The organism is Lentzea sp. NPDC055074 (genome assembly GCF_053608005.1).
In genome coordinates this window covers 1-227,232 of record NZ_JBSGUQ010000012.1, presented here as the reverse complement: position 1 = coordinate 227,232, position 227,232 = coordinate 1, and the positions used below count along the sequence as shown (strand labels likewise).

The following is a 227,232-nucleotide window of genomic DNA, read 5'->3' as shown; positions in this document are numbered from 1 at the left end:
ACCGCCAGACCGTCCTCGAATGGTGTGACGTCGAGGGCATCGTGCTCGCGCGCAAACGGAACCTGATCTTCTTCCACACCATCGCGCCCACGGTCGAGCTCCGCCGGGGCAAGACGCGGCTGACCGAGCTGAGCCTGCTCTCGATCAAAAAGGACTCGGTGCCCGGACGGACCGCGAAGCACGTGACGGAACTCCAGCAGGCACTCGCCGCACATCGGGCGATGTGTCCGGAGTGCGGAGCGCAGCCCAAAGCGCTCGCGACCCGTCAGGGGATCGTCGGTCGGCTGCGAACGAGATTGCGTGAGCTAATGGGCGGAAATAGCGATCGGTCCATCGTCCGCTGACCGGAACCCGTTACACGCCAACATCGTTCACCGTTGACGCAGCCTTGACATTCCCCTCTATCAGCTCTTGACTGGAGGGAGGTTGCTCGTTCCGTTGCAGAAAAGAAACGTGCAGCACTAAAGGCGCGCCTTTTCAAGAGACTGAACAGTCCAATGTGGATCCGGAGAATACTCCGGGAAGACGATTGCCCCTCGCGAGGCGAAGAGATGTGCTTCGGAGCACTCTTTACCCCACGAAGGGCACATGCGCCGTGAAGAACTGGAGACGCCGCACCGGAACGGTCTTGCTGACCGCGGTGCTGGGCACTACCGGGTTCGGCTTCGCCGCCACCCCTGCCATCGCGCAGAACGCACCGCAGCAGCAGCCGGCCGCTGACAAGCAGCTGGACAAGACCGACAAGGCGCTCGTCGACCAGGCCGCCCGCGAGGGCAAGCCGACCGTCGACCTGCTGGTCGCAGCCGAGGACGGCAAGACCGACGCCGCGGTCAACGAACTCAAGGCGCTCGGCGCCACGGTCCAGAAGACCGAGAAGGACGTCGACTACATCAAGGTGACCATCCCGCGTGACAACGCGGCGAAGGCTGCCAAGCTGGCCTCGGTCAGCACGGTGGACGTCGACGGTCTCGTCGCCCTCGACAACCCGCGTCCCGAAGGCATGGAGCAGCCCGCTCCGCAGAAGGCGCCGGACTCGAAGACGCCGCGCGTCAACCCGTACATGCCGACGCAGGACACGCAGGCGGCGCAGTTCGCCACCGCGAACCCGAAGTGGGACGGCCGCGGCACCACGATCGCCGTGATCGACTCCGGCATCGACCTGGACACGCCCGCCCTGCAGACGACCAGCACCGGTGAGCGCAAGATCATCGACTGGTACAACGCGAACGCCACGAACTCCGGCGACGGCACCTGGGTCACCATGACCAAGACCGGCCGCACCGGCACGTTCATCGAGGGCGGCAAGACGTACAAGGCGCCGGCCACCGGTGGCCCGTACTCCTTCGGCCTCTTCAGCGAGACCGCGGGCGACCTGAACCTCTCCAACAGCGAGACCGGCGGTGACATCAACCGCGACGGCGACCGCACGGACTCGTTCGGCGTCATCCAGGACATCACGACGAAGGAAGTCTTCGTCGACGTCGATGGTGACGGTGACTTCACCAACAACAAGCGCATGATCGACTACAAGGTCAAGAAGGACGTCGGTTACTTCGGTACCGACAACCCCGCGACCCCCGTCGTCGAGCGCATCTCGTTCGTCGTGCAGACCGACCGGTCGATCTACGACAACGCGGGCACGCCGTACGTCAACCTGGGCATCTCAGGTGCCGCGCACGGCACGCACGTCGCCGGCATCACGGCCGCCAACAAGATGTTCGACGGCAAGATGGCCGGTGCCGCGCCCGGCGCGAAGCTGATCGCCATCAAGGCCTGCCTCTCCACGCCGTCCTGCACGAGCTCCGGTCTCATCGACGGTGTCCTCTACGCCGCGCGCAACGGCGCCGACGTCGTGAACATCTCCATCGGTGGCCTCCCGGCCCTCAACGACGGCAACAACGCCCGTGCGGAGCTCTACAACCGCACGATCAACGAGTACAACGTCCAGATCTTCATCTCGGCGGGCAACTCGGGCGCGGGCGCCAACACCGTCGGTGACCCGTCGGTCGCCACGGACGCGGTGAGCGTCGGCTCGTACATCACCAAGGAGACCTGGCTCTCCAACTACGGCTCGAAGACCGCGCAGAAGCAGAACCTGCACGGCTTCTCGTCGCGCGGCCCGCGTGAGGACGGCGGCTTCAAGCCGAACATCGTCGCGCCCGGCTCGGCGATCTCCACCACGCCGCGCTGGCAGCCCGGTGGCCCCGTGACGGGCACCTACGCCCTCCCGCCCGGCTACTCGCAGTTCAACGGCACGTCGATGGCCGCCCCGCAGGCGACCGGTGCCGCCGCGCTGCTCGTGAGCGCGTACAAGGCCACGCACGACGGCCAGAAGCCCACCAGCGCCGAGCTGCGCTACGCGATCCAGCGCAGCGCGAGCTACGTGGACACCCTCGGTGCCTACGAGCAGGGTGCGGGTCTCTTCAACACCAACGCCGCGTGGAAGCTGCTGGACAAGCACTCCGTGCCGGACCAGGTCACCACGTCCGTCGCGGTCAACACCGTCCTCAGTGGACTGCTGGCCACCCCGAACGTCGGTGTCGGCATCCACGACCGTGAAGGCGTGACCGCGGGCCAGGAGTACACCCGCACCTACACGCTGACGCGCACCACGGGCCACGACGACGAGACGTACAAGGTCTCGTGGAAGGGCAACGACGGCACGTTCACGGCGCCGAAGAAGGTCGACCTGCCGCTGAACACGCCCGTCCAGTTCGCCGTCAAGGTCAAGGCCAAGACCGCGGGCGTGCACAGCGCCGTCCTGCAGCTCGACAACCCGGAGACCCCCGGCGTCGACGTGCAGACCCTGAACACCGTGTTCGCGGCGGAGAACTTCAACGCCGCCAACAAGTTCTCGGTCACCAAGTCGGGCACGATCGCCCGCAACCAGTCGACCAGCCTCTTCGTGAACGTGCCCAAGGGCACGACCGCGCTGAAGGTCGACCTGGCCGGTGGCGGTGCCGAGGCCGGCAAGGGCCAGGTCCGCTTCCTGCGCTACACCCCGCAGGGCGTCGGCTTCGACAGCAACACGTCGACCAACTGCTACAACCCCGACGCGGGTGCCGGTTGTGCCGGTGGCACGCCGACCAGCCGCACGGTCGCCAGCCCGATGGCCGGTGTCTGGGAGATCGTGATCGAGGCGCGCCGCACCTCCGACGCCGACGTGGCGCCGTACTCGGTGACCGCGTCCGTGCTCGGCGCGACGATCAGCCCGAACCCGGACACCATCGCGTCCGGCACGCTGGGCACCCCGATCGAGCGCTCCTACACCGTCACGAACGCGCTGGCCAGCTTCAACGGCCGGCTCGCGGCGGGCGCTGTCGGCAGTGCCAAGCAGCTCCGTCCGACGATCGCGAACCTGGAGTCCCAGCAGTACCCGATCGCCGTCTCGGCCGGCGCGTCGAAGCTCACCGTCAAGATCGGCAGCACTGCCGACCAGGGCGCTGACCTCGACCTGTCCGTCTACAACTGCACGACGGGCAGCTGCGTGCTCGCCGGTCAGTCGGCGGACGCGGACTCCGAGGAGTCGGTGACGATCACCAACCCGGCCGCCGGCAACTGGGTCGCGCTGGTGGACGGCTACGCGGTGCCCGCGGGCACCACGGCGTTCGACTACTTCGACGTCTTCACCTCGGCCGGTCTCGGCACGCTGACCGTCACGGACAGCAACGCCGACCGCGCCGCCGGTGCGTCGTGGAACGCCACGGGCGTCATCACGCCGCAGGGCCAGCCCGGTGCCGGCCGCGTGCTGCGCGGTGAGCTCGAGGTGCGCACGGCGGACAACACCGTCGTCGGTGGCGGTGCCGTGATCATCCAGGCAGTCAGCTAGTCAGCTCGTAGCAACGCAGAAAGCCCCAGGGTCCACGAGATCCTGGGGCTTTCTACGGTTCAGGGAGCTTGTTGCCGAGCGGCTCGTCCACATCCACCTTGGACACACCGCTGATCAGATACGCGTCTTCCACCTTGTCGACCGGCATCTCGGCCCGCAGGTAGCCGATTCTGGGATCCCGCGACTCGACGGTCGCGCCCAGCTTCTCCAGTGCCTGCTCGACCTCCTCGTCGCGTCCCTGCTGCACGGAGATCATCAGTGGCACTGTGAGGTGGCCGTCGCGCTTCGCCTGCTCGATCCGGAGCTTGTCCGGCTTTGCTGAGGACACGATCGGCACCTCCGCCAAGGGCACGGCTGGAGACCCGTTCGTACCACAGCTGCCGAGAGCCAGCGCGCAAAACGCGACGGCGAGCGGTCTTCTCATGTCTCCAGGACGGAACGGCCCCCGCGGGCGGTTGCACGCTGATTCCGGCCGATCACTGCTTCGGTCCCGCAAACGCTTGCTCCCGCAGCGTCCCGTCCGCGCTCTCACCGAACACCCGAGCGTCCGTGTGCTGGTCACCGGCGGGTTGCGCCTTCTTCACGCCGGTCACCGCCTTGGTGCGGATCTGCGGCAACGCGCCACCGTGCTGCCGCTGCACCCAGTCCACCAGGTGCTCCCTCGTCAGGCACCGCAGGTCCCAGAGCTTGCCGGCGTCCGCGGCACTCACCAGCGCACGCAGCCGCACGAACCCCTGCGTGGCCTGCGTGACCTGCAGAACGGACACCCGCCCGTCCCAGAGGTCGCTGCCCTCCAGCATGGACCGCATCTCCTGCCGCATCGCCTCGACCGGCACCGTCCAGTCCAGATCGAGCTCCACGGTCCCCAGCAATGCCGACTGCGTGCGCGTCCAGTTCTCGAAGGGCGTCTTCAGGAAGTACGACGTAGGTAGCACCATCCGCCGGTCGTCCCACAGGTGCAGCACCACGTACGTCAGCGTGATGTCCTCGACGCGCCCCCACTCACCTTCGACGACGACAACGTCGTCGAGCCGCACCGCGTCGCTGAACGCGATCTGCAGCCCCGAGATCAGGTTGCCCAGCAACGACTGCGCGGAGAACGCCGCCACGGCACCGATGACGGCGGCGGAAGCGAGCACAGTGGACCCGACCGCCCGTGCACCGGGGAACGTCATGAGGATCGCGCCCACGGCCAGCACGCCGATGACCACCAGCACCAGCCGCCGCACCAGCACGACCTGCGTGTGCACCCGCCGCGCGTGCCGGTTGTCCGTGACGTCCGTGCGAATCCGCGACAACGAGATGTCCACGAGCGTGCTGATCAGCGCCGACAGCAGCCATGCGCCGGCGAGGATCAGCGCGATGCCCAGCACGTGCAGCACGACCGGCGCGTCCACCGGATAGACGCTCAGGCTTATCTGCGCGGCCAGCAACGCTCCGAACACCTGGCCTGGGCGGTACATCTTGCCGCTGTGGGTGAAGCGGCGGACGAGCCGGTGGACCACCTCCACCACGAGCAGTGCGAAGGCCACCGAGCAGCCCATGACGACGAACAGCACGTTTCCCTCCTCCTGGTATCGAGGCGGGGTACCCGGCGTCCGGGGTGCGGGACACCATGAGACGGCTCACGGGCGGTGCGAGACTGTCCGCCATGGCGAACGTCCGGGTCACGTACGACGCGCAAGCGAACGCGGCCTACATCCATCTGACGGCTCCGCAGGCCGACGTGAAGGCGGCCAGGTCGAAGCTGTCCCCGTACCTCCTGGACGCGGCCGAGCGGATCGACTGACCGGTCGGCGGCGGACAGGTGCGGGACGGCGACGTCTTCCTGGTGCCCGTCGTGGACGACGCGGCCGCCGTCGGCAGGGTGGTAGGTCAGCTGAGGGGGCATGACTCGACGAGGGATGCGTGGGTGCTGACCGACATGGCAGAAGAAGAGCCGTACTACTGGAGCGTCGACCTTCCGGGAATGACGTCCGCACAAGTTCCTCTGGTGGTCTCCGCTGTCGAGAAGGCAGGCGTTGATCTTCAGGTGGTCCCGGTGGACCCAGAGGGCTTCCTGACGCTTTCTCTGGATCGGGACACCGTCGAAGCACTGATGGCCGGGCTGGCCGAAGCTGGGGGAGGTCCGGTTCTCGAAGGGGTCAGGGAAGTGATGGCGGACTGGCTGGCTTGGCGGGGAAGTTCCGCGGTCCAGCCGGAGAAGTAGGCGACGCGGAGCAGTCCACCGAGGTTTGAGTCACAGCTACCATTACTTCTTGCGTTCCTAGTTTGAGTCTGCAAGACTCAAACTATGTTCACCACATCGGAGGCGCTGGACCTGGTCGAGCGCGCCGCGTCGGCCGAGGCCCTGTTCGGGCCTCGCAGCACCGACCCCGGCAAGCGCAAGGAGGTCCGGCGCCGCTACCACGCGCTGGCCTCGGTGCTGCACCCCGACGTGGTCGGACCGGCCGACACGCGGGCCCACGCGGCGTCGGCGAACCTGACCCGCCTGCACCACGAGTGGACCAACGGCACGACCGTCGAGCTGAGGACCAGGACCGGCGCCTACCGCATCGGGGAGCCGTTCGCGGTCGGCAGCGTCGCCAACCTCTACGAGGCGGACGGGCCGTACGTGGTCAAGGTCGTGCGCAACCCGGCGCTCACCCCGTTGCTGCACGGCGAGTGGCAGGCGCTGCGGGCACTGGAACGCTTCACCGACCGGAACCAGTGGTTGCGGGCCTTCTACCCGCGGCTGCTCGACACGTCCGGTGAGGTCGCCAAGGGCTCCAGGGCGTTCACGGTCCTCGACCCGCTGCTCGACGGCTTCGTGACGCTGAAGGACGTTCAGCGGGCGTTTCCCCGGGGCTTGGACGGACGCGACTACGCGTGGATGCACCGAAGGCTGCTCAAGGCGCTGGCCGGCGCGCACCAGATCGGTCTGGTGCACGGGGCCGTCACCGCCGAGAACGTCCTGGTGCACCCGGAAAAGCACGGCATCGTGCTCGTCGGCTGGTCGTTCGCCGTCGAGTCGGGGCAGCGGCTCCTGGCGACCAGCAAGACCATCGCCTACCCGCCGGAAGTCGTGGCAGGCGAACCGGTCACGGCGGCGACGGACGTCCACATGGCACACACGCTGATGGCCGAGTTGCTGCAGGACGAAGAACATCGGCAGATCGCCTTCGCCAGAGGGTGTCTGCAGGAGCGACCACATCGCAGGCCCGACGTCGCCGACCTCATCGGTGAGTACGACGACCTGCTCGAAGAGCTTTACGGCCCACGGGTCTTCCGCCCGTTCGCCCTCCCTGAGACAGGAGAATGACCATGGGACACGGCAAGTGGGATGACAACGCGTACGCCGCGGCCAAGACCTTCCGCGCGGCCAAGGGAATCGCGGACTTCGGCTACACCGCCTCGATCAAGGGCAACCCCGCGTCGAGCTGGAAGGCCGCGCCGAGCCTCGACCCGCACAACGTCGCGTACCGCGAGTGCCGCGACTCACCCGACCACGCCGACTCGACGCCGATCGCGGTGCTGTTCGACGTCACCGGGTCGATGGGCGCGGTGCCGCGGATCATGCAGGGCAAGCTCGGCAAGCTGCACGGGTTGTTGCAGCGCAAGGGATATCTCGCCGACCCGCAGCTGATGTTCGGCGGCATCGGCGACGCCGACAGCGACCGGGTGCCGTTGCAGGTCGGGCAGTTCGAGTCGGACAACCGCATGGACGAGCAGCTGCGGGACATCTTCCTCGAGGGCAACGGCGGCGGGCAGAAGAGCGAGTCCTACGAGCTGGCCGCGTACTTCGTCGCCCGGCACGTGGTCACCGACGCGTGGCAGAAGCGCGGCCGCAAGGGCTACCTGTTCATCATCGGCGACGAGCTGAACAAGCCGCGCCTGGAGGCCAAGCACATCCGCCGGATCATCGGCGACGACGTGAAGCAGGACATCGACCCCGTGTCGGTGTACCGCGAGCTCGCCCGCAAGTGGCACGTCTACTTCATCCTGCCCAACCAGTCGTCGTACTACAACGACGACAGCATCGGTGAGCACTGGCGGACGATCCTCGGCCAGAACTTCCTCAAGCTGGACGACCCCGGCGCGGTGTGCGAGCTCATCGCGGCGACGATCGGCATGGAGGAGCAGGTGGTCGACCTCGACCAGGCGCTCGTCGACCTCGCCGAGATCGGGTCGGTCGCCGAGAGCAAGGCCGTCGGCAAGGCGCTGGTCGCGGTCGGCAGCGGCAAGCGTGCGGTCGTCGCCGCTCCGCTGGGCATCGACGGTCCCGACGACGTGGCGCTGAGCTGATGAACGACCACGTGATCGTCGTCGGGCTGGGGTTCGGTGACGAGGGCAAGGGAGCCGTCGTCGACGCGTTGTGCGCGGAGGGGAGCGTGTCCACCGTCGTGCGGTTCAACGGCGGCGCGCAGGCCGCGCACAACGTGATCGCCGACGGCCGGCACCACACCTTCAGCCAGTTCGGGTCGGGCACGCTCGCGGGTGTGCCGACCTGGCTGTCGCGGTACGTGCTCGTCGAGCCGATCGCGCTGGCGACCGAGTCACGTGAACTGGAGGCGCTCGGCGTCGCGAACCCGCTCTCGCTGGTCTCGGTCGACGCCGGCGCACTGCTCACCACGCCGTTCCACGTCGCCGCGAACCGGGCCAGGGAGAGGGCCAGGGGAGGCGACCGGCACGGCTCGTGCGGGAAGGGGATCGGCGAGACGGCCTGGTACGGGCTGCTCGCCGGGGCGCACGAGGGGGACGTGGTGGAGGGGCAGCGGGTGCTCGGCGAGCCGGGCCCCGCTCCCACCGTCGGCGACTGCCGGAACCCGGCGACGCTGCGGCGCAGGCTGGACGCGCTCGCCCGGTTCTACGAGCCGCTGATCGGCGAGGGCCCGGACGTCGACGGCCTGGTCGGGCTCTACTCCGCGTTCGCGGACGCCGTGAGGGTCACCCAGGGCGACGAGGGGCTGCTCGACGCCGGACGGGTCGTCTTCGAGGGCGCCCAGGGCGTCCTGCTCGACGAGACCTACGGGTTCCACCCGCACACGACCTGGTCCACTGTCGTGCCGCGCAACGCCCGTGAGCTGCTGCAAGGCCGTCCAGCCAGAGTGATCGGCGTGACCAGGACCTACCAGACGAGGCACGGTGCGGGCCCGCTGCCGACCGAGGACCCGGCCGTTCTGGAGCGCTTCCCGGAGCCGCACAACGGCACGGGGGAGTTCCAGGGCGCCTGGCGGGCCGGGCACCTGGACGCCGCGTTGCTGCGCTATTCCGTCGATTGCTGTGGGGGTATCGACGGGCTGGCCGTGACGCACCTCGGCGCGGACGGCCTGAAGGTCGCCACCGGGTCGAGCTTGGAGGACATGCCCGACCCGATCGCGTATCTGGAGGACCTGCTCGATGTCGACGTGCTCGTCACCGGCGCGGGGCCGGCCAGGGCGGACTACGCCGTACGGGACAATCCACGACATGATCGAGTCGACGTTGGTCTCGGTAGACGTGATCGTGCTCCGGTTTGACCCGGACGCACGCACGGTGCTCGTGGGGGTCGCACCGCGCGCACAGGAGCCGTTCGCGGGGGAGCTCGCACTGCCCGGCGTGCTGCTGGGCAGGGGCGAGCGGCTGCGCGACGCGACCGCGAGGGCCGTCACCGGCAAGCTGGGCCTCACCGAGAAGTCGGTGACGGCCACGGGGCAGCTCGCCACGTTCGACGAGCCCTCACGTGACCCGCGCGGCCCGACGTTGTCGATCGCGCTGTGGGCCACGGTGACCCGTGCCAGTGGCGACCTGGCGGTGTGGGCCCCGTTGAACGCCGTGCCCGCGCTGGCCTTCGACCACGACCGGATCGTCGCCGACTCCCGGCCGTTGCTCGCGGACAAGCTCTGGCGCGACGTGCCGTTCACCGCGGGCCTGCTCGGGCCCGAGTTCACGACGGCGCAGGCGCTCGACGTGACCGAGTCGCTGACCGGGGACAGGCCCTACCCGGCCAACCTGGGCCGCACGATGGACCGCGTCCCCGGTCTCGGCCGCACCACCGAACACGCCGCGGCGTTGCCCAAGGGAGGCCGCCCGCCGCTGGTGTGGAAGTGGGCTAGCGAGGCAGCTCGGGCTTGAACAGCCAGCGGTTGAGCAGATCGCGGTGCCCGGCCAGCAGGAGGAAGTCCTCGGTCGTCACCGCGCCGTGCCGGTGGCGAGTGCACCACTCCCGCAGCAGCGCGAAGAACGAGTCGTTGCCCATCTCGCGGCGCAACGCGTGCAACGTCAACGCCCCGCGCTTGTAGACGCGGTCGTCGAACCAGTCCGCCCGCTCGGGCCGGCCGATCACGATGTTCTGCGGCAGCCTGCGCAGCAGATCCCTCGCCCCGGCGGCACACGCATCGGCGGACCGGCCGCCGGAAGCCTCGGACCACAGCCATTCCGAGTAGCAGGCGAAGCCCTCGTTCAGCCAGATGTGCTCCCACTCGGCGATGCCGACCGAGTTGCCGAACCACTGGTGCGCCAGCTCGTGCGCCACCAGCCGTTCCGAGCCGCGCCGCCCGTCCACGTGGTTCGCGCCGAACGTCGACAGGCCTTGTGCCTCAACGGGAACGTCGAGCGCGTCGTCGGTCACCACGACGGAGTACCGGGTGAACGGGTACGGCCCGAACAGCGACGAGAACAGCTCGATCATCTGGTTCTGCCGGCCGAAGTCGTGCGCCACCAGCCGACGCAGCCGGGCGGGAGCCCACACGTCCGGCAGCGCCTCGACGTACTGTCCGATTTGGACGGTTGCGAGGTAGGTCGCCATCGGCGCGGCCATCGAGTACGTCCACCGCGTCGTGCTGCCGGAGACCTTGCCGTCGACCAGCACCCCGTTGCACACCACGGTGTACGGCGACGGTGCCGTCACCTCCAGGTGGTACGAGGCCTTCGACCACGGCTCGTCGAGGCACGGGAACCACGACGGCGCCCCGATGGGCTGCGAGGCCACGATGGAGCCGTCCGTCAGCTCGTCCCAGCCGAGGTCGCCCCACTCCGGCGTCGAGATCGGCTTGGGCGTCCCGGAGTACCGGATGTCGACCGTGAAGGCCCCGCGCACGGCCGCGCGCACGTTAAGGACGCCACCGGCGTGCCCGTAGCGCGCGGGCCTGCCGTTCACGAGCACCTTCGAGATCCGCAGCGGACCGAAGGACAGCGAGAACGACGACAGCGAGGTGCAGGAAGCCTGCAGCACCGCACGCCCGGAAAGGCGCGCGGAGTGCGGCTTGTAGTCAAGCTCTAGTGCGTAATGGTGTACGGAGAAGCTCATGTCCACGCGGAGATCGGGTTGCCCAGCCAACGGGTTCCCGACGGTACATCCTCTCCGCGCATGACGAGCGAGGCGGGTCCGATCGTGGTGTGAGCACCGATGGACGCGCCCGGTAGCACGATGCCGTGCGGGCCCAAAGTAGAACCGGCGCCCAGCTCCACCCGGTCCATCCGCAGGATCCGGTCGTGGAACAGGTGCGTCTGCACGACGCAGCCCCGGTTGACCGTCGCTCCGGCACCCAGCTTCACCAGGTCGGCCTCGGGCAGCCAGTACGACTCGCACCACACGCCGCGGCCCACGGACGCGCCCAGCGAGCGCAGCCACAGGTTCATGATCGGCGTGCCACCGGAGAACCCGATCAGCCACGGCACCGCGAGCACCTCGACGAACGTGTCCGCCAGCTCGTTGCGCCACACGAACGCCGACCACAGCGGGTACTCACGCGTCTTGAACCGGCCCACGAGCGTCCACTTGGCGACGACGGCGACCAGGCACGCGGCCACCCCGGCGCCCAGCAGCACGAGGCCGGACGCCCAGATCCCGAACTCCTTCAGCGCGAACAGCACGAGCACGACCAGAGCCACGTTCAGCATCACCGGGACGAACCGGCACAGCTCGACCAGTGCCCGCGCCCACATCAGGTGCTTGGGCGGGTCGAACGTGCGCGACTGGTCCGACACCTCGGCGGCGCGCGGCAGCTTCATCGGAGGCATGCCCAGGTACGACGAGCCGGCCTTGGCCCGCTTCGGCGCCGCCGACAGCACGCCGACGAGCCCGCCCTTCGGCACGGTGCGGCCCGGTGCGGTCATGCCCGAGTTGCCCAGGAACGCCCGCTTGCCCACGCGTGCGGTGGCGATGCGCAGCCAGCCGCCGCCCAGTTCGTACGTCGCGACCATCGTGTCGTCGGCCAGGAACGCGCCGTCGCCCACCCTGGTCATCTTCGGCAGCGCGACCACGGTCGACGCCTCGACGTGGCGGCCGACCTTCATGCCGAGCAGCCGCAACCACACCGGCGTGAACAGGGACGCGTACAGCGGGAACAGGGCCGTGCGCGCGTTGTTCATCAAGCGCTCGGTCGTCCACGCCGCCCACGCCACGCGGCTGTGCACGGGGTAGTGGCCCCCGCGCATGCCGATGCCCAGCAGCCGCACCGCGACCAGCACGATCAGCGCGTACGAGCCGAACCAGATCGCGGAGGCGACCGGGACGTCCCACAACGCGGAGGTGAGGGAGACGGGCCTGCGCAGCACGTAGAGCAGCGCCGGGGCCGCCGCCAGCAGAGGCAGGACGGCCAGCAGGCCGGACGAGACGCCGTACATCAGGTTCCAGAAGCGCGAGCGCTCCGGACGGCGGGACGGGAACGAGCGCGCGGCCTTGCCCTCCCGCGTGGCGGGCACGCCTGACCAGCGCTGACCGGTCGGGATGGACCCGCGAACACCCGAACCGGGCGCCACCTCGGCCTTCTTGCCGATCCGGGTGCCGGGGAACAGCGTGCTGCGCGCACCCACGGTCGCGCCCGCGCCGATCCGGACGCGGCCGACGCGCAGCCTGTCGCCGTCGAGCCACCAGCCGGACAGGTCGACCTCGGGCTCGACGGCGGCGCCGCGCCCGACCTTGAGCATGCCCGTGACGGGAGGCAGCGAGTGCAGGTCGACACCCGGGCCGATCTTCGCGCCCAACGCCCGTGCGTAGTGCGTGACCCAGGAGCCGGCAAGCTCGGTGGCGCGCGACATCTGCGCCAGCATCTCGGCGGTCCACAGTCGCAAGTGGACGGAACCACCACGCGGGTACTGGCCGGGCTTCAGGCCGCGCAGCAGCAACCGCGCGCCACCGGCGGAGATCGCGAGCCGACCGGCCGGGCTCAGGAACACCACGAACCCCGCGGCGACCCACCACCACGACACGGACGTCCAGCCCAGCACGTTCGAGAGCGCCGTCAGCGCCACGACCCAGCGCGCACCGGCGATGGTGAGCAGCGGGACCATCAGCAGCGTCTGCACGACGCCGGTCCAGCGCGGCGTCGGCGCGACCTCGTGCACCTCCGCCGTCTCGCCGTACGACTCCAGGCGGCGGGCCAGCTTGTAGAGCGTCGGGTTCTGGTAGATGTCCGACACCGACGTGCTCGGATACCGCGTGCGGACCATCGAGACGAGCTGCGCGGCACCGAGCGAGCTGCCGCCGGACGCGAAGAAGTTCGCGCCCTCGGAGGCGGGCCCGGCGCCCAGGACGGCCGCCCACTGCTCCGCGAGCCAGCCCTCGACACCCGAGAACACCACCCCCGCGGTGTCCATCGACTCGAGCGGCCACGGCAGCGCGGCGCGGTCGACCTTGCCGGACGTGCGCGTCGGCAGCGTCTCGACCACGGCGATCATCGGCACCAGCGCGGCCGGCAGTTCGGCGCGCAGCTGCTCGATGGCCGCTTCCTGGTCGAACTCGCCGTCGACCACCACGTAACCGACGAGGATCTGGTTGCCGCCCCGCGTCGTGCGCACGGCGGCGGCGGCACCGGCGATGCCGGGCAGCGCCGCGAGGGCCGCGTCGACCTCGCCCAGCTCGATGCGGCGGCCGCCGAGCTTGATCTGCTCGTCCGCGCGGCCGAGGAAGACGAGGCCTTCCGGCTCGGCGCGGACCATGTCACCGCTGCGGTACGCGCGGTCCCAGCCCATCGAGGGCAGCGACGCGTACTTCTCGGCGTCCTTGGCCTCGTCCAGGTAGCGGGCCAGGCCGACGCCCCCGATCACCAGTTCGCCGGACTCGCCCATGGGCACGACCTCGCCCTGCGCGTCCACGACGACGAGCTCCCAGCCGTCGAGCGGCAGGCCGATGCGCACGGGCCCCGTGCCGGTCATCTGGGCCGCGCAGGCGACGACGGTCGCCTCCGTCGGGCCGTAGGTGTTCCAGACCTCGCGGCCGGGGACGGCGAGGCGCTCGGCCAGTTCGGGCGGGCAGGCCTCGCCACCGAAGATCAGCAACCGGACGTCGTCCAGGGCCTCGACGGGCCACAGCGCGGCCAGCGTCGGGACCGTGGAGACGACGGTGATCTCCTGCTCGACCAGCCACGGACCCAGGTCCATGCCCGTGCGCACCAGCGACCGGGGCGCGGGCACCAGGCAGGCGCCGTGACGCCACGCGAGCCACATCTCCTCGCAGGAGGCGTCGAACGCGACGGACAGGCCCGCCAGCACCCGGTCCTCCGGGCCGATGGGCTCCTCGGTCAGGAACAGGTTCGCCTCGGCGTCCACGAACGCGGCGGCGCTGCGGTGCGTCACGGCGACGCCCTTGGGCTTGCCGGTCGAACCGGACGTGAAGATGATCCACGCGTCGTTGTCCAGGCCGGGTTCTCCGGGGACGCCGAGCGTGGTGCCGTGCAGCACAAGGGATCGGCCCTCGCCGAGCACGGCACTCACTTGCGCCTCAACGAAAACGAGCTCGGCGCGCTCGTCCGGGTCCTCGAAGTCGACCGGCACGTAGGCCGCGCCGGCCGCGAGGGTCGCCAGGATCGAGACGTAGAGGTCGGCGGTGCCCGAGGGCACGCGGATGCCGACCCGGTCGCCGACCCCGACGCCTTCGGCGGAGAGCTTTTCCTTGAGCTCCAGTACTTCCGTGATCAGTGCGCGGTACGTCAGCGCGGTGGTGCCGTCGTCGACGGCCAGCGCGTCCGGGTGCTTCTCGGCACTCGTGCGCAGGATGTCCAGCAGGGTGCGCGGTGAAGGCGCCTCGCCTGCAGTGAACATCGATCGAAGGACAACGGGTTCAGCCGCGATCGTCACGTCAGCGTCACTTCTCACCCTCTCGGCAACCGGTAGCCTTGCAACTTTACAGTCAGGTAACGACTACCTCTCAGATGAGTATGCACCTTCACAGGTGACTTCAGTCACCGCAACACTTTCGAGTGACTTCCTCGCGTTGTGGCGCGCGAGGTTCCACTCCCGCCAGTCCTGCTCGGGAGTGCGATTTTTGATCCACCGCAAGGCACACGAGCGTTCGTGCTGCGGCAACCTGACCAACGCGGGCACCGCGTCCTCGGACAGCTGCGACAGGTAGTACGTGTCGATCTTCTTCGTCGCCTCGAACCGCGACACGTTGTAGTCGGCGACCACCCGTTCGGGGTTCAGCGCCACCACGGCGAGGAAGAACGCGGCGCCGGTGGCCACGATCGCCTTCGGCAACCAGTTGGCGCGCAACGAGATCCCGCTTGCGATCACCATCAGGTACACGACGGCCAGCCACACCTCGCACGACGCGACGAGCAACCGCAGCACCGTCCAGCCATACGCCTGCTGGTAGAACCACATGCGACTCAGGGCACTCGCCACGATGACGAGTGTGAGAACAGCCAGCGAACCCAGCAGAACCCGCAGCCACAACTGATCCCGCTGCGTCTTCTTCACGGCGAACCGCGCGACACCGGCGATCACGCCGAGCGTGAGGATGGTGACCCAGAGCAGCTGCCAGAACCCGGACCGCGCGTACTCGGCGAACGTCACGCCCGCCGTCTTCATCACGTAGGCCTCGCCACCGAACAGAACCGCGAGCTGCGTCCCCACGAACCCGGTGAACAGCACCACGAGCGCACCGACCGGCAACCCGTAGTCCTTGAGCCGCAACGACCCCGGCTTCACCTCGGCGTCCTCGGCGATCTCCGGCGGCGCCGCCACGAGATAGCAGGCCCCCAGCGCCCCCATCGCCGCGACGACCCCGAAGAACGTCTGCTGCACGTAGTCGTCGACGTTCAGGTCGGGGATCAGGCCTTCGAGGAAGTCGTTGAACCCCTTGTCCGCTCCGGCCAGCAACGACCCGAAGACCAGCAACAGCACCAAAGCCACACCGACGGAGATGAACGGCCGGATCCCGATCGGCCCGCGGCGCCGGAACCCCTTGGCCACCCACGGGATGGACCGCAGCGCACCCAGCCCGACCCCCAACGCCCCGAACACGAGCCCGCGCACGGTCCTGCCGCCGGCCATGGCGATCGAGCCGCACAGCATCGACGCCATCAGCGAGAGCGGGAACACCCACTCCGCGGCGCGCAGGAAGCCCATCGCGAGGAAGGCCAGCGCCCCGGCCAGCCACAGCGCCCGTTCGACGGTCGGTTTGCCCGCGTAGAACAGCACCCCGCCGACGCCGGCGAGCCCCGCGAGGAACCAGCCGATGCCGTTGTTCGGGACGGCCAGGAACGCGCCCCCGAGGCCCGCGACCAGGCCCGCGATCATGGCCTTGCCGGGCGCGCCCGTCGTGGGAGGGCGCCACCAGGGCATGAACGGGACGCCGGGGGCGGCCATGGCGGCCGTCGGCCCGGGGTAGCGGGGCGGGGCCTGCCACGGGTAGGCCTGGGGGAGGGTGGCGGTGACGACCTCCGCGGGCTGGGCGGGGGTGGGCTGGGGAGTCGCGGCGGGTTCGGGCTCCTTCACCGGCTGGGAGGCGTCCGCAGGCTTGGCCGCCGCCTTCGCGGGCTGGGAGGTGTCCGCGGACCTGGGCGCAGCCTCCGCAGCCTTGGGCGCCGCCTTCGCGGGCTGGGAGGTGTCCGTGGACTTGGGTGCAGCCTTCGCGGGCCTGGGCGCCGCCTTCGCGGGCTGGGAGGTGTCCGTGGACTTGGGTGCAGCCTTCGCGGGCCTGGGCGCCGCCTTCGCGGGCTGGGAGGTGTCCGCGGGCCTGGGCGCAGCCTCCACCGGCTGGGAGGTGTCTGCGGGCTTGGGGGCAGCCTCCACAGGCTGGGAGGTGTCCGCGGACTTGGGTGCAGCCCCCGCGGGCTTGGGCCCAGCCTCCACCGGCGGGGAGGCGTCCGCGGGTTCGGGCGCAGCCTCCGCAGGCCTGGGGGTGTCGGTGGCCTTCGCAGCCTTCTCGCTCGCCGGCTGATCTTGTCGGACCTCCTGAGTAGGTTGAGTCGCAGGGGTTCCCGGTTCGGGGGTACCCCTGCGAGAGCCTGCCTCGGTGTCCTCTTCGGGCTCCGGCGCGCCTTCCGGCTTCCCGGCCACCGGCCGGTACCCGGTCTTGCGCAGGTTCCGGTACCTCGGCCGCCGCGCGGCCTTGTCGTCAGTCATGTCTCTCCCAAGCCCGAAAAGGGCGTGCGTCACCGCCACACCGGCGAAGCGGTGCGGACAAGAGTCAGTCAGATGCGGGCAGAAGCCCAGTTCAGCGAGGCAGAGTCACCCGGATGCAAGACCCGGGGTCCACCACTCCGATCGTGCCGCCGTGCAGGTCCACCACCCAGCGGGCGATGGCGAGCCCGAGCCCGGTCCCGCCACCACCCGCCCTCTCCCCTCGGGTGAACCTCTCGAAGATCCGCGACCGGTCCGCGACAGCGATCCCCGGCCCTTCGTCCCGGACCTCCAGCACCACAGCGGTTGCCGACGCGAACCCGGACACGGACACCAACCCCCCGGTGGGTCCGTGCCGGGCAGCGTTGTCCACCAGGTTCACCAACACCTGGTGCAACCGCTCCCCATCAGCGAAAACAGTCAGATCCCCGGCGACGTCGATCGAGAACGAGGCGGTGGGTGCCGCCACCGCGGCCTCCGCCACCACGTCGGCCACCAGGGAGGACACCGACAACGTCTCCCGGTTGAGCGACAGCACCCCGGCGTCGATCTTCGACAGGTCCAGCAGCTCGGTGACCAGGCGTCCGAGTCGTTCGGTCTGCGCCAGCGCGGTCTTCATGGTCGCCGAGTCGGCCACGGCCACTCCGTCGACCACGTTCTCCAGCACGGCCTGCAACGCCGAGATCGGTGTTCGCAGCTCGTGCGACACGTTCGCGATCAGTTCCCGTCGTTGCTGGTCGGCGGCGGCCAGGTCGGCGGCCATCACCGTGAACGCCTCGGCCAGCTGCCCGACCTCGTCCGACGACGTCGCACGCACCGATCGCGAGTAGTCACCGGACGCCATCGACCGGGCGGCCGAGGTCATCTCCCGCAACGGCGAGGTCATGCCGTGCGCGAGCAGCTGCGAGGTGAGCAGCCCCAGCACCAGCGCGATCAACGTCGTCCGCGGCGGCAGCCACCCGGTCACGTAGCGGAAGTAGGCGAAGGACACACATCCCGACACCACGATCACGATGCCGAGCTTGAGCTTGATCGACCGCACCGAGTCGAGCGGTCGCGGCAGCAGGTCGAGCAGGTCCAGCAGGCGTTTCACGGAGACACCTTCCGCGCGGGTACCTCCAGCGCGTACCCCACCCCGTGCACGGTCCGGATCAGGTCGGCCCCGAGCTTGCGCCGCAGCGCCTTCACGTGGCTGTCGACCGTCCGCGACGACGCCCCCTCGTGCCAGCCGCACGCCTCCGCCAGCAACCGCTCGCGCGCCTGCACGGCGGACGGGCGTTCGGCCAGGAACACCAGCAGGTCGTACTCGGTCGGCGTCAGGTGCGCCTCGACGCCCGACCGCGACACCCGGCGCGAGGCCAGGTCGATCAGCAGGTCGCCCAGTTCCATCGAATGCGACGACACCGCCCGCGACACCCGCCGCAGCAGCACGTGCACCCGTGCCGCCAGCTCGCGCATCGAGAACGGCTTCGTCAGGTAGTCGTCCGCCCCCACGGCGAGCCCGACCAGCAGGTCGGTCTCGTCCCCCCGCGCGGTCAGCATCAGCACCGGCACCGACCGCGACGCCTGGATCCGCCGGCACACCTCGAGCCCGTCGAACCCCGGCAGCATCACGTCGAGGACGACCAGGTCGGGGAGGAACGCGGCGGCGGACGCCACCCCGGACGGCCCGTCGTGGGCCACCACGACCTCGAAGCCCTCCGCCCGCAACCGCGCGGCCACGGACTCGGCGATCGTGATGTCGTCCTCCACGACGAGCACCCTGCGCTGACCTGTCATGCCGGCGACTTTATGGGTATGTCGTGGAGGACGCCGGGACAAGTTGTGAAGATCGTGTGCAGACCCGCGAGGTAGGTTCGCAGCATGAACGTCCTCGAAGCGGTCCTGGAGAGGATCACGTACGCCAACGAGGACAACGGCTACACCGTCGCCAAGGTCGACACCGGCAGAGGTGACCTGGTCACGGTCGTCGGGGCCCTGCTCGGCGCGCAGCCCGGCGAGTCGATCCGCATGCGCGGCACGTGGGGATCGCACCCGCAGTACGGCAAGCAGTTCCACGTCGACGACTACACGACGATCCTGCCCGCGACGATCCAGGGCATCCGCCGCTACCTCGGCTCCGGCCTGATCAAGGGCATCGGCCCGGTGCTCGCGGACAAGATCGTCACCCACTTCGGCGTGAACGCCCTCGACGTCATCGAGAACGAGCCGGAGAGGCTCATCGAGGTCCCCAAGCTCGGTCCGAAGCGCACCAAGCTCATCGCCGACGCGTGGGAGGAGCAGAAGGCCATCAAGGAGGTCATGGTCTTCCTGCAGGGCGTCGGCGTCTCCACGAGCCTCGCCGTCCGCGTCTACAAGCAGTACGGCGACAAGTCCATCGACGTCGTCAGGGACGAGCCGTACCGCCTCGCGGGCGACGTCTGGGGGATCGGCTTCAAGACCGCCGACGTCATCGCGAAGGCCGTCGGCATCCCGCACGACAGCCCGCAGCGCGTGAAGGCCGGCCTGCAGTTCACGCTCTCCGAAGCCACCACCGCCGGCAACTGCTACCTGCCCGAACTGGCCCTCATCGCGGACGCCGTCAAGATCCTCCAGGTCGACACCGGACTCGTCATCGACTGCCTCGCGGAGCTGGTCGAGGAGGAGGGCGTGGTCCGCGAGGAGCTCCCGGACGACGAGATCGCGATCTACCTGGTCCCGTTCCACCGCGCGGAGATCTCGATGGCCGCGCAGCTCAAACGCCTGCTGCACAGCGAGCACGACCGCATGCCGAGCTTCGCGGGCGTCAACTGGGACAAGGCCCTCGCCTGGCTCGGCACGGAGCTCGAGGAACACCAGGCCGCGGCGGTGAAACTCGCGCTGACGCAGAAGGTCGCCGTCCTGACCGGCGGTCCCGGCTGCGGCAAGAGCTTCACGGTCCGCTCGATCGTCCGGCTGGCCCAGGCGAAACGCGCCAAGATCGTGCTGGCCGCCCCCACCGGACGCGCCGCGAAGCGCCTCACCGAGCTGACCGGGCACGAGGCCCGCACCGTCCACCGCCTGCTGGAGCTCAAGCCCGGCGGCGACGCGGCGTACGACCGCGACCACCCGCTCGACGCCGACCTCGTGGTCGTCGACGAGGCCTCGATGCTGGACCTGTTGCTGGCCAACAAACTCGTGAAGGCCGTCCCGCCCGGCGCCCACCTGCTGCTCGTCGGCGACGTCGACCAGCTGCCGTCCGTCGGCGCGGGGGAGGTGCTCCGGGACGTGCTGGCGCAGGGCAGCCCCGTCCCGAACGTCCGCCTCACGCACATCTTCCGCCAGGCCCAGGAGTCCGGCGTCGTCACGAACGCCCACCGCATCAACAGCGGCGACTACCCGATCGTCCAGGGGATGCCCGACTTCTTCCTCTTCAGCGCCGAGGAGGCGGAGGACGCGGCCGCGCTGACCGTCGACGTCGTCGCGAACCGCATCCCGCGCAAGTTCCGCCTCGACCCGCGCAAGGACATCCAGGTCCTCGCCCCGATGCATCGGGGCCCGGCCGGCGCGGGCGCGCTCAACACCGTGCTCCAGGAGGCGCTGACGCCGTCCAGGGACAACCTGCCCGAGAAGCGCTTCGGCGGCAGGGTGTTCAAGCTCGGCGACAAGGTCACCCAGATCCGCAACAACTACGACAAGGGCCGCAACGGCGTCTTCAACGGCACCCTGGGCGTGGTGATCGGCCTCGACACCGTCGAGCAGAAGCTGACCATCCGCACCGACGAGGACGAGGAGGTCGACTACGAGTTCTCCGAGCTCGACGAGCTCAGCCACGCCTACGCCATGACCATCCACCGCTCACAGGGCAGCGAGTACCCGTGCGTGGTCATCCCGATCACGACCAGCGCGTGGATGATGCTGCAGCGGAACCTGCTCTACACCGCCGTGACGCGCGCGAAGAAGCTCGTCGTGCTGGTGGGCAGCAAGCGAGCCATCGGCCAGGCCGTGCGCACGGTCGGGGCGGGCCGCCGCCACACGGCGTTGGCCCACCGCCTCAGGACCGCGCAGACGCTCTGAGTTTCGTCAGTCCATGCTGCGCACGATGGTCGGCTCCAGGCCCTCGTCGTCGTCCGTGAGAGAGCCTCGCCAGGGGAAAGAGCTCTCAGCGACACCGTCGTTGTAGAGATGATCCATGGCATGCTCTCCCGCTTCTTCTCGCGACTGGTGGCGTGCGAACCTCGCTGTCCGTCGAGTCGGTTTCGGCTTCACTGCGCAATAACCGCTGCGGTGCTGACCCAAATGTTATTGATTTTCGTCACAGCGCGCCAAGTGAGCCCTTTCGGCGTCTCAAGAACCGGACGGTAATCATCCGGTCGGTCGAACGGAGTGGCGGCGACCGGCCGAACGGACCATCATCGTCGATCATGCGGACCGCCGTCGCCCTGCTCGCCTGCCTGGCCCTCCTCCTCAGTCCCGCACCCGCGCCGGCGGAGGGTCCACAAGCGACATACGTCCTGCGCGTGCCGGCGCCGAAGGGCGAGTCCGCGCAACGGTTGCTGGGCCTCGGCTACGACGTGCTGGAACAGCGCGACGGCGACGACCTGTTCGTCGTCGGCGACCCGAAGACCTCCCAGAAGCTCCGCACCGACGGCTTCCCGTCCACGGTCGAGAAGACGATGCCCCCGTCGCAGTGGGAGCCGCGTTCACTCGGCGACGCGACGTACTACGGCGGCTACCGGACCATCACCGCGCACCTCGCCCACCTCGACGAGGTCGCCCGCGCCCACCCCGATCTCGCGACCGTCGTCGACTACGGCGACTCGTGGCGCAAGACGCAGGGCAGCGGCGGCTACGACCTGAAGGCCATCTGCATCACGCGGAAAAGCCCAGGTGACTGCGCTCTGACGCCGACCGCGCCGAAGCCGCGCCTGTTCGTGATGGGCCAGCTGCACGCGCGCGAGATCACCACCGGCGACATGGCGTGGCGCTTCGTCGACGACCTGGTCGGCTCCGACCTCACCGCGATGCTCGCCGACCTGGAGGTCTGGGTCGTCCCGATCGCCAATCCGGACGGCGTCGAGATCGTCGAGTCCGGCGGCGACTCGCCCGTGCTGCAGCGCAAGAACGCCAACGGCACCTGCACCTCCGGCTCGCGCGGCGTCGACCTCAACCGCAACGCGGGCTCGCACTGGGGAGAGGTCGGCTCGTCCACGAACAAGTGCAGCGAGACCTACCGCGGCCCGCGCGCCGACTCCGAGGTGGAGGTGCAGGCGCTGGAGTCGTTGTGGCGCAAGCTCTACCGCGACACCCGCGCGCCCGGTGACACCGCGGCCGCCTCCGCGGACACGACCGGCGCCGTGATCTCCATGCACAGCTACGGCAACTACGTGCTCTTCCCGTGGGGCTGGAGCACGCAGAAGTCGGGCAACGACGCGGCCCTGCGCAAGATGGCCGGTGACATGGCCGCGCTGTCCGGGTTCACCGCGGGCCAGCCCGGTGAGGTGCTCTACAACGCGTCCGGTGCCACCGACGACTGGGTGTACGACGACCTGGGCGTGCCGAGCTTCGTCTGGGAGATCGGCACGAGCTCGGGCCGGTGCGGTGGCTTCGTGCCGCCGTTCTCGTGCCAGAAGGACGCGCATTGGCCGAAAGTGCGTCCCATGCTCGTTTCGGCCATGAAGGCAGCGAAACGGCCTTACTGAGGCGAGATCTCCTGCTGAGAGGAGCAGGGGACATCCCCTAGGGCCTCCGTACGACTGAAGGTGGATGCGGACCAAGGTCCCGCCTCGATTAGCTGTGAGGCATGGGGATTCGATTGGTAGCCACAGTCACCGTGACGAGCCTGCTGGCGTTGACCACGGTGGGGGTCGCGTCGGCGGACACGTCGTTCGTCGACCGCAAGGTCATCCAGCAGGCTCTGGACCAGGTCACGCAGAGCGGGGCGGCTCTGGGCGTGCAGGCCAGGATCACGGACGGACGGCAGCGCTTCACCGCCACCTCCGGCACCGCCGCGCTGAACACCACCAGGCCCGTGCCGGAGAACGGCCGGTTCCGCGTCGGCAGCATCACCAAGACGTTCGTGTCGACGGTGCTGCTGCAGCTCGCGGGCGAGGGGAAGGTCGACCTGGACGCACCGGTCGTCCGGTACCTGCCGGGCCTGGTCGACGGCCGCATCACCGTCCGCCAGGTCCTGCAGCACACGAGCGGGCTCTTCAACTACACCGACACGTTGCCGCTCAGCCCCGACGAGTTCGAGAAGATCCGCTACAAGAACTGGTCGCCGCAGGAGCTGCTCGCGCTCTCCACGTCCAAGCCGCTCGACTTCGAGCCGGGCACGAAGTGGAACTACTCCAACACCAACTACGTCGTCGCCGGCCTGCTGATCGAGAAGCTCACCGGCAGGCCCTACGAGAAGGCCGTCGAGCAGCGGATCCTGAAGCCGTTGCGCCTCGACGACACCGAGGTGCCCGGCAACAAGGCCGCCATCAGCGGCCCGCACGCCCGCGCCTACTGGACCGTGGCGGGCAAGCCGTCCGACATCACCCGCCTGAACCCGTCGGTCGCCTGGGCCGCCGGAGAGATGATCTCCACGACGCGCGACCTCGACACGTTCGTCACCGCGCTGTCGAGCGGCAAGCTGCTCAGGCCCGCGCAGCAGCAGGAGATCAGCAAGACCACGGCCGTCAGCCCCGGCTACGGACTCGGTCTGCAGGTCGAGACCCTGCCGTGCGGCACGAAGGTGTGGGGGCACGGCGGGGGCATCCCGGGCTACTCCTCGCAACTGCTGACCACGCCGGACAGCAAGAAGCGCTTCGAGATGAACGCCACCAGCGGCCCCACCGAGGGCGACCCCGGTGACGCCTTCAACAAGATCCTGACCGAGGTCTTCTGCTGATCCGGGCACAACAAAAGGGGAGCTGGGTTGACCCAGCTCCCCTCCCGGCGTTGTGAAGGACTACCCGAGGGCGTTCTTCATCGCTGTGATCAACTCACCGTTCGCGGTGTCACCCGTGAGCTCCCAGAAGAACGCGCCGCCGAGGCCCTGGCTGCGTGCCCACTGGATCTTGCTGGTGATCGTCTGCGGAGTGTCGTAGCTCCACCACTGGCCGTTGCAGAACGCGTAGGCCGTACCGGCGATGGTGCCGGTGGCGGGACACTTCGTCTTCAGGACCTTGTAGTCCTCGATGCCCGCCTCGAACGTGCCCGGAGCCGGACCGGTCGCCGTGCCACCGGGGGCAGCCTGCGTCACGCCCGTCCAGCCGCGGCCGTAGAAGCCGATGCCGAGCAGGAGCTTGCTGGCGGGAACGCCCTTGGAGCGCAGCTTCGAGATCGCGGCCTCGGAGTTGAAGCCGGCGGTCGGGATGCCGCTGTACGACGTGAGCGGGGAGTGCGGAGCCGTCGGGCCCTGAGCCGCCCACGCACCGAAGTAGTCGTACGTCATGACGTTGTACCAGTCGAGGTACTGCGACGCGGGACCGTAGTCAGCGGCGTCGATCTTGCCACCGGCCGAACCGTCAGCCGTGATGGCCGCGGTGACGAGGAAGTTCTGGCCGAACTTGTTGCGCAGCGCCTGCGCCATGTTCGCGAACGCGGCCGGGCCGCTCGTGTCGCACGACAGGCCACACGCGTTCGGGTACTCCCAGTCGATGTCGATGCCGTCGAACAGACCGGCCCAACGCGGGTCCTTCAGCAGGTTGTAGCAGGAGTCGACGAACGCAGGCAGGTTGCGCGACGCCTCACCGAAGCCGCCGGACCAGGTCCAGCCACCGAAGGAGTAGAGCACCTTGAGGTTCGGGTACTTCTTCTTCAGCTTGAGCAGCTGGTTGAAGTTGCCGCGCACCGGCGCGTCCCAGGTGTCAGCGACGCCGTCGACGCTCTCCGCCGCCGTCATCGACTTCTCGATGGCGGGGAAGGTCTCGCCGATGGTGCACTTGCCGCCGACCACGTTGCCGAACGAGTAGTTGATGTGCGTGAGCTTCGACGCCGAACCCGAGGTGTCGATGTTCTTCACCTGGTAGTTGCGCGCCGGGTAGACACCCCACTCCGCGAAGTAGCCCAGGTTGATCTTCCCCGGAGGCGGGGGCGGGCCGGTCGTCGTCGTGGTGGTCGTGGTCGTGGTCGACGTCGTCGTGGTGGTCGTCGGGTTGGTCCCGCCGGCCTCGCACGAGCCACCGTTGAGCTTGCAGTTGGTCGGCGCACCGAACGTGCCGGAGTAGGAGCCGTTGAAGCCGAAGCTCACCGACCCGCCGACACCGATGCTGCCGTTCCAGGTGTTCTTGACCGTGACGGTCTGACCGCTCGTGGTGTACGAGCCGTCCCACAGCGACGTGACCTTGTGGTTGGCCGGCATCGTGAACTCGACGGTCCACGACGTCAGGGCCGACGTGCTGTTGTTCTTGATCGTGTACTTGCCCTCGAAGCCCGTTCCCCAGTCCGAACCCTTGGAGAACGTGGCGGATACGCCACCGGCGCCGCTAGCAGCGGGCACGACGACGACTCCGAGGACCATCGCGGCGACTGCCGCGAAGAGAGCAGCTAGATGCCATCGGAACTTGGACATCGGTCTCCTCAGTCGCAGGGGGTACCGGAACGATGTGGTTTAGACCACTCGAAGGTCAAGGTCTAGACCTCTGCCGTCACTCGAATGGAGCAGTTCGAAAACGGTTTAGTGAGGTCGGGACGTCCTGTTTCGGGCTAGTTGGTTAACCATTGGCGGGGTTGCGAGACGACCGCCCGCCGGCCCGGTCCCGCCGGAGCGACTGCACAAAGAGGACAGTCGACCGGACTTCGTTCCATGCCAAAGCGTTTCCCTGTCGCGTGGGTGCGCGCGCGGTGACGCGGTGCTTGATCCCAAGTTCGCACGTTCGGGTCAAACCGTCTGGTCCGCCGCGCACCCCCACCCCTCCCGCGCCGACGATGGCGGAGTGACCTTCAGCGTTCCTGAACAGGCAAAACGAACACCAGGCCTCGACTCGGTCTCCGCCGCGCTGGCCGACCTGCGCGCCGGCCGCCCCGTGATCGTGGTCGACGACGAGGACCGCGAGAACGAGGGCGACCTGGTCATGGCGGCGGAGCACGCGACCCCGCAGGCACTGGCGTTCTACGTGCGGCACACGAGCGGCCTGGTCTGCGCGCCGATGGCGCCCGAGGTCGCCGACCGGATGCGGTTGCCGTTGATGGTCCAGGACAACGAAGACCCCGAGGGCACCGCGTACACGGTGTCGGCCGACAGCACGCACGGCATTGAGTCCGGCATCTCCGCCGCTGACCGCGCACGCACGCTCTGCGTCCTCGCCGACCCCGCGAGCACGCCTGGGGACGTGCGCCGGCCGGGGCACGTGTTCCCGTTGCGCGCCAGGGCAGGCGGTCTCGCCGAACGGCGCGGGCACACCGAGGCGGCGGTCGACCTGATGCGGCTCGCGGGGAAGGCTCCCGTCGCCGTGATCAGCGAGGTGTGCGACGAGGACGGGGGCGTCGCCAGGTTCCCGCGGCTCAGGGCGTTCGCGGACGAGCACGCGCTCAAGCTCGTGTCCATCGAGCAGATCGCGGCCTTCGTGCCGGAGAGCGTGGTGGCGCTGTGACGCTGCTCGCGACCGTCTTCGACCTCGACGACACCCTCGTCGACAGCGCCGGGACGTGGAACCAGGTGATCGGGGCCGTCGCCGCCCGCCACGACTACCGCTGGACGCCTGCCGACTGGGCCGCGATGCAGGGCACGTCGACCTGGAGCGGCTACCTCGCTGAACGGTGCCAGGGGCTCACGCCCGAGCGCGCGTCGTCGGAGTGCGTGGACGGCATGGTGGACGCGATCGCGCGCGGCGCCTTCGGGATGATGCCCGGTGCGGCGGAGCTCGTCGCCCTGGCCGCGGAACTGGGGCCGGTCGGGCTGGTGTCGGCGTCGCCGCGACGCTACGTGCGCGCCGCGGCGTCCGCGTCCGGGTTGCGGCGGCACGTTGAGGCCATCGTGACCGGTGACGACGTCGTGAACGGCAAACCCGCGCCCGACCCGTACCTGCTCGCCGCGCGCAAACTCGGGCTCGATCCCGCGAACTGCCTAGCCGTCGAGGACTCGGGTTCCGGCATCCGCTCGGCGCACGCGGCCGGCATGACCGTGCTCGCGATCCCCAACGCCACGACGGCCCGCGACGCCGAGGTGCTCGGGCTGGCGGCGTGCACGGCGTCCGACGCGGTCGTGGCCGCCAAGGAGATCTGCCGGTTGTGGGTCGACGTCTACGCGCTCAGCCGATAGCGCGTTCCGCACCCCACGCGGCTATGTCCTCGCGGCTCTGCAGGCCGAGCTTGTCGCGCAGCCGCAGCAGCCGCGAGGCCACCGTGCGCACGGAGACGTTAAGGCGGTTCGCGATCTGCTGGTTCGTCAGCCCACTCGTGAGCAGCGCGATCACGCGCCGTTCGTGGTCGTCGAGCGAGTCGAACGCGGCCTCCGTGCGGTCCAGCCACACCTCGTCCTGGATGAACGCCTCGGTCTCCGCAGCGGTCAACGGCGTGGAGGCGGCCTCTGCGCGCGCGACGGAGAGCATCAGCCGTGCGGTGCGCATGGCCCCGGCCACCTTCTCCGCCCAGAACGGGTTCGGCACCACGCCGACAGAGCGACGCATGGCTCGTCCGGTCGCTTCCAGCCGTAGCGCGCGCTCGGCCTGTCCGCGGGTCGACGCGACCACGGCCAGACCCTCGAGCGCGTCCGGGGCCGTCAGCGGGTTGAGGCCGTCCATGCGCAACGCCTCCTGGAAGGCGTGCGTGGCCTCGTCCAGGTCGCCCTGCACCAACGCGACGGCACCGCGCGTACTCAACGCCGAAGCAATGCGCGCGGGAACGCCCGACGCGCGCGAGATGGGCAACGCGGACATGACGTTCTTCTCGGCGCGTTCGTGCTTGCCCAGCGACAACGCCGTGCGTGCCACATCGACCAATGCCGTCGCACGGGCAAGGGGCTCGCCCAGCAACTCGGCGACACGGAGGCACTCGGTGCTGCTGGCGTCGGACGCCTCCCACTCGCCGGAGGACTGCTGGACCGCCGCGAGCGTGTTGCGGCAGCTCATGACCAGCGCCGTCGAGCTGTCCGGCACCAGCCGCGACGCCTCGCTCGACAGCTCCACGGCCTCGTCGTGGTCGCCCTGCTCGGCGGCGAACCGGGCGGCGTGGTTCAGGGCCACGCAGCGGTAGTCGTCGCGCGCGGAAGGCCTGCGCAGCGCGTCCCGCAGCATCACCCGCGCCTGCCCGAACCGGCCGCGGCGAGCGGCGCAGTCCGCCAGTGCCGACGTGAGCAGCAGCAGGCGTTCGTCACCGCGGTCGGCCGCCCACTCGACGGTGCCGAGGAGGCTGTCGACGTGGTTGTCGAGCTTGCGCTGCACGTCCGCGGACATCGACAGCGGTGCGGTGAGCAGCACGTCCGACAGGTCCGTGAACCAGCGGGCCAGTGCCTCGTAGGCGACGTCCAGCTCGCCGGCCGCCAGCAGCTTCTCCCTGGCGTGCAGCCGGATCGTCTCCAGCTGCCGGAACCGCGTCGTGCCGGGGATGGCCGTCAGCAACGACTTCGCCTGCAGCCGCGACAGCACGTCCAGCACCGGTTCCGCGGAGCGTTCCGACGAGCAGACCTCGTTGGCCGCGGCCAGGTCGAAACCGCCGTCGAAGACCGACAGGCGCCGCAACGCGAACTGCTCGTCCGGCTGCAGCAGCTGGTAGCTCCAGTCGATGGCCTCGCGCAACGAGCTCTGGCGTGACGGGGACTTGCGGCAGCCCAGCGTCAGCAGCTCCAGCGGCTCGTCCATGCGGTCGCAGATGTCCGCGACCGGCAGCAACTGCACCCAGCGCGCCGCGAGCTCGATGGCGAGCGGCATGCCCTCCAGCCGTGCGCACAGCAACGCGACGGCGGCCGTGTTGTCGAGGGTCAGGCGGAAGTCGGGCTTGCGCTCGCGGGCCCTGTCCACGAACAGCTTCACGGCCTCGGACCGCGGTGCCGCCGTCGTCACCAGGTCCCGGTCCGTCGACGGGACGGGCAGCCCCTCGACGTGGAAGCTGACCTCACCGGTGATCCACAGGGCCTCGCGTGAGGTCGCGAGCACGCGGATGCCGGGGCAGCGGTTGAGGAGCATGTCGGTGAGCTCGGCGCACGTGTCGAGGAGGTGCTCGCAGTTGTCGAGGACCAGGACCACCTTCATGTTCACGAGCGTCTCGACCACGGTGTCGCGCAACGGCTCGTCGGTCACCGCGGTCACTCCGAGCGCGTCAGCGAGGGCCGGCATGACGTCTCGGGAAGCGGTGATCTCGCCCAGCGCGACCAGGAGCACCCGGTCGGTCCGTCCGCGCCGCAACCGGCCGGCGGCCTCCAGCGCGAGCCTCGTCTTGCCCGCACCCGCACCGCCGACGAGCGTAACGAGACGATGCCTGCGCAACAGCTGGTCGAGCTTCGACAGCTCCTGCTGGCGGCCGACGAACGTGTCGCGGGCAGCGGGCAGGTTCGAGAGCACGCGGACGTTCTGCCTGGTGGCAGGGGCTGTCGCGGACACCGTGACCCGGCGGCGGTAGGCCCGTTGGCGGCATGCGTTGGAGCAGTAGGACCTGCGTTGCTCGGAGGTGGCGGGCGGCATCGTGCCGTCGCACAGCGCACAACGCCCGTTGCTTGTCATGAGTCCTTCTCCTCAAGCCGTAACGGCAGGTCGTTCTTGTCTCGGTGCGGCGTTCTCGCAGGTGGCGGGTGGTGAGCCGGGGTGTGCAACCCGTTACGGCTCCGTGTGCGTGAGACGGTTCGCAACCTGCTCGTTATGCCTACCTTCCGGTAGCCCTCGTTCGGAAACAAACTGGTGACTGGTCCGGTCTGACAGGGAGTGCGCATGACGTTGACGACGAGCACCTCGTGGGCGAGCGCAGGTCTGCAACTGGTGGACAAACCGCGCACGATCACCGTCGGCATCGCCGACGACGAGGTCCTGATCCGCACGGGAGTCCGCGGTCTGCTGGAACGCTCCGGCAACGTCGTGGTCGTCGGCGAGGCCGGCGACGGCGGCGGGGCGCTCGAGCTCGCGCGGCGCCAGCGTCCGCAGGTCCTGCTGATGGACGCCTCCATGCCCGGCATGGAGGGGCTCGCGGCGGTCCGGATGGTGCGCAGGCACGTGCCGGGCACGCAGGTGATCATGCTGTGCACGCCGCAGACCGAGGAGATGCTCTTCCCCGCGTTGCGCGCGGGCGCGGCCGGGTTCCTGTTCAAGAACGGCGAACCGGACGCGCTCGTGAAGGCCGTGCGCGCCGTGGCCGCCGGAGAAGCGATCCTCTCGCCGTCCGCGACGCGTGCGTTGATCGACCACTTCACCGGCGCCGACTCGGAACGTCGCGACGCCGCGCGCAGCCGCATCGGGCTGCTCACTCGGCGAGAGCAAGAAGTGTTGGTGTACCTGGCGCAGGGCATGGCGAATGCACGGATCGCACGGCTCATGTACCTCTCAGAAGGGGCTATCAAGGCCCACGTCAGCCGACTGCTGACGAAACTTCGGTGCGACAACCGCGTCCAAGCCGCTCTCATCGCACGCGACGCCGCCCTTCCATGCTGAACTGACATCTGTTGCAACGGCGCGACGGTCAGCCTAGCCACGGATTTTCGCGCCGCGAAGCAGGTCACCCGGTTGGCCCCGTCCGGAATGATGTCGCTTTCCCGCCAGCGTCTCGGTTGGAATGGCGTCATGCTGGCAGGCATGCAACTGAGCACGTTCTCGGAACGGTTGCCCTTTCAAGCACCTCTGTGTCCCGACAACCTGTTCGGCCACCTCATCGCCACCGCCGTGCCCGGAGTGGAGGAGTGGCGCGACGGTGTCTACCGGCGAACCTTGCGACTTCCTTGCGGTTTCGGCATCGCGTCTTTGCGGCCGTTCACAGATCACATCGCCTGCACGCTGGAACTGTCCGACGCTCGCGATTTGGCCAGTGCTCTAGACCTCTGCCGGTTTCTGCTCGACCTCGACGCCGATCCATTCGTGGTGGATGCTGCGTTGTCCGCGGATCCGCTTTTGGAGCCGTTGGTTTCGGCCGCTCCCGGACGACGTGTGCCGCGCACGGTCGACGGGGCCGAGTTCGCCATTCGGGCCGTGCTGGGGCAGCAGGTGTCCACGAAAGCCGCGCGTACGCACGCCGCACGGCTCGTGGCCGCTCACGGCACGCCGGTCGGAGACCTGTTCCTGTTCCCGCACTCGTTCGACGTGAGCGCGCTGGCGATGCCGGAGTCGCGCCGTCGCACGATGGCCGCGTTGCTGGGTGCGCTGGAGTCCGGTTTGGACCTGTCGCCCGGCGCGGACCGGGCCGTCGCGAGGGAAGCGCTCCTGGCGTTGCCGGGCTTCGGGCCGTGGACCGTCGAGTCGATCCTGATGCGCTCTTTGGGCGACGACGACGCGTTCCTGCCGACCGATCTCGGAATCCGTTTGGCCGCAGAGGCCCTGGGCCTGCCGTCGACGCCCGCGGCGCTCGTCAGGCGTGCGGAGGCGTGGCGGCCGTGGCGTGCGTACGCGGTGCAGCACCTGTGGGCGACCGGTGATCACGAGGTGAACCGAATCCCGGCCTGACCTGCACGCTCGAGTACATCGCCGTCGAGCCGTCCCGCACGAAACCGGGCAGCGCCGGTGGGTCCTGCGCACACCCTTGCAGGGCCTCGAAAACCTCCAGCGCCGTCGCCGGACGTCCGCCCGGGTCCTTGGCCAGCAACCGTTGCACCAACGGGTCCAGCGCGCCGGGGACCGGTCTCGGCGCCTCCTTGACGTGCTTGTCGAACACCGCGTAGGCCGTCGGGCCGGTGAAGAGTTGTGCGCCCGTCAGCATCTCGTGCAGCACGCAGCCCAGCGCGTACAGGTCGCTGCGGGGTTCGGCGGTGCCGCGCTGGATCTGTTCCGGCGCCATGTAGCTCGGCGTGCCGAGGATCTGACCCGCTCGGCTGAACGGCGCGACGTCGCTCTCCTTGAGCAGCGCCAGGCCGAAGTCGAGCACCTTCACCGCGCCGTCCGGGCACAGCATCAGGTTGGTGGGCTTGAGATCCCGGTGGCAGATGCCCTCTTCGTGCGCGGCGGCCAGGACCGCCGCCGTCTGCGCGGCGATGTTCGCGGCCCACGCCTCGGGCAGCGGGCCGAACTCGCCGACGAGCTCGTCGATCGTGACGCCGTCGACGAACTGCATGACCTGGAAGAGGCGCTGCTCGAACGTCCCGTAGTCGTACAGGACGGGAACGCCGGGGTGCTCCAGCCTGGCGACGATCCTGGCCTCGCGCGCGAACCGTTGCGCCACCTCGTCGTCGCTGCCGGGCAGGCGCAGCAGCTTGACCGCGACGCGGCGATCCAGGCGCAGGTCCCTGCCCTTGTGCACGGCACCCATGCCGCCCCGCCCCAGCGGCAGGTCGTCGATCTCGTAGCGGTCGGCGATCAGCACCCGCGAAGCCTAACTGCCGTCACGCCGGCTTGATCTGCCCGTTGAGAAGTCCGTGGTAGCCGAGGCGAACCAGTCCCGCGGCCTCGTCCAAGCCCGCTTCGAGCGCCTTGAGCTGCACGAACGCCTGTCCGTAGCGCCGTTGCCCATCGACGGGCAGCGATGGGACCTGGGTGCGGCGCACGTCGAGCCGGGTCGATCCCGTCGGGGTCCGGGCGAACGCGGCGCGCAGCACGCCCTCGAGGAAGTCCGGGTCGACCTTGCTCGGGTCGATCTCGTACGTCGCGCCGGTGGGGGACGTGACGACGTGGTCGCCGGGTGCCGCGCGGACCAGTTCGCCGATCGTGGTCATCGGGGGAGCGGCCTGTTCGCGCAGCTCAGGCAGCGCGGGCAGGGCGAACGTCGGCTGGGCCGCGAGGTAGGCGGACGCGTCGGCGCCGCTGCGGCTCGACGGGCTGAGGTCGACGTCGTCGTCCAGCAGGTCGATGACGCGCGTGTTCGGGTCGAGCGGTCCGGGGGAGTCGAGCAGCGCGATGTGCTCGGGCGCGCGGCCGACGGGGTTGCGCAGCAGCCACAGGTCGCGTCCTGGCTGCACGGTCATCACGGCCCTGATGGCCCCGGCGCGCAGGAGGTTGCCGCGGATGCGTTTGCCCGGTCTGCGCGACGCCGCCGCCGACGGCAGGAGGATCGCGACGAGACCGCCGGGCTTCGCCAGCGACAGGCAGTGCTGCAGCCACGCCAGCTCCGGTTCGCCGCGCGGGGGCAGCCCGTAGGTCCAGCGGGCGTCGCCGACCAGTTCCTCGTGCCCCCACGTTCGGTCGTGCCACGGCGGATCGCACACCACCGCGTCCGCCTTCTCCTGCACGCCGTTGTGCCGCAACGAGTCGCCGGTGAAGATCTGCGCCTGCGGCATCCGGCGCCGTGCGATGACCGCGGACACGGGATCGAGCTCCTGCCCGATCTTGTTGCGCGCCTTGGAAGCCTTCAGCAGACTCCCCGTGCCGCACGCCGGGTCGATCACCGTGTCGCCGTCCGTCGTGGCCAGGACGACCTCGACGACCTCGGGCGGAGTGGGGTTCAGCAGCCGCGAGTGGGCCTCCAGGTACCGCTCGTGCAGGAACTCGAACGTCTGCGCGTCGGCCTCGACCCCGGCCAGCGCCTCGCCGAGCTTCAGGTCGTCGTGGGTGCGCAGCTGGGTCCACAACCGCTCGGCCGGCGAGACCAGGAACGGCTTCCCGTTGTTCCGCAGCCACGCCTCGACGTCGCGCAACAGGTACAACGGACTGGAGGCCGTCCCGCCGACCGGCGACGGGAAGTCCTCGAACCGGCGCCGCCAGTTCGACACGGCCGCCCGCCCCACATCGGCGAGGCGAGCGATGTCACCGGCGTTGACCGTCTCATCCATGGTTCACAACCGTATTGCTTGTGAACTCACTTCACAACTGGTCTACTGGAGATATGACACACGAGCTGCGCATCGCCGTGGCGACCGATCCTGGGCTCGTCCGCGAGCACAACGAGGACTCGGTCTACGTCCGCGCGGACCTGCAGGCCGTGGCGGACGGCATGGGCGGCCACGAGCACGGCGAAGTGGCCAGCGCACTCGCGGTGAACGTCCTGGCGACCTGGGAGGGCGACCTGGGTCCGGCCGTGGCCGAGATAGCCCGCAGGCTGGACGCCGAGACACCTCAAGGCGCAGGCACGACACTGACCGCCATCCGCTGGGAGGGCCTCGCCTTCCAGCTGGCGCACATCGGCGACTCCCGCGCGTACGTGCTCAGGGAGGGCGAGCTCCGCCAGATCTCCCACGACCACACCATGGTCCAGGCCCTGGTGGACGCCGGTCGCATGACGCCGGAGGAGGCCCGCGACCACCCGCGCCGCGCGTACGTCCTGCGGGCCCTGCAGTCCGGCAACTCGCACGACCCGGACCTCACGTGGCACCAGGCGAAGATCGAGGATCGGTACCTGCTGTGCAGCGACGGTCTCACCGACTACACGGATCTGGACGACGTGCACGAGATCCTGCTGTCCACTGAGGACGGCACGGAGGCCGCGTGGCAGCTGATCGCGCTGGCGAACGGCAACGGCGGGCCGGACAACATCACCTGCGTGATCGTCGACGTGGTGCGCAAGAAGTGGTGGCAGCGCTAGGAAACCCGCGCCGCTGGGAAAGTCGCTTTCCCCAGTCACATACGCGGCAGTGTTGCCCGGTCAGGTCGTTGCCAAGACTGTCCGACCCGTTGGCGCCGCACCGAACCCGCGCATGGAAACGGCCCCCGGCGCAGTGCGCCAGGGGCCGCAGCTCACAGGGTGTTACAGGTTCGCCGGCATGCCCGACTCGTCGGCCGCCGCCGTCGAAGACCCGCTCAGCAGGTCCTTGACGATCTTGTTGGCCTCCTTCACGGCAGGCGTGATCATCTTGATCTTCACCTTGCCGTTGGTCAGCTTGCCGCCGACGTCGAACGTCTTGTCCTCACCGGGCAGCGGGAGCGCCTGGCAACCGGTGAACTGCTTGCGCGGGGTCGCACCGGTCTGGAAGTAGAACGTGATCGGGTCGTCGACGCAGTCCGTGTTGTACGGGAACAGGCCGTGCGAGCCCTCGTTGTCGACGCTGATCATCTTGGCGTTCGGCAGCGCCTTCGCGGTGGCGAGGCCACCCTCGTAGGCGGTGGCGGCGTCGAGCTCGGACTGCGCGACCAGCAGACGCGGGAACGTCTTCTTGTCCGGCTTCGGCATCGCGTTCTTCGTCGGCCAGTAGGCGCACAGCGGGGTGCTCATGAACGGCGCGATGAACGGCGCGTTCACGGTCAGGTCGGCGAGCCAGTAGTTCCAGTAGTGCAGGTTCTGGTTCCACTGACCGTCCTGGCAGCGGATGGCCTCGAACGTCGCGTCCCAGGTCTCGACCTCGGCGGCGGCGGTCGTGGTCTTGACCGCGACGCGCTCCTTCTTGGCGATGGCGGCGAGCGCGTTGTCCTTGGCCTTCGCGATGAACGCCTTGTTCTCGGCGGACAGGCCCGGGATCGTCAGCATCTTCGCGACGATCTGCTCGACCTTCTCCGAGTCGGTGCCGGTGGCCGGCGTGCCGATCACGGCGGACACCGCGGCGGCGGCGGTCGGGTACTGGGTCGTGTCGTACATGGCCGGGATCACGAACCACGCGACGAACAGCTGACCCACGAACTCACGGGTGCCGCCGACCTTCTCCCAGTTGCGGCGGATCTCCATCGGGTCGGTGCCCTGGCCGTACTCGGCGTCGTTGCGCGCCATGTACGGGAGCAGCGCCTCCTGGAACTGGCGGTCGCGCGTGCGCGGCTGCAGGTCCCAGGTGTTCTCGAGGGTCGTCTGCGAGGCGTCGACGGCCGAGTCGAGCAGGAAGCGGTGCGCCTTGCTCGGGAACGTGGAGGCGTACCAGGTGCCGAGCCACGTGCCGTAGGAGTAGCCGATGTACGAGGTCTTCTTCTCGCCGAGGATGACGCGGATGAAGTCCATGTCGTACGCGGTCTGCTCGGTCGTGATGAACGGCGTCAGCGGGTTGGCGCGGCAGCCGTCCACCTTCGCCTTGTTGATCACGTTGATGTCGGTGCTGGTCGGCACGGTGTAGCTGCAGGTGAGCGGCGTGGAGAGGCCGACACCGCGCGGGTCGAAGCCGATGAAGTCGTACTGGCCCGCGAGGACCGGGGCGCGCAGCGCCATCGCCGCGCCCCACGGCAGGCCGGAGCCGCCGGGGCCACCGGGGTTGACCAGCGCGATGCCCTGACGGCTGGTGCCCTTGTAGGCGGTCTCGGTCTTCGAGACGCGGATGCCGATCGTGTTGCCGTCAGCCGGGTTGTGCCAGTCGCGCGGGACCTGGACGGTCGCGCAGGCGAGGCCCTTGACGGTCTTGAACTTCGCGACGGTCTCCGGTGCGACGCCGGGGAAGGTGCACTCCTCCCAGGTGACCTTCTGCGTCGCGAGCGCGCCGGCGAGCGCCTGCGTGTCCGGGTCCTGCTTGGCGGCCGCGCCGGCCGCCGGCGTGAGCACGATGCTCGTCGCGATCAACGCCCCTGTGACCGCGGCGATGCCGCCTCTGAAGTACTTCCTCACTGTGGATCCCTTCCTGCCCCCGCACGGCCTGGGTGAGACCGCGCTTGCAACAGAGGAGAAAGGAAAAAACTCCGTTTAACACTCCTGGGTGATGGCAGAAAGTCGCCATGTCTGGAAACCGTCACCAATCGTGTTCACAGAGTGATGAAGATCCATGTCTCAATTGCTGAGGGTGACTAGAGCCAACCCCGCCGTGACGCCTGCACTCCGAGCTGGAACCGGGTCTGCGCCCCCAGCAACTGCTGCAGCCGGCTCACCCGGCGGTGCACCGTGCGTTCGCTGACGCCGAGCTCGCGCGCGATCGACTCGTCCGTCAGACCGGCGCTGAGCAGCGCCATCAACCGCCGGGTCGCCGTGGTCGGCTCCTCCTGGGTGTCCTCCTGGCCGCCGGGCGTGATCGACACCGCCATCCGCCAGAAAGCCTCGAACAACTCGATCAACGCGCTCAGTAGCACGGACGGGTGAATGAGGAGTGCGACCACGTTCCCGCCGGTCACGGTCGGCACCGCGATCAGCGCCCGGTCCGAGTCGGCGATCACGAGCTTGAGCGGCACGCCGGGGAACGTCCGCGCCTGCTCGCCCACCGCGATGCTCTCCTGCACCGACGCGAACCCTCGTTCGGTCTGCAGCAACGCCGACTCGTACACGACCCGGTAGCCGACACCGCGCAGCAACGCGGGCGGCTGCGCGGGACTCGCCTCCGGCTGCGGGCTCAGGTACGAACCGGGGTCGAGCGCCCGGATCTCCGACTTGGCCTGGCTCTGCATCTCCTCGAACGCGCTGATCACCTCGTCGGCCTCCTTGAGGACCTCGACGAAGTCGACCTCCTTCGCGCCGCGCTCGGCGTAGGCGGCGGCCAGGACCTCGGCTGTCTCCCTGGCCCGCACGGCCGCGGCCTCGTGCCCCGACGCGATCGCGGCCAGCGCCGACCGCGGCGGGCGCACGTCGTTGTTCCTGATCAGCCCGAGTCGTTCGAGCTCCTCGTGCGCCGGGCCGGACTCGGCGACGTCTCCGCGCAGCAGCGCCAGATAGAGCTTCTCGGCCTCCGGCGACAGCCCCTCGTGCACGCGATTCCCCTCCGTGGTTCTGAACCGAAGGTACCTGGTCAGAAGGGAGGAACCCGGCTTAGGCGAACCGGCGCATCGCCCCGAGGAAAACGGCGTCGAACGCCCGGTCGGACAGCACCCGGCGGGCGAACAGGATCGGCCGCGCACCGAACCCCGCCGCGTACCTCGTGCGCGGCCTGCGAGCCTGCGCCGCCTTCACGATGACGTCCGCGATCACCTTGGGCTCGCTCGCGCGCTCCATCTGCGAGAAGAACCCGGACAACTGCTTGACCTGCCCCGCGTAGGCCCCGCCGCCGGACGTCTTCTTCAGGTTCTCGACCGCGATCCCGCCCCACTCGGTCTTGATGCCGCCGGGCTGGATCACCACGACGTCGATCCCGAACGGCTTCAGCTCGAGCCGCAGCGAGTCGCTCAACCCCTCCACCGCGAACTTCGTCGAGTGGTACCAGGCCCCGAGCGGCTCGTAGATCCGCCCGCCGATCGACGAGACGTTGATGATCTTCCCGCGCCCGGCCTCCCGCATGTGCGGTGACACCAGCTGGACCAGCCGCGCGAGCCCGAACACGTTGACCTCGAACTGGTAGCGCGCCTCGTCCAGCGGCACGTCCTCGACGGCGCCGTACGACCCGTAGCCGGCGTTGTTGACGAGCACGTCGATCCGTCCGGCCTCGGCGACGACCTTCTTGACGCCCTCGACCATCGACTCGTCCCGCGTCACGTCCATCTCCAGCACCCGGATGCCCAGTGCGGCGAGCCCCTCCATCCGCTGCACCCGGCGCGCCGCCGCGTAGACCGTGTACCCGGCCCTGTGCAGCTCGACCGCCGTCGACTCGCCGATGCCCGACGACGCTCCCGTGACCAGTGCGACCTTCATGTCCCGCTCCCCACTAGCTGGTTGGCTGGATTAACTAACTGTTTGGTTGCTAACTCCAGACAACCACGCCCGTGGCGACCTGTCAACTAAACGGTTGGTTGCTAGAACCAACCGGTTGGTTAGGATGGGGGTGTGGTGAGGGACAAGGAAGCGACCAAGGCCAAGTTGCTGGACGCCGCGCTCGACGAGTTCGCGGAGTACGGCATCGCCGGCGCGCGGGTCGACCGCATCGCGGCCAAGGCCGGGTGCAACAAGGCGATGATCTACGCCTACTTCGGCAGCAAGGAAGGCCTGTTCGGCGAGCTGCTGAAGATCCAGATCGACCGGGTCGTCCAGTCCGTGCCGATCACGCCCGACGACCTGCCTGGCTACGCGGGCCGGTTGTTCGACGCGTACCTGGAGGAGCCCAAGCTGTTGAGGCTCGCCGCGTACCACCGGCTGGAGAACGGCTTCGACTCCGTTCCGGAGTCAGAGGCCGAGGCGCACCGGCACAAGGTCGAGGCCGTCGCCCAGGCCCAGATGGAAGGCAAGATCACCGCCGCGTTCAACGCCACGGACCTGCTGGACCTGGTCGTGCACATGTCGATCCTGGCCTTCAGCACCCCGCACGCGAACAGGGACCTCGTCGTCCGCTCCGTCGAGCGGCTGATCGCGGAGTGATCAGGGGCGGCGCAGCAGGTAGGTGTCCATGATCCAGCCCTTGCGCTCACGGGCCTCCGAGCGCACGGCGCGGATCTCCGCCGCCACGTCCCCGACCCGCCCCGACACCAGGATCTCGTCCGGCATCCCGAGGTAGGCGCCCCAGTAGATCCACGTGTCCGGGTCCACGCCCTCGAACGAGTACGACGCGTCCAGCATCACGGCCACGTCGTCCACATCGGACGGCCACCCGGCGGCCAGGCGGCGGCCGGTCGTGATCTGCACCGGCTTGCCGACCTGGTTCAGCGCCACGCGGTGCCCGGCGGTCAGCGCGGCCACCGACGTGACGCCCGGGATGACCTCGACGGAGAACGACTCGCCGCGCGCCAGCAGGTCGTCGAGGATCGCGAGCGTCGAGTCGTAGAGCGACGGGTCGCCCCACACCAGGAACGCCCCGACCTCGTCCTCGCCCAGTTCGGAGAACAGGCCCTGGACGACGTCGGCGCGGTCGCGGCGCCACGCGTCGATCGTCGCCTGGTAGTCGGCGGGGGTGCGGTCGCGGTCCGGGTCCCGGCCCTCGACCCAGCGGTACGGGCGCGTCACGTGCTCGGTGAGGATCGACGCGCGCAGGTCGACGAGCTCCTGCTTCACCGAACCCTTGTCCAGCACGAAGTACACGTCGACCGTCTGCAACGCCTTGACGGCCTGCACCGTCAGGTGGTCGGGGTTGCCCGCGCCGATGCCGATGACCAGGATCTTTCGCACCGGCCCACACTAACTACAGCGGGCGCTCGTCGAGGAGCCGCACGGTCTTGCCTGTGCGGGGACTCACCTCCAGCACCGGGACCCACTCGACCTCCAGCGGTGCCACGACGCCGCGGTCCACCTGCAGCGCGAACCGCGGGCTGACCACGTCCACCTCGGCCCGGACGGCGGCGACGTCCTGCGGCGCACCGGCGACGCGCAGCACCAGCTGGTCGCGGGCGTCGACGCGGCGGAGGACGACCTGCACGCCGTGGTGCACGACACCGGCCCGGTCGACGGCGGCCCGCAGGTGGTCGAGGTGCAGCGTGACGGGGCCGACCCGCGCGCCCTCGTCGGCGCGGCCGAGCAGGCGGAAGATGCCGTCCTCGGTGTCGACCCACTCGGCCAGGTCGCCGACCGGGTACCGGATCATCGGCTGCAAACGCCGGGTGAGGTCGGTCTGCAGCAGCCTGCCGGGCCGGCCGGGCGTGGTGATCGGCCTGCCCGTCTCGGTGTCGACGATCTCCAGCACCGAGCTGTCCACGAAGGAGCGGAACACCCGCGGGTCGTCGGAGTCGAGCACCGCCGTGCCGATGATGCCGCCGTCGACGCTGCCGTAGACGAACGAGCGGAACTCGGCCCTGGGGAACGCCTCGAGCAAGAGCGCGCGTTGGTCGTCGTACAGCGCCTCGCCGCTGAACAGGACCAGTCGCACCAAGGGCAACGAACCGGCCTCGGAACGAACGTGGGAGGCGAGACGGCACAACGTCGTCGGGAAGCCCGCCACGACGGTGGCGTCGAAGTCCTGCATGGTGGTCAGCGTGAACTCGACCGGCGCGCTGCCGGTGACCGGCAGCTGCACCAGGTCGATCGGCGAGTGCTGCAACGCGTTGAGGGCGAAGATGAAGCTGGAGTACAGCTCGCCGGCCGCGAACAGGTTCGCGATCCGGTCGCCGTGCCTCAGTCCCGCCGCGGGCAGCGTCTCCGCGTACGTGCGGCACATCGCGTCCCACTCCTCGTTGGTGTAGAAGGAGACGCGAGGGGCCTTGGTGGTGCCACCGGTCTTGAAGATCAGGCCGTCGGTGTGCGTGCGGGTCAGCACCTGGTTGTGGCGGACGGTGTTCGCGGCCCAGAACGCGGCCTGGTCGACGACCGGGAGCTCGGCCAGCGGGGTCGAGGAGTCGTAGCCGTCGTAGAGGTCCCGGTAGAACGGGGAATGCGTGCGGGCGTAGCAGACGAGGTCGAGCACGGACATCGGTCACACGCTCCTGCTGCCGCGGCGGTCGACGACGGCGATCAACTTGCCGCTGCTGCGGGTACGGGTGAAGTCCGCGAGTGGCACGTTCTCGACGCGCAAGGTCAACAGTTCGTCCTTCCGCACGGCCTCGGCGACCTCGGGGTAGTGGGACATCACCGTGTGGTGGGCGGCTGAGGGAGCGCGATCGCGTTCCAGGCGCACGACCAGTTCCTCGCCGCGGGCGTCCTCGTTCAGCTCGATCTGCACCGCCCCCGAGTAGCCGAGCTCGTCCTCCAGGATCGTGAGGAACCGCCGGTAGTTCATCGTCTGCGCGGCGGTCCGGAACACGTCACCGGTGCGTCCCAACAGCTCGAAGCGCGGGGTCTGGCGGCCGCACGGGCAGTCGCCGGGGACCCAGCGGCCCAGGTCGCCGATCTCGTAGCGCTCCAGCCGCTGGCCGCGGCGGGTGTGCGTGGTGAAGACCAGGCGGCCCGCCTCCCCCGGCGAGACGAGACGGTCCGTCTCGTGGTCGAGGATCTCCAGCGTGTGCAGGCTCGTGAACAGGTGGTGCACCCTGCCGGACGACGCCTGGCACTGGTAGCCGACCGGGCCGGCGTCCACCGTCGCGTAGGCCGCCGAGCGGATGACCGAGACGCCGAACTCGTCCTTCATCCGAGCGATGGCCTGAGCGCCGAAGTGCTCACCCGCGTAGAAGATCTTGCGGATCCCGCCGTACTCCTTCAGCAGGGACCCGTGCTCGGCGAAGAGCCGCTGCACGAACGAAGGCGCGGTCAGCAGCGTGTCGACGCGGTTGTCCACAACGGACTGAGCGATCGCGTCGAGCCGGTCCCACTCGCCGCCCATCGGGAACTGCACGGCGTTCATCCGCTCCAGCGCGGAGAAGAAGCTGACGAAGCTCGCGTACATGTGCCCGTTGAAGAACAGGTTCATGATCCGGTCGTGGCGCGGGTCGAGCCCGGTGGCGAGCAACGCCTCGGCGCCGACCCACATCTGCTCGTCCCAGTCCGCCCAGGTGTACGCGGACAGCTTGGGCGCGCCGGAGCTGCCGCCGCTGCGGAAGTACACGTCCGCCGAGCGGTCCTGCAACGTCTCGAAGTCCGCCTTCGGGGTCACCGGGACCGGCGGAACCGGTAGCTGACGCGACTCGGCCAGGTCGTCCAGCGACGCGTCGGTGGCGAACCTGTCGTCGAGCTGCACGGACACCCGGTTGCTGTAGCGCTGCAACGCGTAGACGCCGTCGTGCGGCTCACCGCTGTACCCGCCGAGCATCGACCCCGGCGTCGTGATCCGCTGCACGCCGACCGACACGAACGAACGCGCGAGAGCGGCGGTGTCCGGCCGGTCCGCCGCGAGACCGACCGTCTGCAGGTATCGGCGCATCGGCCGCAGCACCGAGGTGATCTGCTTGCGCGGCAACGGCTTCACCCACACCGTCCGGAACAGCGGCGAGGTGCGCGGCGCGAACCGCACGTCCGCCAGCACGCGCCAGTGCTCGCCGGCGTGCACCCTCGTGAACCCGAGGTGCTCCTCCAGCCGCGTGACCACGACGTTGTTCGTGATCTCCGCCCACTCGGCCTGCGACGGCTCGCGGGTCGGCGGACCCGCCTGCCCCAGCACGGAGGCGAAGCGCTCGGCGAACGCGAAGACCTGCGACGAGTCCTCGGTGTCGAGGTAGATGATCTGCGGGCTGGAACACGCCTGCTGCTCCAGCCGGCAGACGTCCTCGGCCAGCGCCCGCAAAGTGTCCACATCGGACCACGCGTCGCGGGTCAGGTAGGCGAACGACAGCTTCGGCCCCCAGTCGATCACCCTCGCGCCGGGCTTGACCAGCTCGGTGACGCCGGCGATCGCCTCCTCGCCACCCCAGACCGCCACGGCGTCGGCGGCGCCGAGCACGCGCGCCATCCAGTCGGTGCGCGAAGAGGGGAAGTGCAGGACGACGAGCCGCGCGGCGATCTGGCCGGTCTGGTCGTGCAAGGCCAGCTGGGCGAGCACCTCGGCGGTGAAGCCCGAGTCGTCCGACGCGACCTTGACGACGTTGACGTTGCCGGAGAGCAGGCCCTCGACGGCGCTCAGGACGCCGGCGGCCGGTGCGTTGCCCGCCGTCACGTGGACGAGCAGGCCGAGCGGAACCCAGGCCTCGTACACCGGCGTGCGGAAGTCGAACCGGACCATCCGCGCCGGGTCGAGGCCGCCGAGCTCGCGCTGGAGCTTGCGTTCCAGCGCCGGACGACCGAGCGCCTGCCGCAGCGCGTCCAGCGTCTCGTCGATCTCCACCTCGTCGAGGCCCCAGGCGACCAGGGACGCGCGGTGCTGCTCCAGGTCCAGCTTCTCGGCGGCGGAGAGGACGGCGAGCGGGTTCAGCCGAGGTCCGGTGATGACCTGCTGGGTGAGGTCGTCCAGTCCGTCGAGCCGCAGGGAGACAGCCTCGTCGTCGATCCACGAGCCCTGCCAGAGGTGCTTCATGCCCTGCCCTTCAGGAGTTCTGCCGCGGCGATCGCGCAGGAACGGTTGCGGGAGACGCCGGCGCGGCCGAGGATCTCGAACCACGGGGTCTCGGTGCCGCAACCGCACTCCTCAGGTGCGTGCAGTGCGGCCAGGTCGCCCATCAGCACGCTCTGCGCGGGCGACGAGGTGATGTAGGGCGACAGGAACTGGATGTAGCCGGACTCGCCGTACGGCAACGCTTCCAGCGTCCGGACGTCCCGGACGATCGCGCGCGACCACGTCGGCACGTGCAGGTTGTGGTGCGCGCAGTCGACGTACGGCACGGAGTGTTCGACCGAGCCGTAGCTGTCGCGGATCCGCACGTCCGGGATGCCGAGCATGCCGGTGACCTTCGCGCGCAGCGAGGTCTTGGAGATCTGCTTGTCCGCGTTGCCCTTCCAGCCGCCGCCGAACCACACCATCGAGCTCTCGTCGAGCCGCACCGGCTCCAGGCCCATCGCGTTCATGCGGTCGAGGGTGAAGCTGAGGAACGCCGGGAAACCGAAGATCCGCACCGGCAGCCCGCTGTCCGCGAACCGACGCAGCGCGCGGATGCTGCCGAACGCGTCGAACTCGTGCCCGCTGCCGGTGTGCGCGAGCCCGTACTCGACGGATTCGACGGGTGCGAAGTCCGTCATGAACTGCCCGGTGAACGAGCTGCCGAGCTTCCCGCCGGACGTCGGCTGGTTCAGGTTGAGCAGGTAGTGAACCGGTTCGTCCGAGATGAACCCGTTGTGCTCGTAGATCCGCGCGACCATCCGCTGGCCGGCCCGGACCGTCCAGGCGTCCCAGAACATCTGCGACTTCTGCCCGGTCGTGCCGGACGAGGTGGCGTGCACGACGATCTCGTTGCGAGGCACCGACAGCACCTCGTGCAGCTTGAAGAAGTCGGCGTGCACGAACGGCTGCTCGGTGATGTCGCGCAACGGCTTGCCGTCCCACAGACCGCGGAAGAACTCGTTGCGCTGGGCGTGCCAGCGGTTCGACTCGTTCATCGCCTCCAGGAACAGGCCCTGGTCGCTGTGGTCGTAAGGCACCGCGATGTCGCACAACGCCTGGACGGCGCCCAGCGAGCGGTCCGGCACCGTCGCCGGGCCGAGGTGCGGGTTCATGCGCGAAACACCCCGTTGGTGTTGAGGAACTTCTGCGTCCACAGCTCGATGTACTGCTCGGTGAAGGGCCGGAACGCCTCGTCGATCGCGAGGCCCCGGAAGTCCGGCGGCTGCGGTGTGTGCACCATGACCACGTAGTCGTGGTGGACGTCGCCGTCCCTCCGCATCGCCGGGTACAGCGCCACCGGCAGGAAACCGAAGGCCAGCAACGCACTCAGCTCGTCGAACTCGTGCAGCGGCACCAGCGTCTCGACGTGCGGCGCGCCCAGCCCGGCCAGCGCGTCGATCACGCCGCCGAGGTGCGGCAGCAGTGCCTGGGGGCTCGGCGAGGCGCCGAAGATCGTGCAGTAGCCGTCGTGCCGGTTGAGGTGCCCGTAGATCTGGTGGTCGCCGCGCTCGTCGGCCAGCAGCACGTTGGGCTTGTGCAACGGGTAGAACCGCCGCGCCGGGTCGTTGATCGTGTGCTCGAAGTGCCGCTGCACGAACTGCGGTGCCTCGATGACCTCCAGCCGCGACACCTCGCGAGCGGTGAAGGCGTTGTCCTCGACGAACTCCGGCAACGTCGGCAGCCCGACGGCCGTCACGAGCTTCTCCAGGCTCGCGGGCACCTTGTGCACCTGCGCCCGTTGCGCCAGCACGCCGTCGCGGTGCCTGGCCAGCAACGTCATCGTCTCGCGCCGGGCGTGCTTGAAGAGGTTCGGCACGAGCCCGAGCGGGCGGAACCCGTTGCGCAGGCACACTCTCTGCGGTGCGAGGTGGACCGTCCGCGCCGTGCCGTAGACCGAGTCGACCTCGCCACTCGCGAGCAGGTGATCGGTGATCTGCCCGACGGCGTGGTGCGCGACGCCGCCGCCCTGCGCGTCCGGGTCCACGACGAGCCCGGCGATCTTGCCGAGCCGGTCCGCGCTCTCGACGTGCCCGGTGATCGAGGCGACGACCTCGCCGCCGCGCCGCCACACCAGCCACGTCGTGTGCGCTGCCTCGATCTCGGTGGCCATGACGCCGGGGTCCGTGCCCATCGCGATGGGGTAGTTCGCGCCGTGCGCCCGCCGGTAGAGCCTCAGCAGGTCGTCGACGTCGTCGAGTCGTGCCGGCTCGAACTCGGGTGCCACTCCTGATTCCTCCTCAAAAGACCGGAAATCAGGCTACTGATCGGTACAGCCGCCATTCAGGTGAAGGAGGCCCAGGAGCTGCGGAATTGATTACCGAGGGCGATCGGGATCACAAGAAGAATCAAATCAACCTTAATAGGCGATGGTTCTTCTGGGCTAATATCCGCTGGTAGGGCGTGTGATCGAGATCGCGAACCGGAATTTCGCCGACCATTTTGGCGAGTGAACGCAAAGTGGTCGCCATTTCAACGAAACGGCGACCACTTGGAAAATTGCTGACTAGTGGGCGAGCACGTGCAGGATCCTGACCGGCTTCTTCGGCGCGCCGTCGAGCAGGCCGTCCGGCTGCGGCACGATCCCGGCCTTCACGATCCGGTCCAGCGTGTCCATGCCGTACGTGACGTGACCCATCACGGTGTAGAGCGGCTTGATGTTGGCGAACGAGTGCACGATGAAGAACTCGCTGCCGTTCGTGCCCGGCCCCTGGTTCCCGTACGCGATGGTGCCGCGCGGGTAGGTCTCGGCACCGGTCACCTCGTCGGCGAACCGGTACCCGGGCCCGCCCTCCTCGGCGCGGTAGATGTCACCGCACTGCAGCACGCCCAGGCGCGAGGTGTCGGTCAGGCGCCAGCACTGCGACATCGTGTAGAACCAGCTCCGCGCCAGGTGGGCGAAGTTCTCCACGCCGCACGGGGCGTTCGCGCGGTTGAGGTTCGCGACGACCACGCCGTAGTTCGTCACGATGGTGACCTTCACGGTGCCGCGGGCGGGCACGACGGCGCTGGGCGGCTGGACCGGGCGGGCGGCCGGGTTGTCCGGCGTCGGGATGAACTCGCACTTCGCGGTCGGCGTGGTCGCCGGCGCGGCGGATGCGACCGGGGCGAGCACGACCATCATCAGGACAGCGAGCAGTAGCCTCATGCGAACCGACCGTAGTCGCCCCGTAACCCCTTGTCAGCCCGCTTGCTTTCAGTGGCACGGGGGACGACTTCGTCGTCGACTGGACCTGCACACCACTGCCGCGATCGTCGCCGAGCTCTCCGCGAGCTACGTCCTCCCCGACGAGGCGGAAGCCGTCCTGCTCCGGCTGCACCAGGAGTGGCTCACACGCTGACGGCCTCGCGTTGCCGCTCGGCCGGGGCCCGGCGGCGCGGCCTGCGCTCCAGCCACCACTGCGAGGCCAGCAACGGGATCGTCCACCCCGTCCACGTCGCGATCCCCGCGATCGTGTTCGGCAGGTCGGCCTCCGGCACGCTGTCCGACAGCAGCACGAACGCGATCGCGCCCCAGATCCTGTTCGTGATGATCGAGAGGGTCAGCACGAAGCTGCGGATCATCCACTTGCGGTGGTCGCCGAACCTGCGTTGCCGGGCCGCGCGCCATGCCAGCGTGGTGAACGTCAGCCACATCAACGCCAGCAGCACGTTGCTGACCCTCGCCACCGGGCCGTACGGCGTCATGTAGCCGATGACCAGTCCGGCGAGACCGGACGGCAGCACGCCGGCGAACACGTAGACACGGCCGATGCGGCGGTGCCAAGCGGGGAAACGGCCACGGAACCACGGCCAGATCTGCACCACGCACGTGATGATGGCGATCGACGCGCAGACGACGTGCACGACGAGCAGGGGATAGTGCGGTCCCCAGTCCGACGGCACGCGCGACTGCAGACGATCACCGGTCAGGTACGGCGGCAGCGAGAACGCCACGAACGCCAGCACCACGAACGCCAACGGGCCCACCCAGGGCTTGCGCAACCACGTCATGGCGTCACGATCACCAACCCCGCTGACCGATCGCGCACCGCTCGCTGACGTCCAGGTTTTGTCCACTGATTGGCCGTTGAGCGCTACGTCGATCGGCTCCAAACTGGGCTCGTGACGTCCGAGTCGCTGGTGACCCCCGAGTCGGTGACCGATGCCCTCGGCACGATGCCGGAGCAACGGCAGGCCATCGCCGAGGGGTCGGCCACCGCGGAGACCTACGACGTCGTCGCCCTGCGCGTGGCGGTCTTCCAGGCACGGGCCAAGGGCTGCGTCGCGCTCCCTGTGGTCGGTGACGAGTGGGACGCGTTGCAGGACCACGTGATGGCCTGCCGCGTCTGCCGGCCGAAGAACCCGCGCAAGTTCCGGCAACGCGTCGAGTACCTCGCGCCGGGGCTGGTCGGGGTGCCGGACGACGACGATCGGCGCCTCGCCGTGGGCTTCCAGCCGTCGGCGCGGTCCGTGCCCGACCTGGTCGCCGCGCCGCTCAAGAAGGTCGTCGAGCTCGTGTCCAGGGTGAACCCCGCACTGGTCGATCCCACCGTGGTCAAGGCGGCGCTCGGCGTCGTCGGCGTGGTGGTGATGCTCGTCGGGCTGGCCGGGTCGCAGTCGGTGCCGCCACCTGGGGAGCTGGTGGTCGGGGCACCCTCGGCGGATCCTCCGGCGGATCCCGCGGCCGACCCCTCCGCTGATCCGTCCGGAAGTCCCCCGGACAGCACGCCACCGGTCGCCGGCCCGTCCGTCTCCCCGGTGACGGCCGCCTCCGGCGTGGCCCCCGGAACGACCCCGGCCGGTACCGCGGGCACGACCGGCACGACCACGACCGGCAGGCAAGGTCAGTCCATATCGGACCGACAGCAGGGCGTGACCTCCAAACGCGGCTGGGCCTACGTGACGACACCGAGCGGCCAGTACGACCAGCCGGTCGGGCAGCAGGTCGAGTTGAACCGGCAGTGGCAGTGGGGGACCTGGCGCCGTGAGGGCGTCGACCGGTACATCACGCTGGTCCGTCGGGGCGAGGGCGCCTACGAGGTCCGGCTGCCCGCGCTGGCCGGCGCCGACGGCACCGCGCACGCCGGGATCAGCAACGGCTGGGGCTACCCGCAGGCGTTCTCCTGCCAGACCTCGGGCACCCGTCCCGACGGCGACGACCTGCTCGTCGACGTCGCGTGCTTCACCCCGGCCGGCGTCAGGAAGAACCTCCCGTTCGCGCTGGTGTTCACGACCGACGCGCCCGCCGTCCGCTACCGCGGCGGTGCGCCAGGAGCCACCCGGACCGGACCCGGCCAGTACGAGGTGACGTCGTTGCGCGGTAACGGGTTCGCGCTGGTCTCCCCGGTCGGCCAGAGCCAGGCCCGCTGCCGCTCCACGGTCGAACCGCAGCGCGTCCGGGTCGCGTGCGACGCCGACACCGACTGGAACCTCACCTACACCGAGGGTGCCGCGATCCACCAGGACCCGAGCGCGTCCGCCGCCTACCTCACGACCGGCAGGAACTCCTGGAGCAGCAACGGTGAGACGCCGGCCGTGACGCGGACGGGTCTCGGCCAGTACGAGGTGCAGTACCAGTCCATCGGCAACCCGAAGACCTATCCCGCGGACGTCGTGCAGGTCAGCGCGAGCGGCCCGCAGCCGCGGTACTGCCGGGTCTGGGCGTGGAACGGCTACTCGTTCCCGCCGAAGGTGCTGGTGCAGGTCCGGTGCTACGACCAGGCGGGTGCACCGGCCGACTCCGAGTTCGCACTGGCCTACGTCCGCAGCCCCTAGTCCGCGGCGAGGTACAGCGACTCGGCCTGCCGCATCCGGGTCAGGGCCTGGGCGGGGAAGCCCGCGGTGTGCAGCAGCTGGGCGGCCTCGGCGAGCAGTTCCGCGTCCCGCGCCCGGAACGCGTGCTCGGCGGCGGTGTCGTAGCAGTCGAGCGGCGACTGCCCGCCTGCCTCCAGGGCCTCGCCCAGGTTCAGCAGCGAGTAGATGTCCACAAAGGACTCCAGTGCGGTGGTGTAGCAGGAGACGGCCTCGCGGTACCGGCCTGCCCGGTGGTGCAGGGTGCCCATGCCGTTCCAGGCCCGGCCGAGCCGTTCCGCGTCCCCGGTCCGCGCGCAGATGTCCCGCGCGCGTTCGTACCAGCGCATCTCGCCGGTGGCGCGCCCCAGGCTGAGGCATGCCCGTGCCTCGTCGGCCTCCGAGGTCCGCGCCGACAGCACCTCGAGGAACAGGGCCGTCGCCTCCTCGACGCCGCCGCTCTCCAGGTAGACGTTGCCCAGCCCCGACAACGCCCGCGGCTCGCGCCGGATCGACAACGCCTCCGCGTGGCAGTCCTCGGCCTCGTCCAGGAGCCCGCGGTGGAAGTAGGCGTGCCCGAGGTGGGCCAGGGCGAGCGCTTCCGCGGCACGGTCGCCCCGCGCGCGGGCTGCCGAGACCGCGGCTGTCTGCACCTGCACCGACATCGACTCCACCAGCTGCGCGGCCAGGGCGAGCCGTTGCTCGTCGTCGGCCACGGAGACGGCGGCGATGGCGTTCTCGGTCTCGGTGTCCGCCACGGAGACGTAGTGGTCGACCAGCCGGCCCAGCGCCTCGGGTTCACGCGGCTCCAGCGTGCGCGCGTACTCCCGCAGCAGACTGTGCATCGCGATCCGGTCGCCGGGCCGGTTCTCCAGCAGGTTCAGGGTGAGCAGCGCGTTGCGCTCCTGCCGCACGTTCCCGCCGGCCAGCGCGTTCAGGGCGGTGATCGAGAACTCGCGCTCGAAACCGTCGCCGAGCAGCCGGAACACGCGTTGCTCCGCGGGCGACAGCCGGCTGTACGCCCACTCGAAGGCGCTGTGCACCTCGCGGCGCTCGTCCGGGATCTCGTCGACGAGTGCCGTCAGCGTGGCCTCGTCCCGCAGCAGGGCGAGCTTCGCCGCGACGACCAACGCCAGCGGCAGTCCCTTGCAGAGACGGACGAACGACCGCGCGGCAGCGGGTTCGGCGTCGACCCGGGGACCGAGCACGGACCGCAGCAGGCTCAGCGAGTCCTCGGTGCCCAACGGCCCCAGCTTCAGCCCGCCCAGGCGCTCCCGGCTGGTCGCGATCAGCCCGGAGCGCTGGAACAGCCGCAGGTCGTGGTCCTTCCGCACGTTGTCGAGCACGAACAGCACACGCCGGTTGCCCAGCACCTCCGGCAGCCGGTTGTTCCGGTTCTCCGAGAGCGCGAGGGCGAACCCGGACCTGACGTCGTCCAAGCCGAGCACGGCGAGGTCGGCGCACAGCTGGCCGTCCGGGAAGCGGTGCGCCACCTCGTGCGCCAGGTGCTGGGCCAGCGTGGTCTTGCCGATCCCCGGCGGTCCGCAGATCAACGCGAGGCGGTCCCGCTCCAGCGCCGCCAGCAACGCGACCCGCTCCTCGTCCCGGCCGTGCACGACCGGAGGAGGCTCCAGCTGCCGCGGCGCGTCCGGCGGGGAGTGCAGCGCGAGTTTGTTGACCGCCAGCAACGGGTTCTGGTCCACAGCCCTGAAAATAGCGTTGTAGTGCGGTTCCGACACCCCACTGACACCTGACCGGGTGCAGCTGTCAGGTCGCTGCGAGCGCCCGTCAGAGGCCTGCGGTGAGGGCTACAAGGTCATCGACGGCGCGAACGTGACCGGTGCGCGGGTCTCCCTGCTGTACAACGCCTCCAACGGCTACAACTGCGTGGTCACGATCAAGACCACCAAGATCGGCACGGCGTCCGCCGCCGGCGCGTTCCTCGAGGTGCAGGGCGCCGCGCGCACGACCGACCGCGACGAGTACGGCTACTACGCCGGCCCCGTGAAGAAGAAGGCGCCCGGCAAGTGCGTCAAGTGGGGCGGCGTGGTCGGTTCCTCCAGCTACACCAGTGCGTTCGAGCACTGCGGCTGATCAGCCGAGCAGACTGTCCAGCAGGTTGTCCCTGCGCAGACCGGGTGTGCCGAGCAGTTCGGCCGCCCGGTCCGCGTGCGTCTCCAGCTCTGCCCTGACGAGCACGAGGTGGGCGACCCCCTCGCCGTAGCGGTCGCCTCGCGCACTGGTGATCTCGACGCAGCGTTCGGCGTCCTTTGTGGCCGGTCCGGTCCTCCCGGCCGCCAGCAGCACTTCCGCGCGGCACAGCAACGCCTGCCACTCGTCGTTGTGCTCGCCCGTCACGCGGCACAGCTCGATGCACTCGCTCAACGCGGCCTCGGCCTCGTCCAACAGCCCGAGCTTGAACAGCGCCTGTCCCTGTGATGCCAGCGCATACGCCGTACCCGCGGCATCTTCGTGCTCACGCGCGTGTTTGAGGCTCGCGCTCGCCGCGTCGAGCGCGAGCTCGTGCCGTCCGGCGAGCTGGTGCACCTGGGCCAGCGCGGACAACGGAACCCGTTGCGCACCAGAGGGTCCGTGTGCCTCGGTGAGCTCGATCGCCCGCGTCAGGGTCGACGCCGCCTGCTCCAGCTCACCCAGCTCGCGCTGGATCGTGCCGATGCCGGCGAGCGCACGGCCCTGTCCGAACGGGTCGTCGGCGCGCGCCTGCAGCACCTCCTCCAGCTGGGCGCGGGCGATCTCGAACGAGCCGATCCGGCGGTTCGCGGCCGCCTGCACCAGCAGCGCGGTCTGCACCGCGGCCGAGGTGCCGAGCGTGCGGGCGGCCTGGTCCGCGATCTGGCCCAGCTCGACCAGGTCCGCGACCCTGTCCTGTTTGAACAGGTGCGGGTAGAGCATGTGCGCGATGGCCAGCGCCGCGGAACCGACCGTGGACCGCGCCGCCGCCAGCAGGTTCTCGGCCTCGTCCGTCAGCCACCGCAACGGTTCGCCGAGGTCCTGCTCGGCAGCGGCGTACGTGAGCGCGCCGTAAGCGTGTGGCCGCAACTTCTTCAGCGCCGCGGCAAGCGTGGAGCGGTAGTGCAAGAGCGCGCGGGCCAGCGCGTCCTGCTTCTCGTCGGTCACGTGCTCGGCGCCGAACAACCGCAGCAGGTCGTGCACCCGGTACCGCTCCGGTCCACACGGCTCCACGAGCCTGGCGTCCACCAGCGGGTCGAGCGCGCGGTCCACGTCGGCCTGCCCGAGCAGCGCCCGCAGCACCGGCTCGCCGACAGTGGGCACGGTCAGGCTGCACATCAGGCTGAACGCCCTGGTGGAGTCGGCGCCGAGGCCCTCGAAGCCCACCTGGAAGCTCGACCGGGCACCGAGGTCGTCGAAGTCCAGCTCGTCCAGCCGATGACGCTGGTCCGCGAGCCGCCGGGCCAGCGTCGCGGTCGTCCAGTCCGGCCTCGACCGCAGCCGCGCGGCCGCGATCGTCAGCGCCAGCGGCAGGTGGTCGCAGGCCTTCGCGACCTGCCTGGCCGCCGCGCCGTCGTCCCCGAGCAACCGCAGCGCGTCGGCCTCGGGCAACGGGTCGAGACGGACGTGCCGGGCGCTCAGCGTCGCGAGCATCCGGCGGCTGGTGATCAGCACGGAGGACCCCGGTTCGCCCGGCAGCAGCGCGCTGACCTGGGCCGCGTCCACCGCGTTGTCGAGCAGCACCAGCACCTTCCGCCGGGCGAGCGCCGACCGGTACAGCGCGGTGGCCTCGGAGGCGTCCGTCGGAACGGCCAGCGGGGGCGTCCCCAGAGCCCGCAGGAACCGCCTGACCACCTCGGCGGGGGAGAGCGGCGCACGGCCCGGTGTGGCGCCGTGCAGGTCGACGTACAACTGTCTGTCCGGGAAACGTTCTGCCATCGCGTGCGCGGCGGCCGTGGCGAGCGCGCTCTTGCCCTGCCCGCCCGGCCCGTGCACGGCGATCGCCGTCTCGGCCGAGCCCGTGATCAGTGCGATCTCCGCGGCGCGTCCCACGAACGGATCGGGCGTGGCGGGCAGCTCGCGCGGCACGGACGGGATGTCATCCCGCAGGATCGCCGCGTGCAGGTCCTGGAGCTCCTGGCCGGGATCGAGGCCGAGCTCCTCGGCCAGCAGGCGGCGGCCCTCGTCGTACGTCCGCAGCGCGTCCGCCTGCCGTCCGGTGCGGTGCAGGGCGACCATCAGCGCGCCCCGCAGCCGTTCCCTGGTCGGGTGCTCGGTGACGTACCCGGTCAGCTCGCCGATGATCTCGTGGTGGCGACCGGCCCTGATCGCCTTGTCGGCGCGTCTCTCGACGGCCGCGAGACGTTCCTCCTCGAGCCCGCTCGCGAGCCGGGTGTCCGTGGTCAGCTCGGCCAGCGCGGGCCCTCGCCAGTACTCCAGGGCCTCGTCGGGGGTCCTGCGCGTCGCGGAAGAGCCGCAGGTCGAGCGCCCGTTCGGGGATGTCGAGCCGGTAGCCGTGCCGGACCCACTCGAGCGACACGCCCGGGAGGTCCTTCAGCGCTCTCCTGAGCTGCGAGACGTGCACCTGCACGGCCTTGCGCGCGCTGATGGGCGGATCACCGTCCCACAGGACCGACATGAGGTGGTCGACGCTGACGGTCCGGCCGGCGTGCAGGAGCAGCACCACCAGGACCTGCTGGGGCTGGCCTGCGGGAACGCGGACCTCCCGCCCCTCGTGCGTGACGAGCAGCGGCCCCAGCACCCCGAACCGGACGTCGCCCACCGGATCACGACAGTCCGTTGATCGTCTCGCTCACGTCGTCGGCAACTTGCACACGAGCAACGGTCAACGGCGAACTTCGTGCAACCGGTTTGCCGACCAACAGGTCGGAAATATCAGTGGCACAAGGTGCACGAATCACCGTCGAGCAGGGAAAAGTCGTGCGAAAATCCTGAGGGGCACCACCCGTCGCAGTGGGTGGAAAACAGAACAGGGATTTGCGGTAGCGTCCGTAAAGGTGGGTCACCTCATTGGAGTAACGACGGTGCCGCGGTCATCCCAAGTCGGGCATCATCACCTGGCTCGACCAATGTCGTAGAACGAGGGGTCTCGTGTGACCATCTTCCGTGCCGGCCGCACCGGAGCGTGGTGGACGTACCTGGTGGCGGGTCACCTGCTGCTGGGCGTCTACTACCTGATTCCGGTGAGCCCTGCGGGGACAACGGGGCAAACGGTTCGGGTGGTGCTCTACTGCACGATCAGCGCTTCCGCCGCGATCGCGACATTCGCCGGCGTCAAGCGCAACCGTCCCCAATGGAGGCGGCCGTGGGTGTTCCTCGCACTCAGCCAGGTCGTTTACGCGATCGCCGACCTGACGTTCTACGCATCGCACTACATCTTCGAGTACACGGTTTACCCCTCGTACGCGGACATCTTCTACCTCGGGCATTACCCGTTGATGGTCGCGGGCGTGATCCTGCTCATCCGCCGCCGCACTCCGGGCCTCGACCTGCCGAGCCTGCTCGACGCCGCGGTGCTCGCGGTCGTCGCGGGCATGGCCTCCTGGCTCTACGTCATCGGCCCACAGGCCCGCCTCACCTCACCGGTCCTGGTGAAGATCGCGTCGCTCGGCTACCCGATGATGGACCTGGCGCTGTTCGTGGTGGCGCTGCGGCTGATCTTCGGGGCGGGCCCCCGGCCGCGCGCGTTCGTGCTGCTGACGTGCAACCTGCTGGGCATCCTGACCGCGGACACGATCTACGTGCTGCAGCGCCTCGACGGCAGCTACCACGCGGGCAACTTCCTCGACGCGATCTGGCTGTCGGCGAACCTCTGCATCGGCGCGGCGGCGCTGCACCCGACGATGGCGCGGCTCGTCGACCGGGCGCACGTCAAGGACGTCGGCCTGAGCCGCGGCCGGATCATCGCGCTGTGCTCGGCCGCCCTCGCGGCGCCGGTCCTGATGCTCGTGCACGACGTCGGCCAGTCGTCGCAGGACGTCCTGGTGATCGCCGCCGGGAGCGCACTGCTGTCGTTGCTGATCATCGCCCGGCTCGCGGGGCTCGTCGCGGACCAGCGCAAGCTCGCGATCACGGACAGCCTCACCGGCCTGCACACCCGCCGGTTCTTCGAGGCCCAGCTGCCGCTCGAGATCTCCCGGGCCCGGCGCGGTGACGGGAACGTCGCGGTGTTCATCATCGACGTCGACCGCTTCAAGTCCATCAACGACAACTACGGCCATCCCGCGGGCGACGACGTGCTGATGGAGGTCGCGGCCCGGCTGCGCGCGGCGTCACGGGCCGGTGAGGTGCTCGCCCGGTACGGCGGCGAGGAGTTCGCGCTGCTGGTGCCGGACGCCGGGCCCGGCCGGTTGTCCGTGATCGCGAACAGGCTGCGCGAACGCGTCGCGGAGAAGCCGATCCCGGTCAACGCGGGCAACGACGACATCCCGTTGTTCGTCACGGTGTCGGTCGGTTCGGCGAGCTTCCCGACGCACGGCGACGGTCCCGACGACATCGTGGTCATCGCGGACCGGGCGTTGTACGCGGCGAAGGCGGCCGGGCGCAACAGGATCGCGGTCGGCCCGGAGCCGCTGCCCGCGGTCGACCCGGACACCGACGGCGCGATGGCGGAGTTCCTCTGCCAGGTCGCGGACCGGGTGGACGGCTGGCTGCACCGCTACGACCACAGCCGTTCGGTGTCGCGCTGGGCCGGCGTGGCGGCGGGGGAGTTCGGCCTCGACGCGCCCACGATCAGGGTCACGCAGCTCGCCGGGCGCCTGCACGACATCGGCAAGGTGATCATCCCCGAGGTGGTGCTGACCAAGCCCGGCGCGCTGTCGGAGGAGGAGTGGCGGCTGCTGCGCCAGCACCCCGACTTCGGCTACCGGCTGGCGCGGATGGTGCCGGGGTTCGCGGGCGTGGCGCACGTGATCAGGCAGCAGCACGAGCGCTACGACGGCGCCGGGTACCCGGACGGGCTGCGCGGCGCGGACATCCGCGCGGAGGCGAGGATCCTGTCCGTCTGCGTGGCGTGGGCGGCGATGAGGTCGAATCGTCCACATCAGACCGCTTTGGACGAGAACCGTGCGCGACGCGAGCTCTGGGCGGGTCGCGGGCAGCAGTTCGATCCGGACGTGGTGGACCTTTTTCTCGATCTGCACAGCCAGGGAAGCATCGGAACGTTGCGTCCGTCCGGTTTGTCCATTCAGGAGGCCGGCTTCCCGGCGGACTTCAGGCCTTGATCATCTGATGGTGGCATGCTCTGCGCCATGAGCACGGAGTTCGCCATCCCCGCCGAGGTTCCGAGTCCGGAACAGCCGGCCCCGCCCGGTGGCCCGCTCGGCAGGTGGTTGCTCGCTGACCGCGTGGCGCCGTCCGGTCCCGAGAGCCACGAGTCGCACGCCAAGCCGCACCCGTGGTGGAAGGTCATGACGCTCACCGGCGTCGACTACTTCTCCACCCTGTCGTACCTGCCCGGCATCGCCGCACTGGCCGCCGGTGCGCTGTCCCCGCTGGCGACGTTGCTCATCGTGGCGCTGACGCTGCTCGGCATGCTGCCGATGTACCGCCGGGTGGCGAAGGAGAGCCCGAACGGCCAGGGGTCCGTGGCGATGCTGGAGGACCTGCTGCCGTTCTGGCGCGGCAAGATCTTCGTGCTGGTGCTGCTGGGGTTCGTGGCGACGTCGTGGATCATCACGATCACGCTGTCCGCGGCCGACGCGTCGGTGCACGCGCTGGAGAACCCGTACGTGCCGGAGGCGTTGCACGGCACCGAGCTCTGGCTGACGATCATCCTGCTGGTGATCCTCGGCGGTGTGTTCCTGATGGGCTTCAGCGAGGCCGTGGGCGTCGCGATCCCGTTGGTGGCGGTGTTCCTCACCCTCAACGCCGTCGTGGCCGTGGTGGGCCTCGTGGACGTCTTCGCGACGCCGGACGCGCTTGATCGCTGGATCTCCGCACTCGGGGCGCACGGCGACGGGTTCTTCGGTGTCGTGGGCCCGGCGATCCTGGCGTTTCCGTTGCTGGTGCTCGGTTTGTCCGGCTTCGAGACCGGTGTGAGCATGATGCCGCTGGTCGCGGCGTCCGGGGAGACGCCGGAGAAGCGCCTCGAGAGCCGGGTCCGCAACACCCGCAAGCTGCTGACGACCGCGGCGCTGATCATGTCCGTCTACCTGGTCGCGACGTCGTTCATCACGACCGTGCTGGTGCCGCAGGACAAGTTCGCGCCCGGCGGGCCCGCGAACGGTCGTGCGCTGGCCTATCTCGCGCACGAACTGCTCGGAGAGGCCTTCGGCACCGTTTACGACATCAGCAGCATTCTGATCCTGTGGTTCGCCGGTGCCTCGGCGATGGCCGGTCTCATCAACATCGTGCCGCGCTATCTGCCTTCTTACGGCATGGCACCGGAATGGGGCCGCGCGGTTCGTCCCGTGGTGATCGTCTACACGGTCATCTGCATCATCATCACGATCATCTTCAACGCTGACGTGAACGCGCAGGCGGGCGCCTATGCCACCGGAATCCTGGCGATGATGGTGTCCGGTTCGTTCGCGGTCACGGTGTCCGCGTGGCGAAAGGGGCAGCGCGGCGCGGGGATCGGGTTCACCGTGCTGACGCTGGTGCTGCTGTACGCGTTGGTGGAGAACGTGATCGAGAAGCCGGACGGCATCACGATCTCGTTCGGCTTCATCATCGGCATCGTGGTGATCTCGCTGGTGTCGCGGGTCTCCAGGACCACCGAGCTGCGCGTCGAGAAGATCAAGTTCGACGAGACCGCGCGGAGGTTCGTCACCGACACGATCACCCACGACGGCCGGATCACGTTGATCGCGAACCGCCGCCAGGCAGGGGACAAGGAGGAGTACGACGAGAAGGAGACCGAGCAGCGCGGCATGAACCCCGTGCCGGGCTCCGCGGACGTGATCTTCCTGGAGATCGACATCGTCGACCCGTCGGCGTTCAGCAACGTGCTGTGCGTGTCCGGCGTCGAGGTGGACGGCCACCGCGTCCTGCGCGCCTCCGCTCCCGCCGCCCCGAACGCGATCGCGGCGATCCTGCTCGCGTTGCGCGACTCGACCGGCGTCATCCCGCACGCGCACTTCGAGTGGTCGGAGGGGAACCCGCTGGGCCACCTCTTCCGCTACCTGATCCTCGGCCGCGGTGATACGCCTCCGGTCGTACGGGAGATCATCCGCTCGGCTGAGCCGGATCCGACCCGAAGGCCACGCGTGCACGTCGGTTAGCTGGGAGACTCCCCCTGCACGTCCGACTCAGGGGGAAGGACGCTCGATGTTGCGCAAGTTGTTGGTACCACTCGTTGTTCTGGGGACGGTGGCGGCGGGCGTCGCGCCTGCCGCCGCGTCCTCCGGGGTTCGTCCAGTGCGTTCGTGCGCCGACCTGGTGCGCTCGTTCGACGTGCCGGACGCCCGCACTCGTGTCACGTCGGCCGTGGTCGTGTCCGGCCCGGTGGAGTTCTGCGACGTGCGCGGCACGATCGAACCGAACGTCGGCTTCCAGCTGAAGCTGCCCGTTCGCGGTTACCAGGGCCGGTATCTGCAGTACGGCTGTGGCGGATTCTGCGGAGCCATCGGCGATCCGGCCTTCCCGGCCGGCTGCGGCCCCGCCTTCGGTGACGCCGCGGTGGCCGCGACCGACGACGGGCACCGGTCACCGGTCGAGAACCCGTTCGACACGACCTGGGCCGCCTCGGACCAGAAAGCCCGTGACGACTACTTCTTCCGCGCACCGCACGCGTTGTCGAAGGTGTCCAAGCACATCATTTCGGTGTTCTACGGCAAGGCGCCGTCGAAGTCGTACTTCAGCGGCTGCTCGAACGGCGGCCGCGAGGGGTTGCTGCTCGCGCAGCGCTACCCGCGTGACTTCGACGGCATCATCGCCGCCGCACCGGGCGCCTACTACACCGCGCTCATCGGTTACCAGGCGTGGATCGCGCGCAACACCATTCCGAACGACAAGCTCTTCCTGCTGCACGGCGCGGTGATGGCGGCGTGCGACGGACTCGACGGCCTGGTGGACGGCCAGATCGACGATCCGCGTCTGTGCAGGTTCGACCCGGGCACACTCGCGGGCCAGCTGACCGACGACGAGATCGCCCGTGTCCGCCGCCTCTACGCGGGCCCGTCGGATCACGGCGTGCGGCTCTACCCCGGCGGCCAGCCGTACGGGTCGGAGATCTCGTGGACGTTCTGGCTCAACCCGTCACCGGGGCTGGGGCGGGGCATCGCACCCGAGCTCGCCGACAACGGCCTGAAGCACCTCGTCTACCCGATCGGCAAGCCGCACTCGTCGCTGGAGTCGTTCGAGTTCACCGTCCGGGAGTTCCGGCGCGTGGTGCCCGAGACGGTGAAGGCGAACTCGCTCTCGCTGGACCTGCGTGCCTTCCAGCGGGCGGGCGGCAAGCTGATCATCTGGCACGGCGCCGGCGACCAGGGCATCCCGTTCGAGGGCACGCTCGACTACTGGCAGCGCCTCACCGGCGGCAAGACCCCGTCCTGGGCAAGGCTTTTCGTCGTGCCGTCGATGTGGCACTGCGCCGGCGGCGACACCCTGACCGACTTCGACCCGTTCCGCGCGCTCGTGTCGTGGGTCGAAGGCGGCCGGGCGCCTGATCGCATCATCGCCGAAGGCCGTGACCAGGACGGCAACGTCGTGCGCACCCGCCCGGTGTTCCCGTACCCGTTGCGCGCCAAGTACGACGGTTCGGGTTCGGTGGACGACGCCGCGAACTTCACCGCGGCGCCGGGCTTCGGCTTCACCGACCGGATCCGCTGGGCGGGCGAGGACCTCTACCGGTCCGGACCCGTCGTGCCCTAGCGGAACTTGTGGACGGCGGCGGTGATGGCCTTGTCCATGCTGTTGCCCTCCATGATGACGTGCCCGGCGTCGTTCAGGATGACCAGTTCGGCGTCGGGCCACCGCTTCGCCACCTCCCAGGCCGTGTACAACGGCCCGCCGAAGTCGTTGCGGCCATGGATCAAGATGCCGGGGATGCCCTTGAGCTCGTCGAGGTTGTCGAAGATGTAGTCGGGCTCCATGAAGCAGTCATGGCCCCAGTAGTGGGACACGACCCGTGCGAGCCGATAGCGCTCGACGGGATCCTCGTACCGCGTGCCGGTGAAGTCGTTGTCGCCACCGGTGATGGTGGACAGGTCCCACTTGCTCCAGTCCCAGGCCGCCTTCTCGCGCACCTCCGGGTCCGGCGACTCGAGGAGCTTGCTGTACGCCAGCGCGAGGTTGCCGTCGCGGTCCTCCTCGGGGACGCCGTCGCGGAACGCGTCGAAGTAGTCCGGGAAGAACATGCCGAGACCGCGGGTGATCCACTCCAGCTCGGCGGGCCGGCCCGTGGTCACCGCGGGGATGATGATCTCGCTGACCCTGGTGGGGTGCTGGATGGCGTAGGCGAGGATCAGGCTGGAGCCCCAGGAGCCGCCTGTCAGCAGCCACTTGTCGATGTTCAGGTGTTGCCGCAGCTTCTCGGCGTCGTCGATCAGGTGCTGGGTGGTGTTGTGCTCCATGCTCGTCGCCGGGTCCGCGGCTGACGGGGTGCTGCGGCCGCAGCCTCGCTGGTCCCAGAGGATCAGGTTCCAGTGGTCGGGGTCGAAGTCCTCCCGCCATCGAGGGTTGGAACCCGCGCCCGGGCCGCCGTGGAAGACGCTCGCGGGTTTGCCGGACGGGTTGCCGCTGGCTTCCCAGTGGATTTGCTGGCCGTCGCCTACGTCGAGCATGCCTTGGGCGTAGGGCTCCACCTTTGGGTACATGCCGGGAGGGTATTGGGGGGTCGGGGGTGGGGCCGAGTGGATTTCTGGGGGTTCGGGGCAGTGCGCGATGGTCGCTTGGCGGGTGGCTGGGTTGGGCGGGTGGCTGGGTTGCGTGGGTGGCTGGGGCCTGTGCGGTGGTCGGCTTGTGTGGGCTGGTCGCGTTCCAGCGGAGGGGTCGGCCTGTGCGGTCACGTCGCCTTGCGTGGCCGGTTGCGCAGGCCTTGACGTGGCGGTGCGGGTCATCGCCGCTTCGCGACGATCGCGATCGGGGCTTGACCTCGAGCCTCTAGCTGGATGCCATATCGGACCTTTAAAAGCTGGGCATAAGAACCCAGCCGATCCCTGCCACGGTCGCATCCAGCCCCTCAAGGTCAAGCCCCAATCGCGCGGCGCCCACCTTTGTCGCCGCTGACCAGTCAAGGAGAGGTAGACACGCCTCGGCTTCGCCATTGCCGCTGGTGGCTAGGTGGCTCGCCTTCGGCATTGCCCTGTTGGGTTCTGGAGTGACGCCTCGGCTTCGCCATTGCCGCTGGCGGAAGGGTGGCTCGGCTTCGCCGTTGCCTGTCGCGTCTGGAGGGAGTGACGCCTCAGTTCTGCCATTGCCTGACCCGTCCGGAGTGACGTCCAGGCTTCGCCATTGCGTTGAGCGGCGCGGCGGCTCGCCTTCGGGCCATGCCCTTTGCTCGCGCCTTCGGGCTGTGGCCTCGGCCTAGCCCTCGGCCTAACCCTCGGCCTCGCTCTCGCCCTTGCCGCGCGGAACTGTCAGACCTCATGGCTAAGTTGGGTCGCGGGGGACCCGAAATCAAAGGGGACGCCTGCGTCAGCCTGCCGTACAGCTCCGGTCTGCCTGTCTGCCTGCCTCGTCCGGCCCCGAACACGCCAACACGCCCACTGCCGAGACGGCCGGGGCGTGCGTGAGGCGTGCGTGTGGTGTGACTGCTGGAAAGCCCCGCTGCAGCGTCAGGACTTCTGCTTGGCGCTGATCTGGTCCAGCACCTCGGTCTGCGACACGATGATCTTGCCCGCCAACGCCTTCGAGCCGATGTGCTCGCCCTTGGCCTGGGCGTTCTTCGCCATGTCGACGCCGCTGCGGAGGTGGCGGGAGAGGGTGGCGAGGAACAGGTCGTCGTACTGCTTGCCCGTGGCGGACTTCAGCGCCTCGACGTCCTTCACGGTCATCATGCCCGCCATCTTGTGCGTGGCGTTGGCGTCGTCGCCGGGCACCTGGATGTTCCAGCTGCGCAGGTAGGTGGCCATCTGCTCGATCTCGCCCGCCTCGGCCGTGGCGATCTTGTCGGCCACGTTGACGACGAACTCGTCCTTCGACTTCTCCATGGCGACCTTGGCGATCTGGATCGTCTGGCGGTGGTGGGGGATCATCTGCAACGAGAACGTCGCGTCCGCCTCGTTGGCCGCCGGTTCACCCGCGCTGCCGCCGCCGACCGATGAACAAGCCGTCAGCGCAAGCAGCCCTAGCACGATGATGAGCAGACGCGCTCGCATGAAGTCTCTCCCGTGTCTCGGTTCCCTGCCGAGGGATACGGGTGGTCGAAGTGTCCGGTTCAGCGAAAGTTTCGGAACCTAAGTGGTTCGGTGGAGCTCGATGGCCGCGAGCACGCCTCGGACGACGTCCGGGTGGCCCAGTGGGAGGGGTGCCTCCACGTCGTTGGTGTGGTGGATGACCTGGGCGAACGTGGCTTCCACCGGGACCTCGGGGTCTACCAGCAGGACCGAGCGCACGAGGTTCGGATGGCCTGCGACGAGGTCGATGACGTCCGCGGCGATGGGGCCGCTCGCGACCACGTCCAGCACGGTCCTGGTGTCGTCGCGGTGTCTGGTCAGGACGGTGTCCACTGTGGACTTCCACTCCGGTGCGGCGGGGACGCGGAGCCACACGATCCGGACGTGGGCCGTCAGTGGGCGCCAGGTCGCGGGGATCTCGTCGTGGATCGCCTCTCCTGCTGGATCGATCACGAGGACCGTTGCGGCGCCTGCGGGTCCGTCGGCGACGACGCCGGGGCCCGCCGCTCTGCTGGGCTCGTCGAAATCACGCATGGCGCGGGGTTACCCAGAGTGTGCCGAGTCCAAATCAGTGGGCTGATTGGTCTGGTCCAGTGACCCGTATGGCGGAGGGTAGAACCACCGGGCTTGCGTGGACTTGTTGGTGTGATGCATTTTTCGTCCAGGTTCGGTGGTCTCTTGACCACTTTCTGAACCTCGGTTTATGGTCTAGACCACAGACCGAAACTGGATCGGAGAGCGATCTACAACGCTTCCGGTTCCCGCCCCCTGCCTACGGGTCCACCCGTTTGGGAACGATCCAAGGAGTTCGGACCAATGAAGAACATGCGCAAAGCGGCGCTCGTCCTGGCCGCTGTCCCTGCAATCGTGCTCATCACGCCGGTCGGTTCGGCGAACGCACACGGTTACGTGTCCTCGCCCGCCAGCCGATCCGCGCAGTGCGCGAGGGGCGACATCGCCGAGAGCCTGTGCGGCCAAGCGAAGTACGAGCCGCAGAGTGCCGAGGGTGTCAAGGGCAAGAAGAACTGCAGCGGCGACAACGGCGCCTTCGCCCCGCTCGACAACGACTCGCTGCCCTGGAAGGTCACCAACACCGGTCAGACCCTGTCGCTGACCTGGACCTTCACCGCCCGGCACTCCACGCGCGACTACGAGTACTTCATCGGCAACACGCGCGTCGGCTACGTCGCCGGCAACAACCAGCAGCCGAACAACCCGACCACGCACAACATCAACCTCGGCGGGTTCTCCGGTCGCCAGAAGCTGATCGCGATCTGGAACATCGGCGACACGGTGAACGCGTTCTACTCGTGCATCGACCTCAACATCAACGGTGGTGGCGGCACGACCCCGCCGCCCACCACGACGACGACCACCCGCCCGCCGACCACCACGACCACGACCACGACGACCACGCAGCAGCCGCCGGCCGGTGGCACGTGGGCGGCGAACACGTCGTACGCGGTCGGCTCGACCGTCACCTACGGCGGCTCGTCCTACCGCTGCCGTCAGGCGCACACCTCGCTGACCGGCTGGGAACCGCCGAACGTGGCGGCTCTCTGGGAGAAGATCTGATCCTATGAAGCGCCTGGTGATCGCAGTCGCGGTCCTGGCGCTGGCGGGGTGCGGTGGAGAGGCGGTCGTGCCGGAGGGCCAAGGAGCCCACGGGCACGGCGCGTCCTCCACCGCACCACCCGTTCCCGCGGCCAGCGCGAGGTTCAACGACGCGGACGTGATGTTCGTGCAGATGATGGTGGACCACCTGCAACTCGGCATCAGCCTGTCGCAGGTGGGGCTGGCGAAGGCGGCCAGCGCGGAGGCGAAGGACCTCGCGGGCGCGATCGACGTGACCCAGCGCGAGGAGCTCACGATGCTCAAGTCGTGGCTGAAGCTCTGGGGCAAGCCGGAAGGCGACGGCGCCAACCTGCACGCCTCCCACGGAGGTCAGCCCCTGCTCGACGACAAGGTCATCAACGAGACCAAGGAGAAGAGCGGGCCTGAGTTCGACGCGCTCTTCCTCAACCTGATGACCGGGCATCAGGGAGCGGGCGTGGAGATGGCGCTCGCCGAGAAGAAGGACGGCATGAACCCGGAGACCACGGCCTACGCCGAGCGGGTGGTCAACACCCGGCAGGGCCAGATCCAGCAGATGTTGAAGATCATCAGCGGACCGTAGGCGTTCGGTCAGCGGCCCGGCGTTGCATTCCCGAGCATGGACGTACTGATCTCGGGAGCGGGAATCGCCGGGCCCGCACTGGCCTGCTGGCTGACGCGTTTCGGCATCACCGCGGTGGTGGTGGAACGCGCGCCGTCGTTGCGCGAAGGCGGCCAGGCGGTCGACTTCCGCGGCGAGGCGCACCTGTCCGTGCTGAGGCGGATGGGCGTGCTCGACGCGGTCGTGCGGGCGCGGACGTCTCCGCGCGACATGGTGTTCCGAGGCGTCGACGGACGGGAAAGGGCGCGGCTGCCCGGCTCGTTCACCGCGGGGGACGTCGAGATCCTCCGCGGCGACCTCTCGCGCCTTCTGTACGACCACACCGCCGCCGACGTGGAGTACGTGTTCGGCGACTGGATCACGTCGCTGCACGACGACGGTGAAGGCGTCGACGTGACGTTCGCACGCGGGCGGTCGCGGCGGTTCGACTTCGTGGTCGGCGCGGACGGGATGCGGTCCGGCGTGCGGCGGCTGGTCTTCCCCGAGTACCGGCCCAAGTTCCAGGGCTACTACTTCGCGATCTGGGACGCCGAGGGCGACGACCACGACCTGACGTGCTCGCCCGGTGTGCTCACGGCACCGGGATGGCTGATGTACAAGTCCTCCGTGCCGCCCGAGCTGATGCCCGAGGAGATCGTGTCGCCGGACGTCTACTTCGACTCGATCAGCCAGGTCCGGATGCCCGCGGTGAGCGCGGGACGGGTCACGCTGATCGGCGACGCAGGGTACGGGTCCACGTTGGGCGGCATGGGAACCGGGCTCGCGGTCGTCTCCTCCTACGTGCTGGCGGGGGAGCTGGCGGCGGGAGGCGACGCCTTCGCCCGCTACGAGGCCCTCATCGGCCCCTACGCGCGCGGCTGCCAGGGCAACCCCGGGCCGTTCCTCGCGCCGGGCAGCAGGCTCGGGATGTGGGTGCGGGACCGGATGTTCGCCCTGCTGCCGAAGATGCCGATGGTCGCGCGGGCGGACATGCGGGCCGCCACCGCCATCAAGCTTCCCGAGTACGCAACAGTTCCTCGAGCACCTCGTTGACTTGGTCCTTGGCGGCGGCGTGCATCCACCCGAACCCGAGCTCCTGCTGTGCCTCGCGCAGCAGGAGCTCCGCTCGTGCCGGGTCGCCCCGCCGTCGGGCGATCTTGGCGAGACCGGTGTTCGCGAGCGCGCGGGTGGCGGTCAGCCCCGCCTCCGTCGCCTGGTCCAGGGCCTGGAGGTAGTCGCGTTCCGCCGCGGCCTCGTCGATGTCCAGCAGCCGGTCCGCGCGTCGCCCCAGCAGCTCGGCGAGCTCTTCCTTCGCACCTAGTTCCGCGACGACCCGGAGCGCCTCCTCGGTCAGCGCCAGTGCCTCCGCCGGGTCCTCGGTGAGGTTGGCCAGGATGTCCAGGACCTGCGCCGAACCCCAGCGCTCGCCCAGGTCCTGGAACCACCGAAGCGCCTCGCGGGACTGCCGGACCGCCCGCGCGCGGTCCCCGGTCGCGGCCCAGGTGGTGTAGGCGTTGCTGAAACCCATGAGGCCCTGGATCCACGGGTCGTCGCTGCGCTCCACCTCGTCCTGCAACGCGGTGCGCGGGGCGGACGGGTCGGGCGGGCCGCTGAGCATGGCCCACGCGATGAGCACGAACGGTTGCCGGATGGGGCCGCGCAGTTCGAGAAGCTTCTCCTGCACGCGTTCCGGGGCCGCCAGAGCGAGCAGGACGGTGTACTCCTCTGTGGACTGCTCGGGCACGCGGGCCAGCAGTTCCTGTGCCACGCCTCGGACTTCCGCGCGGTTGCCCTTGACGTACCAGTACCAGGAGAGGTCGCTGACGAGCCGCAACGCGCGGTCCGGTTCGAACGCCGTGGTCCAGGAGACGGCCTGCATCAGGTTCGCGTGCTCGGCGGTCAGCCGGGCGAACCACCGCACCTGGTCCCGGCGGCGCAGCTCGGGATCCGCGCGCCGGGCCAGGTCGTGGAAGTACGCGGCGTGGGCGGCGTCGACGCGCTTGTGCCGCGAGCAGAACTCGCGGATGGTCTCCAGCATCCGGTAGCGCCCGTCGCTCGCCTCCACCAACGACTTGTCCACCAACGCGTCGAGCGTCTCGAGGTCGTGCCGGCAGACCTCCTCGACGGCCTCCAGACTCGCCCCGCCGCCGAACGTCGCGAGGCACGCGGCCAGGTCGCGCTCGTCCTCGGTCAGCAGGTCCCAGCTCCACTCCACGACGGCCCGCAACGTCTGGTGGCGGGGCGCGGCGGCCCGGTTTCCCTTGGTGAGCAACCGGAAGCGGTCGTTCAGGCGGTCGGCGATCTCCGCGGTCGTCAACGTGCGCGTGCGCGCCGCGGCCAGCTCGATCGCGAGCGGCAGGCCGTCGAGCTCCCGGCAGATGTCGATCGTGTGCTGGTCCTTCACGAACGCGGGGTTCACGAGCCGGGCGCGGTCGGCGAACAGCGCCACGCTCTGCTCGGGGTCGAGCGGCGGCACCGGGCACAGCGTCTCACCGGTGATGCCGAGCGCCTCGCGGCTCGTGGCGAGCACGCGCAACGACGGGCACGTGCTGAGCAGGTGCTGGGCCAGCCGGGCGGCCTGGACGACCAGGTGCTCGCAGTTGTCGAGGATCAGCAACGTGTCGCGCTCGCGCAGCGCCAGCGTCAACCGCTCCTCCGGCTCCAGCACGGTCTCCTTGAGCCCCAACGCCTGCAGCGTCGCCGCCGCCACGTCCTTGGCCGGCGCGAGGTCCACGAAGATCGCGCCGGGACCGGCGGCCTGCAACGCGAGCCTCGTCTTGCCCGCGCCGCCGGGCCCGGTGAGGGTGATGAGCCGGGAGGACAGCGAGGCGATCCGCGCGAGCTCGGCCTGCCTGCCCACGAACCGCGTCAGCTGCGCCGGGAGCTCGCGGTGGGTCTGGCCGCGCAGGATCTGCAGGTGCACGGCGCGGAGTTCGGGCGACGGGTCGGTGCCCAGCTCGTCGGCCAGCAGCGCGCGGGCGTCCTCGAACGCCTGCAGCGCTTCTGCCTGCCGCCCCTGCTGGTGGAGCGCCTGCATCAGGAAGCCGCGCAGCCGTTCGTCCAACGGGTTCTGCCGCACCAGGTCCTGGATCTCGGCGACGTCGGCCTTGCCGAGCCGGATCCGTGCCGCGACCAGCGACCCTGTGGCCGCGGCACGGTGCTGCTCCAGACGGGTCGCGTGGTCCGGCAGGACGACGTCGGCGAGCGCCGGGCCGCGCCAGAGCTGAAGTGCTTCGGACAAGAGGGATTCCGCCGCCTGCGGGTCGCCCTGCTCCAACGCCTGCCGCCCGTCCGCGCTCAAGACGGCGAACCGGTGCGCGTCGACCTGGGACGCGGGCAGTGCCAGGCGGTACCCGGCCGGGTGGAACTCGATGAGCGCCGCGTCCCCGAGCGCTCGGCGCAGGCGGGAGACCTGGCCCTGCAAGGCGTTCGCGGCGTCCGACGGCGGTTCGGACCCGTAGAGCTCGTCGACCAACCGGCCGAGCGGGACGATCTCGCCCACCCGGATCGCCAGCAGCGCCAGCAGGGTGCGCGGCCGGGGGCCACCCACCGCGATCCTGCCGTCCGGGGAGTGAGCCTCGACGGGCCCGAGAATGCCGACGTGCACGGTGTCAGCGTACGAAGCGCCCGGGACTCGTACCCAGCACACGCCGAAAATGGCGCGTGAGGTGCGACTGGTCGTGGAACCCGGCCAGCGCCGCCACCTCCGCGGCGGGCCGTCCCTCGACCAGGTAGCCGCGCGCGAGATCGACCCGGCGGCCGGTCAGGTACTTGTGCGGCGGCAACCCGAACCGGCGGCTGAACGCCCGCACGAGGTGCGTCGGGCTGGTCTGCAGCTCCGCGGCGGCCTCCGCCAGCGTGATCCCGGACGGCAGCGAGGCGTCCAGCAGCTGCCGCAACCGGTCGGCGAGCGTGGGGTCCGCGTGCACGGCGGGCGCGGTGCCGGCGAAGTGGTGCCGGAGGCGTTCGGTGATCAGCGAGAGCCGGCTGGCCGCCTCGAACGGTTCGTCCAGCACCAGGTGCAGCTGGTGGATCCGGTGGCGCAGCAGCGGATCAGGGAGCATCGGGGTGTCGACGGCCTTGCCGATCAGGTCGTCCGGCAGCGCCGAGTCGTCCAGGTAGAGCACGCGCTTGCGGAAGCCCGTCGGATACGCGGACCGGCCGTCGTGCGGCACGTGCGGTGGCAACAGCGTGACACCGGAAACGAGCGCGCCGTGCTCGTGACGGTCCAGTTCGTACCGGACGGCACCGGTGTCGAGCACCATCAACGTCCACGCGTCGTGCGTGTGCGTGGGGTAGACGTGCGTGGTGAACGACGCGTGGAAGGCCTCCCGCACGCCCTCGACAGCCGGCCGCCAGGCCGAGCATTTTTCGCGCGCCTCTTCTGTGCTGGTTACGCGTGTCATGTACCGCTCCACGCGGTGACGCTCATGTCAGAAACGTACAAGACGCCTGACCGGAGTGCCCGCGATCGTTGTGTCCATGTTCGACACCAAGATCGCTGTGCTGCTGCGGGACGACCTGGCGGGCTGGCAAGCCCTGAACGTCACCGCCTTCCTCGTCAGCGGCCTGCCCGAAACGCTTCGCGGCGAGCCCTACGTCGACGCCGACGACGTGCGCTACCTCTCGATGTTCGGCCAGCCCGTGGTCGTCCTGCAGGGCGACGCGGACCTGCTCAAGAAGGCCCACGGACGCGCGCTCGGCCGCAGCCAGCCGATGACCATCTTCACCGCGGACCTGTTCGCGACGGGCAACGACGACGACAACCGCGCGGCCGTCCGCAAGGTGCACACGCAGGACCTCGACCTCGTCGGCATCGCGGTCCACGGCCAGAAGAACGCCGTCGACAAGATCTTCAAGGGCGCCCGGATGCACCCCTGACGAAAACGGGTTCTAATGCCCGAGTGATCAAGCTGCTCCGGATGGCCGTGTTCCTGCTGGTGCTTTCGGCGGAGGTCTACCTGGTCGTCGTGCTGGGGGAGAAGTTCCGCCCGGCCGACCACTTCAGCTACTTCACCGTGCTCTCGAACGTCTTCGCGGCGGTGGTCGCGCTGCTGGGCGTGTTCGGCACGGTGTCGGCGCAGATCAGGGGCGCGGCCGTGCTCTACATGGGCACCACGGGCATCGTGTACTGGCTGCTGCTGCGGGGCATCGACGTGCAGACGCCCGCCTACGCGAACTGGGTGCTGCACACCATCGTCCCGATCCTCGTGGTCGTGGAGTGGTGTCTCGCGCCGGAACGCACCCGGCGGGCGTGGCTCTGGCTGTCGTTCCCGCTGGCCTACCTGGTGTACACGCTGGTCAGGGGCCCGATCGTGGGCTGGTACCCGTACCCGTTCATGGACCCGCGCGGCAACGGCTACGGCGAGGTGCTCGTGAACTGCCTCTTCGTCACGGTCGTCTTCGTCGTGCTGGCGTTCGCGGTGTCCTGGGCGGGCAACAAATTGGCCCAGAAACGAAGTGCCTCCTTGTCCCACAGGTAGGGCCAATATCCGCCCTACGGTCTAGGACATGACCAGGCGACTCGCGTACGCACAGCTGACGAACTCGATCGGCGACGGCGGCTTCCTCGTCGTCTCGGCCCTCTACTTCACGCAGGTCGTCGGCCTGAGCGCGGCGAAGGTCGGCCTCGCGCTGACCCTCGCGTGGGGAGTCGGGGCCGTCGCGGGCGTCGCGCTGGGACACCTCGCCGACCGCCTGGGCCCGCGCACCACCGCCGTCGTGCTCGCCACCGCGACGGCCACGAGCATCGGCGTCCTGCTCTTCACGCGCAGCTTCGCCGCGTTCGTCGTGGTCATGTGCCTGTACGCGAGCTTCCAGAGCGGCCTGCAGGCGTCCAGGCAGGCCCTGCTCGCCGGCCTCACCACGCCGGAGGAACGCACACGGGCACGCGCACGCATCCAGTCGACGGCCAACGCGGGCATCGCGATCGGTGCGGCGGCGGGCGGGTTCGCGCTGCACCTCGCCACCGAGGCCGCCTACATGGCCGTGTTCGTGCTCGACGTCGTCGCGTTCCTCATCGCCGCGGCCATCCTCAGCACGCTCCCGGAGACCGTGATGACCAAGGCCAAGGGCAGGTTCGACGTTCTCAAGGACCGCCCGTACGCCCTGATCACGCTGATCAACGCCGTGATGCTGCTCTACATGCCGCTGCTGAGCCTGATCATCCCGCTGTGGATCGTGCAGCGCACCGAGGCGCCGACGTGGCTCGCGGCCGGGTTGCTGGTGCTCAACACCGCGGCCGTCGTGCTGTTCCAGGTCAGGATCGCCCGCCGCGCCGACGGCCTGCACAAGGCCTCGAAGCTCGTCGAGCACGCCGGACTGGTCATGCTCGCGTCCTGCGCGGTCTTCGCCACCACGGCGTTCAGCCTCGGCGCCTGGCCCGCGGCGGCCCTGCTGATCGTGGCCGCCGCGTTGCAGGTGCTCGGCGAGATGATGCTCGCCTCGGGTGCGTGGGAGATCAGCTTCTCCCTCGCGCCCGCCGACCGGCAGGGCCAGTACCAGGGCTTCTTCGCGACCGGAACGGCCGTCGCGCGCATGGTCGGCCCCGCCCTGCTCACCACCGTCGTGCTCGGCTGGGGCGCCGTCGGGTGGCTCGCGGTCGGCGGGCTCTTCGTCGTGGCCGGTTACGCGATGGGGCCCGCGGTGCGCTGGGCCCGCGAGAAGAACTCCACCAGCTCCGGCGCCATGACCGACGACTTGTACATGTGCGTCTGACCGGGCAGCGTCCGGTACTCCGCGTCCGCCCCGAGCACTTCCGAGACGTTCTTCATGGCGTTGCGGAGGTACTCGGGGCTCTTGCCGCCGTCCATCGCGAGCGTCGGCACCTTCACGTTCCAGCGGTTCACCGGAAGCTTCGAACCGCGGCCGTCCTCGCCGAGGATCGTGAGGTCCCACGGCAGCGTGTGCGCGACGAGCTTGAGCTTCTTCCACATGGGGGTCAGCTTCATGATCGCGACACCGAAGCCGGGGGTGCCGACCATCTTCATGAACGTCGAGAGCATGCCGGACCGGTCGCCACGCGCCAGCATGTCGTTCATCTGCCGGACGATGTCCGCGGGCCGGGGCTTGTACGTGTCGTCCACGACGAACGGCGCCTCGTAGATCGCGAGCCGGGAGATGGACGGCAGGCGTGAGGCCGCTTCGAGAGCCAGCACCGCGCCCGACGAGACGCCGAAGACGAACGCGCTGCCGCCGGCCTCCTTGATCACGGCGTCGATGTCCTCGACCTCGCGCTCGAGCGACCACGGCGTCGCGCCGTCGCCGGTCTCGCCGCGGCCGCGCCGGTCGTACGTGTAGACCGTGAAGTTCTTGTCCAGCACCGACGCGAGCTCGGTCGTCGGGCCGAACATGCGGTGGCACATCGCGCCGTCCACGATGACCAGCGCGGGCCCGGACCCGGTGATCGAGTAGGCGACCTCGGTGCCGTCGGCGGAAGTCGTGAAGCGCGTCATTTCTGCTCTCCCAGCGTGCTGTCGAGGAAGTCCTGCCAGTCCTGTTCGGACTCGTCGCCCTCGAAGATGGTGTGTGCGGCGATCACCGGCCCGAAGAACCCGCGCATGAAGCGGTACATGCCGCGGTCGGTGCGCAGGGCGATCGTGTGCGCGTTGCGGTGGAACTCGACGGCGTCCGGGAGCTTCTCGGCGAGCGCCGCGTCGAGCTTCTTCCAGGCCTCGTCCCAGTCGCTGATCATCGGTCCGAAGACCGTGAGCGGACGGGCCGTGCGGCCGGGGAAGTGCGTCAGGTACTCGAGCAGCGTGCGGCGGAACAGCGCGCCGCCCAGCGTCATCGCCTCGAACTCGTCCGCCCAGTCGTCGCCGGGCAGGAAGCCGCTCGTGACCATCCGCAGCACCGTGCTGCTGTGCTCACGGCCCTCGACGAGGAACTCGTAGGCGATGAACCGGCCGTCTGGCGCCTTGCCGCTGTCGTAGGCGAAGTGGCGCGGTTCTTCCGACGCGGTGACCTCGCTCGTCGGCTCGTACCCGCCGAAGGTCATCTTGACCTGGCCGTTCGCCACCTCGTTGCGGCCCATGAACCACGAGTCGATGCCCGGTCCTGTCGCGATGGCCGTCCAGACGTCCTCGACGGACGCCGGCACCTCGATCTTCTCGGTGCTCGTGAACTCGTGGCCCATCTGCTCTCCCCTTCTGGTTCGTGGATGGTCTCATCCTGCTCCCGACAATTCCTCTCGTCAAGACAGTGAGACTGGTCTTGACAAAAAAACTTGTCGGTGATTCCGTTCTCGTCATCACCGAACCTCTGGAGGAGTCCATGTCCCGCATCGCGTGTGGCGTCGTCGCCGGCCCGCTCTACCTCGTCGCCGGGTACGCCCAGGCGTTCACCCGACAAGGCTTCGAACTGGCGAAACACCCGTTCAGCATGCTCAGCCTCGGCTCGCTCGGCTGGATCCAGATCGCCAACTTCGTCGTCAGCGGAGCGCTGTTCGTCATCGCCGCGACGGGCATGGCGAGGCACACGCGCTGGGGAGCGAGGCTGATCGGCCTGATGGGCGTGGGGATGATCCTCGGCGGGGTGTTCGTCGCCGATCCGGCCATGGGGTTCCCCGCCGGAGCGCCCGAAGGCCCACCGGCGGCGCTCTCGTGGCACGGCGCCCTGCACGCGGCCGCGTTCGGGCTCGCGATGATCGGCTGGATCGGGGCGTGCTTCGTCTTCGCGCGTAGGCTCGGAGGATGGCTGGCGGTGATGAGCGGCCTGACGGGCGTGCTGCTGGTGGTGCCGATGGCGTTCCTGGGCAATCCCGGCGGGACGGTGCTGCTCTACGTGGTCGCGACGATCGGCTGGCTGTGGACCTCGATCGTGTCCCTGAGGCTGAGCCGGCCTGCCTTCTCGAGCTGATCTGCCCGGAGTGCGGGCGCGTCACCACCGACGAGCACGCGCCCGGTTGCGAGGCCTGTCAGACGAGCTGATGCGCGTGCATCTTGCTGATGTCGTAGGAGACGCCGCAGAAGGTGCACTGCAGCCCGTACCTGCTGCTGATCGTGAACAGCGGGATGAAGAAGATGGTCGGCTTCGTGTAGCGCCGGAAGAGGTTGTGCGCGGACTGGTGGTGGCAGTGCCCGCACACCAGCGTCAGCATCCGCAGCTGCTCGATCGTCGTCCGCCAGCCGAAAATGACCATCTGCTCTCCCTTTGTCCGTTGTTCTTCTGACGTGCGGGGTGCCCCCTGAGTTGCAGGCGGACCCCTGAATTCGGAAGGTGGACGGGTGGACACCCTGCTGCGGCCCTGGACCCCTGACGACGCTCCGGTCATCCTCGCCGCGGCGGGCGAGGAGATGATGGCCCGCCAGTTCACCGCCCCGATCGACTCGCTTGCCGCCGCCGAGGACTGGATCGCGCTGCTCACGGCCCGCCGCGACGACGACAGCGCCTACTCGTTCGCCGTGCTGCACGAGGGAGTGCCGGTGGGCAACGTCGCCGTGTCGAGCGTGGAACGCCGTCACCTCACCGGGTGGATCTCGTACTGGATGCGGGAGGAGGCGCGGGGCCGGGGGCTCGCCACGAAGGCCTGCGTCGCGGTCAGCGAGTTCGCCTTCTCCGAGCTCGGCCTGTTCCGGCTGGAGCTCGCCCATCGCCTGGACAACCCCGCTTCCTGCCGTGTCGCCCAGGGGGCCGGTTTCGCCGTGGAAGGCGTCGAACGGGCCCGGTTGCTCTACGACGGCGTCCGCTACGACACCGAGACCCACGCGCGGCTCGCGACGGACTGAGGTTCACCTCGCGATCAGCCGGGTAACCGGGAGCGCATGAGCGACGTGCAGGCCGAGCTGCTGATGACTTTGACCAAGGTCGCGAAGGTCTTACGTGGAGCGGAGATCCCGTTCGCCCTGACCGGCGGTTGTGCCGGATATGCGCGCGGAGGGCCCGTGAGTGAGCACGACGTCGACCTCCTGGTGAAGGAGGAGGACGTCACCGAGGCCGTGCGGGTGTTGGTGGAGGAAGGACTGCGCGGCGCGGAGCCGCCGGAGGACTGGCTGCTGAAGGTCTACGACGGCGACTCGCTGGTGGACCTGTTGTTCCGGCCCAACGAACGGCCGGTGACCGACGAGGTCCTCGCGATGGCGGAGGACATGCCGGTCGGTTCGGTGATGCTGCCGGTCATGCCGGCGACGTTCGTGCTGAGCAGCAAGCTGCTCGTGCTGGACGGGCACCGCTGCGACTTCAGCGAGCTGTTGCCGTTCGCGCGGGCGTTGCGAGAACAGATCGACTGGGACCAGGTGCGCGAGGAGACCAAGAACTCCCCTTATGCGGAAGCGTTCCTGATGCTCGTCGAACGTCTGGACATCATCGGGAGGGGTCATGAGTTCCGAGCAGTACCTGGCGGCAAATCTGCGTAGGGCGGTGGCCGAGGACCCTCGGACCGCCGAGCTGGGCGTCCGGGTCACCGTGCGCGGTGACCACGTGATGCTCTCCGGCGACGTGGCCTGCGCGGAACGCCGCGCCGCGCTGGAGGAGGTCCTGCACGAGGCCGCCCCCGAGCTGACGATCTTCAACGACGTGCGCGTGACACCTGCGGGCGAACCGGAGGGTGAGGAGGACCTGCGATGATCCGAGTGGCTGCGGTCGGGGACATCCACCTCGGCGAGGACATGCGCGGGCACCTGCGGCCGGCGTTGGAGAAGGTCGGCGAGCACGCCGACATCCTGCTGCTGGCGGGTGACCTCACCCGGCACGGCACGGTCGTCGAGGCCGAGGTCGTCGCGGACGAGTTCGCCGACCTGCCCGTGCCCGTGGTCGCCGTGCTGGGCAACCACGACCACCAGGACGACAAGCCGCTCGAAGTCACGAAGACTTTGCAGGACAAGGGCATTCACGTGCTCGAAGGCACGACGTTCACCCACCGCGTCAACGGCTGCTCGATCGGCATCGCGGGCGTGAAGGGGTTCGGCGGCGGGTTCGCGGGCAAGTGCGGCAGCGCGTTCGGTGAGCGTGAGATGAAGGCGTTCATCCAGCACACCTGCGACATCGCCGAGAACCTGCGGGGCGCACTGTCCGAACTGGACACCGACATCAAGGTCGCGCTGACGCACTACGCGCCCGTGCCGGACACGTTGCGCGGGGAGCCGCCGGAGATCTACCCGTTCCTCGGCTCCTACCTGCTCGGTGAGGCCATCGACGCGACCGGCACGCACCTCGCGGTGCACGGCCACGCGCACTTCGGCACCGAGCAGGGCCTCACGCCGGGCGGGGTGCGGGTGCGCAACGTGGCGCAGCCGATCATCCGGTCCGCGTACACGGTCTACGTGATGGAGGGCAGCTCGTGACGACTGTGGGGGACTTCGTCGTCCAACGCCTGCGCGACTGGGGTGTGCGGCAGGTGTTCGCGTATCCCGGCGATGGCATCAACGGGATCGTGGCGGCGTTCGGCAAGGCGGACAACGACCCGAAGTTCATCCAGACCCGGCACGAGGAGATGGCCGCGTTCGCCGCCGTCGGCTTCGCCAAGTTCAGCGGCGACGTCGGCGTGTGCCTCGCGACCAGCGGCCCTGGCGCTATTCACCTGCTCAACGGCCTGTACGACGCGAAGCTCGACCACGTACCGGTCGTCGCGATCGTCGGCCAGACCGCCCGCACCGCGATGGGCGGCAGCTACCAGCAGGAAGTCGACCTGCACTCGCTGTTCCGCGACGTCGCCTCGTTCCTGGTCGACGTCACGGTGCCCGAGCAGCTGCCGAACGCACTGGACCGGGCGATGCGCACGGCCCAGGCCGACCGCGCGCCCGCCGTGCTGATCATCCCGAACGACGTGCAGGAGCAGGACTACGCCGCGCCCAAGCACGAGTTCAAGTACATCCCGTCGAGCCCGCCGTCGCGGCCCTCGTCGACGGTCGTGCCCGCCCTGGACGACGTCCGGCGTGCGGCCGAGGTGCTCAACAGCGGCGAGAAGGTCGCGATCCTGATCGGGCAGGGCGCCCGTGACGCCGCCGAGGAGGTGCGCGCGGTCGCCGACCTGCTCGGCGCCGGCGTCGCGAAGGCGTTGCTGGGCAAGGACGTGCTGCCCGACGACCTGCCGTACGTGACGGGGTCGATCGGGCTGCTCGGCACCCGGCCGTCGTACGAGATGATGCGCGACTGCGACCGGCTGCTGATCGTCGGCTCGAACTTCCCGTACTCTCAGTTCCTTCCGCAGTACGGCAAGGCGCGCGGCGTGCAGATCGACGTCGACGGCCGGGCGATCGGCATGCGCTACCCGACGGAGGTCAACCTCGTCGGCGACGCGCGGGAGACGTTGCGCGCGCTGATCCCGTTGCTGGAGGAGAAGACCGACCGGGCGTGGCGGACGACGATCGAGGCGAACGTCGAACGCTGGTGGGAGGTGATGGAACGGCAGGCGCAGGTGCCGGCCGAGCCCGTCAACCCGATGCGGATCGTCTCCGAGCTCTCGAAACGCCTGCCGCACAACGCGATCGTCACCGCCGACTCGGGTTCGGCGACGAACTGGTACGCACGGTTGCTCAAGATCCGGGGCAACGTCCGTTCCACGCTGTCCGGCACGCTCGCCACGATGGGCTGCGCGGTCCCGTACGCGCTGGGCGCCGCTTTCGCCCAGCCGGACAGGCCGTTGATCGCGCTGGTCGGCGACGGCGCGATGCAGATGAACGGCATGGCGGAGTTGTTGACGCTCAGGCGTTACGGCATCCGTTGCGTCGTCTGCGTGTTCCACAACAACGACCTCAACCAGGTCACGTGGGAGCTGCGCGCGATGGGCGGGGCGCCGAAGTTCGAGGAGTCGCAGACGCTCCCGGACATCTCGTACGCCTCCTTCGCCCGGTCGATCGGCCTGCAGGGCATCGAGGTCAACGACCCGGCGCAGCTCGGCACCGCGTGGGAGACGGCGCTCGCGTTCGACGGCTCGACCGTCCTCGACGTGCGCTGCGACCCGAACGTGCCGCCGATCCCGCCGCACGCGACGTTCGAGCAGATCAAGGACATGACCGAGGCCGTGTTGAGGGGCGACCCCGACGCGTGGGACGTGCTGCGCCGCGGCCTGCAGACCAAGATCCAGGAGTTGCTGCCGTGAAGCTGGGCTATTTCCTTTCCTCGGAAGAACACGGCCCGCGTGAGCTGGTCCGGAACGCCAGGTTCGCCCAGGAGCACGGCTTCGAGGCGTTGTGGATCTCCGACCACTTCCACCCGTGGAACGACGAGCAGGGCCAGTCGCCCTTCGTCTGGGGCACGATCGGCGCGCTGTCGGAGGCCGTGACGCTGCCGATCACCACGGCCGTGACCTGCCCGATCGCGCGCATCCACCCGGCCGTCATCGCCCAGGCCGCCGCCACCGCGGCCGTGCAGACCGAGGGCCGTTTCGTGCTCGGTGTCGGCAGCGGCGAGGCCCTGAACGAACACGTGCTGGGCGACCGCTGGCCGTCCGCCGGCGTGCGGCTCGAGATGCTGGAGGAGGCGATCGGCCTCATCCGCACGCTGCACCAGGGCGACGAGGTCACGCACCACGGCAAGTACTACACCGTCGAGAACGCCCGCATCTACACCGTGCCCGAACGGCCGGTGCCGATCTACGTCTCGGCGTTCGGCCCGAAGGCGGTCCGGCTCGCGGCCCGCTGCGGCGACGGCTACGTGAGCGTCGGCCCGGCCGGCGACCTGGTGGAGCAGTACCGCGCCGAGGGAGGCCGCGGTCCCGCCCAGAGCGGCCTGAAGGTCTGCTACGCGGAGTCCGAAGAGGACGGTGTCGCCACCGCGCACCGCCTGTGGCCCAACGACGGCCTGCCCGGTGAGCTGGCCCAGGTGCTGCCGACGCCCAAGCACTTCGAGCAGGCCTCGGAGCTCGTGACGCCGGAGATGATCGCGAAGGCGATCCCGTGCGGCCCGGACCCCGAGAAGTACGCGGAGAAGGTCAGGGAGTTCGCGGACGCCGGGTTCGACGAGGTCTACGTGCAGCAGATCGGCCCTCGGCAGGAGGAGTTCTTCCAGTTCTGGGCCAAGGAGGTCGTGCCGCTGATCAACACGTGACGACGGGGTTAGGATCGCGGCATGACGAACCGAAAGGGCCATGCCGCGTAGGCGCCCCGTCCGCGAGCAGCGGACCACCCTTCAGATCTCCGGCGTTTCCGCGCCCGCGATGCGCGCGATCGCTTCGTACGAACACAGTCCCGGCGCGATTGCCCGAGCCCTGACCGTCTGGTCGAGGTTCGTGCACGGCCCGCTCCGGGTGATCGCGAGCCACGAGCAGGGCTCCCTGGAATGGATGTGCTGCGACGAGGACGACCCCGGCTGGAGCCGCACGGTCCTGCGTTCGGCCCTGCACGGCCTGCCCGCCAAGGCCGCTCGCGAGCTGAGAGCGCTCGTCCGGCCACTCGACGAGCTGTACCTCACCCGCTCGATTCCCAGCCCCGACACCGCCTTCCTCCGCGAGCTCCTCGACCCGTGACGACAAAAGCGCGGCGGGACAAAGGGGTTGTCCCGCCGCGCTCTGCAAGGCAGCGCGACCACCTTCTCGGGTCGTCACCGCCGCCTAAGCGAGGATCTCGCCGACCGTGCCGGCACCCACGGTCTTGCCGCCCTCGCGGATCGCGAAGCCCAGCCCGGTGTCCATCGCCACCGCCTTGCCCAGTTCCACCGTGACCTCGACGGTGTCACCTGGCAGCGCCAGCGTCCTGTCGAGCTCCACCACCCCGACGACGTCGCCGGTGCGGAAGTGGAACTGCGGGCGGTAGTTCGACGCGATCCCCGTGTGCCTGCCGCCCTCGGCGTGCGAGAGCAGGTACACGGTCGCGCGGAACCGGGTGTGCGGCGCGACGCTGCCCGGCAGGGCCAGGACCTGGCCGCGCCGGACGTCGCCGCGCTTCACGCCCCGCAGCAGGATCGCGGCGTTGTCTCCCGCCTGGGCCTGCTGCATGGGCTTGCCGAACGTCTCGATGCCGGTGGCGACCGAGGTCACCGCCGCGCCGAGACCGAGCACCTCGACGGTGTCGCCGAGGCCGAGCACGCCCCGCTCCACCGCACCGGTCACGACCGTGCCGCGACCGGTGATGGTCAGGACGTTCTCGATCGGCATCAGGAACGGGCCGGAGACGTCGCGCTCCGGCACCGGCACGTGCGTGTCGACGGCGTCGAGCAGCGCCACGACGGACTCCACCCACTCCGGGTCGCCCTGGAGCGCGCGCAGGCCCGAGACCCGCACGACCGGGGTGGCGTCGCCGTCGAAGCCGTACTGGGAGAGCAGGTCCCGGATCTCCAGCTCGACCAGGTCGAGCAGCTCCGGGTCGCTCACCGCGTCCGCCTTGTTCAGCGCCACCACCACGTGCGGCACGCCCACCCGGTGCGCCAGCACCACGTGTTCGCGCGTCTGCGGCATCGTGCCGTCCTCCGCGGACACCACGAGGATCGCGCCGTCCAGCTGCGCCGCCCCCGTGATCATGTTCTTCACGTAGTCGGCGTGGCCGGGCATGTCGACGTGCGCGTAGTGACGCGTGGGCGTCTCGTACTCGACGTGCGCGATGTTGATCGTGATGCCGCGGGCCAGCTCCTCGGGCGCCCGGTCGATCCGGTCGAACGCCGTGAAGGTCGTGCCCGAAGGGTCCTTTTCGGACAGAACCTTGGTGATGGCCGCGGTCAGCGTGGTCTTGCCGTGGTCGACGTGCCCCATCGTGCCGATGTTGAGGTGCGGCTTGGCACGCACGAACTCTTGCTTCATCGCCCTGTTCCTCAGGTGTCACAGCTGGATTTTCAGAACCGCGAACCGCTGCAACCCTCCTCCAGTGGTCCTGAAGGATGGACTGGAGAAGGGTCAGACTCGGGCGCCGTTCAGCTGTGCCGAGGCGACGGCGAGCGCGCACGCGGGGACACCCACGTACGTCTTGTGCTCAGCCGTCAGGAACATGCGTCGATCGTGACAGCCGTCTAGATCGTTGTCATCTGGTTTTTCGCGAGCCCGATCAACGCCCGCGCGGCCGGGCTGTGCGGACCCTCCGCGCGCCACGCGAACGCGAGCCTGCTGCGCGGCGAAGGATCGGTGATCCGCACGGCGTGCAGGTCGCCGGCCATCGACGCCGCCAGGATCGCCGGGCCGAGCCCGCGCTGCGCCAGCGTGACCACCATCGGCGGTGCCGAGGCCTCGAACGCGATCCGCGGCCGTCGCGCACCGCACGCCTCGTCCAGCGCTCCACGCAGTCCCGTGCCCGGCGGCAGGCTGATCAACCCGCGCTCCAGCAGTTCGTCCAGCGGCACGGACTCCCTGCCGCACCAAGGATCCGAAGCGGCGACGGCGGCCACGAGCGGTTCGTCGGCCAGCACCCGCACGGACAACCCCTCCGGCTCCGCGCCCGCGTAACCGACGAGGGCGAAGTCCAGCCGACCATCCACAAGGGACGAGATCAACGAGTCGGAGTTGGCCTCGGACAAGGTGATCTCGACTGCGGGGAACGACGTGTGGAACTCCGCCAGCAGCTCGGGCAGGTCCATGATCCCGCACGACACGACCATCCCGACGCGCACGGCACCGCGCACCAGCCCGGCCATCTCCTCCACGGTCCGCCGCGCCGACTCCACCGAACCCAGCGCCGCCCGCGCCAGTGGCAGCACGGCCGCACCGACGTCGGTCAGCGTGACCGTGCGCCCCGACCGGTCCAGAAGGTCGTGCCCGAGCTCGCGTTCCAGCCGCCGGATCTGCGCGCTGACCCCGGGCTGTGCGACGTGCACCCGTTCCGCCGCCCGCGTGAACGAGCCGGACTCCGCGACCGCGACGAAGTACTCCAGCTGCCGAAGCTCCATAACCAACGATTATAGGAGCGAGCACAACTAGATCTTGGACATATAGTCGCAGGCCAGCGAGGCTGACTACATGCACATCTTCTACCCAGGAGACACCGGTTACGACGAGGAACGCAGTGGTTTCCAGACCGGACTGCGTCACGAGCCGCAGGTGGTCTTCGCCGTGGAGACCGTCCAGGACGTCGAGGAAGCCGTCGGCCACGCCGAGACCCACGGCCTCGGCTACGCGATCCAGACCACCGGCCACGGCCTGACCACGGCGACCACCGGCGTCCTCATCTCCACGAAACGCATGAACCGGGTCGAGGTCGACCCCGCGACGAACACCGCGAGGGCCGAGGCGGGCGCGGTCTGGCAGCAGGTGATCGAGAAGGCGGCCCCGCACGGCCTCGCCCCGCTCAGCGGCGACGCGAGTGACGTCGGCGTCGTCGGCTACACGCTCGGAGGCGGGTTCAGCGTGCTGGCCAGGGAGTTCGGCTTCGCGAGCGACCGCGTCCGCAAGACCGAGAAGGTCGGCGACGTCGTCACCGCGCTGGAGTTCGAGCTCCTGCCCGTCACCGAGGTGCACGCGGGCGAGATGTTCTTCGAGGCCCGGCACGCCGAAGCGGTCTTCGAGGCGTTCCACGGCTGGGACCTGCCCGGCCACGTGACGCCGGCGCTCACCACCCTCGGAGATGTCGTCCGCGTGACCTTCGCGAGCACGAAACCGTTCGACGTCAGCCCTCTCCGCGTCGTGCCGGCGCTGAAGGAGGAGCTCAGCGCCAAGCCCTTCGCCGAGGCGGCGGGCAAGCCGCTGCCCCCGCACGCCTACCAGGGCGACAACGTCCTGGTGAAGGACCTGCCCCTGGACGCACTGCAGCGGGCCAGGGAGATCGCCGACGAGTCCAGCGCCGAGATCTTCCTGGGCGTGATCCCGCTCGGCGGTGCGCTCGCCGGCGACGCCACCCACCTGATCAAACTCATCTCACCGGCGCTCGGCGTCGAGGAGCAGCACGAAGAGGTGTTCGAGGCGGTGCGACCGTTCGTGGCAGGACGGTCGCGGAACTTCCGGTACGCCGTAGGCTGATTCCCATGACCCGAGTGGTTCTCGTGGAGGACCACGACATGGTCGCCGAGGCGATCGGCATGGCACTGGAACGCGCCGGGATCGAGGTGATCGCCCACGCGTCCACGCTCGCGACCGCGCTCGTGGAAACCCGCGAGGGCAGGCCCGACGTAGTCCTCCTCGACCGCAGACTGCCCGACGGCGACGGCACCGCGCTGATCGGTGACCTCGTCGGCACCGGCGCCAAGGTCCTCGTGCTGACCGGCGAGGCGACGGCGTCCGTGGCCGCCCGCGTCGCCGAGGCCGGGGGCGCGGGCCTGATCCTCAAGTCGGCCCGGCTGGACGAGCTGGTGGAGTCCGTGCGCCGGGTCGCCGCGGGGGCGGTCGTGTTCGACCCGAAGCTGCTCGCGGGCGTGCTGGACCGGCTGACGGGCCGGGTCAAGGTCGCCGGCGCGAGTCTCACCGCGCGCGAGCAGGAGACGTTGCTGCTGCTCGCGGACGGCGCGGCCACCGACCAGATCTCGAGCAGGCTCGGCGTCGCCCGCAACACCGCGCGCAACCACGTGCAGCGCGTCCTCGACAAGCTCGGCGCGCGGTCGAAGCTCGAAGCGGTGTCGATCGCCCGCCGAGAGGGCCTGCTCGACTGATGCAGCTGCACCAGACGAGCTGGTTCGCGTGCGTCTGCACAGATCACCGCCGTGGGGTGCACTGTGCTGGAGTGGCTGCGAGCTCGCTCATCGAAGCCGTGTTCTCCCTCCCGGACTCGGATCGGCGCGGAGGCATCGCCCTCGCCCGCGACTTCGCCCGTCGCGTGACTTCGACCTGCGGTTATCGCGGCAGCCACGCCGATGTCGTGCTCGTGGTCAACGAGCTCATCACCAACGCCGTCTGCCACGGCAGCGGCTGTCCCGTCGTGCGCATCTTCGGCGGCGAGGAGAAGGTGCTGGTCGAGGTCTCCGACTACGCGGCCGCCCGCCCGGAACCCCGTGCCGACGGCTGGGGGATCCAGCTCGTCGCGACGCTCGGCGAGAGCTGGGGAGTCGTCGAACGTGCCGGTCAGAAGGTCGTCTGGTGTGAGCTGACGGTCTAGGGACCATGATGAGCCCGTGCAACCGGACGCCTGGGGCGAGAGCGATCTCTTCCCGCTGTTCGTGCAGGGCGTGCGGGACTACGCGATCTTCATGCTGGACCCCGGCGGGCACATCGTGAGCTGGAACCCCGGCGCCGAGCGCATCAAGGGGTATGCCGCCGAGGAGATCATCGGGCGGCACTTCTCGACGTTCTACCCGCAGGAGGACGTGCGGTCGGGCAAGCCCGAGCGGGAGCTCCGGGTCGCGCGGGCCGACGGCACGATCGAGGACGAGGGCTGGCGGGTCCGCAAGGACGGCACCCGGTTCTGGGCGAACGTGATCATCACCGCCCTCCACGACGACACCGGTGAGCTGCGCGGGTTCGGCAAGGTCACCCGCGACATGACCGAACGGCGGCGCGCCGAGCAGCAGCTCACCGACCGGCGCCGGCTGCTCGCCCACCTCGTGGAGGCGCAGGAGCGGGAACGGCAGCGCATCGCGTGGGACGTCCACGACGACACGATCCAGGCCATGGTCGCCGTCGACATGCGGCTGCAGCTGCTCGCCCGCAAGCTGCCCGGCGAGCACCGCGAGGCCCTCGACCAGCTCGACGGCGCGGTCCGCGCCACCATCAGCAGGCTGCGCAACCTGGTGTTCCGCGTCCGCCCGCCCGGCATCGAACGTCAGGGCCTGCGCGACTCGCTGGCCGTGTACCTCGCGGACACGGCCATGGCGGCGGAGATCCGGTACAGGCTCGAACGCGAGCCCGGCCACGACGCGGCCATCACGATCTTCCGCATCTGCCAGGAGGCGCTGACCAACGTCCGCAAGCACGCGCGGGCGTCGTCCACCGTGCTCGAGCTGTCCACTGTGGATCACGGCTTCCTCGTCCGGGTGGTGGACGACGGCGTCGGGATCCCCGACCTCGACCCGAACGCCGGCCACTTCGGACTGATCGAGATGCGGGAACGGGCGGAGGCCGCGGGCGGCTGGTGCACCGCGAGCGCGTCGCAGGGCGGGGGCACCGTCGTCGAGTTCTGGCTCCCGGACGCACGGCCGTGATCGTCCGCGTGCTGATCGCCGACGACGATCCCCTGATCAGGGACGTCCTGCGCGACGTGCTCGACGACGAGCCCGACCTGGAGGTGGTGGCCGTCGCCGCGGACGCCCGCGAGGCCGTTGAACTGGCTGAACGGCACTCACCGATGGTGGTCGTGCTCGACGTGCGGATGCCGCTCGGCGGTGGCCCGCACGCGGCGAACGCGATCCTCCAGCGCGTGCCCGGCGCCAGGATCCTGGCGTTCTCCGCCTACACCGATCCGGGCGCCGTGGACGAGATGCGCCGCGTGGGTGTCACGGACTACCTGGCCAAGGGGGTGCGCAACACCGAGTTGGTCGCCGCCGTCCGGAGGCTGGGCGGACGGTAGGTTGTGATGGGGAAGCAACGGCCGTAACGTCGGGGCGACAGCCGGGTTCAGCAGCGTGCTCGGAGTCCGAGTCTCGTGCGCCTTCGGCCACCGGGGAGTGCTGGTGAACGAAGAACTGTTCAAGGAATCGCCGCTGCTCACAGTCCGCGCTGTGGACGTCGCCGGAGTCGTGGTCATCGCCGTGGAGGGCGAGATCGACGTCGACACCGCCGACGAAGTGCTGGACGCGGTGCGGCTCGGCTTCACCTCCGAGGGCCCGGCCCTGGTCGCCGACCTGTCGCTGGTGAGCTTCTTCGGCTCGACCGGCATCTCCACGCTGATCTCGGCTCACGAGCTGGCCGAGGAACACGGCAAGAAGCTGCACGTCGTGGCGCCGCAACGGGCCGTCCGGCGTCCGTTGCAGGTCACGGGAGTGGCCGACGTCCTCGCGCTGTACGACTCCGTCGACGACGTGCTGGCCGCTCTGAAACCGGTGCCCACCGAGTAGGCACCGGTCCGCATGCCCTCAGCCGGCGAGGTCGGCCAGCTTCGGCACCACCTCGTCGGGTGACGGCATGGCGGCGATCTCCGCGGCGATGCGGGCGTTCGCGGCCTTCACGTCGTTGTCCTGCAACAGCTTTCGTGCGACCTCCTGCACCGCGTCCGCCGTGAAGTCCTCACCGACGAGGCGGCCGCCGAGCCCGGTGTCCGCGACGATCTCGGCGTTGCGGAACTGGTCCGCGCCCTGCGGCAGCACGAGCTGCGGCAGGCCGTTCGTCATCGCGGCCACGGTGGTGCCCGCGCCGCCGTGGTGCGCGACGAGATCTGCGTGCGCGAGCAGATCCGCCTGGGGCACCCACGGGAGCACGTGCACGTTGCCGGGCAGGTCGGTCAGCGCGGACGGGTCTACCTGCGGCCCGGTCGCGACCAGCACCTCGGCGTCCACGCCGGACAGTCCGGTGATGGCGGTCCGCAGCACGTCCGGGTTCGAGAACGCGGTGCCGAACGTCAGGTAGACGAGAGGCCTCTCGTGCCTCACGACCCATTCGGGCAATTCGCCCGGCTCCGCGAACGGAACGGGACGCATCGGAATTCGATCGACGTCCGAGAGGAAGTCGAGGTCCTGCAAAGACGGCGGGAAGACGTCGAGATAAGGCGATCCGAGTCCGTAATGCTGCCCATCCGGCAAGGTGATGCCGAGCTCGGCGACGTACTCCAAAAGGAGGTCGCTCATCGCCTCCGGGACGAGTGTTTCGTCCATCTTGCCGAATCCGTGGCACACCGCCGGAATACCGGCGCGCATCGCGGCGAGGCCGGCTCCCGCGTTGATGACCTCGAAGACGACCAGGTCGGGCTTGTCCCGCTCGAGCACCGGCTCCAGATCGTTCACGAAGGCCCTGGGCAGCAAGGATCCGAACGCGTCGACGGCGGTCTGGCGCAGCATGTCGCGCCGGAACTCGCCCGTGCCGTGCAGTTCGTTGGCCTGGCGGAACGCGGCCCAGATGCTGATGCCCGCGTCCACGACGGTGAAGCCCAGCTTTTCCACGGTCGCGTGGAATCCTGAGTCGACGGCGTACAGAACGTCATGTCCCTGCGCTCGCGCGGCGATCGCGAGCGGGAGTATGGGGTAAACGTGTCCGTGTGAGCCTAGGCTCGAGAAGAGAATGCGCACCCGGTCACATTAGGTGTTCTTCTATTGTCTCGGGAGACTTTCCCACTGTTCAGCTACTTCGTGAGGCGAGGGCATCGCCGCGATCTCGGCGCGCACCTCGCCGGCGGCCCGCTGCAGCTTCGAGTCCTCGATCAACCGGGTGAGCAGGTCCGCCGTGACCTCCCGCGGCTCGGCCCGCAGCCCGGCCCCGCGCCCGGTGATCGCCGTCGCGTGCACCGTCCGGTCACCCGGCCCGGGCTCGACGAGCTGCGGCACCCCGGCCGCGAGCGCACCGAGCAACGTCCCCGCCCCGCCGTGGTGCACGATCCCGTCGCAGAACGGCAGCACCCGCGGGATCGGCACCCACCCGACCGTCCGGACGTTGCCGGGCAGGCCCTCGGTCCGTTCGGGACGGACCAGCACGAACTCGGCGTCCACCTGCTCGGCGGCCTTGACGACGGCCGCCATCATCCGCCCGGCGCCGGGACCGGGCGCGGTGCTCCGGCTGACCAGGATGCGCGGCGTGCCCGAGGGCTCCGCGAGCCACTGAGGCACCTCGCCGTCCCCGCTGTAGGGCACGAACCGCATGCGTTCCCCGCCGGCGAACTCCGCGAGAGAGGGCGGCGCCGTGCGCAGAACCGTTGCGGGAGAACGCACCTCGGCCTTCATCCGCGCGCCGACCGCGGCCGTCAGCACCAGCCCGTCGAACAACGACACGTCGTGGACGATCGACGGCACCCCCAGCGCCGACCCGGCGGCAGCGAGCGGTTCGTGCACCACCACGTCCGGCCTCCACTCGCGCGCGAACGCCCGCAACGGCGCCGTCATCGCGTCACCGACCGTGCCGAACATCCGGGACACGAAGTCGAGCCGGCCGCTGCCGCGCAGCTCCCTCTTGGCCACCAACGGATGCGTGAGCATGATGCGCAGCGCGATCGGTCCGAAGCGGACGTTCGCGGGGACCACGTCCTCGACCCGAAGCCCGGAGTCGCGGACCCGCAACGCCTCCCCGCCCGTCGCGACCGCGACCTCGTGACCCGCCTCGCGCAACGCCAGGGCCAGCGGCATCAACGGGAAGACGTGACCCAGGAGGGGAGCGGAGACCACGAGAACACGCATAGATCCAGGTTAACCACAGGAGACGGAGTGCCTCACGGCTCGACCAGCCGCCGCACCGCGTCCTCGACGGTCCGCCGCCGCTCCACGTGGTCGGTCCCCGCCCCGTTCGACCACATCGCCGCCACCGCCAGCACCAGCTGCAACACGTGCTCCGCGGAGAACCGCGACGACACCAGCCCGGCCTCCTGGGCGGACCGGATCGCCTCCACGTCGCCCGTCCGGCTGACCGAGCCGCGCCGTTCCAGCCGTTGCCAGGCCGCGAGCCGCGCGAACTCGGGGTGCTGGTGCTGCAGGTCGTACAACCGGCCCGCGTACCCCGGCAGGTCGCGGGCGTCGAACTCCACCTCGGCCGCGCCCACCACCTCGGACTGCACGGCGTCGAACAGCTCGTCCTTGCCGCCGTAGTAGTTGTAGGCGAGGCCCGCGGAACACCGGGCGATGCGGGCGATGCGTTCCATCCGCGCCCCGGCGATCCCGTAGGCGGCGAACTCGACGAACGCGGCGTCCAGCAACCGGCGGCGGGTGCGTTCCCGATCGCGGCTGTGCATGAGACCAGGCTATGGCGAAGGGGCCGCACCCCTGAAGAGTGCGGCCCCGGTCCTGCTCGAGAACTACTTGGCCATGTCGAACCAGTTGAAGCCCTCGACCATCTGACGGGTGGTGTCGCTGACGTAGCGGTCGCCGGTGAGCTCCCAGCGCGTCACGGTCCGGTAGGTGCCCGGCTCCTGCGACTCGTCCTCGCGGGTGTTCTCGTCGTCCTTGACCGGGACGTACTCCTTGATGGACCGCTTGGTCAGGGTGACGTCGAGCGACTCGTACGCGGACTGGGTGTAGAGGTAGTTGCCCTGGCCGCTGTCACCCGCGCGGCCCGGGTCGGCCAGCTTCAGCTTGATCGTGCTGCCGCCGAACGAGCCGGTCGCGGACACGACGGTGATGATGTGACCGCCGCTGCGCTGCAGCGAACCGGTGGTGGGGCCCGCCTTGTAGCGGCCGTACACGAGCTGCAGCGGGCCCTCGTTGAGCTTCTTCGCGAGCTCACCGGCGAAGTCGGCGTTGTTGTGGGTGCTCGTGACGCCCGTGGAGGTGGTCCAGCCGGCGTCGCGGGCGGGCTTGGTGGCGATGTCCCACGCCTTGCGCAGGTTGGTGAGGTTCGTGCCGCCGTCGTACTGGGCGTCGACGCCGATGCGTCCGATCGAGTTCGTGATGACGCCGAAGTCGGCCGGGTCCTTCGGGTTCAGGTTGCCGACCTTGGTGGTCAGCCAGCCGACCGGGGCGTCCTTCTCGTGACCCCAGTAGTGCAGGACGTTGTAGAGCGACGCGGGGCCGCAGTACGCGCCACCGTTGTTCTCCAGGCCCGCCCGGTGCTGATCCACGTCGCTGACGCCGCACTTCTTGACGTTGAAGTCGGCGCCGGCCAGGTCGGAGGCGCCGACGCACGGGGGCGGCGTGCCGATGATCGGGTCCGCCATCGCGGTGGCGGGGGCGACGACGGCGGTGAGAGCGGCGGCGGCGATCAGAGCGTTGCGGATCATGTCGGTTTCCCCTTTGAGTTCCTGTGTTCCCCTGCGGTGACACAAGATTCGCCGAGGTGAACCCCCAAAGGCATGAGGGGAGATCCCTCAACCCTTCCGCGTGAAAGTGGGGTGTATCAGGACCACCCCCACGTCGCTCTGTACTAGGCGAGGATGCGTGCGAGGTCCCTGCGACCTGCGATTCCGAGCTTCGTGTAGATCCGGCCTAGATGGTTCTCGACGGTCTTGGGCGTCACGAACAGCTCCTGTGCGATCTCCCTGTTGGCCCGGCCCGCCGCCGCCAGGTCGGCCACGCGCCGTTCGGACGCCGTCAGCGCCTCCGCACCCAGCACGACCTGCCGCCGCGGCCGGTCGCCGAGCGCTTCCAACGCCTCGACCGCACGCGTCTGCAGCACCGTCGAGCCGCACTTGCCGGCCAGGTCGATGGCCTGGTGCAACGGCTCGCGCGCGTCCGTCCGGCGCCGGGCCACCCGCAGCGCCTCGCCCAGGTCGACCAGGGACCGGGCGAGCTCCAGGCGTGACGGCGACTGCTCCAGCACCGTGACGGACTCGGTCAGCAGCTCCAGCCGCGCGTCCGCATCAGCGTTCGAGAGCAACCGCAGAGCCGCGCCCACCTCGGTCGCCGCGCCCCACTTCCGAGCCACCTCGAGCTGCTCGGCGGCCAGTTCCAGCGCGAGTTCCTGCTGGTTGAGCAGCAACGCGGCGCGCGTCGCCACCGCGCGCCACGGGATCGTCGGGGGATCGACGTGCACCTGGTGCATCGCGTCGCGCTGGCGGTAGGCCTCCGACATCGCACGCCGTGCGTCGCCCTCGGCCAGTGCGATCAACGCGCGCACTTCGTGCAGCCAGATCATCGGCATGGTCAGCCGCGCATCGGCATGTGCGCTGTCGAACGCGCCGATGAACGCCGACGCCGCGGCGACTTCACCTCGTTCGAGCGCCGCGTACACCGCGAAGTGCGTCGAGGTCGCCCGCAGGCTGATCACCTCGGACACCGGGTCCTCGTGCGCCACGGCGGCCAGCGCGCCCTCGGCCTCCGCCTCGACGGCCTGCATGTTGCCGCAGCGCCAGTTCAGGAACAGCGACGCGTTCGCCACCATCGCGAACTCGATCGGCGACCCGTGCTGGCGGACCTTGAGCCTGGCCCGCTCGATCTCGTGCCGTGCGGTGTCCACACCGTCCGCGGCCATCAGCGCGAGCAACGCCACCAGCCACGCGACCATCGCGTCCGTGCTGCCTGTCGCGTCGTCGAGGTACGCACCGTTCGCGAGCGCGCGCGTCGCCGTCGTGGCGACCTCGTCGTGCGGCCACACCTCGTAGCGGCCCATCTGGGCGAGGAGGCCGAGCAACGTGCGTTCGTCCGGGGTGCCGCCCGCGAGCCCCGCGTAGCCGCTGAGGTGCGCGGACGCGATCTGGCGCTGGTCGGGCAGGAACGAGCGGAACACCGCCAGCCGTGCCTCCAGGTGCAGCCGCGACTCGCCGTCCGGACGGGCCCCGATGGCCTCATCGAGCTCCGCGATCGCCGCCGCCGGGCCCTCCAGCGCGGCCGTCGCCGAGGCCGCCGCGGCCACCAGTTCCGCGTCCGGAAGTCCTTGTGCCGCAGCCTTCAGGTGCCGTTGTGCGTTGACCGCGTCGCCGAGCCGCAGCAACGCGCGCCCGAGCTCCGCGCGCAGTCCGGCGTCGTTGGGCTTCTCGTCCACCGCACGCGCGAGGTGCCCCGCGGCCGTGCGCGGGTCTCCGGCCGAGAGCAACGCCGTGGCGGCCTTCCGCAGCACTTCCGCGGCGTTCGGCAGCGTCCCTTTGGGAGCGTGGACGAGATGCGCGGCCACGCGATCGGCCGGTGCGTGCTGTTCCTGCAAAGACTTCGCGGCCTTCGCGTGCAGCGAGGCACGCGCGATCGCGCCGAGGCCGGTCAGAACCGCCTCGCGCACAACAGGGTGCACGAACTCCAGGTGCTCGCCGGTGACGAGCACGTTCGCCGCCGTCAACGCCTCGACCGCGGCGGGGAGGTCGGTGACCTCGGCCAGTTCGGCCGCCTGCCAGGGATCGGCGTGCGTGCCGAGGACGGCGACCGCGCCCGCGAGCGACACGGCTTCGGAGGGCAGTCTTCCCAGCGTGGCGCGGAAGACGGTGCTGGGCCCGAGCGTGCCGACCTTCTCGGCCGTCGCGGCGTCGTCCAGCGGCAGCCCGAGCGCCGCCAGCTCGTCGACGAGGACGCCGGACAGGAACGGGTTGCCGCCGCTGGCCGCGTGCAGGGCCGTGATCACCTCGGGGTGCCCGCCGACCAGCGCGCTGAGCGCGTCCGCGGTGAGCGGGCGCGGCAGCAACCGGTCGGCGGACACGCTGAGCTGCGCGAGCGGGCCGAAGTTGTCCATCGGCGGCCGGGTCGCGACGACCAGCGCGATCGGCAGGTCCGCGATCCGGCGGGAGAGGTAGACGAGGAACTGCAGCGACGAGTGGTCCGCCCAGTGCGCGTCGTCCACCGTGATCAGCAGCGGGCGGGTGGAGGAGAGGTCCACCGCGACCCACCACAGGGAGTGCAGCGTGCGGGCCAGTTCGGCCTGGCTCGGGTCGAGCGCGGCGTCGTCGAGGGCCTTCAGCGCCGCCCCGGACGGCCCGGCCAGGATCTTCTCGCGGATCTCGCCGGAGTACCGAGACACCGACCGTTCGACCATCTGCCGGACGGCGCCCCACGCCATGGCGCTCTCCAAGGCGTCGCCGACGGCCTGCAGCCGCCCGAACCCGCGCTCCTTGGCCAGCTCACGGCACTCCTGCACGAGCCTGGTCTTGCCGATGCCCGCACGGCCCTCGATGACGACGACACGACCCTCACCACGGGTGGCTGCGTCCAGAGCTTCACGGATGTGCGCTATCTCGGAGTCACGTTCAAGTGGTTCGCGCACAAATCGATCGTAGCGGCCCTCTCGCGCGCTACGTGCAGGTCATCGGCTGCGCAGAAGGGCGACTTGATGCTCCATTGGAGTGATCGTCAGTTCACGCAACCGGTCTCGGTCGCGCCCTTGCCGCTCAACTGCTCCTCGACGAACTTCTTCGTCTGGACGGGGTCGGGCGCGAATCCGTGCACGCTGTCCCGCACCACCGGCTCACCGACCGGCAGGGTCGCGGTCCTGACCTGCACCGGTCCCTGGAACCGCGCCGAGAACAACAGCGGGTCCCACCCGTCGTCGTACTCGACCGACCGGCTGACCTGGTTGAAGAGTTCCATCGCGTTGTCCTTGGTGATCTTCGTCGCGAAGGAGGCGAGGAACGCCTGCTGGCGCTTGACCCGGTCCAGGTCACCGTTGGGCAGGTTCCTCCGCTGGCGCAGGAACAGCAGGACCTGGTCGCCGGAGAGCACCTGCTTGCCGGCCGGGAAGGCGGCGCCGGTGATGGGATCGGTCACCGCGTTGGCGAGGCAGACCTCGACACCGCCGACCGCGGTCGCGACCCGACCGAAGTCGGACATCTGGACCGCCGCGTAGTGGTCGACCTTCACGCCGGTCAGGTTCTCCACGGCCGCGGTCAGCTTGCGGGGGTCCTCCCGGAACAGGCCGGTGAACCGCGCGGCGCCCGGCCCCGCGTAGACGTCCCTGGGCAACGAGATCATCGTCACCGATCCGTCCGCCTCGAAGCGCGCGAACAGCAGCGCGTCGGCGAGGCGTTCGTCGTCGGTGCCGATGAGCAGCACGTTCTGCGCCTCCTGCGCGGGCGCGTTCGCCGCCGGCGCGGTCTCGGTCTTCTTGAGCGTGGTCGGGATGATGACAGCCGCCGCTGCCGCCGCCACGGTCAGCGTCGCGACACCGACGATCAACCCGAACGGCTTGCGCTTCTCGGCCTTGTGCAGGTTCGCCAGCACGGTCCGGGAGTCGACGCGCTCCTCGGCCTCAGCGGCGATGGCCTGGCGGATCAGGTCGTTCATGAGTGCACCCCCAGGGTGGCGGTCCGGGCGAGTTCGTGGGCGCGCAACGTCTGCAGTGCGCGAGAGAGTTGGCTGCGCACGGTCGATTCCGTGCAGCCGAGCACCTGTGCGATCTCCGTGTCGCTGCAGTCCTCGTAGAACCGCAGCACCACCGCGGCACGTTGCTTGCGCGGCAGCACGGCGATCCGTGCGCGCATGGCCTCGCGTTCAGCGTGTGCGTCAGCCGGATCGGCCATCGACGGCACGTGCTTCGCGAGCTCGGCGCGTTCCACGGCGATCTCCCGTGCGGCCCTGCGGTGCCGCCACGACAAGTAGTCGTTGGTCACCATGCGCTTCACGTAGAGATAGGGCGCGTCCATCGCCCCGATGCGTTCCCACTTGCCCTGCGCGCGCATGAGTACGTTCTGCACGATGTCCTGCGCCAGGTGTTTGTCGCAGGTGATCGCGGTGGCGTACCCCAACAGCCGATCGAGCCGATCGGCGACGAACTGGTCGAACCCCACGCCGCCCCCTTCCTGTCCGTGGTCGCTTGCGGATCGGGAAACCCCTCTCGCCGCTCGATCCGCTGCATCGGGTTTGTGTGGCCCGGCCCACAGATGTCTCGGTTTGGACGGATTTCGACGTGAAGTCTTTTCATGTTCACGTCCATGGTCGAGCCTTCACCTCATGCGCATCATCCCTGTGCTCGCGCTGTTGTCGCTGCTGCTCGTCCCCGTCGACGCGGCCGCCGCCCCCAACGGCAACTACTACCTGCAAAGTGCCGTGACCGGCCAGAACGCGGCCGTCTCCGGCTCCTCGGTGCAGCAGCACCGCCCCAAGGGCAACGAGGACCGTCAGCAGTTCTCCTGGAACGGTGTCACGCTGTCCGAGGGCGGCCAGTGCCTCGGCCGCGCCGGTGACGCTGCCCAGATGGTCAGCTGCTCCAGTGCGGAGGCCCAGTGGGTCGGCCTGCTGGACGACCAGGACCGCTACCGCTTCAAGGACCCCGGCGCCGACCGCTACCTGATCGCGTCCGGCACCGACCAGGTCCGCGTCGGCACCGGCAACGACACGTGGTTCCTCACCCCGGTCAGCCCGGTCCGCGTCCAGACCCCGGCCGACCCGCGCCTGGACGAGATGACGTTCCTGACCTCGCACAACGCCTACGCGAACGGCGTCGACGGCGGGTTCATGTTCGCCAACATCGCCCCGAACCAGTCGCGCGGCATCGTCCAGCAGCTCAACGACGGCGTCCGCGGCTTCATGCTCGACATCCACCAGACCCCCGACGGCGCGATCCTCTGCCACAACAGCTGCACGGCCGTCATCAGGCCGGTGGCGCTGAACGTCGACCTCCAGCGCATGGTCGACTTCCTGAGGTCACGCCCCACCGAGATCGTCACGGTGTTCCTGGAGGATTACGTCTCCGCCGACGTCCTGCGCAACGAGCTGGCCCGCGTGAACGGCCTGAACGACGTGCTGTTCCGCGCCGAGGGCGTGCGCGAGAACGGCTGGCCGACGTTGTCCCAGATGAGGGCGTCCGGCAAGCGTTTGCTCATCTTCACCGACCACGCTCGCGACGGCCGCGAGAGCTCCGGCGTCCTCTACCAGCGCGACTGGACCGTGGAGAACTACTGGTCGATGGGCTCCGGCGCCGGCGCGTCCGACTGGTCCTGCTACTCCCGCTGGGGCGACAAGCCGCTCACCGCGACGGAGACGAACTTCCGCCCGTTGTTCGTGATGAACCACTTCCGCGACGTCCCGATGCAGGGCACCGTCTCGACGGACAACTCGAAGTTCGTGAACCGGGCCCAGCGCTTCTGCGAACCCGCGGCCCGCAAGACCCCGAACTACCTGGCCGTCGACTTCTACCACCTCAACACGCCGTCGCTCCCGGCCGAACGCCACCCGTCCGGCGCCGGCTCCGTCGAGGTGAAGGGCAACGCGGCGCTCTGCCTGGACAACGACAACGGCGGCACCGCCAACGGCAACCCCGTCCAGATCTGGGGCTGCAACAACACCTACGCGCAGAAGTGGCGCGTCGTCGCCGACGGCACCATCGCCATCGCCGGCAGGTGCCTCGACATCGACAACGGCGGCACCACCAACGGCACGTCCGTCCGGCTCTGGCAGTGCAACGGCACTGGCGCGCAGCAGTGGCGCGTGCGGTCCGACGGCTCCGTGCAGAACCCGCAGTCGGGGCTGTGCCTGGACAACCCCGGTGCGTCGACGACTCCGGGCACGCGCCTGAACATCTGGACCTGCAACGGTTCGGCGGCCCAGGCCTGGAAGTTCCGCTAGGACCCGCTAGCTCTTGCGGCCGATGCCCACGTAGACGTCCGCCGGACCACCTTCTCCGGCCGGGCCGAGTTCCGGATGCCACTGCGGCGCCGAGACGACGCCCGGCTGGAGGACCTCCAGGCCCGCGAACATGGGCTCGAACTCGGTGAGCGCGCGGAAGTACATCGGGTCGCGGCTGTGCTTCATGGCCTCGACGACGGCGCTCATCTCGCCCGGCTTGAAGTCGGCGGTGAGGTGGGAGAGCGCGAGGAGGCTGCCGGGCGGCATGGCGTCGCGGTAGCGGGCGACGACCTCGGCCGGGCCCTTCTCGTCCGAGACGAAGTGCAGCACGGCGACCATGAGCAGGCCCACGGGCTTCGAGAAGTCGATCAGGTCCTTCACGACCGGGTCGGACAGCACGTCGTCGGGGCGGCACATGTCCGCCTGCACGACACCCGCGTTGTCGTTGCCCTCCAGGATGAGCTGGCTGTGCGAGACGGCCACCTCGTCGTAGTCCACGTACACGACCCGTGCGTCCGGGTTCACCTGTTGCACGATCTCGTGGACGTTGCCGACCGTCGGGATGCCCGAGCCGAGGTCGAGGAACTGCGTGATGCCCTGCTCCATCATCAGCAGGACGGCACGGCGCATGAACGAACGGTTCGACGCGGCGATCGCACGGCCGTCCCGCAGGATCTGCAGCACCTTCTCGCCGACCACGCGGTCCGACGCGAAGTTGTGGCCACCTCCCAGCAGGAAGTCGTAGACGCGTGCCGCGCTGGGCACGTCCGTGTTGATCCCTGCGGGCACCCAGGAGAAAGGCTCGGCCATGCCGGAGAACCTACCCGCATGCGCGCACGCGTGTATCGGCCCGGATCGGGTGAAAGCGCCATCCTTACCGCGCGAAACCGGCCGAAACCTGCTCTGCCAGCACGGATGCGCCGGCCGCGCGGGCTTCTCTGGCCAGCCGGCGCAGTTGGTCGTCGGCGCGGCTCGACCGCAGGTTCCTCGCTGACGCCACGGCATCCCCGGCGAACTCGGTGGCCGAGGCGACGTCGCCCAGCGCGAGATGGTTGCGGGCCAACGCGGTCAGCGCGAGTGTGCGCGCCCGGCCCTCGCCGTATGTGCCGACCTTTGTCGTCAACGCGGCGATGGCCTGCGGTGGGTCGTCCAGCGCGCATCGGTCGGCCCACGCGTTGTGCGCCGCCACGAGACCGAGCTGGAAAGCCTTCAACGCGTCGTCAGGTGCGTTGTGGTGCAGGAACATCCGCCCGGCGCGCGTCAGGACGGACGCGATCAGCGCCTCGTTCTCGGCCTGCCGCGCCAGCGTCAGCGCGTGGGCGAAGTGCGGGAGCGCCGCACCGGGCCGGCCGCTGTCGAACGCCGTCCAGCCCGCCAGTTCGCAGACCTCGGCGACGGCGGTCCACGTGGAGTCGTCGACGACGATCATCGGTTCGACGTCGGCCAGGTGCTCCAGAACCGCGGTGTGGCAGGCGATTCCGCCGTACTGCCGGTCCAGCGCGCGCAACGCCCGAGTGCGCGTCGCGATCACCTCGGCGGAGATGCGGCGGGCCGGCATCCCGGACGGCACCCAGTCGAACGTCGGCGCGCCGACCATGATCCGGGCCGCGTGCTCCAGAAACCGTTGATGTGCATCGGAGTCCGCCCGGACCAGCTCCTCGGCCTCGGGGAACCCGTCCGCCACGGCGGCCCGGCACCACCGCGTGGCCTCGGCCTTCTCCCCGAGCACGAACAGGACGCGCGCCAGTCGCACGGCGGCGTCACCGAGGCGTTGGTCGGCGGCGACCCGGAAGTGCACGGCGGCCTCGCCCAGCCGCCCGGCCCGTTCCGCGGCCTCGCCCAGGCGGTACTGGTGCTCGACGGCCTCGTCGAGCTCGAACCGGTCCAGCAGCTCACTCATCACTGCCTCCGAGGATCCGCCGCAGCTCGGCGCGGCCGCGGGTGAGATGCGTGCGCACGGTCGACTCGCCGACCAGCAGCACGGCGGCGATCTCGCTGACCGAGTACCCGAGCAGGTGGTGCAGCGCCACGGTCTCGCGGTGTCTGGGGGAGAGCTCGCGCAACGCGGCGTGCAACGCGTCGGCTTCCGGTGCTTCGAAATCCGGCTGCACGACGTCCGGCACCTCGGCCAGTGGCGTCTCGTGGTCGTGCTGCTGCCGCCGTCGCATGAGCCGTATCGCGACCTTGAGCACCCACGCCTCGGGTTTGTCGTACGCGTGGATGTCGCTCCATCGGTGCCGTGCGATCAGCAACGCGTCCTGCGCGATGTCGTCGACCACACGGTTGTCGCAGCTCAGGGCCGTGAGCGTCTTGGTGACCACGGGCCGGCATCGGCGGAAGAACTCCGCGAAGCCCAGATCCGGTGCGCTCAACGGCCTTCCCTTCAGCGTCCGCTCGTGTCGTTCACCGCCCGAGGGCGACCTTCACCGGTTACAGGCGTTGACACCAGCGAAGGCTGACGAAGCGAAGGGAGTTCACCCGATCGGAGGCTAGGGGAGCAGGTGGCGGAAGGCGGCGACCAGCAGCATGCGTTGTTGGTCGACGTCCAAGCCCTCGTCGAGCTCCTCGTCCTGGTGGAGTTCTTTGGTGTTGTGCGCGGCGCGTCCGCCGTACGACTCGACGCGCACGGCGATGTCCACCACGTCCGACGCCAGCTCCACAGTGGACTCGTCGGTGGGGATCGGTTCGTTCTGCTGGTACAGCTCGTAGGTGAACCGCATCCCGATCGTGCCGTCGAACGTGACCTGCTCGGTCGGCAGCTGCATCGCGGCGAACACCGCCTGGTAGAGCGAGGCGCCGGTGAGGTGCAGCGGTGTCATCACGACGTGCGTGGTGCCGAGGTCGTGGCTGCGCACCGAGATCGCGACGGTCGGACCGTCCGGCTTCGGCGGGACCGGTTGGGGGAACACGGGAAGCTCCGACTTGCGGTCCGAGCGCCAGATCGCGACGAGGCGGTCGGCGGCGTCCACGAGGTCGATGTGCTTGCGCGGTGCGAGCAGCGGCGGCAGCGGTTCCTCGTCGAGCCGCACGATGAAGAGGAAGGCGCGGCGGCGGGTCATCTCCAGGTTGAACGCCGCCGTCCACTCCGTCGCGGCCAGCTCGCGCTGAGGGGTGTTCGCCGACCACAGCAGGACGTAGTAGTCCGAGGTGGCCAGGGCCTCGTCGATGGCAGTGGCGGCGTTGCCGCCGGGCGCGCTCTCGTTCTCGTCCAGGTAGGCGTTGACGTTGCGGGACTCCAGCTCGGCACGGAGTTGCTCGGCGTGTGCGCGGTCCTTGCCGGCGAACGACAGGAACACCTTGGGGCGGGTTTCGAGCGGCACGGGGTCTCCGTTCTTCCTCAGTCTTCTGCGCAGCGGGCCCGCTGAGGTCTGATGGCCCGCGTCACCGTGCAGGGACCAGCACGCCCAGTCGGCCGGGTGCCGATCGGCGACTTCTCGTAGTGCGTGCTGCAGAGCGCGATCTCGGGGAAGCCGGGTCAGATGGCGGTCGAACGCGTCGAGCACCTTGCGCGCAGTCTCCCCGTCGGGCTGCCAGCGGGCGGAGACGACCGCGCCCGCCCCCGCCGTCCGTGCCGCGCGGACGATGCCGGGCTCGCAGGCGCCGAGCACGACCGTGCCGCACACGCCGAAGTCCAGCCTTCCCAACGCTTCCGCGGACACCCGTTCGTCGGGGAACTGCAGCCACGACTGTGCGGGGTTCATGCGGTCGTGTGCGCCATGGGCGTCGATGCGGATGCGTTGGGCTTGGCCTTCTGCGAGAGTTCGGTGCAGCCCGGAGGCTGTCGTGCAGACCGTCGCCTCGTCGCCCCTTTGCTTGCGGGAGCTGCGTTGCAGAGGTCTCAGCGCGGACAGGCTCGGCAGCGTGGAGAGCGCGTAGGTGGTGCCGAGGAAGAGGGTCGTGCCGGGGACGGGCAGACCGGCGAGAGGGACGTCCGCGAACACGTCGTCCGCCACCACGACGATCCTGCGCGTCCTGGGAGGCAGGGCCGCGACGACGTCCGCGAGGCCGGTCAGACCGGCCAGCTCGGTGAGCAGCGCGCCGAGAATCGCCTTGTCGTACTTGGGTTTCCACGCCCTGAGCCGGCGGACCGTGTCGGTGAGGTCGCCGATGTGGACCGAGGTCGTGACGTGCGTGACCTTGCGGCCGATGATCACGTGGTGGAGCTGGTCCGGTGTCGCGTGCGTCATCCACACGACCTGGTCGCGCGGCAGGTGCCTCGTCGTCCCGGCGAGCCAGCACCGGGCCGCCGCGAGGGCGGCGAGGCCGGGGAGGTCGCGCGGCGGTCGCCTGGCCGCCTCGACGGCGACCACCAGCCCCGCCAGCGCTTTGCCGCCGTCGCGCCGGGCCCGCCTGGCCGCCGCGCGCACCCGGCCGTCCCGCACGTCGGGGGCCGTGCGCAGCATCCGCAGCCGGACGCTGGGGCTGTCCCGGTGGTCCGCGAGGGACTCCTCGACGCGGTGCGACTCGGCCCAGTGCCGGGCGGCCAGGTCCTCGTGACCCGCGTCGGCGAACGTGTCGCCGAGCTTGCGCAGCGCCAGCGCGGTGAGCTCGGCGTGGTCGGCCCTGCTCGCGATCTCGAAGTGCCGCGCGGCCTGTTCGAGCCGGCCCTGCGCATAGGCGAGCTCGGCGGCGGTCAGATGCCACAGCGGCGAGTTCCCCTCGCCCAGCATGCCTTCCGCCTTGAGCAGCTCGTCCTCGGCGATCAGGCGGCGCACGTGGGTGAGGCGGCGTTCGGGCCGGAGCGCGCGGGTGGCGTCCGGCAGCTGCGAGATCACCTCCGGACCGGCCGTGGCGGCCAGCAGCGGGAAAAGTCTGCGTGCCGTGCCCGCCTGCCTGGTCATGACGAGCAGCACCGTCAGCTCGTACAGGACGGCGAACCTCAGCGTGGGTTCGATCTGGTAGCTGGTGACGCACCTGGTCATCAACGCCAGTGCTTCCTCGTACCGGACCTCGCGGCGCAGGGCGGCGGCGTGCTGCAGGAACTCGGCCGGCGTGTGGGGAGCCCTGCCGCGCAGCCGCGACACGCGCGTGCCCCGGCGCACGTCCAGCAGCAGCCGGTCCCTGCCGATGTGCTCGAGGTGCTCGGGTCGTCCGGCACGGCGGAAGTGGCGTTCGGCGGCGTCGAGCTCGCTCTCCGCGGTGGGGTAGTCGTAGCGGTCGGCGGCGGCCAGCGCGGCGACCCTGGCGAGCCGGGCCTGTTCCAGCTCGGTGAGCTTGAGCTTGCGCAGCTCCCGCACGTCCTGCTCGGCCGCGACGTGATCCGTTGCGGCACTGCGGATCTGGGCCCGGAGGATGCGCAGCCCGGTGTCGTTGCCGGCGATCAGGTACTCGTCGCACCGCTGCCCGGCCTTGGCGATGGCCCCGAGCTCGAGCAGCGTCGCGCAGTGGTCGTGGGCGACGGCCGGACTGATCTTCGCGGCCCTCCGGTAGGCGAGGTCGACGCCGAGGACGTTGCCGCGCAGCGCGGCGGACCTGGCGGCCTTGACCGCGTCCGCGAGAGGAGTGCCGGGTTCGAAGTGCATTCAGTCCCCGCAGCTCCGAGCAGCTGAGCGGTCCTTTGTGGACGAATCTGCGGCGACTTCCGGTCCTGACTGGTTCCGCTCTCCCGCGGTGGGTTCGCCGTGGCGGACCTCCAGCGCGGACAGGCGCTTCGCGGCGGACGCGAATGACATCACACTGCCCGCGGCCGCGACGAGCACAGCCGCGACCAACGCGATGAAAGGCGTTCGTTGGCGCATGCACGATCCTCCGTGCGTCGCAGATTAACGATCCAGACGGCCCACAGATCGTTTGTCCACTTTCTGTCAACGAACTGCTCAAACGATCTTGTCGGTGCTCCTCGGCACACTGGATCCACCACCGATCCGAGGAGACCACCATGTGCTGGGACTGCGACCACCCCGCCGACCGCATGCAGGAACACCTGGCCACCCTGCGCCGCTGCATCGACGTCCGGGGCTGGGCCGTCCAGGCGATAGAACGGGACCGAGCCCACCCGCCGTGGGCGTACACGGTGGGCCTGACCCCGAGGGGCCTCCCGGAGCTGGTGGTGACGGGCATGGCCGTCCTGGAGGCGGGCCGCCTGCTGGACGACATGGCGGAACACCTGGTGCACAGCGGCCTGCCGGCCCCGGGCCACCGCTTCACCGTGCCCGGCGGCCCGCTGCTGGAGGTGGTGCGCGTGGCCCGCCCCTGGGCCCATCTGCTGGTGTCCGCGCGGCTGTACGGCGAGGGCATCGAGGCCCTGCAGCTCGTGCACGCCGATGAGTCGGGGCGCTGGCCGTGGGACAGGTCCTACGAGGGGGTGGTGGGCGGGCAGCCGGTGCTGGGGGTGAGAGCGGGGCCGCCAGGCGGGTGACGGGCCGCGGCGGTGGCCGGTGCCTCACCCTCGCCGGCCACCGCGGCTCGCCGTTCTCCCCGCCACCGTCGCCCGGCAGCTCACCCGGCTCAGCTCACCCGGGGCGGGCCTGTCCCGCTCACCCCACGGCCCGGCTGATCCGCTCGCCCAGCCCCCGCAGGTGCTCCACCAGCTCATCGGGCCCGTGCACCACGAAGTCGCACCCCAGCAAGGTCAGCCGGAACGCCAGGTAGTCCACGGTGTCCTCGACGCTGTGCCACGAGCAAGCCCCGTCATCGACAGCGACCAGTTCGCCGGCGAAGTCCGCCAGCCGGGCCCGAGCCAGCTCCACCGGCAACCGCAGGGTCACACGGGCCCGGAAGGTGGGCGCGGAGTCGTACATCTTGCGCGTGACGAACTCCGTCGCGTCCCCGCCAGGCGGCACGCGGGGTGTGAAGCGAGCCCCGGTGGCCAGCGCGGCCGACACCCGGTCCAGCCGGAAGATCCGCCAGTCGTCCCGTTCCACGTCGAAGGCGAGGAGGTACCAGCGCCGGCCGAGCGCTACCAGCTGAATGGGCTCCACGTGCCGCTTGGACACGACGTTCTCGTTGGCCACATACCCGAACCGCACCCGCTCGCGAGCGGCGATCGCGCCGGCGATCACCGTCAGCTGGCCGGGGTCGACCAGCGAGGCGAACGAGGCCGGCCCGGTCGCGGTGGCCGACGTGAGCGACGAGACCCGCCGAGCGAGCCGTGGCGGCAGCACCTGTTGGAGCTTCGCCAGCGCGCGCAACGACGCCTCGGCGATGCCCGCCACCGGTTGCCGGGCGGCGGTGCGCAGTCCGACCGCGATCGCGACGGCCTCCTCGTCGTCGAGCAGCAGCGGCGGCATGGCCGTGCCCGCGACGAGCCGATAGCCGCCGAGCACCCCCATCGAGGCCTCGACGGGGTACCCGAGGTCGCGCAACCGGTCGACGTCCCGCCGCACCGTCCGCGGCGTGACCTCCAGCCGGACCGCGAGCTCGCTGCCGGGCCACTCGCGCGGTGTCTGCAGCAACGACAACAGGCGCAACAACCGAGCCGCATCACTCATGCCGAGAAGCTAGCCCAGAACTAGGACCGAACCCGTCCTACATGCGCCATACGGTCGTCCCGACGAGCAAAGGGGAGACCAGATGAACGTAGTGCCCGAGGGCTACCACACCGTGACGCCGTGGCTGATCACCCGAGGCCGGACGGCCGAGCTGATCGACTTCATCACGGACGTGTTCGACGCGACCGAACTGGGCCGCGTCGGCGAGGCACCACAGATCGGCCACGCCGAGGTCCGCATCGGCGACTCGGTCGTGATGCTCTTCGACGTGCCGAACTGGCCGTCCACGCCCGCGTTCCTGCGCCTCTACGTCGCCGACGACGCGACCACGCTGAAACGCGCGGTCGCCAGGGGCAGCAGGATCGTCACGGAACCCACCGAGCTGTTCTGGGGTGATCGGGTCAGCCGCTTCGCCGACCCGTTCGGCAACCTGTGGTGGCTCCACCAGCGGATCGTGCAGCCCACCGAGGAGGAGATGAACGCCAGGATGACCGACCCGGCGTTCGTCGAGGCCATGGCCTACGTGCAGAGCGCGGACTTCACTCCGCGGACGTGACCCGATCCCGTTCGTCCGCGGTCAGGGTCGGCTCCGGCGACTCCGAGCGCGGTCCTCGCAACGTCGCCCAGATCATCCGCGGACTGAGCAGCTTGGCCATGGGAGCGGACAAGGTGAACGCGTCCAGGAACGCCCGAGTCACCGGAGCCTCCGTGGTAGCCGTGCGCACCAGCCGGTCCACGTACCGCTGCAACACCCGCCCGGCCAGCGGCAACGGCTTCCCGACCGCCCCCGGATAGAGGATGTCCTGGTTGGTGGCCATTGCCCACGCCCCGTCGACCACCTTGCCGATGCCGCGCTGGATCTGCTGCGCGGAGTGCCCTGCCGCGAGTCCGTCGTCCAGCACCAGGGCACTCTGCGCCGCGATCGACATCCCGTGCCCGTAGACGGGGTTGTACGTGGCCACCGAGTCGCCCAGCGCCAGCAGGCCGCGCGGCCACGACTTCAAGCGCTCGAAGTACATCCGCCGGTTCGCGGTGCCGTGCGCCCCGTAGACCGGCGACAGAGGCTCGGCCGACGCGATCAGCTCACCGACGACCGGGTTGCGCACCGACCGGGCGAACGCGACGAACTGCGACTCGTCGGTCGTCGGCTCACCGCCGCGAGTCCCGGACAGCGTCACCAGCCACTTGCCGTCCTCGATCGGCAGCAGCGTCGCCGTGCAACCGGGGAACGGGTCGCGCGGGTTCGCCTGCACGTTGACGATCGGGAAACCGGACGCCGCCGTCGGAGGTGCCTGGAAGATCCTGGTGGCGTAGGCGAGGCCGGAGTCGACGCTCTCGGACGCCACCTCGGGCAGCCCGAACCCGGCCAGCCACGCGGGCAGCCGCGAGCCGCGCCCGGTCGCGTCCACGACCAGGTCCGCCTCCAGCGTCACCTGCGTGCGCGAGATCCGGTCCTCGACCAGCACCCCGGTCACCGCGTCCCGGTCGCCGAGCAACGACACCGGCTCGGTCCCGGTCAGCACCGAGATCTTGTTGTCCCGCAACGCCTGGCGGCGCACCACCCAGTCCAGCAGCGTGCGGCTGCACGAGACGATGAACTGCATCTCGGGGAACCGCGGCACCCAGCCCTGGGCGCTCAGCGACACCAGGTCGTTCGGCACGCCGACCCGGTGCGCCCCGGCGGCGATCAGCGCGTCCAGCGTGCCGGGCAGCACCGTCTCGATCGCCCGCGCGCCACCGGACATCAGCAGGTGCGCGTGCCGGGCCTGGGGCACGCCGGAACGCGGTGCCGGGCCGTCCGGCAGCTTGTCTCGCTCCACCACGGTGACCTCGTCGATGTGCTTGACGAGGACGGACGCCGCGAGCATGCCCGCGAGTCCACCGCCGAGGACCACGGCGTGTGTGGGTGCCATCTAATCCATTCCCCCTGCTGCTGCCACGCGTGCGTCGGCGACGGCGGCGTCGACTATCGGCGAGTGCTGGTACGCACGCGAGATCCGGACCCACCGGTCGTGCTCGGCGGCGAGGTCGGTGCCGTCGACGATCACCGAGGCGGGACGGCGCTGCGGCTCCCGCGCGCGGCCGTCGGACGAGCCCGCGGCCCGCAGCTGGGCGGCCTCCACGACGGCGGCCAGTTCGTCGGTGGTCAGCGAGGCCTCGCGCGCCAGGGACTTCGCGGCCTCGCCGACGGTCAGGTCGAAGTACGGCGTGAGCGCCCAGCGCCAGTCGTTGAGCTCGATGATCTGCCGGCGCACGCGGTGGTGCGGGTTGAGGAACTTGCCCGGCGCCACCAGCACGATGCCGGGGTTCACGTGCACCAGCGCGCGGTGCAACGGCCGCAGCGCGAAGTACGTGCGCCAGCGCCGCACCCACAGCGAGGGCGACGGGCGGCGCGGCCCGAAGACCGGCAGGGCCATCGCGATCACCAGCGGGATCATCGACAGCGACGCCATCAGCGGCGCGGTCGTGCTCAGCACGTCGAAGCTGCGCTCACCGGCCCAGTCCATCAGCAGCACGAACAGCTTGATGACCGCGAACATCATGGGGAACAACGCCGCCGCGCAGTACCAGCGCAGCCCGAGACGCAGCCACGGCCGCGCGGAGATCGCCTCGTCCCGCGAGCCCTGCCAGCAGTGGTAGGCCTGACCACCGCAGCCGACCGCGGTCGCGACGAGGTAGATGAACAGGAAGACCGCGATCGTCGGCTGTGTGGCGTAGAACGTGTCGAAGTCGACCTGACGTTCCTCGCCGACCTCGGACTTGAAGAACAGCACGACCATCGCGGCGACGATCGTGCTGTAGCTGACGACGATCAGCCGGACCCGTTGCCATGCCTGGGCCGCCGGGTACCGCCAGTACAGCACCAACGCGAACGCCGACCCGGCGAAGCAGACCACGAGGCCGTAGACGAGCAGGGCGGCGAAGTTCGGCACGCCGCTCGTCCGGTTGATCCAGCTGATGTTCGCGGGCGCCGCGAAGAGCAGTGCGAAGGCCGAGAAGAAGACGGTGGAGATCAACGCGACGACACGGGGGTTGCCCCAGCTCGACCGCAGCGCGCGGATCTTGTACGCGAGGAGGAACAGGCCGACGACGCCGCACGAGAGGTAGATCAGGTTAAAGATCGCCACGACGCACCCAGCGGGATCTTCCCTCGAGGGACTCGGCCACCCGCCGCACGTGCGCGGGCTCCTCGGTGGTGGCCGTGTCGGCCCACACCCGGTGCTCCGTCAGCCTTTCCAGCAGGTGGTCGGCGAGGTTCTCGGCCTCGCGCTCCTCGTCCTCGGTCAGCGTCGTCCGTCCAGCGATGATCTTCGCCATCCGCGGCAGCAGGTGCGGTGCGAGCCGGCGCATGCCTTCGTCCCGTGTGAGCGCGACGGGCTGATGCTTGAGCAACACGTGCGCGAACTCGTGCAGCAGCACGTGCAGGCGGTGGTACCAGGACGGGGAGTCCGCGCAGATGACGAGGTACGTGCCGTTCTCGAGCAACGCGGTCGCACCGCTCAGGCAGACCGCGTTCGTGATGGCGGCGAACCGGACGTCGACGGCACGCCCCAGTCGTTCGCTCATCAGCTCGCAGACCCTGCGGCTGGCTTCCTGGTGCGTGGCGTCGGGCGGCAGGCCGAGGTCCCGGGCGACCTCGTCGACCAGCTTGCGCAGTTTCCTGCGGTTCACCCGTCGCCTCCTCTCGATGTCGTCTGCAGCGGTCCAGGCCGAGATCTTCACGCCGGCGTCGTCATCAAGTGTGGTCCGCGGAGGAGCGGCGGCTGTTCAGGGGGAACGACCAGCCCTCGCCGACCTCGAGCGCCTGCCGGAACCCTTCTACCGCAGCGGCCCTGGCCTGTGGGGACAGATCGCCCGTGCGTTCGGCCAGACGGGTGACGAACTCGACGACCCCGAGTTCGCGCAGGGCCAGGAAGTCCGTCAGCTCCGAGTCGACGCGCGCCGCGAGGTCGTCGTCGAAGAAGTACGCCGGGTCGGCGCCGAAGTGGTCGGCCAGCCCGAGGATGTGCTTGAGCCGCGGGTTGTCGCTGGTGTTGCTCAGGAGCTCGCGGATGTAGCTGGCGGAGATGCTGCCGAACTGGCCGGACGAGCTGATCGCGGTCGCGACCTCCTCCGGTGACCAGGGGCCGCGGTCCGGCGGGTGCACAGCTTCGAAGAGCGTGCTCACCGCCGTTGGGCGCCAACCGGGTTGTTCGGCCGTGTGCAGCTCACGGCGCCCACCGAGGAACACCGCGGGATGAACGGCGAGCGCACCGGCGAGGTCGACGATCGCCTGGCACGTCGGGTTGTCCTTCACGCCGAGCCGCAGCTGCGAGATGTAGCCGTGCCCGATGTCCCCGCCTCGTGACTTCACGGCGGCGGCGAGCGCTACGTTGGTCACCTTGCCCCGGCCGTCGGGCGGGTTGGTGCACAGCTCGTTGAGGACCTCGGCGAACGGCCTCACGCCACACCTCCGCTGGAGCGACCAAGGGCCCGGGGATCTTTCCACTGCTGTGGAACCAAGAGAGCATATGGCATCACAAGGGTTGAATCCACCTGTCGGTAGCCCTATGATCACACTCCGCCGCTTGCACTGTTGTGTCGCGTTTGATCCGAACGACGTCACCTCAGTTGAAAGGGGCAGATCGGGCCAGTCAGAGCTGAAGTCTGGGGGGACTCATGACGACTGCGCGTATGGGGCTGCCGGTGGACCACGGTTCTCTGCGCCTGCACGACGAAAGCGCACCCTCTCGCTGTGGCTCGTGCGCACAACCCGTTGGCGCGTGGGCGACTGACCGCCTGACGGGCCTCCTCGGCCGGTGGGGCTGGGACGACCAAGCGCCCGCGACGTACCGCCGAGCCCAGCGCCGATGGGAGCAGGTCGCGCTGCTCATGATCGACCTCGACCGCTTCAAGAAGATCAACGACGACTACGGCCACCCCGCGGGCGACGTGGTGCTGAGCGAGGTCGCCGCCGTGCTGGCCACTCACACGCGCCCGACGGACCTCGTGTGCCGCCACGGTGGCGATGAGTTCCTCGTGCTGCTGCCCCGCACCACGGGCGGAGAAGCGGCCCTCGTGGCCGAACGCATCCTGCGCGGCATCAGCGCACTGCAGACCGAGATCACCACGAACGACGGCTACCACGTCACCCTGCACGGCCAGACGGCGTCCATCGGCGTGGCGTCACACGTGCCGACCCCCGAGGACACGCTGATCGACCTGGTCCGCGACACCGACGCGGCCCTGCAACGCGCCAAGCGAGCCGGCCGGGCCCGCGTCCAGGTGCACGACCCGAGCACGTTCGGCGCCGAGCGCAAGGTGGAGTCCGCGGCCCTGCACCACCTGCTCGCGTTGCAGGACCTGATGAGCAGCGACCAGCTGCCGCAGGTCCTCGTCGCGCTGTCCGACGGCCCCAAGACGGCGGAGGAGCTGCTCTCGTTCCTCGGCCCGAAGGTCATCCTCACCCTGGAACGGCTGCAGGACAACGGCTTCGTGCTCCGCCGCGCGGCCCGCTACGAACTCACGGCCGCCGCCCGCGAGTGGATCACGGACGTGCTCCCGGCCGTCGCGGCGTGGACGAACCGCCATCACGGGCTCGTCCGCTAGGGACTCAGTGGGTGAACGAGGTGATGGCCTGCTGGGCCAGCCACTTCTCGGCGTCGTCCCACGACCACCCGCACTCCCTGACCAGAGTTCGCCACGCCCCGAACCCGAAGCAGAACCACAGCACGTCCGTGGCCCGCTCGACGTCGATCTTCAGCAGTCCCTTGTCCCGCAGGTGAAGCGCGGTGTCCCGCAGCGCGAGCCGATAGCCGCCCGTGCTGTGCGCCCAGAGCGCGGCACCGTCCTCGTGCGCGGGGATCGCCGCGAACAGCACCTCGACGACCTGCTGCTCGCTCTCGTTGCACAGCCGGGTTCCCCTGGCCAGCAACGTGAGCGCGGCGGCGATGCCCTCGGTCCGCCGGATCTCCTCCGTGACCGCGGCCGAACCGCTCCGGGCGATGGACTCGCTCACGACCTCGTTCAGGATCTCGGACTTGCTGCCCGCGCTCGAGTAGACCGTCTGCGGTGCCACCCCCGCGCGTTTGGCGATCTCCGCGACCGTGACGCGCGCGTACCCGTTGGCGGAGAACAACTCCGTGGCCGCGCGCAGGATGTCCCGACGGGTGTCGGCGGCGTCCTGCGCGCGGCGCGGAGAGCGGTACTGCCTCGTCACAGGCGGCTTTCCAGTGTCGCGGCCACCTCGTGGGCGTCGGGCATGGCGGCGATCTCCTTCGCGATCGTGGTGACGTTCTCCCGGATGGTCACATCACCGAGGACCGTGCGCACCGCGGCGGCCAACGCCTGAGGCGTCTGCGCGTCCGGAGCGAGCGCGATACCGGCCCGCGCCGCGGCCACCCTCTCGGCCTGCAAGAACTGGTCGGCACCCTGCGGCAGCACCACCAGCGGCACGCCCTTCATCAACGCGGCCGACGTCGTGCCCGCACCGCCGTGCGTCACCACCAAGTCCACGCCGTCGAGCAGGTCCTCCATCGGCGTGAAGCCGACGAACGTGAGCCGCTCGTGGTCGACGTCGAACTCCTCGGGCTTCGACACGAGGCCCAGCGTCACGACGACATCGGCGTCCACCGCGGACAGCGCGCGCAGCAGCGGGCTGAGCTTCGCGGGGTCGCCGAAGAACGTCCCGAAGGTCACCAGCACCCGAGGCCGTGCCGACACCGGCGGCGTCGCGGACGGCGCGCCGGGCTCCCGGAACGCCTCGGGACGCAGCGGCAGCCAGCCCTCAGGCCGCTGCCACGCGTCCGCGCGCATCGACGCGGGCCACGTGTCGAGCAGCCACCTCCGCGGCTGCCAAGGCAGGTCACGCGCCTCGTGCCGCGTGCGCGCCAGGGTTTCCATGGCTTCAGTGAACACCGGCGGCAGCGGCGGCCCGAACGCGAGGGTCGCGACCGGCGTGCCGGTGGCAGCGGCCACCAACGGCCCCACGAAGTCGCACAGCTCGGCCACGACGAGGTCCGGCTCGAAGTCCTTCGCGGCGGCCAGCGCCTCGTCCGCCGTGAGGTCGATCCGGGTGCCGGCGAAGAACTCCGCCACCGAGTCCGGCGTGGGCGCGCCGGCCGGATCGGCACCGGTCCGGCGCGCGACCTCGGCGAACAGCACGTCCGGCAGCGGTCCGGCCGGCAGGTGCCCGAGCCCCTGCGCCTCGATCACCGGCGCCATGCCGGCCGCGGTGAGGACGGCGACCTCGTGGCCACGTTCCTCGAACGCCCGCGCGAGCGGGAAGAGGGGGAGCAGGTGGCCGTGCTGGGGGACGCTCGAGAAGAGGATGCGCATATTCATCAGAGTATCCATCTAACGAATATGCGCATTGTCGTCTGAATCACGCCGCTGTGCGGAATCACCGTCCAGGTCAGGCTGTTGAACCCACGCCCTTGATCCGCCCGTCCCGGAACGCGTCCACGAACAGCCGGTGGTCCTCCCGCGTCTGCCGCGCGTAGTCGAGCGCGAACTCGACGATCGACTCGGTGAAGGCCTCGTCCCGGTCCCCGATGACGGCCGCGATCGCCTCCTCGCACTGGAAGTCGACGAGGGTCTGAGAGGAGTCCGAGTCGGCCACGCAGTGCATCTTCGCGGTGGCTCGTCCCAGGTAGCCGAGCACGGGGAGCATGTCGGCGGGTTCGGTCAGGTCCGACCAGTCGAGGTCCGCCTCGTACGGCGAGAGCTCGGAGACGACGTACCCGACACCGTCGATCTCGGTGTGGCCGAGCCACGGGTCGGCGTGCGCCTGCAGCGCCCGCTGCGACACGGCGGTGCGGTGGCCGTGGTCGGTGAAGTAGTCGCGGATCCGGGCGTCGGGGACGATGCGGCTGGGCGCGGCGACGTTGGCCTGCTTCATCGACAGCACGACGTCGTTCTCCAACGCCTGGGAGCGACCCTCGACCAGGATGTTGTAGGCGTGCAGGCCGGCCGATCCAATGCCGAACCCGCTGCGGCCCACCACGTCCTTCACGGCGTAGGTGCGGCTCGATGCGCGCTTGCCGGTCGGGATGGTGTCCAGGTAGGACGCGAAGGCGCGGGCGACGGACTCGAGTACGTCCTCGGACAGCTCGTGGGTGCCCTCGCGGTCGCGGCGGAAGCGGCGTTCGTAGTCGACGATCACGGTCTTCTCCTCCAGCAGGCCGATCCGCGTGGCGAGGCGGGCGCGCTGCAGGACGCGGTGCAGCGTCCCCTCGGTGCTGTCGAGGCGGAGGCTGAAGAGCTCGTCGTCGGGGTGCTCGGCGAACGAGCGGACCTGGGCGACGTACGCGGCGACGTAGGTGCGGATCAGGTCCGTGATCACGCTGTCGGGCAGGGCCTTGCGCCAGCCGAGCAGGGCCATCGAGGCGGCGAAGCGGCGCAGGTCCCACGTGAACGAGCCGAGGTAGGCCTCGTCGAAGTCGTTCACGTCGAACACCAGCGTGCCCTCGGAGTCCATGTACGTGCCGAAGTTCTGCGCGTGCAGGTCGCCCTGGATCCAGATGCGGCCGGTGCGCTCGTCGGCCCACTCGTCGGGCAGGTCGGCCATGTCGGCGTAGAACAGGCACGCGCTGCCGCGGTAGAACGCGAACGGCTCGGCCGCCATCTTGCGGAACTTGTGCCGGAACGCGGCGGGGTCGGCCGCCATGAGACCGGCGAAGGCCTCCTCGAGCACGCTCACGATGCGGTCGCCGCGATCAGTCATGGTGCATCCCAGCACGTCACGAGCCTGGATGCGCCGTGCGCCTGCAAATTTCGCCCGCAGTTTCACCCGTGTTGGTCGCGAAAACCCGCCAAACCGGAAGAGCGAGCAGGAATCGAGAAGCCCCGGCAAGCGCGGCGGGCCTACCGTCGCGGACATGTGCTTCATGTTCGGTGCGAGCGAGGAGCAGGTGCGCCGCGTGCTCGAAGAACTGCGGCAGGCCGGCGAGGAAGTGCCGGTCGAGGTCGAAGACTGTCCTCAGGACTAGGGAACGCGTCCATGCCCGGCGAAAGACTCCGGGCATGGACGGATCTATGTCGCGCCGGAGCATCCTCGCCGCAGGTGTGGCGGGCTCAGCGGCGGTTCTGCTCGGCACCGGGAGCGCCTCCGCGGCGACCCTCGTCACCCACAGCGAGATCAACTCGCAGCCGACGTTCTACGAGGTGAACGGCGCCGCGACGTCGTTCCGCTACGAGGCGGGCTTCTACTCCCGCCTGGAGCAGTGGCACGTCCACTGGCGCAACTGGACGCCCTACCACTGGACCGCGCCGCACAAGATCTACTCGTACGGCGCGTACGTGAACAAGTCCGGCATGCACGGTGAGGGCAGGGCGTTCGACCTCGCGCGCATGCTCATCACGAACCGCGACACGGGCGCGACGTTCACCGCCTTCAACGCCCGCTACGACCAGTGGAAGAACTCCACCGGCGACGCGCTGCGCACCGCGCGGATCCGGTACTGGGGCACGATGGCGTCGCTGCACCACCACTTCCGGCACGTCATCTCGTACCTGGACAACGCCGAGCACCACAACCACGCCCACGTCGACAACGCGATCTCGGGCAGCGGCGACTCCAGCTTCAACACCGGCTCGGCGACCCAGACCTACTTCGTCCAGGCCGCCTGCCAGTACATCTGGGGCATCACAACGGGCATCGACGGCGACTGGGGCCCGCAGACGCAGGCGAACTCCTCCACCGCCCTCGCCCGTGCCGGCTCCGACGGCGCGATCACCACGCAGAGCCGGTGGCTCGCCTTCTGCAAGGCCAGCGCGCAGCAGGCCTGGGCACTCGCGCCCTGACCCTCACGCGCGGCACTCCAGGAGCTCCTGGCCGGACCCGCCACCGTAGGCGCTCGGGTCCACTGCGGAGCAGTGCGCGCCGATCCACTCCTGACGGCCGTTGTCGCCGCGGCCGTCAGGACCACGGGCACCCATCCGGTCGCCACCGCCGAGCACGAACTTGAGATCGCCACTGCTCACCCAGGCCTGCAGCTGGTCGACCGACGGCGCGTCGTCCGAGCCGGAGAACCCGCCCATGCCGATCACGACCTCGTCGGAGTTCATGATGAACGGCGAGGCCATCTGCGCCGACCCGGCGACCGCGAGGGTGATCTTCGCACCGCCGCTGTTCTCCTTGGCGTAGCTGAGGATCCGCCTCTGCTCGTCGGTCAGCTCCCGCCCACCGGGCATCATGCCGATCTGTGGACGAGCGGGCCGGTTGCCGCCCGGCGGCCGCGTGCCGCTGAAGATCATGCCGCCCTCCCGTTGCGCCGGACCGGCCGCGGGCATCACGCCGTTCGGACTGGCCGTCGCGGCGGTGGCCGTCGACCACACGGCGGGCACCAGCAGCACCGCGACGACCGAGGCCACCAGCCCGGCCCGGTGCAGCCCGACCAGGAGCACGACCACGGCGACGACCGCGACCCCGAGCACCGCCCAGCGCGTCCAGCCGTGCCAGGACGTGTCGCGCGAGACCACGACGAACGCCCACCCGGCCGTGATCACGACCGAGACCGGCAGCAGGAAGCGCACGACACTCCTGGCACGCCAGAACATCACGATCCCGGCCGCGCTGATCGCGGCGACGGCGGGCGCCAGCATCGTCGTGTAGTACGGGTGGAAGATGCCCTGCGCGAAGCTGAACACCGCCGCCGTCACCAGCAACCAGCCACCCCACAGGAACCAGCCCGCGCGCTCGGCCGCGTCACCGGGAACCCCTCGCCGCCACCGCAGCACGCCCGCCACCGCGACGGCGGCCAGCACCAGCAGGCACAACGGCAGCAGCCACGAGATCTGCCCGCCGACCGAGGCGTCGAACATCCGCGTGGCACCGGGCTGCCCGCCGAACATCGCACCACCGGGCCCGCCGAACTCCATCGGACCCTGTCCTGTCGGCACCGCCCCGCTGGGAACCGGCATGCTGCCGCCACCTCGGTTGCCGCTGCCGCCGAACACCCGCCCGAGGCCGTTGTAGCCGATGATCAGGTCCCACGCGCCCCCGTCCGTGCTCCCGCCGACGTACGGCTTGGCACCAGGCCAGAACGCGTGCAGCGCCACCCACCAGAACGACGACACCACGAGCACCGCGCCGGCGCCGAGCACGTCGAGGACCCGCCGCTTCAGCGCCCCGGAAGTGCCGACCAGATAGGCCAGGGCGAACCCCGGCACCACGATCCACGCCTGCAGCATCTTGGTGAGGAACCCGCACCCGATGAAAAAAGCACACCACAGCAACCACTTCGTCCGCGGCCGGGTCTCGGAGGCCTTGACCGACATCGTGAACGCGTAGGCGGCAGCGACGAGCAGCAGCACCAGCAACGTGTCCGGGTTGTTGTCGCGGTTGATCGCCACGGTGATCGGCGTCAGCGTGAAGATCAACGCCGCGAGCAGCGCCACGTTCTCACCCGCCCACAGCCGGACGGTGCGGTGCAACAGGAACACCGCCGCGACGCCCTCGACCACCTGCGGCAGCAGCACCGCCCACCCGTGGAACCCGAAGATCCACACGGACACGGCCTGCGGCCACAACGACATCGGCGGCTTGTCGACGGTCACCACCCCGGCCGGGTCGAACGACCCGAACAGGAAGTTGGTGAACGACGTCGACATCGACTTCGCGGCCGCCGCGTAGTAGGAGTTGCCGACCTGGCCGGCGCCGATCGCCCACACGTACAGCACACCGGCCAGCACGCAGATCGCCACGAGAGCCCAAGCGGGCCAACGGGAAGGGCGGTCCGACGGGGTCTCGCCAGCAGGAACTGCCACCTCGGCAGTGGCGGTCATGCCCGGTCCTCTCGGTCGTTGCGGCGGAACACCCAGCTCCGCAGAAGGAAGAAACGTCCCACCGTGCCCAGCGCGGAGGAGCCGAGCAGCACCATCAGTTCGAGGGTGCGAGAGGGGGAGGCGGAGACCGCGTCCAACACGAGCAACGCGGCCGATGTGAACGCGTAGTAGAGCCCGAACACCACAAGGCCTTGCAGGTGTGTTCTGCCGCGGCCGGTGTTGCGAGCCGTGAAGGTGAAGCGCCGGTTTGCCTCCGTGTTGAACAACGTCGTGATCACCAATGCGGCGAGGTTCGCCACCAGCACCGGCCACCACAGCCGGAAAGCGCCGTACAGAGCCAGGTTCGCGAGCGTGGAGATCACCCCGATCACCGCGAACGACAGCACCTGCCAGGAGAGCCCGCCCTCGCTGCGGCTCAGCACGGCGTCCGGGTGGATCGCGCGGGGGAGTGGCCGGCGCGGCAGCCCGTTCACCAGTGCGGTGCCGTTGGCCTTGGCGCGAGCGACGCGGACCAGTCCCTTGATGTCGTCGATCGCGGTGCCGACCACGTCGACCCGGCTGTCGACGTCCTCGACCCAGTCGACCGGCACCTCGTGCACGCGCAGGCCGTTGTGCTCGGCCAGGAGCAGCAGCTCGGTGTCGAAGAACCACGCCTCGTCGCGCGCCTGACCGAGCAACGGCCGGACGACCTCGGTGCGCGCGGCCTTGAACCCGCACTGGGCGTCGCTGAAGCGGGCGCCGTGCGTGAGCCTGATCAACGCGTTGTAGGCCCGCGACACCAGCTCTCTGCGCGGCCCGCGCACGGTGCGCGAACCCGGCGCGAGCCGTGAGCCGATCGCGAGGTCCGAGTGCCCGTTGAGCAGCGGCGCGACCAACGGCAGCAAGCCGTCGAGTCCCGTCGACAGGTCGACGTCCATGTAGACGACGACCGCCGCCTCGCTGGCACCCCACGACTCCCTGAGCGCCAGTCCGCGGCCCTTGCGGTCGAGGTGGTGCACGCGCACCCGTTCGTACTTCGAGGCCAGCTTCTCCGCGACCTCGAGCGTGTGGTCCGTGCTCGCGTTGTCGACGACCACGATCGACCAGTCGAACGGGAACTGCTCGCTCAGGAACCCGTGCAGCACCTCGACGCAGCCGGGCAGCGCGCGTTCCTCGTTGTAGACCGGGATCATGATGTCGACCGTCGCGGTCGCCTGTGCGGTGCTCACCGCCATGTCATCTCCATTCCACAGTGGACACAGCTGTGACCGTTGTGGGATCGAGCCTGCTGACGGTTCTGTGAGAACGGCCTTGGCTTCTGCTGAGAGAATCGTGAGAGCGCGGATGCACAGCTGGCTCACAGCGAACGGCTCTACCGTCCTTCGCATGAGACTGCTCGTGGTGGACGACGACCCGGACGTGCGGGACAGTCTGCGGCGCAGCCTCGAGTTCGAGGGCTACGAGGTCACCACGGCCACGGACGGCGCCGAGGCGCTCCCGCTCGTGCACCACGCCGATCTGGCGATCCTCGACCTGATGATGCCCAACCTGGACGGCTCCGAGGCCTGCCGCCGCCTGCGTGCCGCCGGGGAGCGCCTGCCCGTGCTCATGCTCACCGCCCGCGACGCGCTGGGGGATCGGGTCACCGGCCTCGACGCCGGCGCCGACGACTACCTGGTCAAACCCTTCGCGCTGGAGGAGCTCCTGGCCCGCGTCCGGGCGTTGCTCAAGCAGAACCGGCACCGCCCGGCGCCCCGGCTGCTCCAGTTCGCCGACCTCACGATGGACCCGCGGGCGCGCGAGGTCGTGCGCGGCGGGGAACGGCTCGACCTGACCCCGACCGAGTTCGACCTGCTCGCCGTGTTCCTCGGCGACCCGGACCGGCTGCTGACCAAGCAGCACCTCAAGCACGCCGTGTGGGGCAAGGACCAGGGCACCAACCTGCTCGACGTGTACATCGGCTACCTGCGCCGCAAGACCGAGTCGGGCGGCCGTCCCCGCCTGCTGCACACCGTGCGGGGCATGGGTTTCATCCTGCGCGAGTCACCATGAGCCGTCCGGTTCTCCTGCGCAGCAGGCTCGCGCTGATCACCGCGTTCGTCGTGGCGGTCGCGATCGCCGGGATCAGCGTCGTCACGTGGCTCGCCACCGAGCACAACATCAGCTCGCAGCTCGACAAGTCGTTGCTCGCGAGCATGCCGCCACCTCGGATCACCATCCGGTGCGACGTGGGCGTGCCCGTGCAGGGGCTCAAGCAGGTCCTGCAGGGCATCCAGACCCTGAGCTCCGACGGCCGGAGCTGCGCGCCGCCCGGTGTCGACCCCGTCGTGACCACAGCCGCCGACTTCGTCACGACGCAGACGTTCCGCGACGGCGTGACCGAGTCCGGCGCCGAGGCACGCGTTCTGCTGCAGCCGATCGACAACGGTGACGTGCTGATCCTGAGCCGCAGCACCGCGGAGATCGACACCACCCTGACCACGCTCGCCGGCGTCCTGATCGCGGTGTCGATCTTCGGCGTGCTGCTCGTGGCCGGTGCGGGACTCTGGCTGACCCGCCGCGCCCTGGCCCCGATGGAGCGCCTCACCGAGGCCGCCGAGCACATCGCGCGCACCGAGGACCTCACCACGCCGATCTCGGTGGACGGCCAGGACGAGGTGGGCAGGCTCGGCCGCGCGTTCACGTCGATGACCGCCGCCCTGGCCGAGTCGCGCCGCCGCCAGCGAGATCTCGTCAACGACGCCGCACACGAGCTGCGCACGCCGTTGACCAGCCTGCGCACCAACATCGACCTGCTGGTGCGCAGCGAACGCACCGGCCGCCCGTTGCCCCAGCGCGCCGAGGTCCTCGACCGCCTGCAGGCCCAGAGCCAGGAGTTCAGCGACCTGGTCACCGAGCTCGTCGTGCTCGCGCGGGACGACCGGGAGCTGGCCAGCGAACCCGTCGACGTGGCCGGGGTGATCGACCGTGCCGTGACACGCGCCCGCAGCCGTGCCCACGACCACCTCTTCGACGTCGACCGCGCGGACTGGTCGATCGTCGGCGACGCCGGCGCGCTGGAACGCAGCGTGCTCAACCTGCTCGACAACGCCGTGAAGTTCTCGCCGGCGAGCTCGACGATCACCGTCCGCTCGAAGCCGGGCTGGCTGACCGTCAGCGACGAGGGGCCCGGTGTGCCGTTCGAGCACAGGACCTCGGCGTTCGAACGGTTCTGGCGCGCGCCGGACGCCCGTGGCCTGCCCGGATCCGGCCTGGGGCTGGCGATCGTGGCGGACGTCGTCGCGGTGCACGGCGGCAGCGTGCGGTTCGTGCCGAGGCCGCGCGGTGCGTCCGTTCGCGTCGATCTGCCCGAATTCCGTTGAGTGACAGACGATCGACGGTGGTTGGCACGGGCGGCTCTGCACCAGGTTGGGGGGATGAAGCGCACACACCGGCGCCCTGCCCTGCTGATCACCGCGCTCCTCTCGATCGCGATGTTCAACGCCGGCAACTCGGTCGCCGCTCCGGAAGAACCCACGAACCACTGGCAGTACGACCACTGGCCGCAGCAACAGCCGTGGCAGCAGTCCAGGGACTCCGCCCGCGTGCTCGCGCAGGCCGGTTTCCCGGGCCCGGTCGACCCGCAGAACTGGGTCAACCCCGACCACATGACGTGGGAACGGGACTACAAGAAGATTCCCGGGACGAACTGGGCCGACCCGGCGGTCAAGGGTTCGGTGCGCAACTTCAAGGGCGCGCTGGTCCTGCTGGACTACCCGAACCAGCCGTTCGTCGTCACGCAGGCCAAGAACTCCACGGTGTTCGGCAACCCGAGCGCGGAGGCCGCGGGCGTGCCGCGCGCCCAGGTCGGGCAGTTCTACCAGGACTTCCTGAACAAGCCGAACACCCTGAACCGCGGCCACACCGTGCACGAGTACTGGATGGAGACCTCCGGCGGGCGCTACGGCGTCGAGCTGAAGGCGTTCGGCCCGTACACGATGCCGGGCAAGGACCACGAGTACGCCATGGAGTTCCAGGGCGGAACCGGGTGTCCCGCGGGCGACTCCTGCAACCGCAACATCCGCACCGACGGCCGTGCCGCGTGGGTCGCCGACGTCGGCGCGGAGGTGCCGGCGGGCTACGACTTCATCTACTACCTGTCGGCGGGCCAGGACGAGTCCGGCACCTGGCAGGAGTTCGGGATGATGAAGTTCCGGACCAAGGAGGACGTGACCGACGACTTCGGCCCGCCGGACCCCGCGCTGCCGAACTGGTCGAGCACCCGGTACGTCGACTGGACGTCGTGGGCCGCGGGCTCGTCGATCTGGCCCAACGCGGGCGGCGGCTCGTCGACCCAGGCGGAGAGCTCCGGCCAGGGCGTCTACGCGCACGAGCTGAGCCACATCCTCGGCATCGGCGACAACTACAACAACCCGTACGGCAGCCCGCCGCGCCGTGACTACAGCGGCCCGTGGGACATGCTGTCGCGCGGCTCGTTCAACGGCCCCGGTGGCCCGCACTCGCGGTGGACCATCCCGGCGACCGGCGGAGGGTCGCTCGGTGCGCAGCAGACCCTGCGCAACAAGATCAAGCTCGGCATCGTCGACGAGAAGAACGTCCTGCGGTTGTCCCGCGAGGCCCTGGCCGGTTCCGGCACGGTCGTCGCGAAGATCACCGCCCGCGAGGTCAACCCCGGTGCCACCGGCCTGACGGGCATCAACCTCGCGCTGGGCACCGGCGACAAGACGCCGTCGTGCAACGTCTCCACCAACCCGTTCTGCGACGGAGGCGGCTACAACAACTACACGCTCGAGGTCGTGGACCGGATGGGCGCCGACTCGTTCACCCCGGACTCCGGCGTGCTGCTGGCCAAGACCAAGAACGTCGACGCCGCACCGTTCACGTGGGTGATCGACGCGAACCCGCAGGACATCGGCATGACCGACTACGTCCTGCCCGACGGCACCAAGGTCCCGATCACGATCGGCGACTACCGCCAGCTGTCCGACGCGCTGTTCCACGCGGGCACGAACTCCGGCAGCGAGTTCGAGTTCGTCGACACGGCCAACCGCCTGCACTTCTACGTGCTGGACCTGCAACGCGACTCGCGCGGCGTGCTGTCCTACACGGTGGCGATCCGGTCGCTCGACGGCGCCGGACCGCAGCAGCGCGGCGTCCGCGTCACCCCGACCGCAGCTCGGGTGGACGGGTCGGGTGTGGCCACGTGCCGCTTCCCGCTGACCAACACCGGCCGCACGGCACCTCCCGGCGGCCAGCACCCGGAGCCCGTCGACCAGTACCTCGACGGCGACGTCTACCGCGTGACCGCGACGGCGTCGAACGGCTGGACCGTCTCGGTGCCGAACGCGCTGGCCACGGCCAAGTTCGGCGGCCAGGTCACCGTGCCGGTGCACGCGTCGAAGGGCAACGGGCAGGTCATGTCGAAGGTGACGCTGAAGGCCGTGTCGGAGAGCAACCCGGGCAGGTCCGCGACCGCGACCTGCACGGTGACCGGCTAGCGGTGACGGCTCCGGACCGGCCTGTGCCGGTCCGGAGCCTGCTGCACCGGCCCGGACGTGAGCATCACGAAGCACGCCAGCAGAAGCACCGTCCCGCACGCCAGCCACGTCAGCGTCTGGACCGTGCCGACGGGCGCGATCACGCCGATGCTCAACAGCAGCAACGGCAGGCCGAGCGCGTAGCAGACACCGGCCGCGAACGTCCGGCCCGTGCCGTTGACCAGCAACGGAAGCGCGGCGATCGCGGTGCCGACGGCGAACACCAGCCACGCGTACGTCAGCCCGGTGTGCAGCGCGATCGTGAGGTCGAGCCCGTTCTTCGCGCGGATCGCGGACTCCATCTCGGGCGCGTAGCTGAACCCGACGGCGGCTCTCGTCCCCGCGGCGACGGCTGTGAGCAGCAACGACGCCCCCAGGATGGTGCGACCGCGCCGGACGGGATCGACTCGTTTCCTGGTGTCCACGCACCCCAGTCTGTTGGCAGTGGTGCGCGGTCTGCTGCTTCACACGCCCAAGTGCACTCAGTGGTGGTACGGGATGCGAGCCATCGGCTCGACCAGTTCGCCCTCCTCATAGGACAGATGAGAGAGCAACGTCTCCGTGAGCAGGTCGACCGCTTTCTGCACCTCGGTGATTCTTTCCGGCTGCGCGACCGTGGCGACCAGTGCGGCGTCGAGCCGTTCGAGCACCTCGTGGATGACCTGGTGCTCCTCGGTCAGCCGGTCGAGCACCGGCCCGAGCCGCGGATCGCCTTCCCGGAGCTGCGGGTAGAGGCTCGTGTCCTCGAGCGTGTGGTGGATCGTGACGAGCCGGCAGTAGGTCTCGCAGTACGCGCCCATCGTCCAGTTGTTCTGGCGCATGGTCATCGTGTTGATCTCGGACCGCGCCTCGCCGATGCCGATCATCCCGTCCGCGGCCTGCTGGATGATCGACCGGACCTTCGTCAGCTCCTCCCGCAGGTGGTTGTGCACCCCGATCAGCTGACGCCCCATCGCCCTGCCCGAAGCGCTGTAGACGGCGTCCGCTTCAGGCGCCGGCCCTTTTGGGCGCGTCGACTCGTCCCATGCGATTTTCGAACCACGTTCCTTCTGCGCAAGCTCGCGCACGGCCGGCGCAACCTCCTCAGCGAACTTTCTCAGCTCGTCGTCGGTGTTGACCATCAGCACGAACCCGCTCATACCGTCGTTGAGCGCGAGTTCCGCGAGTTGGTTGGCGGTGAGTTCGGGCGTGATGTTGTAGATCCTGCGGATGTCCTTGGGTGAGCGCCCAGCCTCGTACGCCGCCTCGTCGATGATGGCGTTCATCGCCTTGAGCTCCTGCGGCGGCGCGTACGGACTGGAAGGCAACCACCCGTCCGCCTTCTGCCCGGTGAGCCGAAGCATCCGCTTCTTGTACGCACCGAGCCAGATGCCGATGTCGTGCGCCGGAAACGGCCCGGGCCGCACCCCGTTGAGCGAGTAGTGCTTGCCCTGCAAGCGAACCCCGCGCCCTGGCGTCCACAACGCCCTGATCACCGCGATGGCTTCCTCCAGCGCCTCGACAGATTCCGGCGCCGTCCGATGGGGCCCACCCATGGCGGCAATGGCGTCCCAGAACGCCCCAGCGCCAAGCCCAAGCTCAACGCGCCCACCCGTGATGACGTCAAGACTCGCCGCAGCGCGCGCAAGGACAGCCGGCGGCCTCAGCGGCAAGTTCGCAACGTTGGGAAACACACGCACGTTGGTCGTCGACGCAGCAATGACCGCCAACGACGTCCACGTGTCGAGGTTGGCCGCGTTGTACGGGTGGTCCTGGATGCTCACGAGCTCGAGCCCAAGCCGGTCAGCGGCCTGCGCGAGCCGCAACGTCTCCGCGAACTCCGCGGCCCCGGGAGGCAGGAACACCCCGAACTCCAGCGGGTGGCCATAATCTGTCATGCCGAAAGTATGCCACGCAGATGTTCTGTTGGACAGACGTTCTGTCGTGGCTATCATTGGTGAGGTGACCGCTCTGGAGGACGACTTCGGCTGGACCCTCGGTGTGGTGTTCCGCGCCTTCATCAAGGCCACGAACGCGGCCGTGGGCGACCTGCCCGGCGGCCACCGCGGCTACCAGATCCTCACCGCCGCCACCCGTGACCAGCCAGAAAGCCAGTCCGCGCTCTGCCAGCAGCTGGGCATCGACCGCACGGTCATGACCTATCTCCTGGACGACCTGGAGCGAGCCTCGTTGGTCTCTCGGAAGCCGGCCCCCGCCGACCGCCGTACCCGCCTGGTCGTGGCGACCGACGTGGGGCGCGCACGGCTGGCCGACCTGGACCTCCGGCTTTCGCACGCCGAGGCGCACGTGCTGTCCGGGCTGTCAGCGTCAGATCGTGAGACGTTCAAGGGGCTGCTCTGCCAGTTGGCCGGGCGCGTCAACGAGCTGGACCCGGTGCCGAGCGCGTGTCAGGCCGTGCAGGACATCGCCGCGAGCACGGCCTAACCCAGCACCGCCCGAACCAGCCCAGCGCTGCCGAAGACGAGCACCAGGGCGAGCAACATCCATCCGGCCCGCGCGCCCAGCAACCCGGCGCTCGGTGTTTCTTGTGCGCGTGCCCTGGCGTTGAGCGCTTCCGCTCTGAGCACGCAGGCGAGCACGCCGAGCCAGATCACGAACACGCCCAGGAACACGGGGTGTCCGAGGATCCCACCGGCCAGCAGTCCGATGAGGATCGGCGTGAAAACCGCGATCCACAGCGTGCGGAACATCAGGCCCCATCGGTACGTGCCGGTGGCCACGCTTGCCTCCGCTCGACGAGCACCTCATCCCCAGCTCCGCTACCTTACGTGATCACTCGGACACTGTCAGGTCAACAGGAGGTGTGCGGATGGACTTCAAGGTGGAACCGTCGAGTTTGGACACGTTCGCGGCCGTTCTCGAAGGACTCGCCGGCGACGTGACCGCGGCGAAGGACTACCTGCACAAGCACCTGTCGTACGACTACGGCGATGCGCGCATGTTCGCCAACATCGCGAACGCCAACAACGACACCAGATCCGCTGTGTCGGGCTCGCTCGACCGGCTGGCCGACGTCGTGGCGAAGTCTGCGGCCGAACTGCACAAGTCCGCGCAGATGTACCGCGCCACCGACGACAAAGAAGAGCGGCGCCTCGACGCCACCTACCCGAGCAAGTGACCGGAGCGTGCGCATGACCACCCCCTCGGCCGCCCTGGTCGCACCCACCAGCGAACAGATGATCCCGGAGACGTTCGACAAGATCCTGTCGTTCCCGGACTACTTCAGCCTCGGGCACTGGATCTACGTCGGCTGCGACACCCTGTTCGGCGTCAACCCGGCCGAGTGGGTCGCCAAGGAGATCGCGGGCGACTGGGAGGCCGTCGCCAGAGCGGGCAGCGCGCTCAAGAACCTGGGCAGGTTCAACGAGTCCTTCGCCGGCAGCGTGTCCGGCGGCGTCGACACGATGTTCAAGGGCTGGCAGGGCAACGCGGCCGACGCGGCGCACACCTACTTCGACCAACTGCCAACGGCTCTGCGCGCTCAGATCAGCGCACTCAACAGCACCGGCCACCAGTTCGAGCAGGCGGCCTTCGGCGTGTGGGGTGTCGCGAAGACGATCGTCAGCCTCCTGGAACTCCTGCTCGACCTCGTCATCGCCTGGGCCATCGAGGCCGCGGCGACCGCGGCGGCGTCCTGGACCGTGGTCGGTGCGATCGCGGGCGGCGCGGCCATGGTCGCGACCGCGATGAAGGCGATCTCGGTGTGGGGCGACATCTGCAAGGCGCACGGCATGGCGTGGACGATCTGCACGGGCGTCACCGGCACGATCGCCGGCTATCTGAGCCTGCTCCACGACATGAAGGACCATCCGCTGCCCAAGGGCGCCTACGACCACCCCGGAGCCTGACATGACCAAGCCGGAGCCACTGCTCGACATCGCCCGAGGCGACGCGGCCCGCTCCCAGGTGCTGCGCGAGTCGCTGAAGATCCTCCGAGACCGCTCGGGAGACCCGGCGTTCGGCAAACTCGTGGACGACGTCCTCACGGGCCGCCGGGGCCTGCGAGAAGCGGTGGCGAGCCCGCTGTTCAACCAAGCCCTCACGCCAGGCGTGCGGGAGGCGGCCGCCCGCTTGAAGGAGATGCCGGAAGAGGAGCGCGAGCGCCTCGCCGCCGAGGGGGAGCGCCGGTTGAGCCGTCTGCGCGACGACCAGAACCGGCCCGATGACGACGAGGACTTCGGCGACACGAGCTACCTGCGGCCGTCCAGGTGAGCGGCGCGGGACGTGAACGAACGACCCGGCGAGCAACGAGCCGTTCGTGTGGTGCCCCGGCGGGCCGCCATCCAGACCGGGCGCTCCGGCGGTTAGATCTCTCGGTCCTCGAACCCAGCACCCGTGCCAGGCTCGTCCCGGTCGTGCGGGGCTACGCCGGGTTCTCCGCGACGGCCAGGTAGTCCGTGTAGATCTGCGGCGAGCCCGAGAACGAGGCCAGCTGCTTCCACTCCTCGTACATCTGCTTGGTGTCGCGGTGGGCGGCCGCGAACTCCGCGGCCTCGCCGGTCGCGATGTCGGGCTCGGGGTAGAAGACGTCCAGCGCGTCCAGGCTCGCGATCTCCATCATCATCACGTACTGGTCGAGGCGGTTGCCCCGCTCGCCCTTGAGCACGTGGAACCGCCAGTCCGGGTAGTCGTCGATCCGGTGGTGGTTCTCGGCGATGAAGCGGTCGAACATCTCCTCGGTCACACCGGCGCGCAACGCCAGGTTGTGGATCCCGACGACCCGCGCGACGGGCTCCTCCCCCTGGCGGTCGCGGTAGCGGGGGCCGGGCGTGACCGTGCTCCGCGGGTTGTCGGCCAGCAGCCGGTAGTCGGTGAACAACGTCGGCAGCTCGCCGAACGTGCCGAGCCGCCGCCATTGCGCCAGCACGGCCTCCGCCTCGGGGTGCCGCGCCCAGAACTGCCGGGCCAGCTCGGTCTGCTCACCCCGGGCTGTGACGTAGAGGTCGCGTTGCTCGGCGCTCTCGATCTCGTACAACATCAGGTACTGCCCGGTCCGCTCTCCGCGCAACCCGCGCAGCAGAGTCCACCGCCACCCCGGGTACAACGGCAGGTGAACGCCTTCAGCGCGCACGAAGGTCTCGAACTCCTCCGGCGTGACGCCAGCCTCCGTGTCGACGGCGATGTACTGGAAGGTGAACACCGACGAGCGTCCCATTGCGTCCAATCCTCGGCCCAGGAAAGGGACCGCGCGTCCGACAAGCACGCCCCCTGCACCACATCCTGCCAGCTCCACAGCACAGACCGGCCGCGCCGGCGGTGGAGTGGGGCGCTACGCAAGGACCAGGTTCGTGAGGCCATGAACCACGACGCCACAACCACGGTTCAAGCCGTACGCAGGACCAACGTCCCCACGGGGCCAGCTCATCTGAATGGGTAACCTACGGGGGTCCGGGGGCTTGCCCCCGGCTGGGGTCTGGGGGCTCGGCCCCCAGAAAACGCCCGAAGGCGACCCGGTTCGCGCACTCCGCGAACACAGATCGCCCTCGACTTCGGTGCCCCCGGCAGGATTCGAACCTGCGCTCCCGCCTCCGGAGGGCGGTGCTCTATCCCCTGAGCTACGGGGGCCGTAGCTACGTGGAAGATCCTAGCGCACTCCCGCCACCCCGTTTCACACCTACCCCCGGCAACCGCGGACAGTGGCCTCCGTCACTCGACGGCCGTGACGGGGAATACGTCGGATTGCACTCATGCGCATGTCGCTATATGTTCCGAAGCATGGGTCACGGGCATGGGCACGGATCGGCGAGCGCCAGCGGGCAGCACGCCGGCAAGCTCTGGATCGCGTTCGGCATCGGTGCTGTCTTCATGGTGGTGGAGTTCGTCGTCGGCTTTGCGACGTCGTCTCTTGCCCTGATCTCCGATGCCGCGCACATGCTCACCGACGTGCTCGGGGTCGGGATGGCGTTGGCGGCGATCATGGTCGCTCAGCGGGCCAAGGCCGGGAAGAACCGCACGTTCGGCTTCTACCGCGCCGAGGTGCTGGCTGCGCTGGCCAACGCGGTGTTGCTCTTCGGGGTGGCCGGGTACGTGATCTGGGAGGCCGTGGGGCGCTTTCAGGACCCGCCGAGTGTGCCTGGGTGGCCTGTTCTCATCGCTGCGACTCTCGGGCTCGCGGCGAACCTCGTCTCCTTCAGCGTGTTGAAGGAAGGTGCGAAGGACAGCATCAACGTCAAGGGTGCCTACCTCGAGGTGCTGGCCGACCTGATCGGGTCTGTGGGCGTGCTCATCTCGGCTCTTGTCACCATCACGACGGGGTGGAAGTACGCCGATCCGATCATGGGTGTGCTGATCGGTGTGTGGGTGTTGCCGCGGACCTACAGCCTTGCCAAGAACGCGCTGCACATCCTGTTCCAGCACGCGCCGGTGCGGCTCGACGTGACGGAGATGCAGACCGCGCTCACGGAGATCCCCGGGGTGACGGAGGCGCACGACCTGCACGTGTGGACGCTCACCAGCGGCATGGAAGTGTGTTCTGCCCACCTCGCTACCGCTGAGGACGCCGATCACGCCATCGTGCTGAAGGAGGCGCAGTCGTTGCTGGCCACCAAGTACCACATCGAGCACGCCACGTTGCAGGTCGAGGGCGGCTCGTCAGCGCAGCGGTGCCGGGAGCTCAGCTGGTGAACGGGGCAGGTCGCGGATCCCGTCCTTAGTGGACTGCGCGCCCGTTCGTGACGGAACGAGCGGCTCGCGGGGATGTGGCACCGCGACCCAGACACGGCCTCGTTCGAACGGCACCACAACAGCCTCCCCAGACACCACGCGTGAATAGCCAAGATCTCATCGGAGTATGTCCGATGGGGCTAGATCCTTTCAGGTGAACGGGAAAGGCCGCGCTCCGTGACGGAACGCGGCCTTCCTCGCGACCACGAGGGTCAGTTGGGCGTTACAGCCCAGCGCACTGTCCTGCCTTCGGACCCTTCACGTCGTTCGCGAAGCCGTTGTTCGACGGCGCCGGGTTGTTGCCCGTGCAGGACAACGGCCCGCCGACCGACGTGGCCGCCACCACTGACCTGGTCTTGTTCGACGTCAGTGACACAGGGCCACCGACCGTCGAGTTCTCGACCGCGACCTCCGTCGAGGAGCCGTGGACCGAGACCGGACCGCCGACCTTCACGCCGACCAGCACCACCGACGCCGCGTCCGCCGCCGAGATCGGGCCCTTGATCTCCCCGCCGAAGACGTACAGCGTGGCACCGCGGGCGACCGTCACCGGGCCGTTCACCGTCGCACCGTCCACATAGGTCACGCCCTTGACCTGCAGCGGACCGTTGACCGTGCCCGTCACCGTGGTGGCGGCGGCCGGCAGCGGCTTCGACATCAGCTCGAACTCGGCCAGGGCCACGTCGCCGGAGAACTCCAGCCGGTAGAAGTTGTACCGGCCCGGCGAGGCGATCTTGAACGAGCGCGTGTACTGCTGCCACTGGAAGTTCTCGGCGGAACGCTTGTCGACCGTCGACCACGTCTTGCCGTCGTAGGAGCCCTTCAGCTCCCACGCCGACGGCGACGTGCCCGTCTTGGCGTTGGTCAACGTGTAGAACTCCGCCTTCTCCTTCACGTCCGCGGCCTTGAAGTCGAACGAACGGACCGTCGCTGAGGTCGAGGAGTTGTTGTCCACCAGAGCGGCAACCGAAACGCCCGAGGAGACGTCGCGCAACGGCGTCGGGACCGCGTCACCCGTGGTGATCGAGTCCGGCACGTCGTTGACGCCGGTGCCCCAGGCAGAAGGCTTCGGGCCCATGTCGAAGTCGATCGTCGCACCGGCCGCGAGCACGTCGTGCGGCAGCGACGTCTTGTTCCACGCCTTGCCGTTGACCTTCACGCCCTGCACGTAGATGTTCTTCGCGTTGTTCTTCGGCGCGTTGACGACGAGCTTCTTGCCATTCTCGAGCTTCACGGTCGCCTTGGTGAACAGCGGCGAACCGACCGCGTAGGCCGGCTTGCCCATCTGCAGCGGGTAGAAGCCCAGCGAGGAGAAGAGGTACCAGGCCGACATCTCGCCGTTGTCCTCGTCACCCGCGTAGCCCTGGCCCTGCTGCGAGCCCACGTACAGGCGCGACAGGATCTCGCGCACCTTCTCCTGGGTGCCCGAGGGCTTGCCCGCGTAGTTGTACATGTAGGCGATGTGGTGCGACGGCTGGTTGGAGTGGCCGTACTGGCCCATCCGCACGTCCCGCGCCTCGATCATCTCGTGGATCACGCCGCCGTAGCCGCCGGGGAACTTCGCGGTCTCCGGCAGGGTGAAGAACGAGTCGAGCTTCTGCGCCAGCTTGTCCCGTCCGCCGTACAGGTTCGCGAGACCCTGCCCGTCGTGCGGCACCGTGAACGCCATGTTCCAGCCGTTCGTCTCGGTGTAGTCGTAGCGCCAGTCCTGCGGGTTGTACTTCGCCGGGTCCTCGACGCGCCACGAACCGTCGGTGTTGCGGCCCTGGAAGAAGTCGATCCGCTTGTCGAACGTCAGCACGTAGTTCTGGGCGCGGTTGAGGAAGTACTCGTACTCCTCGGCGTACCGCTTCTCGCCCGTCTTCTCGTGCAGCGCCTTCGCCATCGACGCGATGCCGAAGTCGTTGAGGTAGCCCTCGATCGCCCACGACCACGCCTCGTGCAGCTGGTCGTTGGCGGTCCAGCCGAGGAAGACCGACCGGTCCATGCCCTTGCGGCCGACGTTGTTGCTCGGCGGCACGACCGACGCGTTCTTCACCGCGGCGTCGTAGGCCGCCTTGATGTCGAAGTTCGACACACCCTTGAGGTAGGCGTCCGCGAACGCCACGTCGGAGCTCGTGCCGGTCATCAGGTCCGCGTAACCGGGGGAGGACCAGCGCGAGATCCAGCCGCCGTCCTTGTACTGCTGGACGAAGCCCTCGGCCATCTCGCCTGCCTTGGACGGCGTGAACAGCGAGTAGGCGGGCCAGGTCGTGCGGTAGGTGTCCCAGAACCCGTTGTTGACGTAGACCTTGCCGTCCACGATCTTCGCACCGGTCTTCGTGGGAGTGCTCTCACCGACCGGCGGCGACACCGGGGACGCGTACTGGATCTTGTCGCCGACCTTCTCGAAGCCCGAGTTCGGGTAGAGGTAGAGCCGGTACATGTTGGAGTACATCGTGATCAGCTGGTCTTCGGACGCGCCCTCGACCGTGATGATGCCGAGGATCTTGTCCCACGCGGCCTGCGCGCGGTCGCGCACCGACTCGAACGTGTCCGAGCCGCTGACCTCCTGCTCCAGGTTCGACTTCGCCTGGTCGACGGAGATCAGCGAGGTGGCGATCCGCAGCTCGACGGTCTTGTCGCCGAACGAGAAGTAGCCGCCCACGTTGTCACGGCCCGAGCCGGTGAGCTTGCCGCTCGCCGTCACCGCCTTGTCGACCTTGCCGTAGACGAACAGGCGGGTCGCGCCGGTGGAGAGGCCGCTCTTGACGTCCGAGTAGCCCGTGACGACCCCGGAAGCGGCGTCGAGGGTGACACCACCGAGGTTGTTCACGTTGTCGAACACGAGGTTCTTCTGGCCCTCGTCGGTGAACGTGAACCGGAACACCGCCGCGTGGTCCGTCGGCGCGATCTCGGTCTTCATGCCGTTCTCGAACGTCACGCCGTAGTAGTGCGCCTTCGCGACCTCGTTGTCGTGCCGGAACGGCAGCGCACGCAGCGCGCGGTCCTGGGTCGGCGCGATGTTCGACGGCATGACCTGGAACGTCTGGCGGTCACCCATCCACGGGCTGGGCTCGTGGGACGTCGTGAACGCCTGCAGCGTCGGCAGGTTCTGCGCGTTGTTGCGCTGCGCGTACTCGTACAGCCAGCTCTGCGAACCCGCGTTGGTCATCGGGGTCCAGAAGTTGAAGCCGTGCGGCACCGCCGTCGCCGGGAAGTTGTTGCCCCGCGAGAACGAGCCGTTCGAGTTCGTGCCGCGCGTGGTCAGCACGTAGTCCGACGGCTTCGCGTACTGCTTGGTCACGACGTCGCCGATGCGGATGTCGTCGTACCAGGCACCGAGGTCCGTCGGACCCTTCGGGCCGTCGTAGGCCACCAGGATCCGCTTGATCGTCTTGCCGGCCGCGACCGCGCCGATCGTGGACGCCACCTTGTTCCACTGGTTGGCGTACAGGAACTTGCCCGCGCCCTGACCCTGCGGCGACAGCGTCGCGCCGTGCTGGTCCACGGCCTTGAGGTCGCTCAGGTACGTGCCGTCGGAGAACGCGAGGTCCACCGACGAGTACGTGCTCGGGTAGTTCAGGTTGTCGTTGATGAAGTCCGGGAAGATCATGTACGACAGCTCGGTCTTGGCGTTGACCGGGACGTCGACGTCGAAGACCTTGTTGTAGCTGTAGGCGCGGCCCTCGGTCGTGTGCCGGCCCTGGGTGCGGAACGCCTTGACACCGGTCCAGCCAGCGCGTGACTTGGCCGTGTAGCCGCCCGTCGGGCCGTTGCCGACGACGCTGCGCATGATGGGTGACGGCGGGTTCGTGGACCCGTCGGACAGCTGCACCTCGGCGAGCTGCACGATGTTCGTGGAGCCGTTGTTCAGCGTCACGTCGAGCTTGTAGTGCTGGAACGACTGCGGCGCCGCGATGTCGTAGGTCTTGGTCTGGAAGCGCTCTGGGAACGTCTCACCGGTGCGGGTGTCGAGCACGGTCCAGTCGGTGCCGTTGGCCGAGCCCTGCAGCGTCCAGTTCTTCGGGTCGCGCTCAGGTGAGTCGTTGGCCGAGGACAACGCGTACTTCCTGATCGTGCGCGCCTCGTCGAACTTGAACGTCGCCCAGCCGGTGTTCGCGAAGACGAGCCACTTGCTGTTGACGTTTCCGTCGACCAGGTTCTCCTTGCCCTCGGCGGGCCCGTTCTCCCCGTTGACCTGGACGTCGATCACCTTGTCGGAGACGTTGCCGGGGATGCCCGAGCCGTCCGATCCGATCACGCCCGCCGCCTTCGGCTGCCCCGACGCGTCGGTCTCGACCGTGTTGGACCACGACGGTTGTGGCTGACCGTCCTCAAAGGACGACGAAAAACCCACTCCTGGCTCCTCTGGTGCGGCGGCCGCGTAGCCGTTGGTGACGCCGCTCACCAGTGTCGCAGTAATCGCAACGCTCAACAGGGTCGTAGTTCGTCTCTTGCGCAGGTGCCTCATTGCAACCCTTCCGCCCGCCTGCCCCATTTGGGAGGGAGCGTTTCTGCACGTGACATCGTTGTCAAGGGACAAGACGGGAATTGTCGTGCAACCTGTCTCTTCAACAGTTGCGGGCAAAGCCGGTGGATCAAGATCTAGAATCGGCCGGTGAGCGACCGCAAGCCGCCAGAGGTGGGTACCCCGGCGGGCATGCGCGTGCTCAACCAACGCGCTGTGCTCGACCGGCTGCGCCGTCTGGGTGCCGCCACCCGCCCGCAGATCGCCAAGGACACCGGGCTGTCCAAGCCGACGGTGGGGCAGGCTCTCGCCGACCTCGAACGGCACGCGCTGGTCCGTCCGACCGGCCGCACGACGACGGGTCCTGGCCGGTCAGCGGTGGTCTACGAACCGAATCCCACCGCCGGGTACGTGCTGGGCGTCGACATCGGCAGGGAACGGATCCGGGCGGCCGTGGCCGATCTGGGCGGATCCGTCGTGGCCCGCGTGGACGAACGCAACCGCAGCCGGTCGGCTGCCGCCCTGGTGCGCACCGTGACCGAGCTGGCGGCACGCACGGTGGAGGACGCTGGGATCGCTCTCACGGACGTCGTCGTGAAGGTGATCGGCAGCCCCGGAGTGATCGACCAACGGACGCGGGTCGTGCGCCACGCGCCGCAGCTGCCGGGCTGGGAGTCGAACGGCGTCCTCGACGGGCTGGAGGCCGCGCTCGGGTCCGTGATGCTCGTGGAGAACGACGCGAACCTGGCGGCGCTGGGCGAACACGTCTACGGGGCGGCCAAGGACGCGCGGGTGTTCGTGTGCGCGACGGTCGGCACCGGCGTCGGCATGGGGATCGTCGTGGACGGCAAGCTCTTCCGCGGCGCGCACGGGGCGGCCGGCGAGGTCGGGTTCCTGCCGTACGGGGAGTCCGCTTCGGACGTCCGTCGTGGACAGTTCGAGGACGCGGCGTCGGCGGGATCCGTCCTGGCGCGGGCAAGAGAAGGCGGACTGACGGCGCGGACGGCTCGGGAGGTGTTCTCGCAGGCGCGTTCCGGCAACGCCGTGGCCGCCGAGGTCGTGCGGCAGGAGGCGGAACGGCTCGCGTTCCTCGTGGCCGCCGTCACCGCGGTGATCGATCCGGAGCTCGTCGTCCTGGGTGGCGGAGTCGGGTCGAACGTCGACCTGCTGCTCGAACCGCTGGAGGCCTCGCTGCGGACGATGACACCGCTGGCACCCCGGATCGTGGCGGGCTCGCTGGGGGACGGGGCGGTGCTCTCCGGGGCCCTCGCGATGGGCCTCGAAGCCGCTCGTCAATTGGTCTTCGAAGTTACTCTCTGAGAGTAGTTGAGTACCCCTCACCTGGTAGTTCACTCAATTGTCGTAACTGTTAACGGTGTTTTGTGGCTTAGCGTTACCGGCACCTCCTCCTGGAGGGTTGTGTCCTTCCGTTGCAAGGGGAGTCGGTAGGGGGATGCGGGGGACGTAGCCCCCTACCGGCCGTGCACTGGGCAGGTGCCGCGCCCGCACCACCATCAGCCTGCCCAGTGCAGCAACGGGGAGTTATCGGGGTGTCGGCCGGTGGACGTTGTCCGCCGTCGACTCGTGGTGGGTGGAGTCCGCGATCCAGCCGCCGGGGATGGACGCGTCGATGATGCCGTCCTCGAGCCACGTGTAGGCGCCGTCGAGGACCTGCCGGGCCAGCACCTGGTCGCTGTCGTCGGTGTTCTTCCACAGCTTCTCGAACAGCTCGTCCACCCGGATCCGCGCCTGCTTGGAGAACGCGTCGGCGAGCTGCCGGGCGTTCGGGTTCTCGTCCTGCGCGGCCCGCACGCACGCGGCGCTGATCGCGAACAGCTCGGCCCCGATGTCCACGATCCGGCTCAGGAACCGCTGCTTGCGCTCCATCTTCCCTTGCCACCGCGACATGGCGTAGAACGTCTGCCGCGCCAGCTTGCGCGCCGACCGTTCGACGAACCGCAGGTGCTTCGCGAGCGGCCCGAACTCCGTGTAGCCCACCGGGGTCTGGCCCTTGCCGACGACGAGCGTGGGCAGCCATTTGGCGTAGAAACCGCCCGCTTTGGCAGCGGCCTTCATCTTCGCGTTGCGGTCGGCGTCCGGGTCGATGATGTCGCCCGCCACGGACAGGTGCGCGTCCACGGCCTCGCGCGCGATCAGCAGGTGCATGATCTCGGTCGAGCCCTCGAAGATGCGGTTGATGCGGAGGTCGCGCAGGACCTGCTCCGCCGCCACACCGCGTTCCCCGCGCGCCGCCTGGCTCTCCGCGGTCTCGTAGCCGCGGCCGCCGCGGATCTGCACCAGCTCGTCGGCCACCAGCCAGGCCTTCTCCGAGGCGTAGAGCTTCGCGAGGGCGGCCTCGATGCGGATGTCGTGCTTGCCCGCGTCGGCCAGCTCGGAACTGAGGTCCAGCACTGCTTCCAGCGCGTACGCCGTGGCCGCGATGTAGGCGATCTTGCCGGCGACGGCCTCGTGCCTGCCCACCGGCAGACCCCACTGGACGCGGGCCGACGACCACTCGCGGGCGACCTTGAGACACCACTTCGCCGACCCGGCGCAGAGCGCGGGCAGGCTCAGCCGGCCGGTGTTCAGGGTGGCCAGCGCGATCTTGAGCCCGGCGCCCTCCTTGCCGATGACGTTCTTCTTCGGCACCCGGACGTGGTGGAACCTCGTCACGCCGTTCTCCAGGCCTCTCAGGCCCATGAACGCGTTGCGGTTCTCGACGGTGATGCCCTCGGAGTCGCCCTCGACCACGAACGCCGTGATGCCCTTGCCCGGCACCTGGGCCATGACGACCAGGAGATCGGCCACGACACCGTTGGTGGTCCACAGCTTCACGCCGTCGAGCACGTAGTCGTCGCCGTCCGGGGTGGCGATCGTGCCGAGGCGGGCCGGGTCGGAGCCGACGTCCGGTTCGGTCAGCAGGAACGCGGTGATCTCGCCCTTGGCGCACCGGGGCAGGAACTCCTGCTTCTGCTCGGGGCTGCCGAACATCGCGATCGGCTGCGGCACGCCGATGGACTGGTGGGCCGACAGCATGGCGCCGATGGCCGGGTTGGCGGACCCGACCAGCATCAGCGCCTTGTTGTAGTAGACCTGCGTCAGGCCGACGCCGCCGTACTCGGGCTTGATCTTCATGCCGAACGCGCCGAGGTCCTTGAGGCCCTTCAGGACGTCGTCGGGGATCTGGGCGTCGCGTTCGATGACGGTGTTGTCGATGTGGGCCTCGGTGAACTTCCGGAGCTTCTCCAGGAAGGCCTCACCTCGTTCGCGGTCCTCGGCCGTGCCGCTCGGATGCGGGTGGACGAGGTCGATGCGGAAGTGACCGAGGAAGAGCTCCTTGCCGAAGCTCGGTCGCTGCCAGCGGGTTTCCCGTGCTTGTTCGGCGACCTTCCTGGCCGCGCGCTCGTCGACGGTCATGGGTTACCTCCCGGTAGGTGTGACCCACGTTACTCAGGGGTAGGCGGTTGTCCATGGCCCGGACAAGCGAAAGGGCCGCCCGGTGAACGGACGGCCCTTCACGCACGACTCAACGGCTACGGCAGCGGGGCGGCTCCGCGCTTCGCCAGGTAGTCCTTCATCAGCTCGGTCTCGGCGGACTGCGACTTCAGCATGTTGTCGGCCAGCGTCCTCACGAACGTCTGACCGGCGGCGGACGAGGCGTACTCGGCCATCGGCGCGCCGCCCATGTGGTGGCGGAGCATCAGCTGCAGCCAGTACACGTCGAACTCGTTCCCGGCGGGCATCGTCCGCAGCTTGGTCAGCTCGTCGGTCATGGCCATGCCGGGCATGATCGGCTTGCCGGCCTCGGGCGTGGTGGCGCCGTGGCCGTGCACCCCCGCCGCGTCCATCCACTTCATGTAGACGCCGGAGATGTTCTGCTCGTGCTCGTTCCACATCATCAGCCAGCCCTTCATCCGCCCCACCTGTTCGAGCTGGGTGGAGGAGATGTCGAACGCGAGCTGGCGGATCTCCGGGTTGGTCGAGCGGTCCCTGGCGATGTTCGCCATCTGGATGCCCTGCAGGTGGTGCATGGACATGTCCTGGCAGAACCCGACGTCCACGGAACCGGAGGCCGGTGCCGCGGACGGGGAGGTGGAACCGGGGAGCTTCACGAGCAGGCCCACCGCCGCGCCCAGCAGGAGCACGGCGAGGACCGCGGCGGCGATGACGAGGGTCCGGACCGCACCCGAGGGGCGGCCGGACGTCTCGTCGGTGTCGGGAACCGTCATCAGCTCGACGGCGGCGTCGAGGCGGAGCCCGACGGAGGCGTGCTGGGGTTCTGCTGCGGCTGGCCCTCGGTCACGGAGTCGTCCTTGCCGCCGTCCATCGGCACGGCGTCGGCGCCCGGCTTCTCGGCCACGAACGGGGCCGGGTTCGACAGGAACGCCGTGTTCTCACACGACGCGCCGACCTCTGGGTAGGTGTTCGAGTTGCGCAGCAGCGACGAGATGAACTGGTCGATGCGCTCGTCGTCGGCCTTCTCGACCTTCAGCTGGTGGCCCCAGGACTGCAGGGAGACCGGCTTGTCGAGGCCGGGGAACGGCGACAGCATCATGTACGGGATGCCCTCGACCTTGGCCTTCAGCTTGTTGAGCGCGTCGTCCTTGACCTGGTCCGGGTTGTACGCGATCCAGACGGCGCCGTGCTCGAGGCCGTGGACCATGTTCTCCGTGCGGACGGCCTTGTCGTAGACGACGCCGGTGCAGTCGGCCCACTGGGCGTCGTGCGGGCCACCGAAGGCGGGAGTCTGGTCGTACGCGACGCGCTGGGTCGGCTCTACGTGGCGGGAGCCCTTGTACTCCTTGACCACGATGCCCGCGAGCGCGGTCGACGGGTCCTTGTTCGTGTCCGAGGGCTTCCACTTGGCCAGGGCGGCCTCTTTGACGTTGTTCGCGTGGATCTGCGAGTACGCATACCCGAAAACACCGCCCGCGAGGCCCAGCACCGCGATCACCGCGATGATCGTGCCCCACGGCTTCGGCTTGCTCGCCACCACCGAGGAACGGGCTGCGGCCACGCTGTTGCGTGTGGCCTTCGTCTTCTTGCCGCTGGTCATGTCCGCCTCAGATGTCGTCCTGGTCAACCGGCGCCAGTGTAGGGACATCGTGTCTGATCACTGTCAGCGCAGGGCATTACCACGTGCGCGTTAACACTTGCCGTCTCACCCTCCGAGACCCGGTAACCCGGTCGAGACCTGCGACAACGCATCTCTAGACTCTCGGGGCGTGACCCCTGAAGTGCTCGCCGATCTGGTTCGGACCACGGTTGCCCGGTTGCTGACCGAGCGCGGTCTGGACACCGCCGCTCTGCCCGAGCAGGTGACGGTCGAGCGACCCAGGAACCCCGAACACGGGGACTACGCCACCAACGTCGCCCTGCAGCTCGCCAAGAAGGCCGGTGTGCCGCCGCGCGAGTTCGCGACGTGGCTCGCGGAGGCCCTGCTGACCCAGGACGCCATCGCGAAGGCCGACGTGGCCGGTCCGGGCTTCCTGAACCTCACGATCGCCTCCGAGGCCCAGGGAGCGATCGTTCGTGCCGCTCTGGAGGACTTCTACGGCACGGGCTCGGAGCTGGCCGGCAAGCGCATCAACCTGGAGTTCGTCTCCGCGAACCCGACGGGCCCGATCCACCTCGGCGGCGCGCGCTGGGCCGCGGTCGGAGACGCGCTGGGCGAGGTCCTGAAGGCCCGCGGCGCCCAGGTGACCCGCGAGTACTACTTCAACGACGCCGGCGCGCAGATCGACAGGTTCGTCCGGTCGCTGATCGCCGCGGCGAAGGGCGAGCCGGCCCCCGAGGACGGCTACGCGGGCACGTACGTGAGCGACATCGCCGCCGAGGTCCTGCGCCGCGAACCGGGTGCCCTGACCGACCCGGAGACCGTCCGCCAGGTCGGCGTCGGGCTCATGTTCGAGGAGATCAAGCGCAGCCTGCACGAGTTCGGCACCGACTTCGACGTCTACTTCCACGAGGACTCGCTGCACCAGAGCGGCCGCGTGGACGAGGCGGTCGCGAAGCTCAAGGCCAACGGCTCGCTGTACGAGAAGGACGGCGCCTGGTGGCTGCGGTCCACGGACTTCGGTGACGACAAGGACCGCGTCGTCATCAAGAGCGACGGCGACCCGGCGTACATCGCGGGCGACATCGCGTACCTCGTCGACAAGCGCGGCCGCGGCTTCGACCTGTGCATCTACATGCTCGGCGCGGACCACCACGGCTACATCGCGCGCCTCAAGGCCGCGGCGGCAGCGCTGGGCGACGACCCGGACAGCGTCGAGGTGCTGATCGGGCAGCTCGTGAACCTCGTCAGCGACGGCCAGCCCGTCCGGATGAGCAAACGCGCGGGCACCGTCATCACGATGGAGGACCTGGTCGAGGCGGTCGGCGTCGACGCGGCCCGCTACGCCATGATCCGCTCGTCCGTCGACTCCAGCCTCGACATCGACCTCGACCTGCTGCGCAAGCACAGCAACGACAACCCGGTCTACTACGTCCAGTACGCGCACGCCCGCATCTCCGGGGTGCTGCGCAACGCCGCCGACCTCGGCGTCACCCAGGGAGACGACCTCTCGCTGCTGGTGCACGAGCGCGAAGGCGACCTGATCCGCACGATCGGGGAGTTCCCCAAGGTGGTGGCCACCGCGGCCGAGCTGCGCGAACCCCACCGGGTGGCGCGCTACCTCGAAGAGCTGGCCGGATCGTTCCACCGCTTCTACGACCGCAGGAACGGCGTGCGCGTCCTTCCCCAGGGCGACGAGGAGACCACCCCGTTGCACCAGGCGAGGCTGACGCTCTGCGCCGCCACCAAGCACGTTTTCGGAGCCGGCCTCGGCCTGCTCGGCGTCACCGCACCGGAGCGAATGTAATGCGAGCACACCCCGCCGGACCTCGGCACGCCGACGTCACGGCACCCGGCAGCACCGCCGGCGACCGTCCCTCCTCCACCGACCAGCTCGACCACCTGCACCCCACCGTGTGGCCCCGCAACGCCAAGCGCAACGACGCGGGCGTGCTGGAGCTCGCGGGCGTGGACGTGCGCGCGCTCGCCGAGCAGTACGGCACCCCGTTGTTCGTCATGGACGAGCAGGACTTCCGCGCACGGTGCCGCGAGCACGCCGAGGCGTTCGGCGACCCGACGCTCGTGCACTACGCGTCCAAGGCGTTCCTGAGCGTGCAGGTCGCGAAGTGGGTGGCTGAAGAGGGCCTCTCCATCGACGTCTGCAGCGGCGGCGAGCTCGCCATCGCGTTGCGCGCCGAGTTCCCGGCCGAGCGGATCGCGTTGCACGGCAACAACAAGAGCGTTCCCGAGCTGATCGCGGCCGTCGAGGCGGGCGTCGGCGGGATCGTCGTCGACTCGTACCACGAGATCGCGCGGCTCGACCAGATCGCGCGCGAACGCGGTGTGGTGCAGAAGGTGCTGATCCGCGTGACGGTCGGCGTCGAGGCGCACACGCACGAGTTCATCGCGACCGCGCACGAGGACCAGAAGTTCGGCTTCTCGCTGTCCTCCGGCGACGCGGCCGAGGCCGTCCGCCGCGTGCTCAAGGCCGCCGGTCTCGAGCTCGTCGGCCTGCACAGCCACATCGGCTCGCAGATCTTCGACGCGTCCGGGTTCGAGGTCGCCGCGCGCCGCGTGATCGGCCTGCTCGCCGACATCCGCGCCGAGCACGGCGCCGTGCCGTCGTTGAACGTCGTCGACCTCGGCGGCGGTCTCGGCATCGCGTACACGCCGGACGACGACCCGCCCCCGCCCGCCGAGCTCGCGCGGCAGCTGCACAACATCGTGCAGAAGGAGTGCGAGCACAACGGCCTGGAGATGCCTCGCATCGCGGTCGAGCCCGGCCGCGCGATCGTCGGCCCCGGCACGGTCACCGTGTACGAGGTCGGCACCATCAAGGACATCGAGCTCGACGGTGGCGCGCGGCGCCGGTACGTCAGCGTCGACGGCGGCATGAGCGACAACATCCGCACCGCCCTGTACGACGCGGTCTACGACTGCAAGCTCGTCTCACGCGCGTCCGAGCCCGAGTCGAGGGCCGTGCTGTGTCGTGTGGTGGGCAAGCACTGCGAGTCCGGCGACATCGTGGTCCGGGACTGCTGGCTGCCCGACGATCTCGCACCGGGTGACCTGGTTGCGATCGCTGCCACAGGGGCCTACTGCTACTCGATGGCGAGCGGGTACAACCGACTTCCACGGCCCGCGCTCGCCGCGGTGACCGATGGGGAGGCGCGGCTGTTGCTGCGTCGCGAGACCGAGGACGATCTGTTCCGTCTGGAGGTATAGGGCTGTGTCATCGAAGGAGCCGGGTCACGTGAAACCTATTCGCGTCGCGTTGCTGGGGTGCGGCACGGTGGGCACGGAGGTAGTCCGGCTGCTGACGGACCAGGCCGAGGACCTCAAGCAGCGCATCGGCGCGCCGGTCGAGCTCGTGGGCATCGCCGTGCGCAGGCCGAACAAGCACCGCGAGGTGCCGGAGCACCTGCTCACCACGGACGCCGAGACGCTCGTGAAGTCGGACGACGTGGACGTGGTCGTCGAGGTCATCGGCGGCATCGACCCGACGCGCGGCCTGCTGCTGCAGGCGCTGCGGGCCGGCAAGTCGGTCGTCACGGCGAACAAGGCACTGCTGGCCGAGCACGGCTCGGACCTGTTCGAGGCAGCGGACGCGTCCGGGGCGGACCTCTACTTCGAGGCCGCCGTCGCCGGTGCGATCCCGTTGCTGCGCCCGTTGCGGGAATCCCTTGCGGGAGACCGGATCACGCGCGTCATGGGCATCGTGAACGGCACGACGAACTTCATCCTGTCCGCGATGGACGCCACGGGCGCGGGGTACGGCGAGACGCTCGAGGAGGCCTCGCGCCTCGGTTACGCCGAGGCCGACCCGACCGCGGACGTCGACGGGTTCGACGCCGCCTCGAAGGCCGCGATCCTTGCGTCCCTTGCGTTCCACACTCGTGTGACGGCGTCGGACGTGTACCGCGAGGGCATCCGTTCGGTGTCCGCGGCGGACATCGCGGCGGCCAAGGGCCTCGGCCGCACGGTGAAGCTGCTCGCGATCTGCGAACGCGTGGTCAGCCCGTCCGGCCAGGAGTCAGTCGCCGTTCGAGTGCACCCGGCGATGATCCCCAGGACGCATCCGCTGGCCTCGGTCAACGGCGCGTTCAACGCGGTGTTCGTCGAAGCCGACGCGGCGGGGGAGATGATGTTCTACGGGCAGGGCGCCGGCGGCGCCCCCACGGCCAGCGCGGTCGTCGGCGACCTGGTCGCCGTGGCGCGCAACATGGTCGCGAGCGGGCACGGTCCGCGTGAGTCGGCCTACGCCGCGCTCACCGCGCAGCCCATGGGGAACACGCCCACCCGCTACCACATCAGCCTCGACGTGGCGGACAAGCCCGGTGTCCTCTCGCAGGTCGCCGCGGTGTTCGCCGAGCACGACGTCAGCATCGCCGCTGTCCGCCAGGAAGGCCGGATCGAGGACGCCAGCCTGGTGATCGTCACGCACGCGGCGACCGACGCCGCGCTGCGGTCCACTGTGGACAAAATCGGTGGCCTCCCCGTGGTGCGGGACGTCGTCAGCGTCATGAGGGTGGAGGGCGAAGAGTGAGTGCTGTCAGAGCGGGCTGGCCCGGGCTCATCAACGCCTACCGGGACCGCATCGAGATCCCCGAGGGCGCCGAGGTCGTGACGCTGCACGAGGGCGGCACGCCGCTGGTGCACGCGAAGCGCCTCTCCGCGGCGACCGGTTCGGACGTGTGGGTCAAGGTCGAGGGCGCGAACCCGACCGGCTCGTTCAAGGACCGCGGCATGACCGTGGCCATGACGTACGCGCTCGCCTCCGGCCTGAAGGCGGTCATCTGCGCCTCCACCGGCAACACGTCGGCGTCCGCGGCGGCCTACGCGGCCAAGGCGGGCCTGACGGCGGCCGTGCTGGTGCCCAGCGGCAAGATCGCGATGGGCAAGCTCGCGCAGGCCGTCATGCACGGCGCGAAGATCCTGCAGATCGACGGCAACTTCGACGACTGCCTGGAGCTCGCGTCGAAGACCGCGGCCGAGTACCCGGTCACGCTGGTGAACTCGGTCAACCCGGTGCGCCTCGTGGGCCAGCAGACCGCCGCGTGGGAGGTCTGCGACGTGCTCGGCCAGGCGCCGGACGTGCACTGCCTGCCGGTCGGCAACGCGGGCAACATCACCGCGTACTGGAAGGGCTACACGTCCTACGACCAGGGCCTGCCCCGCATGTTCGGGTTCCAGGCGGCCGGCGCGGCTCCGCTGGTGTCCGGTCAGCCGGTGCCGAACCCGGAGACCATCGCGACGGCGATCCGGATCGGGTCGCCGGCGTCGTGGACGGGTGCGATCAAGGCGCGCGACGAGTCCGGCGGCCTGATCGACGCCGTCACCGACGAGCAGATCCTCAGCGCGTACCGCCTGCTGGCGTCGTCCGAGGGCATCTTCGTCGAGCCGGCGTCGGCCGCGTCCATCGCCGGTCTGCTGATGACCGCCGAGGACGGCAGGCTGCCGAAGGGCTCGACGGTTGTGTGCACCGTCACCGGCCACGGCCTGAAGGACCCCGACACCGCGTTGCTCGGCACCACCGAGGTCGAGCCCGTCCCGGTCGACCCCGGCGCCGTCGCGCACGCCCTGGAGCTGGCGTGAAGTTCCTCGTCTCCGTCCCCGCGTCGACCGCGAACCTCGGTTCGGGGTTCGACGCGCTGGGCATGGCGCTCGGCATGTACGACGACGTGGAGGTGGCCGGCGGCGACGGTGTCGACGGCCTCTCGATCACGGTCGACGGTGCCGGATCCGGCGATGTCCCGCTCGACGAGACCCATCTCGTCGTGCGGGCCGTCCGCGCCACCGGCTACACCGGTGGCCTGGCCCTGAGGTGCCGCAACACCATCCCGCACGCACGGGGACTGGGCTCGTCGGCCGCCGCGATCGTGGCGGGCGTCGCAGCCGGATTCACCCTGTTGGGTCGCGAGTTGGACACGGACGCATTGCAAATCGCCGCCGAGTTCGAGGGGCACGCGGACAACGCCGCGGCGTCCCTGTTCGGCGGCGTTGTCGTTGCGTGGTCTGAAGGAGAGCGATACCGCGCCGTGCGGATGGACGCGGACGCACGCGTACGCCCGGTCGTCCTCATCCCGTCGCAGGAGTCGTCCACCAAGACGACGCGCGGCCTGCTTCCGGCCGAAGTACCGCACGCGGACGCCGCGCACGCCGCCGGGCGAGCCGCCCTCGCGGTGCACGCGCTGACCGTCGACCCGACGGTTCTCCTTGCTGCTACTGAGGATCGACTCCACCAGAACTACCGAGAGCCCGCATGGCCGGACACCGTTCGGGTGATCAACGATCTTCGCAAGCTCGGAGTTCCCGCCTGCGTGAGCGGGGCGGGACCCACCGTGATCGCCTTCGGTGATCTTCCGGCCGAGGTCGACACGCACGGCTTCGACGTGCGCAGACTCGACGTCGACTCCTCTGGCGTGCGCGTTCGGCCATTGGACTGACACGCCCGACCCCGGTTGTTGCATGCCGGGGGAGCGGCGTCTACCCTCGGGGGCGATCAGTCACTGCGCGCACGGGCGCCGGTGTCGCGCTCGGACACTCGTTCCGGGTCGCAATCCTTTTGTGTTCCGGCTCTGTGCCGTGCGGGCGGGGCGGACGCGAAAAGGCACCCGATCGCCGTGATCTGAGAAAAGTCCCGTGCTCGAGGGAAGCCGTCGTGCTTCCGTCTTCATCGGACTTGACCGCCGTTCCCCGCTGAAGTGGGAAGGCGGGTCCGCTGGGCCGCGTAGGAGGCGGGGCCTGGTCAGGAAGGACATGTGTGACCAACACCGATTTGCTGAGCAGCGAAGTCGCAGCTGCCGCTGGTTCTGGAGCCGAGGAGAACGCTCTGTCCACCCCATCGAACGGCACGACGCCGCGCCGCCGCGCGGGTCTGTCCGGCATGGTGCTCGCTGAACTGCGCGAGCTCGCCGGCCAAATGGGCATCACCGGAACCGCAGGCCTGCGCAAGGGCGACCTGATCGCGGCCATCAAGGAGAAGCAGGGCTCCGGAGCCCCGGCGAAGGCCGAGAAGGCCGCGAAGGCCGACAAGGTCGCCGCGAAGGCCGAGGCGCCCGCCGAGAAGCCCGCCGCGAAGGTCGAGAAGACCGTCGAGAAGCCTGTTCAGCAGCAGCTCGAGGTAGCGGAGAAGCCCGCCGCCGAGCCCGCCGCGTCCGACGACTCCCGCTCGTCCGAGGACGGGGGGCGCCGCGGAAACCGTCGCCGCCGCTCCGGCCGTGGCGGCGGCAACGCCGAGGGCGAGGGCCAGCCGCAGCAGGAGCAGCAGCAGCGTTCCGAGCGTCCTGAGCGGGGCGAACGCGCCGAGCGTTCCGACCGTGGTGAGCGTTCCGACCGCGGCGAGCGCCAGGACCGCGGTGAGCGCTCCGAGCGTTCGGACCGTGGTGAGCGTTCCGACCGTGGTGAGCGTTCCGACCGTGGTGAGCGCGGCGACCGCAACGAGCGGGGCGGCCGTGACCGCAACCGCGATCGCGGCGAGCGCTCCGACCGCGGTGACCGCGGCGGAGACCGCCAGGGTGGCGGCCAGCCCGACGGTGACGACGACGGTGGTCGTCGTGGCCGCTTCCGCGACCGCCGCAGGCGCGGTGGCCGTGGCGACGAGCAGGGTGGCGGCGGTCGTGTCGACCGTGAGACCGAGGTGCGCGACGACGACGTCCTGCTCCCGGTCGCGGGCATCCTGGACGTGCTGGAGAACTACGCGTTCGTCCGCACCTCCGGCTACCTCGCCGGCTCGAACGACGTCTACGTCTCGCTCTCGCTCGTCCGCAAGTACGGCCTGCGCCGTGGCGACGCCCTCACCGGTGCCGTCCGCCAGCCGCGCGACGGTGAGCAGCAGCGCCAGAAGTTCAACCCGCTGGTCCGCGTCGACAAGATCAACGGCCTGGACCCGGAAGAGGCGCGCAACCGCCCGGACTTCACCAAGCTGACGCCGCTCTACCCGAACGAGCGTCTGCGCCTGGAGACCGAGCCGCACATCCTCACCACCCGTGTCATCGACCTGGTGATGCCGATCGGCAAGGGCCAGCGCGCCCTGATCGTGTCGCCGCCGAAGGCCGGCAAGACCTCGGTGCTGCAGTCGATCGCGAACGCGATCACGACGAACAACCCCGAGTGCCACCTGATGGTCGTCCTGGTGGACGAGCGTCCGGAAGAGGTCACCGACATGCAGCGCTCGGTGAAGGGCGAGGTCATCGCCTCGACCTTCGACCGTCCACCGTCGGACCACACCACGATCTCCGAGCTGGCGATCGAGCGCGCCAAGCGCCTGGTCGAGATGGGCCACGACGTCGTCGTGCTGCTCGACTCGATCACGCGTCTGGGCCGTGCCTACAACCTGGCAGCCCCGGCCTCCGGCCGAATCCTGTCCGGTGGTGTCGACTCGACGGCGCTGTACCCGCCGAAGCGCTTCCTGGGTGCGGCCCGCAACATCGAGGGCGGCGGCTCGCTCACCGTCATCGCGACGGCCCTGGTCGAGACCGGCTCCGCCGGTGACTCGGTGATCTTCGAAGAGTTCAAGGGCACCGGCAACGCCGAGCTCAAGCTCGACCGCAAGATCGCCGACAAGCGCACCTTCCCGGCCGTCGACGTCGACAGCTCCGGCACCCGCAAGGAAGAGCTCCTGCTCTCGCCGGACGAGATGGCCGTCACGCACAAGCTCCGCCGAGTGCTCCACGCCCTCGACGGCCAGCAGGCGATCGACCTCCTGCTGGACCGGCTGCGCAAGTCCCGCACCAACATCGAGTTCCTGATGCAGGTGGCGAAGACGACGCCGGGTGCCGAGCAGGACTGACCCGCGTGAGTTTCACGTGAAAAAGCCCCCGCTGCAGGTCAGCGGGGGCTTTTTCATGTCCTGTCACTCGAATGCCGAACCAACCGCACCCACGCGGCCGGACGTGGAGGTCGTCACCGACACCCAGCGGTCTGCCGGCTCTCGTCGCTCTGCACCAACAACTGGAACACCAGCCCCACCAGCACCGGCATCCCCACCAAGGTCGCGGCCAGAGCGGGAACCTCCACCGCCCCGACCAGCACCCCGAGCACCAGCACCGCGCCCAGGTAGAACCACCGAATCCTGCGCATCCAGGCCCGCCGCCACCGGACCCCGCCGGACACAGCGGCGGCCACAGCCACCCCGGCCCCGGAGACAACGGACGACAACGGCACGGTCGCCCAAGCCCCGGTGAGCAGCCCAACGGCCCCCATCAGCCCGAACACCGCAGCGGCGAACGCGAACGGCAGGACCAGCCACACGCGCTGGTCCATCGGCCGCTCAGAGGTGCAAAACACGCGACACAGTCTGATGGACACCCACCAACAACACAGAGCCGCATCTGGCCGAACGGCCACACCTTGCGCCGAACGGCGTACCAGGGAGGTTAAGTGGCTGTGACGTAAGCCACGACCACCCCAGGGGAACAACCACGTTTTTGCACGTGTTGAACGGTCTGGCAAACTAAATGGTCGAGTCCGGCTCCGGTTCACCCGTTCACCAACTGGGACCCGGCGGCCATCCTTGAAAGGGACAAGATCTTGAAGACTGGCATCCACCCCGAGTACACCGTCACCGAAGTGACCTGTAGCTGCGGCAACGCGTTCACCACGCGCAGCACCACCTCGGCGTCCGAGGTTCGCGTCGAGATGTGCTCCAACTGCCACCCGTTCTACACGGGCAAGCAGCGCATCCTGGACACCGGCGGTCGCGTGGCGCGCTTCGAGGCGCGTTACGGCAAGCGCAACAAGTAGCTGCTTTCACGGCGCCTGACCCGGCCTCACGAGGCCGGGGAGGGCGCCGTCGCCGTTTCCAGGGAATCCCGAACGAAAGCAGGAGACGTGTCGCAGTCGCTGGACAGCTTGCTCGCCGAGTACGACGAGCTGGAGAAGAAGCTCGCCGACCCCTCCGTGCACGCTGACCAGGTGGGAGCGCGCAAGCTCGGCAAGCGGTACGCCGCGCTCGGCCCGATCGTGAAGACGGCCAGGGAGATCGAGCAGGTGAAGAACGACCTCGAGGCGGCCAAGGAGCTCGCGGCCGAGGACCGGTCGTTCCAGGAGGAGGTCGACCAGATCGAGGGGCAGCTCCCCAGGCTGGAGGAGAAGCTCACCGAACTGCTGCTGCCGCGCGACCCGCACGACGGCGACGACGTGCTGCTGGAGATCAAGTCCGGCGAGGGTGGCGAGGAGTCCGCGCTGTTCGCCGGTGACCTGCTGCGCATGTACACGCGGTACGCGGAGCGTCAGGGCTGGAAGGTCGAGATGCTCGACGGCACCGACTCCGACCTCGGCGGGTTCAAGGACGTCACGGTCTCCATCAAGACCAAGAGCGCCGTGCCGGACGGGGTGTGGAGCCGGCTGAAGTGGGAGGGCGGCGTGCACCGCGTGCAGCGCGTGCCCGTCACCGAGTCGCAGGGGCGCATCCACACGTCCGCCGCCGGTGTCCTCGTCTTCCCCGAGACCGAGGAGACCGCCGCCGTCGAGATCGACGAGAAGGACCTGCGGATCGACGTCTACCGCAGCTCGGGCAAGGGCGGCCAGTCGGTCAACACCACCGACTCCGCGGTCCGCATCACGCACCTGCCGACCGGCATCGTCACGTCCTGCCAGAACGAGCGCAGCCAGCTCCAGAACAAGGCCCGCGCCATGCAGGTGCTGCAGAGCCGCCTGATCGCCCTCGCCGAGGAGCAGAAGGCGCAGGAGCAGTCGGACGCGCGGCGCACGCAGATCCGCACGGTCGACCGCAGCGAGCGGGTCCGGACCTACAACTTCCCCGAATCACGCATCTCCGACCACCGGGTTGGGTACAAAGCGCATAACCTGGACCAGGTCCTCGACGGTGACCTGGACGCGGTGGTCGACGCACTGGCCGCCGCCGACCGGGCAGAACGGCTCGCAGGCGGGTAATCCGACGTGAGAGGGGCGCGTTGTGGCCGAGATCCTGGTGAATCCGCAGACAGCGCCCCTCGACCACCCGGTCGACGTGGTCGTCGCCGGGCTGAAACCCGGGCAGTCGATCACCGTGCAGCTCTCCACGGGTGATCGTTCCTCTCATGCCGAGTTCGACGCCGACGACCGTGGTGTCGTCGATCTGACGAGGCACGCACCGACCGATGGCAGCTATCGCGGCGTCGATCCGATGGGCCTCTTCTGGTCGTTGGAACGCACGGGCGGCAAGGCCGGCCCCACGGTGATCTCCGTGGAGGGCGTGGGAGACCGCGTGCTCGAGCGGCAGAAGGTCCCCGAGGGCGTCGAACGGCTCGAAGTCCGAGAGCACGGACTGGTGGGCACCCTCTTCGCCCCTGAGGACGACGGAGGCGAGCTGCCGGGCGTCATCGTGCTCAGCGGGTCCGAGGGCGGTCTCCACGAGACCGACGCGGCGCTGCTGGCCGCGCACGGGTTCGTCACGTTCGCCCTCGGCTACTTCGGCCTCAAGGGCCTGCCCGAGCACCTCGTCGACGTGCCACTGGAGTACTTCGGCAAGGCCATCGACTACCTGAGTGATCGCGCAGGGGAGATCGGCGTCGTCGGCGGGTCGCGCGGCGGTGAGCTGGCGCTGCTGATCGGCGCCACGTTCCCCCAGGTCAGTGCGGTCGTGAGCGTGGTCGGCAGCGGTGTGGTCACTCAGGGCATCGGCCCCGGCGGCAACCTGCTGCAGAAGCTCTCGTACGAGGCCGCGTCGTGGACGCTCAAGGGCGAGCCGCTGCCGTACCTGCCCTACGAGATCGGCGACGAGCTGCGGTCCAGGATGGTCAACGGCGAACCGGTGCCGTTGAAGCTCGCGTTCAGCACCGAGGACGGCATCCCCGAGGACACCGAGATCGCCGTCGAACGGATCGCCGGGGGTGTGTTGCTCATCTCGTCCGGACAGGACGACGGATGGCCCAGCACCGAGCTCAGCGACGTCGCGATGCGGCGGCTGAAGGACCACGAGCACCCGTTCCCGCACGAGCACGTCGTGTATCCCGAGGCAGGACACCTGATCGCGGGCCCGCCGCACCGGCCGGCCACCGACGTGACCTATCCGGGGCCCGGTGTCACCTTCTCGGGTGGTGGTACGCCGCAGGCCACCGCGCACGCGCGCGCGAACGCCTGGAAACGGACGGTTGAGTTCTTGCGGGAGCAGCTCGGGAGCTAGGTTGTGTGCTTATGAGCGCACACTTTGATGTCGTCGTCGTGGGTGCGGGTCCGGGCGGCTACGTCGCCGCGATCCGTGCGGCTCAGCTCGGGCTGAAGACCGCCATCGTGGAGGAGAAGTACTGGGGCGGTGTCTGCCTTAACGTGGGCTGCATCCCGTCGAAGGCACTCCTTCGCAACGCTGAGCTGGCGCACATCTTCACGCACGAGCAGAAGACGTTCGGCATCAAGGTCGACGGCACCGTCAGCTTCGACTACAGCGCGGCGTGGCAGCGCAGCCGCAAGGTCGCGGACGGGCGCGTCAAGGGCGTGCACTTCCTGATGAAGAAGAACGGCATCACCGAGTACAACGGGTGGGCCAACTTCACCGACGACCACACGCTGACGGTCGGGGACGAGACCATCACCTTCGGCCACGCGATCATCGCCGTGGGCGCCACGACCCGGATGCTGCCGAACACGCAGAAGTCCGACCGCGTCGTGACGTACGAAGAGCAGATCATGACCGAGGACCTGCCCGAGTCGATCGTCATCGCCGGCGCGGGCGCGATCGGCGTCGAGTTCGCCTACGTCATGCACAACTACGGCGTGAAGGTGACCATCGTCGAGTTCCTCGACCGGATGGTGCCGCTCGAGGACGAAGAGGTGTCCGCCGAGCTGCTCAAGCGCTACAAGAAGCTGGGCGTCGACGTGCGCGTCGGCACGCGCGTCGAGTCGATCGACGAGTCGGGCCCGAAGGTCCGCGTCACCGTCTCGAAGAACGGCGCCGAAGAGGTCATCGAGACCGACAAGGTCATGCAGGCCATCGGTTTCGTGCCGCGCGTCGAGGGCTACGGCCTCGAGAACACCGGCGTGAAGCTCACCGACCGCGGTGCGATCGACATCGACGGCCGCGGCCGCACGTCCGTGCCGCACATCTTCGCGATCGGCGACGTCACGGCGAAGCTGATGCTCGCGCACACCGCCGAGTCCATGGGCATCATCGCCTCGGAGACCATCGCGGGCGCCGAGACCATGGAGCTCGACTACGTGATGATCCCGCGGGCGACGTTCTGCCAGCCGCAGATCGCCTCGTTCGGCTACACGGAGAAGCAGGCGCGCGAGAAGGGCTACGACGTCCAGGTCGCGAAGTTCCCGTTCACGGCGAACGGCAAGGCCCACGGTCTCGCGGAGCCCGGCGGCTTCGTGAAGCTGATCAGCGACGGCAAGCACGGCGAGCTGCTCGGCGGCCACATCATCGGCCCCGAGGCGACCGAGCTCCTGCCCGAGCTCACGCTGGCGCAGCAGTGGGATCTCACGGTCCACGAGGTCGCGCGCAACGTCCACGCGCACCCGACGCTGTCCGAGGCGGTCAAGGAAGCGGTGCACGGCCTGGCCGGGCACATGATCAACTTCTGAGATAGCTTCTTTCCGATGTCTTCGATGATGAACCGGCAGCCGCTCCGCCTCGCCGTCTCCGAGGCGGCCAAGATCCTCGCCGAGGCGGGCGTGGACAGTCCGCGCGTCGACGCGGAGTACCTGGCCGCGCACGTGCTCGGCGTCGAGCGCGGGCGGCTGCCGCTCATCCCGCTGGTCGATCCGTCCGTGATCGACCAGCTGCACAAGCTGGTCCGCGTCCGCGCCTCGCGGATCCCGTTGCAGCACATCCTCGGCTGGGCGCCGATGGGCGCCATCTCCGTCGAGGTCGGGCCCGGGGTGTTCGTGCCGCGGCCCGAGACCGAGCTGCTGATGGAGTGGGGCCTGAAGGCGCTGGCGGGGGTGTCCTCGCCGGTGGTCGTGGACCTCTGCACGGGAACGGGCGCGCTGGCGTTGTCGATCGCGGCCGCCCGGCCCGACGCGGTGGTGCACGCGGTGGAGATCGATCCGCAGGCGCTGTCGTGGACGCGCCGCAACGCCGACGCGCGGGTGGCCGCCGGGGACACGCCGATCCGGCTGCACTTCGGTGACGCCACCGACCCGTCGCTGCTGTCCGACCTGGACGGCCAGGTGGATCTCGTGGTGTGCAATCCGCCTTACGTGCCAGAGGGAACCCCGGTGCAGCCCGAGGTCGGCGAGCACGATCCGCACCACGCGGTGTTCTCGGGCGAGGACGGGCTGGACGTGATCCGGCACGTCGTGTGGGCGGCGGCGCGGTGGCTGAAGCCCGGTGGGTCCGTCGGCATCGAGCACGACGACACGCAGGGGGAGTCCGTGCCGGCGCTGCTGGCCGCGCGCCGGTCGCTCACGGACGCCGTCGATCATCTGGACCTGGCGGGACGGCCGCGGTTCGCGACCGCCCGCAAGGTCGGCTGAGCTCCTAGAACAGCGCGTCGAAGGCCTTCGACAGGTCCTTCATCTGCTCGCCGAGGCCGCGGTCGGCCAGCTTGTCCATCAGGTGTTCCGCGACGTCCTTGCTGGGCTGGGGTTTGCGGGCTTCGGCGCGGAGGTCGTCCACCACCTCGATCGTGGACGTGGCGGCCTGGGCCACGTTCAGGTCCTCGCGCAGCTCGTCGAGCAGCCGCAGCACGGAGCTCACGTCCTTGATGTGTCCGATGTGGACGTCCCCGGTCCTGGCGCGCCCGCTGGTGCCGACGTTGCTGCCGATGACCGGTCCCTGGATCTCGAAGTTGCGTTCGTTCATGAGCTTCCCTTGACGCTCGTCTTCCCCGTGCGTGCCTTGCCGGACGTGCCGATGTTGCTGGAGATCACCGGGCCGGTGATGTGCACGTTGTTGCTCGTCACCTGCATGGCCTGTTCCATGAACTCGGTGACCGAGATGCCCTTGCTCTCCAGGAACTCGCCGAGCGTGCGCAGCAGCCGTGACTCCAGCACCTTGATGTAGCGCTCGACGTCGGTGAGCTGGAAGTAGTTGTCGACCTCGCTCCTGCTCGCGAGCTCGCGGAGGCTGTTGCTGGCGCCGTAGCGTTCCGCGACGTAGGTGCCTTCCGCCTGGGGGATGGGGGTCATCCAGCCGACCGCCGTCGCGAACCGCTTCGGGATGGAGGCGGGGAACCTCAGCAGGTCCACGATCGCGTCGACGAACGGGCGCAGCGACTGCTCCGGCAGCACGTCGATCTTCCGGTGCTCGGCGTGGATCGGGTGCAGGATGCAGGGGGTCCACTCGACGTAGAGCATCTCGTCGTCGAGCCCGAACGTCAGGTACGCCGAGACGACCACGTCGCGGTCCCACGTCTCGACCTGGAACGAGCGGAAGTAGCGCATCCACTCCATCGGCCTGGCGATCAGATCGTCCACAACGGACCGGGCGACCGCTTCCTCGGGTGAATGGTCCTTGTCGGGCAACACGATCCGGGCTTCGTCGTCGTCGATGTGGTCGATCAGCTCGACCGAGGAGATGACGACCCGGTCGCCGGTCTTCAAGCCGCGCAGCCGGTGCGCCGGTGAGAGCGACGGCGAACGACCGGTCTTGACCAGCTCGGCCGTGATGCGTTCGTAGAGTTCCGGAAGGGCGAACCCGGGCAGCGGCGCGCCGGTCTTCTCCTCGGCGGGCTTGAGGGGCAGCGCCATGGACCACGGTTCGAACATCGTGCCGGAGCCGACGAACGGGCGGTAACCGTGGTAGACGATCACCTGCGCCTCGCCCGGATCCTCAGGCTCGTCGTTCTCCTCGATCGGGTACAGCCCGAGCGCTGCGGCGTAGCTCGAGTGCCCAAGCCCCCTGAACGCCCATTCGTTGCGCCACAGCTCCCGCTCGCCCCGGCTGGTGCGGAACCCGGCGCGCCGGAAGCTCTTCGTCACCAGCAACCAGGTCACGACCCGGTCGGCGAACAGCACCGCGAAGATCAGCACGATCGCGATGATCAAGATCGCGACCCCGGCGCCGCTGCTGTCCTCCACGCAGTCCTCGTACCTGGGCCTGCAGTACCTGCTGGAGTAGCTGCTGCTGGCGTCGAGCTCTTCGATGAACTTGAACAGCACGAAGAAGAGCGCGATCGCGCTGGCGATCGAGCCGAGCACGGCCGGCCCGCGCCGCACGACCCGCCGCGGACGAGTGAACGCCATCCGCGCCCCGGTCCCGAGCGCCGCGATCGAGGCGACCACCAGCCAGCCGACGAGCAGCGTCCCGCTCGCGGCGAACAGCGTCACCACCGCCAGCACCAGCAACACCGCGTCGCGAACCTTCCGCCGCGTGCGCGCCGCCACCGCCTCCCGCAACACCGCGCCGGAGTTGACGCCGGGCGAACGAGGAATCGACCGAGTGGCCTCCACGAGGTACTCGCGAATGGCGGAATCCGCGAACTCCTCGTCGCGGTGAGCGGCTCCGCAGAGGAAGCGGGTCGTGTCGTCGCGCAACCGGGGAGAATCCTTTCCCTTCGTCGGCGCGGGAGTTGACATCGTCCTGTCTACTTTCTGTCATTGAATCGAGCACTCTGTGTTTGTGCTGGTCAGGGGCATGATGAGACAAACGAACAACACTCAATTGGTCGTTCTGCTGGCACGATAGTCGTTCCTGATCAGAATTGGGTGCAGGTCGTGGAATTGCCAATTGTCAATGCGCCGAAAGGGGGGCAATTGTCCGCATTGCGGGCGTGTTGCCGAGTGGTGACCGCCACGTGAAGTGGACAAAACCTGGCCAATAACGCGACGTTTAGTCACCTTGAGGCCGAATGGTCGTATGTTCGCGGTGGGGAGGGCACGCGGTCACGCGCTCGAGGAACCGCCGCCTCGCGCGTGACCGCGTGTGCGCCTACTTCCGCTCTGCTGAATAAGCCCGTCCTGTCGGCGACGACGTCCAGTTCGGTGCCGACCTGCTCGACTTTCCCCGACTGCGTCGGGGACAGGGCCAGTTCCCTGTCGCCGCAGCGCAGGTGTGCGCTGAACGAGCCGGAACCCCGTGTGCTCTTGTGCCGCTCGACGCTGTCGACGCAGCAGTGCACGGTCTCGCCGAACGCGGTGAGCCAGAGGGAGTGCCCGCCGATGCTCGCGGGGAAGAAGCCGGCGACGAAGAGCGCGACGGCAGGCATGGGATGACGAGTCCCAGCTTCGCGGTGCCGCTCAGGACACCCGTGGCCGTCGGCACGGCGATGCTGACGGCCGCGAGCAGGAGCTTCTTCGGCTATAACGGCGGCCTGACAGTGGTCATTCGTCCAACGACCCTTGCTGCCGCGAGAAAGTCCGGCCCTCGTTCTCCAGTTCGTCGTACTTCGCCCAGGCCCGCGATCATCTTCTCGGGTTCATCGTTCGCTCGTCATCGCAAGGATCTGACCGAGATGCCGGGCGAGGCCCGTGTTGTCGGCGGGGCTGATCGTGTACCAGCCCTTGCGGGTCTCGACGTTGGAGTAGCGGCCCTGGCGCGTGTCGATCCAGGTGACCGGCGGGAAGTCCCGTTTGGTGCGGCCCTGTCCCTTCTGCACGAGGAAGTGGCCGTTGCCGATGGCGGGCCCGGTCAGCATCTGCTTGGCGAGGCGGACGTCGTCGTTCTCCATCGTGCGGACCGCCTGCCGGAAGCCCTCTTGCTGTGGCTGGGCTTCGAACGCCTGGGCCGGCACGGTGACGAGCTTGCCCGGGCCGGGCCTGCCCAAGGGCATGGCGTTGGCGAGACTGGTGGCGATCTCGTTGGGCTGCAACAGGTTCAACGTGATGCCGGTGTCCTCTTGAGTCACCAGCACCGCGTAACCGCCGCGTGCCACCACGCTGGCGCGCACCAGCTTCTGCTGGTTCATGTCCGGGATGCAGAGTGCGACGACGCGGAGATCGGGGCGCGCCAACAGGTTCAACGCGTCCTCGAGGTCCGGCTCCGGTCGTCCGCGCCGGACCAGCTCGCGACGTTCGAGGTCGGCGTGCACGGCCGCCTTGATGCGGGCGCGCTCGTCGAGCGTCTCGCCGTGCTGGCCGACCTCGAAGGGGTACGGGACGCTCCCCGCCCGCAGGCCCTCCCAGAGGACCTCGAACGCGGGCAGGGAGAGCTGCGCGATCTGCCTCATCCGCCGATCACCGGCGGCGCGACCATGCGATCGTCGTCGAAGAACTCGTCGGACGGCACGAGGTAGTTGGACTTGTGCTCCTTGTCCTCCTCGCCACCCTTGCCGGCACCGGCGCCACCCCCGGCGCCCATGCCACCGGCAGCACCGGCGGCCCCGCGACCGGCGGCACCCGCACCAGCGGCGACGCCACCACCAGGACCTCCGGCAACACCCGCGCTACCGCCAGGCGTGGCGGGCCCGAAGCTGCCCATGCCACGACCCGAACCGCCCACGCCGGCCATGCCGCCGGGGCCCATGCCGCGGCCACCCGCACCGCCACCGCCTGGACCACCACCGCCGGGACCGCCGCGTCCGCCACCGGGTCCGCCGGGACCGCCACCGCCGGGCCTGCCGGTCTGGCCGCCACCGGGCGGTCGCATGCCGGGAGGGAGCATCCCCGGCGGCAGCGTGCCGGGAGGGCCGACGGGCGGCCGAATCGGGCCACCGGGCGGGGTGTTCGGCGGGTTGCCGGGGTTGGTGAGGCCCGGAGCCACCCACGAGGGGTTCGTCGTGTTGTTGCCGAGGTTCGGCGACGGGATGCCCGGCATGCCCGTGTTGGTGGACCGCGGCGTGAACGTGCTGGAGTTGCTCAGGCTCTGCGAGTGCGTGGTGCTGCTCGTCTGCGTGACGCCCTGGTCCTGCGTGACCTGCGGGGTGGACTCCATGGCGGGCATGGACATCGCGGCGGCCATCATCGTGCTGTCCCGCGTCTGCATGACCTGGACGGCTTCGGCCTTGGCCTCTTGCTGCGCGCTGTGCTGCGCCATCATCTCGAAGGGCGCGCCGACCATGGCCGGCGGGAAGATGACCGCCGGGACCGCGAACTTCTTGAGCGTGTCCATGGGGCTGAACTTGACCGGCTCGGGCATGCTGCGATTCGCCTGCACGGCCGCATCTCGTTGCTGCTCGATGGCGTCCGAGGTGCGCGTGAAGCCTTCGCCGGTCTGGTCCGCGAACGTGCCGATCTTGGTCAGTGCCTGCCGGACACCGTCCGCCGCCCGTCCCGTCCACGCGCTCTGCGAACCGTTGACCAGGATGTCGAAGTCGGTCGCCAGTTCCTTGAACGTGGTGCCGAACGCCCTCCACACATCGGCGGTCGCGCTCGCGGTGTCAGGGGCGTAGTTCTGGGTGACCAGGCCCTTCATGTGTTCGTGCTGCTGGCCTGGGTAGTTGTCGTTCGGCGTCGGAACAGCGGCCTTGACGGGCGCCATGAGATTCCCCCCTCGGGCGTTGTTACGGCAGCTTCGCTGCGATCAGGTCGGCGGCTTTCGACGCGCGTTCGCACGCGGCCGCGGTGTCGCCGGACGCGACCTTCACGGTCCCGATGACCGCGACGGACGACGTGTCACTGGCGGCGATCACGACGGCACACGTGTCCTTGGAGCCGTCCTGAGCCTCCGCCTTGGTCGCCGTGAACCGGCCGACCTTGACGTCGGAGACCTTGTCGCCCTGGATGTTCAGGTCCCTCACGCTCGTGTCGGCGAAGATGCCCGCGTTCAGGCCGCCCCCTCCGGGGATGGTCCAGTCGCACGTGTTCGAGGCGCCGACCTTGGACTCCTCGCCGGGGAGCTTGAAGCCGAATCCGGATGCTTCGGAATCGGTCAGCAGGTCGCAGGGCTTGAGCGACTTCAGACCGGACGACGCGTTGCCGTTGCTCGTCGGCGTGCTGCCCCCTGTGGTGGGCGCCGGAGTGGCCTCGCCCTTCGTGCCGGTGCAGCCCGCGGTGAGCGCGGCGAGTCCGATCAGGGTGGCGATGAGGATGCGTTTCATGACTTCCCGTTGATTTTCTCGAGCGAGTCGGAAGCTGCCTGGTCCACGTTCTCGTAGGACGCGCGGCTCTTGTCGATCTGCGTCTTCAGCGACTCGATCGCCCGCGCGACGTCCTCGATCTGCTTGATCGCAGCAGTGCCGAAGTCCGTGTTGGACTTGGCGATGTTCTCGGCGTACCCGCCTCCGAGCTTCATCTGAAGGCTGAGGTTGGCCCGCTTGCGCAGGATCTTCTCGACCTCGTCCTGCATCGCGGTGAGCTTCTTGATCATCGCGTCGACCAGCTGCGGGTCGACGGAGAGTTGCTGGGTCTCGACGGCGACCGCGACCGCCTTGCCGGCGTCCATGATGGCGTTCAGGCCGCCGCTGAAGATGCTGTCCCAAGCGCCCCCGGACGCCTTGTCGGCGAAACCGCCGACCTTGCCGCTCGTCACCACTTCTTCAGACATCGAAGCTCGACCTCCCCCATTGCGCTCTGTGGTCGACCCATGACCTTACAGTTGCGCGTCCGTTTGGGGGATGCGTTGAACTACTTAACCCGTTTGAGCTGAAACCTTGCCTGGTCGGAGGGCCTGCGGGTGCGTCAAGTGAGAACGTGGACGCGGGTCTGCGGCGGTGGGAGAGCGGGCCTTGCGTCACCCGGTCGGGAAGGCTGGCTAGGCTCACCGAGGTGAGCACGGTCTACGACTGCAGCGAACCTGGCAACCGGGCGGCGGGACTTGCCGCCGCCGCCGGTGCGGTGCGGAGCGGACGCCTCGTCGTCCTGCCCACCGACACCGTCTACGGGATCGGCTGCGACGCGTTCGACGCTGAAGCCGTCCGGAGTCTTCTCGACGCCAAGGGACGCGGGCCCGACATGCCCGTGCCCGTGCTCGTCGGGTCCTGGACCACCATCGACGGGCTGGTTCTCAGCGTGCCCCGGCAGGCGCGGGCCCTCATCGAGGCCTTCTGGCCCGGTGGGTTGAGCATCGTGCTGCCGCACGCGCCGAGTCTCGCGTGGGATCTGGGGCAGACGCGCGGAACCGTCATGTTGCGCATGCCGTTGCATCCGGTTGCGCTGGAACTGCTTCGCGACGTCGGGCCGATGGCCGTGTCGAGTGCGAACAGGACCGGGCATGCTCCCGCGGCCAGTGCGCAGGAGGCTCGTGACCAGCTCGGGGACGCGGTGCCCGTGTACCTCGACGGCGGGCTGAGCGGCGAGAACGTCGCCTCGACCATCGTCGACCTCACCGGGCCCGACGCGCTGATCCTGCGCGAAGGTGCGGTCACCAAGGAAGACGTCAACGAGGTTCTCGGCATCGAGGTCGAGGTCGCGCGGTAGTGCGCGGCTGCCACAATTGATCATGGTCGCCGCGAGTACCGTGGTGAGCACCCCGAACACCCCCGATTGATTGGTAGGCCCGTGGGGCCCGCATCCTCGTTCGTCCTTCCCGTGCGCGAGTACCTGCTCGTCGCGTTGATCGCTGCCGTGGTGACGTTCCTGCTCGTGGGCCTGGTGCGCGCCATGGCTTTCCGGCTCGGGGCGGTGGCCTACCCGCGGCAACGAGACGTGCACGTGCAGCCGATGCCGCGCATGGGTGGTGTCGCCATCTACGGCGGTGTGCTCGCCGGCATGTTCGTGGCGCACCAGTTGCCGGTGCTGCGGGCGGCGTTCGACTTCTCCAACGACCCGTGGGGCGTCATCGTCGCGGGCGGCGTCATCGTGCTCGTGGGCGCGATCGACGACAGGTTCGAGCTCGACTCGCTCACCAAGCTCGCGGGCCAGGTCACCGCGGCGGGCATCCTCGTGTTGTTCGGTCTGCAGTGGATGATCGCGTGGGTGCCGTGGGACGGCGGCGCGACCATCTCGCTCGACCAGAACCAGGGCGCGCTCCTGACCGTGCTGCTCGCGGTCACGATGATCAACGCGATGAACTTCGTCGACGGCCTCGACGGGCTCGCCGCCGGCATCGGCCTCATCGCCGCCGCCGCGACGGCCGCGTTCTCGATCGGCCTGCTCGTCGAACGGCAGGGCGCCGTCGAGGCCTACCCGCCGGCGCTGATCGCCGCCGTGCTGGCCGGTGCGTGCCTCGGGTTCCTGCCGCACAACTTCAACCCCGCGCGCATCTTCATGGGCGACTCGGGCTCCATGCTCATCGGCCTCATGCTCGCCGCCGCCACTACCAGCGCGTCCGGCAAGATCAACCAGGCCACCGGCAGCGCCGCCGACCTGCTCGGTCTGCTCTCGCCGCTGATCGTGGTCGCCGCGGTGCTGTTCGTGCCGCTGCTCGACCTGCTGATGGCGATCATCCGCCGCACCAGACGCGGCGAGAGCCCGTTCTCCCCGGACAAGATGCACCTGCACCACCGGCTGCTGGAGATCGGGCACTCACAACGCCGCGCCGTGCTGCTCATCTACTTGTGGGCCGGTGTGCTGGCGTTCGGTGCCGTGGCGCTCACGCTGTTCGACCCCATCATCGTGGCCACGTGCTTCGTCATCGGATTGATCGTGACGTTCGTGGTCTCGGTCATTCCCAGGCTGCGGGACGCGCGAAAGTCCTGACGAAACAGGCCATCTTGTTTGGGGCCGCTTAACCGCCGTTAACGAGGGCTGCCTGCAGAGCCGGTCGTGCGAGTTCCTACACTTCGGGACATGAGCGACGCGGACAAGGCCGTCACGCACGAGCTGACCGTCCAGCGACTCGCCGGGGAAATGTTCCGAGAGGCCGCGTGGGCCGCACTCGGCACGTTTGTCCTCGGCGTCGTCGTGTCAACTGTGATCTGGGGGACCGCTGGTCTCTTCGGATCATTGATCGGTGGTGCCATCGCCATCGGTTCGAGCCTTGGCACGCTGTTCTTGATGCGCAAGACCGCGGCACTCGATCCGATGTTCGTGATGGTCGCCGCACTCGGCGGATTCATGGGCAAGTTGATCGTGCTGCTACTCGCCGTGATCCTGCTGCGCAACCAGTCGTGGCTCGAACCCAAGGCGCTGGGAATCACCCTGGTGGCGACGGTGCTCGTGACGTCGTTCCTGGAGGCCAGAGCCTCCAAGCGGAGCCGTAGTCAGATGGTGGTCCCCGCCTCCGAAGGCGCCTAGACCTGCTGATATGGTCCGCGTGACCAGGGACACCCGATAGCAGGGGTGCCTCTGGTAGTCGCTTGCGAACCGTAAGGTACGTTAAGTCCAGATCGTGACGATTCCCCCGGCGGAGTGAACGCCGGCCGGGAGAACCGGAAGGAACACAGTGACCAAGTTGCTGGCTTCGGGGAGTGAGTTCGTCGCTCCCGGTGTGAAGGACTTCTTCCTCCCGCCGATCTTCGGCTCGGTCACGAAGCCGATGGTCCTGCTGGTGCTGTCGATCTTGATCATCGGCGCCTTCTTCATTGCGGCCACCCGCAACCTGAAGGTCGTTCCCGGCAAGTTCCAGTTCGCCGCCGAGTCGCTTTACGACTTCGGGCGCAACAACATCGCCCGGGAGCAGATCGGTGCGAAGGACTTCAAGCCCTTCGTCCCGCTGATCCTCACGATCTTCACCTTCATCCTGGTGAACAACCTGTTCGGGCTCATCCCGCTCGTGCAGTTCCCCACGATGTCCCACATCGGCTTCCCGCTCGCCGTTTCGTTGTTCGTCGTTTACCCGGTGTACCACTTCGTCGGGTTCAAGCGGCACGGTTTCGTGGGTTACTTGAAGCACCAGACGGTTCCGCCGGGCGCACCGTGGTTCGTGCTCCCGCTGCTGATCCCGATCGAGTTCTTCCAGAAGTTCATCCTGAACCCGCTCACGCTGGCGATCCGAGTTTTCGCTGCCATGTTCGCGGGTCACCTCCTGCTGCTGGTCTTCACCCTGGCCGGTGAGTTCCTGCTGCTCAATGGCGGGATCACCGTCATCGTGGCGCCGGTGTCCTTCGCCTTCGCCATCGCGCTGACCTTCCTGGAGGCACTGATCATGTGCCTGCAGGCCTACATCTTCGCGCTGCTGTCTGCCAGCTACATCGGCATGGCGCTGGCAGAAGAGCACTGAGAAACAGCACAAAGCCTCCGATCCGCGAACTCTCGCGGACCGAGTTGGAAAGGGAACAGCAACAGTGAGCGCTCTCCAGATTGCCCAGGACGCCGGCTCCATCAACCCGGGTCTCGCGGCCATCGGTTACGGTCTCGCGGCCATCGGCCCCGGCATCGGCGTGGGTCTGATCTTCTCCTCGGTCATCAGCGGCACCGCCCGCCAGCCCGAGGCCCGCGGCGTTCTGCTCGGTCTCGCGTGGACCACCTTCGCCATCGTCGAGGTCCTCGCGCTGATCGGCTTCGTCGTGTACTTCATCGCGACTGCCTGACCGAATCCAGATCGCGTTAGGAGAAACCGTGATGGACACCCTCATCCTGGCGGCGGAGGGTCCGGTCAACCCGGTCATTCCGCACACCTCGGAGATCATCCTCGGTCTCGTCGCGTTCCTGCTCCTCTTCTTCGTCATCAAGAAGTTCGTGTCACCGCGCTTCGAGGCGCTGTACGCGGAGCGGACGGCCAAGATCGAGGGTGGCATCGAGAAGGCGGAGCAGGCTCAGGCCGACGCTCAGCGCGCGCTCGAGCAGTACAAGGAGCAGCTGGCCGAGGCTCGCGCCGAGGCCGCGCGCATCCGCGACGACGCACGGGCCGAAGGCCTGCAGATCGTCGAGGAGCTGCGTGAGCAGGCGCAGGCCGAGTCCGCGCGCATCGTCGCGCAGGGCCAGCACCAGCTGGACGCCCAGCGCGCCCAGATCGTCGCGGAGCTGCGCGCCGATCTCGGCCGCACTGCCGTCGAGCTGGCGAGCAAGGTCGTGGGCGAGTCCCTCGAGGACGACTCCCGTCGCCGTGGCACCGTCGACCGCTTCCTCAACGAGCTGGACGCCGTCGCGGCGCCCGCGAGCAAGTAGAGGCTGCCGATGACGTTGCATGCCGCAAGTCGTGAAGCTCTGGCAGCCGCGGAACTGCGGCTGCTGGAGCTGGCCGACGCCACCACGTCGACGGACGACCTCGCCACGCTCGGCGAGGAGCTCTTCGCCGTGCTCGGCCTGCTCATCCAGCAGCGGACGCTGCGCGGCTCGCTCGCCGACGCCTCGTCCGAGGCGGCCGGTCGCGAGCAGCTGGCCCGTGGCCTGTTCTCGGGCAAGGTGAGCGACGCGACCCTGCAGATCCTGGTCGCCGTCGTGACCGCGCGCTGGTCCAGCCCGCGCGAGCTCGTCGACGGTGTCGAGTCGCTCGCCCGCACCACGCTGCTGGTGCGTGCCGAGCGCGACGGTCAGCTCGACTCGACCGAGGACGAGCTGTTCCGGCTCGGCCGCATCGTGGCTGGTTCGAACGAGCTCGAGCTGTTGCTGGCGGACCCCGCCGGTGACGCCTCCGGCAAGGTCGCGCTGGTCGACTCCCTGATCGAGGGGAAGGTCAGCCCGGTCACCAAGACGCTGGTGGACCAGCTGGTGCGCCACCCCCGCGGAGTGCGCGTGGCGGACGGGCTCTCCGAGCTCGCCGACCTGGCGGCCAAGCGCCGTCAGCGTTCCGTCGCGCACGTGAAGTCCGCGGTGGAGCTGACCGCCGAGCAGGTCGACCGCTTGACCGCGACGCTGACCACGATCTACTCGCGCCCGATCGCTCTGCACGTGGAGGTCGACCCCTCGCTGGGTGGCGGCCTCTCGATCAAGATCGGCGACGAGATCATCGACGGAAGCATCGCCGGCCGGTTGGCGGCACTGCGCCGCAATCTCGCCAGCTAGCCCCCGAGCCCTTTCCCAAGAACGAAGAAGTGAGAGCAGGAACGACATGGCGGAGCTGACGATCTCGTCGGACGAGATCCGCAGTGCGATCGAGAAGTACGTCTCGAGCTACTCCCCGGAGGTCAGCCGGGAAGAGGTCGGTACCGTCTCCGAGACCTACGACGGCATCGCCATCGTCGAGGGCCTTCCGGGCACGATGACCAACGAGCTGCTCGAGTTCCCCGGTGGCGTCCTCGGCGTCGCCCTGAACCTCGAGGTCCGCAACATCGGTGCGGTCATCCTCGGTGACTACGACAAGATCGAAGAGGGCCAGGAAGTCCGCCGGACGGGCAAGGTCCTCTCCGTGCCGGTCGGCGACGGCTTCCTCGGTCGCGTCGTCAACCCGCTCGGCGAGCCGATCGACGGCCTCGGCGACATCGTCGCGGACGACACCCGCGCCCTGGAGCTGCAGGCCGCCTCCGTGCTGCAGCGCCAGCCGGTGTCGGAGCCGATGCAGACCGGCATCAAGGCCATCGACGCGATGACCCCGATCGGCCGCGGCCAGCGCCAGCTGATCATCGGCGACCGCAAGACCGGCAAGACCGCGGTCTGCATCGACACGATCATCAACCAGAAGAAGGCCTGGGAGTCGGGCGACCCCAAGCAGCAGGTCCGCTGCGTGTACGTCGCCATCGGCCAGAAGGGCTCCACCATCGCGGGCGTCAAGACCGCGCTGGAGGAGGCGGGCGCGCTCGAGTACACGACGATCGTCGCCTCCCCCGCTTCTGACTCCGCCGGCTTCAAGTGGCTCGCGCCGTACACCGGTTCGTCCATCGGCCAGCACTGGATGTACCAGGGCAAGCACGTCCTGATCATCTTCGACGACCTGACCAAGCAGGCCGAGGCGTACCGCGCGATCTCGCTGCTGCTGCGTCGCCCGCCGGGCCGCGAGGCCTACCCCGGCGACGTCTTCTACTTGCACTCGCGTCTCCTCGAGCGTTGCGCGAAGCTGTCGGACGAGATGGGCGGCGGCTCGATGACGGGTCTCCCGATCATCGAGACCAAGGCGAACGACGTGTCGGCGTACATCCCGACCAACGTCATCTCGATCACCGACGGTCAGTGCTTCCTCGAGTCCGACCTGTTCAACGCCGGTGTCCGCCCGGCCGTCAACGTGGGTATCTCGGTCTCCCGCGTCGGTGGTGCCGCGCAGATCAAGGCGATGAAGTCGGTCGCGGGCTCGCTGCGTCTCGACCTGTCGCAGTTCCGCGAGCTGGAGGCCTTCTCCGCGTTCGCGTCCGACCTCGACGCCGCGTCGCGCGCCCAGCTGGACCGCGGTGCCCGTCTGGTCGAGCTGCTCAAGCAGGGCCAGTACTCCCCGGTCCCCGTCGAGGAGCAGGTCGTCGAGATCTACGCCGCGACCAAGGGCCACCTGGACGACGTGCCCGTCGCGGACATCCGCCGCTTCGTAGCGGACTTCAAGGACTCGCTGCGCCGCAACCACTCCGACCTGCTGGCCTCGATCGTCGAGACCAAGCAGTTCGGTGACGACGCCCAGCGTCGCGTGGCCGACGCCGTGACCGAGTTCAAGAAGCAGTTCACCGCAACGGATGGCTCGACCATCGTCAACGAGGCCCCCGAGAAGGCGCTCGACGCCGACAAGGTCGGCCAGGAATCGGTGAAGGTCAACAAGCCCGAGCCGACCAAGAAGTGATCTGAGCCATGGGCGCACAGATTCGGGAGCTCCGCCAACGGATCCGAACGGTCAACTCGACCAAGAAGATCACGAAGGCCTACGAGCTCATCGCGACGTCTCGCCTCGCGAAGGCGCAGACCAGGGTCGCGGCCTCCCGGCCGTACGCGGAAGAGATCACTAACGTGCTCTCCGCGTTGGCCGAGGCCTCGGCGAACCTCGACCACCCGCTGCTGACGGAGCGCACGAACCCGAAGCGCGCCGCGGTGCTGGTGATCACGAGCGACAAGGGCATGTGCGGCGGTTACAACGCCAACGTGCTCAAGGCCGCCGAGCAGCTGCTGCAGCTGCTCCGGTCCGAGGGCAAGGAGCCGGTGCTGTACGTGACCGGCCGCAAGGGCCAGGGCTACTACCAGTTCCGCCGCCGCGAGGTCACGGGCGCGTGGAGCGGGTTCTCGCAGACCCCGCACTACGTGAACGCGGTCGAAGCCGGTGACGCGGTGGTGGAGGCGTTCCTGGAGGGCACGGAGAACGGCGCGCAGGGCGTGGACGAGATCCACGTCGTGTACACCGAGTTCAAGTCCATGCTGGTCCAGACGCCGGCCGCCAGGCGGATCGCGCCGATGGACGTCGAGTACACCGGCGAGACCCCCAAGGGTCCGCGTGCGGTGTACGACTTCGAGCCCAGTGCGGAGACGCTGCTGGGCGCGATGTTGCCCAAGTACGTCAAGACTCGCCTGTTCTCCGCCATGCTCGAGGCGGCGGCTTCGGAGTCGGCTGCCCGTCGTACGGCCATGAAGGCCGCGACGGACAACGCGACGGAGCTGGTCCGGAACCTCAGCCGGGCGGCGAACTCGGCCCGTCAGGCCCAGATCACCCAGGAGATCAGCGAGATCGTCGGTGGCGCTGCCGCGCTTACCGGTGGCGCAGGAAGTGATGAGTGACATGAGTGCTACTGCCACCACCACCCGCACCGGCCGTGTGGTCCGGGTGATCGGTGCGGTCGTCGACGTGGAGTTCCCGCGCGACGCCGTGCCCGAGCTGTTCAACGCCCTGAACGTGGAGATCACGTTCGAGGCCGTCGCCAAGACGCTGACCCTCGAGGTCGCGCAGCACCTCGGCGACAACCTCGTCCGCACCATCTCGATGCAGCCGACCGACGGTCTGGTCCGCGGCGCGCCCGTGACCGACACCGGCAAGGCCATCTCGGTGCCCGTCGGTGACGTCGTCAAGGGCCACGTGTTCAACGCCCTCGGTGACTGCCTCGACGTGCCCGGCCTCGGCCGCGACGGCGAGCAGTGGGGCATCCACCGCAAGGCTCCGTCGTTCGACCAGCTCGAGGGCAAGACCGAAATCCTCGAGACCGGCGTCAAGGTCATCGACCTGCTCACCCCGTACGTCAAGGGTGGCAAGATCGGCCTGTTCGGCGGTGCGGGTGTCGGCAAGACCGTGCTCATCCAGGAGATGATCACGCGTATTGCCCGCGAGTTCTCCGGTACCTCCGTGTTCGCCGGCGTCGGCGAGCGCACCCGTGAGGGCACCGACCTCCACCTCGAGATGGAAGAGATGGGTGTTCTCCCGGACACCGCTCTCGTCTTCGGTCAGATGGACGAGCCGCCCGGCACGCGTATGCGCGTCGCGCTGTCCGCTCTCACGATGGCGGAGTACTTCCGCGACGTGCAGAACCAGGACGTGCTGCTCTTCATCGACAACATCTTCCGCTTCACCCAGGCCGGTTCCGAGGTGTCGACCCTGCTGGGCCGCATGCCTTCCGCCGTGGGTTACCAGCCCACGCTGGCCGACGAGATGGGTGAGCTCCAGGAGCGCATCACCTCGACGCGCGGTAGGTCGATCACGTCGCTGCAGGCCATCTACGTGCCCGCTGACGACTACACCGACCCCGCCCCGGCGACCACCTTCGCCCACCTGGACGCGACGACGGAGCTTTCCCGTCCGATCTCCCAGAAGGGCATCTACCCGGCCGTCGACCCGCTGTCGTCGTCGTCTCGAATCCTCGAGCCGTCGATCGTCGGCGAGGAGCACTACCGGGTCGCGCAGGAGGTGAAGAGGATCCTGCAGAAGTACAAGGAGCTGCAGGACATCATCGCCATCCTCGGTATGGACGAGCTCTCCGAGGAGGACAAGGTCCTCGTCGGTCGCGCGCGTCGTCTCGAGCGCTTCCTCGGCCAGAACTTCTTCGTCGCGGAGAAGTTCACCGGTCAGAAGGGGTCGTTCGTTCCGATCAAGGAGACGGTCGAGGCTTTCGACCGGGTCTGCAAGGGCGAGTTCGACCACTTCCCGGAGCAGGCGTTCTTCTCCTGCGGCGGGTTGGACGACGTCGAGGCCAACGCCAAGAAGCTTGCTGGTAACTGAGCTTCTGTTTGAACTCTTGGGCCGTCTCTCCATTGTGGAGGGGCGGCCCTTTGGGTTTGTTTGGGGGGCTGTGGGGCTGTCGCGTGGTGCTGTTGCGTGCGGACTGTTCCTGTTCCAGCGGAGGGGGCGCCTTGCTTTGATGGCGAGTCGCCTTGCGTGGGTGGTCCGTCAGGCAGTGACGAATCAAGGGCTGCGATTGGGGCTTGACCTCGAGCCTCTGGCGGGATGCTTGACGGCCGGAAAAGGCCGGGCTGAAAAGCGCCCGGCCGTGCCCGAGAGGGTGGCATCCCGCCCCTCGAGGTAAAGCCCCAATCGCCAGTCGAGGGGCTTACCGCTTTACATGCAGGCAGCAGGTTCGGACGGCTCGCTCCGCATCGCCACTGCTCGGGCTGACCTTGCCCTTTGGCTCGTGCGGGCTCGCTTCGCATCGCCACTGTTGGCTGGCCTGGCCCTTTGCTCGTTCTGGCTCGCTTCGCATTGCGGCTGTTGGGCTGACCTGGCTCTTTTGCTCATTCGGGCTTGCTTGCGTCGCTGTGTGTGGGTGTTGGTGCGTCATCGGATTTCCGTTCAGTGGAAACCGGGCTCCCGCTTGTCGGGCTCTCGTCGCACCATTCACGGCAGCTCAAGCCAGGTGTCGGGGGCGAGGAGAGTGCTCGTGAACAAGTGGGTGTTGCCGCTCTGCTGGACTGCGGTTCTGCTGGACGGCTTTGACCTCGTGGTGCTCGGCACGGTGATTCCTGTGCTGTTGCAGGAAAAGCTGCTCACCACCGCGTCGGCCAGTGCTGTGTCGACGGCCGGGTTGGTCGGGATGATGCTCGGGGCGTTGGTCATCGGGACCATCACTGACGTCGTTGGGCGTCGCAAGGTGATGATTTTCGCGGTGGCCGGGTTCTCCGTGTTCACATTGGCCTGTGCGTTCGCGCCTGACGCCACGACCTTTGGTGTGCTTCGGTTCCTTGCCGGGCTTGGGCTTGGTGGGTGTCTGCCCACCGCCATCGCTTTGGTCAACGAGGCTCGGCCTCAGCAGGGTGGGCGGGCCACCACGCTCATCATGACTGGGTACCACGTCGGTGCTGTCATCACGGCGTTGCTGGGGATCGTGCTCATCCCCCAGCTGGGGTGGCGGTCTCTGTTCGTGGTGGGGGCGTTGCCCGCGTTGGTGTTGATTCCCTTGATGGTCAAGCACTTGCCGGAGACCGTGGTGCGGCGGGCTCCCGCGTTGGAGGCTGTCGGGTCGTTGTTCCGGCCTGGGCTTCGGCGGGCGACTGTGGCGTTCTGGGTCGCCTCGTTCATGGGGCTGTTGCTCGTGTACGGGTTGAACACCTGGTTGCCGCAGATCATGCGCAGTGCCGGGTATGAGTTGGGGACTGCGTTGGCGTTGTTGTTGACGCTCAACATTGGTGCTGTGGTCGGGCTTTTGATCGCCGGCGCTGTTGCCGACCGGGTTGGGGTCCGGCCTGCTGCCATCGGGTGGTTTGCTGCTGCTGTGGTGTTTCTGGCCCTGTTGAGCATCAAGTTGCCCGGGGTCGGGGTTTACGTCGCCGTGTTTTTGGCCGGGTGCTTCGTGTTCAGCGCCCAGGTGCTCGTTTATGCCTATGCGGGGCGGGTTTACGAGGAGAACCGGGCCACGGGCATCGGGTGGGCCGCTGGGGTTGGGCGGTTGGGTGCCATCAGTGGGCCGTTACTCGGCGGTGCGTTGCTCACGGCTGGGTTGGCGCATCCGTGGGGCTTCTACGCGTTTGCGTTCGTGGCTGCGTTGGGCGCAACGGCCGTTGGTGCGATTGGGCTGAAGGCGAAATCGGTCGTGGGGTCGGCCGGGTGATGGCAAGGTCGTCGTATGGCGCGACACGTTCCTCACGACGACCCCGGAACGCCTGACGTTCGTTCCCCCTGGCGGTACCTGTGGTGGCTCGTGCGCGTGCAGCGGTGGCGGGTGCTCGCCGGGGCGTGGTGGGGCTCGCTGTCGATGTGCTTGCTCGTCCTGCCGCCGTACGTGATCTCGCGAGCCGTCGAGGACGGGCTCCGGGGTGGTGACCGGGGCGCGTTGCTCGGGTGGTGCGGTGCTCTGCTCGCGGTGGCCGTCGGGATGGCGTTGGTGTTCATCGCGCGGCATCGCACGATGACGTTGGTGCGGACCGATGCTGCGTTGCGCACGGCTCAGGTCGTCGTCCGGCACGTCACCCGGCTGGGCGGGGTGGTGCGGCGGAAGCTGTCCACGGGGGAGCTGACGTACCTGCAGAACGGGGACACTGCGCGGATCGCGCACGCGTTGACCAGTACCGGGCCCGGGGTGGGGGCCGTGGTCGCGTACGTGGCCACGGCGGTGTTGCTGGTGCGGATCTCGCCCTTGGTCGCCGTCGTGGTGTTGCTCGGGGTGCCGGTGCTCGCGGTGGTGACCGGGCCGGTGCTGCGGCGGTTGCACGCTGTGGAGGCCGACTACCGGCAGCGGCAGGGGGAGCTGAGCTCGCGGGCCGGGGACATCGTGGGCGGGCTGCGGGTGCTGTCCGGGATCGGTGGGAAGCCGGCGTTCGAGACGCGGTTCCGGGCCCTGTCCCGGGAGGTCACCGCGGACGGTTACCGGGTGTCGGCGTGGCTGAGCTGGGTGCAGGCGCTGACGTGGGGGCTGCCCGCGGTGTTCCTCGCCGTGGTCACGTGGATCGTCGCGCGGATGGTGGTGAGCGGTGCCATCACGATCGAGGAGACGGTCGCGGTCTACCTGTACGTCACGACGCTGACGGTGCCGGTCGGCTTCTTCATGGAGGGGGCGGACGCGATCCCGCGGGCGCTGGTGTCGGCGCGGCGGGTCGTCGACGTCCTCCGGCTGCGGCCCGACGAGGAGGACGCCGGGGCCGAGCCGCTGGACGTGAAGGCCGGGGCGTTGACGGTGGTCGTCTCGGCGAACGCGACGCTGGCCAGGGAGGCCGTCGACCGGTTGCCCGGGGTGGTGGCGGACAACGACGACTACCTGTTCGCGGGGCCGGTGCGCGAGGCGGTGTCGGTGGGCGTGCACGGCGACGCCGAACTCGACGAGGCGTTGTACGCGGCGGCCGCGGTGGACGTCGTGGAGGCCATGCCGGACGGGCTCGACTCGCACCTGGAGTCGCAGGGGCGCAACGTGTCCGGCGGTCAGCGCCAACGGCTGCGGCTCGTGCGGGCGTTGCTGAGCGAACCGGACCTGCTCGTGCTGGTCGAGCCGACGTCCGCGCTCGACGCGGTGACCGAGGCGGCGGTGGCGAAGAGGGTGCGGGAGAGACGGTCGGGACGGACCACCGTCGTGGTGTCGGCGTCGCCGTTGTGGGCGGGGCAGGCGGATCAGGTCGTGCACCTGGAGGAGACCCGATGACGAGGTTGCCGATCGCGGGTCGCCGTGAGGTGCGGCAGGCGGCCGGGCGGCTGCTCCGCGGCGAACGTCCCGCGCTGGCTGGAGTGCTCGTGCTCACCGCGCTCTCGGCGTCGTCGGGGCTCGTCGGGCCCTACCTGCTCGGCAGGATCATCGGCGGGGTGGAGGACGGCTCGCTGACGCTGTCCACTGTGGACGCGTTGGCGCTCGGGGTGCTCGGCGCGGCCGTCGCGCACCTGTTGCTGGTGCGGTACAGCGCCTTGCTGACGGCGAGGCTCGGCGAACGGTTCCTGGCCTCGTTGCGCGAGGAGGCGGTGACGCGCACGCTGGCGTTGCCCGCGCGCGTGGTCGACAGGCTGGGCACCGGAGACCTGTTGACGCGGGTGACGAGCGACGTCGGCACGGTCGGACTGGCCTTGCGGGACGGCGTGCCCGAGGTGCTCGCGGGCGTCGTGCACCTCCTGGTCGTGTTCGTCGCGGTGTTCTGGCTGGACCCGGTGCTCGGCCTCGTCTCGCTGGCCGGCGTGCCGTTCGTGGTGTGGGTGGTGCGCTGGTACCTGTCCCGCGCGCGGGAGGCGTACCTCGCGGAGAGCGAGGCCACCGGCGACGTGGCGGAGATGTCCGCGGCGGTCGGCGAGGGCAGCCGGACGATCGAGACGTACGGCCTGAGGGATCGGATGGTCGCGGCGGTGGACGCCACCATCGCCCGGTCGTACCGGACGCGGCTGCGGACGCTCGCGCTGAGGAACGTGCTGTTCCCGGTGACCACGTTCGTGAACGTGCTGCCGGCCGTGCTGGTGCTGCTCGTCGGCGGCTTCTTCTACGTGTCCGACGGCGTGCGGATCGAGGTCGTCGTCACGGCCGTGCTCTGGGTCTGGCGGCTGGTCGAGCCGATGGACCGCATCCTGTTCTGGGTCGAGTTCCTGCAGCGCGGCGGTGCGTCGTTCGCGCGGATCGAGGGCATCGGGGCTCACGGCGAACCCCCGCCCGTCGTCGGGGAGCCGGACGGCGACCGCATCGAGGTGAGCGGCGTCCGCTACTCCTATGTGGACGGCCATGAGGTGCTGCACGGCGTCGATCTCGTGGTGCAGCAGGGAGAACGGCTGGCGATCGTCGGCGTCTCCGGCGCGGGCAAGTCGACGCTGGGCCGGCTGATCGCGGGCGTCGACCGGCCGGGGGAGGGATCCGTCCTGGTCGGCGGTGTGCCCGTCGCGGACCTCGCGGCCGCGGGAGAGCAGCGGATCGTGCTGGTGACGCAGGAACACCACGTGTTCATCGGCACGGTCAGGGAGAACCTCGCGCTGGCGGCCCCGGACGTGCCGGACGAACGGCTGCTCGAAGCGCTGCGCACCGTGGACGCGCAGTGGTTCGAGGAACTGCCCGAAGGCCTCGACACGCAGCTCGGCGCGGGCGGGTTGGAGCTGGATCCCGCACAGGCGCAGCAGTTGGCGCTCGCCCGCGTCGAGGTCGCCGATCCGCACACGCTCGTGCTGGACGAGGCCACGTCGTCGCTCGACCCGGCCACGGCCCGCCACGCGGAACGCGCGATCGCGGCCGTGCGGGAGAAGCGCACGGTGATCGCGATCGCGCACCGGTTGCAGACCGCGCGTGACGCCGACCGGATCGCGGTCGTCGACGCGGGGCGGATCGTGGAGCTGGGTTCGCACGACGACCTGGTCGCCCGAGACGGCGCCTACGCGACGCTCTGGCGTTCCTGGCACGGCTAGCGCAGCGGGATCACCCTGGGCACGCCCTTCTGGCGCACGGTGACCTCCGTGGTGCCCATCGGGGCCAGCCAGGCGTGGTCGCGTTCCTGGGGGCCGACGGTGGCGCCGACGTCGGCGACGATCGTGCCCAGGTCGTCCGGCATCCGCAGCACCGCGGGCTCGCCCTTGGTCGCCTTGCCGCCGACGACGGGGGTGCTGAACGTGCCGTCCGGCTTGTAGAGCGCGCCGAACAACTGTCCGTACGACTCGAACATCAGGGCGTACCGGCCGTCGAGCAGCCACGCGCAGACGCTCCAGTCCGCGGTCCCGTCCCAGGTGGTGACGTAGTCGAGCGCGGCGCGCTTCTGGAGTTCGTGCCGCACCGACTGCATCGTCATGCTCTGCCAGCGCTTCCGCTGCTCCGGCGTCTGCTCCGGGAAGTCCGTGGCGCAGAAGCTCCCCTCCCAGCCCAGGCCGGGGTGGGGCTCGAACGGGCGGTCCGGTTCGAGGTCACCGCTGATGATCGCGGGCTGGGTGAAGTCGTCGGGCGCGGGAACGGAGTCGCCGCGCACGAACACGGGCCGGTTCTCGGCCGGGGCGACGGTGAAGACCACGCCGTCCCCGTCCTGGGGCGCGGCGGCCCAGGTGCGGGTCAGGCGGTTGTTCGGACCGCGCTGCGGGCTCTGCGACCAGGACACCGTCTTGCCGAGGGTGAGCACCACGTACTGGTCGCCGAGGGGACCGAAGCGGTAGAGCCCGGCCTCGCGGTCCCTGGCCTCCGCGAGCACGACCTCGCGGTCGACCACCTTGCCGTCGGCGACCAGACCGACGAGCGTCGCGGGGTGCTCCGAGGTGCGGACCCGCACCTGCTGCGCGACCAGTGCCGCAGGGCCCGTGGGCGTCTGCCCGGTCCAGAAGACGTTCGGCTTCGACGAGACCTCGGTCACGGGCTCGTCCCGCTTCCACGGCTGGTCCTCCTGCGCCTCGGTCCACAGGTGCAGCGCGGTCGCGAGGAACTCGGCGTCGCCGGCGAGCGGGCCGGCCGTCGCCGCCGTCAGCCGCGGGTCCGGCGGCTCGTCCGGCGTCCTGGTCAGCACCACCCCCGTCGTCACCCCCGCGAGCAGCGCCACCGCCGCGGTCACCGCCACGAGCCTGCGCGTGTGCATCCGTCGTCCCCCCGCCATCACGTCCCCCACGAACCCCGGCCGCACGTCGAGCTCCGCCGTCGCGGCCTCCATCGCCTGCTTCAGTTCCACGTCAGCACCTGCTCACCCATCAGTTCACGCATGCGGGCGAGGCCGCGCGAGGTCTGGCTCTTCACCGTGCCGATGCCGCAGCCGAGCGCCCGTGCCGTCTCGGCCTCGCTGAGGTCGTCGAAGAACCGCAGCACCAGAACGGCGCGCATCTTCTTCGGCAGCTGCGCCAGCGCGCGCACCACGCTGTCCGCGTCCACGACCTGTTGTTCGTGCCCGTGTGCTGTCGGGACCGCGCCCAGTTCGAGCGGCGCCTCCGGCTTGCGGGACCGCCTACGCCAGCGGTTGGCGGCCGCGTTGGCGAGCCCCGCGCGGGCGTACGCCTCCGGTGAGGACCTGATCCGGCGCCACTTGCCGTACATGCTCATGAGGACGTCCTGCAGAATGTCCTCAGCGGCGCCCCTGTCGCCGCCGCACAGCAGATATGCCGTGCGCAGCAAGGCCTGCGAACGCAACGCCACGAAGTCCTCGAAGTCCTGCATGTCCCCCCTTCGGCGGTCGTCGAAGGTACTGACACCGGGCGGGGCGGCAAGGTTGTCAGGCGACCGTTTAGACTCAGATCGACTCCAGACGACGAGGGAGATACGCGTGGCCGAGATGACCGTTGAACTGGTCGCCGTTGAACGCCGTTTGTGGTCCGGTAAGGCCACCTCTGTTTCGGCGCAGACCACCGAGGGCGAGATCGGCATCCTGCCCGGTCACGAGCCCGTGCTCGGCCAGCTGGTCGAGGGTGGCGTGGTGCGCGTGCGCACGACCGACGGTGGCCTGGTCACCGCCGCCGTGCACGGTGGCTTCCTCTCCGTGACCGGCACCGGCGTGTCGATTCTCGCCGAGGACGCCGAGCTCGCGGGCGAGATCGACGTGGACGCGGCGCGTTCGGCGCTGCAGGACGCGGACGACGCAGAGCGCGCACGTGCGGCAGCGCGCGTGCGGGCCGTGGAACAGTCGGCCTGAGACCGGGCACGAGGCCGCAGCCGTGGGGATCACCGAGATTGCCGGCCTGATCCTTCTTGGGGTGGCGATCGTCATCGCCTACTTCGCCTGGCGCCGGATCCGGTTGCTGCGCGAGGGCGGGGTGCACGTCGCACTGCGGAGCGTCTTCGACGACCGCGGTCGTGGATGGCACCTGGGCGTGGGGCACTACCGGGGAGACTCGTTCGCCTGGTTCCGGGTGTTGTCGCTCGGGTCGGGGCCGAACGAGCTGATCACGCGCGACGGGCTGGAGATCGACGCACGTCGCGAGCCCACCGGGCCGGAGGCCTACGCCATGCCGGTGGGGGCGACGGTGCTGCGGTGCCGGTCCGCCAACGGTGAGGTCGAGATCGCGATGGGGCCGGACGCGCTGACCGGTTTCCTGTCCTGGCTCGAGTCCTCGCCTCCGGGGCGTTCGATTCCCTGGGCTTCCTGAGCACAGACGTGAAGGGCGCGTTCCCCGCAGGGAACGCGCCCTTCGTCGTGTCTCAGGCGTTCTCGCCCGGCTGCCAGAGGACGTCGCCGTCCGGGTTCGCCACCCTCGCCAGGATGAACAGCAGGTCCGAGAGCCGGTTCAGGTACTTGGCCGTGAGGACGTTCGTGTGCTCCGCGTCGTCCTCGATCAACGACCACGCGCGGCGCTCCGCCCGGCGGGCGATGGTGCGCGCCTGGTGCAGCAGGGCCGCTCCGGGGGTGCCGCCGTTCAGGATGAACGAGTCGAGCTTGCCCAGCCGTTCGTTGAACGTGTCGCAGTAGCCCTCCAGACGGTCCACGTACGCCTGGGTCACGCGCAACGGCGGGTACTTGGGGTCCGGCACGATCGGCGTGCAGAGGTCCGCTCCGACGTCGAAGAGGTCGTTCTGGACTTTGCGCACCACGTCGAAGACGTCCGGGGCGAGCTGGCCGAGGGCCAGGGCCACGCCCAGGGACGCGTTCGTTTCGTCGACGTCCGCGTAGGCCTCGATGCGTGGTGAGGTCTTCGGGACGCGGGAGAAGTCGCCCAGGCCGGTCGTGCCGTCGTCGCCGACCCGCGTGTAGATCTTGGTGAGATGTACCGCCATGTCCGGCACTCTATGGGCGTACGTAGGATTGCCGCGTGAGCGAGCATTTCCGGGTACACGGTGGCGCAAGGCTGGTCGGCGAGGTCGATGTCGTCGGCGCCAAGAACAGCGTGCTCAAGCTGATGGCCGCGGCCCTCCTGGCTGAGGGCACGACGACCATCACGAACTGCCCGGACATCCTCGACGTGCCGCTGATGGCGGACGCGTTGCGCAGTCTCGGCTGCGAGGTCGAGCTCGAGGGTGACGTGGCGAGGATCACGACGCCCGCCGAGCTGAGCCACCGGGCCGACTCCGAGGCGATGGGCAAGCTGCGCGCGAGCATCTGCGTGCTCGGACCGCTCGTCGGGCGCTGCAAGCGTGCCGTCGTGGCGCTGCCCGGCGGTGACGCGATCGGCTCGCGGCCGCTCGACATGCACCAGAGCGGGCTCGAGAAGCTCGGCGCGACCACGTGGATCGAGCACGGCTGCATCGTCGCCGAGGCCGAAGGGCTGCACGGCACGCAGATCTGGCTCGACTTCCCGAGCATGGGTGCCACCGAGAACATCCTGATGGCGGCCGTGCTGGCCACCGGCACGACGGTCATCGACAACGCCGCGCGCGAGCCCGAGATCGTCGACCTCTGCCTGATGCTCAACCAGATGGGCGCGAAGGTCGAGGGCGCCGGCACGTCCACGTTGACGGTGCACGGCGTCACCGAGCTCAAGCCGACCGAGCACCGCGTGATCGGTGACCGGATCGTGGGCGCCACCTGGGGCTTCGCCGCCGCCATGACGCGCGGCGACGTGCGGGTTCGCGGCGTGAACCCGCACCACCTCGACCTCGTGCTCGAGAAGCTGCGCATGGCCGGCGCCGAGGTCACCGTCTACGAGGGCGGCGAGGACGAGGGCTTCCGCGTGGTCATGGAGGGCCGGCCCAAGGCCGTCGACTTCGTGACGCTGCCGTACCCCGGCTTCGCCACGGACAACCAGCCGTTCGCGATCGCGCTGTCCACGGTCTCCGAGGGCACCGCGATGATCACCGAGAACCTGTTCGAGTCCCGGTTCCGGTTCATCGACGAGATGATCCGGCTCGGGGCCGACGCGCGCACGGACGGCCACCACGCCGTGATCCGCGGCATCGAGAAGCTGTCGAGCGCGCCCGTGTGGGCGTCGGACATCCGTGCCGGTGCCGGGCTCGTTCTCGCTGGTCTGTGCGCTGACGGGGCCACCGAGGTCTACGAGATCTTCCACATCGAGCGCGGCTACCCCGGGTTCGTGGAGAACCTGCGCAAGCTCGGCGCGGACGTCGAGCGCGTCAGCATCTGATTGCGCTCGCCCGCTCGCGCGGTGAGGTTCGCCGGGAAGTCGGTCATCCGGCCGTCGCTTTCCGCCGAATCGCCTCCGGCGGTTGACGGAAAGAGACAACCGGACGACCGACGCGAACTCACGTCCTGAGCACGAGCCGCGCGTTCGGGACGTCCGCCGGGAACACCATCACCTGGTAGGGCGCGTGCCGTGAACGCGTGGCTCGCACGCCGTTGCGCTTGAGCTTCTGCACGAGGACGTTCGCGGCCTCCTCCGTGGGCACGACCGCGACCTCGCTGAGCAACCCGAAGTCCGTGCCGTCCAGATCCGGCACTGGCCGTTTGTCGTTGCCCGCGAAGTACCGCAACACCACAGCCAGCAAGGCGAGAACCGCGAACACGATCCCTGTCTGGTAGAAGCCCGTCACCTCTTCATCATGCTCCCAGTGGTCTCGATTCAGTGAGCAATCGCACGCGCAGCAACTGTTACCGGCCAGTACGCTCCGGTGAACGACGATGTGGGAGGTTGCTGTGCCGTACCCAGCTGACCGGGAACGCGACCGCCCCTGGGTGATGCGGACGTACGCGGGGCACTCCTCTGCGGCCGCTTCCAACGCGCTCTACCGGCGGAACCTGTCCAAGGGCCAGACCGGCCTGTCCGTGGCGTTCGACCTGCCGACGCAGACCGGCTACGACCCCGACGACGAGCTCGCGAAGGGCGAGGTCGGCAAGGTCGGCGTGCCGATCAGCCACATCGGCGACATGCGGCAGCTCTTCGACCAGATCCCGCTCGGCGAAGCCAACACGTCGATGACGATCAACGCGACGGCCATGTGGCTGCTCGCCATGTACGTCACCGTGGCCGAGGAGCAGGGCGCGGACCCGTCGGCACTGGCCGGCACCACGCAGAACGACATCATCAAGGAGTACCTGTCCCGCGGCACGTACGTGTTCCCGCCGGGACCGTCGCTGAGGCTGATCACCGACATGGTCGCGTGGACCGTGTCGAACGTGCCGAAGTGGAACCCGATCAACATCTGCAGCTACCACCTCCAGGAGGTCGGCGCGACGCCGGCGCAGGAGGTCGCGTACGCGATGTGCACGGCGATCGCCGTCCTCGACTCGGTGCGCGACTCCGGTCAGGTGCCGCAGGAGAAGTTCGGTGAGGTCGTCGCCCGCATCTCCTTCTTCGTGAACGCCGGTGTGCGGTTCATCGAGGAGATGTGCAAGATGCGCGCGTTCGCCCAGCTGTGGGACGAGATCACGCTGGAGCGGTACGGCGTCGAGAACCCGAAGCACCGCCGGTTCCGCTACGGCGTCCAGGTCAACTCGCTCGGACTCACCGAGGCGCAGCCGGAGAACAACGTCCAGCGCATCGTGCTGGAGATGCTCGCGGTCTCGTTGTCCCGCAACGCCCGTGCGCGTGCCATCCAGCTCCCCGCGTGGAACGAGGCCCTCGGCCTGCCGCGCCCGTGGGACCAGCAGTGGGCGTTGCGCATGCAGCAGGTGCTCGCCTACGAGACGGACCTGCTGGAGTACGCGGACATCTTCGACGGCTCACCGGTCATCGAGGCGAAGGTGAACGAGATCCTCGCCGGCGCGCGGGAGGAGATCGACCGCGTGCAGGCGATGGGCGGTGCCGTCGCGGCCGTCGAGTCCGGCTACATGAAGTCGAACCTGGTGTCCTCGCTGGCGGATCGCCGCCGCCGCGTCGAGGCGGGCGAGGACATCGTCGTCGGCGTCAACAAGTTCGACACGACCGAGCCGTCGCCGTTGCAGGCCGAGGGCGCGAACGCGATCGAGACGATCGACCCGATCGTCGAGCTGCACGCCGTCGAGGCCATCCAGCAGTGGCGCGCTTCGCGGGACAACGCCGCTGTCGAAGCATCTCTGGACGCGTTGCGCGAGGCCGCGAAGACCGACCAGAACCTCGTCGAGGTGACGCTGGCCTGTGCCCGCGCCGGCGTGACGACGGGCGAGTGGTCGCAGGCCCTGCGCGAGACGTTCGGCGAATACCGTGCCCCCACAGGTGTTTCCGGCGCCTCGGCGTCCGGCGAGGCGGGCTCGGAGATCGCGCGTGTGCGCGACCGGGTGCGGTCCACCGGCGAGGAGCTGGGCGAGCGCCTGCGCATGCTCGTCGGCAAGCCGGGTCTCGACGGCCACTCCAACGGTGCCGAGCAGGTCGCCGTGCGCGCCCGCGACGTCGGCTTCGAGGTCGTCTACCAGGGCATCCGCCTCACGCCGTCGCAGATCGTGTCGGCGGCCGTGCAGGAGGACGTGCACGTCGTGGGCCTCTCGATCCTGTCGGGTTCGCACCTCGAGGTGGTGCCCGCGGTGGTCGACGGGCTGCGCGCGGCCGGTGCCGGGGACATCCCGGTGATCGTGGGCGGCATCATCCCGCCGGACGACGCCGCCAAGCTGCGCGAGCGCGGGGTGGCGCGGGTGTTCACGCCCAAGGACTACGAGCTGACCGAGATCATGGACGAGATCGTCACCGTGATCCGGGAGGTGCGCGGGCTCGGCTAGGGCCTTACTGTCGCGGCATGGTCGACGTTGCGCGGGACGGGTCGGTAGTCCGGATCACGATGAACCGCGCGGCCAAGCGCAACGCGCTGTCCGCGGAGCACCTGAGCGAGCTGCTCGAGGCGTTCCGCGAGGTGAGCACGTCGGACGCGGCCGGCATCGTGCTGGCCGCCGACGGGCCGGTGTTCTCCGCCGGGCACGACTTCGCGGACGTGCACGCCCGTGACGAGGAGGGTGTGCGGCAGCTGCTGGAGCTGTGCACCGTGCTGATGAAGACCATCCAGTCCGCGCCGCAGGTCGTGATCGCGCGCGTGCAGGGGCTGGCGACGGCGGCCGGGTGTCAGCTGGTGGCGTCGTGCGATCTCGCGATGGCGGCGGACACGGCCGGTTTCTCGTTGCCCGGTGGCAAGGCCGGGTGGTTCTGCCACACGCCCGCGGTGCCCGTGGCGCGGTCGATCGGGCGCAAGCGGTTGATGGAGCTGGTGCTGACCGGGGACGTGATCGACGCGGCCACCGCGGTGGAATGGGGGCTGATCAACCGGGCCGTGCCCTTGGACCGGTTGGACGTGGAAGTCGACGATCTGCTGGCGCGGGCCACGCGGGGGAGCCGGGCGTCGAAGGCCATCGGCAAGCGGACCGTCTACGCGCAGCTCGACCGGCCGGAGGCCGACGGGTACGAGATCGCGCTGTCCGTCATGGCCGAGACCTCGCAGTCCCCGTCAGCCAAAGAGGGACGGGCGTCGTTCCTGGAGAAGCGGCCGCCCGTGTGGCCCGACTAGTCGCGAGGAGCCTCAGCGCGTCGGCGTTCGGGCCCGGCTCGGCCTGGTAGACCACGAGGAACTGGCCGGGCGCCTCCCGGACGTCGAACGAGTGGTAGGTCAGCTTGAGCGGGCCTACCGCGGGATGCACGAACTCCTTGGCGTCCTGGGTCTTCCCGCGCACCTCGTGGTGCTCCCAGAGCTCTTTGAAGACCGGGTTCTGGTTCAGTTCCGCGACCATCTGCTGGAGACGCGTGGACTTCGGGTCGGCGGTCTGCCGCAGGTGTGCGACGGTGCTCTGCGCGACCCAGTTCCAGCGCGGGTAGAAGCTCGCGGCCGCCGGGTCGAGGAACGTCATCCTGGCCGCGTTGTCGGCGGGGGTGAAGGGCTCGTAGAGGGCCTCGGCCAGTGCGTTCGAGGCCAGCATGTCCAGGAACCCGTTCATCACGAACGCCGGCATGTCGTGCATGCCGCTCATGAGCCGCCGCAGCTCGGGGCTGACCTTGTCGGTCGTGTGGCCTTCGTCGGCGACGACTCCGGCGAGGCGGTGCAGGTGTGCGCGGGCGTCGGTGTCGAGGTGCAGCGCTCGGCTGAGGGCGTCGAGGACCTGCGCCGACGGGTTGGTCTCGCGGCCCTGTTCGAGGCGGGCGTAGTAGTCGGCGCTGACTCCGGCGAGCACCGCGACCTCCTCCCGCCGCAGGCCCTTGACCTTGCGCTGGGTGTGGCTCGGCAGGCCCGCGTCCTGGGGGTTCACGCGGGCGCGGTGGGCTTTCAGGAACTCGCCGAGCATGGTTCCGAGGATATTCGGAGCGCGGGTCGTCTGCCTGGGTGTGGCACTCCTAGGGAGAAGGTGTCCTGGTCGAGGTCGTGATCCGCGCCGATCGTTGTCGGCATGAGCAAAGTCGTTCTGATCAGTGGAGCTTCCAGCGGCATCGGCGAGGCCACGGCCCGAGTTCTGGCCGCGGCAGGACATCAGGTGTTCCTCGGGGCGCGGCGCGAGGACCGGCTGGCCGCGCTGGCCGAGGAGATCGGCGGTGCGTACGCGCCGCTGGACGTGACGTCGCGCGAGTCCTTCCAGTCCTTTGTGGACGCGGCGGTGGAACGGTACGGGCGGGTCGACGTGCTGGTGAACAACGCCGGTGTGATGCCCTTGTCCCTCATGGACTCGTTGAAGGTCGACGAGTGGGACCGCATGGTGGACGTGAACATCAAGGGTGTCCTGTACGGCGTCGCCGCCGTGCTGCCCCGGTTCACCGGCGGCGGGCACGTCGTGAACGTCGCCTCGATTGGCGCGCACATGGTCATGCCGACCGCCGCCGTGTACTGCGCGACGAAGTACGCGGTGTGGGCGATCTCCGAGGGCCTGCGCCAGGAACGCGACGACGTGCGCGTCACCGTGATCTCGCCCGGTGTCACGGAGTCCGAGCTGGCGGACACCATCACCGAGGACTTCGCGGCGGACCTGATGGAGGACTTCCGCAAGATCGCGCTGCCGGCGTCCGCCATCGGTGACGCCATCGCCTACGCGATCTCGCAGCCTTCGGAGGTCGACGTCAACGAGATCGTCGTGCGGCCGGTGAACCAGCGTTAGGCGCCGGTCGTCGAGCCCGGCCGGAGGATCATCAGCACTGTCACGGTCGCCCACAACAGGTTGAAGATCCCCGTGTACATGGCCAACCGCTTGACGTCCTTGGTCTTCAACGCCTTCTCCTGACCGGGAAGGATCTTGAGGGCCAGCACGAACGCGGCGGCGGTGGTGAGCGCGATCGACACGATCACCCAGGGGTGGCCGGTCACGCCCATCACGCCCGCCGTCGCGAACCCGAAGACCGGCACCGAGATGCCGACGAGCGCGTAGACGCGGCAGATCCGGTGCAGGAGCTCGGGGTTGCCGGTCGTGGTGACGGCCTTCGGGAACATGCTGGCGGCGACGGTGACCGGGCCGATCGCGATGATCGCGGCCAGGACGTGCAGCGAGAGGAAGAACTTGCTCACGCCGCGCTCCACACCGTGCCGCGGCGCTCGTGGGCGAACAGCGTCTCGACCTGCAGCGCTCGCTGGGCGCCGACCTCGCGTTCGAGCAGGTAGAGGCCGAGGTCGACGCCCGACGTGACGCCGGCGGCGGTGACCAGGTCGCCGTCGTCGACGATGCGGGCGTGGACCGCGTTCACGCCCATGGACTCCAGCGCGTGCAGGCCGAGGTGGTTCGTGGTGGCGTTGCGGCCCTTGATCAGGCCGGCGATGCCGAGCAGCAACGAGCCTCCGCACACGGTCGCGAGTAGTGCGCTGGTGTCCTTGAGCGCGGGACCGACCGTGACGGCACCCGCGCTGAGCAGGGCGAAGATCTCCTCGTCCTGGTGGGCCGCCGCGCCGGGCACGACGATGATGCCGACACCGGGGTCGAGCTGGGCCGTCGCATCGAGGGACAACAGGCCGAGACCGGCCGGGACCTCGCGCGGCCCTTCGACCGCCACCAGTTCGGTCGGGATCCCGCCCGCGGTCAACGTCTCGTACGGGCCGATCACGTCCAACGGGTCGAAGCCGTCGAACAACACCACTTGAGCTTTCACAGCACCTGCTCCCTCACGTCGGTGATCAGAACCGTAGGAGGGCCGGAACCCGTCGAGAACTGGCTGGAATGCCATGTTCCAACGGATTCTCGCCAGCTACGGTGGTGGACGTGCACGAGGTGGCAGTGGTGGCGATGGACAGCGTGGTCCCGTTCGACTTCGCGACGCCGGTCGACGCGTTCAACTGGGTCGGCCGGTACCGCGTGCGGGTCTGCGGTCCGAAGAGGACGGTCGACGCGGGCTGTTTCGAGATCAAGGTCCCGCACGGCTTGGAGCTGCTGTCCGAGGTGGACACGATCGTGCTGCCGGGGCACGACCCGGCGATGGTGGTGCCCCGGCAGCTGGTCGAGGCGTTGCGCCGGGCCGCGGCCCGGGGTGCCCGGATCGCGTCGATCTGCACGGGTGCCTTCGTGTTCGCCGAGACCGGGCTGCTGGACGGGCTCCGCGTGACCACGCACTGGCTCGGCGCCGAGGAGCTGGCGGCGCGTTTTCCGGCGCTGGAGGTCGATCCGGACGTGCTGTACGTCGACAACGGCCAGTTCCTGACGTCCGCAGGTGCCGCCGCGGGCCTCGACCTCTGCCTGCACATGATCCGGCGTGACCACGGGTCCGCCGTCGCGGCCGACGCGGCGCGCTTCGCCGTGATGCCGCTGGAACGCGAGGGAGGGCAGGCGCAGTTCATCGTGACGCCACCGGTGGCGCCTCAGGGAGCGGAGCTCGAACCCCTGCTGCTGTGGATGGATGCCAACGCGTCCCGCGAGCTGACGCTGGAGGACCTGGCCAGGCAGGCGGGCATGAGCACGCGGACGTTGAACCGGCGGTTCCGCGAGCAGACCGGCACGACGCCGTTGCAGTGGCTGCACCGGGCGCGCGTGAGGCAGGCCCAGCACCTGCTGGAGACGACGAAGGACCCGGTCGAGCTGATCGCGAGCCGCGTCGGGTTCGGGTCGGCCACGGCGTTCCGCGACAGGTTCAAGCGGATCGCCGGCACCTCACCGCAGAGCTACCGGGCGGCCTTTCAGGGCTGAGAGTGCTCGTGCAGCAGGAGAAGCGTGTACGCGGCGATCGACTGGGCGTCGGTGATCTCGCCCTTCGCGATCATCGACTCGAACTCCGCGCGCGGGAACCACCGCGACCGCATGTCCTGCTCCTCGTGCTCCCGCTCGTGGAAGCCCTCGGTGAGGTTGGTCGCGAGGAACACCCGTCCGCGCTGCGACGACATGCCGGGCGCGACGTCGAGCAGCCCGAGCTCGATCATCCGGCCGGCCCGCAGCCCGGTCTCCTCGCGCAGTTCGCGGGTGGCGAGCTGCACCGGGTCGGAGTCGGCGCGGTCGGGTGCGGTGCCCTGGGGGAACTCCCAGCGGCGCAGCCCGATCGGGTAGCGGAACTGCTCGACGAGCCGCACGCGTTCGCCGTCCAGCGGGATGATCAGCGCGAAGTCGGGCTTGTCGACCACGCCGTAGATGCCGCTCGAGCCGTCCGCGCGTTGGATCTCGTCCTCGCGAACGGTCATCCACGGATTTGCGTACACCTGACGGGTGCCGAGGCTTTCCACGCCACGGACCGTACCTAACGACCGGATTCTGGACGCACCCCGTAGCCTGTCGCGGTGCGTCTCGTCATCGCTCGCTGCCAGGTCGACTACGTCGGACGGCTCACCGCCCATCTGCCCATGGCTCAGCGCCTGTTGCTGATCAAGGCCGACGGTTCGGTGTCGATCCACTCGGACGACCGCGCGTTCAAGCCGTTGAACTGGATGAGCCCGCCCTGCTGGCTCATCGAAGATCCGGACATCTGGACGGTGCAGAACAAGTCGGGGGAGAAACTGATCATCACCCTCGAAGAGGTGATGCACGACTCCAAGCACGAGCTCGGCCCCGAGCCCGGCCTGCAGAAGGACGGCGTCGAGGCCGACCTGCAGAAGCTCCTCGCCGAGCACGTCACCACCCTGGGCGAGGGCTGGACGCTGGTGCGCCGCGAGTTCCCGACGCCGATCGGCCCGGTCGACCTGATGTGCCGCGACTCCGTCGGCAAGTCGGTCGCCGTGGAGATCAAGCGGCGCGGGGAGATCGACGGCGTCGAGCAGCTGACCAGGTATCTGGAGCTGCTCAACCGCGACCCGTTGCTGGCGCCGGTCGCCGGGGTGTTCGCGGCGCAGCAGATCAAGCCGCAGGCTCGGGTGCTGGCGGAGGACCGCGGGATCCGGTGCGTGGTGCTGGACTACGACGCGTTGCGCGGGATCGAGCCGGACGAGTTCCGGCTGTTCTGACGTCTCAGAGGAACATGCCGACGGCCTGGATCGCCGCGGAGAGCGAGTGGTCCGGGCCTGACGCTTGATGGGCGAGTCTGATCGCCCACACCGGTCTGCCCGCCACGACCAGGTCCATGAGCTCCGCGAGCGTCTCGTCGGACAGCGACTCCAGCAACGTCAGCGCCGCGTCCTCGTGCTCGCTCGGTTCGTTCACGGCGTGAGTTTCGGCGAAACCGCCACCCACGCGCATCCCGTTTTCGCACGTCTGCGACTTCGACGAGCGTCCCCTCAAACCTCGTGGTTTGGTGATCAACCACACGGGGTAAGTCCCGCTGCGCCCGGAGTAATGTCCTCTCCTGGTCGATGGTGTTCGACTTTGTTTGAGTCTTTGGGAGGTGGACGGTGTCGATCTTGGCTGAGGCGGACCTGCGGCTGGACGCGGGACCGATCGACTACGCGTTGTTGTTGATCTACTTCGTGGTGGTTCTCGGCATCGGCGTGATGGCGCGACGATCCGTCTCCTCCAGCCTCGACTTCCTGCTGTCCGGCCGCTCGCTGCCGGCGTGGGTCACCGGGCTCGCGTTCATCTCCGCGAACCTCGGCGCGCTCGAGCTGATGGGCATGACGGCGAACGGCGCGCAGTACGGCATGGCGACCGTGCACTACTACTGGATCGGCGCCATCCCCGCGATGGTGTTCCTCGGTCTGGTGATGATGCCGTTCTACTACGGCTCGAAAGTGCGCAGTGTTCCCGAGTTCATGCGCCGCCGGTTCGGCAAGCCGGCCCACCTCGTCAACGCGATCAGCTTCGCCGTCGCGCAGATCCTGATCGCGGGCATCAACCTCTTCGCGCTCGCGGTGATCATCGACGCGCTGCTCGGGTGGCCGCTGCCGGTGTCCATCTGCGTCGCGGCGCTCGTCGTCCTCGCCTACACGACGCTCGGTGGTCTCAGTGCCGCCATCTACAACGAGGTGCTGCAGTTCTTCGTCATCGTGGCCGCGCTGGCGCCGTTGACGATCGTCGGCCTGATCAAGGTCGGCGGCTGGCAGGGGCTCGTCGAGAAGGTGACGGACCAGGAGCAGCTGTCCGCCTGGCCCGCGACCGAACTCACCGGCATCAACCACCCGGTGTGGAGTGTCATCGGTTTGGTGTTCGGTCTCGGCTTCGTGCTGTCGTTCGGTTACTGGACGACGAACTTCGCCGAGGTGCAGCGCGCGATGAGCGCCAAGTCGATGTCCGCGGCCAAGCGGACGCCGATCATCGGCGCGTACCCGAAGGCGTTGATCCCGGCGATCATCATCATCCCCGGCATCATCGCCGCGGTGATCGTGCCGGAGATGGCGCAGCTCAAGGCCGGTGACACGAGCAGCGGCGTGGTCTACAACAACGTGCTGCCGCTGCTGATGCGCGACCTGCTGCCCAACGGCATCCTCGGCATCGCGATCACGGGTCTGCTGGCGAGCTTCATGGCCGGTGTGGCGGCGAACGTCAGCTCGTTCAACACCGTCTTCACGTACGACCTCTGGCAGGACTACATCAAGAAGGACCGGCCGGACGAGTACTACCTGCGGGTCGGGCGGCTGGCCACGGTCGGCGCGTGCGTCCTCGCGATCGGCACGGCGTTCATCGCGGCCTCGCTCGGCGGGTCCAACATCATGGACTACATCCAGGCGCTGTTCTCGTTCTTCAACGCACCGCTGTTCGCGACGTTCATCCTCGGCATGTTCTGGAAGCGGATGACGCCGACCGCCGGTTGGGTCGGCCTGCTCGCCGGTACGTTCACGGCGATCTTCATCTACGCGATCTCGGAGCCGTCGTTCGGCATCGAGCTGCTGGAGCTGCCGGGCCAGGGCGCGAGCTTCCTCGGCGCGGGTCTCGCGTTCGTGGTCGACATCGTCGTGAGCTTCGGGGTCAGCCTCGTCACGAGGCCGAAGCCGGACAGCGAGCTCGGCGGGCTGGTCTACAGCCTGACGCCCAAGGCGGACAGGGCGCACTCCACCACCGGTGAGGACGCGGGCTGGTACCGCTCGCCCGCCCTGCTGGGTGGCGGAGTGCTGGCCCTGACGACCGTTCTCTACTTCATCTTCGGCTGAGGGAGGCTGCCATGAGGTTGTTCGACCTGCGACTGATCATCGCTTTCCTCTTCGGCCTGTACGGCGTTGTACTGGTCGTCATCGGGTTCGGGTTCACTACCGACGAGGACCTGAAGAAGGCCGAAGGGGTCAACATCAACCTGTGGGCCGGCGTCGCCATGGTGGTGCTGGCGGCGGCGTTCGCCGCGTGGGCGACGCTGCGGCCTCAGTTCGCGGACACGGACAAAGAGCCGCTCAAGGAGCTATGACTGGGGACGACCAGGGTAAACAGGGTTGAAGGCCTCGATCGTCCACGCGTCGAGCCAGGTGATTGCGCGGCGAATTCGGTTTCGCACGTCTCTCCTTCTGTCGGGGTCTTCACTCTGTACATCGCGTCGATCTTCTGAATCGTTCCCGTAGCGCTGGGTGACATGTGCCACGGGCCAACTCGGGGTACCGCCCACGAACGCGCGCAAAGGTCGCTACCGTGCACGTCGTGCCTCGTTTTCGTGCCACCGCTGTGGTCGCCGCCGCCGCGTTGCTGATGGCCGGCTGTGCGACCGGGCCGGGTCTTGCCAAGACCAACTCTCCGCGCCGCACCGTGCAGGCGGGTGCGGACGCGACCACGACCGATCCGTCGACCAAGCCGTCGGCCGAGCCGGGCAAGCCCGTCGACCCGGCGTTCGCGGCGGAACGGCTGCGGCTGATCAACCCGTGCGCGTTGATCGACAAGGACGTGCTGCAGACGGTCGGCACGCCGTCGAGGTACACGAGCAGCTCCTACACGCGCTGCGCCAACTACATGAAGGACAAGGCCGGCAAGACGCTCAGCATCACGATCGACATCGGGTACTCGCTGACGTCGACGGAGCTGAAGAACGCGACCAAGCAGATCGCCGGCCTCAAGAGCGCCGAGCAGAAGCTGAACAACACGTCGTGCTTCATCTCGGTCGTGACGCAGGAGAGCCCTGCACGGGCCGTGCGACTGCAGACGAGCACCGGCACCAATGGCAGCGAGGCGTGCGAGCCGGGCCGCAAGGTGCTGGAAGGCGCCGTGCGCAAGCTCAGGGGCAACCCGCAGAAGTACAGCCCGCCGAAGGGCTCACCGGTCGAGGTCGACCCGTGCGCGATCGTCGAGAGGTCGACTCTCGCGCCCGTGCTCGGTGCCTCGCCGCGTGCGTTGCCGTTCGGGCTGCACCAGTGCTCCTGGTCGGGGCAGAGCGCGCAGATGCAGATCGAGTTCAAGACGGCGCGCATCCCGAAGGACGGCAAGTTCGACAGCAGGTCCGTCGAGACCGATCTCGGTGGCGGGGTGAAGGGCTACCAGTCGTTCAGGGACAGCTCGTACCCGACGTGCGAGCTGGTGCTGGTCCGGACGAAGGACCAGACCGACGCGGGGGAGATCGTGGAGTTCACGGTCGCGGCCTCGAAGGAGAAGGAGCTGGATCGCTGCCAGGCGGCGCAAGCGTTCGCCAAGGCGGTTCTTCCCGCGCTGCCCCAGGCCTGACCTCCCGCGCGCGACCAGGCGGGGGCTGAAAGTTTCCCGTGCACGCGTTAGTGTCGGGGTTACTCGCGAGTACCTGGAGGACCCCCCATGACGCAGACCGCTTCGGACAGCGCGCTGTCGGCCGATGGCGAGCAGCGGCGGTTCGCATCACTGGACCCGCGCACGGGTGAGGTCGTCGCGCACCACCCGATCCACACGGCCGCCGAGGTCGAGGACGCGGTGTCCTCGGCACGCGAGGCCGCGGCGTGGTGGGCGGGACTCGGGTTCGAGGGCCGCAAGACCAAGCTCGACGCGTGGCGCAAGATCCTCTCGCAGCGCTCGGACGAGTTCATCGCGTTGATCAGCTCGGAGACGGGCAAGCCCGCGGACGACTCCCGCGTCGAGGTCGCGCTGGTGATGGACCACCTGCACTGGGCCTCGCGGCACGCCGGTCGTGTGCTGGGCAAGCGCCGTGTGTCCTCGGGAATGCTGATGTTCAACCACAGCGCGACGGTGGAGTACCGGCCGTTGGGCGTCATCGGCGTCATCGGGCCGTGGAACTACCCCGCGCACACGCCGATGGGTTCGATCTCGTACGCGTTGTCCGCGGGCAATGCCGTGGTGTTCAAGCCGTCGGAGTTCACGCCGGGGGTGGGCACGTTCCTCGCGTCGACGTTCACCGAGGCGGTGCCGGAGTACCCGGTGTTCCAGGTGGTCACGGGCTTCGGTGAGACGGGTGCCGCGCTCGTCGGGGCGGGTGTCGACAAGATCGCGTTCACCGGTTCCACGCGGACAGGCAAGAAGGTCATGGCCGCGGCCGCCGCGTCGCTGACGCCGGTGCTGGTCGAGTGCGGTGGCAAGGACGCGCTGATCGTCGACTCGGACGCCGACCTGACCGCCGCCGCCGAGGCCGCGATCTGGGGCGCGGTGTCGAACGCCGGCCAGACGTGCGCGGGTGTCGAGCGGATCTACGTGGCCGAGGACGTCGCCGACGCGTTCACCGAGATCGTGGTGAAGCGGGCGAACAAGCTCAAGCCGGGTGGCGAGCCGAACGCGAACCTCGGGCCGATCACGATGCCGTCGCAGGTGGAGATCATCCGCGAGCACGTGCAGGACGCGCTGGACCGCGGCGGCAAGGCGCTGGTGGGCGGTCCGGACTCGATCAGGCCGCCGTACGTCGAGCCGGTGGTGCTGGTCGACGTGCCGGAGGACTCGCTGGCCGTCACCGAGGAGACCTTCGGGCCGACCGTGGTGATCAACCGGGTGCCGAACGCGCTGGAGGGCGTGCGGCTGGCGAACCAGTCGAAGTACGGGCTGGGGGCCGCCGTGTTCTCCAAGGCGCGCGGGGAGGAGCTGGCGGCCGAGCTGCGGGTCGGGATGGTGTCGGTCAACTCCGTGCTGACCTACGCGGCGGTTCCCGGGCTGCCGTTCGGCGGGGTCGGCGACTCCGGGTTCGGGCGCATCCACGGTGAGGACGGGCTGCGCGAGTTCTCCTACGCCAAGGCCGTGACGAAGCTGAAGTTCAAGTCCCTGATCGACATGGCGACGTTCGACCGGTCGTCCATGGCGGGCAAGCAGATGCTGCGCCTCGCGCGGATGCTCTTCGGTCGCTGACTCGCTGACTCGCTGACTCGCTGACTCGCTGAGTCGCTGAGTCGCCGAAGAGCATCCGCTCGGGGTTCTCTAGGCGCCGAGCTGGGTCTTCATGTCGTCGAGGACCACGTTCGCGGCGAGCACGCCGAGACCGAGGAAGTAGGTCTCGTCGAGGACCGGCTTGGCCTTGCCCGCCTTGACGGCGTTCAGGCCGGTCCACAAGGGACCGCCGAGGACGGACGCCTGGGCGGTCTTGGCCGGGTCGCCGTAGGTGGAGTAGAGGATGAAGTCGCCGTCGGCCTTGCTGATCTGCTCCGCGCTGACCTCGGCGGCCAGGTCGTCCACCTGGGACGGGCTCGGCTGCCCGATCTTGGCGTCGATCAGGATCGTGCCGATGAAGGACTTCTTGGCGTACAGGCGGATGCGGCCCGGCATGAAGCGCAGCGCCGTGACCGCCGGGCGCACGCCGAGCTTCTTCTCGATGGCGTTGCCGGTCTCGACGGCCTTGTTCGTGTAGTCCTCGAGCATCTTCGCGGCGTCGGCCTGGCGGTCGAGCGCGGCGGCGTTGAGGAGGAAGTTCTCCTTCCACACGTAGCCGGGACGCACGGCGAAGACGGTCGGGGCGATCGCGGAGAGCTTCGGGTAGAGGGCCTCCGCGCGTAGCTGCGTGCCCAGGATGAGGTCCGGGTTCAGCTTGGTGATCGCCTCGAGGTTGAGGTTGTTGGTCGTGCCGACGTTCTCCGGCGTACCGCCCTTGTCGCCGATGTAGGACGGCATGGTCGGGGAGCCGTCGGTGTAGGCGATGCCGACGGGCTTGATGCCGAGCGCCACGACGTTGTCGAGCTCGCCCGTGTCGAGCACGACCACCCGTTCGGGTTTCTTCTCGAGCTTGGTCTCACCCATCGCGTGCTTGATCGTGCGGGGGAACTCGCCGGGCTTCTGCGTCGTGCCGAACCCGTTGCTCAGCTCGGTCGCCTTGCCGAAGTCCTCTCCACCTTGGGCGACGGTCGGCTTGTCCGGCGCACTGGTGCAGGCGGTCAGGGTCAGGGCGACTGCTACGAGCAGCGCTGCTCTCTTCGACACGACGTTGTTCCTCCACTACGGAACGTGATGTTGACCTGCATTTATTAGGGCAGGCTAACGGTAGCCGGGTCCTTTGCCAGTTCCGAGTGTCAGACCCCCGGAGTAAGAAGGAACACGGTCACCGCCGATCGGAAGGGCGCAACGATGAAGAAGATCATCAACGATCCGGAAACCGTGGTGCAGGAAGCGCTGCGGGGGATGCAGGCAGCCCATTCCGATCTGCTGACCGTCCACGACGACCCAGCGGTCGTCGTGCGCGCAGGCGGGCCGGTGCAGGGCAAGGTCGCGCTCATCTCCGGGGGTGGGTCGGGCCACGAGCCGCTGCACGGCGGGTTCGTCGGGCGGGGCATGCTCGCCGCGGCCTGTCCGGGGCCGGTGTTCACGTCGCCGACGTCGGACCAGGTGGTCGACGCGATCGCGCGGACCGACGGTGGCGCGGGGGCGTTGCTGGTCGTGAAGAACTACACGGGCGACGTGCTGAACTTCGAGATGGCGGCGGAGCTCGCGGAGTCGGAGGTCCGGTCGGTCGTGATCGACGACGACGTGGCGGTGCAGGACTCGTCGTACACGGCCGGGCGTCGCGGCGTCGGCGGCACGGTGCTGCTGGAGAAGATCGTGGGCGCGGCGGCGGAGCGCGGTGACGATCTGGCCGCCTGCGAGGCGTTGGCGTTGCGCGTGATCGCGTCGGTGCGGTCGATGGGCCTCGCGCTGACCGCGTGCACGGTGCCGCACGTGGGAGAGCCGTCGTTCGAGCTGGCCGACGACGAGATGGAGATCGGCATCGGCATCCACGGCGAGCCGGGCAGGCAGAAGGTGCCGACAGGGACGGCGTCCGAGATGGTGTCGGCGCTGCTGGAGCCGATCCTCGAGGACCTGCCGTTCGCCTCCGGCGACCGGGTGCTGCTGTTCACGAACGGGATGGGCGGCACGCCGCTGCTCGAGCTGTACCTGGCGCACGGCATCGCGGAACAGCTGCTGGCGGATCGGGGGATCACGGTGGAACGAAGGCTGGTCGGGCCGTACATCACGAGCCTGGAGATGCAGGGCATGAGCCTCACGTTGCTCCGCCTCGACGACGAGATGGTCGAGCTGTGGGACGCGCCGGTCCACACGCCCGCACTGCGGTGGGGAGTCTGAGGTGGGGTGCACGGCAGCGGACGTCATCGCGGCCATCCGAGCCGGCGCGGCCGTCGTCCAGGAGCACCGTGACGAGCTGGTGCGCCTGGACCAGGCGATCGGCGACGCCGACCACGGCGAGAACATGAAGCGCGGCTTCACCGCGGTGCTGTCCCGTTTGGACACCGAACCGCCGGACACACCGGCCAAGGTGCTGAAGCTGGTCGCCACCACCCTGATCTCGACGGTGGGCGGCGCGGCGGGCCCGTTGTACGGCACGGCTTTCCTACGCGCCTCCTCGGCCGTGGGTGATCTGGCGGAGCTGGACGCCGCCGCCGTGGCACGGGCTCTGCAAGCGGCGCTGGACGGCGTCGTGGCCCGCGGGAAGGCCGTGGTGGGCGACAAGACGATGGTCGACGCCCTCACCCCCGCCGTGGCGGCAGCGGCGCGCGCCGAGGGCTCGGTGGCCGCCGCCCTCTCCGCGGCGGCGGACGCGGCAGCCGAGGGGGCCTCCTCGACGGTGCCGATGGTGGCCCGCAAGGGCCGAGCCTCGTACCTGGGCGAGCGCAGCGCGGGCCACATGGACCCGGGCTCGAGGTCGACGGCGCTGCTCCTGCGCGCCTTCGCGGACGCGGCGGCGAAGGCATGACGGACACGAGCCGAGTGGGCCTGGTGGTCGTCTCGCACAGCGACATGCTGGCCAACGGAGTGGCAGAGCTGGCCACCCAGATGGCGCCCGACGTGGCGGTGCTCCCGGTCGGCGGCACCGAGGAAGGCGGCCTGGGCACCGACTACGGCGCCGTGGTCGAGGCCCTGGCAGACGCGGACGCGGGGGCGGGCGTAGTGGTGCTCTACGACCTGGGCAGCGCCAAGATGACGGCCGAGATGGCGGTGGAGTCGGCGGACGACCCGTCCCGCTACACGGTGGTGGACGCCCCACTGGTGGAAGGCGCGGTGGCCGCGGCAGTGGCCGCCCAGGGAGGCGCCCCGATGGCCGACGTGGCAGGCGCGGCCGAAGGCGCCTCGGGCGAGGCCCCGGTAGCCACCCCGGCCCGTCCGGCACTGCACCTGGTGTCAGACGCGGTGACGGCGGAGATACCGCTGACCAACGAGGTGGGCCTCCACGCCCGCCCAGCGGCACTGCTGGCCCGCACGGTCGCAGAGCTCGACGCCGACGTGGTCGTCCGCTACGGCGAGGAGGAGGCGAACGCGGCCAGCGTGCTGGCCCTGATGGGGCTGAGCGTGCCCGGCGGCAAGTCGATCACCGTGGTGGCGACGGGGAAGGACGCGGGGGAGGCGGTGCGCCGCATCGAGGAGCTCGCGGAGAGGGGGTTCGACGACTGACGGCCCTTCGGGCCTGCGGTGGGTTGCTGGGCCTCGCGCCGGGAGGTGCCGGAGGTGTGGGCTGTCGCGCGGTAGCGGGACGCGCGGGCTGTCGTGCGGAGGCGGACGCGCGGGCTGTAGTGCGGTGGCCGATGCGCGGGCGGCGGATGCGCGGCTAGCGGGCGGTGGCGGACGAGCGGGCAGGCGGTGGCAGGCGCGGGCTGTCGTGCGGTGGCGGATGCGCGGCAAGCGGGCGGCTGCGGAGTCGCGCGCAGTCATGCGGTGGCGGTCGAGCGAGCGGCGGCGGGAGGTGCGAGCTGTCGTGCGGTAGCGGACACGCGGGCTAGCGGGCGGCGGCGGAGTCGCGCGGTGGCGAATGCGCGGGCAAGAGGGGCCGCGGAGGTGCGGGCTGCCGTGCGGTGTCGGCGGTCAGGCCTGTCGTGACGCGCCGTGGTGGAGGCGCGGCCTTGTTGCGCCGCACGGTGTTGAGGCCTGCTTGGCGCGAACCACCTGGGGCTTCTGCCTGGGGCGACATTGCCAGCTGTCCCCGTCCCGGCCGCTCTCACCCTGGCCGCTCTCACCCGGCTGCGCCCATCCAGCTGAGTTCACTCGGCCGCTTTCGTTCGGCAGCGGCACCCTGCCGCTCTCGCCCCGTCGCTTCCGCTGCGCAGCCTTCGTCGGCCGCTCCCACCCGGCCGCTCCCACCCGGCTGCGCCCATCCAGCTGAGTTCACTCGGCCGCTTTCGTTCGGCTGCCGCACCCTGCCGCTCTCGCCCCGTCGCTTCCGCTGCGCAGCCTTCGTCGGCCGCTTCCAACCAGCCGCGCCCATCTGGCTGCCCACTCAGCCGCTCCCACTCAGCCGCTCCCACTCAGCGCTCCTGCTCAGCTGCTCCTGCTCGGCTGCTCGCGTCCAGCCGCGTTCGCCTGGCCGCCCTCGCCTGGCCGCTTCCGCTCGGCCGCTTCCGCCCAGCCGTCCCAAAGGCCCTCGCCGCCGCGCACCCGCCCGCCACCCCACCCGAGCCCGCACCCCGCCTCGATCGGCTCAACTCCCTGTTCCCCCACACGGGTTCATCAGGCAAAAGACCTTCTCGCTCAGCCCGCTAGACCGATAACTGTTTCGATCCCGATGGCGAAGCTCACGACGCCGCCCCGCGCTGGGAGTGGCATAGTCGCCCGCAAGTTACTCCTTGGTAGCCCACGCTTTACCCCGCAGGGAGGTCTGCAGTGGCGCGCGAGATCAACACCGTCGGAGTCGTCGGCTTCGGAACCATGGGCGCGGGCATCGTGGAGGTACTCGCGCGCACCGGGCTCGTGGTGAAGGTGGTGGAGGTCGACGCGGCCGGCGTCGAGCGCGGCCTCGGGCACCTCGAGCACTCGACGCAGCGGGCCGTGAAGCGCGAGAAGCTGACCTTGGACGAGAAGGCCGCGATCGAGGGGCTGGTCACGACCAGTCTCGAGCTGGGCAGTCTTGCGGACTGCGATCTCGTCATCGAGGCGGTGCCGGAGAACGTCGCGCTGAAGGCCCGGATCTTCAAGGAGCTCGACAGGGTCCTGAAGCCCGAGGCGATCATCGCGTCCAACACGTCGTCGTTGTCGATCACCGAGATCGGTGTCGTCACGAAGCGGCCCGGCAAGGTCGTGGGGCTGCACTTCTTCAACCCCACGCAGGTCCTCAAGCTGGTCGAGGTCGTGCGCACGGTCGTCACGGAGCCGGACGTCATCACGGACGTGGTGGCGTTCGCGGAGCGGCTGGGCAAGTCGCCGGTCGTGATCGGGGACAGGGCCGGGTTCATCGCGAACGCCCTTCTCTTCCCGTACCTCAACCACGCCGTGAAGATGCTGGAGTCCAAGTACGCGACGCGTGAGGATCTTGACGCGGCCATGCGGTACGGCTGTGGCTATCCGATGGGGCCGTTGGCGCTGTTGGACCTCATCGGGCTCGACACCGCGTACGAGATCCTCGACACGATGTACCACCAGTCTCGCAACCGGTTGCACTCGCCGGCGCCGTTGCTGAAGCAGATGATCACGGCCGGGCTGCTCGGGCGGAAGTCCGGGCGCGGTTTCTACACCTACGACGGGCCCGACTCGCCGGTGGTCGTCGACGACGTGCACACGCCGTCCGAAGTGGACAGTGCCGTGCAGGCGCGGGAAGTCCAGCGGGTCGGTGTCATCGGCACGGGCACGATGGCGACGGGCATCGTCGAGGTGTTCGCCAAGCGCGGGTACGACGTCGTGTTGCGGGCGCGCAGCATCGACAAGGCCGAGAAGGCGATCGGCGCGGTGCGCAAGTCGTTGGAGCGCGCGGTCAGCAAGGGGCGGTTGTCCGAGCAGGACCGTGACGCGACGCTGGCGCGCATCTCGCCTGCCGTGGAGTTCGTCGAGCTCGCGGACTGCGACCTGATCGTCGAGGCGGTGGCCGAGGAGATCGGGATCAAGAAGGAGGTCTTCGCGGCGCTCGACGAGGTGTGCAAGCCCGGCGCCGTGCTCGCGACGACCACGTCGTCGCTGCCGGTCATCGAGGTCGCGGCGGCCACCAGCAGGCCCGCGGACGTCGTGGGGCTGCACTTCTTCAACCCCGCGCAGGTCATGAAGCTGGTGGAGGTCGTCGAGACGATCTCCACGGGCGCCGACGTGGTCGCGACGGCCCGCAGGATCTGCCTGGATCTCGGCAAGCACCCGGTGCACTGCGGCGACGTGGCGGGCTTCATCGTCAACGCCCTGCTCTTCCCGTACCTGAACGACGCGGTGAAGATGCTGGAGGCGCACTACGCCGAGGCCGACGACATCGACAACGCCATGAAGGTCGGCTGCGGCCTGCCGATGGGGCCGTTCGCACTGCTCGACGTCGTGGGGCTGGACGTGTCGCTGGCGATCGAGCGGACGCTCTACAACGAGTTCCGCGAGCCCGGCTTCGCACCGGCGCCGTTGCTGGAACACCTGGTCACGGCCGGTCGTCTCGGTCGCAAGACGGGCAAGGGGTTCCGCGACTACTCGTGAGCCGTTCACAGGGGCACCATGTCCCGTCTGGCATGGTGGTGCCATGCGGCGACTGGTGCTCCTGTTGGCTGTCCTCGTGCTCGCGTCCGGTTGTGCGCGGGCGGTCGTCGAGGGCAGTCCGGTCGCGCAGGCTCCGCTCGACGTGTCCTCCCCGTTCGACCAGGAGGGGTCCACGGACCCGAGCACGGACCCGAGCACCGAGCCCAGCGAGTCCGAGGACCCGGAGACAGCGCCGGTCGACGGCGAGATCACGCCGAACTGCGCCAAGCTCAAGTGGACGGACCTGCCCTACCCCGGTGCCAAGGCCGAGACGCCGCCCACGCAGATCAACTACGACTCGACGTTCGAGGAGTCGTGCCGCTGGACGGCGAAGGTCGACGACGTCGAGGTCGGCGTCTCCCTGCGGTTCCGCGACAGCAAGCAGATCAAGATCGAGCGCACCACCGGCGAGTGGGACGTCAAGGGCCACAAGGTCTCTTACCTCGACCGCACCGACGAGCAGGACGTCGAACCGTCGTGCGTGCTGACCCTGCCCTACGACGGTGGCGGGCTCGGGATCATCATCATCGACTCGACCGGCAAGTTCGGCACGGTCTGCGACCAGGGCCGCAAGATCGCCGAGGTCATGATCGACCGCGAGACGTCCTAACCGCAGCAGCCTCCGCCGCAGCACCCACCGCCGCCTCCACCACCGGGCGCGGCCTGCTGCGTGCCGCCGATCCCGGCCATGGACAGCAGCTTCACCGTGTCGGGATGGCCCTCGGGGCAGCTCGCCGGCGAGGACGACTCGCTCATCGGTCGCTGCACGTCGAAGGTGTCGTCGCAGGTTCGGCAACGGAACTCGTAGGTCGGCACGCCCTGATTCTACGAGCGGTTACCGTGGTGCCGTGCCACGTCGTAACAGCCCCAAGCCCGAATCCCCCCGGCCCCTTGGTGGTGGTGTCGGCTGGGCGCGCGCCGAGTCGGGCCCGGACGGCGACTGGCTGGTCCGCGCGATCTCGGGCGCGCAGGCGCAGAAGACCTACCGCTGCCCCGGCTGCGACCACGAGATCCGGCCCGGCGTCGCGCACGTCGTGGCGTGGCCCGCGCAGGACACGGGTTCGGTGGAGGAACGCCGGCACTGGCACCAGGCGTGCTGGGACTCGCGCGGCCGACGTGGCCCGACCGCGCGCCGCTGGTAGTCCCTCAGATCCCGACCCGCTCGCGCCACCGCTCCAGCCGGCCGCGGAACTCGTCCGGCCGTTCGACGGGCGGCAGGTGGCCCGCGTCCTCGATGCGTTCGCTGGTGGAGTGCATCAACGTCACCGCGAGCTTCGCGGCCACGTCCGGTGGCGTGAGCTTGTCGTGCTCACCCACCAGCACCAGCGACGGGATGTTCAGCGACTCCAGCACGTCCGTCGAGTCCGGACGCTTCGCCATCGCGCGCTGCCACCACGCCACGTCCTCGGCCCGCTGTTCGAGGATCATGGTGCGCACGGACGCCCGCGCCGTGTCCGAGGCGTCCGGTCCGAGCAGGTTCGGCAGCATCGCGTCGACCAGCCACTCGCCGACGCCCTCGCGTTCGACGCGGTCGGCCATCGCGTGCCGGTTCGCGGCCGCTTCCGGTGCGTCCGCGGTGTGCTTGGTGTCGATGAAGACCAGGCCCTTCACCCGTTCCGGCGCACGCCTGAGCAACGCCATCGCCACGTAGCCGCCCATCGAGCAGCCGCCCAGCACGACGCTGTCGAGCTTCCGCTCGTCGAGCACACCGAGCACCGTGGCGGCGACGGTGTCGAGATCGGGCTCGCCGTGGCCGCGCAACGACGGCGTCAGCGCGCCCGGCACGTCCCACATCCGCGCGTCGAGCGGAAAGGCGTGCAGCAGCACCAGATCGTCCATCAGCTCTCCCACTCCGGCGCCAGCAACGACCAGACCTCGAGGTCCTGGCGAACCCCGCGGAACAGGAAGTACGAGCGCAGCACCCCGTCCTTGCTCATGCCGAGCCGCCGCGCGACCGCGATGCTGGGTGCGTTCGCCGACGACACCAGCCACTCAACCCGATGCACGCCGCGCTCGCGAATCAGCCAGTCGATCAGGATCCTCGACGCGCGCGTGATCAGCCCCTTGCCGGTCGCGGCCGGCTCCAGCCAGACGCCGATCTCGGCGCGGCCCTGCGGGATGTCCATCACCCGGATCAGCACGCCGCCGACCAGCTTGTCGCCGACCCAGATCCCGAAGATCCGCCCGACGTCGGCGGCCGCCTTGTCCGCGTAGTCCTGCAGCAGTTCCCGGGCGCTCTCCAGGTCCTTCGCCTTGTCGGCGAAGCCGATGTGCTGCCCGATGAACTCCCGGCCGCGCTCCACGTGAGCGAAGAACTCCTCGGCCTGCCACGGGTCCAGCGGCCTGAGCTCGGCACCGTCGGTGCCCAGCGATTTCACGAACATCCTGTTCCCCCAAGATGGTGTGTTGTGACCACACGAATCGTATTGGTGCGCCACGCGCAGTCCGTTCCGCCGCGTCGCGGTGTGCCCGACGACGACCGGCGCCCGCTGGCCCCGGCAGGGCTGGAAGCGGCGGAGGCGTTGGTGCCGATCCTGGTCGCCTACGCGCCGGAGGCGGTGCTGTCGAGCCCGCAGACGCGCGCGGTGCAGACCGTCACGCCCGCGGCTCGTGCGCTGGGCCTGGAGGTCACGACGTGGCCCGAGCTGCGGGAGTGGGAGTCGGGGTTGCTGCCGAGCGCGGACTGGGAGGAGCCGTACGCCCGCAGCTGGGCGCGTCCGGAGTCTGCGCACGGGGCGGGGGAGAGCCTGGACGCGCTGACCGTGCGGGCCGGGAAAGCGTTGGCGCGCATGGCTGTCGAGTACCCGGACGTGACCGTGCTCGTCGGGTCGCACGGGACGTTCCTGTCACGGGCGTTGATCGCGGCAGGGCATCACGCGGACTGGGAGTCCTGCCGCGCGATGCCGATGCCGGCGATCTACGAGGTCACGGCCTGACCTGCGCGGACCCGAAATTGTCGGTGCCGGCTGGGATAATTGAAATCAGGGGTCCCCCTGGGCGGGGGACCCCTGCGAGAGCGTGCGGCGTCAGGACTTCTTGGCGGTCTGCGGACGCGCGATCTGGGCCGTCGGGCCGTCGAGCTGAGGCGTCGGCGGGGCCTGGGCCGGCTTGTTCGGCGCGGCCTGCTGCGCCTGTGCGGGCGCGGCCTGCTTGGCCTGAGCCGGAGCGGCCTGAGCCGGAGCCTGCGGTGCCGCAGCGGGCTGGGCCGGAGCGGGCTGGGCCGGTGCTGGCTGGGCCGGAGCTGGCTGGGCCGGAGCGGGCTGGGCCGGTGCCGGAGCACCCGGTCCCTGCGCGGCGGGCGCGGGCGGCGGGGCCTGCGGTGCCGGAGCGGCGGGCTTGGCCTGAGCCGCCGGCTTCTCCTCCTCCACCGGGTCGAGCAGCGGCACGACCTCCTGCAGCGCCGTCCGCACGTTGTGCAGCTGGTGCGACAAGCGGTTGCGCAGGTTGCGGAGCTGCTCGACGCGCTGTGTGGCGGCGGTGGTGCGGCGGTTCGCTTCTTCGGTGGCCTCGCGCACGCGACGGTTCGACTCGTCGGTCGCTTCCTGGATGCGCGCGGTGGCCTCGGTGACCGAGTCGTGGCGGCGGCGGTTCGCCTCTTCGGTGGCCTCACGCACGCGGCGTTCGGCGTCGGCCTTCGAGGTGGCCTGTTCCTGGGCGATCGCGGCTCGGACGCGGGCGGCCTCCTCGGCGGCCTCGCGCATACGGCGGTCCGCCTCGCTCTTGGAGGTGGCCTCCTGCGTCGCCAACGTTGCCATCGCCTCGGACCGGCGGGCGGCCATCGCGATCTCGAAGTCCTCCTCGACGGTCACGCGGCGCTGCTCGGACTCGTCGGCGATCTTGCGGGCGGCGCTCTCGGCCTCGGAGACGATCTTCTCGGCCTCGGTGCGCGCGGTCTCCAGGACGCCCTTGTGCTCGGCCTCCATGGCGGCGCGGCGCTCGTCCAGCTCCGCGATCAGCGTCTCGTAGCGCTGGCGCAGCACACCCGCGTCGGCTTCCGCCTTGGCGCGGATGTGCCCGCCCTCCGCCTCGGCACGGGCCTTGATCTCGTTGGCCTCGTCCTGGGCCAGCCGCAGCATGCGCTGGAGGCGCTCGGAGAGCCCCTCCAGCGTCGTCGGCGGCAGCGACAGGCGCTCCACCTGGTTGCGCATCTCGGTGATCTCCGAGCGTGCGGCTTCCAGCTGGCGCGCCAGGTCGGACGTCTGGGAGACGGCGGCATCGCGGTCCGCGGCGAGCAGCCGCAGGTCCGAGTCGAGGCGTTCGAGATGATCCTCGACCTGAGCGCGGTCGTACCCGCGCTTGACGATGTCGAAGCCGGATCCCAGTGGGACGAGGTCACGGTCGTCGGCGAGGCCCATGCCCCTCACGCTACCCGTTCGAGTGGCCCCGGAAGGTCACACACCCCGGAATCGATTGATAGCTGTGAGGTGCTTCGCGCGCAGTTCGTGATCCAGCACACCAAGACCTTCTTCGGGTGCAAGGCAGAGCACGCCGACCTTGCCCTGGTGCGCGTTGCGGTGCACGTCGTGCGCGGCCTGGCCCGTTTCGTCCATTGAGTACACCTTGGACACCGTCGGGTGGATCTTTCCCTTGGCGATCAAGCGGTTCGCCTCCCACGCCTCGCGGTAGTTCGCGAAGTGGGACGACAGGATGTGCTTGAGGTTCATCCACAGGTAGCGGTTGTCGTACTGGTGCATGTACCCGGAGGTCGACGCGCACGTCACGATCTTGCCGCCCTTGCGCGCCACGAACACCGACGCGCCGAACGTCTCCCGGCCGGGGTGCTCGAACACGATGTCCGGGTCCTCGCCGCCGGTCAGCTCGCGGATCTTCGCGCCCAGCCGCTTCCACTCCCGCGGGTCCTGCTCGTGCTCGTTCTTCCAGAACTTGTAGCCCTCCGCCGAACGATCGATGATCAGTTCGGCACCCATGGAACGAACGATCTCCGCCTTCTCCGGCGAGGAGACGACGCAGATGGGCGTGGCGCCACCGTTCAGCGCGAACTGCGTGGCGTACGAACCGAGGCCGCCCGAGGCGCCCCAGATCAGCACGGTGTCGCCCTGCTTCATGTTCGCGCCGTTGGTCGAGACGAGCTGCCGGTACGCGGTGGAGTTCACCAGGCCCGGCGACGCCGCCTCCTCCCACGTGAGGTGCTTGGGCATCGGCATCAGCTGGTTCGACTTCACCAGCGCGAGGTCCGCGAGGCCACCGAAGTTCGTCTCGAAGCCCCAGATCCGCTGCTGGGGGTCGAGCATCGTGTCGTTGTGGCCGTCCGGCGCCTCCAGCGGCACGTCCAGGCAGTGCGCCACGACGCGGTCGCCCGGCTTCCAGGCGGTGACGCCGGGACCGGTGCGCACGACGACGCCGGCCAGGTCCGATCCCACGACGTGGTACGGCAGGTCGTGGCGGCCGCCCAGCTTCTTCAGGAATCCGAACGTGGACACCGGCTCGAAGATCGAGGTCCACACGGTGTTGTAGTTGATCGCGGACGCCATGACGGCGACCAGGGCCTCGCCCGGACCGAGCTCCGGCGTGGCGACCTCGTCGATGTGCAGCGACTTGCGCGGGTCTTTGTCCCGCGTCTCGAGGCCGGAGAACATGTCGGCCTCGTCCGCGTGCACGGTCACGCCCCGATAGCTCTCCGGAACGTCCAACGAACCGATGGCGTCCAGCTCGTCGGCCAGGATCGCGTCAAGGATCTTCTGCACGGCGGCATTCCTTCCCTAGTGAGGGATAGTCGCAGGTTGCCGGAGGTTACTCAGTAGTAACCGATTCAGAATCCCGCTTGTGAGGGATTCCACTCAGACGTGGTGACCGGGCTGGCGCTGCTGTATCCGCTCGTCGTGGACCCGGGAATGTCTTGGGCCCACACACTCGTGGGGGAAGGCGTGGAGGATTCGTCGGCTTCGCGGCCCTCCTCGCGCTGACCGTGACCCACCGGCACCCGGTGGCGCGGTCAGCGACGAGGAGGGGTCGATCGAAGGGAACTGTGCGCTAGTGCGCCGGCTGAGCGGCGGGCTCGACCAGCTCGATGAGCACGCCACCCGCGTCCTTGGGGTGCACGAAGTTGACCCTGCTGTTCGACGTACCGCGCTTGGCCGCGTCGTAGAGCAGACGCAGGCCCTTCCCCCGCAGCGCGTCCGCCGCGACGTCCACATCGGACACCCGGTAGGCGAGCTGCTGCAGGCCGGGGCCCGAGCGGCCGATGAACTTGGCGATCGTCGAGTCCTCGTTCAACGGGGCCAGCAGCTGGATCGCGGTGCCCCCCGAGTCGCCGGGCGCGTGCAGCATCGCCTCGCGCACGCCCTGCTCCTCGTTCACCTCTTCGTGCGCCACCTCGAGACCGAAGTTGTCCCGGTAGAACGCGATGGCCACGTCGAGGTCGGGCACCGCGATGCCCACGTGGTCGATCGCGGTCACGAATCGAGCGATGTCTGCGTTCATGGTGGCCAAGCGTATCCACGTGATCGGTGCAGGTGGCGTTGTGCGGGGTCTCACACGATTACCGCCCAGTAGCCCCAGGTATGGTGCCTAGTTAACGACCGTTCGCTCTTCCAATGGAGGCAGTTGTGTCCGGTTCCGTGATCGTCGCCGGGGCGCGTACCCCGATGGGCCGACTGCTGGGATCGCTCAAGGACTTCTCGGGCGCCCAGCTGGGTGGCGTCGCGATCAAGGCGGCACTGGAGCGCGCGGGCGTCGCCCCCGAGCAGGTGCAGTACGTGATCATGGGTCAGGTGCTCACCGCCGGCGCGGGCCAGATCCCCGCCCGCCAGGCCGCGGTGGCCGCGGGCATCCCGATGAGCGTGCCCGCACTGACCATCAACAAGGTGTGCCTGTCCGGCATCGACGCGATCGCGCTGGCGGACCAGCTGATCCGCGCCGGCGAGTTCGACGTCGTCGTGGCCGGTGGCCAGGAGTCGATGACGCAGGCGCCGCACCTGCTGCCGAAGTCGCGCGGCGGGTTCAAGTACGGCGACGTGACGATGCAGGACCACATGGCGCTCGACGGCCTGTTCTGCGCGTTCGACCAGGTCGCGATGGGCGTCTCGACCGAGAAGTACAACGGCCGCTACGGCGTCACGCGCGAGGAGCAGGACGCGTTCTCCGCGCGGTCGCACCAGCTCGCCGCCAAGGCCGCCGAGAACGGTGTCTTCGAGGCCGAGATCGCACCGGTCTCCATCCCGCAGCGCAAGGGCGACCCGGTCCTGTTCAGCACGGACGAGGGCGTGCGCGCCGACACCACCGCCGACTCGCTCGGCAAGCTGCGGCCGGCGTTCGCCGCGGACGGCACCATCACCGCCGGCTCCGCGTCGCAGATCTCCGACGGCGCGGCCGCCGTGGTCGTGATGAGCAAGGCGAAGGCCGAGGAGCTGGGCCTCGAGTGGATCGCGGAGATCGGCGCCCACGGCGTCGTCGCGGGCCCGGACGCCTCGCTGCACGAGCAGCCGTCCAACGCCATCAAGGCCGCCTGCGCCAAGGAGGGCATCGACCCCGCCTCCCTCGACCTCATCGAGATCAACGAGGCGTTCGCGGCGGTCGGCATCGTCTCCTCCCGTCAGCTCGGGATCTCCGAGGACAAGGTCAACGTCAACGGCGGCGCCATCGCGCTCGGCCACCCGATCGGCATGTCCGGCGCCCGCATCGCCCTGCACCTCGCTCTCGAGCTGCAGCGGCGCGGCGGCGGCGTGGGTGCCGCGGCGCTGTGCGGTGGTGGTGGTCAGGGCGACGCTCTGATCATCCGAGTGCCCGCCAAGGCCTAGTGTCCGCGCCTGTGGGCACAGCTGTTGACGTAGCAGGACTGGTCGACCGCGCGCGTGACGGCGAGCCGCGCGCGGTCGCCAGGCTGATCTCGCTGGTGGAACAGGCGAGCTCGGCCCTCCCGGAGGTCGCCGCGGCGCTCGCCCCGCACACCGGCAACGCCCAGGTCATCGGCCTGACCGGTGCTCCCGGCGTGGGGAAGTCGACCTCCACGAACGCCCTCGTGCGCGCTTATCGCGCCGAGGGCAAGCGCGTCGCGGTGATCGCCGTCGACCCGTCCAGCCCGTTCTCCGGCGGTGCGCTGCTGGGGGACCGGGTGCGCATGGGCGACCACGCCACCGACCCCGGCGTCTTCATCCGCTCGATGGCCACCCGCGGTCACCTCGGCGGCCTGTCCTGGGCCACCCCGCAGGCGTTGCGCGTGCTCGACGCCGCCGGGTTCGACGTGATCCTGGTGGAGACCGTCGGCGTGGGTCAGTCCGAGGTCGAGATCGTCGCGCTGGCCGACACCACGGTCGTGCTGCTCGCGCCGGGCATGGGCGACGGCATCCAGGCCGCGAAGGCGGGCATCCTGGAGATCGCGGACGTCTTCGTGGTCAACAAGGCCGACCGCGACGGCGCCGACCAGACCGCGCGCGACCTCAAGTACATGATCTCCCTGGGCCGGCGCGACCGCGAAGGCCCGCTGTGGCGCCCGCCCGTCGTGAAGACGGTGGCCGCGCGCATGGAGGGCCTCGACCGCGTCGTCGAGGCACTCGCCGAGCACCGCTCGTGGATGGCCGAGCACGGTGAACTCCGGGAACGCCGCCTGCGCCGCGCGGGTGCCGAGATCGAGGCGATCGCCGTCGAACGGGTCCGCACCCGGTTCGGTCCGGTCGACCGGCTGGCCGAGCGCGTCGTCGGGGGTGAGCTCGACCCGTTCGCCGCCGCAGAGGTGTTGATCAGCGGTAACCTGCGGCCATGACCGCTTGGGGAGCGCCTCCGCCCGTCGTCGTCGACCTGGGCAAGAGCGATACCCGCAAAGTCCTGGTCGGCGGCTCGGTCGCCGGCGTCCTGGGCATCCTCGCCCTGGTCGGCGCCGTCACCGCGTTCGTGGACGGCGAACCGGTGGGCGGCAGCATCGCGGCGGTCATCGGCTTCGCCTTCACCGGCATCGGCGTGATGGCCGTGGTCAAGTGGAAGACGATCTCCCGCCCCCGCAAGCTGGTCATCGAGCAGCAGGGCATCCGCCTGGACGACCCGCAGGGCATGCCGTGGGCCGTGGCCTGGCAGGAGCTGGGGGCGATCTCGATCTCCCGGACCCGGGAACGCGCCGTCCAGCTCGCGGACGCGTTGGTGCGCCGCACGCTGGTGCGCGTGGACCTGCACCCGCGCGACCCGCAGCGGTTCCGGCCCGCGCACCCGACGATGGAACCCCTGTGGGAGTTCCACCGGGTGCAGAACGGGTACCGGCTGCCGCTCGGTGACTCGGCCGGGTTCATCGCGCCGCTCGACCACGGGCTGCGCACGTTCGCGCCGCAGATCTACCGCGGTGTCGTCGACGAGGGCTTCACGGTCGGCCTGCACTGAGCGTGAGCGTCTGCCAAACAAGACGTACCTCTACTCTCAGTAGTCCCAAAGTTCACTGTTTGCAGTGATGGTCTCCCCCTTGACTACTCAGGGGAGTTACCCTCAGTCGTTCGTACGGTGTCACTTCTATCCCCCCAAGGGGTGAAGCCGTGGGCGGCAACGTGAGCACAGAGCAGCGCGTGCTGGACGTTGTGCTGTCCTTCGCCGAGGACGACACCCTCCCCGATCTCCTGCGCCACGTCGTCGAGTCGGCGTGCGACCTGATCGAGGCCCCCTACGGCGCGTTGGCCGTGGTCGAGGGCCACAAGGAGCTCACCGAGTTCACCGCCACCCACGGCGGCCAGGTCCAGATCACGTCCGGCGACCCGCGCTCGATCGGCGTGGCCGACTTCCTGGGTGCTCCGATCAAGGTCCACGACGAGACGTTCGGCAACCTCTTCCTGAGCGGGAAACCGCAGTTCACCGCCCAGGACCGCGACATCCTCACCGCGCTGGCGACGGCTGCGGGCAGTGCGGTCGGCCACCTCGACCGCTACGAGCAGACCCGCAAGCGCGAGGACTGGCTCAGGGCCGCCGCCGAGGTGACGACCAGGCTCCTGCTCGGCACGACCGGCAGGGACGCGCTGTACCTCGTGGCGAGGACCGCGCGCCGGACGGCGAACGCCGAGTTCGCGGCCGTGGTCCTGCCCGACCACAACGGTGACCTCGTCATCGAGGTGACCGACGGCGGCCGGTACGACGCCGAGGGCCTGCGGGTGCCGAAGGAGGGCGCCGTCAGCTACCGGGTCTACGAGTCGGGGCAGGGCGAGTGCCACGACGAGGGCAGGCTGGAGGCGGTGCCCGGGCCGTGCGCGGTCGTGCCTCTCACGGTGGGGGAACGGACGATCGGCGTGCTGATCGTGGCGAGGGCGGAGACCGAGCCCAGCTTCGACGACCCCGACCTCATCGAGGCCTTCGCCGCGCAGGCCGCGCTGGTGCTGGAGTTCACGCGGGCGCGCGGGGACACGGAGCGGCTCGCCGTGCTGGAGGACCGTGACCGCATTGCACGGGACCTGCACGACCTGGTCATCCAGCGGCTGTTCGGCCTCGGCCTCGGCCTGCAGGGCCTCACGGGGATGAGCGACAGGCCCCAGGTCACCGAGCGGATCAGCGGGTTCGTGGAAGAGGTCGACCACACCATCCGCGAGATCCGCCGCACCATCTTCTCCCTGCAGGAACCGCCTTCCGGAGGCGCGAGCCTGCGCGGCCAGCTGCTCAACGCGGTGCACGAGTCCGCACGGCTGCTGGGGTTCGAGCCGGACGTGTCGCTCGAAGGGCCGTTGGACACCGTGGTGCCGGACCAGGTCCGGCCCGACCTCCTCGCGACGCTGAGGGAGGCGCTCACGAACGTCGTGCGCCACGCGAGGGCCAAGCACGTCGCTGTCACCGTGATCGTCGATCGCACCGTGACGAGTCTCGAGCTCATGGTCAAGGACGACGGCAGGGGCTTGCCGTTGGCTGACGATTCCCCCGGCGTGCCCCATCACGCCGGAGGACTCGCGAACATGGCGGCTCGGGCGCGGCGCCACCACGGCGACTGCGCGGTCGACTCGATCCCCGGCGCGGGGGTGAGCATCACCTGGTTCGTTCCGCTGGTCCTGCAGGAGGCGAGATGGCGATAGCGGTGCTGTTGGTGGACGACCACGAGATAGTGCGGCGTGGGCTCGTCCAGTTGCTGGCGCAGGCGGAGGACATCGAGGTCGTCGGCCAGGCGGACAGCGCGACGGCCGCGGTCGCGCAGGCGCCGCGGCTGAGGCCCGACGTGGCGATCATCGACGTGCGGTTGCCCGACGGCGACGGCGTCACGGTGTGCCGGGAGATCAGGAGCCTCGTGCAGCCGCCGCCCGCGTGCCTGATGCTCACGTCCTATTCGGACGATGAGGCGCTGTTCGGCGCGATCATGGCCGGGGCGTCCGGGTACATGCTGAAGGAGGTGTCCGGCAACGATCTCGTGGCCGCCGTCCGCACGCTCGCCTCGGGCGGGTCGCTGCTGCACGCCGGCGTCACGGCCACCGTCCTGCAACGGCTTCGCGGCGGCCCGGAGGAAGATCCGCGCTACGCCGCGCTGAGCCCGCAGGAACGCCGCATCCTCGACCTGATCGCGGAGGGCATGACGAACAGGCAGATCGCGAACCGCCTGTTCCTCGCGGAGAAGACCGTGAAGAACTACGTCTCGTCGCTGTTGCACAAGCTGGGCTTCGACCGCCGCACCGAGGCGGGTGTCTACGCGGCCCGGCGCAGACGCACCCACCCCGGCACGTTCTAGGAACTCCTAAGCGATCTTCGGCATCGGCTGCACCGCCACCACCGGAACTTCCTTCTCCGCGAGGCGTTCCGTCTTCGCCCACGTGTTGCGCCCGGCGAAGTGCCGGTACAGCGCGCGCAACGTGGAGACCGAGCCCAGGATCAGGAACAGCGGATAGGCCAGCCCGACCAGCAGGCATCTCCACAGCGGTTCGTCACCGTGCTTGAGCCGGTGCACGACACCCCAGATCAGGCCGGGCAGCACCAGCGCCACCAGCCAGATCCCGAACGCCAGCGCCACGTTCGCGCCGTCCGTGGTGAAGCCGGCGATCTCGTGCCCGGCGAACTGGGCGTAGAAGCCGAAGCCCACCAACGCGGTGATGAGCAACGTCATCGGCGCGACCAGCCACGGCGTCAGCAGGTACTGCAGGAACTCCATCAGCGCGAAGGACCCCACGTGCCTGGCCCGCACGAGCTTCGGCACGTAGCTGAGGCACTGCAGGTTGCCCTGGCCCCAGCGGGTGCGCTGGCGCAGCAGCCGTTGCACGTCGACGAGGCCCTGCTGGGTGATCGTCGCGTGTGTGGCGTACCGGATCCTCTGGCCGGTCAGGTGGACGCGCAGGCCCAGTTCCAGGTCCTCGACCAGGCACGCCGACCACGGCGCGTCGCCGAGGCCCATCAACGTCTTGAGACGCACGAACTGGCCGTTGCCGCCGAGCCCGACCGTGCCCAGGACGTCCCGCAGCGACTGCGATGCGTCCACCACGCAGCTGAACTCCAGGTCCTGCAGGAACGCCAGCAGGTTGGTGCGGTTGTGAATCCGGACACGGCACTGCACGGCGCCCACTCCGCGGTGCGCGAAGTACGCGGAGATCTCGGACAGCATGCCGGGCTCACCGCGGCCGTCGCCGTCGATCACGCCGACGATCGTGCGGTGGACCGTGCCGGCCTCCTCCGCGATGCCGCGGATGTAGGCGAATGCGTGGTTCAGCGCCTCGCCCTTGCCCTTGCGGGCTTCCGGCGGGACGCGTCGGAGCACGTGCAGCCGGTGGTCGTCGATCTCGGCCAGCACGTGCGGGGTGCGGTCGTCGGAGCCGTCGTCGACGACGACCACTTGAACGGGTGTGCGCGCACCGTCCAATGCGAGTGCGGAGCGCACCGTGTTGGCTACGACACGTTCCTCGTTCAATGCCGGAATGATGATCCAGTACTGCAGCGGATGCCGTGACGGAACCTCCGGTCCGCCCGGTTTCGGGCGCCACCAGACGAACAGTGCGAGCACCAGGTTGTAACTGGGCCAAAACACCAGCAGAACGAGCATGAACGTCGCGAATTGTGTCGTGTCCGTCATGACACAAACCTGTCTACAAAAGCGGTTGCGTTGGCAACAACAGGGATTCTCGTGTGAAGTCGGGTCATTGCTGCTCCCGGTAACGAAGCGCTGGGCCGGTACGAAATACCAGACAGCAGGGCCAGGAGCTGGTGTTCGAGGCGAGACTAGGGGCTGACGCGGGAGAGCGTCAACCGGCCATATCGGGGACGAATGGACCTTTGTTACACGAGGTTCGCAAAGTCGATCACCGATATGGCGGTACCTTCGCGAGGCGGGGTGCCAATTGATTGTCAGCGGTGCTCATCCACCGCGCTGAAGGCGCACGTTCGCCGCGCGTGCCTAGACGTCCAAAGAGGTAGAAGATGGGACTAAGTGCCCTGGTGCCCGGCCCTCGTCAGTTCTCTCGGGGTGAGGTTCCCGAGGTTTTCCTGGTCGCGGGAACGCGCCCGGAAGCCGTGAAGATGGCACCCGTTGCCGCCGCCATGTTCGCCTGCGGTCGTATCCGGCCCGTGCTCGTGAACTCCGGTCAGCACCCGGAGATGGTCGACCAGGCGCTGGAGTCGTTCGGCTTCGCGGCCGACGTCAGACTCAAGCTGAACCGCGTCACGGGTGGCCAGGCCGAGCTGACCAGCCAGCTGATCGAGGAGCTCGACCGGCTCTTCACCGAACGCGCGCCGGGCGCGGTGCTCGTGCAAGGCGACACGACGACGACGCTCGCGGGCGCGCTCGCCGCGTTCTGGCGGCAGATCCCCGTCGTGCACCTCGAGGCCGGCCTGCGCTCGCACGACCTCACCTCGCCGTTCCCCGAGGAGGGGAACCGCAAGATGGTCGGCCAGCTCGCGTCGCTGCACCTCGCCCCGACCGCCGACTCGGCCGCGCACCTCGCCGCGGAGTCGTTGCAGGGCAACAACGTCCTGACGATCGGCAACACCGTCGTGGACGCCGTGCTCGACGTCGCCGCCCGCCGCGCGCCCTACGGCGACGGCAGGCTGCAGGAGATCGAGAACCGGGTCCACAGCGGACAGTCGCGGCTCGTGCTCGTCACCGCGCACCGCCGCGAGTCGTGGGGCGAGCCCCTCGACCACGTGCTGCACGCCGTCGCGGACATCGTGACGTCCCGGCCCGACGTCGAGGTCGTGCTCCCCGCCCACCCGAACCCCGCCGTGCGCCGGCAGGTGCTGGACGTGCTCGGCGGCGTCCCCCGTGTCACGATCACCGACCCGCTGCCGTACGCGCAGATGGCCAGGCTGCTCGCCCAGTGCACGCTGGTGCTGTCCGACTCGGGCGGCATCCAGGAGGAGGCGCCGTCGTTCGGCGTCCCGGCGCTGGTGCTGCGCGACGTGACCGAGCGCATGGAGGCCGTCAACTCCGGCTGTGCCGTCCTCGTCGGCACCGACCGCGAGCGCATCACGGCGCTGACGCTCCAGCTGCTCGACAACCCCTCCGCGCGGGAGGCCATGACCGCCGACGGCAACCCGTTCGGCGACGGGCTCGCCTCCGTGCGCACCGAACAGGCACTGGCCTGGCTGCTGGGCCTGCAGCAGCAGCGACCCGCTGAGTTCGCCCCGTACGCGGGCAGCGCCACCGTGCGCCTGTCCGGAGAGGTTGATGTGGCATGAGAAGCCGACTTTTCAAGGCCGCGGCAGGAGTGGCGCTCGCGGTCGCGATGATCCCGGCGCCCGCTCAGGCGGCGCCCGTCCCGCTCGACCTGGACCCGGTCGGCGAGCTCGTCGAGAACGCGCTGCCGGCGCCGCCCAAGCCGCAGACCAAGCCCGCGGCGACGAGCACGCGCATCGCGAAGCGCACGACGCAGCCCACCGCGGTGTCGTCCGCCGTGGGCACGCAGGCGCTGGCCGCGGCGGCGACCGGTACGAACGGCGGGGGAGCGCCCGGCGCGAAGTCGACGCAGAAGACGTTGGTGCTCTACGACAGCACCGGAGCGTGGAGCTGGCTCGGCGAGGCGTACGCGGTGCAGACGGGCAACCTCGTCTCGCACGGCAGCCCGTACGTCATGCACCCGGTCGGGTCCTACCTGGCCGGTGAGATGTCCGGCTACACCGGCGTGATCTACATCGGCTCGACCTACGACGAGCCGATCCCGGTCGCGTTCCTCGACGACGTGCTGGCGGGCAGCAAGCCGGTCCTGTGGATGGCGAGCAACATCTGGCAGCTCACCGCCCGCGCGCCCAGCTTCGCCACGACCTACGGCTGGAACTGGGTCCAGTACGACTTCGGCGCCGCGAACACGGTCCGGTACGAGAACACAGACCTCGGCCGCAACCCGCTCGCCGCCCCGTCCGGCCTGATGATCACCTCGATCACCGACCCGGCGATCGCGTCGGCACCGGCGATCGCGACCGGGTCGGCCGCCGGCCCGATCAACTGGGCCACCAAGGCCAGGAACCTGACCTACATCGGCGAGATCCCGTTCAGCTACGTCGACCACGGCGACCGCTACCTGGCCGCGGCGGACCTGATCAGCAAGGTCTCGAACCCGGCGATGGCCGACCGCAAGCGGGCACTGGTGCGCATCGAGGACGTCGGCCCCGACGCCGACCCGAACGAGCTGCGCGCGATCGCCGACTACCTCAAGTCGCAGAACGTGCCGTTCACCATCGCGGTCTACCCGCGCTACGAGAACCCGCTGGGCGCCGACAACAACGGTGTGCCGGAGGCAGCGAACCTGGTGCAGAAGCCACAGGTCATGAGTGCGTTGCGGTACATGGTCCAGCGCGGCGGCACGATCCTGATGCACGGCTACACGCACCAGTTCGGGAAGACCGTCAACCCGTACGACGGCCGCAGCGGCAACGACTTCGAGTTCTACATGGCCCACGTCAACGAGAACGACAGCGTGATCTACGACGGACCGGTCCCCGGTGACTCGGCGGCGTGGATGCAGGGCCGGATCAACTCGGCGACGACGGCGTTCGCGCTGGCCGGGTTCGCGAAGCCCGCCATCTTCGAGCCGCCGCACTACGCCGCGTCCGCGGTGGACTACCAGGTCATCCAGCAGAACTTCGGCAAACGCTACGACCGCGGCCTGTACTTCGGCGGGTACTGCCCCGGTGGCGCGTGCGGCACCGGCACGCCGCAGTACGACAAGATCTACGGCCAGTACTTCCCGTACCTGGTCCGCGACGTCTACGGCTCCGTGGTGGCGCCGGAGGCGGTGGGCAACGTCGAGCCCGAGCCGTTCAACAACCACCCCGCCCGCCTGCCGGCCGACCTGGTCAAGACGGCGAACCAGCTCAAGGTGGTCGATGATGGTGTCGCGAGCTTCTTCTACCACCCGTACCTCGGTACCGGGTACCTGCAGCAGACCGTCTCGGGGCTGAAGGGCGCGGGCTACCAGTTCGTGTCCGTCGGCACCGTGATGGCCGGCTGATCCCGAACGAGGCCGGGAGATCTCTGCGGGATCTCCCGGCCGACCAGGAGGTCGTTGTGCGCTGGGCGTGGGCGCTGGTGGTGGCGCTGGCCGGATGTTCGGCTCCCGGTGCGCCCCAGCCCGAGCCGTCCACGGACGAGGGCTGGGAGGTCACCGTCTACTACACGGCCGTCGAGTCGTTCCACAGTGGACTGGCCGCACCCGTGCGGGGGTGCCCGGTCATCGACTGCGAGAACGGGAACGACGTGCTCGGCACGTTCCCGCAGTCGTTCGCGAAGGCGGTGAAGGACGAGGGTACCGGCCGCACGGCGGACGGCCGGTACCTCAACTGGTCCTACGACAAGGGCTACTGGCTCGACACCGAGCCGCGTGACTCGTTCGGCAAGCCGTTGAGGCCCTTCGTCTCCGCTGCCGCCGACGGGGTGAGGACGGGCTCACGGATCAAGCTCGTCTCGTGTGGACAGACCCCCGAGGGCGGCAACGTCGACGCCGCCGTGTGCCAGAAGCTCGCGTCCTCGTCGTGGGAGATCACCGACGAGTTCACGCCGGGCCTCGGCGGGGAGAGGCACATCGACCTCTACCTCGGCGAGGAGACCGGTCCGGCGTTCACCGAAAGCTCCTGGTACACGACGTTCTCCCAGGCGGTGCTGGAGGTTCACCAGCCGAGCTGAGCCGCCAGCTCCGCCGCCTCGACGAGCGGGTTGGCCGTGCTCTCGCCGGGTGCCGGCAGCGGCACGCCGGGACAGCTCAGGTCCTTCGCCGGCACCACGCCGTCGACGAGGTAGCTCTCCACCACGTCGCCGACGCACTCGTTGCCGAACCCGTAGAGGCCGTGGTCACCCTCGTCCTCGACGGTCAGCATGCGCGAGTTGGCGAACTTGGCGTGCGCCCGTTGCGCGCCTGCGAGAGGCGTCGCGGGGTCGCGCACCGACTGCACCATCAGCGCGGAGTCCATGCCCTTGCCGTTGGGGCGCTTGAGGTTCACGTCCGGCCGGTCCCACCAGGCGCACGGCCCGGTGATCTGGTAGCCGCCGACGAGCGAGTACTTCTTCACGCTCGCGTTCCCCTCGCGTTCCAGCGACTTCCGGTCCCCGCGGAACGGGGTGTCGTTGCACAGGATCGACATCTGCGTGCCCATCAACGAGTCCGGGTAGTGCTTCGGGGCCGCCGTGGTCAGCGCGCCGGGCTGAGCGAGGTACGCGAACAGCTGCGCCGTGCCCTCGAACGAGCCCTTGCTGTACAGCCCGGTGAAGATCAGGGCGTCCAGCAGCACCGGCGTGACGACGGTGCCGTCCGGGAGCGTGACGGGCTGTTCGGCCAGCCGTGCCCGCGTGGACTCGTACTTCTGCCGCACCTCCTCCGCGGTCCTGCCGAGCCCGAACACGGAGTCGTACTTCGCGACCCACGGCAGGAAGTCGGTGCGGAACCGGAGCTCGGCTCCGGGCGGCAGGTTGTCGAAGACCTTCTGCCACGACTCCGTGAACTCGGTGTTCGAGTCGAGGACGACCTTGTCGAGCGTCTTCGGGAAGTAGGTGGCGTAGTAGGCGCCCATCCAGCTGCCGCCGGAGTAGCCGATCCAGCTGACCTTCTTCTTGCCGAGCACCTGGCGCAGCAGGTCGAGGTCGCGGACTGTCTGTTCGGTGGTGATGTACCGGCCGAGCTCACCGGACTTGGTCTGGCAGAACTTGGCCTGCAGCTCCATGCCGCCGTAGATCAGGTCGAGGTTCGCCTTGCTGCGGTCACGCCAGTCGGTGGCGAGCCGGTGCTGGTAGTTGCCGCAGGTGACGTTGTCGCTGCCACCGGTGCCGCGCACGTCGATGCCGTAGATCTCGGCGTTGTCGCTGAGCTTGGGCCGGTTCAGGTAGATCATCGGCAACGTGCGGCCGGCGCCGCCCGGTCCGCCGGGGTTGGTGAAGACGGTGGTCTTCGCCTTGCCGTCCACCGGCACCGTGCGGCTGATCGCGATGGTGATGGTCTTGCCGTTGCGCGGGTTGTCCCAGTCCATCGGCGCGGTGAACCAGCCGCACTGGAGCCGTTCGAAGCCCGGTTCGCTGGAGCACGGCTCCCACGCGATCCGCTGGTCCACGAACGACGCGCTCGCTGAAGCCTGCGGTGCCACGAGCAGGGTGGTGACCACGGTTGCGGCGGCCACTGCCGCGAGGTGCTTCCTCATCACGTCACCAGCCCAACCGGGTCGCGAGCGTGCGTGCCTGCTCCAGCGGACCGGCCTGCTGCTGACCTGGTTCGGGCAGCGGCACACCGGGGCAGGACAGGTCCTTCGAGGGAGTGACGCGGTCGACGAGGTAGCGCTCGACGACGTCGTTCACGCAGGCGTTGTCGAACCCGTAGATGCCGTGGTCACCCTCGTCCTTCACGGTCAGCATCTTCGACCCGGCGAACCCGGCGTGCGCCTTGCGTGCACCCTCGATCGGCGTCGGCGCGTCGCGCTCGGACTGCACCATCAGCGTCGGCGTGACGCCGATTCCGTTGGGGCGCTTGAGGGTGACGTCCGGGCGGTCCCAGTACGCGCAGGGGCCCATGATCTGGTAGTAGCCCAGCAGCGGCCACTTCGCGCCGTCGCGGGCCGCGTCGCGTTCCAGGAACTTCCGGTCGCCGCGGAACTTCGTGTCGTTGCAGACGATCGAGTGCAGCGTGGCGTTCTGCGCGTCCGGGTAGCTGGCCTGCGCTGTCAGCGGCGCCGGCAGCGTGCCGGCCAGCTCGGCGAGCTTGCGTGCGGCGCCGTCGAACGCGTACTTGCTGTACTGGCCCTGGACGAGCACCAGGTCCAGCGTGACCGGGTAGTACGTGCCGTCGGGCAGCGTGACGGGCTGCTCGGCGAGCTTCGCACGTGTCCGCTCGTAGCTCTGCCGCACCTCTTCACCGGTCTCGCCGAGGTGGTAGACGTCGTCGTGCTGGGCGACCCACGGCGCGAAGTCGACGCGAAAGCGCCGCTCGAAGCCCATGCCGAAGTCGCCGAAGACCGTCTGCCACGGCGCGGTGAACTCGGTGTTCGAGTCCAGCACGATCTTGTCGAGCGTCTTGGGGAAGTACGTCGCGTAGTAGGCGCCCATCCAGCTGCCGCCGGAGTAACCGAGCCAGTCGACCTTCTTGCGCCCCAGCACCTGGCGCAGCAGGTCGAGGTCCTTCACGGTCTGGTCGGTGGTGACGTACCTGCCGAGCTCGCCGGACTTGGTCTGGCAGAACTCGGCCTGCAGCTCCATGCCGCTGTAGATCAGGTCGAGGTTGGCCTTGCTGCGGTCGCGCGGGTCCGTCGAGCCGAGCGTGTCGTACAGGCCGCAGGTGACGTTGCTGCTGGCGCCCGTGCCGCGCACGTCGATGCCGTAGATCTCGGCGTTCTCGCTGAGCTTCGGCCGGTTGAGGTAGACCAGCGGCAGTGTGCGGCCTTCGCCACCGGGACCGCCGGGGTTGGTGAAGACCGCGGTCTTCGCCTTGCCGTTCACCGGCACCGTGCGGCTCACGGCGATCGTGATGGTCTTGCCGTTGCGCGGGTTGTTCCAGTCCATCGGCGCGGTGAAGCTGCCGCACTGGAGCCGTTCGAAGCCGGGCTCGTCGGTGCACTGCTGCCAGGTGATCTTCTGGTCTGCCAGGCCGGCCGCCTGGGCCTGCGGGGCGATCAGCAGCGAGGTGGCCGTGACCGCGGTCAGCGTTGCTGCGATTCTTTTGCGGTACATGCGTTTCCCCCTTCTACATGCCGAGCTGGGTGGCGAGCCTGCGTGCGTCCGCGAGCGAGGTGCCGCTGGTCTCGCCCGGAGCGGGCAGCGGAACGCCGGGGCACTTCAGGTCCTGGGTGGGCGTGACGCCGTCGACGAGGTAGCGCTCGACGACGTCGTTCACGCACGGGTTGCCGAATCCGTAGATGCCGTGGTCACCTTCGTCCTCCACGGTGAGCAGCACGGAGTTCTGGAAGTTCCGGTGTGCTCGTTGCGCCTGCTCGATCGGTGTCGCGGGGTCGCGCACCGACTGCACCATCAAGGTCGGAGCGACGCCGATCCCGGTCGGCTGCCTGAGCTTCACGTTCGGCCGGTCCCAGAACGCGCACGGGCCGGCGATCTGGGTGTACCCGACCAGTGGCCACCGGGCGCCGTCGCGCGCACCGTCGCGCTCCAGGTACTTCCTGCCGCCGTGGAACGGCGTGTCGTTGCAGAGGATCGAGTACGCGGTGCCCATCTGGGCGTCCGGGTAGCTTGCCAGCGCCTTCATCTGCGCGGGCACCGTTCCCGCCAGTTCCGCGAACGTCCGCGCACCGTCGGCGAAGCTGTCCTTGCTGTAGAGCGTGCCACGCAGCAGGAAGTCGAGCGTCACGCCGTTGTACACGCCCTCCGGCCGCGTGACCGGCTGCGCGTTGAGCTGGGCGCGGGTGCGTTCGTACGACTGGCGGACCTCCTCACCGGTCTTGCCGAGGTGGTAGACGTCGTCGTACTTCGCCACCCACGGCAGGAAGTCGGTGCGGAACCGGCGTTCGAAGGCCATGCCCCAGTCGTCGAAGATCGGCTGCCACGGCAACGTGAAGTCGACGTTGGAGTCCAGCACGATCTTGTCGAGGGTCTTGGGGAAGTAGGTGGCGTAGTAGGCGCCCATCCAGCTGCCGCCCGAGTACCCGAGCCAGCTGACCTTCTTCTTGCCGAGCACCTGGCGCAGCAGGTCGAGGTCCTTCACCGTCTGGTCGGTGGAGACGTACCTGCCGAACTCGCCGGACTTGGTCTGGCAGAACTTCGCGAGCAGCTCCATGCTGCCGTAGAGCAGGTCGAGGTTCGCCTTGCCGCGGTCACGCGGATCGGCCTGCCCGTCGGCGTTGAAGCTGCCGCACGTGACGTTGCTGCTCGCGCCGGTGCCGCGCACGTCGATGCCGATGATCTCGGCGTTCTCGCTGAGCTTGGGCCGGTCGAGGTAGAGCAGCGGGATCGTGCGCCCTGGGCCGCCCGGACCGCCGGGGTTGGTGAAGACGGTGCTCTTCGCCGTGCCGTTCTTCGGCGTGAGCCGGCTGACCGCGATCGTGATGGTCTTGCCGTTGCGCGGGTTGTTCCAGTCCATCGGCGCGGTGAAGCTGCCGCACTCCAGTCGTTCGCCGCCCGGCGGAAGTCCCGGCGGTGGCGTGTCGAAGCACTTCTGCCACTGGATCTGTTGTGGTGGTGCTGCCAGCGCCTGTGGTGCGACGAGCAGCGATGTGGCCGTGACGGCGGTGAGTGCCGCCGCTGTGGTCCTTCGTAGCATTCGAGCCCCCTCCAATGTGCTTACAGCTCATCGGGTTCGGGGGAGCTGAGCATCGGCTGAAGGATGACCGGCTTGTACGACTTGGGTCTTAGCCCAACGCGGCCAAACGGCCATGACATGCGTCATCGGACCCTGAACGGACTGAGGGCCGTCCCCAGGTGGGAACGGCCCTCCGCAGCGAGCTGAACCGTCAGCACTTCTCCTTGTAAAAGTACTTCGAGTTCGCCGACGCGTCGTCCTTCGTGATGGCGACGAGGTCGGTCTCGATGTTGCGCTTGTTCTCCTTGCCGTCGATCGCGGCCAGCGCCTGCTCGACGCCCTGCTTGCCGATCGTGGCCGGGTCCTGCGCGATCAGGGCCTGCACGGTGCCCGCCTGCAGGTCCTTGACCTGGTTCGGCGAGGCGTCGAAGCCGACCAGGTTCACCGCGCCGGTCTTGCCCGCGTTGCGCAGCCCGGTCGCCGCGCCCTCACCGGAGTTGAGGTTGGTCGCGAACACGCCGATCAGGTCCGGGTTCGCGGCCAGGGTCGCGGTCACCTTCGAGGCCGCGGTGGCGGGCTCGTTGTCGGTGTACTGCTGGCCGATGTACTTGAGGTTCGGGTACGCCTTGATGGCGTCCTCGAAGCCCTTGGCGCGCGCGTCCGTCGTGGAGGTGCCCGCCTTGGTGTTGAGCACCAGCACGGAGCCGGACTTGCCGGCGGCGAGCTTGTTCAGGGTCTCGGCCGCGAGCTTGCCGCCCTGCTCGTTGTCGGACGAGATCGAGGACACGCCGATCGAGGCGTCCTGCAGCTTGGTGTCGACCTCGACGACCTTGATGCCCGCGTCCTTGAGCTGCTTCATCGGCCCGGCCATGGCCTTGTCGTCGGTCGGCGCGATGAGGACCGCGGCCGGCTTCGACGCGAGGATGCCGGTGACGATCGGGGTCTGCTGGGCCGCGTCGAACTTCGCGGGGGCCTGGGTGTCGAACTCGTAGCCCGCGGCCTTCGCCGCCTCCTCGAAACCGCACTGCATCGAGATGTAGAACGGCTCGGCGGTGATGCCGGGGATCAGCACCAGCTTCTTGTTCGCGGCCGAGTCTCCCGAGTTCGAGTCACCGATCTGTCCACCCCCGCCACACGCGGCGAGCAGGAAGGCGGCTGAGACGACCACTGCGGAGCGGATCTTCATTGGTCCGGCACCTTTCCTAACGTTGGTTGCGCGCCCGACGCCGTGTCTGGTCCAGCCACACGGCGGCCACCAGCACGATCGCGACGGCGATCGGCTGCCAGAACTCCTTGACCCCGATGATCACGAGGCCCTTCTCCAGCACCGCCGGGATGAACACGCCGAACACCGTGCCCAGCACCGACCCCATGCCGCCGAAGATGCTCGTCCCGCCCAGGACGACGGCGGCGATCGCGTTCAGGTTGTCCGTCTCGTGGCCGGTGACGACCGCGACGCGGAAGAACGCGTTGCCCATGAACCCCGCGAGGCCCGCCAGCGTGCCGGCGAGCAGGTACACCTTCGTCAGGTGCCCGTGCACCGAGATGCCCACGCGCCTCGCCGCCTCCTCGTTCGAGCCGACCGCGTACGTGTAGCGGCCGAACCGCGTGGTGGACAGCAACAACGCGCCGAGGGCGGTGACGACCGCCGCCACGATCACGATGTTCGGGATGCCGAACCACGTGCCGGAACCAAAGGTGGTGTTGAGCTTGTCCGGGATGCCGGAGACGTTGGAACCGTTGTTCAGCAACAGGGCCGCGCCCTGCGCCGCGCCGAACGAGCCCAGCGTCACGATCAGCGGCGGGATCTTCGCGCGCGAGATCAGCAGGCCGTTGAGCAGGCCCCAGAGCGAGCCGCTGACGACCGCGACCAGCAGGCCGAACCCGATGACGCCCCAGCCGGCGTTCGTCGCGTCACCGCCGGACACCGCGTTCATCGCCATCGCGGACGACACGCTCGCGAACACCAGCACCGAGCCGACGGACAGGTCGATGCCGGACGTGATGATCACGAATGTCATGCCGACCGACAGCACCAGCAGCACGGCGGTCTCCGCGAGCAGGAACTGCAGCGTGGTCACCTGGAAGACCGCGTCCGGCCGGATCGCGCCGAACGTGGCGACGAGGACGAGCAGCACCAGACCGATCCACAGCGTGTTCGCGCCGGTCAGCCGCTTGAGCAACGGGGTGCGCTGCTCGTCCAGGAGAGATGACAACGTTGTCTTCTCATTGGTCATCAGGCTGCGTCCTCCTGGGTCAGCGCGCCGGTCATCGCCCCGACGAGCTCTTCCACGCTGGTCTCGGAAGCCTTGAACCGGGCCACGCGACGGCCGAGGCGCAGCACCTCGACGCGGTCGGAGACCGACAGCACCTCGGGCATGTTGTGCGAGATCAGCACGACGGCGACGCCCTCGTCGCGGACGCGCTTGATCACGTCCAGCACGCGTTCCCGTTGCACCACACCGAGTGCGGCCGTCGGCTCGTCCATGAACACGAGCTTCGACGCCCATGCCACCGACCGTGCGACGGCGACCGACTGGCGCTGGCCGCCGGACAACGACGCGATCGGCACGTCGATGCTCTGCAGCGTCGCGCCGAACCGGGTGAAGTGCTCGGTGGCCTGCTTGCGCATGGCCTTCTTGTCGAGCACGCCGAGGAGGCCGAGAATGCCGGGCTTGAGGATCTCCCGGCCCAGGAACATGTTCGCGGCCGGGTCGAGGTCCGGCGCGACCGCGAGGTCCTGGAACACCGTCTCGATGCCCAGGTCCCGGGCGTCGTTGGGGGAGCTCAGGCGCAGCGGCGCGCCGTCGAACGTCAGCGTGCCGCTGGTCGGCTGCTCCACCCCGGACAGGCACTTCACCAGGGTGGACTTGCCCGCGCCGTTGTCGCCGATCAGCGACACGACCTCGCCGGGGTACGCGGTGAACGAGGCACCGCGGAGAGCTTCCACGGTGCCGTAGTTCTTCGTGAGATCACGAGCCTCCAGCAACGGCTGGCTCACGCGGTCACATCCTCCATCGACGACACAGTGGATAGAACGGGCGGTCGGCAGCGGATCGCCACCAGGTCACCGGACAGCGCGAGCTCACCGGCCGCGTGCGGCACGACGAGGGTGCTGCCCTTGCGCACCTCCTGCTCGCCGAGCTTGCCGGACCCCTCCAGCACGACCAGCACGGCGAACGACGGCTCCAGTGCGAAGGAGCCCTCCACGTGCAGACGGTCGGCCTGGAAGAACGGGTCCGCGTCGCGGCCGAGGAGATCGACCGACGGCGCCCACTTCTCGGACGTCTGGCGCACCAGCTCCTCGAGCTTGCCGCTCCAGCCCTGCCGGTCGACGCAGTCGAGCGCGACGTCGTACCCGAGGCCGAGGTGGCCGATGTCGCCGTTGGCGAGGAAGCCCTGCCACTCCAGCGTCACCGAGAAGTCCGTGGGCTGCTGCAGTTCGACGATGAAGACGCCCTCGCCGATCGCGTGCGGCACACCGGCGGGCACGAACACCGTGTCCCCGGCCCGGACGCACACCGGGTTCAGGGCGTCGAGCATCGCCTTGGTGTTCTGCGTGGCGACCCACTCGGTGACGGTCTCGGCCGGCACGTCGTCGCGGAATCCGATGTAGACGGTCGGGTCCGGGCCGGTCGTGCCGACGACGATCCACGCCTCCGTCTTGCCGTGGCGGCAGTTCAGGTGCGAGGACGCGAAGGCGTTCGACGGGTGGCAGTGCACCGGCAGGCGCTGGCCCGCGTCGAGCAGCTTGACCAGCAGTGCCGTGTCGCCGCCGAACTTCGCCGCGTGGTCCGCGCCGAGCCATCCCGCCGGGTCCGCCTGCACCGCGTCGCGCAGGAGCACGCCGTTCGGCAACGTTGTCAACCCGGCGTCGCTGCGGCCGTAGAGCGTCGTCGTGGACGCCACCCAGTCCTCGGGGCCGAAGTCGCCGCTCGTGCCGCCGCGCAGCGCGGCGATCGCCTCACCGCCGCGGTAGAACTGCTTCGGCTGGTTGGCGGGCAAGTTGACAGGCTGGTGGAGAACACCAGAACTCACGCGTGGACCTCCCCGGATCCTCGTGGCACCAAGCGCACCGGCAGCACGACGCGGCGCGGTGGTGAGTTGTCGCCGTCCAAGCGGGCGAACAACAAATCGGTGGCCGCCTTGCCGAGCGCGCTCGCGTCGTGCGCGATCACGGTCACCGGCGGCGACAGCAGGTCGGCGAGTTCGAAGTCGTCGAAGCCCACCAGGGCGGGCCGTTCCGCGACGCCCGCGAGCGCGCGCAGGACGTACACGGTGATGCGGTTGTTGCCGGCCACGACGGCCGTCGCGGGCTCACGCATGGTCTGCAGCCGTTGCAACGTGGTCGCGACGCTGCTCTCGTCGTGCGGCCCCATCGCCACGAGCTCCTCGTGGTACCCGATGCCGGCCCGCACGCACCCCTCGCGGTAACCGCGCAGGCGCTCGTTGGCGGTGAAGATGTCCGGCGCGTCGCCGAGGAACGCGATGCGGCGGTGCCCGTGCGCGGCCAGGTGCGTGACCGCCTCGACGGTGCCGCCGATGTTGTCCACCAGCACCGTGTCGGCCACGACGTCACCCGCGGGCCGGTCCAGGAACACCACGGGCGTCCCGGCGCGCATCTCCGGCACCAGGTAGCTGTGCTGCAGGCCGGCGGGCACGATCAGCAGCCCGTCCACGCGTCTGCTGCAGAACTCCAGCGCCAGCTCGCGCTCACGCCCGGGATCCTCGTCGGACGAGCCCGAGATCACCTGTCTGCCGCGCAGACGGGCGATTTCCTCGACAGCGCGGGTCACGCCGGAGTAGAACGGGTTGCCGACGTCCTCCAGCACCAGCCCGATCGTGCCGGTGGACGAGCCCCGGCGCAGGTTGCGGGCGCTCAGGTTCCGCCGGAACCCGAGCTGGTCGATGGCCGCGAGCACGCGCTCGGCGGTGGACGGGTGCACGCCCGGCTCGTCGTTGACCACGCGCGAGACGGTCTTGATGCTCACGCCCGCGAGCCGCGCGACGTCGTTCATCGTCGCGCGACGTACCTTGCGCTGACCGGCTACGGGCCCGCTGGGGGACAACGTTGTCATAGTGGCCGTATCTCACCCCGGCTTTACGGCCTTGTCAACCGTTTCCTCACCGGTTCAGCGCCCGCCACAACGTGTGTTGATGTCCGGAATCGGACAAGTGATCGTCATGGTCTTGACCTTGCCCGTGTGCGCTCAGCGATGATCTGGTGACGGACAGCGTTGTCGGCTCTGGGGGCGGCGCGGTCCGGCGAGAAGGCCCCCGGGCCGGGGTGTGCATGCGGCGGCGGTACCACCCCGGTCCGGTCCCTCACCACCCGACCGGACCACCCGGCCGACCCGCCGGGGCCCGGAATCACATCTAGGGTGACTGTCGTGGAAGCACTGGATCCCATCGAGTCGGTCAACACCTTCATCGGCACGAAGGACGAGGGCAACACGTTCCCCGGCGCGTCCCTGCCGTTCGGCAAGGCGCACTCGAGCCCGGTCGGCTCCCACTACGCGGGCTACCGCTACGACGACCAGCAGATCCGCGGCTTCGGGCACTTCTTCCTGTCCGGCGCGGGCTGCTGGGAGCAGGGCGGTCTCGTCCCGATCCTCCCGGTCACCGCGCTGCCGCAGAGCTTCGACCACAAGCGGTACGCCAGCGCGTACACGCACGACGGCGAGATCGGCAAACCCGGCTACTACAAGGTCAGGCTGGACCGCGACATCACCGTCGAGTGCACCGCGACCACGCGGGCCGGCGTCGAGCGCTACACGTTCCCCGGCGGCGTCAAGGGCACACTGCTCGTCAACGTCGGGCAGGCCAACGACAAGGAGCCGGTCAGCGCCAGCTCCGTCCGGGTCGTGGACGACCGCACGATCGTCGGAACCGTGGAGACGCAGGCGTTCTGCGGCGGCCGTCCGTACGTCACGTACTTCACCACCAGGTTCGACCGCCCGTTCACGCAGTTCGGCACGTGGGGTCCGGCGGGACCCAGGCCGGGGCAGCGGGAGTCCGCGGGGGGTGCCGGCCTGCGGGGTGCCTGGGTGACGTTCGAGCCCGGCCCGGTCACGGCCACGACCGCACTGTCCCAAGTGGACGAGCGCGGCGCCACGAACAACCTGGAGACCGAGACCGACGGCAAGACGTTCGACGACCTGCGCAACGAGGCCCAGGAAGCGTGGCGCGCGGAGCTGGGCTGCATCGAGATCGAGACTGAGGACTGGGACGAGCGCGCGGTCTTCTACACCGCGCTCTACCACGTGCTGCTGCAGCCGTTGACCGGCAGCGACGCGGACGGCAGGTACCGCGGCTTCGACAACCAGGTCCACCAGGCCGACGGCTGGACGTACTACGAGTACTACTCGCTGTGGGACACCTATCGCGCGCACAACCAGCTCCTCGCGCTGCTCCGCACCAAGCGGAGCAAGGACATCGCGCGGAGCGTCCTGGCGATCCACGAGCAGGGCGGCTGGCTGCCGCGCTGGGCGTACGCGAACCAGGAGACGAACTGCATGACCGGCGACCCGGTCACGCCGTTCCTCGTCGACCTGTGGCGCTTCGGCCACCTCGACGGGTTCGAGGAGCAGGTGTACCAGGCGTTGCTGCAGAACGCGGACGGGGTCCCGCCGGCCGCGAGCAGGTTCCAGGGCAGGTCCGGCAACCCGAACTACCTCGCCAAGGGGTTCGTCCAGTACGACAAGCGCTTCCCGAAGAAGGGTCAGGACACCGACCCGCACCACGGCGCGTCGGCGACCCTGGAGTACGCGCTGGCCGACGCCACGCTCGCGATCATGGCCGACGCGCTGGGTCACGAGGAGGACGCGGAACGGCTGCGCGCGCGAGGCCTCAACCACCGCACCCTCTGGGACAGCAGCGTCACGGACCGGGGCTTCACCGGCTTCCCGCGACCCAAGCTGGGGAACGGCGCCTGGCTCACGCCGTATACGCCGCAGGGGCCCGAGGGGTTCCACGAGGGCACGGCGTGGCAGTACCAGTGGCTGTGCCAGCACGACATCACCGGGCTGGTCACGGCGCTCGGGGGCGAGGCGGCGGCCGAGGCGCGGCTGGACGACTTCTTCGCGTACGCCGACCTGCTCGTCGACCCGAAGCGGACCGTCCGCGAGAAATGGGTCGTCGGGCCGTACGACTACTACAACCAGTTCCGCTACAACCCGAACAACGAACCGGACCTGCACGCGCCGTGGATGTACGCGCTGATCGGCAAGCCGGAGAAGACGTCCGTGGTCGTGCGGGCCGCGCAGACGTTGTTCGTCAACGGCCCCGCGGGCGTCACGGGCAACGACGACCTCGGCACGATGTCGGCCTGGTACGTGTTCAGCGCGCTCGGGATGTACCCGGCGGTGCCCGGCACCGGTGAGTTCGTGCCGCACGCACCGAGGTTCACGAAGGCCGTCATCCATCTGGAGAACGGCGAGGACGTCGTGATCGAGGCCGAGGCCGCCGACGTCACGAAGACGCAGGTGGTGCAGCGGATCCGGAGCGGCTGGCTCTCGCGGTCGAAGGATCGGATCGAGCTCGCGGAGCTGGTGTCGGGCACCAGGCTCCAGGTCGACCTACACACACTTTCCAACTGAGACGCCGAAACGGTCGTACCCTCTTGCGATGGGCGTCTGCGCGAGCTGTGGCACGGGGTTCGCGCCCCTGCCGTCGCGAGCGCGGTACTGCTCGAACGCGTGCCGCCAGCGCGCCTACCGGAGGCGTTCCGCCGGTACGTCCACTGTGGTCGCCGAGCTGCCCGCTCACGCCGACGCGTTCGTCGGCAGGGCGAGCGAGCTGGCGGAGCTGCTCCTGTTGCTGCGCAAGCACAGGATGCTCACGCTCGTCGGATCGGCCGGGGTCGGGAAGACCCGGCTCGCGGTCGAGCTGGCGCGCCGGGCGAGACGGGCCGAGGTCCGCACCGTCGAGCTGGGCAGGCTGAGCCGGCCGGGGCAGGTGGTGGAGGCGTTCGCGGAAGCCGTTGGGGTGTACCAGCAAGCGGGCGTCGCGCTGCGGACGACGTTGCTGCAGGAGCTCGGCAACCGGCGGATCCTGTTGCTGGTCGACAACTGCGAGCACCTCGTCGAGGAGTGCTGCGCGGTGGTGGACGCGCTGCTGTCGCGGTGTCCGCACGTGCAGGTCCTGGCGACCAGCCGGGAGGCGTTGAGGTCCGTCGGCGAGGTCGTCTACCCGTTGCGGGGCTTGGAGGCCGATGCGGCGAGGTTGTTCGTCGACCGTGCCGGCACGAGCGGCGACCCCGACGTGATCGAGGCGATCTGCGCACGGCTGGACGGCGTGCCGCTCGCGGTGGAACTGGCCGCGAAGCTCTCCGTGCCGTTGCCGGAGCTCGCGACCAGCCTCGACCACCGGCTCGACCTGCTGGACGGCCTGCGCGGGGCCATCGCGTGGAGCCACGACCTGCTGACCGCGGACGAGCAGGAGCTGTTCCGGCGGCTCGCGCTGCTGCCCGGCGGGTTCGGGCTGGAGATCGCCGAGGTCGTGCACGGCGGCCCGGTGATCGGGCTGCTCACGGCGTTGCAGGCGAAGTCGTTGGTGGCGCGGGAGAACGACGGCCGCTTCCGGATGCTCGAATCCATCCGCCTCTACGCCGCCGAGCAGCTGGAGGAGCACGGCGAGCACGAGGTGACGGCCGAACGGATCCTCTCGTGGCTCTGCGAGAAGGGCGAACCCGGCGTCGCGTCGTCGATCCTCACGCCGGAGCAGGTGCGGGCGCTGCACGAGGAGTACGACAACGTGGCGTACGCGTTCGCCCATCTGGTCGCATCGCGGGACGATCGCCGGCTGATGCTCGCCACGATGCTGCTGAGGGTCTGCTTCGACCGCGGTTACTTCGCCCAGGCCGGCGCGGTGCTGATGCAGGTGCTGCACCAGTCGCCCGCCGACGCCCGCTACCGGATCCTCGCGCTGGAGTACGCGTCCCTGCTGGCGAGCCACGAGGAACGGCACGACGAGGCGGTGCGGCACGCGCTCGAAGCGGTCGAGACGGCGGAGTCCGGCGGGCAGGCGCTGATCATGTGCCGGCTCTTCCGAACGTTGGCGGGCGCTTACGACGGTCTGGGCGATGTGCCGAACGCGGCAGCGGCACTGCGTCGATCGATCGAGTACGGCGTACGCAACGGCAACCACGTGAGTGTCGCCGTGTCCAGCCAGAACCTCGGCTGGACGCTGCTCGTCCAGGGTGACGCCAACGCCGCCGCAGCGCTGGTCGACGACGCGTTGCCGGTGCTCAGAGTCCATGCACGGCAGGACGTCGTGGCCGTCGCGGTGCACACGGCGGGCTGCATCGCTTTGGAGCGCGGGGACTTGGTGACGGCGGGCGCCCGTTTCGCCGAGAGCGCGCGTCTCACTTCGGACACCCCGCGGGCCGCGCTGGAGTCGGTCGAGGGCCGCGGCCTGGTCGCGATGGCGTCCGGACGGCACGAGCTCGGCGTGCGGCTTCTGGCCGCCTGCCAGCAGATGCGCACGACGTGGGTCGTCCCGTGGGAGCCGTGGTGGCGGCGGAAGATGACCGCCGCGCTGGACCTCGCGCGGGAATCCCTTTCCTCGGCGGCATTCCAGCGAGCCCTCGGAGCGGGCCGGGCGATGGACGTGCGGCACGCCCTGGAAACGGCGCTGGACAAGGAGATAGTGCGGCATCCAGTGCTCAGCGACCGGCAGCGGATGGTCGTCGAACTGGTGGCGCAGGGCCTGACGAACGCGCAGGTCGCGGGCAAGCTGGGCATCTCGCACCGCACCGTGGAGTCCCATGTGCACAACGTGAAGACCGCGCTGGACCTCTCGACCCGTGCGCAGCTCGCGGCCTGGGCCCGGTCGCACTAGGGCGTGTCCCGGAAGTTCGTCTGGTGGCAGGCGCGGGCGAGAGACCCGGAGACGGTGCCGCCGCGACGTCCTCATACCGGGCGTATTCGGACGTCGCGGCGGTGCCGTCTCCGTGGCCCTCGGCCGCCACTGCCGCCCGACGGGACTTCCGGGACACGCCCTAGGTGTGATGTCCGGGGAGGTTGGTCAGCCGGGTGATGGGTGGTTGGCCTCCGAGGGCGGAGTGGGCTCGGTGGTGATTGTAGAAATGCAGC

Annotated in this window: 204 protein-coding genes, 1 tRNA gene and 1 pseudogene (1 of these 206 only partly in view); 109 read left to right on the top strand and 97 right to left on the bottom strand. The window is 69.3% G+C overall.

The features are described from left to right. Positions 1 to 344, top strand: partial view of a hypothetical protein gene (locus ACWF7A_RS26530; RefSeq protein WP_452253198.1) — the 3' portion only. The gene continues 199 nt to the left of window position 1, outside the view; 344 of the gene's 543 nt are visible here — the last part of the coding sequence; the start codon falls outside the window, past its left edge; it ends in the stop codon at positions 342 to 344. 251 nt (positions 345 to 595) lie between these two features. Further along, positions 596 to 3,829 (top strand): S8 family serine peptidase, encoded by a 3,234-nt coding sequence (locus ACWF7A_RS26525; RefSeq protein ID WP_452253197.1) that lies wholly within the window; start codon positions 596 to 598, stop codon positions 3,827 to 3,829. A 52-nt stretch (positions 3,830 to 3,881) separates the two neighbouring features. Here the strand turns inward: ACWF7A_RS26525 and ACWF7A_RS26520 are convergent, their stop codons facing one another. Continuing rightward, the gene (locus ACWF7A_RS26520; RefSeq protein WP_452253196.1) at positions 3,882 to 4,157 is read right to left on the bottom strand and encodes a hypothetical protein; all 276 of its coding nucleotides are present in this window, start codon (positions 4,155 to 4,157) and stop codon (positions 3,882 to 3,884) included. Between the two features lie 148 nt (positions 4,158 to 4,305). Continuing rightward, the gene (locus tag ACWF7A_RS26515; protein WP_452253195.1) at positions 4,306 to 5,388 is read right to left on the bottom strand and encodes a mechanosensitive ion channel family protein; all 1,083 of its coding nucleotides are present in this window, start codon (positions 5,386 to 5,388) and stop codon (positions 4,306 to 4,308) included. 56 nt (positions 5,389 to 5,444) lie between these two features. On the opposite strand from ACWF7A_RS26515, the gene ACWF7A_RS26510 reads away from it, so the two are divergent. The 6 genes from ACWF7A_RS26510 to ACWF7A_RS26485 all read left to right on the top strand — a co-directional run bounded on the left by ACWF7A_RS26510 (position 5,445) and on the right by ACWF7A_RS26485 (position 9,922). Continuing rightward, positions 5,445 to 5,618 carry a hypothetical protein gene (locus ACWF7A_RS26510; protein ID WP_452253194.1) on the top strand — a complete coding sequence of 58 codons (174 nt, stop codon included), beginning with the start codon at positions 5,445 to 5,447 and terminating at the stop codon, positions 5,616 to 5,618. 51 nt (positions 5,619 to 5,669) lie between these two features. Beyond that, on the top strand, positions 5,670 to 6,038 hold the full coding sequence (locus ACWF7A_RS26505; protein ID WP_452253193.1) for a hypothetical protein: 369 nt from the start codon (positions 5,670 to 5,672) through the stop codon (positions 6,036 to 6,038). 84 nt (positions 6,039 to 6,122) lie between these two features. Beyond that, positions 6,123 to 7,130 (top strand): adenylate cyclase, encoded by a 1,008-nt coding sequence (locus ACWF7A_RS26500; RefSeq protein WP_452253192.1) that lies wholly within the window; start codon positions 6,123 to 6,125, stop codon positions 7,128 to 7,130. 2 nt (positions 7,131 to 7,132) lie between these two features. Continuing rightward, positions 7,133 to 8,113: a hypothetical protein gene (locus tag ACWF7A_RS26495; RefSeq protein ID WP_452253191.1), complete on the top strand. Its 981-nt coding sequence runs from the start codon at positions 7,133 to 7,135 to the stop codon at positions 8,111 to 8,113. Next, positions 8,113 to 9,327, top strand: a complete 1,215-nt coding sequence (locus ACWF7A_RS26490; protein ID WP_452253190.1) for an adenylosuccinate synthetase — start codon at positions 8,113 to 8,115, stop codon at positions 9,325 to 9,327. Before ACWF7A_RS26495 ends, ACWF7A_RS26490 begins: the two co-directional genes overlap by 1 nt. Next, complete coding sequence (locus tag ACWF7A_RS26485) at positions 9,278 to 9,922, top strand: NUDIX hydrolase (RefSeq protein WP_452253189.1); 645 nt, start codon at positions 9,278 to 9,280, stop codon at positions 9,920 to 9,922. The genes ACWF7A_RS26490 and ACWF7A_RS26485 overlap by 50 nt, the downstream gene beginning before the upstream one ends. Here ACWF7A_RS26485 and ACWF7A_RS26480 read toward each other — a convergent pair. The 5 genes from ACWF7A_RS26480 to ACWF7A_RS26460 all read right to left on the bottom strand — a co-directional run bounded on the left by ACWF7A_RS26480 (position 9,900) and on the right by ACWF7A_RS26460 (position 18,913). Further along, complete coding sequence (locus ACWF7A_RS26480) at positions 9,900 to 11,096, bottom strand: M1 family metallopeptidase (RefSeq protein ID WP_452253188.1); 1,197 nt, start codon at positions 11,094 to 11,096, stop codon at positions 9,900 to 9,902. The genes ACWF7A_RS26485 and ACWF7A_RS26480 overlap by 23 nt on opposite strands. After that, positions 11,093 to 14,830 carry a Pls/PosA family non-ribosomal peptide synthetase gene (locus tag ACWF7A_RS26475; RefSeq protein WP_452253187.1) on the bottom strand — a complete coding sequence of 1,246 codons (3,738 nt, stop codon included), beginning with the start codon at positions 14,828 to 14,830 and terminating at the stop codon, positions 11,093 to 11,095. Before ACWF7A_RS26475 ends, ACWF7A_RS26480 begins: the two co-directional genes overlap by 4 nt. A 99-nt stretch (positions 14,831 to 14,929) precedes the next feature. Continuing rightward, on the bottom strand, positions 14,930 to 16,765 hold the full coding sequence (locus ACWF7A_RS26470; RefSeq protein WP_452253186.1) for a DUF4153 domain-containing protein: 1,836 nt from the start codon (positions 16,763 to 16,765) through the stop codon (positions 14,930 to 14,932). 463 nt (positions 16,766 to 17,228) lie between these two features. Then, the gene (locus tag ACWF7A_RS26465; RefSeq protein WP_452253185.1) at positions 17,229 to 18,227 is read right to left on the bottom strand and encodes a HAMP domain-containing sensor histidine kinase; all 999 of its coding nucleotides are present in this window, start codon (positions 18,225 to 18,227) and stop codon (positions 17,229 to 17,231) included. Beyond that, positions 18,224 to 18,913 (bottom strand): response regulator transcription factor, encoded by a 690-nt coding sequence (locus ACWF7A_RS26460; RefSeq protein ID WP_452253184.1) that lies wholly within the window; start codon positions 18,911 to 18,913, stop codon positions 18,224 to 18,226. Before ACWF7A_RS26460 ends, ACWF7A_RS26465 begins: the two co-directional genes overlap by 4 nt. 84 nt (positions 18,914 to 18,997) lie before the next feature. Here ACWF7A_RS26460 and recD2 point away from each other — a divergent pair, with 84 nt between their 5' ends. The 3 genes from recD2 (at position 18,998) to ACWF7A_RS26445 (ending at position 23,987) form a co-directional block, all read left to right on the top strand. Next, a complete protein-coding gene (gene recD2 / locus ACWF7A_RS26455) occupies positions 18,998 to 21,169 on the top strand; it encodes an SF1B family DNA helicase RecD2 (RefSeq protein WP_452253183.1) in 2,172 nt (723 codons plus the stop codon). Between the two features lie 347 nt (positions 21,170 to 21,516). After that, positions 21,517 to 22,794: a M14 family zinc carboxypeptidase gene (locus ACWF7A_RS26450; RefSeq protein ID WP_452253182.1), complete on the top strand. Its 1,278-nt coding sequence runs from the start codon at positions 21,517 to 21,519 to the stop codon at positions 22,792 to 22,794. Positions 22,795 to 22,925: 131 nt separating this feature from the next. Continuing rightward, entirely contained in the window at positions 22,926 to 23,987 is a 1,062-nt protein-coding gene (locus tag ACWF7A_RS26445; RefSeq protein WP_452253181.1) for a serine hydrolase domain-containing protein, read from the top strand. 60 nt (positions 23,988 to 24,047) lie between these two features. Here ACWF7A_RS26445 and ACWF7A_RS26440 read toward each other — a convergent pair whose 3' ends face one another. Next, complete coding sequence (locus ACWF7A_RS26440) at positions 24,048 to 25,652, bottom strand: glycosyl hydrolase family 18 protein (RefSeq protein ID WP_452253180.1); 1,605 nt, start codon at positions 25,650 to 25,652, stop codon at positions 24,048 to 24,050. A 364-nt stretch (positions 25,653 to 26,016) separates the two neighbouring features. On the opposite strand from ACWF7A_RS26440, the gene ribB reads away from it, so the two are divergent. Further along, the gene (ribB, locus tag ACWF7A_RS26435) at positions 26,017 to 26,673 is read left to right on the top strand and encodes a 3,4-dihydroxy-2-butanone-4-phosphate synthase (protein ID WP_452253179.1); all 657 of its coding nucleotides are present in this window, start codon (positions 26,017 to 26,019) and stop codon (positions 26,671 to 26,673) included. Further along, entirely contained in the window at positions 26,670 to 27,341 is a 672-nt protein-coding gene (locus ACWF7A_RS26430) for an HAD family hydrolase (protein ID WP_452253178.1), read from the top strand. Before ribB ends, ACWF7A_RS26430 begins: the two co-directional genes overlap by 4 nt. On the opposite strand, the gene ACWF7A_RS26425 is transcribed toward ACWF7A_RS26430, so the two are convergent. Then, positions 27,331 to 29,736, bottom strand: a complete 2,406-nt coding sequence (locus tag ACWF7A_RS26425) for an ATP-binding protein (RefSeq protein ID WP_452253177.1) — start codon at positions 29,734 to 29,736, stop codon at positions 27,331 to 27,333. The two genes, ACWF7A_RS26430 and ACWF7A_RS26425, sit on opposite strands and share 11 nt — an antisense overlap. Before the next feature lie 204 nt (positions 29,737 to 29,940). On the opposite strand from ACWF7A_RS26425, the gene ACWF7A_RS26420 reads away from it, so the two are divergent. Both ACWF7A_RS26420 and ACWF7A_RS26415 read left to right on the top strand, forming a co-directional pair. Beyond that, positions 29,941 to 30,654: a response regulator gene (locus tag ACWF7A_RS26420; RefSeq protein WP_452253176.1), complete on the top strand. Its 714-nt coding sequence runs from the start codon at positions 29,941 to 29,943 to the stop codon at positions 30,652 to 30,654. A 141-nt stretch (positions 30,655 to 30,795) separates the two neighbouring features. Next, positions 30,796 to 31,656 (top strand): DNA-3-methyladenine glycosylase family protein, encoded by an 861-nt coding sequence (locus ACWF7A_RS26415; RefSeq protein ID WP_452253175.1) that lies wholly within the window; start codon positions 30,796 to 30,798, stop codon positions 31,654 to 31,656. Here the strand turns inward: ACWF7A_RS26415 and ACWF7A_RS26410 are convergent. Then, positions 31,562 to 32,509, bottom strand: coding sequence for a serine/threonine-protein kinase (locus ACWF7A_RS26410; RefSeq protein ID WP_452253174.1), 948 nt, complete (start codon positions 32,507 to 32,509; stop codon positions 31,562 to 31,564). The two genes, ACWF7A_RS26415 and ACWF7A_RS26410, sit on opposite strands and share 95 nt — an antisense overlap. 19 nt (positions 32,510 to 32,528) lie before the next feature. After that, the gene (locus tag ACWF7A_RS26405) at positions 32,529 to 33,911 is read right to left on the bottom strand and encodes an HsdM family class I SAM-dependent methyltransferase (protein ID WP_452253173.1); all 1,383 of its coding nucleotides are present in this window, start codon (positions 33,909 to 33,911) and stop codon (positions 32,529 to 32,531) included. Between the two features lie 53 nt (positions 33,912 to 33,964). On the opposite strand from ACWF7A_RS26405, the gene ACWF7A_RS26400 reads away from it, so the two are divergent. Continuing rightward, positions 33,965 to 34,660: a PP2C family protein-serine/threonine phosphatase gene (locus ACWF7A_RS26400; protein ID WP_452253172.1), complete on the top strand. Its 696-nt coding sequence runs from the start codon at positions 33,965 to 33,967 to the stop codon at positions 34,658 to 34,660. Positions 34,661 to 34,822: 162 nt separating this feature from the next. Here the strand turns inward: ACWF7A_RS26400 and ACWF7A_RS26395 are convergent, their stop codons facing one another. The 3 genes from ACWF7A_RS26395 to ACWF7A_RS26385 all read right to left on the bottom strand — a co-directional run bounded on the left by ACWF7A_RS26395 (position 34,823) and on the right by ACWF7A_RS26385 (position 38,533). Next, the gene (locus ACWF7A_RS26395) at positions 34,823 to 36,592 is read right to left on the bottom strand and encodes an alpha/beta hydrolase (protein WP_452253171.1); all 1,770 of its coding nucleotides are present in this window, start codon (positions 36,590 to 36,592) and stop codon (positions 34,823 to 34,825) included. A gap of 176 nt (positions 36,593 to 36,768) precedes the next feature. Then, a complete protein-coding gene (locus ACWF7A_RS26390) occupies positions 36,769 to 37,659 on the bottom strand; it encodes a helix-turn-helix transcriptional regulator (protein WP_452253170.1) in 891 nt (296 codons plus the stop codon). Between the two features lie 58 nt (positions 37,660 to 37,717). Then, positions 37,718 to 38,533 (bottom strand): oxidoreductase, encoded by an 816-nt coding sequence (locus ACWF7A_RS26385; RefSeq protein WP_452253169.1) that lies wholly within the window; start codon positions 38,531 to 38,533, stop codon positions 37,718 to 37,720. 135 nt (positions 38,534 to 38,668) lie between these two features. Between ACWF7A_RS26385 and ACWF7A_RS26380 the strand changes: the two genes are divergently transcribed. Beyond that, entirely contained in the window at positions 38,669 to 39,193 is a 525-nt protein-coding gene (locus ACWF7A_RS26380; protein ID WP_452253168.1) for a TetR family transcriptional regulator, read from the top strand. On the opposite strand, the gene cobF is transcribed toward ACWF7A_RS26380, so the two are convergent. The 7 genes from cobF to ACWF7A_RS26345 form a co-directional block, all read right to left on the bottom strand. Beyond that, positions 39,194 to 39,937, bottom strand: coding sequence for a precorrin-6A synthase (deacetylating) (cobF, locus tag ACWF7A_RS26375; protein ID WP_452253167.1), 744 nt, complete (start codon positions 39,935 to 39,937; stop codon positions 39,194 to 39,196). Positions 39,938 to 39,950: 13 nt separating this feature from the next. Further along, on the bottom strand, positions 39,951 to 41,171 hold the full coding sequence (locus tag ACWF7A_RS26370; protein WP_452253166.1) for a phenylacetate--CoA ligase family protein: 1,221 nt from the start codon (positions 41,169 to 41,171) through the stop codon (positions 39,951 to 39,953). Between the two features lie 3 nt (positions 41,172 to 41,174). Further along, positions 41,175 to 43,640, bottom strand: coding sequence for an acyl-CoA reductase (locus tag ACWF7A_RS26365; RefSeq protein ID WP_452253165.1), 2,466 nt, complete (start codon positions 43,638 to 43,640; stop codon positions 41,175 to 41,177). Continuing rightward, positions 43,637 to 44,773, bottom strand: a complete 1,137-nt coding sequence (locus ACWF7A_RS26360) for a LuxE/PaaK family acyltransferase (RefSeq protein ID WP_452253164.1) — start codon at positions 44,771 to 44,773, stop codon at positions 43,637 to 43,639. Before ACWF7A_RS26360 ends, ACWF7A_RS26365 begins: the two co-directional genes overlap by 4 nt. After that, positions 44,770 to 45,885, bottom strand: a complete 1,116-nt coding sequence (locus ACWF7A_RS26355) for a GNAT family N-acetyltransferase (protein WP_452253163.1) — start codon at positions 45,883 to 45,885, stop codon at positions 44,770 to 44,772. The genes ACWF7A_RS26360 and ACWF7A_RS26355 overlap by 4 nt, the downstream gene beginning before the upstream one ends. Before the next feature lie 279 nt (positions 45,886 to 46,164). Beyond that, complete coding sequence (locus ACWF7A_RS26350; protein WP_452253162.1) at positions 46,165 to 46,806, bottom strand: peptidylprolyl isomerase; 642 nt, start codon at positions 46,804 to 46,806, stop codon at positions 46,165 to 46,167. Positions 46,807 to 46,988: 182 nt separating this feature from the next. Then, positions 46,989 to 47,651, bottom strand: coding sequence for a DUF2306 domain-containing protein (locus ACWF7A_RS26345; RefSeq protein WP_452253161.1), 663 nt, complete (start codon positions 47,649 to 47,651; stop codon positions 46,989 to 46,991). Positions 47,652 to 47,762: 111 nt separating this feature from the next. Here ACWF7A_RS26345 and ACWF7A_RS26340 point away from each other — a divergent pair, with 111 nt between their 5' ends. Further along, the gene (locus ACWF7A_RS26340; protein WP_452253160.1) at positions 47,763 to 49,415 is read left to right on the top strand and encodes a hypothetical protein; all 1,653 of its coding nucleotides are present in this window, start codon (positions 47,763 to 47,765) and stop codon (positions 49,413 to 49,415) included. Here ACWF7A_RS26340 and ACWF7A_RS26335 read toward each other — a convergent pair. Then, entirely contained in the window at positions 49,412 to 51,133 is a 1,722-nt protein-coding gene (locus ACWF7A_RS26335; RefSeq protein ID WP_452253159.1) for a tetratricopeptide repeat protein, read from the bottom strand. The genes ACWF7A_RS26340 and ACWF7A_RS26335 overlap by 4 nt on opposite strands. A gap of 55 nt (positions 51,134 to 51,188) precedes the next feature. On the opposite strand from ACWF7A_RS26335, the gene ACWF7A_RS26330 reads away from it, so the two are divergent. Next, positions 51,189 to 51,524 (top strand): hypothetical protein, encoded by a 336-nt coding sequence (locus ACWF7A_RS26330; RefSeq protein ID WP_452253158.1) that lies wholly within the window; start codon positions 51,189 to 51,191, stop codon positions 51,522 to 51,524. Here ACWF7A_RS26330 and ACWF7A_RS26325 read toward each other — a convergent pair whose 3' ends face one another. Both ACWF7A_RS26325 and ACWF7A_RS26320 read right to left on the bottom strand, forming a co-directional pair. Then, the gene (locus tag ACWF7A_RS26325) at positions 51,525 to 53,807 is read right to left on the bottom strand and encodes a BTAD domain-containing putative transcriptional regulator (RefSeq protein ID WP_452253235.1); all 2,283 of its coding nucleotides are present in this window, start codon (positions 53,805 to 53,807) and stop codon (positions 51,525 to 51,527) included. A 160-nt stretch (positions 53,808 to 53,967) separates the two neighbouring features. Next, positions 53,968 to 54,039, bottom strand: a pseudogene (locus tag ACWF7A_RS26320) (hypothetical protein); the annotation flags it as partial. 475 nt (positions 54,040 to 54,514) lie between these two features. Here ACWF7A_RS26320 and ACWF7A_RS26315 point away from each other — a divergent pair. From ACWF7A_RS26315 to ACWF7A_RS26305, 3 genes are read left to right on the top strand one after another with little or no spacing between them, the layout of a single operon-like run. Next, positions 54,515 to 56,644, top strand: coding sequence for a bifunctional diguanylate cyclase/phosphohydrolase (locus ACWF7A_RS26315; protein ID WP_452253157.1), 2,130 nt, complete (start codon positions 54,515 to 54,517; stop codon positions 56,642 to 56,644). Between the two features lie 27 nt (positions 56,645 to 56,671). After that, positions 56,672 to 58,645, top strand: a complete 1,974-nt coding sequence (locus ACWF7A_RS26310; RefSeq protein ID WP_452253156.1) for an amino acid transporter — start codon at positions 56,672 to 56,674, stop codon at positions 58,643 to 58,645. Positions 58,646 to 58,691: 46 nt separating this feature from the next. Then, complete coding sequence (locus ACWF7A_RS26305; protein ID WP_452253155.1) at positions 58,692 to 60,236, top strand: tannase/feruloyl esterase family alpha/beta hydrolase; 1,545 nt, start codon at positions 58,692 to 58,694, stop codon at positions 60,234 to 60,236. Here the strand turns inward: ACWF7A_RS26305 and pip are convergent. From pip to ACWF7A_RS26290, 3 genes are all read right to left on the bottom strand, one after another. Continuing rightward, positions 60,233 to 61,180, bottom strand: coding sequence for a prolyl aminopeptidase (gene pip, locus ACWF7A_RS26300; RefSeq protein ID WP_452253154.1), 948 nt, complete (start codon positions 61,178 to 61,180; stop codon positions 60,233 to 60,235). The genes ACWF7A_RS26305 and pip overlap by 4 nt on opposite strands. Before the next feature lie 960 nt (positions 61,181 to 62,140). Further along, complete coding sequence (locus ACWF7A_RS26295; protein ID WP_452253153.1) at positions 62,141 to 62,683, bottom strand: DUF305 domain-containing protein; 543 nt, start codon at positions 62,681 to 62,683, stop codon at positions 62,141 to 62,143. Positions 62,684 to 62,761: 78 nt separating this feature from the next. Beyond that, positions 62,762 to 63,235: a hypothetical protein gene (locus tag ACWF7A_RS26290; RefSeq protein WP_452253152.1), complete on the bottom strand. Its 474-nt coding sequence runs from the start codon at positions 63,233 to 63,235 to the stop codon at positions 62,762 to 62,764. A gap of 282 nt (positions 63,236 to 63,517) precedes the next feature. Between ACWF7A_RS26290 and ACWF7A_RS26285 the strand changes: the two genes are divergently transcribed. From ACWF7A_RS26285 to ACWF7A_RS26275, 3 genes are read left to right on the top strand one after another with little or no spacing between them, the layout of a single operon-like run. Then, positions 63,518 to 64,276, top strand: coding sequence for a lytic polysaccharide monooxygenase (locus ACWF7A_RS26285; protein WP_452253151.1), 759 nt, complete (start codon positions 63,518 to 63,520; stop codon positions 64,274 to 64,276). 4 nt (positions 64,277 to 64,280) lie between these two features. Further along, positions 64,281 to 64,877: a DUF305 domain-containing protein gene (locus ACWF7A_RS26280; protein ID WP_452253150.1), complete on the top strand. Its 597-nt coding sequence runs from the start codon at positions 64,281 to 64,283 to the stop codon at positions 64,875 to 64,877. A 36-nt stretch (positions 64,878 to 64,913) separates the two neighbouring features. Beyond that, the gene (locus ACWF7A_RS26275) at positions 64,914 to 65,948 is read left to right on the top strand and encodes an FAD-dependent monooxygenase (protein ID WP_452253149.1); all 1,035 of its coding nucleotides are present in this window, start codon (positions 64,914 to 64,916) and stop codon (positions 65,946 to 65,948) included. Here ACWF7A_RS26275 and ACWF7A_RS26270 read toward each other — a convergent pair. After that, entirely contained in the window at positions 65,905 to 68,502 is a 2,598-nt protein-coding gene (locus ACWF7A_RS26270; protein WP_452253148.1) for a BTAD domain-containing putative transcriptional regulator, read from the bottom strand. The two genes, ACWF7A_RS26275 and ACWF7A_RS26270, sit on opposite strands and share 44 nt — an antisense overlap. 4 nt (positions 68,503 to 68,506) lie before the next feature. Beyond that, on the bottom strand, positions 68,507 to 69,301 hold the full coding sequence (locus ACWF7A_RS26265; RefSeq protein WP_452253147.1) for a helix-turn-helix domain-containing protein: 795 nt from the start codon (positions 69,299 to 69,301) through the stop codon (positions 68,507 to 68,509). A 76-nt stretch (positions 69,302 to 69,377) separates the two neighbouring features. Here ACWF7A_RS26265 and ACWF7A_RS26260 point away from each other — a divergent pair, with 76 nt between their 5' ends. From ACWF7A_RS26260 to ACWF7A_RS26250, 3 genes are read left to right on the top strand one after another with little or no spacing between them, the layout of a single operon-like run. Then, on the top strand, positions 69,378 to 69,776 hold the full coding sequence (locus ACWF7A_RS26260) for a DUF2000 family protein (protein ID WP_452253146.1): 399 nt from the start codon (positions 69,378 to 69,380) through the stop codon (positions 69,774 to 69,776). A gap of 23 nt (positions 69,777 to 69,799) precedes the next feature. Next, positions 69,800 to 70,378 (top strand): Pr6Pr family membrane protein, encoded by a 579-nt coding sequence (locus ACWF7A_RS26255; RefSeq protein ID WP_452253145.1) that lies wholly within the window; start codon positions 69,800 to 69,802, stop codon positions 70,376 to 70,378. Between the two features lie 28 nt (positions 70,379 to 70,406). Next, positions 70,407 to 71,612 carry an MFS transporter gene (locus ACWF7A_RS26250; protein ID WP_452253144.1) on the top strand — a complete coding sequence of 402 codons (1,206 nt, stop codon included), beginning with the start codon at positions 70,407 to 70,409 and terminating at the stop codon, positions 71,610 to 71,612. Here ACWF7A_RS26250 and ACWF7A_RS26245 read toward each other — a convergent pair. Next, positions 71,522 to 72,349 (bottom strand): alpha/beta fold hydrolase, encoded by an 828-nt coding sequence (locus ACWF7A_RS26245; protein WP_452253143.1) that lies wholly within the window; start codon positions 72,347 to 72,349, stop codon positions 71,522 to 71,524. The two genes, ACWF7A_RS26250 and ACWF7A_RS26245, sit on opposite strands and share 91 nt — an antisense overlap. Next, entirely contained in the window at positions 72,346 to 73,029 is a 684-nt protein-coding gene (locus ACWF7A_RS26240; protein WP_452253142.1) for an SRPBCC domain-containing protein, read from the bottom strand. The genes ACWF7A_RS26245 and ACWF7A_RS26240 overlap by 4 nt, the downstream gene beginning before the upstream one ends. Positions 73,030 to 73,166: 137 nt before the next feature. Between ACWF7A_RS26240 and ACWF7A_RS26235 the strand changes: the two genes are divergently transcribed. Next, entirely contained in the window at positions 73,167 to 73,751 is a 585-nt protein-coding gene (locus ACWF7A_RS26235) for a DUF998 domain-containing protein (protein WP_452253141.1), read from the top strand. Between the two features lie 58 nt (positions 73,752 to 73,809). Here ACWF7A_RS26235 and ACWF7A_RS26230 read toward each other — a convergent pair whose 3' ends face one another. Next, complete coding sequence (locus tag ACWF7A_RS26230) at positions 73,810 to 74,034, bottom strand: zinc-ribbon domain-containing protein (protein WP_319966184.1); 225 nt, start codon at positions 74,032 to 74,034, stop codon at positions 73,810 to 73,812. 85 nt (positions 74,035 to 74,119) lie between these two features. Here ACWF7A_RS26230 and ACWF7A_RS26225 point away from each other — a divergent pair, with 85 nt between their 5' ends. The 7 genes from ACWF7A_RS26225 to ACWF7A_RS26195 are packed head-to-tail and all read left to right on the top strand — an operon-like array spanning position 74,120 to position 79,296. Then, positions 74,120 to 74,620: a GNAT family N-acetyltransferase gene (locus ACWF7A_RS26225; protein ID WP_452253140.1), complete on the top strand. Its 501-nt coding sequence runs from the start codon at positions 74,120 to 74,122 to the stop codon at positions 74,618 to 74,620. 36 nt (positions 74,621 to 74,656) lie between these two features. Next, positions 74,657 to 75,247: a hypothetical protein gene (locus ACWF7A_RS26220; RefSeq protein WP_452253139.1), complete on the top strand. Its 591-nt coding sequence runs from the start codon at positions 74,657 to 74,659 to the stop codon at positions 75,245 to 75,247. Positions 75,248 to 75,251: 4 nt separating this feature from the next. Further along, positions 75,252 to 75,458, top strand: a complete 207-nt coding sequence (locus ACWF7A_RS26215; protein ID WP_420843949.1) for a BON domain-containing protein — start codon at positions 75,252 to 75,254, stop codon at positions 75,456 to 75,458. Next, the gene (locus tag ACWF7A_RS26210) at positions 75,455 to 76,174 is read left to right on the top strand and encodes a metallophosphoesterase family protein (RefSeq protein WP_452253138.1); all 720 of its coding nucleotides are present in this window, start codon (positions 75,455 to 75,457) and stop codon (positions 76,172 to 76,174) included. Before ACWF7A_RS26215 ends, ACWF7A_RS26210 begins: the two co-directional genes overlap by 4 nt. Next, the gene (locus ACWF7A_RS26205; protein ID WP_452253137.1) at positions 76,171 to 77,931 is read left to right on the top strand and encodes a thiamine pyrophosphate-requiring protein; all 1,761 of its coding nucleotides are present in this window, start codon (positions 76,171 to 76,173) and stop codon (positions 77,929 to 77,931) included. The genes ACWF7A_RS26210 and ACWF7A_RS26205 overlap by 4 nt, the downstream gene beginning before the upstream one ends. Further along, positions 77,928 to 78,878 carry a TIGR03557 family F420-dependent LLM class oxidoreductase gene (locus tag ACWF7A_RS26200; protein WP_452253136.1) on the top strand — a complete coding sequence of 317 codons (951 nt, stop codon included), beginning with the start codon at positions 77,928 to 77,930 and terminating at the stop codon, positions 78,876 to 78,878. The genes ACWF7A_RS26205 and ACWF7A_RS26200 overlap by 4 nt, the downstream gene beginning before the upstream one ends. A 40-nt stretch (positions 78,879 to 78,918) precedes the next feature. Next, positions 78,919 to 79,296, top strand: a complete 378-nt coding sequence (locus tag ACWF7A_RS26195) for a hypothetical protein (RefSeq protein ID WP_452253135.1) — start codon at positions 78,919 to 78,921, stop codon at positions 79,294 to 79,296. A gap of 84 nt (positions 79,297 to 79,380) precedes the next feature. Here ACWF7A_RS26195 and tuf read toward each other — a convergent pair whose 3' ends face one another. Next, positions 79,381 to 80,562, bottom strand: coding sequence for an elongation factor Tu (gene tuf / locus ACWF7A_RS26190; RefSeq protein ID WP_452253134.1), 1,182 nt, complete (start codon positions 80,560 to 80,562; stop codon positions 79,381 to 79,383). A gap of 206 nt (positions 80,563 to 80,768) precedes the next feature. After that, positions 80,769 to 81,638: a LysR family transcriptional regulator gene (locus tag ACWF7A_RS26185; RefSeq protein ID WP_452253133.1), complete on the bottom strand. Its 870-nt coding sequence runs from the start codon at positions 81,636 to 81,638 to the stop codon at positions 80,769 to 80,771. A gap of 70 nt (positions 81,639 to 81,708) precedes the next feature. Between ACWF7A_RS26185 and ACWF7A_RS26180 the strand changes: the two genes are divergently transcribed. The 6 genes from ACWF7A_RS26180 (at position 81,709) to ACWF7A_RS26155 (ending at position 85,667) form a co-directional block, all read left to right on the top strand. Continuing rightward, positions 81,709 to 82,704, top strand: a complete 996-nt coding sequence (locus ACWF7A_RS26180; RefSeq protein WP_452253132.1) for an FAD-binding oxidoreductase — start codon at positions 81,709 to 81,711, stop codon at positions 82,702 to 82,704. Positions 82,705 to 82,709: 5 nt separating this feature from the next. Beyond that, positions 82,710 to 83,330 (top strand): response regulator, encoded by a 621-nt coding sequence (locus ACWF7A_RS26175; RefSeq protein ID WP_452253131.1) that lies wholly within the window; start codon positions 82,710 to 82,712, stop codon positions 83,328 to 83,330. 71 nt (positions 83,331 to 83,401) lie between these two features. Then, positions 83,402 to 83,773, top strand: a complete 372-nt coding sequence (locus ACWF7A_RS26170; protein ID WP_452253130.1) for an ATP-binding protein — start codon at positions 83,402 to 83,404, stop codon at positions 83,771 to 83,773. A gap of 16 nt (positions 83,774 to 83,789) precedes the next feature. Further along, positions 83,790 to 84,815 (top strand): PAS domain-containing sensor histidine kinase, encoded by a 1,026-nt coding sequence (locus ACWF7A_RS26165; RefSeq protein ID WP_452253129.1) that lies wholly within the window; start codon positions 83,790 to 83,792, stop codon positions 84,813 to 84,815. Then, on the top strand, positions 84,812 to 85,180 hold the full coding sequence (locus ACWF7A_RS26160; RefSeq protein WP_452253128.1) for a response regulator: 369 nt from the start codon (positions 84,812 to 84,814) through the stop codon (positions 85,178 to 85,180). Before ACWF7A_RS26165 ends, ACWF7A_RS26160 begins: the two co-directional genes overlap by 4 nt. A 103-nt stretch (positions 85,181 to 85,283) precedes the next feature. After that, positions 85,284 to 85,667 carry an STAS domain-containing protein gene (locus tag ACWF7A_RS26155; protein ID WP_452253127.1) on the top strand — a complete coding sequence of 128 codons (384 nt, stop codon included), beginning with the start codon at positions 85,284 to 85,286 and terminating at the stop codon, positions 85,665 to 85,667. Between the two features lie 18 nt (positions 85,668 to 85,685). Here the strand turns inward: ACWF7A_RS26155 and ACWF7A_RS26150 are convergent, their stop codons facing one another. From ACWF7A_RS26150 to ACWF7A_RS26120, 7 genes are all read right to left on the bottom strand, one after another. Beyond that, positions 85,686 to 86,831: a glycosyltransferase gene (locus ACWF7A_RS26150; protein ID WP_452253126.1), complete on the bottom strand. Its 1,146-nt coding sequence runs from the start codon at positions 86,829 to 86,831 to the stop codon at positions 85,686 to 85,688. A 21-nt stretch (positions 86,832 to 86,852) separates the two neighbouring features. Then, positions 86,853 to 87,929 carry a nucleotide disphospho-sugar-binding domain-containing protein gene (locus tag ACWF7A_RS26145; RefSeq protein ID WP_452253125.1) on the bottom strand — a complete coding sequence of 359 codons (1,077 nt, stop codon included), beginning with the start codon at positions 87,927 to 87,929 and terminating at the stop codon, positions 86,853 to 86,855. A gap of 32 nt (positions 87,930 to 87,961) precedes the next feature. After that, positions 87,962 to 88,477 carry a TetR family transcriptional regulator gene (locus ACWF7A_RS26140; protein ID WP_452253124.1) on the bottom strand — a complete coding sequence of 172 codons (516 nt, stop codon included), beginning with the start codon at positions 88,475 to 88,477 and terminating at the stop codon, positions 87,962 to 87,964. Positions 88,478 to 88,540: 63 nt separating this feature from the next. Then, positions 88,541 to 89,461, bottom strand: coding sequence for a hypothetical protein (locus tag ACWF7A_RS26135; RefSeq protein WP_452253123.1), 921 nt, complete (start codon positions 89,459 to 89,461; stop codon positions 88,541 to 88,543). Between the two features lie 143 nt (positions 89,462 to 89,604). Further along, positions 89,605 to 92,364 carry a helix-turn-helix transcriptional regulator gene (locus tag ACWF7A_RS26130; RefSeq protein ID WP_452253122.1) on the bottom strand — a complete coding sequence of 920 codons (2,760 nt, stop codon included), beginning with the start codon at positions 92,362 to 92,364 and terminating at the stop codon, positions 89,605 to 89,607. An 86-nt stretch (positions 92,365 to 92,450) separates the two neighbouring features. Further along, positions 92,451 to 93,380, bottom strand: coding sequence for an LCP family protein (locus ACWF7A_RS26125; protein WP_452253121.1), 930 nt, complete (start codon positions 93,378 to 93,380; stop codon positions 92,451 to 92,453). Next, entirely contained in the window at positions 93,377 to 93,883 is a 507-nt protein-coding gene (locus ACWF7A_RS26120; RefSeq protein ID WP_452253120.1) for a SigE family RNA polymerase sigma factor, read from the bottom strand. The genes ACWF7A_RS26125 and ACWF7A_RS26120 overlap by 4 nt, the downstream gene beginning before the upstream one ends. Before the next feature lie 163 nt (positions 93,884 to 94,046). Between ACWF7A_RS26120 and ACWF7A_RS26115 the strand changes: the two genes are divergently transcribed. Further along, a complete protein-coding gene (locus ACWF7A_RS26115) occupies positions 94,047 to 95,660 on the top strand; it encodes an RICIN domain-containing protein (RefSeq protein WP_452253119.1) in 1,614 nt (537 codons plus the stop codon). A gap of 6 nt (positions 95,661 to 95,666) precedes the next feature. Here the strand turns inward: ACWF7A_RS26115 and ACWF7A_RS26110 are convergent, their stop codons facing one another. The 4 genes from ACWF7A_RS26110 to ACWF7A_RS26095 all read right to left on the bottom strand — a co-directional run bounded on the left by ACWF7A_RS26110 (position 95,667) and on the right by ACWF7A_RS26095 (position 101,182). Beyond that, complete coding sequence (locus ACWF7A_RS26110; protein ID WP_452253118.1) at positions 95,667 to 96,470, bottom strand: SAM-dependent methyltransferase; 804 nt, start codon at positions 96,468 to 96,470, stop codon at positions 95,667 to 95,669. 64 nt (positions 96,471 to 96,534) lie between these two features. Beyond that, positions 96,535 to 97,560 carry a tetratricopeptide repeat protein gene (locus ACWF7A_RS26105; protein ID WP_452253117.1) on the bottom strand — a complete coding sequence of 342 codons (1,026 nt, stop codon included), beginning with the start codon at positions 97,558 to 97,560 and terminating at the stop codon, positions 96,535 to 96,537. Next, positions 97,553 to 98,032, bottom strand: a complete 480-nt coding sequence (locus tag ACWF7A_RS26100; protein WP_452253116.1) for an RNA polymerase sigma factor — start codon at positions 98,030 to 98,032, stop codon at positions 97,553 to 97,555. Before ACWF7A_RS26100 ends, ACWF7A_RS26105 begins: the two co-directional genes overlap by 8 nt. A 117-nt stretch (positions 98,033 to 98,149) precedes the next feature. After that, entirely contained in the window at positions 98,150 to 101,182 is a 3,033-nt protein-coding gene (locus tag ACWF7A_RS26095; RefSeq protein ID WP_452253115.1) for a TIR domain-containing protein, read from the bottom strand. Between the two features lie 356 nt (positions 101,183 to 101,538). Here ACWF7A_RS26095 and ACWF7A_RS26090 point away from each other — a divergent pair, with 356 nt between their 5' ends. Beyond that, the gene (locus ACWF7A_RS26090; protein ID WP_452253114.1) at positions 101,539 to 102,018 is read left to right on the top strand and encodes a DUF4262 domain-containing protein; all 480 of its coding nucleotides are present in this window, start codon (positions 101,539 to 101,541) and stop codon (positions 102,016 to 102,018) included. A gap of 118 nt (positions 102,019 to 102,136) precedes the next feature. On the opposite strand, the gene ACWF7A_RS26085 is transcribed toward ACWF7A_RS26090, so the two are convergent. Then, positions 102,137 to 103,090 carry a helix-turn-helix transcriptional regulator gene (locus tag ACWF7A_RS26085; protein WP_452253113.1) on the bottom strand — a complete coding sequence of 318 codons (954 nt, stop codon included), beginning with the start codon at positions 103,088 to 103,090 and terminating at the stop codon, positions 102,137 to 102,139. Between the two features lie 82 nt (positions 103,091 to 103,172). Between ACWF7A_RS26085 and ACWF7A_RS26080 the strand changes: the two genes are divergently transcribed. After that, entirely contained in the window at positions 103,173 to 103,646 is a 474-nt protein-coding gene (locus ACWF7A_RS26080) for a VOC family protein (protein ID WP_452253112.1), read from the top strand. On the opposite strand, the gene ACWF7A_RS26075 is transcribed toward ACWF7A_RS26080, so the two are convergent. The 4 genes from ACWF7A_RS26075 to ACWF7A_RS26060 all read right to left on the bottom strand — a co-directional run bounded on the left by ACWF7A_RS26075 (position 103,630) and on the right by ACWF7A_RS26060 (position 107,534). After that, on the bottom strand, positions 103,630 to 105,003 hold the full coding sequence (locus ACWF7A_RS26075; RefSeq protein ID WP_452253111.1) for an NAD(P)/FAD-dependent oxidoreductase: 1,374 nt from the start codon (positions 105,001 to 105,003) through the stop codon (positions 103,630 to 103,632). The genes ACWF7A_RS26080 and ACWF7A_RS26075 overlap by 17 nt on opposite strands. Beyond that, a complete protein-coding gene (locus ACWF7A_RS26070; protein ID WP_452253110.1) occupies positions 105,004 to 106,218 on the bottom strand; it encodes an MAB_1171c family putative transporter in 1,215 nt (404 codons plus the stop codon). Further along, positions 106,205 to 106,762: a hypothetical protein gene (locus tag ACWF7A_RS26065; RefSeq protein WP_452253109.1), complete on the bottom strand. Its 558-nt coding sequence runs from the start codon at positions 106,760 to 106,762 to the stop codon at positions 106,205 to 106,207. Before ACWF7A_RS26065 ends, ACWF7A_RS26070 begins: the two co-directional genes overlap by 14 nt. 64 nt (positions 106,763 to 106,826) lie before the next feature. After that, complete coding sequence (locus ACWF7A_RS26060) at positions 106,827 to 107,534, bottom strand: hypothetical protein (protein ID WP_452253108.1); 708 nt, start codon at positions 107,532 to 107,534, stop codon at positions 106,827 to 106,829. Between the two features lie 215 nt (positions 107,535 to 107,749). Here ACWF7A_RS26060 and ACWF7A_RS26055 point away from each other — a divergent pair, with 215 nt between their 5' ends. Next, a complete protein-coding gene (locus tag ACWF7A_RS26055) occupies positions 107,750 to 108,679 on the top strand; it encodes a diguanylate cyclase (RefSeq protein ID WP_452253107.1) in 930 nt (309 codons plus the stop codon). Between the two features lie 4 nt (positions 108,680 to 108,683). Here ACWF7A_RS26055 and ACWF7A_RS26050 read toward each other — a convergent pair whose 3' ends face one another. The 3 genes from ACWF7A_RS26050 to ACWF7A_RS26040 form a co-directional block, all read right to left on the bottom strand. Continuing rightward, the gene (locus tag ACWF7A_RS26050) at positions 108,684 to 109,289 is read right to left on the bottom strand and encodes a TetR/AcrR family transcriptional regulator (protein WP_452253106.1); all 606 of its coding nucleotides are present in this window, start codon (positions 109,287 to 109,289) and stop codon (positions 108,684 to 108,686) included. Next, positions 109,286 to 110,407, bottom strand: a complete 1,122-nt coding sequence (locus ACWF7A_RS26045; RefSeq protein WP_452253105.1) for a glycosyltransferase — start codon at positions 110,405 to 110,407, stop codon at positions 109,286 to 109,288. The genes ACWF7A_RS26050 and ACWF7A_RS26045 overlap by 4 nt, the downstream gene beginning before the upstream one ends. Positions 110,408 to 110,483: 76 nt before the next feature. After that, positions 110,484 to 111,794, bottom strand: coding sequence for a DUF2252 domain-containing protein (locus ACWF7A_RS26040; RefSeq protein ID WP_452253104.1), 1,311 nt, complete (start codon positions 111,792 to 111,794; stop codon positions 110,484 to 110,486). Positions 111,795 to 112,093: 299 nt separating this feature from the next. Between ACWF7A_RS26040 and ACWF7A_RS26035 the strand changes: the two genes are divergently transcribed. Next, positions 112,094 to 112,873: a hypothetical protein gene (locus tag ACWF7A_RS26035; RefSeq protein WP_452253103.1), complete on the top strand. Its 780-nt coding sequence runs from the start codon at positions 112,094 to 112,096 to the stop codon at positions 112,871 to 112,873. A gap of 3 nt (positions 112,874 to 112,876) precedes the next feature. Here the strand turns inward: ACWF7A_RS26035 and ACWF7A_RS26030 are convergent, their stop codons facing one another. Both ACWF7A_RS26030 and ACWF7A_RS26025 read right to left on the bottom strand, forming a co-directional pair. Next, on the bottom strand, positions 112,877 to 114,856 hold the full coding sequence (locus tag ACWF7A_RS26030; RefSeq protein WP_452253102.1) for an ArnT family glycosyltransferase: 1,980 nt from the start codon (positions 114,854 to 114,856) through the stop codon (positions 112,877 to 112,879). Then, on the bottom strand, positions 114,853 to 116,070 hold the full coding sequence (locus tag ACWF7A_RS26025) for a glycosyltransferase (RefSeq protein ID WP_452253101.1): 1,218 nt from the start codon (positions 116,068 to 116,070) through the stop codon (positions 114,853 to 114,855). The genes ACWF7A_RS26030 and ACWF7A_RS26025 overlap by 4 nt, the downstream gene beginning before the upstream one ends. A gap of 151 nt (positions 116,071 to 116,221) precedes the next feature. On the opposite strand from ACWF7A_RS26025, the gene ACWF7A_RS26020 reads away from it, so the two are divergent. Genes ACWF7A_RS26020 through ACWF7A_RS26010 form a run of 3 tightly spaced genes read left to right on the top strand, consistent with a single transcriptional unit; the run spans position 116,222 to position 120,333 of the window. Next, positions 116,222 to 116,887, top strand: coding sequence for a response regulator transcription factor (locus ACWF7A_RS26020; protein ID WP_452253100.1), 666 nt, complete (start codon positions 116,222 to 116,224; stop codon positions 116,885 to 116,887). Beyond that, positions 116,884 to 118,197 carry a HAMP domain-containing sensor histidine kinase gene (locus tag ACWF7A_RS26015; RefSeq protein WP_452253099.1) on the top strand — a complete coding sequence of 438 codons (1,314 nt, stop codon included), beginning with the start codon at positions 116,884 to 116,886 and terminating at the stop codon, positions 118,195 to 118,197. Before ACWF7A_RS26020 ends, ACWF7A_RS26015 begins: the two co-directional genes overlap by 4 nt. A 54-nt stretch (positions 118,198 to 118,251) precedes the next feature. Beyond that, positions 118,252 to 120,333 carry a M6 family metalloprotease domain-containing protein gene (locus ACWF7A_RS26010; RefSeq protein ID WP_452253098.1) on the top strand — a complete coding sequence of 694 codons (2,082 nt, stop codon included), beginning with the start codon at positions 118,252 to 118,254 and terminating at the stop codon, positions 120,331 to 120,333. Here the strand turns inward: ACWF7A_RS26010 and ACWF7A_RS26005 are convergent. Next, positions 120,330 to 120,797, bottom strand: coding sequence for a hypothetical protein (locus ACWF7A_RS26005; protein WP_452253097.1), 468 nt, complete (start codon positions 120,795 to 120,797; stop codon positions 120,330 to 120,332). The genes ACWF7A_RS26010 and ACWF7A_RS26005 overlap by 4 nt on opposite strands. Positions 120,798 to 120,854: 57 nt before the next feature. Further along, entirely contained in the window at positions 120,855 to 122,249 is a 1,395-nt protein-coding gene (locus ACWF7A_RS26000; RefSeq protein ID WP_452253234.1) for an LLM class flavin-dependent oxidoreductase, read from the bottom strand. A gap of 64 nt (positions 122,250 to 122,313) precedes the next feature. Between ACWF7A_RS26000 and ACWF7A_RS25995 the strand changes: the two genes are divergently transcribed. Next, positions 122,314 to 122,796, top strand: coding sequence for a MarR family winged helix-turn-helix transcriptional regulator (locus tag ACWF7A_RS25995; RefSeq protein WP_452253096.1), 483 nt, complete (start codon positions 122,314 to 122,316; stop codon positions 122,794 to 122,796). Here the strand turns inward: ACWF7A_RS25995 and ACWF7A_RS25990 are convergent. Next, positions 122,793 to 123,092 carry a hypothetical protein gene (locus tag ACWF7A_RS25990; protein ID WP_452253095.1) on the bottom strand — a complete coding sequence of 100 codons (300 nt, stop codon included), beginning with the start codon at positions 123,090 to 123,092 and terminating at the stop codon, positions 122,793 to 122,795. The genes ACWF7A_RS25995 and ACWF7A_RS25990 overlap by 4 nt on opposite strands. An 89-nt stretch (positions 123,093 to 123,181) precedes the next feature. Here ACWF7A_RS25990 and ACWF7A_RS25985 point away from each other — a divergent pair, with 89 nt between their 5' ends. From ACWF7A_RS25985 to ACWF7A_RS25975, 3 genes are read left to right on the top strand one after another with little or no spacing between them, the layout of a single operon-like run. Then, on the top strand, positions 123,182 to 123,490 hold the full coding sequence (locus ACWF7A_RS25985; protein WP_452253094.1) for a type VII secretion target: 309 nt from the start codon (positions 123,182 to 123,184) through the stop codon (positions 123,488 to 123,490). A 13-nt stretch (positions 123,491 to 123,503) separates the two neighbouring features. Further along, positions 123,504 to 124,220, top strand: a complete 717-nt coding sequence (locus ACWF7A_RS25980) for a WXG100 family type VII secretion target (RefSeq protein WP_452253093.1) — start codon at positions 123,504 to 123,506, stop codon at positions 124,218 to 124,220. Position 124,221: 1 nt separating this feature from the next. Beyond that, complete coding sequence (locus tag ACWF7A_RS25975) at positions 124,222 to 124,584, top strand: hypothetical protein (RefSeq protein WP_452253092.1); 363 nt, start codon at positions 124,222 to 124,224, stop codon at positions 124,582 to 124,584. A gap of 151 nt (positions 124,585 to 124,735) precedes the next feature. On the opposite strand, the gene ACWF7A_RS25970 is transcribed toward ACWF7A_RS25975, so the two are convergent. Together ACWF7A_RS25970 and ACWF7A_RS25965 are read right to left on the bottom strand one after the other, a co-directional pair. After that, positions 124,736 to 125,527 (bottom strand): hypothetical protein, encoded by a 792-nt coding sequence (locus ACWF7A_RS25970; RefSeq protein ID WP_452253091.1) that lies wholly within the window; start codon positions 125,525 to 125,527, stop codon positions 124,736 to 124,738. Between the two features lie 338 nt (positions 125,528 to 125,865). Further along, positions 125,866 to 125,937, bottom strand: a tRNA-Arg gene (locus ACWF7A_RS25965). Between the two features lie 150 nt (positions 125,938 to 126,087). Between ACWF7A_RS25965 and ACWF7A_RS25960 the strand changes: the two genes are divergently transcribed. Then, complete coding sequence (locus ACWF7A_RS25960) at positions 126,088 to 126,996, top strand: cation diffusion facilitator family transporter (RefSeq protein ID WP_452253090.1); 909 nt, start codon at positions 126,088 to 126,090, stop codon at positions 126,994 to 126,996. 262 nt (positions 126,997 to 127,258) lie between these two features. Here the strand turns inward: ACWF7A_RS25960 and ACWF7A_RS25955 are convergent, their stop codons facing one another. Next, the gene (locus ACWF7A_RS25955) at positions 127,259 to 131,488 is read right to left on the bottom strand and encodes a GH92 family glycosyl hydrolase (RefSeq protein ID WP_452253089.1); all 4,230 of its coding nucleotides are present in this window, start codon (positions 131,486 to 131,488) and stop codon (positions 127,259 to 127,261) included. 147 nt (positions 131,489 to 131,635) lie between these two features. Between ACWF7A_RS25955 and ACWF7A_RS25950 the strand changes: the two genes are divergently transcribed. Next, the gene (locus ACWF7A_RS25950; RefSeq protein ID WP_452253088.1) at positions 131,636 to 132,805 is read left to right on the top strand and encodes an ROK family protein; all 1,170 of its coding nucleotides are present in this window, start codon (positions 131,636 to 131,638) and stop codon (positions 132,803 to 132,805) included. 222 nt (positions 132,806 to 133,027) lie between these two features. On the opposite strand, the gene ACWF7A_RS25945 is transcribed toward ACWF7A_RS25950, so the two are convergent. The 3 genes from ACWF7A_RS25945 to ACWF7A_RS25935 form a co-directional block, all read right to left on the bottom strand. Further along, positions 133,028 to 134,902: an acyl-CoA dehydrogenase family protein gene (locus tag ACWF7A_RS25945; protein WP_452253087.1), complete on the bottom strand. Its 1,875-nt coding sequence runs from the start codon at positions 134,900 to 134,902 to the stop codon at positions 133,028 to 133,030. Between the two features lie 116 nt (positions 134,903 to 135,018). Beyond that, positions 135,019 to 135,714: a DUF305 domain-containing protein gene (locus ACWF7A_RS25940; RefSeq protein WP_452253086.1), complete on the bottom strand. Its 696-nt coding sequence runs from the start codon at positions 135,712 to 135,714 to the stop codon at positions 135,019 to 135,021. Continuing rightward, a complete protein-coding gene (locus tag ACWF7A_RS25935; protein ID WP_452253233.1) occupies positions 135,714 to 136,541 on the bottom strand; it encodes a DUF3105 domain-containing protein in 828 nt (275 codons plus the stop codon). Before ACWF7A_RS25935 ends, ACWF7A_RS25940 begins: the two co-directional genes overlap by 1 nt. A gap of 169 nt (positions 136,542 to 136,710) precedes the next feature. On the opposite strand from ACWF7A_RS25935, the gene argS reads away from it, so the two are divergent. The 6 genes from argS (at position 136,711) to rho (ending at position 145,332) form a co-directional block, all read left to right on the top strand. Further along, a complete protein-coding gene (gene argS, locus ACWF7A_RS25930) occupies positions 136,711 to 138,348 on the top strand; it encodes an arginine--tRNA ligase (protein WP_452253085.1) in 1,638 nt (545 codons plus the stop codon). Then, positions 138,348 to 139,766, top strand: coding sequence for a diaminopimelate decarboxylase (lysA, locus tag ACWF7A_RS25925; RefSeq protein ID WP_452253084.1), 1,419 nt, complete (start codon positions 138,348 to 138,350; stop codon positions 139,764 to 139,766). Before argS ends, lysA begins: the two co-directional genes overlap by 1 nt. Positions 139,767 to 139,794: 28 nt before the next feature. Continuing rightward, complete coding sequence (locus ACWF7A_RS25920; RefSeq protein WP_452253083.1) at positions 139,795 to 141,087, top strand: homoserine dehydrogenase; 1,293 nt, start codon at positions 139,795 to 139,797, stop codon at positions 141,085 to 141,087. Further along, positions 141,084 to 142,136 carry a threonine synthase gene (gene thrC / locus ACWF7A_RS25915; protein ID WP_452253082.1) on the top strand — a complete coding sequence of 351 codons (1,053 nt, stop codon included), beginning with the start codon at positions 141,084 to 141,086 and terminating at the stop codon, positions 142,134 to 142,136. The genes ACWF7A_RS25920 and thrC overlap by 4 nt, the downstream gene beginning before the upstream one ends. Next, entirely contained in the window at positions 142,133 to 142,987 is an 855-nt protein-coding gene (thrB, locus tag ACWF7A_RS25910) for a homoserine kinase (RefSeq protein ID WP_452253081.1), read from the top strand. Before thrC ends, thrB begins: the two co-directional genes overlap by 4 nt. A gap of 317 nt (positions 142,988 to 143,304) precedes the next feature. Next, the gene (gene rho, locus ACWF7A_RS25905; protein ID WP_452253080.1) at positions 143,305 to 145,332 is read left to right on the top strand and encodes a transcription termination factor Rho; all 2,028 of its coding nucleotides are present in this window, start codon (positions 143,305 to 143,307) and stop codon (positions 145,330 to 145,332) included. 113 nt (positions 145,333 to 145,445) lie between these two features. On the opposite strand, the gene ACWF7A_RS25900 is transcribed toward rho, so the two are convergent. Then, positions 145,446 to 145,805, bottom strand: coding sequence for a hypothetical protein (locus ACWF7A_RS25900; RefSeq protein WP_452253079.1), 360 nt, complete (start codon positions 145,803 to 145,805; stop codon positions 145,446 to 145,448). Between the two features lie 267 nt (positions 145,806 to 146,072). Between ACWF7A_RS25900 and rpmE the strand changes: the two genes are divergently transcribed. The 5 genes from rpmE (at position 146,073) to prmC (ending at position 150,959) form a co-directional block, all read left to right on the top strand. Next, positions 146,073 to 146,285 (top strand): 50S ribosomal protein L31, encoded by a 213-nt coding sequence (rpmE, locus tag ACWF7A_RS25895; protein WP_086664588.1) that lies wholly within the window; start codon positions 146,073 to 146,075, stop codon positions 146,283 to 146,285. 87 nt (positions 146,286 to 146,372) lie between these two features. Continuing rightward, positions 146,373 to 147,437, top strand: a complete 1,065-nt coding sequence (gene prfA / locus ACWF7A_RS25890) for a peptide chain release factor 1 (protein WP_452253078.1) — start codon at positions 146,373 to 146,375, stop codon at positions 147,435 to 147,437. Positions 147,438 to 147,459: 22 nt separating this feature from the next. Beyond that, positions 147,460 to 148,668, top strand: a complete 1,209-nt coding sequence (locus ACWF7A_RS25885; RefSeq protein ID WP_452253077.1) for an acyl-CoA thioester hydrolase/BAAT C-terminal domain-containing protein — start codon at positions 147,460 to 147,462, stop codon at positions 148,666 to 148,668. A gap of 11 nt (positions 148,669 to 148,679) precedes the next feature. Further along, positions 148,680 to 150,065 carry a dihydrolipoyl dehydrogenase gene (gene lpdA / locus ACWF7A_RS25880; protein WP_452253076.1) on the top strand — a complete coding sequence of 462 codons (1,386 nt, stop codon included), beginning with the start codon at positions 148,680 to 148,682 and terminating at the stop codon, positions 150,063 to 150,065. Positions 150,066 to 150,092: 27 nt separating this feature from the next. Further along, entirely contained in the window at positions 150,093 to 150,959 is an 867-nt protein-coding gene (gene prmC / locus ACWF7A_RS25875) for a peptide chain release factor N(5)-glutamine methyltransferase (protein ID WP_452253232.1), read from the top strand. Between the two features lie 4 nt (positions 150,960 to 150,963). Here prmC and ACWF7A_RS25870 read toward each other — a convergent pair whose 3' ends face one another. From ACWF7A_RS25870 to ACWF7A_RS25840, 7 genes are all read right to left on the bottom strand, one after another. After that, positions 150,964 to 151,287: a hypothetical protein gene (locus tag ACWF7A_RS25870; protein ID WP_452253075.1), complete on the bottom strand. Its 324-nt coding sequence runs from the start codon at positions 151,285 to 151,287 to the stop codon at positions 150,964 to 150,966. Further along, positions 151,284 to 152,960: a hypothetical protein gene (locus ACWF7A_RS25865; protein WP_452253074.1), complete on the bottom strand. Its 1,677-nt coding sequence runs from the start codon at positions 152,958 to 152,960 to the stop codon at positions 151,284 to 151,286. The genes ACWF7A_RS25870 and ACWF7A_RS25865 overlap by 4 nt, the downstream gene beginning before the upstream one ends. Positions 152,961 to 153,259: 299 nt before the next feature. After that, positions 153,260 to 153,631, bottom strand: coding sequence for a hypothetical protein (locus ACWF7A_RS25860; protein WP_452253073.1), 372 nt, complete (start codon positions 153,629 to 153,631; stop codon positions 153,260 to 153,262). Positions 153,632 to 153,841: 210 nt separating this feature from the next. Then, the gene (locus tag ACWF7A_RS25855) at positions 153,842 to 154,591 is read right to left on the bottom strand and encodes an ESX secretion-associated protein EspG (protein ID WP_452253072.1); all 750 of its coding nucleotides are present in this window, start codon (positions 154,589 to 154,591) and stop codon (positions 153,842 to 153,844) included. Further along, positions 154,588 to 155,841 carry a hypothetical protein gene (locus ACWF7A_RS25850; protein WP_452253071.1) on the bottom strand — a complete coding sequence of 418 codons (1,254 nt, stop codon included), beginning with the start codon at positions 155,839 to 155,841 and terminating at the stop codon, positions 154,588 to 154,590. Before ACWF7A_RS25850 ends, ACWF7A_RS25855 begins: the two co-directional genes overlap by 4 nt. Before the next feature lie 22 nt (positions 155,842 to 155,863). Continuing rightward, complete coding sequence (locus ACWF7A_RS25845; RefSeq protein ID WP_452253070.1) at positions 155,864 to 156,400, bottom strand: DUF3558 domain-containing protein; 537 nt, start codon at positions 156,398 to 156,400, stop codon at positions 155,864 to 155,866. Beyond that, positions 156,397 to 156,846, bottom strand: a complete 450-nt coding sequence (locus ACWF7A_RS25840; protein WP_452253069.1) for a hypothetical protein — start codon at positions 156,844 to 156,846, stop codon at positions 156,397 to 156,399. The genes ACWF7A_RS25845 and ACWF7A_RS25840 overlap by 4 nt, the downstream gene beginning before the upstream one ends. A 221-nt stretch (positions 156,847 to 157,067) precedes the next feature. Here ACWF7A_RS25840 and ACWF7A_RS25835 point away from each other — a divergent pair, with 221 nt between their 5' ends. From ACWF7A_RS25835 to ACWF7A_RS25775, 13 genes are all read left to right on the top strand, one after another. Continuing rightward, positions 157,068 to 157,718 (top strand): L-threonylcarbamoyladenylate synthase, encoded by a 651-nt coding sequence (locus ACWF7A_RS25835; RefSeq protein ID WP_452253068.1) that lies wholly within the window; start codon positions 157,068 to 157,070, stop codon positions 157,716 to 157,718. A gap of 81 nt (positions 157,719 to 157,799) precedes the next feature. Continuing rightward, positions 157,800 to 158,939 carry a glycosyltransferase family 4 protein gene (locus ACWF7A_RS25830; RefSeq protein ID WP_452253067.1) on the top strand — a complete coding sequence of 380 codons (1,140 nt, stop codon included), beginning with the start codon at positions 157,800 to 157,802 and terminating at the stop codon, positions 158,937 to 158,939. 90 nt (positions 158,940 to 159,029) lie between these two features. Continuing rightward, on the top strand, positions 159,030 to 159,476 hold the full coding sequence (locus tag ACWF7A_RS25825; protein WP_452253066.1) for a hypothetical protein: 447 nt from the start codon (positions 159,030 to 159,032) through the stop codon (positions 159,474 to 159,476). Positions 159,477 to 159,636: 160 nt separating this feature from the next. Continuing rightward, the gene (gene atpB / locus ACWF7A_RS25820; RefSeq protein ID WP_452253231.1) at positions 159,637 to 160,401 is read left to right on the top strand and encodes a F0F1 ATP synthase subunit A; all 765 of its coding nucleotides are present in this window, start codon (positions 159,637 to 159,639) and stop codon (positions 160,399 to 160,401) included. A gap of 64 nt (positions 160,402 to 160,465) precedes the next feature. Then, positions 160,466 to 160,711: an ATP synthase subunit c family protein gene (locus ACWF7A_RS25815; RefSeq protein WP_089921586.1), complete on the top strand. Its 246-nt coding sequence runs from the start codon at positions 160,466 to 160,468 to the stop codon at positions 160,709 to 160,711. A gap of 31 nt (positions 160,712 to 160,742) precedes the next feature. Continuing rightward, positions 160,743 to 161,288 (top strand): F0F1 ATP synthase subunit B, encoded by a 546-nt coding sequence (locus tag ACWF7A_RS25810; RefSeq protein ID WP_452253065.1) that lies wholly within the window; start codon positions 160,743 to 160,745, stop codon positions 161,286 to 161,288. Between the two features lie 3 nt (positions 161,289 to 161,291). Next, positions 161,292 to 162,125, top strand: a complete 834-nt coding sequence (locus ACWF7A_RS25805; protein ID WP_452253230.1) for a F0F1 ATP synthase subunit delta — start codon at positions 161,292 to 161,294, stop codon at positions 162,123 to 162,125. A gap of 46 nt (positions 162,126 to 162,171) precedes the next feature. Further along, entirely contained in the window at positions 162,172 to 163,818 is a 1,647-nt protein-coding gene (atpA, locus tag ACWF7A_RS25800; RefSeq protein WP_452253064.1) for a F0F1 ATP synthase subunit alpha, read from the top strand. Positions 163,819 to 163,826: 8 nt separating this feature from the next. After that, complete coding sequence (locus ACWF7A_RS25795) at positions 163,827 to 164,741, top strand: F0F1 ATP synthase subunit gamma (protein WP_452253063.1); 915 nt, start codon at positions 163,827 to 163,829, stop codon at positions 164,739 to 164,741. Next, positions 164,734 to 166,170: a F0F1 ATP synthase subunit beta gene (gene atpD, locus ACWF7A_RS25790; RefSeq protein ID WP_452253062.1), complete on the top strand. Its 1,437-nt coding sequence runs from the start codon at positions 164,734 to 164,736 to the stop codon at positions 166,168 to 166,170. The genes ACWF7A_RS25795 and atpD overlap by 8 nt, the downstream gene beginning before the upstream one ends. A gap of 655 nt (positions 166,171 to 166,825) precedes the next feature. After that, the gene (locus ACWF7A_RS25785) at positions 166,826 to 167,992 is read left to right on the top strand and encodes an MFS transporter (protein WP_452253061.1); all 1,167 of its coding nucleotides are present in this window, start codon (positions 166,826 to 166,828) and stop codon (positions 167,990 to 167,992) included. A 15-nt stretch (positions 167,993 to 168,007) separates the two neighbouring features. After that, positions 168,008 to 169,513, top strand: coding sequence for an ABC transporter transmembrane domain-containing protein (locus tag ACWF7A_RS25780; protein ID WP_452253060.1), 1,506 nt, complete (start codon positions 168,008 to 168,010; stop codon positions 169,511 to 169,513). Next, positions 169,510 to 171,237 carry an ABC transporter ATP-binding protein gene (locus tag ACWF7A_RS25775; protein WP_452253059.1) on the top strand — a complete coding sequence of 576 codons (1,728 nt, stop codon included), beginning with the start codon at positions 169,510 to 169,512 and terminating at the stop codon, positions 171,235 to 171,237. Before ACWF7A_RS25780 ends, ACWF7A_RS25775 begins: the two co-directional genes overlap by 4 nt. On the opposite strand, the gene ACWF7A_RS25770 is transcribed toward ACWF7A_RS25775, so the two are convergent. Beyond that, positions 171,234 to 172,472, bottom strand: a complete 1,239-nt coding sequence (locus ACWF7A_RS25770; protein ID WP_452253058.1) for a hypothetical protein — start codon at positions 172,470 to 172,472, stop codon at positions 171,234 to 171,236. The two genes, ACWF7A_RS25775 and ACWF7A_RS25770, sit on opposite strands and share 4 nt — an antisense overlap. After that, positions 172,463 to 172,951: a SigE family RNA polymerase sigma factor gene (locus tag ACWF7A_RS25765; RefSeq protein WP_452253057.1), complete on the bottom strand. Its 489-nt coding sequence runs from the start codon at positions 172,949 to 172,951 to the stop codon at positions 172,463 to 172,465. The genes ACWF7A_RS25770 and ACWF7A_RS25765 overlap by 10 nt, the downstream gene beginning before the upstream one ends. A gap of 106 nt (positions 172,952 to 173,057) precedes the next feature. On the opposite strand from ACWF7A_RS25765, the gene ACWF7A_RS25760 reads away from it, so the two are divergent. Both ACWF7A_RS25760 and ACWF7A_RS25755 read left to right on the top strand, forming a co-directional pair. Beyond that, complete coding sequence (locus ACWF7A_RS25760; protein ID WP_204763922.1) at positions 173,058 to 173,423, top strand: F0F1 ATP synthase subunit epsilon; 366 nt, start codon at positions 173,058 to 173,060, stop codon at positions 173,421 to 173,423. A 22-nt stretch (positions 173,424 to 173,445) separates the two neighbouring features. Then, on the top strand, positions 173,446 to 173,877 hold the full coding sequence (locus tag ACWF7A_RS25755; RefSeq protein WP_452253056.1) for a DUF2550 domain-containing protein: 432 nt from the start codon (positions 173,446 to 173,448) through the stop codon (positions 173,875 to 173,877). Between the two features lie 52 nt (positions 173,878 to 173,929). On the opposite strand, the gene ACWF7A_RS25750 is transcribed toward ACWF7A_RS25755, so the two are convergent. Beyond that, complete coding sequence (locus ACWF7A_RS25750; protein WP_452253055.1) at positions 173,930 to 174,502, bottom strand: cob(I)yrinic acid a,c-diamide adenosyltransferase; 573 nt, start codon at positions 174,500 to 174,502, stop codon at positions 173,930 to 173,932. Positions 174,503 to 174,537: 35 nt separating this feature from the next. Here ACWF7A_RS25750 and murA point away from each other — a divergent pair, with 35 nt between their 5' ends. Further along, on the top strand, positions 174,538 to 175,806 hold the full coding sequence (gene murA / locus ACWF7A_RS25745; protein ID WP_452253054.1) for a UDP-N-acetylglucosamine 1-carboxyvinyltransferase: 1,269 nt from the start codon (positions 174,538 to 174,540) through the stop codon (positions 175,804 to 175,806). Positions 175,807 to 175,924: 118 nt separating this feature from the next. Here murA and ACWF7A_RS25740 read toward each other — a convergent pair whose 3' ends face one another. Next, on the bottom strand, positions 175,925 to 176,212 hold the full coding sequence (locus tag ACWF7A_RS25740; RefSeq protein ID WP_452253053.1) for a hypothetical protein: 288 nt from the start codon (positions 176,210 to 176,212) through the stop codon (positions 175,925 to 175,927). A gap of 103 nt (positions 176,213 to 176,315) precedes the next feature. On the opposite strand from ACWF7A_RS25740, the gene ACWF7A_RS25735 reads away from it, so the two are divergent. Then, complete coding sequence (locus tag ACWF7A_RS25735) at positions 176,316 to 178,310, top strand: protein meaA (protein WP_452253052.1); 1,995 nt, start codon at positions 176,316 to 176,318, stop codon at positions 178,308 to 178,310. A gap of 17 nt (positions 178,311 to 178,327) precedes the next feature. Then, positions 178,328 to 179,086 carry an enoyl-CoA hydratase-related protein gene (locus ACWF7A_RS25730; protein WP_452253051.1) on the top strand — a complete coding sequence of 253 codons (759 nt, stop codon included), beginning with the start codon at positions 178,328 to 178,330 and terminating at the stop codon, positions 179,084 to 179,086. On the opposite strand, the gene ACWF7A_RS25725 is transcribed toward ACWF7A_RS25730, so the two are convergent. Beyond that, positions 179,001 to 179,855 carry a helix-turn-helix transcriptional regulator gene (locus tag ACWF7A_RS25725; RefSeq protein ID WP_452253050.1) on the bottom strand — a complete coding sequence of 285 codons (855 nt, stop codon included), beginning with the start codon at positions 179,853 to 179,855 and terminating at the stop codon, positions 179,001 to 179,003. The two genes, ACWF7A_RS25730 and ACWF7A_RS25725, sit on opposite strands and share 86 nt — an antisense overlap. 102 nt (positions 179,856 to 179,957) lie before the next feature. On the opposite strand from ACWF7A_RS25725, the gene ACWF7A_RS25720 reads away from it, so the two are divergent. Continuing rightward, positions 179,958 to 180,656: an SDR family oxidoreductase gene (locus ACWF7A_RS25720; protein ID WP_452253049.1), complete on the top strand. Its 699-nt coding sequence runs from the start codon at positions 179,958 to 179,960 to the stop codon at positions 180,654 to 180,656. Here ACWF7A_RS25720 and ACWF7A_RS25715 read toward each other — a convergent pair. Together ACWF7A_RS25715 and ACWF7A_RS25710 are read right to left on the bottom strand one after the other, a co-directional pair. After that, positions 180,653 to 181,060: a hypothetical protein gene (locus ACWF7A_RS25715; RefSeq protein WP_452253048.1), complete on the bottom strand. Its 408-nt coding sequence runs from the start codon at positions 181,058 to 181,060 to the stop codon at positions 180,653 to 180,655. The genes ACWF7A_RS25720 and ACWF7A_RS25715 overlap by 4 nt on opposite strands. Continuing rightward, complete coding sequence (locus ACWF7A_RS25710) at positions 181,057 to 181,635, bottom strand: DJ-1/PfpI family protein (protein WP_452253047.1); 579 nt, start codon at positions 181,633 to 181,635, stop codon at positions 181,057 to 181,059. The genes ACWF7A_RS25715 and ACWF7A_RS25710 overlap by 4 nt, the downstream gene beginning before the upstream one ends. A gap of 110 nt (positions 181,636 to 181,745) precedes the next feature. On the opposite strand from ACWF7A_RS25710, the gene ACWF7A_RS25705 reads away from it, so the two are divergent. Further along, on the top strand, positions 181,746 to 182,663 hold the full coding sequence (locus ACWF7A_RS25705) for a GlxA family transcriptional regulator (protein ID WP_452253046.1): 918 nt from the start codon (positions 181,746 to 181,748) through the stop codon (positions 182,661 to 182,663). Here ACWF7A_RS25705 and ACWF7A_RS25700 read toward each other — a convergent pair. Then, positions 182,654 to 183,148 (bottom strand): NUDIX domain-containing protein, encoded by a 495-nt coding sequence (locus ACWF7A_RS25700; protein WP_452253045.1) that lies wholly within the window; start codon positions 183,146 to 183,148, stop codon positions 182,654 to 182,656. The two genes, ACWF7A_RS25705 and ACWF7A_RS25700, sit on opposite strands and share 10 nt — an antisense overlap. Before the next feature lie 96 nt (positions 183,149 to 183,244). Between ACWF7A_RS25700 and nucS the strand changes: the two genes are divergently transcribed. After that, on the top strand, positions 183,245 to 183,904 hold the full coding sequence (gene nucS, locus ACWF7A_RS25695) for an endonuclease NucS (protein ID WP_452253044.1): 660 nt from the start codon (positions 183,245 to 183,247) through the stop codon (positions 183,902 to 183,904). A gap of 4 nt (positions 183,905 to 183,908) precedes the next feature. Here the strand turns inward: nucS and ACWF7A_RS25690 are convergent, their stop codons facing one another. Next, on the bottom strand, positions 183,909 to 184,100 hold the full coding sequence (locus ACWF7A_RS25690) for a hypothetical protein (RefSeq protein WP_452253043.1): 192 nt from the start codon (positions 184,098 to 184,100) through the stop codon (positions 183,909 to 183,911). A gap of 188 nt (positions 184,101 to 184,288) precedes the next feature. On the opposite strand from ACWF7A_RS25690, the gene ACWF7A_RS25685 reads away from it, so the two are divergent. The 4 genes from ACWF7A_RS25685 (at position 184,289) to ACWF7A_RS25670 (ending at position 189,059) form a co-directional block, all read left to right on the top strand. Further along, positions 184,289 to 185,980 (top strand): sodium:solute symporter family protein, encoded by a 1,692-nt coding sequence (locus ACWF7A_RS25685; protein WP_452253042.1) that lies wholly within the window; start codon positions 184,289 to 184,291, stop codon positions 185,978 to 185,980. An 11-nt stretch (positions 185,981 to 185,991) separates the two neighbouring features. Beyond that, the gene (locus tag ACWF7A_RS25680) at positions 185,992 to 186,228 is read left to right on the top strand and encodes a hypothetical protein (RefSeq protein WP_452253041.1); all 237 of its coding nucleotides are present in this window, start codon (positions 185,992 to 185,994) and stop codon (positions 186,226 to 186,228) included. A 227-nt stretch (positions 186,229 to 186,455) separates the two neighbouring features. Further along, a complete protein-coding gene (locus tag ACWF7A_RS25675) occupies positions 186,456 to 187,466 on the top strand; it encodes a hypothetical protein (RefSeq protein ID WP_452253040.1) in 1,011 nt (336 codons plus the stop codon). Positions 187,467 to 187,553: 87 nt separating this feature from the next. Then, the gene (locus ACWF7A_RS25670) at positions 187,554 to 189,059 is read left to right on the top strand and encodes an aldehyde dehydrogenase family protein (protein WP_452253039.1); all 1,506 of its coding nucleotides are present in this window, start codon (positions 187,554 to 187,556) and stop codon (positions 189,057 to 189,059) included. A 69-nt stretch (positions 189,060 to 189,128) separates the two neighbouring features. Here ACWF7A_RS25670 and ACWF7A_RS25665 read toward each other — a convergent pair whose 3' ends face one another. Continuing rightward, on the bottom strand, positions 189,129 to 190,121 hold the full coding sequence (locus ACWF7A_RS25665) for an ABC transporter substrate-binding protein (protein ID WP_452253038.1): 993 nt from the start codon (positions 190,119 to 190,121) through the stop codon (positions 189,129 to 189,131). 144 nt (positions 190,122 to 190,265) lie between these two features. Here ACWF7A_RS25665 and dhaK point away from each other — a divergent pair, with 144 nt between their 5' ends. The 5 genes from dhaK (at position 190,266) to ACWF7A_RS25640 (ending at position 196,209) form a co-directional block, all read left to right on the top strand. Beyond that, positions 190,266 to 191,258: a dihydroxyacetone kinase subunit DhaK gene (gene dhaK / locus ACWF7A_RS25660; RefSeq protein WP_452253037.1), complete on the top strand. Its 993-nt coding sequence runs from the start codon at positions 190,266 to 190,268 to the stop codon at positions 191,256 to 191,258. Position 191,259: 1 nt separating this feature from the next. Then, positions 191,260 to 191,886: a dihydroxyacetone kinase subunit DhaL gene (gene dhaL / locus ACWF7A_RS25655; RefSeq protein WP_452253036.1), complete on the top strand. Its 627-nt coding sequence runs from the start codon at positions 191,260 to 191,262 to the stop codon at positions 191,884 to 191,886. Beyond that, positions 191,883 to 192,581: a dihydroxyacetone kinase phosphoryl donor subunit DhaM gene (gene dhaM / locus ACWF7A_RS25650; RefSeq protein ID WP_452253035.1), complete on the top strand. Its 699-nt coding sequence runs from the start codon at positions 191,883 to 191,885 to the stop codon at positions 192,579 to 192,581. The genes dhaL and dhaM overlap by 4 nt, the downstream gene beginning before the upstream one ends. Positions 192,582 to 193,784: 1,203 nt before the next feature. Further along, positions 193,785 to 195,560 (top strand): 3-hydroxyacyl-CoA dehydrogenase family protein, encoded by a 1,776-nt coding sequence (locus ACWF7A_RS25645; protein WP_452253034.1) that lies wholly within the window; start codon positions 193,785 to 193,787, stop codon positions 195,558 to 195,560. 43 nt (positions 195,561 to 195,603) lie between these two features. After that, positions 195,604 to 196,209, top strand: coding sequence for a DUF3558 family protein (locus ACWF7A_RS25640; RefSeq protein ID WP_452253033.1), 606 nt, complete (start codon positions 195,604 to 195,606; stop codon positions 196,207 to 196,209). Here ACWF7A_RS25640 and ACWF7A_RS25635 read toward each other — a convergent pair. Then, positions 196,206 to 196,415, bottom strand: coding sequence for an FmdB family zinc ribbon protein (locus tag ACWF7A_RS25635; RefSeq protein ID WP_452253032.1), 210 nt, complete (start codon positions 196,413 to 196,415; stop codon positions 196,206 to 196,208). The two genes, ACWF7A_RS25640 and ACWF7A_RS25635, sit on opposite strands and share 4 nt — an antisense overlap. A gap of 32 nt (positions 196,416 to 196,447) precedes the next feature. On the opposite strand from ACWF7A_RS25635, the gene ACWF7A_RS25630 reads away from it, so the two are divergent. Further along, positions 196,448 to 196,741 carry a hypothetical protein gene (locus ACWF7A_RS25630; protein ID WP_452253031.1) on the top strand — a complete coding sequence of 98 codons (294 nt, stop codon included), beginning with the start codon at positions 196,448 to 196,450 and terminating at the stop codon, positions 196,739 to 196,741. A 4-nt stretch (positions 196,742 to 196,745) separates the two neighbouring features. On the opposite strand, the gene ACWF7A_RS25625 is transcribed toward ACWF7A_RS25630, so the two are convergent. Both ACWF7A_RS25625 and ACWF7A_RS25620 read right to left on the bottom strand, forming a co-directional pair. Further along, positions 196,746 to 197,438 (bottom strand): alpha/beta fold hydrolase, encoded by a 693-nt coding sequence (locus ACWF7A_RS25625; RefSeq protein WP_452253030.1) that lies wholly within the window; start codon positions 197,436 to 197,438, stop codon positions 196,746 to 196,748. Further along, complete coding sequence (locus ACWF7A_RS25620; RefSeq protein WP_452253029.1) at positions 197,438 to 197,983, bottom strand: GNAT family N-acetyltransferase; 546 nt, start codon at positions 197,981 to 197,983, stop codon at positions 197,438 to 197,440. The genes ACWF7A_RS25625 and ACWF7A_RS25620 overlap by 1 nt, the downstream gene beginning before the upstream one ends. 24 nt (positions 197,984 to 198,007) lie before the next feature. Here ACWF7A_RS25620 and ACWF7A_RS25615 point away from each other — a divergent pair, with 24 nt between their 5' ends. Further along, positions 198,008 to 198,535 carry a histidine phosphatase family protein gene (locus tag ACWF7A_RS25615; RefSeq protein WP_452253028.1) on the top strand — a complete coding sequence of 176 codons (528 nt, stop codon included), beginning with the start codon at positions 198,008 to 198,010 and terminating at the stop codon, positions 198,533 to 198,535. Positions 198,536 to 198,625: 90 nt separating this feature from the next. On the opposite strand, the gene ACWF7A_RS25610 is transcribed toward ACWF7A_RS25615, so the two are convergent. From ACWF7A_RS25610 to mce, 3 genes are all read right to left on the bottom strand, one after another. Continuing rightward, positions 198,626 to 199,954, bottom strand: coding sequence for a chromosome segregation protein (locus tag ACWF7A_RS25610; RefSeq protein WP_452253027.1), 1,329 nt, complete (start codon positions 199,952 to 199,954; stop codon positions 198,626 to 198,628). Positions 199,955 to 199,990: 36 nt separating this feature from the next. Beyond that, entirely contained in the window at positions 199,991 to 201,304 is a 1,314-nt protein-coding gene (ccrA, locus tag ACWF7A_RS25605) for a crotonyl-CoA carboxylase/reductase (RefSeq protein ID WP_452253026.1), read from the bottom strand. Positions 201,305 to 201,590: 286 nt separating this feature from the next. Then, positions 201,591 to 202,040 carry a methylmalonyl-CoA epimerase gene (gene mce, locus ACWF7A_RS25600; protein WP_452253025.1) on the bottom strand — a complete coding sequence of 150 codons (450 nt, stop codon included), beginning with the start codon at positions 202,038 to 202,040 and terminating at the stop codon, positions 201,591 to 201,593. A 125-nt stretch (positions 202,041 to 202,165) separates the two neighbouring features. Here mce and ACWF7A_RS25595 point away from each other — a divergent pair, with 125 nt between their 5' ends. From ACWF7A_RS25595 to ACWF7A_RS25575, 5 genes are all read left to right on the top strand, one after another. Further along, positions 202,166 to 203,356, top strand: a complete 1,191-nt coding sequence (locus tag ACWF7A_RS25595; RefSeq protein WP_452253024.1) for an acetyl-CoA C-acetyltransferase — start codon at positions 202,166 to 202,168, stop codon at positions 203,354 to 203,356. An 11-nt stretch (positions 203,357 to 203,367) separates the two neighbouring features. Next, complete coding sequence (meaB, locus tag ACWF7A_RS25590; protein ID WP_452253023.1) at positions 203,368 to 204,318, top strand: methylmalonyl Co-A mutase-associated GTPase MeaB; 951 nt, start codon at positions 203,368 to 203,370, stop codon at positions 204,316 to 204,318. Beyond that, positions 204,315 to 204,923, top strand: a complete 609-nt coding sequence (locus tag ACWF7A_RS25585; protein WP_452253022.1) for a hypothetical protein — start codon at positions 204,315 to 204,317, stop codon at positions 204,921 to 204,923. The genes meaB and ACWF7A_RS25585 overlap by 4 nt, the downstream gene beginning before the upstream one ends. Positions 204,924 to 205,072: 149 nt before the next feature. Next, the gene (locus ACWF7A_RS25580; protein ID WP_452253021.1) at positions 205,073 to 206,584 is read left to right on the top strand and encodes a GAF domain-containing protein; all 1,512 of its coding nucleotides are present in this window, start codon (positions 205,073 to 205,075) and stop codon (positions 206,582 to 206,584) included. Continuing rightward, complete coding sequence (locus tag ACWF7A_RS25575; protein WP_452253020.1) at positions 206,575 to 207,228, top strand: response regulator; 654 nt, start codon at positions 206,575 to 206,577, stop codon at positions 207,226 to 207,228. Before ACWF7A_RS25580 ends, ACWF7A_RS25575 begins: the two co-directional genes overlap by 10 nt. A gap of 6 nt (positions 207,229 to 207,234) precedes the next feature. Here ACWF7A_RS25575 and ACWF7A_RS25570 read toward each other — a convergent pair whose 3' ends face one another. Further along, the gene (locus ACWF7A_RS25570; protein WP_452253019.1) at positions 207,235 to 208,557 is read right to left on the bottom strand and encodes a glycosyltransferase family 2 protein; all 1,323 of its coding nucleotides are present in this window, start codon (positions 208,555 to 208,557) and stop codon (positions 207,235 to 207,237) included. Positions 208,558 to 208,901: 344 nt separating this feature from the next. On the opposite strand from ACWF7A_RS25570, the gene wecB reads away from it, so the two are divergent. The 3 genes from wecB to ACWF7A_RS25555 are packed head-to-tail and all read left to right on the top strand — an operon-like array spanning position 208,902 to position 212,598. Continuing rightward, positions 208,902 to 210,158 carry a non-hydrolyzing UDP-N-acetylglucosamine 2-epimerase gene (wecB, locus tag ACWF7A_RS25565; RefSeq protein ID WP_452253018.1) on the top strand — a complete coding sequence of 419 codons (1,257 nt, stop codon included), beginning with the start codon at positions 208,902 to 208,904 and terminating at the stop codon, positions 210,156 to 210,158. Continuing rightward, positions 210,155 to 211,927, top strand: a complete 1,773-nt coding sequence (locus ACWF7A_RS25560) for a DUF2334 domain-containing protein (protein WP_452253017.1) — start codon at positions 210,155 to 210,157, stop codon at positions 211,925 to 211,927. Before wecB ends, ACWF7A_RS25560 begins: the two co-directional genes overlap by 4 nt. A 56-nt stretch (positions 211,928 to 211,983) precedes the next feature. After that, a complete protein-coding gene (locus ACWF7A_RS25555; RefSeq protein WP_452253016.1) occupies positions 211,984 to 212,598 on the top strand; it encodes a hypothetical protein in 615 nt (204 codons plus the stop codon). On the opposite strand, the gene ACWF7A_RS25550 is transcribed toward ACWF7A_RS25555, so the two are convergent. The 8 genes from ACWF7A_RS25550 to ACWF7A_RS25515 form a co-directional block, all read right to left on the bottom strand. Beyond that, positions 212,583 to 214,100 (bottom strand): alpha/beta hydrolase, encoded by a 1,518-nt coding sequence (locus ACWF7A_RS25550; RefSeq protein WP_452253015.1) that lies wholly within the window; start codon positions 214,098 to 214,100, stop codon positions 212,583 to 212,585. The two genes, ACWF7A_RS25555 and ACWF7A_RS25550, sit on opposite strands and share 16 nt — an antisense overlap. Before the next feature lie 4 nt (positions 214,101 to 214,104). After that, entirely contained in the window at positions 214,105 to 215,619 is a 1,515-nt protein-coding gene (locus ACWF7A_RS25545; protein ID WP_452253014.1) for an alpha/beta hydrolase, read from the bottom strand. Between the two features lie 13 nt (positions 215,620 to 215,632). Then, the gene (locus ACWF7A_RS25540; protein ID WP_452253013.1) at positions 215,633 to 217,159 is read right to left on the bottom strand and encodes an alpha/beta hydrolase; all 1,527 of its coding nucleotides are present in this window, start codon (positions 217,157 to 217,159) and stop codon (positions 215,633 to 215,635) included. Between the two features lie 190 nt (positions 217,160 to 217,349). Then, entirely contained in the window at positions 217,350 to 218,324 is a 975-nt protein-coding gene (locus tag ACWF7A_RS25535; protein ID WP_452253012.1) for an ABC transporter substrate-binding protein, read from the bottom strand. A 16-nt stretch (positions 218,325 to 218,340) separates the two neighbouring features. Beyond that, a complete protein-coding gene (locus ACWF7A_RS25530; RefSeq protein ID WP_452253011.1) occupies positions 218,341 to 219,375 on the bottom strand; it encodes an ABC transporter permease in 1,035 nt (344 codons plus the stop codon). Beyond that, the gene (locus ACWF7A_RS25525) at positions 219,375 to 220,139 is read right to left on the bottom strand and encodes an ATP-binding cassette domain-containing protein (RefSeq protein ID WP_452253010.1); all 765 of its coding nucleotides are present in this window, start codon (positions 220,137 to 220,139) and stop codon (positions 219,375 to 219,377) included. The genes ACWF7A_RS25530 and ACWF7A_RS25525 overlap by 1 nt, the downstream gene beginning before the upstream one ends. Next, a complete protein-coding gene (locus tag ACWF7A_RS25520) occupies positions 220,136 to 221,143 on the bottom strand; it encodes a class I mannose-6-phosphate isomerase (RefSeq protein ID WP_452253009.1) in 1,008 nt (335 codons plus the stop codon). Before ACWF7A_RS25520 ends, ACWF7A_RS25525 begins: the two co-directional genes overlap by 4 nt. A 29-nt stretch (positions 221,144 to 221,172) precedes the next feature. After that, positions 221,173 to 222,156: a LacI family DNA-binding transcriptional regulator gene (locus tag ACWF7A_RS25515; protein WP_452253008.1), complete on the bottom strand. Its 984-nt coding sequence runs from the start codon at positions 222,154 to 222,156 to the stop codon at positions 221,173 to 221,175. 372 nt (positions 222,157 to 222,528) lie between these two features. Between ACWF7A_RS25515 and ACWF7A_RS25510 the strand changes: the two genes are divergently transcribed. Both ACWF7A_RS25510 and ACWF7A_RS25505 read left to right on the top strand, forming a co-directional pair. After that, positions 222,529 to 224,736, top strand: coding sequence for a GH92 family glycosyl hydrolase (locus tag ACWF7A_RS25510; protein WP_452253007.1), 2,208 nt, complete (start codon positions 222,529 to 222,531; stop codon positions 224,734 to 224,736). A gap of 28 nt (positions 224,737 to 224,764) precedes the next feature. Next, positions 224,765 to 226,978 carry a helix-turn-helix transcriptional regulator gene (locus tag ACWF7A_RS25505; RefSeq protein ID WP_452253006.1) on the top strand — a complete coding sequence of 738 codons (2,214 nt, stop codon included), beginning with the start codon at positions 224,765 to 224,767 and terminating at the stop codon, positions 226,976 to 226,978. The last annotated feature ends 254 nt before the right edge of the window (positions 226,979 to 227,232 follow it).

What these genes read in the sequence shown, in the direction of transcription:
- ACWF7A_RS26510 (WP_452253194.1), top strand. Translation starts at nt 5,445, where the DNA reads ATGAGACGGCTCACGGGCGGTGCGAGACTGTCCGCCATGGCGAACGTC.
- ACWF7A_RS26500 (WP_452253192.1), top strand. Translation starts at nt 6,123, where the DNA reads ATGTTCACCACATCGGAGGCGCTGGACCTGGTCGAGCGCGCCGCGTCG.
- ACWF7A_RS26495 (WP_452253191.1), top strand. Translation starts at nt 7,133, where the DNA reads ATGGGACACGGCAAGTGGGATGACAACGCGTACGCCGCGGCCAAGACC.
- ACWF7A_RS26490 (WP_452253190.1), top strand. Translation starts at nt 8,113, where the DNA reads ATGAACGACCACGTGATCGTCGTCGGGCTGGGGTTCGGTGACGAGGGC.
- ACWF7A_RS26485 (WP_452253189.1), top strand. Translation starts at nt 9,278, where the DNA reads ATGATCGAGTCGACGTTGGTCTCGGTAGACGTGATCGTGCTCCGGTTT.
- ACWF7A_RS26480 (WP_452253188.1), bottom strand. Translation starts at nt 11,096, where the DNA reads ATGAGCTTCTCCGTACACCATTACGCACTAGAGCTTGACTACAAGCCG.
- ACWF7A_RS26475 (WP_452253187.1), bottom strand. Translation starts at nt 14,830, where the DNA reads ATGTTCACTGCAGGCGAGGCGCCTTCACCGCGCACCCTGCTGGACATC.
- ACWF7A_RS26460 (WP_452253184.1), bottom strand. Translation starts at nt 18,913, where the DNA reads ATGACAGGTCAGCGCAGGGTGCTCGTCGTGGAGGACGACATCACGATC.
- recD2 (WP_452253183.1), top strand. Translation starts at nt 18,998, where the DNA reads ATGAACGTCCTCGAAGCGGTCCTGGAGAGGATCACGTACGCCAACGAG.
- ACWF7A_RS26450 (WP_452253182.1), top strand. Translation starts at nt 21,517, where the DNA reads ATGCGGACCGCCGTCGCCCTGCTCGCCTGCCTGGCCCTCCTCCTCAGT.
- ACWF7A_RS26440 (WP_452253180.1), bottom strand. Translation starts at nt 25,652, where the DNA reads ATGTCCAAGTTCCGATGGCATCTAGCTGCTCTCTTCGCGGCAGTCGCC.
- ACWF7A_RS26425 (WP_452253177.1), bottom strand. Translation starts at nt 29,736, where the DNA reads ATGACAAGCAACGGGCGTTGTGCGCTGTGCGACGGCACGATGCCGCCC.
- ACWF7A_RS26420 (WP_452253176.1), top strand. Translation starts at nt 29,941, where the DNA reads ATGACGTTGACGACGAGCACCTCGTGGGCGAGCGCAGGTCTGCAACTG.
- ACWF7A_RS26415 (WP_452253175.1), top strand. Translation starts at nt 30,796, where the DNA reads ATGCAACTGAGCACGTTCTCGGAACGGTTGCCCTTTCAAGCACCTCTG.
- ACWF7A_RS26405 (WP_452253173.1), bottom strand. Translation starts at nt 33,911, where the DNA reads ATGGATGAGACGGTCAACGCCGGTGACATCGCTCGCCTCGCCGATGTG.
- ACWF7A_RS26400 (WP_452253172.1), top strand. Translation starts at nt 33,965, where the DNA reads ATGACACACGAGCTGCGCATCGCCGTGGCGACCGATCCTGGGCTCGTC.
- ACWF7A_RS26385 (WP_452253169.1), bottom strand. Translation starts at nt 38,533, where the DNA reads ATGAAGGTCGCACTGGTCACGGGAGCGTCGTCGGGCATCGGCGAGTCG.
- ACWF7A_RS26370 (WP_452253166.1), bottom strand. Translation starts at nt 41,171, where the DNA reads ATGTCCGTGCTCGACCTCGTCTGCTACGCCCGCACGCATTCCCCGTTC.
- ACWF7A_RS26365 (WP_452253165.1), bottom strand. Translation starts at nt 43,640, where the DNA reads ATGAAGCACCTCTGGCAGGGCTCGTGGATCGACGACGAGGCTGTCTCC.
- ACWF7A_RS26360 (WP_452253164.1), bottom strand. Translation starts at nt 44,773, where the DNA reads ATGAACCCGCACCTCGGCCCGGCGACGGTGCCGGACCGCTCGCTGGGC.
- ACWF7A_RS26350 (WP_452253162.1), bottom strand. Translation starts at nt 46,806, where the DNA reads ATGAGGCTACTGCTCGCTGTCCTGATGATGGTCGTGCTCGCCCCGGTC.
- ACWF7A_RS26345 (WP_452253161.1), bottom strand. Translation starts at nt 47,651, where the DNA reads ATGACGTGGTTGCGCAAGCCCTGGGTGGGCCCGTTGGCGTTCGTGGTG.
- ACWF7A_RS26310 (WP_452253156.1), top strand. Translation starts at nt 56,672, where the DNA reads ATGAGCACGGAGTTCGCCATCCCCGCCGAGGTTCCGAGTCCGGAACAG.
- ACWF7A_RS26305 (WP_452253155.1), top strand. Translation starts at nt 58,692, where the DNA reads ATGTTGCGCAAGTTGTTGGTACCACTCGTTGTTCTGGGGACGGTGGCG.
- pip (WP_452253154.1), bottom strand. Translation starts at nt 61,180, where the DNA reads ATGTACCCAAAGGTGGAGCCCTACGCCCAAGGCATGCTCGACGTAGGC.
- ACWF7A_RS26295 (WP_452253153.1), bottom strand. Translation starts at nt 62,683, where the DNA reads ATGCGAGCGCGTCTGCTCATCATCGTGCTAGGGCTGCTTGCGCTGACG.
- ACWF7A_RS26290 (WP_452253152.1), bottom strand. Translation starts at nt 63,235, where the DNA reads ATGCGTGATTTCGACGAGCCCAGCAGAGCGGCGGGCCCCGGCGTCGTC.
- ACWF7A_RS26285 (WP_452253151.1), top strand. Translation starts at nt 63,518, where the DNA reads ATGAAGAACATGCGCAAAGCGGCGCTCGTCCTGGCCGCTGTCCCTGCA.
- ACWF7A_RS26280 (WP_452253150.1), top strand. Translation starts at nt 64,281, where the DNA reads ATGAAGCGCCTGGTGATCGCAGTCGCGGTCCTGGCGCTGGCGGGGTGC.
- ACWF7A_RS26275 (WP_452253149.1), top strand. Translation starts at nt 64,914, where the DNA reads ATGGACGTACTGATCTCGGGAGCGGGAATCGCCGGGCCCGCACTGGCC.
- ACWF7A_RS26265 (WP_452253147.1), bottom strand. Translation starts at nt 69,301, where the DNA reads ATGACACGCGTAACCAGCACAGAAGAGGCGCGCGAAAAATGCTCGGCC.
- ACWF7A_RS26260 (WP_452253146.1), top strand. Translation starts at nt 69,378, where the DNA reads ATGTTCGACACCAAGATCGCTGTGCTGCTGCGGGACGACCTGGCGGGC.
- ACWF7A_RS26250 (WP_452253144.1), top strand. Translation starts at nt 70,407, where the DNA reads ATGACCAGGCGACTCGCGTACGCACAGCTGACGAACTCGATCGGCGAC.
- ACWF7A_RS26245 (WP_452253143.1), bottom strand. Translation starts at nt 72,349, where the DNA reads ATGACGCGCTTCACGACTTCCGCCGACGGCACCGAGGTCGCCTACTCG.
- ACWF7A_RS26240 (WP_452253142.1), bottom strand. Translation starts at nt 73,029, where the DNA reads ATGGGCCACGAGTTCACGAGCACCGAGAAGATCGAGGTGCCGGCGTCC.
- ACWF7A_RS26235 (WP_452253141.1), top strand. Translation starts at nt 73,167, where the DNA reads ATGTCCCGCATCGCGTGTGGCGTCGTCGCCGGCCCGCTCTACCTCGTC.
- ACWF7A_RS26230 (WP_319966184.1), bottom strand. Translation starts at nt 74,034, where the DNA reads ATGGTCATTTTCGGCTGGCGGACGACGATCGAGCAGCTGCGGATGCTG.
- ACWF7A_RS26220 (WP_452253139.1), top strand. Translation starts at nt 74,657, where the DNA reads ATGAGCGACGTGCAGGCCGAGCTGCTGATGACTTTGACCAAGGTCGCG.
- ACWF7A_RS26210 (WP_452253138.1), top strand. Translation starts at nt 75,455, where the DNA reads ATGATCCGAGTGGCTGCGGTCGGGGACATCCACCTCGGCGAGGACATG.
- ACWF7A_RS26195 (WP_452253135.1), top strand. Translation starts at nt 78,919, where the DNA reads ATGCCGCGTAGGCGCCCCGTCCGCGAGCAGCGGACCACCCTTCAGATC.
- tuf (WP_452253134.1), bottom strand. Translation starts at nt 80,562, where the DNA reads ATGAAGCAAGAGTTCGTGCGTGCCAAGCCGCACCTCAACATCGGCACG.
- ACWF7A_RS26185 (WP_452253133.1), bottom strand. Translation starts at nt 81,638, where the DNA reads ATGGAGCTTCGGCAGCTGGAGTACTTCGTCGCGGTCGCGGAGTCCGGC.
- ACWF7A_RS26180 (WP_452253132.1), top strand. Translation starts at nt 81,709, where the DNA reads ATGCACATCTTCTACCCAGGAGACACCGGTTACGACGAGGAACGCAGT.
- ACWF7A_RS26175 (WP_452253131.1), top strand. Translation starts at nt 82,710, where the DNA reads ATGACCCGAGTGGTTCTCGTGGAGGACCACGACATGGTCGCCGAGGCG.
- ACWF7A_RS26145 (WP_452253125.1), bottom strand. Translation starts at nt 87,929, where the DNA reads ATGCGTGTTCTCGTGGTCTCCGCTCCCCTCCTGGGTCACGTCTTCCCG.
- ACWF7A_RS26140 (WP_452253124.1), bottom strand. Translation starts at nt 88,477, where the DNA reads ATGCACAGCCGCGATCGGGAACGCACCCGCCGCCGGTTGCTGGACGCC.
- ACWF7A_RS26135 (WP_452253123.1), bottom strand. Translation starts at nt 89,461, where the DNA reads ATGATCCGCAACGCTCTGATCGCCGCCGCCGCTCTCACCGCCGTCGTC.
- ACWF7A_RS26125 (WP_452253121.1), bottom strand. Translation starts at nt 93,380, where the DNA reads ATGAACGACCTGATCCGCCAGGCCATCGCCGCTGAGGCCGAGGAGCGC.
- ACWF7A_RS26115 (WP_452253119.1), top strand. Translation starts at nt 94,047, where the DNA reads ATGCGCATCATCCCTGTGCTCGCGCTGTTGTCGCTGCTGCTCGTCCCC.
- ACWF7A_RS26110 (WP_452253118.1), bottom strand. Translation starts at nt 96,470, where the DNA reads ATGGCCGAGCCTTTCTCCTGGGTGCCCGCAGGGATCAACACGGACGTG.
- ACWF7A_RS26105 (WP_452253117.1), bottom strand. Translation starts at nt 97,560, where the DNA reads ATGAGTGAGCTGCTGGACCGGTTCGAGCTCGACGAGGCCGTCGAGCAC.
- ACWF7A_RS26095 (WP_452253115.1), bottom strand. Translation starts at nt 101,182, where the DNA reads ATGCACTTCGAACCCGGCACTCCTCTCGCGGACGCGGTCAAGGCCGCC.
- ACWF7A_RS26090 (WP_452253114.1), top strand. Translation starts at nt 101,539, where the DNA reads ATGTGCTGGGACTGCGACCACCCCGCCGACCGCATGCAGGAACACCTG.
- ACWF7A_RS26085 (WP_452253113.1), bottom strand. Translation starts at nt 103,090, where the DNA reads ATGAGTGATGCGGCTCGGTTGTTGCGCCTGTTGTCGTTGCTGCAGACA.
- ACWF7A_RS26080 (WP_452253112.1), top strand. Translation starts at nt 103,173, where the DNA reads ATGAACGTAGTGCCCGAGGGCTACCACACCGTGACGCCGTGGCTGATC.
- ACWF7A_RS26075 (WP_452253111.1), bottom strand. Translation starts at nt 105,003, where the DNA reads ATGGCACCCACACACGCCGTGGTCCTCGGCGGTGGACTCGCGGGCATG.
- ACWF7A_RS26055 (WP_452253107.1), top strand. Translation starts at nt 107,750, where the DNA reads ATGACGACTGCGCGTATGGGGCTGCCGGTGGACCACGGTTCTCTGCGC.
- ACWF7A_RS26045 (WP_452253105.1), bottom strand. Translation starts at nt 110,407, where the DNA reads ATGCGCATCCTCTTCTCGAGCGTCCCCCAGCACGGCCACCTGCTCCCC.
- ACWF7A_RS26040 (WP_452253104.1), bottom strand. Translation starts at nt 111,794, where the DNA reads ATGACTGATCGCGGCGACCGCATCGTGAGCGTGCTCGAGGAGGCCTTC.
- ACWF7A_RS26035 (WP_452253103.1), top strand. Translation starts at nt 112,094, where the DNA reads ATGGACGGATCTATGTCGCGCCGGAGCATCCTCGCCGCAGGTGTGGCG.
- ACWF7A_RS26030 (WP_452253102.1), bottom strand. Translation starts at nt 114,856, where the DNA reads ATGACCGCCACTGCCGAGGTGGCAGTTCCTGCTGGCGAGACCCCGTCG.
- ACWF7A_RS26025 (WP_452253101.1), bottom strand. Translation starts at nt 116,070, where the DNA reads ATGGCGGTGAGCACCGCACAGGCGACCGCGACGGTCGACATCATGATC.
- ACWF7A_RS26020 (WP_452253100.1), top strand. Translation starts at nt 116,222, where the DNA reads ATGAGACTGCTCGTGGTGGACGACGACCCGGACGTGCGGGACAGTCTG.
- ACWF7A_RS26015 (WP_452253099.1), top strand. Translation starts at nt 116,884, where the DNA reads ATGAGCCGTCCGGTTCTCCTGCGCAGCAGGCTCGCGCTGATCACCGCG.
- ACWF7A_RS26010 (WP_452253098.1), top strand. Translation starts at nt 118,252, where the DNA reads ATGAAGCGCACACACCGGCGCCCTGCCCTGCTGATCACCGCGCTCCTC.
- ACWF7A_RS26000 (WP_452253234.1), bottom strand. Translation starts at nt 122,249, where the DNA reads ATGACAGATTATGGCCACCCGCTGGAGTTCGGGGTGTTCCTGCCTCCC.
- ACWF7A_RS25985 (WP_452253094.1), top strand. Translation starts at nt 123,182, where the DNA reads ATGGACTTCAAGGTGGAACCGTCGAGTTTGGACACGTTCGCGGCCGTT.
- ACWF7A_RS25980 (WP_452253093.1), top strand. Translation starts at nt 123,504, where the DNA reads ATGACCACCCCCTCGGCCGCCCTGGTCGCACCCACCAGCGAACAGATG.
- ACWF7A_RS25975 (WP_452253092.1), top strand. Translation starts at nt 124,222, where the DNA reads ATGACCAAGCCGGAGCCACTGCTCGACATCGCCCGAGGCGACGCGGCC.
- ACWF7A_RS25970 (WP_452253091.1), bottom strand. Translation starts at nt 125,527, where the DNA reads ATGGGACGCTCGTCGGTGTTCACCTTCCAGTACATCGCCGTCGACACG.
- ACWF7A_RS25960 (WP_452253090.1), top strand. Translation starts at nt 126,088, where the DNA reads ATGGGTCACGGGCATGGGCACGGATCGGCGAGCGCCAGCGGGCAGCAC.
- ACWF7A_RS25955 (WP_452253089.1), bottom strand. Translation starts at nt 131,488, where the DNA reads ATGAGGCACCTGCGCAAGAGACGAACTACGACCCTGTTGAGCGTTGCG.
- ACWF7A_RS25945 (WP_452253087.1), bottom strand. Translation starts at nt 134,902, where the DNA reads ATGACCGTCGACGAGCGCGCGGCCAGGAAGGTCGCCGAACAAGCACGG.
- ACWF7A_RS25940 (WP_452253086.1), bottom strand. Translation starts at nt 135,714, where the DNA reads ATGACGGTTCCCGACACCGACGAGACGTCCGGCCGCCCCTCGGGTGCG.
- ACWF7A_RS25935 (WP_452253233.1), bottom strand. Translation starts at nt 136,541, where the DNA reads ATGACCAGCGGCAAGAAGACGAAGGCCACACGCAACAGCGTGGCCGCA.
- lysA (WP_452253084.1), top strand. Translation starts at nt 138,348, where the DNA reads ATGCGAGCACACCCCGCCGGACCTCGGCACGCCGACGTCACGGCACCC.
- ACWF7A_RS25900 (WP_452253079.1), bottom strand. Translation starts at nt 145,805, where the DNA reads ATGGACCAGCGCGTGTGGCTGGTCCTGCCGTTCGCGTTCGCCGCTGCG.
- lpdA (WP_452253076.1), top strand. Translation starts at nt 148,680, where the DNA reads ATGAGCGCACACTTTGATGTCGTCGTCGTGGGTGCGGGTCCGGGCGGC.
- prmC (WP_452253232.1), top strand. Translation starts at nt 150,093, where the DNA reads ATGAACCGGCAGCCGCTCCGCCTCGCCGTCTCCGAGGCGGCCAAGATC.
- ACWF7A_RS25870 (WP_452253075.1), bottom strand. Translation starts at nt 151,287, where the DNA reads ATGAACGAACGCAACTTCGAGATCCAGGGACCGGTCATCGGCAGCAAC.
- ACWF7A_RS25860 (WP_452253073.1), bottom strand. Translation starts at nt 153,631, where the DNA reads ATGCCTGCCGTCGCGCTCTTCGTCGCCGGCTTCTTCCCCGCGAGCATC.
- ACWF7A_RS25855 (WP_452253072.1), bottom strand. Translation starts at nt 154,591, where the DNA reads ATGAGGCAGATCGCGCAGCTCTCCCTGCCCGCGTTCGAGGTCCTCTGG.
- ACWF7A_RS25850 (WP_452253071.1), bottom strand. Translation starts at nt 155,841, where the DNA reads ATGGCGCCCGTCAAGGCCGCTGTTCCGACGCCGAACGACAACTACCCA.
- ACWF7A_RS25845 (WP_452253070.1), bottom strand. Translation starts at nt 156,400, where the DNA reads ATGAAACGCATCCTCATCGCCACCCTGATCGGACTCGCCGCGCTCACC.
- ACWF7A_RS25840 (WP_452253069.1), bottom strand. Translation starts at nt 156,846, where the DNA reads ATGTCTGAAGAAGTGGTGACGAGCGGCAAGGTCGGCGGTTTCGCCGAC.
- ACWF7A_RS25825 (WP_452253066.1), top strand. Translation starts at nt 159,030, where the DNA reads ATGAGCGACGCGGACAAGGCCGTCACGCACGAGCTGACCGTCCAGCGA.
- ACWF7A_RS25810 (WP_452253065.1), top strand. Translation starts at nt 160,743, where the DNA reads ATGGACACCCTCATCCTGGCGGCGGAGGGTCCGGTCAACCCGGTCATT.
- atpA (WP_452253064.1), top strand. Translation starts at nt 162,172, where the DNA reads ATGGCGGAGCTGACGATCTCGTCGGACGAGATCCGCAGTGCGATCGAG.
- ACWF7A_RS25795 (WP_452253063.1), top strand. Translation starts at nt 163,827, where the DNA reads ATGGGCGCACAGATTCGGGAGCTCCGCCAACGGATCCGAACGGTCAAC.
- atpD (WP_452253062.1), top strand. Translation starts at nt 164,734, where the DNA reads ATGAGTGACATGAGTGCTACTGCCACCACCACCCGCACCGGCCGTGTG.
- ACWF7A_RS25780 (WP_452253060.1), top strand. Translation starts at nt 168,008, where the DNA reads ATGGCGCGACACGTTCCTCACGACGACCCCGGAACGCCTGACGTTCGT.
- ACWF7A_RS25775 (WP_452253059.1), top strand. Translation starts at nt 169,510, where the DNA reads ATGACGAGGTTGCCGATCGCGGGTCGCCGTGAGGTGCGGCAGGCGGCC.
- ACWF7A_RS25765 (WP_452253057.1), bottom strand. Translation starts at nt 172,951, where the DNA reads ATGCAGGACTTCGAGGACTTCGTGGCGTTGCGTTCGCAGGCCTTGCTG.
- ACWF7A_RS25750 (WP_452253055.1), bottom strand. Translation starts at nt 174,502, where the DNA reads ATGGCGGTACATCTCACCAAGATCTACACGCGGGTCGGCGACGACGGC.
- ACWF7A_RS25730 (WP_452253051.1), top strand. Translation starts at nt 178,328, where the DNA reads ATGGTCGACGTTGCGCGGGACGGGTCGGTAGTCCGGATCACGATGAAC.
- ACWF7A_RS25725 (WP_452253050.1), bottom strand. Translation starts at nt 179,855, where the DNA reads ATGCTCGGCGAGTTCCTGAAAGCCCACCGCGCCCGCGTGAACCCCCAG.
- ACWF7A_RS25720 (WP_452253049.1), top strand. Translation starts at nt 179,958, where the DNA reads ATGAGCAAAGTCGTTCTGATCAGTGGAGCTTCCAGCGGCATCGGCGAG.
- ACWF7A_RS25700 (WP_452253045.1), bottom strand. Translation starts at nt 183,148, where the DNA reads ATGACCGTTCGCGAGGACGAGATCCAACGCGCGGACGGCTCGAGCGGC.
- ACWF7A_RS25680 (WP_452253041.1), top strand. Translation starts at nt 185,992, where the DNA reads ATGAGGTTGTTCGACCTGCGACTGATCATCGCTTTCCTCTTCGGCCTG.
- ACWF7A_RS25670 (WP_452253039.1), top strand. Translation starts at nt 187,554, where the DNA reads ATGACGCAGACCGCTTCGGACAGCGCGCTGTCGGCCGATGGCGAGCAG.
- dhaK (WP_452253037.1), top strand. Translation starts at nt 190,266, where the DNA reads ATGAAGAAGATCATCAACGATCCGGAAACCGTGGTGCAGGAAGCGCTG.
- dhaM (WP_452253035.1), top strand. Translation starts at nt 191,883, where the DNA reads ATGACGGACACGAGCCGAGTGGGCCTGGTGGTCGTCTCGCACAGCGAC.
- ACWF7A_RS25640 (WP_452253033.1), top strand. Translation starts at nt 195,604, where the DNA reads ATGCGGCGACTGGTGCTCCTGTTGGCTGTCCTCGTGCTCGCGTCCGGT.
- ACWF7A_RS25625 (WP_452253030.1), bottom strand. Translation starts at nt 197,438, where the DNA reads ATGGACGATCTGGTGCTGCTGCACGCCTTTCCGCTCGACGCGCGGATG.
- ACWF7A_RS25620 (WP_452253029.1), bottom strand. Translation starts at nt 197,983, where the DNA reads ATGTTCGTGAAATCGCTGGGCACCGACGGTGCCGAGCTCAGGCCGCTG.
- ACWF7A_RS25610 (WP_452253027.1), bottom strand. Translation starts at nt 199,954, where the DNA reads ATGGGCCTCGCCGACGACCGTGACCTCGTCCCACTGGGATCCGGCTTC.
- mce (WP_452253025.1), bottom strand. Translation starts at nt 202,040, where the DNA reads ATGAACGCAGACATCGCTCGATTCGTGACCGCGATCGACCACGTGGGC.
- ACWF7A_RS25585 (WP_452253022.1), top strand. Translation starts at nt 204,315, where the DNA reads ATGACCGCTTGGGGAGCGCCTCCGCCCGTCGTCGTCGACCTGGGCAAG.
- ACWF7A_RS25575 (WP_452253020.1), top strand. Translation starts at nt 206,575, where the DNA reads ATGGCGATAGCGGTGCTGTTGGTGGACGACCACGAGATAGTGCGGCGT.
- ACWF7A_RS25570 (WP_452253019.1), bottom strand. Translation starts at nt 208,557, where the DNA reads ATGACGGACACGACACAATTCGCGACGTTCATGCTCGTTCTGCTGGTG.
- wecB (WP_452253018.1), top strand. Translation starts at nt 208,902, where the DNA reads ATGGGACTAAGTGCCCTGGTGCCCGGCCCTCGTCAGTTCTCTCGGGGT.
- ACWF7A_RS25560 (WP_452253017.1), top strand. Translation starts at nt 210,155, where the DNA reads ATGAGAAGCCGACTTTTCAAGGCCGCGGCAGGAGTGGCGCTCGCGGTC.
- ACWF7A_RS25550 (WP_452253015.1), bottom strand. Translation starts at nt 214,100, where the DNA reads ATGAGGAAGCACCTCGCGGCAGTGGCCGCCGCAACCGTGGTCACCACC.
- ACWF7A_RS25545 (WP_452253014.1), bottom strand. Translation starts at nt 215,619, where the DNA reads ATGTACCGCAAAAGAATCGCAGCAACGCTGACCGCGGTCACGGCCACC.
- ACWF7A_RS25540 (WP_452253013.1), bottom strand. Translation starts at nt 217,159, where the DNA reads ATGCTACGAAGGACCACAGCGGCGGCACTCACCGCCGTCACGGCCACA.
- ACWF7A_RS25535 (WP_452253012.1), bottom strand. Translation starts at nt 218,324, where the DNA reads ATGAAGATCCGCTCCGCAGTGGTCGTCTCAGCCGCCTTCCTGCTCGCC.
- ACWF7A_RS25530 (WP_452253011.1), bottom strand. Translation starts at nt 219,375, where the DNA reads ATGACCAATGAGAAGACAACGTTGTCATCTCTCCTGGACGAGCAGCGC.
- ACWF7A_RS25515 (WP_452253008.1), bottom strand. Translation starts at nt 222,156, where the DNA reads ATGAACGACGTCGCGCGGCTCGCGGGCGTGAGCATCAAGACCGTCTCG.
- ACWF7A_RS25505 (WP_452253006.1), top strand. Translation starts at nt 224,765, where the DNA reads ATGGGCGTCTGCGCGAGCTGTGGCACGGGGTTCGCGCCCCTGCCGTCG.